201 protein-coding genes, 1 tRNA gene and 1 pseudogene (2 of these 203 cut by a window edge) are annotated in these 225,340 nt (G+C 73.0%); 74 read left to right on the top strand and 129 right to left on the bottom strand.

Going from position 1 to position 225,340, the window contains the following annotated elements:
* The 7 genes from pheT to infC all read right to left on the bottom strand — a co-directional run.
* Positions 1-1,557, bottom strand: the 5' portion of a protein-coding gene (gene pheT, locus ACFYU9_RS27145; RefSeq protein ID WP_389212737.1) for a phenylalanine--tRNA ligase subunit beta. It extends 975 nt beyond the left edge of the window; 1,557 of the gene's 2,532 nt are visible here — the first part of the coding sequence; the start codon lies at positions 1,555-1,557; its stop codon lies beyond the left edge, outside the window.
* On the bottom strand, positions 1,557-2,684 hold the full coding sequence (pheS, locus tag ACFYU9_RS27150) for a phenylalanine--tRNA ligase subunit alpha (protein ID WP_389212735.1): 1,128 nt from the start codon (positions 2,682-2,684) through the stop codon (positions 1,557-1,559). The genes pheT and pheS overlap by 1 nt, the downstream gene beginning before the upstream one ends.
* Positions 2,685-2,863: 179 nt before the next feature.
* The gene (locus ACFYU9_RS27155) at positions 2,864-4,063 is read right to left on the bottom strand and encodes an ATP-binding protein (RefSeq protein ID WP_389346333.1); all 1,200 of its coding nucleotides are present in this window, start codon (positions 4,061-4,063) and stop codon (positions 2,864-2,866) included.
* A 79-nt stretch (positions 4,064-4,142) separates the two neighbouring features.
* Positions 4,143-4,982 (bottom strand): TrmH family RNA methyltransferase, encoded by an 840-nt coding sequence (locus ACFYU9_RS27160; protein ID WP_389212732.1) that lies wholly within the window; start codon positions 4,980-4,982, stop codon positions 4,143-4,145.
* A 115-nt stretch (positions 4,983-5,097) separates the two neighbouring features.
* Positions 5,098-5,484, bottom strand: coding sequence for a 50S ribosomal protein L20 (rplT, locus tag ACFYU9_RS27165; protein ID WP_389212730.1), 387 nt, complete (start codon positions 5,482-5,484; stop codon positions 5,098-5,100).
* Positions 5,485-5,592: 108 nt separating this feature from the next.
* Entirely contained in the window at positions 5,593-5,787 is a 195-nt protein-coding gene (rpmI, locus tag ACFYU9_RS27170; protein ID WP_041128339.1) for a 50S ribosomal protein L35, read from the bottom strand.
* A 126-nt stretch (positions 5,788-5,913) separates the two neighbouring features.
* Entirely contained in the window at positions 5,914-6,645 is a 732-nt protein-coding gene (infC, locus tag ACFYU9_RS27175; protein ID WP_389213127.1) for a translation initiation factor IF-3, read from the bottom strand.
* Positions 6,646-6,973: 328 nt separating this feature from the next.
* On the opposite strand from infC, the gene ACFYU9_RS27180 reads away from it, so the two are divergent.
* Positions 6,974-7,351: a DUF1844 domain-containing protein gene (locus tag ACFYU9_RS27180; protein WP_389212729.1), complete on the top strand. Its 378-nt coding sequence runs from the start codon at positions 6,974-6,976 to the stop codon at positions 7,349-7,351.
* Positions 7,352-7,364: 13 nt separating this feature from the next.
* Here the strand turns inward: ACFYU9_RS27180 and ACFYU9_RS27185 are convergent, their stop codons facing one another.
* From ACFYU9_RS27185 to ACFYU9_RS27195, 3 genes are all read right to left on the bottom strand, one after another.
* Complete coding sequence (locus ACFYU9_RS27185) at positions 7,365-8,099, bottom strand: SseB family protein (protein WP_389212727.1); 735 nt, start codon at positions 8,097-8,099, stop codon at positions 7,365-7,367.
* Positions 8,100-8,181: 82 nt separating this feature from the next.
* The gene (gene mycP / locus ACFYU9_RS27190) at positions 8,182-9,360 is read right to left on the bottom strand and encodes a type VII secretion-associated serine protease mycosin (protein WP_389346334.1); all 1,179 of its coding nucleotides are present in this window, start codon (positions 9,358-9,360) and stop codon (positions 8,182-8,184) included.
* Complete coding sequence (locus tag ACFYU9_RS27195; RefSeq protein ID WP_389346335.1) at positions 9,357-10,652, bottom strand: hypothetical protein; 1,296 nt, start codon at positions 10,650-10,652, stop codon at positions 9,357-9,359. The genes mycP and ACFYU9_RS27195 overlap by 4 nt, the downstream gene beginning before the upstream one ends.
* A 136-nt stretch (positions 10,653-10,788) precedes the next feature.
* Between ACFYU9_RS27195 and ACFYU9_RS27200 the strand changes: the two genes are divergently transcribed.
* Positions 10,789-11,991, top strand: a complete 1,203-nt coding sequence (locus ACFYU9_RS27200; RefSeq protein WP_389346336.1) for an amino acid deaminase/aldolase — start codon at positions 10,789-10,791, stop codon at positions 11,989-11,991.
* A 7-nt stretch (positions 11,992-11,998) separates the two neighbouring features.
* Here the strand turns inward: ACFYU9_RS27200 and ACFYU9_RS27205 are convergent, their stop codons facing one another.
* From ACFYU9_RS27205 to ACFYU9_RS27220, 4 genes are all read right to left on the bottom strand, one after another.
* Positions 11,999-13,285: a haloacid dehalogenase-like hydrolase gene (locus ACFYU9_RS27205; RefSeq protein WP_389212719.1), complete on the bottom strand. Its 1,287-nt coding sequence runs from the start codon at positions 13,283-13,285 to the stop codon at positions 11,999-12,001.
* A gap of 87 nt (positions 13,286-13,372) precedes the next feature.
* Positions 13,373-14,158 (bottom strand): 3-oxoacyl-ACP reductase, encoded by a 786-nt coding sequence (locus ACFYU9_RS27210; protein WP_389212717.1) that lies wholly within the window; start codon positions 14,156-14,158, stop codon positions 13,373-13,375.
* Positions 14,159-14,164: 6 nt separating this feature from the next.
* Complete coding sequence (locus tag ACFYU9_RS27215) at positions 14,165-15,577, bottom strand: aldehyde dehydrogenase family protein (RefSeq protein WP_389346502.1); 1,413 nt, start codon at positions 15,575-15,577, stop codon at positions 14,165-14,167.
* Positions 15,544-16,908: a glutamine synthetase family protein gene (locus ACFYU9_RS27220; RefSeq protein WP_389346337.1), complete on the bottom strand. Its 1,365-nt coding sequence runs from the start codon at positions 16,906-16,908 to the stop codon at positions 15,544-15,546. Before ACFYU9_RS27220 ends, ACFYU9_RS27215 begins: the two co-directional genes overlap by 34 nt.
* A gap of 78 nt (positions 16,909-16,986) precedes the next feature.
* Here ACFYU9_RS27220 and ACFYU9_RS27225 point away from each other — a divergent pair, with 78 nt between their 5' ends.
* The 3 genes from ACFYU9_RS27225 to ACFYU9_RS27235 all read left to right on the top strand — a co-directional run bounded on the left by ACFYU9_RS27225 (position 16,987) and on the right by ACFYU9_RS27235 (position 19,988).
* Positions 16,987-17,715, top strand: a complete 729-nt coding sequence (locus tag ACFYU9_RS27225) for a FadR/GntR family transcriptional regulator (RefSeq protein ID WP_389212713.1) — start codon at positions 16,987-16,989, stop codon at positions 17,713-17,715.
* Positions 17,716-17,811: 96 nt separating this feature from the next.
* Positions 17,812-19,266: an ethanolamine permease gene (gene eat, locus ACFYU9_RS27230; protein WP_389212711.1), complete on the top strand. Its 1,455-nt coding sequence runs from the start codon at positions 17,812-17,814 to the stop codon at positions 19,264-19,266.
* Between the two features lie 32 nt (positions 19,267-19,298).
* A complete protein-coding gene (locus ACFYU9_RS27235; RefSeq protein ID WP_389346338.1) occupies positions 19,299-19,988 on the top strand; it encodes a gamma-glutamyl-gamma-aminobutyrate hydrolase family protein in 690 nt (229 codons plus the stop codon).
* Here the strand turns inward: ACFYU9_RS27235 and ACFYU9_RS27240 are convergent.
* The gene (locus tag ACFYU9_RS27240; protein ID WP_389346339.1) at positions 19,972-21,399 is read right to left on the bottom strand and encodes a purine-cytosine permease family protein; all 1,428 of its coding nucleotides are present in this window, start codon (positions 21,397-21,399) and stop codon (positions 19,972-19,974) included. The genes ACFYU9_RS27235 and ACFYU9_RS27240 overlap by 17 nt on opposite strands.
* A 68-nt stretch (positions 21,400-21,467) precedes the next feature.
* Here ACFYU9_RS27240 and ACFYU9_RS27245 point away from each other — a divergent pair, with 68 nt between their 5' ends.
* Both ACFYU9_RS27245 and ACFYU9_RS27250 read left to right on the top strand, forming a co-directional pair.
* A complete protein-coding gene (locus ACFYU9_RS27245) occupies positions 21,468-22,166 on the top strand; it encodes a TetR/AcrR family transcriptional regulator (protein ID WP_389346341.1) in 699 nt (232 codons plus the stop codon).
* A gap of 39 nt (positions 22,167-22,205) precedes the next feature.
* A complete protein-coding gene (locus tag ACFYU9_RS27250; RefSeq protein WP_389346342.1) occupies positions 22,206-23,834 on the top strand; it encodes an amidohydrolase in 1,629 nt (542 codons plus the stop codon).
* Between the two features lie 143 nt (positions 23,835-23,977).
* Here the strand turns inward: ACFYU9_RS27250 and ACFYU9_RS27255 are convergent, their stop codons facing one another.
* Entirely contained in the window at positions 23,978-24,916 is a 939-nt protein-coding gene (locus tag ACFYU9_RS27255; protein WP_389346344.1) for a LysR family transcriptional regulator, read from the bottom strand.
* A gap of 70 nt (positions 24,917-24,986) precedes the next feature.
* Here ACFYU9_RS27255 and ACFYU9_RS27260 point away from each other — a divergent pair, with 70 nt between their 5' ends.
* Positions 24,987-26,147: a TDT family transporter gene (locus ACFYU9_RS27260; protein ID WP_389346346.1), complete on the top strand. Its 1,161-nt coding sequence runs from the start codon at positions 24,987-24,989 to the stop codon at positions 26,145-26,147.
* Here ACFYU9_RS27260 and ACFYU9_RS27265 read toward each other — a convergent pair.
* From ACFYU9_RS27265 to ACFYU9_RS27280, 4 genes are all read right to left on the bottom strand, one after another.
* A complete protein-coding gene (locus ACFYU9_RS27265; protein WP_389346504.1) occupies positions 26,074-26,799 on the bottom strand; it encodes a helical backbone metal receptor in 726 nt (241 codons plus the stop codon). The two genes, ACFYU9_RS27260 and ACFYU9_RS27265, sit on opposite strands and share 74 nt — an antisense overlap.
* Positions 26,800-26,807: 8 nt before the next feature.
* On the bottom strand, positions 26,808-27,359 hold the full coding sequence (locus tag ACFYU9_RS27270) for a helix-turn-helix domain-containing protein (RefSeq protein WP_389212698.1): 552 nt from the start codon (positions 27,357-27,359) through the stop codon (positions 26,808-26,810).
* Positions 27,360-27,574: 215 nt separating this feature from the next.
* The gene (locus ACFYU9_RS27275; protein WP_389212696.1) at positions 27,575-29,383 is read right to left on the bottom strand and encodes an ABC transporter permease/substrate binding protein; all 1,809 of its coding nucleotides are present in this window, start codon (positions 29,381-29,383) and stop codon (positions 27,575-27,577) included.
* Entirely contained in the window at positions 29,376-30,557 is a 1,182-nt protein-coding gene (locus tag ACFYU9_RS27280; protein WP_389346348.1) for a glycine betaine/L-proline ABC transporter ATP-binding protein, read from the bottom strand. The genes ACFYU9_RS27275 and ACFYU9_RS27280 overlap by 8 nt, the downstream gene beginning before the upstream one ends.
* A gap of 289 nt (positions 30,558-30,846) precedes the next feature.
* On the opposite strand from ACFYU9_RS27280, the gene ACFYU9_RS27285 reads away from it, so the two are divergent.
* Positions 30,847-31,812 carry a 5'-3' exonuclease H3TH domain-containing protein gene (locus ACFYU9_RS27285; RefSeq protein WP_389346351.1) on the top strand — a complete coding sequence of 322 codons (966 nt, stop codon included), beginning with the start codon at positions 30,847-30,849 and terminating at the stop codon, positions 31,810-31,812.
* A 219-nt stretch (positions 31,813-32,031) separates the two neighbouring features.
* Positions 32,032-32,880, top strand: coding sequence for a siderophore-interacting protein (locus ACFYU9_RS27290; protein WP_389346353.1), 849 nt, complete (start codon positions 32,032-32,034; stop codon positions 32,878-32,880).
* A 269-nt stretch (positions 32,881-33,149) separates the two neighbouring features.
* Here the strand turns inward: ACFYU9_RS27290 and ACFYU9_RS27295 are convergent, their stop codons facing one another.
* Complete coding sequence (locus ACFYU9_RS27295) at positions 33,150-33,824, bottom strand: MerR family transcriptional regulator (protein ID WP_389346355.1); 675 nt, start codon at positions 33,822-33,824, stop codon at positions 33,150-33,152.
* 214 nt (positions 33,825-34,038) lie between these two features.
* Between ACFYU9_RS27295 and ACFYU9_RS27300 the strand changes: the two genes are divergently transcribed.
* Genes ACFYU9_RS27300 through ACFYU9_RS27310 form a run of 3 tightly spaced genes read left to right on the top strand, consistent with a single transcriptional unit; the run spans position 34,039 to position 36,311 of the window.
* Entirely contained in the window at positions 34,039-34,923 is an 885-nt protein-coding gene (locus ACFYU9_RS27300) for a hypothetical protein (RefSeq protein ID WP_389346506.1), read from the top strand.
* A complete protein-coding gene (locus ACFYU9_RS27305) occupies positions 34,920-35,366 on the top strand; it encodes an ABA4-like family protein (RefSeq protein ID WP_389346357.1) in 447 nt (148 codons plus the stop codon). The genes ACFYU9_RS27300 and ACFYU9_RS27305 overlap by 4 nt, the downstream gene beginning before the upstream one ends.
* Before the next feature lie 9 nt (positions 35,367-35,375).
* Positions 35,376-36,311 carry an ADP-ribosylglycohydrolase family protein gene (locus tag ACFYU9_RS27310; RefSeq protein WP_389212686.1) on the top strand — a complete coding sequence of 312 codons (936 nt, stop codon included), beginning with the start codon at positions 35,376-35,378 and terminating at the stop codon, positions 36,309-36,311.
* A 31-nt stretch (positions 36,312-36,342) separates the two neighbouring features.
* On the opposite strand, the gene ACFYU9_RS27315 is transcribed toward ACFYU9_RS27310, so the two are convergent.
* From ACFYU9_RS27315 to ACFYU9_RS27370, 12 genes are all read right to left on the bottom strand, one after another.
* Entirely contained in the window at positions 36,343-37,767 is a 1,425-nt protein-coding gene (locus tag ACFYU9_RS27315; protein WP_389212685.1) for a cytochrome P450, read from the bottom strand.
* 164 nt (positions 37,768-37,931) lie between these two features.
* Positions 37,932-40,760 carry a DEAD/DEAH box helicase gene (locus ACFYU9_RS27320; protein ID WP_389212683.1) on the bottom strand — a complete coding sequence of 943 codons (2,829 nt, stop codon included), beginning with the start codon at positions 40,758-40,760 and terminating at the stop codon, positions 37,932-37,934.
* A gap of 220 nt (positions 40,761-40,980) precedes the next feature.
* Positions 40,981-41,928, bottom strand: a complete 948-nt coding sequence (gene tatC / locus ACFYU9_RS27325; RefSeq protein ID WP_389212681.1) for a twin-arginine translocase subunit TatC — start codon at positions 41,926-41,928, stop codon at positions 40,981-40,983.
* 59 nt (positions 41,929-41,987) lie between these two features.
* Positions 41,988-42,272 (bottom strand): Sec-independent protein translocase subunit TatA, encoded by a 285-nt coding sequence (gene tatA, locus ACFYU9_RS27330; protein ID WP_389212680.1) that lies wholly within the window; start codon positions 42,270-42,272, stop codon positions 41,988-41,990.
* Positions 42,273-42,447: 175 nt separating this feature from the next.
* Positions 42,448-42,645 (bottom strand): hypothetical protein, encoded by a 198-nt coding sequence (locus ACFYU9_RS27335; RefSeq protein ID WP_389212678.1) that lies wholly within the window; start codon positions 42,643-42,645, stop codon positions 42,448-42,450.
* A 34-nt stretch (positions 42,646-42,679) separates the two neighbouring features.
* Positions 42,680-42,943 (bottom strand): hypothetical protein, encoded by a 264-nt coding sequence (locus ACFYU9_RS27340; RefSeq protein WP_389212676.1) that lies wholly within the window; start codon positions 42,941-42,943, stop codon positions 42,680-42,682.
* Positions 42,944-43,107: 164 nt separating this feature from the next.
* Positions 43,108-44,058 carry a helix-turn-helix transcriptional regulator gene (locus ACFYU9_RS27345; RefSeq protein WP_389346359.1) on the bottom strand — a complete coding sequence of 317 codons (951 nt, stop codon included), beginning with the start codon at positions 44,056-44,058 and terminating at the stop codon, positions 43,108-43,110.
* A gap of 17 nt (positions 44,059-44,075) precedes the next feature.
* A complete protein-coding gene (locus ACFYU9_RS27350; protein ID WP_389212672.1) occupies positions 44,076-45,032 on the bottom strand; it encodes a helix-turn-helix transcriptional regulator in 957 nt (318 codons plus the stop codon).
* Between the two features lie 182 nt (positions 45,033-45,214).
* Positions 45,215-45,589 (bottom strand): FKBP-type peptidyl-prolyl cis-trans isomerase, encoded by a 375-nt coding sequence (locus ACFYU9_RS27355; protein ID WP_389212670.1) that lies wholly within the window; start codon positions 45,587-45,589, stop codon positions 45,215-45,217.
* Positions 45,590-45,651: 62 nt separating this feature from the next.
* Positions 45,652-46,590 carry an FKBP-type peptidyl-prolyl cis-trans isomerase gene (locus ACFYU9_RS27360; RefSeq protein WP_389212668.1) on the bottom strand — a complete coding sequence of 313 codons (939 nt, stop codon included), beginning with the start codon at positions 46,588-46,590 and terminating at the stop codon, positions 45,652-45,654.
* 210 nt (positions 46,591-46,800) lie between these two features.
* Positions 46,801-48,162 carry a Pup--protein ligase gene (pafA, locus tag ACFYU9_RS27365; RefSeq protein ID WP_389212666.1) on the bottom strand — a complete coding sequence of 454 codons (1,362 nt, stop codon included), beginning with the start codon at positions 48,160-48,162 and terminating at the stop codon, positions 46,801-46,803.
* Positions 48,163-48,225: 63 nt separating this feature from the next.
* A complete protein-coding gene (locus ACFYU9_RS27370; RefSeq protein ID WP_389346361.1) occupies positions 48,226-49,503 on the bottom strand; it encodes an MFS transporter in 1,278 nt (425 codons plus the stop codon).
* A gap of 185 nt (positions 49,504-49,688) precedes the next feature.
* On the opposite strand from ACFYU9_RS27370, the gene ACFYU9_RS27375 reads away from it, so the two are divergent.
* On the top strand, positions 49,689-50,708 hold the full coding sequence (locus ACFYU9_RS27375; protein ID WP_389213117.1) for a LacI family DNA-binding transcriptional regulator: 1,020 nt from the start codon (positions 49,689-49,691) through the stop codon (positions 50,706-50,708).
* Positions 50,709-50,790: 82 nt separating this feature from the next.
* Here ACFYU9_RS27375 and prcA read toward each other — a convergent pair whose 3' ends face one another.
* The 6 genes from prcA to arc form a co-directional block, all read right to left on the bottom strand.
* Entirely contained in the window at positions 50,791-51,543 is a 753-nt protein-coding gene (gene prcA / locus ACFYU9_RS27380; RefSeq protein ID WP_389212662.1) for a proteasome subunit alpha, read from the bottom strand.
* Positions 51,544-51,637: 94 nt separating this feature from the next.
* Entirely contained in the window at positions 51,638-52,477 is an 840-nt protein-coding gene (gene prcB / locus ACFYU9_RS27385) for a proteasome subunit beta (RefSeq protein WP_389212660.1), read from the bottom strand.
* Positions 52,429-53,004, bottom strand: coding sequence for an endonuclease VII domain-containing protein (locus ACFYU9_RS27390; RefSeq protein ID WP_389346509.1), 576 nt, complete (start codon positions 53,002-53,004; stop codon positions 52,429-52,431). The genes prcB and ACFYU9_RS27390 overlap by 49 nt, the downstream gene beginning before the upstream one ends.
* A gap of 63 nt (positions 53,005-53,067) precedes the next feature.
* The gene (locus tag ACFYU9_RS27395) at positions 53,068-53,280 is read right to left on the bottom strand and encodes a ubiquitin-like protein Pup (RefSeq protein ID WP_175439096.1); all 213 of its coding nucleotides are present in this window, start codon (positions 53,278-53,280) and stop codon (positions 53,068-53,070) included.
* A 165-nt stretch (positions 53,281-53,445) separates the two neighbouring features.
* On the bottom strand, positions 53,446-54,957 hold the full coding sequence (gene dop, locus ACFYU9_RS27400; protein ID WP_389212657.1) for a depupylase/deamidase Dop: 1,512 nt from the start codon (positions 54,955-54,957) through the stop codon (positions 53,446-53,448).
* A 186-nt stretch (positions 54,958-55,143) separates the two neighbouring features.
* A complete protein-coding gene (gene arc, locus ACFYU9_RS27405; RefSeq protein ID WP_389212655.1) occupies positions 55,144-56,910 on the bottom strand; it encodes a proteasome ATPase in 1,767 nt (588 codons plus the stop codon).
* Positions 56,911-57,152: 242 nt separating this feature from the next.
* Here arc and ACFYU9_RS27410 point away from each other — a divergent pair, with 242 nt between their 5' ends.
* Positions 57,153-57,464: a ferredoxin gene (locus ACFYU9_RS27410; protein WP_389212653.1), complete on the top strand. Its 312-nt coding sequence runs from the start codon at positions 57,153-57,155 to the stop codon at positions 57,462-57,464.
* Positions 57,465-57,499: 35 nt separating this feature from the next.
* Here ACFYU9_RS27410 and ACFYU9_RS27415 read toward each other — a convergent pair whose 3' ends face one another.
* The 3 genes from ACFYU9_RS27415 to ACFYU9_RS27425 form a co-directional block, all read right to left on the bottom strand.
* Positions 57,500-58,063: a hypothetical protein gene (locus tag ACFYU9_RS27415; protein ID WP_389346363.1), complete on the bottom strand. Its 564-nt coding sequence runs from the start codon at positions 58,061-58,063 to the stop codon at positions 57,500-57,502.
* Between the two features lie 253 nt (positions 58,064-58,316).
* Positions 58,317-59,204, bottom strand: coding sequence for a tRNA (adenine-N1)-methyltransferase (locus tag ACFYU9_RS27420; RefSeq protein ID WP_019884997.1), 888 nt, complete (start codon positions 59,202-59,204; stop codon positions 58,317-58,319).
* A 152-nt stretch (positions 59,205-59,356) separates the two neighbouring features.
* A complete protein-coding gene (locus ACFYU9_RS27425; protein WP_389213115.1) occupies positions 59,357-60,490 on the bottom strand; it encodes a site-2 protease family protein in 1,134 nt (377 codons plus the stop codon).
* 227 nt (positions 60,491-60,717) lie between these two features.
* On the opposite strand from ACFYU9_RS27425, the gene ACFYU9_RS27430 reads away from it, so the two are divergent.
* Together ACFYU9_RS27430 and ACFYU9_RS27435 are read left to right on the top strand one after the other, a co-directional pair.
* Positions 60,718-61,629, top strand: a complete 912-nt coding sequence (locus ACFYU9_RS27430; RefSeq protein WP_389346365.1) for a RecB family exonuclease — start codon at positions 60,718-60,720, stop codon at positions 61,627-61,629.
* 37 nt (positions 61,630-61,666) lie between these two features.
* Positions 61,667-62,338, top strand: coding sequence for a response regulator (locus ACFYU9_RS27435; protein WP_389212649.1), 672 nt, complete (start codon positions 61,667-61,669; stop codon positions 62,336-62,338).
* A gap of 89 nt (positions 62,339-62,427) precedes the next feature.
* Here ACFYU9_RS27435 and ACFYU9_RS27440 read toward each other — a convergent pair whose 3' ends face one another.
* The 6 genes from ACFYU9_RS27440 to metH all read right to left on the bottom strand — a co-directional run bounded on the left by ACFYU9_RS27440 (position 62,428) and on the right by metH (position 72,360).
* A complete protein-coding gene (locus ACFYU9_RS27440) occupies positions 62,428-62,781 on the bottom strand; it encodes an ASCH domain-containing protein (RefSeq protein ID WP_389212647.1) in 354 nt (117 codons plus the stop codon).
* 162 nt (positions 62,782-62,943) lie between these two features.
* Complete coding sequence (locus ACFYU9_RS27445) at positions 62,944-64,077, bottom strand: hypothetical protein (protein ID WP_389212645.1); 1,134 nt, start codon at positions 64,075-64,077, stop codon at positions 62,944-62,946.
* 166 nt (positions 64,078-64,243) lie between these two features.
* A complete protein-coding gene (locus ACFYU9_RS27450; RefSeq protein WP_389346367.1) occupies positions 64,244-65,827 on the bottom strand; it encodes an ABC transporter substrate-binding protein in 1,584 nt (527 codons plus the stop codon).
* A 69-nt stretch (positions 65,828-65,896) separates the two neighbouring features.
* Positions 65,897-67,486, bottom strand: a complete 1,590-nt coding sequence (locus ACFYU9_RS27455; protein WP_389212642.1) for an ABC transporter substrate-binding protein — start codon at positions 67,484-67,486, stop codon at positions 65,897-65,899.
* Positions 67,487-67,953: 467 nt separating this feature from the next.
* On the bottom strand, positions 67,954-68,661 hold the full coding sequence (locus ACFYU9_RS27460) for an HAD family hydrolase (RefSeq protein WP_389212641.1): 708 nt from the start codon (positions 68,659-68,661) through the stop codon (positions 67,954-67,956).
* 189 nt (positions 68,662-68,850) lie between these two features.
* The gene (gene metH, locus ACFYU9_RS27465; RefSeq protein ID WP_389346369.1) at positions 68,851-72,360 is read right to left on the bottom strand and encodes a methionine synthase; all 3,510 of its coding nucleotides are present in this window, start codon (positions 72,358-72,360) and stop codon (positions 68,851-68,853) included.
* Positions 72,361-72,604: 244 nt separating this feature from the next.
* On the opposite strand from metH, the gene ACFYU9_RS27470 reads away from it, so the two are divergent.
* The 6 genes from ACFYU9_RS27470 to ACFYU9_RS27495 all read left to right on the top strand — a co-directional run bounded on the left by ACFYU9_RS27470 (position 72,605) and on the right by ACFYU9_RS27495 (position 80,297).
* Positions 72,605-73,369, top strand: a complete 765-nt coding sequence (locus tag ACFYU9_RS27470) for an IclR family transcriptional regulator (RefSeq protein WP_389346371.1) — start codon at positions 72,605-72,607, stop codon at positions 73,367-73,369.
* A 310-nt stretch (positions 73,370-73,679) separates the two neighbouring features.
* Positions 73,680-74,465 (top strand): MIP/aquaporin family protein, encoded by a 786-nt coding sequence (locus tag ACFYU9_RS27475; RefSeq protein WP_389212635.1) that lies wholly within the window; start codon positions 73,680-73,682, stop codon positions 74,463-74,465.
* A gap of 35 nt (positions 74,466-74,500) precedes the next feature.
* Positions 74,501-76,030, top strand: coding sequence for a glycerol kinase GlpK (gene glpK / locus ACFYU9_RS27480; RefSeq protein ID WP_389212633.1), 1,530 nt, complete (start codon positions 74,501-74,503; stop codon positions 76,028-76,030).
* 16 nt (positions 76,031-76,046) lie between these two features.
* Positions 76,047-77,651 (top strand): FAD-dependent oxidoreductase, encoded by a 1,605-nt coding sequence (locus tag ACFYU9_RS27485; protein ID WP_389212632.1) that lies wholly within the window; start codon positions 76,047-76,049, stop codon positions 77,649-77,651.
* A 238-nt stretch (positions 77,652-77,889) separates the two neighbouring features.
* Positions 77,890-78,954, top strand: coding sequence for an LLM class flavin-dependent oxidoreductase (locus tag ACFYU9_RS27490; protein WP_389212630.1), 1,065 nt, complete (start codon positions 77,890-77,892; stop codon positions 78,952-78,954).
* Between the two features lie 155 nt (positions 78,955-79,109).
* The gene (locus ACFYU9_RS27495) at positions 79,110-80,297 is read left to right on the top strand and encodes a PAC2 family protein (RefSeq protein ID WP_389346373.1); all 1,188 of its coding nucleotides are present in this window, start codon (positions 79,110-79,112) and stop codon (positions 80,295-80,297) included.
* An 82-nt stretch (positions 80,298-80,379) separates the two neighbouring features.
* Here ACFYU9_RS27495 and ACFYU9_RS27500 read toward each other — a convergent pair whose 3' ends face one another.
* The 6 genes from ACFYU9_RS27500 to ACFYU9_RS27525 form a co-directional block, all read right to left on the bottom strand.
* The gene (locus tag ACFYU9_RS27500) at positions 80,380-81,330 is read right to left on the bottom strand and encodes an SMP-30/gluconolactonase/LRE family protein (protein ID WP_389346375.1); all 951 of its coding nucleotides are present in this window, start codon (positions 81,328-81,330) and stop codon (positions 80,380-80,382) included.
* Positions 81,331-81,394: 64 nt separating this feature from the next.
* Positions 81,395-84,454 carry an NPCBM/NEW2 domain-containing protein gene (locus ACFYU9_RS27505; RefSeq protein ID WP_389346377.1) on the bottom strand — a complete coding sequence of 1,020 codons (3,060 nt, stop codon included), beginning with the start codon at positions 84,452-84,454 and terminating at the stop codon, positions 81,395-81,397.
* A 116-nt stretch (positions 84,455-84,570) separates the two neighbouring features.
* Complete coding sequence (gene mshC / locus ACFYU9_RS27510) at positions 84,571-85,800, bottom strand: cysteine--1-D-myo-inosityl 2-amino-2-deoxy-alpha-D-glucopyranoside ligase (RefSeq protein WP_389346379.1); 1,230 nt, start codon at positions 85,798-85,800, stop codon at positions 84,571-84,573.
* 156 nt (positions 85,801-85,956) lie between these two features.
* Positions 85,957-86,820: an SCO1664 family protein gene (locus ACFYU9_RS27515; RefSeq protein ID WP_389346511.1), complete on the bottom strand. Its 864-nt coding sequence runs from the start codon at positions 86,818-86,820 to the stop codon at positions 85,957-85,959.
* Positions 86,784-87,374: a DUF3090 domain-containing protein gene (locus tag ACFYU9_RS27520; RefSeq protein ID WP_389212621.1), complete on the bottom strand. Its 591-nt coding sequence runs from the start codon at positions 87,372-87,374 to the stop codon at positions 86,784-86,786. The genes ACFYU9_RS27515 and ACFYU9_RS27520 overlap by 37 nt, the downstream gene beginning before the upstream one ends.
* A 92-nt stretch (positions 87,375-87,466) precedes the next feature.
* Complete coding sequence (locus ACFYU9_RS27525) at positions 87,467-88,156, bottom strand: histidine phosphatase family protein (RefSeq protein ID WP_389212619.1); 690 nt, start codon at positions 88,154-88,156, stop codon at positions 87,467-87,469.
* Between the two features lie 222 nt (positions 88,157-88,378).
* On the opposite strand from ACFYU9_RS27525, the gene ACFYU9_RS27530 reads away from it, so the two are divergent.
* The gene (locus tag ACFYU9_RS27530) at positions 88,379-89,371 is read left to right on the top strand and encodes a magnesium and cobalt transport protein CorA (protein ID WP_389213111.1); all 993 of its coding nucleotides are present in this window, start codon (positions 88,379-88,381) and stop codon (positions 89,369-89,371) included.
* Positions 89,372-89,416: 45 nt separating this feature from the next.
* On the opposite strand, the gene ACFYU9_RS27535 is transcribed toward ACFYU9_RS27530, so the two are convergent.
* Both ACFYU9_RS27535 and ACFYU9_RS27540 read right to left on the bottom strand, forming a co-directional pair.
* The gene (locus ACFYU9_RS27535; RefSeq protein ID WP_389346381.1) at positions 89,417-90,202 is read right to left on the bottom strand and encodes a ferritin-like domain-containing protein; all 786 of its coding nucleotides are present in this window, start codon (positions 90,200-90,202) and stop codon (positions 89,417-89,419) included.
* Positions 90,203-90,396: 194 nt separating this feature from the next.
* Positions 90,397-91,446: an LLM class F420-dependent oxidoreductase gene (locus tag ACFYU9_RS27540; RefSeq protein WP_389212616.1), complete on the bottom strand. Its 1,050-nt coding sequence runs from the start codon at positions 91,444-91,446 to the stop codon at positions 90,397-90,399.
* Positions 91,447-91,608: 162 nt separating this feature from the next.
* Between ACFYU9_RS27540 and ACFYU9_RS27545 the strand changes: the two genes are divergently transcribed.
* The gene (locus tag ACFYU9_RS27545; RefSeq protein ID WP_389212614.1) at positions 91,609-92,586 is read left to right on the top strand and encodes an aldo/keto reductase; all 978 of its coding nucleotides are present in this window, start codon (positions 91,609-91,611) and stop codon (positions 92,584-92,586) included.
* A 275-nt stretch (positions 92,587-92,861) separates the two neighbouring features.
* Positions 92,862-95,078, top strand: coding sequence for a helix-hairpin-helix domain-containing protein (locus tag ACFYU9_RS27550; RefSeq protein WP_389346513.1), 2,217 nt, complete (start codon positions 92,862-92,864; stop codon positions 95,076-95,078).
* Positions 95,079-95,145: 67 nt separating this feature from the next.
* On the opposite strand, the gene ACFYU9_RS27555 is transcribed toward ACFYU9_RS27550, so the two are convergent.
* Complete coding sequence (locus tag ACFYU9_RS27555) at positions 95,146-95,868, bottom strand: hypothetical protein (protein WP_389212611.1); 723 nt, start codon at positions 95,866-95,868, stop codon at positions 95,146-95,148.
* A 47-nt stretch (positions 95,869-95,915) separates the two neighbouring features.
* Between ACFYU9_RS27555 and ACFYU9_RS27560 the strand changes: the two genes are divergently transcribed.
* Positions 95,916-96,104, top strand: a complete 189-nt coding sequence (locus tag ACFYU9_RS27560) for a DUF5703 family protein (protein WP_389212609.1) — start codon at positions 95,916-95,918, stop codon at positions 96,102-96,104.
* Between the two features lie 59 nt (positions 96,105-96,163).
* On the opposite strand, the gene ACFYU9_RS27565 is transcribed toward ACFYU9_RS27560, so the two are convergent.
* The 3 genes from ACFYU9_RS27565 to ACFYU9_RS27575 form a co-directional block, all read right to left on the bottom strand.
* Positions 96,164-97,003 (bottom strand): chaplin, encoded by an 840-nt coding sequence (locus tag ACFYU9_RS27565; RefSeq protein ID WP_389346383.1) that lies wholly within the window; start codon positions 97,001-97,003, stop codon positions 96,164-96,166.
* Positions 97,004-97,131: 128 nt separating this feature from the next.
* Positions 97,132-97,365 (bottom strand): chaplin ChpH, encoded by a 234-nt coding sequence (gene chpH / locus ACFYU9_RS27570; protein WP_128983147.1) that lies wholly within the window; start codon positions 97,363-97,365, stop codon positions 97,132-97,134.
* A gap of 138 nt (positions 97,366-97,503) precedes the next feature.
* Positions 97,504-98,829 (bottom strand): M20/M25/M40 family metallo-hydrolase, encoded by a 1,326-nt coding sequence (locus ACFYU9_RS27575; RefSeq protein WP_389212606.1) that lies wholly within the window; start codon positions 98,827-98,829, stop codon positions 97,504-97,506.
* A 227-nt stretch (positions 98,830-99,056) separates the two neighbouring features.
* On the opposite strand from ACFYU9_RS27575, the gene ACFYU9_RS27580 reads away from it, so the two are divergent.
* Positions 99,057-99,144: transfer RNA gene (locus ACFYU9_RS27580), tRNA-Leu, on the top strand.
* Between the two features lie 75 nt (positions 99,145-99,219).
* On the top strand, positions 99,220-100,164 hold the full coding sequence (locus ACFYU9_RS27585; RefSeq protein ID WP_389346385.1) for an RluA family pseudouridine synthase: 945 nt from the start codon (positions 99,220-99,222) through the stop codon (positions 100,162-100,164).
* Here ACFYU9_RS27585 and ACFYU9_RS27590 read toward each other — a convergent pair.
* Both ACFYU9_RS27590 and ACFYU9_RS27595 read right to left on the bottom strand, forming a co-directional pair.
* Positions 100,148-100,777, bottom strand: coding sequence for an MBL fold metallo-hydrolase (locus tag ACFYU9_RS27590; protein WP_389212603.1), 630 nt, complete (start codon positions 100,775-100,777; stop codon positions 100,148-100,150). The genes ACFYU9_RS27585 and ACFYU9_RS27590 overlap by 17 nt on opposite strands.
* Entirely contained in the window at positions 100,777-101,862 is a 1,086-nt protein-coding gene (locus tag ACFYU9_RS27595) for an S-(hydroxymethyl)mycothiol dehydrogenase (RefSeq protein WP_389346387.1), read from the bottom strand. Before ACFYU9_RS27595 ends, ACFYU9_RS27590 begins: the two co-directional genes overlap by 1 nt.
* A 148-nt stretch (positions 101,863-102,010) precedes the next feature.
* Between ACFYU9_RS27595 and phsA the strand changes: the two genes are divergently transcribed.
* The gene (gene phsA / locus ACFYU9_RS27600) at positions 102,011-103,927 is read left to right on the top strand and encodes an O-aminophenol oxidase PhsA (protein ID WP_389346389.1); all 1,917 of its coding nucleotides are present in this window, start codon (positions 102,011-102,013) and stop codon (positions 103,925-103,927) included.
* Between the two features lie 99 nt (positions 103,928-104,026).
* On the opposite strand, the gene ACFYU9_RS27605 is transcribed toward phsA, so the two are convergent.
* Both ACFYU9_RS27605 and ACFYU9_RS27610 read right to left on the bottom strand, forming a co-directional pair.
* The gene (locus tag ACFYU9_RS27605; RefSeq protein WP_389212598.1) at positions 104,027-105,490 is read right to left on the bottom strand and encodes an amino acid permease; all 1,464 of its coding nucleotides are present in this window, start codon (positions 105,488-105,490) and stop codon (positions 104,027-104,029) included.
* 259 nt (positions 105,491-105,749) lie between these two features.
* Entirely contained in the window at positions 105,750-106,454 is a 705-nt protein-coding gene (locus tag ACFYU9_RS27610; RefSeq protein WP_389212597.1) for a FadR/GntR family transcriptional regulator, read from the bottom strand.
* A 155-nt stretch (positions 106,455-106,609) separates the two neighbouring features.
* Here ACFYU9_RS27610 and ACFYU9_RS27615 point away from each other — a divergent pair, with 155 nt between their 5' ends.
* Positions 106,610-107,149, top strand: coding sequence for a gluconokinase (locus ACFYU9_RS27615; RefSeq protein WP_389212595.1), 540 nt, complete (start codon positions 106,610-106,612; stop codon positions 107,147-107,149).
* An 81-nt stretch (positions 107,150-107,230) separates the two neighbouring features.
* On the top strand, positions 107,231-108,628 hold the full coding sequence (locus ACFYU9_RS27620; protein WP_389212593.1) for a gluconate:H+ symporter: 1,398 nt from the start codon (positions 107,231-107,233) through the stop codon (positions 108,626-108,628).
* Positions 108,629-108,635: 7 nt separating this feature from the next.
* Here the strand turns inward: ACFYU9_RS27620 and ACFYU9_RS27625 are convergent, their stop codons facing one another.
* From ACFYU9_RS27625 to ACFYU9_RS27635, 3 genes are read right to left on the bottom strand one after another with little or no spacing between them, the layout of a single operon-like run.
* The gene (locus ACFYU9_RS27625; protein WP_389346391.1) at positions 108,636-111,986 is read right to left on the bottom strand and encodes a HEAT repeat domain-containing protein; all 3,351 of its coding nucleotides are present in this window, start codon (positions 111,984-111,986) and stop codon (positions 108,636-108,638) included.
* Positions 111,983-112,417, bottom strand: coding sequence for a hypothetical protein (locus tag ACFYU9_RS27630; RefSeq protein ID WP_389346393.1), 435 nt, complete (start codon positions 112,415-112,417; stop codon positions 111,983-111,985). The genes ACFYU9_RS27625 and ACFYU9_RS27630 overlap by 4 nt, the downstream gene beginning before the upstream one ends.
* Before the next feature lie 26 nt (positions 112,418-112,443).
* The gene (locus tag ACFYU9_RS27635; RefSeq protein WP_389346395.1) at positions 112,444-114,111 is read right to left on the bottom strand and encodes an FAD-binding dehydrogenase; all 1,668 of its coding nucleotides are present in this window, start codon (positions 114,109-114,111) and stop codon (positions 112,444-112,446) included.
* Between the two features lie 95 nt (positions 114,112-114,206).
* Between ACFYU9_RS27635 and ACFYU9_RS27640 the strand changes: the two genes are divergently transcribed.
* The 8 genes from ACFYU9_RS27640 to ACFYU9_RS27675 all read left to right on the top strand — a co-directional run bounded on the left by ACFYU9_RS27640 (position 114,207) and on the right by ACFYU9_RS27675 (position 120,385).
* On the top strand, positions 114,207-114,872 hold the full coding sequence (locus tag ACFYU9_RS27640; protein WP_389346397.1) for a TetR/AcrR family transcriptional regulator: 666 nt from the start codon (positions 114,207-114,209) through the stop codon (positions 114,870-114,872).
* Between the two features lie 11 nt (positions 114,873-114,883).
* Positions 114,884-115,648, top strand: a complete 765-nt coding sequence (locus ACFYU9_RS27645; protein ID WP_389212584.1) for a glucose 1-dehydrogenase — start codon at positions 114,884-114,886, stop codon at positions 115,646-115,648.
* 42 nt (positions 115,649-115,690) lie between these two features.
* The gene (locus ACFYU9_RS27650; protein WP_389212582.1) at positions 115,691-116,206 is read left to right on the top strand and encodes an NUDIX hydrolase; all 516 of its coding nucleotides are present in this window, start codon (positions 115,691-115,693) and stop codon (positions 116,204-116,206) included.
* A 9-nt stretch (positions 116,207-116,215) separates the two neighbouring features.
* Positions 116,216-116,611, top strand: coding sequence for a YidH family protein (locus ACFYU9_RS27655; RefSeq protein WP_389212580.1), 396 nt, complete (start codon positions 116,216-116,218; stop codon positions 116,609-116,611).
* Positions 116,608-116,946, top strand: coding sequence for a DUF202 domain-containing protein (locus ACFYU9_RS27660; RefSeq protein ID WP_389346399.1), 339 nt, complete (start codon positions 116,608-116,610; stop codon positions 116,944-116,946). Before ACFYU9_RS27655 ends, ACFYU9_RS27660 begins: the two co-directional genes overlap by 4 nt.
* A 112-nt stretch (positions 116,947-117,058) precedes the next feature.
* A complete protein-coding gene (locus tag ACFYU9_RS27665) occupies positions 117,059-117,994 on the top strand; it encodes an MBL fold metallo-hydrolase (protein WP_389212577.1) in 936 nt (311 codons plus the stop codon).
* 117 nt (positions 117,995-118,111) lie between these two features.
* Complete coding sequence (locus ACFYU9_RS27670) at positions 118,112-119,146, top strand: phosphotransferase family protein (RefSeq protein WP_389212575.1); 1,035 nt, start codon at positions 118,112-118,114, stop codon at positions 119,144-119,146.
* Positions 119,147-119,152: 6 nt separating this feature from the next.
* Positions 119,153-120,385, top strand: coding sequence for an acyl-CoA dehydrogenase family protein (locus ACFYU9_RS27675; RefSeq protein WP_389346401.1), 1,233 nt, complete (start codon positions 119,153-119,155; stop codon positions 120,383-120,385).
* A gap of 15 nt (positions 120,386-120,400) precedes the next feature.
* Here ACFYU9_RS27675 and ACFYU9_RS27680 read toward each other — a convergent pair whose 3' ends face one another.
* From ACFYU9_RS27680 to ACFYU9_RS27695, 4 genes are all read right to left on the bottom strand, one after another.
* The gene (locus tag ACFYU9_RS27680; RefSeq protein ID WP_389212571.1) at positions 120,401-120,982 is read right to left on the bottom strand and encodes a hypothetical protein; all 582 of its coding nucleotides are present in this window, start codon (positions 120,980-120,982) and stop codon (positions 120,401-120,403) included.
* Between the two features lie 134 nt (positions 120,983-121,116).
* On the bottom strand, positions 121,117-121,710 hold the full coding sequence (locus ACFYU9_RS27685; protein WP_389212569.1) for a TetR/AcrR family transcriptional regulator: 594 nt from the start codon (positions 121,708-121,710) through the stop codon (positions 121,117-121,119).
* 61 nt (positions 121,711-121,771) lie between these two features.
* Entirely contained in the window at positions 121,772-123,475 is a 1,704-nt protein-coding gene (locus ACFYU9_RS27690; RefSeq protein ID WP_389212567.1) for an AMP-binding protein, read from the bottom strand.
* On the bottom strand, positions 123,472-124,239 hold the full coding sequence (locus ACFYU9_RS27695) for an SDR family oxidoreductase (RefSeq protein ID WP_389212565.1): 768 nt from the start codon (positions 124,237-124,239) through the stop codon (positions 123,472-123,474). The genes ACFYU9_RS27690 and ACFYU9_RS27695 overlap by 4 nt, the downstream gene beginning before the upstream one ends.
* A gap of 304 nt (positions 124,240-124,543) precedes the next feature.
* On the opposite strand from ACFYU9_RS27695, the gene ACFYU9_RS27700 reads away from it, so the two are divergent.
* The 5 genes from ACFYU9_RS27700 to ACFYU9_RS27720 all read left to right on the top strand — a co-directional run bounded on the left by ACFYU9_RS27700 (position 124,544) and on the right by ACFYU9_RS27720 (position 130,789).
* Positions 124,544-125,827, top strand: a complete 1,284-nt coding sequence (locus ACFYU9_RS27700) for an exo-beta-N-acetylmuramidase NamZ domain-containing protein (protein WP_389346516.1) — start codon at positions 124,544-124,546, stop codon at positions 125,825-125,827.
* A gap of 204 nt (positions 125,828-126,031) precedes the next feature.
* Complete coding sequence (locus tag ACFYU9_RS27705; RefSeq protein ID WP_389346403.1) at positions 126,032-127,414, top strand: erythromycin esterase family protein; 1,383 nt, start codon at positions 126,032-126,034, stop codon at positions 127,412-127,414.
* A gap of 83 nt (positions 127,415-127,497) precedes the next feature.
* Positions 127,498-128,688 (top strand): serine-threonine protein kinase, encoded by a 1,191-nt coding sequence (locus tag ACFYU9_RS27710; RefSeq protein WP_389346405.1) that lies wholly within the window; start codon positions 127,498-127,500, stop codon positions 128,686-128,688.
* 245 nt (positions 128,689-128,933) lie between these two features.
* Positions 128,934-129,545 (top strand): hypothetical protein, encoded by a 612-nt coding sequence (locus ACFYU9_RS27715; protein WP_389346407.1) that lies wholly within the window; start codon positions 128,934-128,936, stop codon positions 129,543-129,545.
* A gap of 170 nt (positions 129,546-129,715) precedes the next feature.
* Entirely contained in the window at positions 129,716-130,789 is a 1,074-nt protein-coding gene (locus tag ACFYU9_RS27720) for an RNA ligase (ATP) (protein WP_389346409.1), read from the top strand.
* 68 nt (positions 130,790-130,857) lie between these two features.
* Here ACFYU9_RS27720 and soxR read toward each other — a convergent pair whose 3' ends face one another.
* Positions 130,858-131,322 carry a redox-sensitive transcriptional activator SoxR gene (gene soxR, locus ACFYU9_RS27725; protein ID WP_389212555.1) on the bottom strand — a complete coding sequence of 155 codons (465 nt, stop codon included), beginning with the start codon at positions 131,320-131,322 and terminating at the stop codon, positions 130,858-130,860.
* Positions 131,323-131,414: 92 nt separating this feature from the next.
* Here soxR and ACFYU9_RS27730 point away from each other — a divergent pair, with 92 nt between their 5' ends.
* Positions 131,415-131,876, top strand: a complete 462-nt coding sequence (locus ACFYU9_RS27730; RefSeq protein WP_389212553.1) for a MaoC family dehydratase — start codon at positions 131,415-131,417, stop codon at positions 131,874-131,876.
* 188 nt (positions 131,877-132,064) lie between these two features.
* Here the strand turns inward: ACFYU9_RS27730 and ACFYU9_RS27735 are convergent, their stop codons facing one another.
* The 3 genes and pseudogenes from ACFYU9_RS27735 to ACFYU9_RS27745 all read right to left on the bottom strand — a co-directional run bounded on the left by ACFYU9_RS27735 (position 132,065) and on the right by ACFYU9_RS27745 (position 134,335).
* Positions 132,065-132,715, bottom strand: coding sequence for a TetR/AcrR family transcriptional regulator (locus ACFYU9_RS27735; RefSeq protein ID WP_389212552.1), 651 nt, complete (start codon positions 132,713-132,715; stop codon positions 132,065-132,067).
* Between the two features lie 83 nt (positions 132,716-132,798).
* Positions 132,799-133,017 (bottom strand): annotated as a pseudogene (locus ACFYU9_RS27740) (YiaA/YiaB family inner membrane protein); the annotation flags it as partial.
* 160 nt (positions 133,018-133,177) lie between these two features.
* Positions 133,178-134,335 carry an acyl-CoA dehydrogenase family protein gene (locus ACFYU9_RS27745; protein WP_389346411.1) on the bottom strand — a complete coding sequence of 386 codons (1,158 nt, stop codon included), beginning with the start codon at positions 134,333-134,335 and terminating at the stop codon, positions 133,178-133,180.
* 78 nt (positions 134,336-134,413) lie between these two features.
* Between ACFYU9_RS27745 and ACFYU9_RS27750 the strand changes: the two genes are divergently transcribed.
* From ACFYU9_RS27750 to ACFYU9_RS27760, 3 genes are read left to right on the top strand one after another with little or no spacing between them, the layout of a single operon-like run.
* The gene (locus tag ACFYU9_RS27750; protein ID WP_389346413.1) at positions 134,414-135,184 is read left to right on the top strand and encodes a TetR/AcrR family transcriptional regulator; all 771 of its coding nucleotides are present in this window, start codon (positions 134,414-134,416) and stop codon (positions 135,182-135,184) included.
* Positions 135,185-135,202: 18 nt separating this feature from the next.
* Positions 135,203-135,910 carry an ArsR/SmtB family transcription factor gene (locus ACFYU9_RS27755; RefSeq protein ID WP_389346415.1) on the top strand — a complete coding sequence of 236 codons (708 nt, stop codon included), beginning with the start codon at positions 135,203-135,205 and terminating at the stop codon, positions 135,908-135,910.
* A 32-nt stretch (positions 135,911-135,942) separates the two neighbouring features.
* Positions 135,943-136,896 (top strand): DMT family transporter, encoded by a 954-nt coding sequence (locus tag ACFYU9_RS27760; protein WP_389346417.1) that lies wholly within the window; start codon positions 135,943-135,945, stop codon positions 136,894-136,896.
* On the opposite strand, the gene ACFYU9_RS27765 is transcribed toward ACFYU9_RS27760, so the two are convergent.
* The 10 genes from ACFYU9_RS27765 to ACFYU9_RS27810 form a co-directional block, all read right to left on the bottom strand.
* Positions 136,893-137,972: a Zn-dependent alcohol dehydrogenase gene (locus ACFYU9_RS27765; RefSeq protein WP_389212543.1), complete on the bottom strand. Its 1,080-nt coding sequence runs from the start codon at positions 137,970-137,972 to the stop codon at positions 136,893-136,895. The genes ACFYU9_RS27760 and ACFYU9_RS27765 overlap by 4 nt on opposite strands.
* A 76-nt stretch (positions 137,973-138,048) precedes the next feature.
* A complete protein-coding gene (locus tag ACFYU9_RS27770; RefSeq protein WP_389346419.1) occupies positions 138,049-139,440 on the bottom strand; it encodes an aldehyde dehydrogenase family protein in 1,392 nt (463 codons plus the stop codon).
* An 865-nt stretch (positions 139,441-140,305) separates the two neighbouring features.
* The gene (locus ACFYU9_RS27775) at positions 140,306-140,941 is read right to left on the bottom strand and encodes a class F sortase (RefSeq protein ID WP_389213108.1); all 636 of its coding nucleotides are present in this window, start codon (positions 140,939-140,941) and stop codon (positions 140,306-140,308) included.
* Positions 140,942-141,071: 130 nt separating this feature from the next.
* The gene (locus ACFYU9_RS27780) at positions 141,072-141,761 is read right to left on the bottom strand and encodes a hypothetical protein (RefSeq protein WP_389212540.1); all 690 of its coding nucleotides are present in this window, start codon (positions 141,759-141,761) and stop codon (positions 141,072-141,074) included.
* Between the two features lie 129 nt (positions 141,762-141,890).
* Positions 141,891-143,345, bottom strand: coding sequence for a CitMHS family transporter (locus tag ACFYU9_RS27785; protein ID WP_389346421.1), 1,455 nt, complete (start codon positions 143,343-143,345; stop codon positions 141,891-141,893).
* Positions 143,346-143,470: 125 nt separating this feature from the next.
* On the bottom strand, positions 143,471-145,771 hold the full coding sequence (locus ACFYU9_RS27790) for a molybdopterin oxidoreductase family protein (protein WP_389346423.1): 2,301 nt from the start codon (positions 145,769-145,771) through the stop codon (positions 143,471-143,473).
* A 101-nt stretch (positions 145,772-145,872) separates the two neighbouring features.
* Positions 145,873-146,451, bottom strand: coding sequence for a TetR family transcriptional regulator (locus tag ACFYU9_RS27795; RefSeq protein ID WP_389212534.1), 579 nt, complete (start codon positions 146,449-146,451; stop codon positions 145,873-145,875).
* 394 nt (positions 146,452-146,845) lie between these two features.
* The gene (locus ACFYU9_RS27800; protein WP_389346425.1) at positions 146,846-148,111 is read right to left on the bottom strand and encodes a hypothetical protein; all 1,266 of its coding nucleotides are present in this window, start codon (positions 148,109-148,111) and stop codon (positions 146,846-146,848) included.
* A gap of 125 nt (positions 148,112-148,236) precedes the next feature.
* Complete coding sequence (locus ACFYU9_RS27805) at positions 148,237-149,034, bottom strand: hypothetical protein (RefSeq protein WP_389346427.1); 798 nt, start codon at positions 149,032-149,034, stop codon at positions 148,237-148,239.
* A complete protein-coding gene (locus tag ACFYU9_RS27810) occupies positions 149,031-151,106 on the bottom strand; it encodes a right-handed parallel beta-helix repeat-containing protein (RefSeq protein WP_389346429.1) in 2,076 nt (691 codons plus the stop codon). The genes ACFYU9_RS27805 and ACFYU9_RS27810 overlap by 4 nt, the downstream gene beginning before the upstream one ends.
* Before the next feature lie 162 nt (positions 151,107-151,268).
* On the opposite strand from ACFYU9_RS27810, the gene hmgA reads away from it, so the two are divergent.
* The 3 genes from hmgA to ACFYU9_RS27825 all read left to right on the top strand — a co-directional run bounded on the left by hmgA (position 151,269) and on the right by ACFYU9_RS27825 (position 154,687).
* On the top strand, positions 151,269-152,600 hold the full coding sequence (gene hmgA, locus ACFYU9_RS27815; protein WP_389212526.1) for a homogentisate 1,2-dioxygenase: 1,332 nt from the start codon (positions 151,269-151,271) through the stop codon (positions 152,598-152,600).
* 36 nt (positions 152,601-152,636) lie between these two features.
* The gene (locus ACFYU9_RS27820; RefSeq protein WP_389346431.1) at positions 152,637-153,386 is read left to right on the top strand and encodes a GntR family transcriptional regulator; all 750 of its coding nucleotides are present in this window, start codon (positions 152,637-152,639) and stop codon (positions 153,384-153,386) included.
* 77 nt (positions 153,387-153,463) lie between these two features.
* Positions 153,464-154,687 (top strand): type ISP restriction/modification enzyme, encoded by a 1,224-nt coding sequence (locus ACFYU9_RS27825; protein ID WP_389346433.1) that lies wholly within the window; start codon positions 153,464-153,466, stop codon positions 154,685-154,687.
* Positions 154,688-154,725: 38 nt separating this feature from the next.
* On the opposite strand, the gene ACFYU9_RS27830 is transcribed toward ACFYU9_RS27825, so the two are convergent.
* The gene (locus tag ACFYU9_RS27830) at positions 154,726-155,439 is read right to left on the bottom strand and encodes a TetR/AcrR family transcriptional regulator (protein WP_389212520.1); all 714 of its coding nucleotides are present in this window, start codon (positions 155,437-155,439) and stop codon (positions 154,726-154,728) included.
* A gap of 97 nt (positions 155,440-155,536) precedes the next feature.
* Here ACFYU9_RS27830 and ACFYU9_RS27835 point away from each other — a divergent pair, with 97 nt between their 5' ends.
* Positions 155,537-156,502 (top strand): ATP-binding cassette domain-containing protein, encoded by a 966-nt coding sequence (locus ACFYU9_RS27835; RefSeq protein WP_389346435.1) that lies wholly within the window; start codon positions 155,537-155,539, stop codon positions 156,500-156,502.
* Complete coding sequence (locus ACFYU9_RS27840) at positions 156,499-157,275, top strand: ABC transporter permease (RefSeq protein WP_389212516.1); 777 nt, start codon at positions 156,499-156,501, stop codon at positions 157,273-157,275. Before ACFYU9_RS27835 ends, ACFYU9_RS27840 begins: the two co-directional genes overlap by 4 nt.
* 152 nt (positions 157,276-157,427) lie before the next feature.
* Here the strand turns inward: ACFYU9_RS27840 and ACFYU9_RS27845 are convergent, their stop codons facing one another.
* A complete protein-coding gene (locus ACFYU9_RS27845) occupies positions 157,428-157,700 on the bottom strand; it encodes a hypothetical protein (RefSeq protein WP_389212514.1) in 273 nt (90 codons plus the stop codon).
* A gap of 275 nt (positions 157,701-157,975) precedes the next feature.
* Between ACFYU9_RS27845 and ACFYU9_RS27850 the strand changes: the two genes are divergently transcribed.
* Complete coding sequence (locus ACFYU9_RS27850; protein ID WP_389346437.1) at positions 157,976-159,574, top strand: serine/threonine-protein kinase; 1,599 nt, start codon at positions 157,976-157,978, stop codon at positions 159,572-159,574.
* Positions 159,575-159,578: 4 nt separating this feature from the next.
* Here the strand turns inward: ACFYU9_RS27850 and ACFYU9_RS27855 are convergent, their stop codons facing one another.
* Positions 159,579-160,385: an SGNH/GDSL hydrolase family protein gene (locus tag ACFYU9_RS27855; protein ID WP_389212510.1), complete on the bottom strand. Its 807-nt coding sequence runs from the start codon at positions 160,383-160,385 to the stop codon at positions 159,579-159,581.
* Positions 160,386-160,594: 209 nt separating this feature from the next.
* Between ACFYU9_RS27855 and ACFYU9_RS27860 the strand changes: the two genes are divergently transcribed.
* Positions 160,595-161,686 (top strand): DUF5925 domain-containing protein, encoded by a 1,092-nt coding sequence (locus ACFYU9_RS27860; protein ID WP_389212508.1) that lies wholly within the window; start codon positions 160,595-160,597, stop codon positions 161,684-161,686.
* Between the two features lie 18 nt (positions 161,687-161,704).
* Here the strand turns inward: ACFYU9_RS27860 and ACFYU9_RS27865 are convergent, their stop codons facing one another.
* Entirely contained in the window at positions 161,705-162,079 is a 375-nt protein-coding gene (locus tag ACFYU9_RS27865) for a GntR family transcriptional regulator (protein ID WP_389212507.1), read from the bottom strand.
* 73 nt (positions 162,080-162,152) lie between these two features.
* On the opposite strand from ACFYU9_RS27865, the gene ACFYU9_RS27870 reads away from it, so the two are divergent.
* Both ACFYU9_RS27870 and ACFYU9_RS27875 read left to right on the top strand, forming a co-directional pair.
* Positions 162,153-163,082, top strand: coding sequence for a GNAT family N-acetyltransferase (locus ACFYU9_RS27870; RefSeq protein ID WP_389346439.1), 930 nt, complete (start codon positions 162,153-162,155; stop codon positions 163,080-163,082).
* Complete coding sequence (locus tag ACFYU9_RS27875; protein ID WP_389212503.1) at positions 163,063-163,548, top strand: DUF402 domain-containing protein; 486 nt, start codon at positions 163,063-163,065, stop codon at positions 163,546-163,548. The genes ACFYU9_RS27870 and ACFYU9_RS27875 overlap by 20 nt, the downstream gene beginning before the upstream one ends.
* Positions 163,549-163,601: 53 nt before the next feature.
* Here ACFYU9_RS27875 and ACFYU9_RS27880 read toward each other — a convergent pair whose 3' ends face one another.
* The 5 genes from ACFYU9_RS27880 to ACFYU9_RS27900 form a co-directional block, all read right to left on the bottom strand.
* The gene (locus ACFYU9_RS27880; protein WP_389346441.1) at positions 163,602-164,021 is read right to left on the bottom strand and encodes a DUF6299 family protein; all 420 of its coding nucleotides are present in this window, start codon (positions 164,019-164,021) and stop codon (positions 163,602-163,604) included.
* Positions 164,022-164,141: 120 nt separating this feature from the next.
* Entirely contained in the window at positions 164,142-164,612 is a 471-nt protein-coding gene (locus ACFYU9_RS27885; protein ID WP_389212500.1) for a GNAT family N-acetyltransferase, read from the bottom strand.
* Positions 164,609-166,105: a tripartite tricarboxylate transporter permease gene (locus tag ACFYU9_RS27890; protein WP_389346443.1), complete on the bottom strand. Its 1,497-nt coding sequence runs from the start codon at positions 166,103-166,105 to the stop codon at positions 164,609-164,611. The genes ACFYU9_RS27885 and ACFYU9_RS27890 overlap by 4 nt, the downstream gene beginning before the upstream one ends.
* A gap of 2 nt (positions 166,106-166,107) precedes the next feature.
* On the bottom strand, positions 166,108-166,641 hold the full coding sequence (locus ACFYU9_RS27895) for a tripartite tricarboxylate transporter TctB family protein (protein ID WP_389346446.1): 534 nt from the start codon (positions 166,639-166,641) through the stop codon (positions 166,108-166,110).
* Positions 166,638-167,621 (bottom strand): Bug family tripartite tricarboxylate transporter substrate binding protein, encoded by a 984-nt coding sequence (locus ACFYU9_RS27900; protein WP_389212494.1) that lies wholly within the window; start codon positions 167,619-167,621, stop codon positions 166,638-166,640. Before ACFYU9_RS27900 ends, ACFYU9_RS27895 begins: the two co-directional genes overlap by 4 nt.
* Positions 167,622-167,768: 147 nt before the next feature.
* On the opposite strand from ACFYU9_RS27900, the gene ACFYU9_RS27905 reads away from it, so the two are divergent.
* Both ACFYU9_RS27905 and ACFYU9_RS27910 read left to right on the top strand, forming a co-directional pair.
* Positions 167,769-168,452 carry a response regulator gene (locus ACFYU9_RS27905; protein WP_389212492.1) on the top strand — a complete coding sequence of 228 codons (684 nt, stop codon included), beginning with the start codon at positions 167,769-167,771 and terminating at the stop codon, positions 168,450-168,452.
* A gap of 158 nt (positions 168,453-168,610) precedes the next feature.
* Positions 168,611-169,546: a lytic polysaccharide monooxygenase gene (locus ACFYU9_RS27910; protein WP_389346448.1), complete on the top strand. Its 936-nt coding sequence runs from the start codon at positions 168,611-168,613 to the stop codon at positions 169,544-169,546.
* 11 nt (positions 169,547-169,557) lie between these two features.
* Here ACFYU9_RS27910 and ACFYU9_RS27915 read toward each other — a convergent pair whose 3' ends face one another.
* From ACFYU9_RS27915 to ACFYU9_RS27925, 3 genes are all read right to left on the bottom strand, one after another.
* The gene (locus ACFYU9_RS27915; RefSeq protein WP_389212488.1) at positions 169,558-170,430 is read right to left on the bottom strand and encodes an esterase/lipase family protein; all 873 of its coding nucleotides are present in this window, start codon (positions 170,428-170,430) and stop codon (positions 169,558-169,560) included.
* A 162-nt stretch (positions 170,431-170,592) separates the two neighbouring features.
* Positions 170,593-171,552, bottom strand: a complete 960-nt coding sequence (locus ACFYU9_RS27920; protein WP_389212487.1) for a hypothetical protein — start codon at positions 171,550-171,552, stop codon at positions 170,593-170,595.
* The gene (locus ACFYU9_RS27925) at positions 171,549-175,007 is read right to left on the bottom strand and encodes a DNA polymerase III subunit alpha (RefSeq protein WP_389212485.1); all 3,459 of its coding nucleotides are present in this window, start codon (positions 175,005-175,007) and stop codon (positions 171,549-171,551) included. Before ACFYU9_RS27925 ends, ACFYU9_RS27920 begins: the two co-directional genes overlap by 4 nt.
* 146 nt (positions 175,008-175,153) lie before the next feature.
* On the opposite strand from ACFYU9_RS27925, the gene ACFYU9_RS27930 reads away from it, so the two are divergent.
* Positions 175,154-176,191: a DUF3533 domain-containing protein gene (locus ACFYU9_RS27930; protein ID WP_389212483.1), complete on the top strand. Its 1,038-nt coding sequence runs from the start codon at positions 175,154-175,156 to the stop codon at positions 176,189-176,191.
* A gap of 57 nt (positions 176,192-176,248) precedes the next feature.
* On the opposite strand, the gene ACFYU9_RS27935 is transcribed toward ACFYU9_RS27930, so the two are convergent.
* The 8 genes from ACFYU9_RS27935 to ACFYU9_RS27970 form a co-directional block, all read right to left on the bottom strand.
* A complete protein-coding gene (locus tag ACFYU9_RS27935) occupies positions 176,249-177,148 on the bottom strand; it encodes a S1 family peptidase (RefSeq protein ID WP_389212481.1) in 900 nt (299 codons plus the stop codon).
* Positions 177,149-177,332: 184 nt separating this feature from the next.
* Positions 177,333-178,238 carry a S1 family peptidase gene (locus ACFYU9_RS27940; protein WP_389346450.1) on the bottom strand — a complete coding sequence of 302 codons (906 nt, stop codon included), beginning with the start codon at positions 178,236-178,238 and terminating at the stop codon, positions 177,333-177,335.
* 169 nt (positions 178,239-178,407) lie between these two features.
* Positions 178,408-179,196, bottom strand: a complete 789-nt coding sequence (locus ACFYU9_RS27945) for a DUF1684 domain-containing protein (RefSeq protein WP_389212478.1) — start codon at positions 179,194-179,196, stop codon at positions 178,408-178,410.
* 21 nt (positions 179,197-179,217) lie between these two features.
* Positions 179,218-180,195: an ABC transporter substrate-binding protein gene (locus tag ACFYU9_RS27950; RefSeq protein WP_389346452.1), complete on the bottom strand. Its 978-nt coding sequence runs from the start codon at positions 180,193-180,195 to the stop codon at positions 179,218-179,220.
* 35 nt (positions 180,196-180,230) lie between these two features.
* A complete protein-coding gene (locus tag ACFYU9_RS27955) occupies positions 180,231-181,046 on the bottom strand; it encodes an amino acid ABC transporter ATP-binding protein (protein ID WP_389346454.1) in 816 nt (271 codons plus the stop codon).
* Positions 181,043-181,951, bottom strand: coding sequence for an amino acid ABC transporter permease (locus tag ACFYU9_RS27960; RefSeq protein WP_389212471.1), 909 nt, complete (start codon positions 181,949-181,951; stop codon positions 181,043-181,045). Before ACFYU9_RS27960 ends, ACFYU9_RS27955 begins: the two co-directional genes overlap by 4 nt.
* A 97-nt stretch (positions 181,952-182,048) precedes the next feature.
* Entirely contained in the window at positions 182,049-183,911 is a 1,863-nt protein-coding gene (locus ACFYU9_RS27965) for an FAD/NAD(P)-binding protein (RefSeq protein ID WP_389346456.1), read from the bottom strand.
* The gene (locus ACFYU9_RS27970) at positions 183,908-184,810 is read right to left on the bottom strand and encodes an amino acid ABC transporter permease (RefSeq protein ID WP_389212467.1); all 903 of its coding nucleotides are present in this window, start codon (positions 184,808-184,810) and stop codon (positions 183,908-183,910) included. The genes ACFYU9_RS27965 and ACFYU9_RS27970 overlap by 4 nt, the downstream gene beginning before the upstream one ends.
* 509 nt (positions 184,811-185,319) lie before the next feature.
* On the opposite strand from ACFYU9_RS27970, the gene ACFYU9_RS27975 reads away from it, so the two are divergent.
* Positions 185,320-185,799, top strand: a complete 480-nt coding sequence (locus ACFYU9_RS27975; protein ID WP_389212465.1) for a GNAT family N-acetyltransferase — start codon at positions 185,320-185,322, stop codon at positions 185,797-185,799.
* Positions 185,796-186,770, top strand: coding sequence for an ABC transporter substrate-binding protein (locus ACFYU9_RS27980; protein WP_389346458.1), 975 nt, complete (start codon positions 185,796-185,798; stop codon positions 186,768-186,770). The genes ACFYU9_RS27975 and ACFYU9_RS27980 overlap by 4 nt, the downstream gene beginning before the upstream one ends.
* 40 nt (positions 186,771-186,810) lie before the next feature.
* On the opposite strand, the gene ACFYU9_RS27985 is transcribed toward ACFYU9_RS27980, so the two are convergent.
* Positions 186,811-188,172 carry a DUF5685 family protein gene (locus ACFYU9_RS27985; RefSeq protein WP_389212461.1) on the bottom strand — a complete coding sequence of 454 codons (1,362 nt, stop codon included), beginning with the start codon at positions 188,170-188,172 and terminating at the stop codon, positions 186,811-186,813.
* 314 nt (positions 188,173-188,486) lie between these two features.
* Between ACFYU9_RS27985 and ACFYU9_RS27990 the strand changes: the two genes are divergently transcribed.
* The gene (locus ACFYU9_RS27990; protein WP_389212459.1) at positions 188,487-188,921 is read left to right on the top strand and encodes a cell division protein SepF; all 435 of its coding nucleotides are present in this window, start codon (positions 188,487-188,489) and stop codon (positions 188,919-188,921) included.
* Here the strand turns inward: ACFYU9_RS27990 and ACFYU9_RS27995 are convergent.
* A complete protein-coding gene (locus tag ACFYU9_RS27995; protein WP_389212457.1) occupies positions 188,908-190,575 on the bottom strand; it encodes an MFS transporter in 1,668 nt (555 codons plus the stop codon). The two genes, ACFYU9_RS27990 and ACFYU9_RS27995, sit on opposite strands and share 14 nt — an antisense overlap.
* Positions 190,576-190,990: 415 nt before the next feature.
* Between ACFYU9_RS27995 and ACFYU9_RS28000 the strand changes: the two genes are divergently transcribed.
* Complete coding sequence (locus ACFYU9_RS28000) at positions 190,991-192,019, top strand: phosphatase PAP2 family protein (protein ID WP_389346460.1); 1,029 nt, start codon at positions 190,991-190,993, stop codon at positions 192,017-192,019.
* A 91-nt stretch (positions 192,020-192,110) separates the two neighbouring features.
* On the opposite strand, the gene ACFYU9_RS28005 is transcribed toward ACFYU9_RS28000, so the two are convergent.
* Entirely contained in the window at positions 192,111-192,302 is a 192-nt protein-coding gene (locus ACFYU9_RS28005) for an I78 family peptidase inhibitor (protein WP_389212453.1), read from the bottom strand.
* Positions 192,303-192,631: 329 nt separating this feature from the next.
* On the opposite strand from ACFYU9_RS28005, the gene ctaD reads away from it, so the two are divergent.
* Positions 192,632-194,323 (top strand): cytochrome c oxidase subunit I, encoded by a 1,692-nt coding sequence (gene ctaD / locus ACFYU9_RS28010; RefSeq protein WP_389212452.1) that lies wholly within the window; start codon positions 192,632-192,634, stop codon positions 194,321-194,323.
* Between the two features lie 48 nt (positions 194,324-194,371).
* Here ctaD and ACFYU9_RS28015 read toward each other — a convergent pair whose 3' ends face one another.
* The 3 genes from ACFYU9_RS28015 to ACFYU9_RS28025 form a co-directional block, all read right to left on the bottom strand.
* A complete protein-coding gene (locus tag ACFYU9_RS28015) occupies positions 194,372-195,664 on the bottom strand; it encodes a glycosyltransferase (protein ID WP_389212450.1) in 1,293 nt (430 codons plus the stop codon).
* Positions 195,665-195,804: 140 nt separating this feature from the next.
* Positions 195,805-197,127, bottom strand: coding sequence for an ABC transporter substrate-binding protein (locus tag ACFYU9_RS28020; protein ID WP_389346462.1), 1,323 nt, complete (start codon positions 197,125-197,127; stop codon positions 195,805-195,807).
* A complete protein-coding gene (locus ACFYU9_RS28025; RefSeq protein ID WP_389346464.1) occupies positions 197,096-197,596 on the bottom strand; it encodes a hypothetical protein in 501 nt (166 codons plus the stop codon). The genes ACFYU9_RS28020 and ACFYU9_RS28025 overlap by 32 nt, the downstream gene beginning before the upstream one ends.
* Before the next feature lie 106 nt (positions 197,597-197,702).
* Here ACFYU9_RS28025 and ACFYU9_RS28030 point away from each other — a divergent pair, with 106 nt between their 5' ends.
* The 3 genes from ACFYU9_RS28030 to ACFYU9_RS28040 are packed head-to-tail and all read left to right on the top strand — an operon-like array spanning position 197,703 to position 201,510.
* Entirely contained in the window at positions 197,703-198,188 is a 486-nt protein-coding gene (locus ACFYU9_RS28030) for a hypothetical protein (protein ID WP_389346466.1), read from the top strand.
* Complete coding sequence (locus ACFYU9_RS28035) at positions 198,176-200,827, top strand: ATP-binding cassette domain-containing protein (protein WP_389346469.1); 2,652 nt, start codon at positions 198,176-198,178, stop codon at positions 200,825-200,827. Before ACFYU9_RS28030 ends, ACFYU9_RS28035 begins: the two co-directional genes overlap by 13 nt.
* On the top strand, positions 200,824-201,510 hold the full coding sequence (locus ACFYU9_RS28040) for an ATP-binding cassette domain-containing protein (RefSeq protein WP_389346471.1): 687 nt from the start codon (positions 200,824-200,826) through the stop codon (positions 201,508-201,510). The genes ACFYU9_RS28035 and ACFYU9_RS28040 overlap by 4 nt, the downstream gene beginning before the upstream one ends.
* Before the next feature lie 16 nt (positions 201,511-201,526).
* Here ACFYU9_RS28040 and ACFYU9_RS28045 read toward each other — a convergent pair whose 3' ends face one another.
* Positions 201,527-202,048: a transglycosylase family protein gene (locus ACFYU9_RS28045; protein WP_389346474.1), complete on the bottom strand. Its 522-nt coding sequence runs from the start codon at positions 202,046-202,048 to the stop codon at positions 201,527-201,529.
* A gap of 212 nt (positions 202,049-202,260) precedes the next feature.
* Between ACFYU9_RS28045 and ACFYU9_RS28050 the strand changes: the two genes are divergently transcribed.
* Positions 202,261-203,043, top strand: a complete 783-nt coding sequence (locus ACFYU9_RS28050) for a hypothetical protein (protein WP_389212436.1) — start codon at positions 202,261-202,263, stop codon at positions 203,041-203,043.
* 167 nt (positions 203,044-203,210) lie between these two features.
* The gene (locus tag ACFYU9_RS28055) at positions 203,211-203,435 is read left to right on the top strand and encodes a hypothetical protein (protein ID WP_389212434.1); all 225 of its coding nucleotides are present in this window, start codon (positions 203,211-203,213) and stop codon (positions 203,433-203,435) included.
* A 122-nt stretch (positions 203,436-203,557) separates the two neighbouring features.
* On the opposite strand, the gene der is transcribed toward ACFYU9_RS28055, so the two are convergent.
* The 5 genes from der to aroH form a co-directional block, all read right to left on the bottom strand.
* Positions 203,558-205,006, bottom strand: coding sequence for a ribosome biogenesis GTPase Der (gene der, locus ACFYU9_RS28060; protein ID WP_389212432.1), 1,449 nt, complete (start codon positions 205,004-205,006; stop codon positions 203,558-203,560).
* A gap of 83 nt (positions 205,007-205,089) precedes the next feature.
* Entirely contained in the window at positions 205,090-205,734 is a 645-nt protein-coding gene (locus ACFYU9_RS28065; RefSeq protein WP_389212430.1) for a lysophospholipid acyltransferase family protein, read from the bottom strand.
* The gene (gene cmk, locus ACFYU9_RS28070; protein WP_389212428.1) at positions 205,731-206,405 is read right to left on the bottom strand and encodes a (d)CMP kinase; all 675 of its coding nucleotides are present in this window, start codon (positions 206,403-206,405) and stop codon (positions 205,731-205,733) included. Before cmk ends, ACFYU9_RS28065 begins: the two co-directional genes overlap by 4 nt.
* Positions 206,406-206,516: 111 nt before the next feature.
* Positions 206,517-207,605, bottom strand: a complete 1,089-nt coding sequence (locus ACFYU9_RS28075) for a prephenate dehydrogenase (RefSeq protein ID WP_389212426.1) — start codon at positions 207,603-207,605, stop codon at positions 206,517-206,519.
* Positions 207,602-207,964: a chorismate mutase gene (aroH, locus tag ACFYU9_RS28080; RefSeq protein WP_389212424.1), complete on the bottom strand. Its 363-nt coding sequence runs from the start codon at positions 207,962-207,964 to the stop codon at positions 207,602-207,604. The genes ACFYU9_RS28075 and aroH overlap by 4 nt, the downstream gene beginning before the upstream one ends.
* A 211-nt stretch (positions 207,965-208,175) precedes the next feature.
* Between aroH and ACFYU9_RS28085 the strand changes: the two genes are divergently transcribed.
* Both ACFYU9_RS28085 and ACFYU9_RS28090 read left to right on the top strand, forming a co-directional pair.
* Positions 208,176-208,511 (top strand): DUF952 domain-containing protein, encoded by a 336-nt coding sequence (locus tag ACFYU9_RS28085; RefSeq protein ID WP_389212422.1) that lies wholly within the window; start codon positions 208,176-208,178, stop codon positions 208,509-208,511.
* An 87-nt stretch (positions 208,512-208,598) separates the two neighbouring features.
* Entirely contained in the window at positions 208,599-209,276 is a 678-nt protein-coding gene (locus ACFYU9_RS28090) for a DNA polymerase beta superfamily protein (RefSeq protein WP_389346476.1), read from the top strand.
* A gap of 47 nt (positions 209,277-209,323) precedes the next feature.
* Here ACFYU9_RS28090 and ACFYU9_RS28095 read toward each other — a convergent pair whose 3' ends face one another.
* The 12 genes from ACFYU9_RS28095 to ACFYU9_RS28150 all read right to left on the bottom strand — a co-directional run bounded on the left by ACFYU9_RS28095 (position 209,324) and on the right by ACFYU9_RS28150 (position 223,123).
* Positions 209,324-210,367, bottom strand: a complete 1,044-nt coding sequence (locus ACFYU9_RS28095; RefSeq protein WP_389346478.1) for an ADP-ribosylglycohydrolase family protein — start codon at positions 210,365-210,367, stop codon at positions 209,324-209,326.
* Entirely contained in the window at positions 210,364-211,107 is a 744-nt protein-coding gene (locus ACFYU9_RS28100) for an NUDIX domain-containing protein (RefSeq protein WP_389213104.1), read from the bottom strand. The genes ACFYU9_RS28095 and ACFYU9_RS28100 overlap by 4 nt, the downstream gene beginning before the upstream one ends.
* Positions 211,108-211,187: 80 nt before the next feature.
* Positions 211,188-212,078, bottom strand: coding sequence for an AAA family ATPase (locus tag ACFYU9_RS28105; protein ID WP_389213102.1), 891 nt, complete (start codon positions 212,076-212,078; stop codon positions 211,188-211,190).
* Positions 212,079-212,251: 173 nt separating this feature from the next.
* A complete protein-coding gene (locus tag ACFYU9_RS28110) occupies positions 212,252-213,442 on the bottom strand; it encodes a pseudouridine synthase (protein ID WP_389212418.1) in 1,191 nt (396 codons plus the stop codon).
* Complete coding sequence (gene scpB / locus ACFYU9_RS28115) at positions 213,442-214,011, bottom strand: SMC-Scp complex subunit ScpB (RefSeq protein WP_389213100.1); 570 nt, start codon at positions 214,009-214,011, stop codon at positions 213,442-213,444. Before scpB ends, ACFYU9_RS28110 begins: the two co-directional genes overlap by 1 nt.
* A gap of 38 nt (positions 214,012-214,049) precedes the next feature.
* Positions 214,050-215,243: a segregation/condensation protein A gene (locus ACFYU9_RS28120; RefSeq protein ID WP_389346480.1), complete on the bottom strand. Its 1,194-nt coding sequence runs from the start codon at positions 215,241-215,243 to the stop codon at positions 214,050-214,052.
* 59 nt (positions 215,244-215,302) lie between these two features.
* Positions 215,303-215,818, bottom strand: a complete 516-nt coding sequence (locus ACFYU9_RS28125) for a hypothetical protein (protein ID WP_389346518.1) — start codon at positions 215,816-215,818, stop codon at positions 215,303-215,305.
* Complete coding sequence (locus ACFYU9_RS28130) at positions 215,815-216,840, bottom strand: ParA family protein (protein WP_365346797.1); 1,026 nt, start codon at positions 216,838-216,840, stop codon at positions 215,815-215,817. The genes ACFYU9_RS28125 and ACFYU9_RS28130 overlap by 4 nt, the downstream gene beginning before the upstream one ends.
* Positions 216,841-217,289: 449 nt before the next feature.
* Complete coding sequence (ald, locus tag ACFYU9_RS28135; RefSeq protein ID WP_389212413.1) at positions 217,290-218,405, bottom strand: alanine dehydrogenase; 1,116 nt, start codon at positions 218,403-218,405, stop codon at positions 217,290-217,292.
* A 147-nt stretch (positions 218,406-218,552) separates the two neighbouring features.
* On the bottom strand, positions 218,553-220,580 hold the full coding sequence (locus ACFYU9_RS28140) for an NB-ARC domain-containing protein (protein WP_389346482.1): 2,028 nt from the start codon (positions 220,578-220,580) through the stop codon (positions 218,553-218,555).
* A gap of 170 nt (positions 220,581-220,750) precedes the next feature.
* Positions 220,751-221,377, bottom strand: coding sequence for an NUDIX domain-containing protein (locus ACFYU9_RS28145; protein WP_389212410.1), 627 nt, complete (start codon positions 221,375-221,377; stop codon positions 220,751-220,753).
* Between the two features lie 87 nt (positions 221,378-221,464).
* Positions 221,465-223,123, bottom strand: coding sequence for a CTP synthase (locus ACFYU9_RS28150; RefSeq protein ID WP_389213098.1), 1,659 nt, complete (start codon positions 223,121-223,123; stop codon positions 221,465-221,467).
* 493 nt (positions 223,124-223,616) lie between these two features.
* Between ACFYU9_RS28150 and ACFYU9_RS28155 the strand changes: the two genes are divergently transcribed.
* Positions 223,617-225,340, top strand: the 5' portion of a protein-coding gene (locus ACFYU9_RS28155) for a glycoside hydrolase family 15 protein (RefSeq protein ID WP_389212408.1). It continues 79 nt past the right edge of the window; only the first 1,724 of its 1,803 coding nucleotides appear in the window; the start codon lies at positions 223,617-223,619; the stop codon falls past the right edge of the window.

Here is a 225,340-nt window from a genome sequence, read left to right on the forward strand (position 1 = left end):
GGCCAGCGCGCGGCCCACCCGGCGGTGGGTGCGCTGGCGCTCGGTGAGGCCGCGGCCCGCCGGGGGCTTGGGCAGCGTGGAGGGCAGGTTCTCGTAGCCCTCCAGCCGGATGACCTCTTCGGCGAGGTCGTTCGGCTCGTTGAGGTCGGGGCGCCACGAGGGCACGGTGACGACGAGCGCGTCCTGGCCGTAGACGTCGCAGCCGACCTCCTGGAGGCGGCGGACGACGGTCTCGCGGCCGTAGTCGACGCCCGCGACCTTGTCCGGGTGGTTCGCCGGCATGGCGATGGTCCGGGGCGCGGACGGGGCGACGATCTCGGTGACGCCGGCCTCGGCCGTGCCGCCCGCGAGCAGCACGAGCAGGTCGACGGTGCGCTGCGCGGCGGCGGCCGCGGCCAGCGGGTCGACACCGCGCTCGAAGCGCTTGGACGCCTCGGAGGACAGCTTGTGGCGGCGCGCGGTGCGGGCGATCGCGATCGCGTCGAAGTGCGCGGCCTCGATGACGACCTCGGTGGTGCCGGTGACGACGCCGGTCTCCGGGTCGGTGACCGGGTCGGCGATCTCGGTGTTGGCGCCGCCCATGACACCGGCGAGGCCGATCGGCCCGCTGTTGTCGGTGATGAGCAGGTCGGCCGGGTCGAGGACGCGGACGGTCCCGTCGAGCGTGGTGATCTTCTCACCGGGCTCGGCGCGGCGGACGCCGATGGGGCCGTCGACGCGGCTGCGGTCGTAGGCGTGCAGCGGCTGGCCGAGCTCGAGCATCACGTAGTTGGTGATGTCGACGGCGAGCGAGATCGGGCGCATGCCGGCCTTCTGCAGGCGGCGCTTGAGCCAGATCGGGCTGTGGGCCTCGGGGTCGAGGCCGGTGACCGTGCGGGCGGTGAAGCGGTCGCAGCCCATCGGGTCGGCGATCTGCACGGGGTAGCCGTACGCGTTGGGCGCGGGCACGTCGAGCAGCGCCGGGTCGCGCAGCGGCAGCCCGTAGGCGATGGCGGCCTCGCGGGCGATGCCGCGCATCGAGAGGCAGTAGCCGCGGTCCGGGGTGACGGCGATGTCGAGGACCTCGTCGTACAGCTCCAGGAGGACCGTGGCGTCGATGCCGACCTCGTACTCCGGCGGCAGCACGATGATGCCGTGCGTGCCGTCGTCGCCCATGCCGAGCTCGTCGCCGGAGCAGATCATGCCCTTGGAGACGCGGCCGTACGTCTTGCGCTCGGCGATGCGGAAGTCGCCGGGCAGCACGGCGCCGGGCAGGGCCACGACGACCTTGTCGCCCTCGGCGAAGTTCCGGGCGCCGCAGATGATCTCCTGCGGCTCGCCGGTGCCGTTGGCCTGACCGACGTCGACGGTGCAGAAGCGGATCGGCTTCTTGAACTCGGTCAGTTCCTCGATGGTGAGGACCTTGCCGACGACGAGCGGGCCGGTGAGGCCCGCGCCGAGCTGCTCGACGGTCTCGACCTCGAGGCCGGCCGAAACGAGCTTGGCCTGTACGTCACGGCCGGTCTCCGTCGACGGCAGGTCGACGTACTCCCGCAGCCAGGAAAGCGGGACCCGCATCAGATCTCCATCCCGAAAGGCCGGGTGAACCGGACGTCACCCTCGACCATGTCTCGCATGTCTTCGACGTTGTGGCGGAACATCAGCATCCGCTCGATGCCGAACCCGAAGGCGAATCCGCTGTACTTCTCGGGGTCCACACCGCAGGCGACGAGCACCTTCGGGTTGACCATGCCGCAGCCGCCGAGCTCGATCCAGCCCTCGCTGCCGCAGGTGCGGCAGGGCCGGTCCGGGTTGCCGACGGACTCGCCGCGGCACACGTAGCAGAGCATGTCCATCTCGGCGGACGGCTCGGTGAACGGGAAGAAGTTCGGGCGGAGCCGGGTCTTCATGTCGGGCCCGAAGAGCGCCTGGACCATGTGGTCCAGGGTGCCCTTGAGGTCGGCCATGGTGAGGCCCTCGTCGACGGCGAGCAGCTCGATCTGGTGGAAGACCGGGGTGTGCGTGGCGTCGAGCTCGTCGGTGCGGTAGACCCGGCCGGGGCACACCACGTAGACCGGGGGCTCCCGGTCGATGAGGGTGCGGGCCTGGACCGGCGAGGTGTGGGTGCGCAGCACGACGCCGGACTCGTCGCCCGTAGTTCCCTCGGGGCCCCGGACGAAGAAGGTGTCCTGCATCTGCCGGGCCGGGTGGTCCGGCACGAAGTTCAGGGCGTCGAAGTTGAACCACTCGGCCTCGACCTCGGGGCCCTCGGCGACCTCGTAGCCCATCGACACGAAGACGTCGGCGACGCGCTCCATGAGGGTGGTCAGCGGGTGGCGGGCGCCGGCCGGGATCCGGTCGTACGGCAGGGTGACGTCGACGGCCTCCTCGACGAGGACGCGGGCGTCGCGCTCGGCCTCCAGCTCGGCCTGGCGGGCGGCGAGGGCCTTGGCGACGGCGCCGCGGGCCTGGCCCACGATCTTGCCGGCCGCGGCCTTGGCCTGCGGGGGCAGGGCGCCGATCTCGCGGTTGGCGAGCGCCAGCGGCGAGGTGCCGCCGGTGTGCGCGGTCTTCGCGTGGGTGAGCGCGTCGAGGTCGCCTGCGGCGGCGAAGGCGGCGAGCGCCTCGTCCCGCATGCGCTCGATCTCTTCCGGTTTCAAGGCTTCGACCTCGACCGGGTCGTACGACTTATTGGGTGCCGACATCTCTTCCCGTGCTTCCGTTGGCTGGCTGGGCGGCCCCGCTCGACGTCAAGGGCGCAAACGTGCCAAAGGACGAGTCTAACGGGGCGCGGGGACGCGAATGAGCCCGTGGGCGGCCCCGGGCGGCTCCTGACCTCGTACGGTCTCGTCAGGCGAGACGGGAGGCGACGTCGCGAAGGACGTCAGAGGAGGTGGGCCGGGGTGCCGACGGGCAGGATAAATCGGAACTCGGCCCCGCCGCGGGGACCGCGTCCGACGGTGATGGTGCCGCCGTGGGCCTCGACGACGCCCTTGACGATGTAGAGGCCGAGCCCGGTGCCGCCGCGCTTGCTGCCCCGCCAGAAGCGGGTGAAGACGCGGCCCATCGACTCCTCGGGGATGCCGGGTCCTTCGTCGCTCACGCTGACCTCCGTCCCCTTCTCTCCGTCGGTGGTGGCCGTGGTGGGTGCCACCTCGATGGTGACGGTTCCCTCGCCGTGGCGCACCGCATTTTCGAGCAGGTTGCCGAGGATCTGGTCGATCTTGTCGGGGTCGGCCCACAGGTCCGGCAGATCGGGCCTGACCCGCACGAAGAAGCGGTCCGGGGACTGACCGCGGGTGATGTGGGCGTGCACGTGGCGGCCCACGGCGGCGGCGATGTCGACGCGCTGGCGGCGCACCTCCAGACGGCCGGAATCGATCCGCGAGATGTCGAGCAGCTCGGCGATGAGCCGCTTGATGCGGCCCGCGTCGGCGTCGACGGTCTCCAGCATCAGCCGCTTCTGGTCGTCGGTGAACCGCTCCCACTTGTCGAGCAGGGTCGCGGTGAAGCCCTTCACGGAGGTCAGCGGGGAACGCAGCTCGTGCGCGACGGTGGCGATCAGTTCGGCGTGGCTGCGCTCGGTGCGGCGGCGCGCCTCGGTGCCGCGCAGGCAGACCACGACCCGCTGCACGGGGCCGGTGGGACGGCTGCGCACGTAACGGGCGGAGACGAGCACCTCGCGCCCGCCGGGCAGCAGCAGGTTGCGCTCGGGCTGGCCGCTCCGGGTGGCGAGTCCGCCGTAGGGGTCGGTGAGCGCCCACCAGCGGTGGCCCTTGAGGTCCTCCAGGGGCAGCGCCTGGTCGAGCGGCCGGCCGAGCGCCCGGTCGCCGGGGACGGCGGTGATGCGGCTGGCGGCGGCGTTGAAACAGATGATCCGGCCGGTCTCGTCGGCGACGACGAGACCGTCGGGCAGGTCGTCCGGGTCGATCCCGAGCCCGGGGCCGCCGTCGCCTCCGGGCACGTACGGGGCGGTGCCGCGGTGCGGCTGCGGCGCTCCCCCCGGATCCGGTACGGGTGGCGGCTCAGGCGCGTGCGGCGCGGCGCTCCGTGCCTGTGCGGGACTGCCCGTACCGACCGTCATCCCCGTATCCCACCCCTCCGTGTAGCGCAGTGGGCCCCGAGCTCGTCACCCTACTAGGCGCGACGGCCCCGTGGTGTGCTCAGGAGGTGGTTCGGGGGCGCTGGGCGCGCGCGGAGGCGTACAGGCACACGGCGGCGGCGGTCGCGAGGTTGAGGCTCTCGGCCTTGCCGTGGATCGGGACGCGGACGACGGCGTCGGCGAGGGCCCGGGTCTCCTCGGGCAGCCCCCACGCCTCGTTGCCGAAGACCCAGGCGGTCGGGCCGCTCATGGTGCCGGCGTCCAGCTCGTCGTCGAGGTCGTCCTCGCCTGCGCCGTCGGCGGCGAGGATCCGCACGCCGGCGCCCTTGAGGCCGGCGACGGCCTGCTCGACCGGGACGCCGACGGCGACCGGGAGGTGGAAGAGGGAGCCGACGGAGGCGCGCACGGACTTCGGGTTGTAGAGGTCCACGGAGGCGTCGGTGAGGATCACGGCGTCGGCGCCGGCAGCGTCGGCGCAGCGCAGCACGGTGCCGGCGTTCCCGGGGTCGCGGACGTGCGCGAGGACGGCGACCAGCTTGGGCCGGGCGGCCAGGATGTCCTCGAACGGCGAGTCGAGGAAGCGGCAGACACCGACGAGGCCCTGCGGGGTGACGGTCTGGGAGACCTCGGCGAGGACGGTGTCGGAGGCGAGGTGGACGCGGGCGCCGGCGGCGCGGGCGGCGTCGACGATCGGGGCGTAGCGCTCGGCGGCCTCGACGGTGGTGAAGAGCTCGACGAGGGTGGCCTCACCGCCACTGCCGCGGTGCTCGACGGCCTCGCGGACGGCCTGCGGGCCCTCGGCGAGGAAGAGGCGGTCCTTGCCCCGGAAATTGCGCTTGGCGAGCCGTCGGGCGGCGACGACGCGCGGCGAACGCGGGGAGATCAGCTCGGGGGTGGACATGTGCCTGCGGCTCTCTGTCTCGTCGGGTGGCGTACGGCGTGAGGGGGCGCTCAACGCGCCGGACCCGCAGGCGCAGGGCCTGCGGGTCCGGGCAGAAGTACTGCGGCCTGGAAGATCAGGCGGCGGCCTTCGGAGCGTTGACGTCGGCCGGGAGGGCCTTCTGCGCAACCTCGACCAGCGCGGCGAACGCGTTGGAGTCGTTGACGGCCAGCTCGGCGAGGATCTTGCGGTCCACCTCGATGTTGGCGGCCTTCAGACCCTGGATGAGGCGGTTGTACGTCATGCCGTTCAGGCGGGCAGCGGCGTTGATGCGCTGGATCCACAGCTGACGGAAGTCGCCCTTGCGCTTCTTGCGGTCGTTGAAGTTGTAGACCAGCGAGTGGGTGACCTGCTCCTTGGCCTTGCGGTAGAGGCGCGAACGCTGACCGCGGTAGCCGGAGGCCTGCTCGAGGATCGCCCGGCGCTTCTTGTGGGCGTTGACTGCCCGCTTGACGCGTGCCACTTCTTAACTCCTTGCAGCGGGGTCGTGGTGGTCCTCACACGACCCGAAAAAACGGATGGGTCCCGGTCTCGACCGGATGCCCTCCAGGGCGGAGGGCGGGAGATCAGCTCAGATGCCCAGCATCTTCTTGATCTTGGCGGAGTCACCCGGGGCCATCTCGGCGTTGCCGGTGAGGCGACGCGTCAGCTTGGACGACTTGTGCTCGAGCAGGTGGCGCTTGCCGGCGCGCTCCCGCAGGATCTTGCCGGAGCCGGTGACCTTGAAGCGCTTCTTGGCACCGGAGTGCGTCTTGTTCTTCGGCATGGCGCCGTTATCTCCTCGTCAGTGGCGCTCCCCCCGGTGCGGGCACCGGGCAACCGGGAGCGTCAATTCTTCGATTGGTGGTTCCGGGCGGAACCCTGGGGCTGCCGGTCCGGCAGCCCCGCGGGATCACGCCTCGGCGTTCTCGGCCGACGTGTCGGCCGAAGCCTGCTCCTCGACCGAAGCCTGCTCCTCGGCCGGGGCCTGCTCCTCGGCCTCGGCCGCCGCGGGCGAAACGCCCTGGCGCTCGGCCTTGCGCGCGGCCTGGGCCTCGCGAGCCTCGGCCATGGCCTCGGTCTTCTTCTTGTGCGGACCCAGAACCATGATCATGTTCCGGCCGTCCTGCTTCGGGTTGGACTCGATGAAGCCGAGCTCCTGAACGTCCTCAGCGAGACGCTGCAGCAGTCGGTAGCCGAGCTCAGGGCGGGACTGCTCACGACCACGGAACATGATCGTGATCTTGACCTTGTCACCCTGCTTGAGGAACCGGACGACGTGACCCTTCTTGGTGTCGTAGTCGTGCGGGTCGATCTTCGGCCGGAGCTTCATCTCCTTGATGACCGTGTGCGCCTGGTTCTTGCGCGCCTCACGGGCCTTCATGGCCGACTCGTACTTGAACTTCCCGTAGTCCATGAGCTTGCACACGGGCGGACGGGCGGTCGCCGCGACCTCGACGAGATCGAGGTCGTACTCCTGCGCGAGCTCCAGGGCCTTGGCAAGCGGCACAATGCCGACCTGCTCGCCACTGGGGCCGACAAGACGCACCTCGGGAACGCGAATCCGCTCGTTGATGCGGGGCTCGGCGCTGATGGATCCTCCTCGGTAGCACCAACGCGACCGCCGGGCGGACGGACACGTCACGGTAGAACTGTCGGGACCAACCGCTCCGGTGCATGAAAAATGCCCCGGGACGGGACACAGGCGGGGCTCCATGAAACCGGAGCACCGCCGCGGCCAGCCGCGGGGCGCACATTCGGACGGCTCCATCGTCCGTACGGAACGATGGGGACCGCCTGACCGGTGACCCGCCGCCCATGAGGGTGGTCAGGTGGGAAGTCGGAGCCTCCACTTGTGGGCCGGGCACGGTAGTGCTCGGCCGGTCGTCACACAAGGTTAGCAGGAGCCGGGCCCTGGCGCGAACGGGGACGGTGCGAGCGGTTCCGGGCGCCGGTCCGCTTATCGTGTGGGCATGAGCGAGACGCCCCAGCACGAGTCCACCGACTCCCCCGACAGCCCTGACTTCGCGGCCATGACGCGCGACATCGCCGAGGTCCCGGCGGTCGAGGTGATCGTCACGGTCGCCGTCAACCTGATGAGCGCCGCCGCGGTGAAGCTCGGGCTCACCGAGGAGGGCGACGACCACAAGGACCTCGACGAGGCCCGCAAGCTGATCCACGCCCTCGCCGGTCTGCTCGACGCCGGCGCGACGGAGATCTCGTCCTTCCACGCGGCCCCGCTGCGCGACGGTCTGAAGTCCCTCCAGCTCGCCTTCCGCGAGGCGTCCTTCGTCCCGGACGAGCCGGGCCAGGGCCCGGGCGAGAAGTACACCGGGCCCGTTTACGGCTGAGGGTTCGGAATAGTCAGTTCTTTACGTAGAAGGGCTCGCCCGGAGGCGTGGCCGAGGCCGGCAGCAGTGCCAGGTCGAGGCCGCGCACCAGGCGGGCCCTCAGTGTTTCGTCGGCGGCGAGCGCGCGGGCCACGCGCTGGGCGGGCCCGGCCGGGTCGGCGTCGTCGGCCAGGACCAGGGCGAGGGTGCCGTCGGCGGTGCCGGGGCCCAGGTGGGCGCGGAGCACGGCGGGTTCGGCGGCGACGGCGGCGCGGACCGCGTCCCGTACCGCCGGGTCGTCCAGCGGGTCCGTGCTGGTGCGGCCCTCGGCCAGGGCGAGCAGGGCGGAACCGGTCACCTGGTACGGCACCGGGCCGGCCAGGTCCAGGACGAGCGTGTCGGCCTTCTCGTGGACGAGGGCGGCGAGCGCCTGGTGCAGCGGGACGGCGACGGGCCGGGCGGCCGGGTCCCACAGGGCGAGCGAGGCGATCGAGGTGAAGGCCGGCAGCGCCCGCCGGTCACCCGCGGTGAGCGTGGGCACCGCCATGTCGCTGGTCTTCTCCTGCTTGAGCCCGGTCACCGGGTCGGTCTCGACCTCGCCGAGCATCGCGACGACGGGCACGAGCAGCCGCGCGTCCTTCAGGGCGGCGAGGACGGGGCCATGGGCGGTCCGGTCCTCCGCCCAGGCCGCCAGGGCCGCGGTGAGCCGCGGGTCGGCGGTGCCGTCGTCGTCGGAGAAACCGGGGTCGGGGATGTTCTTGAGCGCCACGCCCCGAGCCTAACGGTCCGGGATCCGGCCATCGGCCCGGGGCCGATCGGCCCCGCCCGGCGCCCCTGCTCGGCGGCCTCGCTCAGCGCGTGGTGCGGCCGCCCCGCCACAGGGCGACCGCGGCGGCGAGGAAGAGCACGCCGACACCGCCCGCGAGGGGCGCGAGGAGGCCCAGGGGCCGGGAGTCGTCGGCGGCGGGCTGCGGACCGGGCCCGAAGTAGCGGCCCTGGTATCCCGCGACGGCGGCCTTGGTGTCGGCGCCCTTCAGCGTGCCGGCCGCGTCGATCGCGGCGGCCGGGTCGACCGTGCCGTAGCCCTTCTCGTCGCTGTGCCCCTCCTTGGGGCGGTTGCGCGCGGTGTCCACGAGGAGGTCCTTGACCTGGGCCGGGGTGAGGTCGGGGTGCGCGGAGCGGACCAGGGCGACGGCGCCGGAGACGAACGCGGCGGCGGCGCTGGTGCCCCAGCCCTCGTAGTAGCGGCGGTCGGGGTCGGCGATGACGATGTCGACGCCGGGCGCGGACACCGTGGCGTACCAGCGGCTGGTGGAGAAGGCGGCGTGGGTGCCGTAGCGGTCGACGGCGGCGACGGCGATGACGCCGGGGTAGGCGGCCGGGAAGGAGATGTGGTCGCCCTTCTCGCCGCCGTTGCCGGCGGAGGCGACGACCGAGACGCCCTTGGCGAGCGCGTACTGGACGGCGGCGTCCTCGCCCGCGTCGGGGTGGGCGGACTCGGAGTCGTCGCCGAGGGAGAGGTTGATGACGTCGGCGCCGTGGTCGGCGGCCCAGCGGATGCCCTCGGCGAGGGCGGTGCCGCGGGTCTTGCGGGCCTTGTCGCGCTGCTTGTCGGTGCCTTCGAGGATCACCCGCACGGGCAGGATCCGGGCCTTCGGCGCGACGCCGAGCACGCCGTCCTGGTCGCCGGGACCGTGACCGTGGCCGGCGATGATGCCGGCCATCGCGGTGCCGTGCCGGGCCCAGGCGCGGTCGCCGTGGGTGGCGCCGAAGCCGATGAGGTCGGTGCCGGTGAGGACCGAGCCCGCGAGGTCGGGGTGGGTGCCGTCGACGCCGGTGTCGAGGACGGCGACGGTGATGCCCTCGCCGCGGGTCGTCTGCCACACCCGGCCCGTGTGCAGGGCGTCGAGGCCCCACTGGCGGGCCCGGATGGTGTCGGCGTACGCGGGCGTGGCCGTCGCCGGGAGGACGGCGAAGGCGGCGGCGAGCAGGGCGGCGGCGGCAGTGGTGACGGTACGGCGCGGGGTCACCGCTCGTCCTCCTCGACGGTCCTCACGACGGTGCGGCGCAGGGCCCGCTCGACGGCGTCGGCGACGCCCTTGGCCTCGTGGCCGAGGCCGGCCTGGGCGACGGCCGTGGTGCGCTTGGGGGTCATGGCCTTGGCGGCGGGCTCGGGGGCGTCGACCGGGCGGCCGTCGGCGAAGCCGGACACGGCGGTCACGACGACGGGCAGGTCCGGCAGGATGTGCCGCCACCAGCTGCCCCGCTGGGCGGCGCCGAAGCCGTCGGCGACCGTGCCGGGGCCGGCGAGCGCGGGCGGCGGCTCGTCGTCGGCGCGGGAGCCGAGGGTGCGCATCGTGGCCGGGTCGGCCTGGGTGAAGACCAGGGCGACGGTGGTGACGTGGGAGGCCGTCGCGTCGGTGTAGGTGGCGCGCAGCACGCGGTCGCAGCCGACGGTGCCGAGCGCCGTGCCGAGCGCCCTGGGCAGGGTGGCCGGCGTGCAGGGCGCGTCGGGCGCGACGACGATGCGGGTCCAGGTGCGGGTGGCTCCGCCCGGTCCGGCGGAGGGGCCGGGCAGCGTGCGCGGGAAGAGGGTGTCCACGGGCACGTCGTGCCACAGCGCGCGCGAGGCGCCGTATCCGGCCGGTTCGTCGGCCTCGCCGACCCCGCTCCCGGCGAGCAGCGCCCCGGCGACGGCCCCGCCGACCAGGCCGAGCGCGAGCACGGCGCAGGCGGCCGCGGCCACGACCCGGCCGGCGCCGCGGTCCCGGACCGGGCGCAGCCGCGTGGTGGTCTCCGCCGGCGTCTCGGGTCCGGTGCGGGCGGCGAGGGCCCAGGTGTCACAGGCCTGGGCGGGCGGAGCGGGCAGCGGCGCGGCGGGCTGCTGGTGGTGCCGTACGGCCCGCAGTCGCGTGGTCGTCTCGGCGGCGCGGGGCTCCCGTACGGGACGGAGCCGAGTGGTGGTCTCCGTCGGCCGCTCGGCGACCGGGGCCGGAGCGGGAGGCGTGGCGGGGGCCGGAGGCGTGGCGGGGGCCTGGGGCGTGGCGGGGGCCTGGGGCGTGGCCAGGGCCTGGGGCCTGTCCGGTGCCGGAGGCGTGGCGGGGGCCGGAGGCGTGGCCACGGCCTGGGGCGTGGCGGGAGCCCGGGGCGTGGCGGGGGCCGGGGGCGTGGCGGGGGCCGGGGGCGGCTCTTCGGGCGGGAGGGGCTGCGACAGGGAGCGCTCGCGCCGGGCGGGCAGGAACCGGCCGGGGGCGGGGGTGTCGGCGGCCGGGGGCCCGGGGGTCCGGGAGGTGGGCGCGGGGTGCTGCGGCTCGGTGCTCATCCCCGTCCCCCTGGTCGTTCCGCGAAAGCAATGGGCGTCACTCTACGGGCTGTTCCCGGCAGGTCGGGAACCGGGCGGGAGGCGGGCGGGAAGCCGGGGGCTACCCACGTGCAAACCGGTCTGGCAGGCTCTGGCCATGACGCCTCGTGCCACCGACCGGGCCCGGTACGACCGGGCCACCGCGCATCTCGACGGGCCCCTCGCGATCGTCGATCTGGCAGCGTTCGACGCGAACGCGGCGGATCTGGTGCGCCGGGCGGGCGGGAAGCCGGTCCGGGTCGCGAGCAAGTCGGTGCGGTGCCGGGCGCTGCTCGAGCGGGTGCTGGCGAGGGACGGCTTCGCGGGAGTGATGTCGTTCACGCTCGCCGAGTCGCTGTGGCTGGCGCGGGCCGGGTTCGACGACGTGCTCCTCGCGTATCCGTCGGCGGACCGGTCCGGGTTCGGAGAGCTCGCGGGCGATCCGAAGCTCGCCGCCTCGCTGACGGTGATGGTCGACGACGTGGCCCAGCTGGATCTGATCGAGGCGTCGCGGGCCGGGGGCGCGGAGGAGATCCGGGTCTGTCTGGAGATGGACACGGCGCTGCGGCTGCTCGGCGGCCGGGTGCGGATCGGGGCGCGGCGCTCGCCGCTGCGGGAGCCGGCCGAGCTGGCCGAGCTGGCCCGGTCGGTGGTGCGGCGGCCGGGGTTCCGGCTGGTCGGGCTGATGGCGTACGAGGGGCATGTGGCGGGCATCGGGGACGCGGTGGCGGGGCGGCCGGTGCGGTCGCGGGCGATCCGGCTGATGCAGGCGGCGGCTCGCCGGGAGCTGGCGGCGCGCCGGGCGGCGGTGGCGCGGGCGGTCCGGGCGGTGGCGCCGGACCTTCGGTTCGTCAACGGCGGCGGCACGGGCAGCGTGCAGTACACGGCGGCGGAGGACGCGGTGACGGAGGTCGCGGCGGGCTCGGGCCTGTTCGTCCCGCGGCTGTTCGACGACTACACGTCCTTCGCCGGCCGTCCGGCGGCGCTCTTCGCCCTGCCGGTGGTGCGCCGCCCGGGCGTCGGCGCGGTGACGGTCCTCGGCGGCGGCTATCCCGCCTCGGGCGTGGCGGGCCGGGACCGGCTCCCGGTCCCCTACCTCCCGGAGGGGCTGCGCTACGACCCGCGGGAGGGCCCGGGCGAGGTGCAGACGCCGCTGCTCGGCTCACCCGCCGACGACCTCCGCATCGGCGACAAGGTGTGGCTGCGCCATGCGAAGGCCGGTGAGCTGTGCGAGCGCTTCGACACGCTGCACCTGGTGGAGGGCGACCGGGTCACGGCCGCCGTGCCGACGTACCGGGGCGAGGGCCGGACGTTCCTCTGAGGCGGGATCAGTACACCGAGTCCTGCTGGTCGGGGACGACGCTGCCGTCGCCGCGGCGGACCGGCCGGGCGGTGCCGTCGCCGTCGGTGTAGCCGGTGGTGGCGCAGGGGTAGGCGGTGGTCTTCTGCTTCTTGGGCTCGATGAACATGGGGTTGACGATCCATCGGCCGTCGGCGTCGTCGTACGCCCGGCACATCAGCTCGTTCTTGTTGCGGTTGAGGACGAGGCGCAGGCCGGTGGCGTCGCGGAGGAAGGAGACGTCGGTGTCGGAGTCGCCGGCGGCGAAGACCTGGCGGCGGGCGGCGGGCTGTACGCGTTCGGCGGCGGGGCCGTGGACGCCGAGGATCTCCTGGTTGATCCAGCAGCGCTTGCCGTCGATGTAGGTGATCATCGCGTCGTCGCCGTCGCGGACGGTGCCGCAGCCCTTGAGGTGGGTGGTGAGGCGGCCGTCCTCGGTGGTGTTGCGGATGCCGACGGCGTGCGAGGGCCTGACGCCGACGCCCTCGGCCCAGACGTCGACGACGGGTTCGGGCGAGGCGGAGACGACCCAGACGTCGAAGCCGCCGTCCTTGAGGGCGCGGATGAGGTCGCGCTGCTGGTCGTAGTAGCGGACCCAGGCGGTGACCTGTGCGCTGCCGACCCGCTGGGTGGCGCCCTGCGGGGCGGCGAGGTTCTCGGCGCGGGCGGCGGCGGCGAAGGACCGCACCTGGCGGGTGGTCCAGCCGTGCAGGAGCTGGGCGAGCCAGGCGTAGGCGGGCTCGATGCGGCGGTGGTCGTAGCCGGCGAACGCGGTCCTGCCGCCGGTGGTGGCGCCCTTGCCGTAGACGGAGAGGATCTCGTCGGCGCAGCGGGTGCCTGCGGCGGTGGGGGCTGCGGTGGGGAGGGTGCGGACGCCGGTGGGGCAGGCGGCGGCGAGCGCGGTGGCGGCGTCGGGGGTGAGCCAGCGGCTGGTGGTGGTCCAGTCGCCGTGGCGCGGGGCCTTGACGCGGTCGTTGCGGAGCAGCCAGTAGAGGGTGGCGTCGCCGACGTCGTTCTTGATGACGGTGTTGTCCCAGTCGAAGACGGCGACCGGCTTGTGGCCCTTGCCGCCCTTCGTCCCGCAGTGGTCGGCGATCAGGCGCTCGATGCGGGCCTTGTTGTCGCCGTACCAGCCCTCGGAGACCTTCAGGGTGGGGCACGCGGCGGGTTCCGCCGTCCTGGCGCCCGCGGGCTCGGCGCTCGCCGTCGTGGTCAGGGCGGTCGCGGCGAGGGCGAGGGCCGCGGCGGCGGCGGAGGTGCGCAGCTTGCTGTTCATGATCACGCTCCTGTGTGTACGCAGAACAGCCGGGCGCCTTGCGACGCCCGGCTGTCGGGAGGATGGAGGCGAGGTGAACGCTGAGGTCTAGAGCGGGGTCACGTACGCGCCGGCGATGCCGCCGTCGACGAGGAAGTCGGTGGCGTTGATGAAGGAGGAGTCGTCGCTGGCGAGGAAGGCGACCGCGGCGGCGATCTCCTCGGCCTCGGCGAACCGGCCGACCGGGATGTGGACCAGGCGGCGCGCGGCGCGCTCGGGGTCCTTGGCGAACAGCTCCTGGAGCAGCGGGGTGTTGACGGGCCCGGGGCACAGGGCGTTGACCCGGATGCCCTCGCGGGCGAACTGGACGCCGAGCTCGCGGGACATGGCGAGCACGCCGCCCTTGGAGGCGGTGTAGGAGATCTGGCTGGTGGCCGCGCCCATGATGGCGACGAAGGAGGCGGTGTTGATGATGGAACCCCTGCCCTGGCGCCGCATGTACGGCAGGGCGGCCTTGCAGCACAGGTAGACGGAGGTGAGGTTGACGTCCTGGACGCGCTTCCAGGCCTCCAGGCCGGTCTCCAGGATGGAGTCGTCGTCGGGCGGCGAGATGCCGGCGTTGTTGAAGGCGATGTCGACGGAGCCGTAGGTGTCGAAGGCGACCTTGAAGAGGTTCTCGACCTCCTCCGGGTCGGTGACGTCGACCTTCACGAAGGTGCCGCCGACCTCCTCGGCGGCGGCCTTGCCGGCCCGCTCGTCGATGTCGCCGCAGACCACGTTCGCGCCCTCGGAGGCGAGCCGGCGGGCGGTGGCGAGGCCGATGCCGCTGCCGGCGCCGGTGATGACGGCGGTGCGGCCGACGAGCCGGCGGCAGATGATGTCGGTGTCGGTCATGAGTGCTCAGGCCTCCGTGCTGATGAAGACGTTCTTGGTTTCGGTGAAGGCGGTCAGGGCGTCCGGACCGAGTTCGCGGCCGAGTCCGGACTGGCCGAAGCCGCCGAACGGGGTCCAGTAGCGGACGCTGGAGTGGGAGTTGACGGAGAGGTTGCCGGCCCGGACGGCGCGGGAGGTGCGCAGGGCGCGGCCGATGTCGCGGGTCCACAGGGAGCCGGCCAGGCCGTACGGGGTGGCGTTGGCGAGGCGTACGGCGTCGGCCTCGTCGTCGAAGGGCAGCACGACGGCGACCGGGCCGAAGACCTCCTCGACGGCGCAGGGCGCGTCCTCGGCGACGTCGGTGAGGAGCGTCGGCGGGAACCAGAAGCCGGGTCCCTCGGGGGCCTTGCCGCGGATGGCCGCGAGGTCGTCCGTGACGTAGGAGCGGACGCGGTCGAGCTGGGCGCGGGAGATGAGCGGGCCCATCTGGGTGCGCTCGTCGAGGGGATCGCCGACGACGATCTCCTCGATGGCGGGGGCGAGCAGTTCCAGGAAGCGGTCGTGGACGGAGCGCTGCACGAGGATGCGGGTGCGGGCGCAGCAGTCCTGGCCGCTGTTGTCGAGGAAGGACATCGGGGCGGCGGCCGCCGCGGCCTCCAGGTCCGCGTCGGCGAAGACGATGTTGGGGCTCTTGCCGCCGAGTTCGAGGGTGACGCGCTTCACCTGTCCGGCGGCCCTGGCCATGATCTCCTTGCCGACCCGGGTGGAGCCGGTGAAGACGACCTTGGCGACGCCGGGGTGTTCGACGAGGGCGGTGCCGGCGACGGGGCCCTCGCCGGGGAGCACCTGGAAGAGGTGCTCGGGCAGTCCGGACTCCAGGGCGAGTTCGGCGAGCCGGAGCGCGGTGAGCGGGGTGGTCTCGGCGGGCTTGAGGAGGACGGCGTTGCCGGCGGCGAGGGCCGGGGCGGTGGCCCAGGCGGCGATCGGCATGGGGAAGTTCCACGGCGCGATGACGCCGACGACGCCGAGCGGTTCGAGGAGGGTGATGTCGAGGCCGCCGGGGACCGGGATCTGCCGGCCGTTGAGGCGCTCGACGCCGCCGGCCGCGTAGTCGAGCAGGTCGCGGACGTTGCCGGCCTCCCAGCGGGCGTTGCCGATGGTGTGGCCGGCCTCGCGGACCTCCAGGAGGGCGAGTTCCTCGATGTGCGCGTCGACGACGGCGGCGAAGCGGCGCAGCGCGCGGGCCCGGTCGGCGGGCGCGGCGGCGGCCCAGGACCGCTGGGCGGCCGTGGCCCGTACGACGGCGGCGTCGACGTCCGCCGGGGTGGCGGCGGGGACGGTGGCGACGAGCTCCTCGGTCGCCGGGTTGAGTACCTGGAGCTGAGTGCGTTCCAAGGGGGTGGTCCTCACATGCGTTCGAAGGAGCGGCGCAGTTCCCAGTCGGTGACGGCGGCGTCGTAGGCGTCGAGTTCGACGCGGGCCATGTTGCGGTAGTGGGCGACGACCTCGGGGCCGAAGGCGGCCTTGGCGATCTGGCTGTTCTCCCAGAGCTCGGCGGCCTCGCGCAGCGTGGTGGGCACGTGCTCGTAGTCGCCGCTGTAGGCGTTGCCGGTGCAGGCGGCCGGGAGTTCGAGGCGCTGCTCGATGCCGTGCAGGCCGGCGGCGATCAGGCCGGCGACGGCGAGGTACGGGTTGACGTCGCCGCCGGGGAGGCGGTTCTCGAAGCGGGTGGAGCGGCCGTGGCCGACGACCCGGAGCGCGCAGGTGCGGTTGTCGTGGCCCCAGGCGACGGCGGTGGGGGCGAAGGAGCCGGGCTGGAACCGCTTGTACGAGTTGATGTTGGGCGCGTAGAGCAGGGAGAAGTCCCGGAGTGCGGCGAGCTGTCCGGCGAGGAAGTGCCGCATGGTCTCGGACATCCCGTCGGGGCCGTCCCCCGCCATCACGTTGACGCCGTCGGCGTCCTGCAGCGACAGGTGGATGTGGCAGGAGTTGCCCTCGCGCTCGTTGTACTTGGCCATGAAGGTGAGCGAGCAGCCCTCCTGGGCGGCGATCTCCTTGGCGCCGGTCTTGTAGACGGCGTGCTGGTCGCAGGTGACGAGGGCCTCGTCGTACTTGAAGGCGATCTCGTGCTGGCCGGGGTTGCACTCGCCCTTGGCGGACTCGACGGTGAGGCCGGCGGCGGCCATCTCGTTGCGGATGCGGCGCAGCAGCGGTTCGATCCGGCCGGTGCCGAGCACCGAGTAGTCGATGTTGTACTGGTTCGCCGGGGTCAGGTCCCGGTAGTGGGCGTCCCACGCCTGCTCGTAGGTGTCCTTGAAGACGATGAACTCCAGCTCGGTGCCGACGTGGGCGGTGAGGCCGAGGGCGGCGAGCCGGTCGAGCTGGCGGCGCAGGATCTGGCGCGGGGCGGCGACGACGGGGCTGCCATCGGCCCAGGCGAGGTCGGCCGTCACCATGGCGGTGGCCTCGTTCCAGGGGAGGCGGCGCAGGGTGGTGAGGTCGGGGTGCATGGCGAAGTCGCCGTAGCCGCGGTCCCAGGAGGACATCTCGTAGCCGTCGACGGTGTTCATCTCGGTGTCGACGGCCAGAAGATAGTTGCAGCCCTCGGTGCCGTGGTCGAGGACCTCGTCCAGGAAGAACGGTGCGGCGAACCGCTTGCCCTGGAGCCGTCCCTGCATGTCGGGGAAGGCCAGGACGACGGTGTCGATCTCGCCGCTCGCGACGAGCGAGCGGAGCTCGTCGACGGTGAGCGGGGGTGTGCGGTCTGCCACGGGATTACTCCTCCTTCGGCGTGCCGGGAGCCATAAGGTATTGCCAAGGACCATTGCTTGGGAAGGGGAATCGACGAGGTGGCCAGTACGAGTGAATCGGCGGACCGGCTGACGCCCGTGCTGCGGCCGGTGCGGGCGGGCAACGGTTTCGAGGAGGCCCTGGAGCAGATCCTCCAGGTGGTACGGCTCGGTCTGGTGCCCGGCGGCGAGCGGCTGCCGGCCGAGCGCGAGCTCGCGGACCGGATGGGGATCAGCCGGGTCACCCTGCGCGAGGTCCTGAAGGTGCTGCAGGAGCAGGGCCTGGTGGAGAGCCGGCGCGGGCGGTACGGCGGCACGTTCGTGCTGCGGCGGCCGCAGACGGCGGACGAGGCGGAGCTGCGGCGCCGGATCGCGAGCGTCGACGTGGAGGACACGCTGCGCTTCCGCGAGGTCCTGGAGGTGGGGGCGGCCGGACTGTGCGCGGCCCACGGCCTGGACGCGGACGGCGCGGAGCGGCTGAAGGCGGCGCTGGCGGCGACGCACGACGCCCAGCTCGCCGACTACCGGCGCCAGGACACGCTGCTGCACCTCACGCTCGCCGAGCTGTCCGGGTCCCCGTCGCTGATGGCGCAGTACGCGGCGGTCCGGGCGACGGTGAACGACCTGCTCGACTGCATCCCGCTGCTCGTGCGCAATCTGGAGCACTCCCAGCACCAGCACGAGGCGCTGGTGGAGGCGGTCCTGGAGGGCGACGCGGACGCGGCGCGCGAGGTGATGCGGGAGCACTGCGCGGGGACCGCGGCGCTGCTCCGGGGCTTCCTGACGTAACCCGAAAGTAACGCGCGGGTCTTGCGCCGCCCGCCCTCGCGACGCAAAGGTATGCAACCAATCCATTGGGCCCGTTGCGGGGAGCTGACCGCTGCCATGACGCTGGACGACACCTCAGGCACCACCGGCACCACAGGAACCACCAGTGACGACGACTATCTGGAGCGCCGGACCCTGCGCCGCGGCAGCGCGGGCTGGCTGCTCCTGACCGGGCTCGGCGTCGCGTACGTCGTCTCCGGCGACTACTCCGGCTGGAACATCGGCCTGTCCAAGGGCGGATTCGGCGGGCTCGCCATCGCGACCGTCCTGATGGGCGCGATGTACGCCTGTCTGGTCTTCTCGCTCGCCGAGCTGTCCGCCATCCTGCCCACCGCGGGCGGCGGCTACGGCTTCGCCCGGCGCGCGCTCGGCACCTGGGGCGGCTTCCTCACCGGCACCGCCATCCTCATCGAGTACGTGCTCGCGCCCGCCGCCATCTCCATCTTCATCGGCGACTACGTCGAGTCCCTCGGCCTCTTCGGCCTCACGTCGGGCTGGCCGGTCTACCTCGTCTGCTTCGCGCTGTTCATCGGCATCCACCTGTGGGGCGTGGGCGAGGCGCTGCGCTTCAGCCTCGTCGTCACCGCCGTCGCCGTCGCCGCGCTGCTGGTCTTCGCGCTCGGCGCGCTCAGCGACTTCCACGTCAGCGCCCTGAACGACATCCCGGTCGACGAGGCGGCCACCGGATCGAACTCCTGGCTGCCGTTCGGACTCCTCGGCATCTGGGCCGCGTTCCCCTTCGGCATGTGGTTCTTCCTCGGCGTCGAGGGCGTGCCGCTGGCGGCCGAGGAGGCCAAGGACCCGGTGCGCTCGATGCCACGGGCACTGTCCCTCTCCATGGGCATCCTGGTGCTGCTCGCCGTGGTGACCTTCCTCGCGGCGACCGGCGCGCGCGGTGCGGCGGCCGTGCAGGAGGCCGGCAACCCGCTGGTGGTGGCGCTCCAGGGCGACGGGCAGCCGACGGCGCTCAGCCGCTTCGTCAACTACGCCGGCCTCGCGGGCCTGGTCGCCTCGTTCTTCTCGCTGATCTTCGCGGGCTCGCGCCAGCTCTTCGCGCTGTCCCGGGCCGGCTACCTGCCCCGCTTCCTGTCCCTCACCAGCCGCCGCAAGTCGCCGTACCTGGGCCTGCTGATCCCGGGCGCGATCGGCTTCGCGCTCGCCGCGGCCACCGGCAACGGGGCGCGGATGCTGAACATCGCGGTGTTCGGCGCGACCATCTCGTACGCCCTGATGGCGCTCTCCCACATCGTGCTGCGCCGCCGCGAGCCGGGCCTCGCCCGCCCGTACCGCACGCCCGGCGGTGTGCTCACCTCCTCCGTCGCCTTCGTCCTGGCCCTCTCCGCGCTGGTGGCGACCTTCCTGGTGGACAAGGACGCGGCGCTCATCGCACTCGCCGTCTATGTGATCGCCCTCGCCTACTTCGCGCTCTACAGTCGCCACCATCTGGTGGCGAAGGCGCCCGAGGAGGAGTTCGCGGCGCTCGCCGCGGCCGAGGCCGAACTCGAACGCTGACCCTTCCCGTACCCAGCACTCCGGAGGAATCCGTGCCCAAGCCGCTCATCGGCGTGACGACCTATCTGGACCAGGCCCGCTGGCGCGTGTGGGACATGCCGGCCGCGCTGCTCCCGGCGCAGTACCCGCGCCTGGTCCAAGACAGCGGCGGGCTCGCCGTGATGCTGCCGCCGGACGACCCGGCCGCGGCGGCGGAGACGGTGGCCCGGCTCGACGGGCTGGTGATCGCCGGGGGCGCGGACGTGGAGCCGGTGCGGTACGGGGCCGAGCCCGACGCCCGGACCGGCCCGCCGGCCCGCGAGCGGGACGGCTGGGAGCTCGCCCTGATCGACGCGGCGCTCGCCGCCGGCACCCCGCTGCTCGGCATCTGCCGGGGCATGCAGCTGCTCAACGTGGCCCTCGGCGGCACCCTCGTGCAGCACCTGGACGGCCACACGGAGGCGGTCGGCGTGATCGGCCGCCACCCGGTCACCCCGGTCCCCGGCACCCGCTACGCCGCCCTGGCCCCGGAGCGGACCGAGGTCCCGACCTACCACCACCAGTGCGTGGAGATCCTCGGCAAGAACCTCCTCACCTCGGCGCACGCGGACGACGGCACCGTCGAGGCGATCGAGCTCCCCTCCCCCGCCTGGGTCCTCGGCGTCCAGTGGCACCCGGAGATGGGCGAGGACCAGCGGGTGATGCGCGGCCTGGTGGAGGCGGCGGTCACCTTCCGGTCGTGACCGGGGCCGTGACCCGGCCGCGCATCAGGGCCGCGTACAGCACGGCGGCGAGCACCATGCCGACCGGCAGCGACAGGTCGATCCCGCCGGCGAGCCGGGCCACCGGCCCCGTGTAGGCGGTGTCGACGCAGAGCGCCGCCGCGCCGGCGGCCACCAGGACGGCGACGGCCCCCGCCGGATTGACCCCGGCCGCGTACCAGAACGGCCCGGCCGGGGTCTCGTCCATCAGCGCCCGGCCGTCGTAGCGGCCCCGGCGCAGCACGATGTCGACGGCGTACACCGCCATCGCCGGGCCGAGCAGCACGACGGTGAGCTGGAGGACGTCGCTGACGGTGTCCAGGAAGTTCGAGACGAGCAGCGCGTACAGGGTGAGCGCGACGGAGACCGTGCCGTCGACGAGGACGCTGCGCGAGCGGCGGATCCGCACCCCGACGGCCTGCAGGGCGAGTCCGGCGCTGTAGGCCGTCATGGCGTTGATGGCGATCGTGCCGAGGACGAGCGCGAGCAGGAACACGGGCGTGAACCAGCCGGGCAGCATGGTGCGCAGCGCGGCCTGCGGATCCGTCATGTCGACGACGGTCGCGGCCAGCGCCCCGAGCGAGCTGACGAGCACGCTCGACAGGAAGCCGCCGAACGCGGTCCAGCCGATGACCGCCCCGCGCGAGCTCGTCGCCGGCAGATAGCGGGAGAAGTCGGCGCTGGTGGTGTACGAGAGCGGGCCCGCCGCGATCAGCGTGACGCCCGCGAGGAGCACGGCCCACAGCCCGGTGCCGGTCAGCGGCACGTCCGGCGCGTAGTGGAAGTCGGCGCGGCCGAGCACGGCGTAGGCGACGACGCCGAAGACCGCGGTGAGGGCGAGGGTGATCGGCAGGTAGAGCCGGACGATCAGGGCGTGCCCGTAGACGCCGATGGCGAGCGTGACGGCGGCGATGACCAGCACGACGGCGATCTTCACCCCCGTCGAGGCGGGCATGCCCACCTCCTCCACCAGGGCGAACGCGGCGCCGGCCGCGGCGGCCAGATTGAGCGCGAAGTAGCAGACGGAGATCACCCAGCCGGCGACCGCGTTGTTCACCCGGTTGCCGCGCACGCCGAACATGGCCCGGGTGATCACCTCGCTGGGCGCGCCGGCCGCCGGTCCCGAGATCGCGAGGAAGCCCGTGAGCAGCCAGAAGAGATTGCCGACGACGATCACGGCGAGCGCCTGGGCGAGGCCGAGGCCCATCAGGACGAGGGCGCCGCCGACGACCAGGCTCAGGTAGTTGACGTTGACCGCGGCCCAGACGGCGAAGAGCTCGCGCGGGTGGCCGTGGCGCTCGGAGTCGGGGATGTGGTCGATGCCGTGGGACTCGACGCGGGTGGGCACGTCGACGCCGGGACCCGGACGACCGGGAGTGGTGGAAGCTGCCATGCGGCCCTCCGGATGCGTGCCATGCGACCTGGTTGCTTATTGGTCGCACACTCAATAGCATCACTCCCATGTCGTCAAGCGTCGAGCGCAAACGTGTCCGCAAGTCCCCCGAGGCCCGCCGCGCCGAGATCGTCGCCACGGCCGCGGCCGTGGCCCTCACCGAGGGCCTGGAATGCGTGACCCTGCGGCGGATCGCCGACGAACTCAGCGTCCGGCCCGGCCTGATCAGCCACTACTTCCCGTCCGTCGAGAACCTGGTGGCCGAGGCCTTCGGCACCGCGGCCACCGGCGAACTCGACGCCCTGCTGCCGGCCGCCCGCCCCGACGGGACCCCCACGCAGTACCTCGCGCGCTACTTCGCGCTGTCCTCGGGCGAGTCGTACGACGACATCAGCCGCCTGTGGATCAACGCCCGCCACCTCAGCCGCTACCGCCCGGTGCTCCGCGACCGGGTCACCGAGCAGGAACGCACCTCCGACGAACGGCTCGAAGGGCTGATCCGCGACGGCGTGGCGAGCGGCGAGTTCCGCACCACGGACCCGCACGTCACCGCGATCCAGATCCTCGTCGTCCTCGACGGCCTCGGCGCCCACGCGAACACCGAGCACCACGACCGCGACGAACTGCCCGAGGCGGTGCGGCGGATGGCCGTGACCACGGCGGAACGCGAACTGGGCCTGCCGGCGGGAACGCTGGAGCGCGAGGCGACCGCGCTGCCGGAGGTCCTGCCGGCCGCCGGCCCGCCACCCGCCGCCCCCGCCGAATAGCCCCTCCCCACCCTCTGCCCGTTCCTTCCTGGAGCCCCTGTGCGCACCCGTCTCGTCCTGTCCTCCGCCCGGCTGCTCGACCCGGGCACCGGCACCTTCCTGCCGCAGACGGCGCTCGCCGTGTCCGAGAGCGGACGGATCGCCGCGCTCGGCGACGACCGCGAGATCCGCGCCCTGGCGGGCGCCGGGACCGAGGTCGTCGACCTGAAGGGCGCCGTGGTCACCGCGGGGCTCGTCGACGGCCACGTCCACCCGGTCACGGGCGCCGAACTGACGCACGGCCTCGACCTCTCCACGTGCGCCGACCTCTCCGACGTGACGGCGGCCCTCGCCCGCGCCGTGGCCGAACTCGACCGCGGCGACTGGCTGTTCGGCTGGGGCCTCGACCCCAACGTCTTCGGCGGAACGGCCGTCGGCATCGCGCCCTTCGACACCGTCCTCGACGAGATCCCCGCCTTCCTCCTCCTCTTCGACGCCCACTCGGCCCTCGCCAGCCGCCGCGCCCTGGAACTGGCCGGGATCGACGGACCCCGCACCTTCGACCAGGCGTCCGCCGAGATCGTCTGCGACGAGCGGGGCCGCCCGACGGGCCTGCTCCAGGAGGACGCGGCCTGCGAACTCGTGGAGCGCGTCGCGCCCCGGCCCACGCGGGCCGACAAGCACGCCCGCCTGGCCACCGCGCTGCGCGCCATGGCGGCGGCCGGCCTCACCGGCGGGCACGTCATGGACGCCAACGGCGACAGCCTCGACCTGCTCGCCGAGCTCGACGCGGCCGGCGAGCTCCCCCTCCGCCTGCGCGTGGCGCCCTGGTGCCAGCCCGGCGTCGACGCCGACGGCATCCGCGCCCTGATCGAGCAGCAGGGCACGGGCGGGGCGCTGTGGCGCGTCGACGGCGTCAAGCTCTTCATGGACGGCACCATCGACAACGGCACGGCGTGGCTGGAGCGGCCCGACTGCCACGGCGAGTCGACGCACGCGTTCTGGCCGGACCCGGAGGCCTACACCCACGTCATCGGCGAACTCCACCGGGCCGGCGTGCCCACCTCCACCCACGCGATCGGCGACGCGGCGGTACGCCACGCGCTCGACGCCGTCGAGAAAGCGGCCGGCGCCACGGGCCGCGGCCTCCGGCACCGCGTCGAGCACATCGAGACCGTCCCCGACGACACCCTGCACCGCTTCGCCGAGCTGGGCGTCCTCGCCTCGATGCAGCCCACCCACTGCTGCGACTTCACCCGCGCCGACCACACCGACAACTGGTCCCGCCGCCTCGGCGAGGAGCGGGCCTCACGGGCCTGGCGCTGCCGCGACCTGTGGGACTCCGGCGCCACGGTCGTCCTCGGCTCCGACTGGCCTATCGCCCCCTTCCCGCCCCTCGGTGTCATGGCCGGCGCCCGCCACCGCCGCCCCACCCGCGACCTCACCCAGCCCCCGCACGGCCCCGACCAGGCCCTCACCCCGCTGGAGGCACTGCGCGGCATGACCGTCAACGCGGCCTTCGCCGCGGGCGAGGAACACGACGCGGGACGCGTGGCGATCGGCTACCGCGCGGACCTGACGGTGCTCGGAGCGGATCCGCTGACGACGGGGGCGGCGGAGCTGGCGGAGGTGCCGGTGGTGCTGACGGCGGTGGACGGCCGGGTGACGCACCGGAGCGAGAGCGTCTGACACCCGTGCACCGGGGGTGGCCGAAGCCGCCCCGGCGGACGTGGAGCGGGGCCGGCCAACGGAACGGCACCCGCGCGACCCTCCACCCGGCGCGGCGTCGCCGGGGCGCGGCCCCCCACCCGCCCCGGCTCACCCGCCCCGGCTCACCCCGCCGGCCGCGCCCTCGTCAGCGACAGCAGGTCGCGCGCCGGGCCCGTCGGGCGGTGGCCCACCGGCCACACGGCCCGGAGGTCGCGGCGCAGCACGACGCCCGCGACCGGCACGGACACGAGGCGGTGGGAGGCCAGCTCCTCGGCGACGGCCAGTTCGCTGAGGACGGCGGGCCCGGCGCCGCTGACGGCCGCGGCCTTGACCGCCGTGGTGGAGGCGAGTTCGAGGAGCGGCTCGGCGAGGCCGCCGTGGCCCGTGAGGGCCGCGTCGAGGACCTGGCGGGTGCCGGAGCCGCGTTCGCGCAGGACGAGGGGGGTGGCCGCCAGTTCCGCCGGGTCGAGGGGCCCCCGGCGGCGGGCCCAGGGGTGGGACGGGGCGGTGACGACGACGAGGCGGTCGTGGGCGACGACGGCGCCGTCGAGGCCGTCGGGCACGGCGAGGCCCTCGACGAAGCCGAGGTCGGCGTCCCCGGCGAGCAGCCGTTCGGCGACGGCGGCGGAGTTCCCGGCCTGGAGGGAGACGGCCGTGTCGGTCCGCTCGGCGCGCAGCGCGATGAGCCAGCCGGGCAGCAGGTACTCGGCGATGGTCATGGACGCGGCGACCCGGAGCCGCGAGTCGCGCTGCCCGCGCAGCGCCTGGACGCCCGCGTCGAACGCCTCTGCGGCCTCGACGATGCGCCGGGCCCAGTCGGTGACGAGCGCGCCGGCGTCGGTGAGCCGGGAGCCGCGGGGCGAGCGGTCGACGAGGGCGACGCCCAACTGGCGTTCCATGGAGCGGACGCGGCTGCTCGCGGCGGGCTGGCTGATGCCGACGTCGCGGGCGGCGCGGCCGAGGCTGCCGTGCCGGGCGACGGCGAGGAGCAGTTCGAGCGCGCCGAGGTCGGGGACGCGGTGGGACAGGAGGCTGGGGACGTCGCCCGGAACACTGCTCATAACGCCAGCTTATGACCTCATAGTCGCGATGTCCCTGGTGGGGGCCGTGATCGCGCGAAAAAGTGGACGCATGGCAACCCTCGCTCCCCGTCTCCCGGCCCCCGGCGTCACCACCCCCGGCGCCACCCGTCGGCACACGGTCCGTCACCTCGGACCGAACTGGTACGCCTCCGTCATGGGCACCGCCATCGTCGCGAACGCGGGAGCGGCTCTCCCATATGACCTGCCGGGTCTGCGCACCGCCTGCACGGCGGTCTGGGCGCTGTCCCTGCTCATGCTCGTCGCGCTGCTCGCCGCCCGCGCGGCGCACTGGGCGCACCACCGCGACCAGGCCCGCGCCCATCTCCTCGATCCCGCCATGGCCCCGTTCTACGGCTGTCTGGCGATGGCGCTGCTCGCGGTCGGCGGCGCCACGATATTGGTGGGCCGGGACTGGATCGGGCTGCCGGCGGCGGTGGCGGTGGACGCGGTGCTGTTCACGGCGGGCACGGTGACCGGCCTGGCGGCCGCGGTGGCGGTCCCGTATCTGATGGTGGCCCGGCACCGGATCACGGAGGCGTCGCCGGTGTGGCTGCTGCCGGTGGTGGCGCCCATGGTCTCGGCGGCCGTCGGCCCGCTGCTCCTGCCCCATCTCCCCCAGGGCCCGGCCCAGCAGACGCTGCTGATCCTCTGTCACGCGATGTTCGGCATGAGCCTGCTGGCGACGCTGGTCATGCTGCCGCTGGTCTTCGGCCGCCTCGTCATGGGCGCGCCGCTGCCCCTCGCCCTGACGCCCACGCTGTTCCTGGCCCTCGGGCCGCTCGGCCAGTCGACGACGGCCGTGAACAAGTTCGCCGACGCCGCCAAGGGCGTGTTCCCGGCCCCGTACGAGCAGGGTTTCGCGGTGTTCGCGGTGCTCTACGGCGTCCCGGTCATGGGTTTCGCGCTGCTGTGGCTGGCGCTGGCCGCGACGCTGGTGGCGCGGGCCCGCCGCGGGGGCATGGGGTTCGCGATGACGTTCTGGGCGTTCACGTTCCCCGTCGGCACGTGCGTGACGGGCGCCGAAGGCCTGGCCCAGCACACGGGTCTCGCGGTCTTCCGCTGGCTGGCGGTCGGCCTGTACGGGCTGCTCGTGGCGGCCTGGCTGGTGGCCGGCACGCACACCGTGCGCGGCCTGTTCAGCGGTGCGCTGCTCGCAGGGCCCGGGCCAGTGACGCCGGGGCCTCGGCCAGTGACGGCCCGTACCAGGTGAGGTGCCGTCCGTCGACGAGCGCGGCCGCGGCCCCGGGGAACGCCTCGGGGCCGTCGTCGCGGGTGAAGCGGTAGGGCTCGTCGGGCAGCACGACGAGGTCGGGCGCGGCGGCGTTCAGCTCGTCGAGCGGGACGCGCGGGTAGCGCTCGGCGTGGCCGGCGTACACGTTGCGGATGCCGAGCCGGGCGAGCAGGTCGCCGGCGAAGGTGTCGCGGCCGAGGACCATCCAGGGGCGGCGCCAGACCGGTACGACGGCGGTGCGCGGCGGGTCGTACGGCCGCAGGTCCGCCCAGGCGGCCTCGGCGGCGTCGAGCCAGCCGGGCCGGCTCCGTACGCCGCAGGCCGCGAGGACCCGGTCCAGCTCGCCGAACGCCTGCTCCAGGCCGCGGACCTCGGTGACGAGCACGTCGATCCCGGCGGCCCGCAGCGCGTCGAGGTCGGGCGCCCGGTTCTCCTCCTCGTTGGCGACGACGAGGTCGGGGCGCAGGGCGGCGACGGCCGCCACGTCCGGGTTCTTGGTGCCGCCGATCCGTACCGCCGCGCCGAGGTCCGCGGGATGGGTGCACCAGTCCGTGGCGCCGACGAGGGTGCCGGGCGCGGCGGAGACGGCGACCGCCTCCGTCAGCGACGGCACCAGGGACACCACCCGCACGGTGGACCTCACCCCTCCGCGGCCTCGATGTGATCGGCGACGGAGACGAAGACGAGCCGGGTGCCGGCGGCGGTGGCCCGCCAGCGGTGCCGTACACCGCCGGACAGGTAGAGGCTGTCGCCGCGGTCGAGCCGGTAGGCGCGGCCCTCCGCCTCGACCTCGACGGCGCCGTCGGCGACGTACAGCAACTCGTCGTTGCGGTGCAGGAATTCGCGTCCCGCGTCCTGTTCGCCGGTGAACTCCAGGGCCTGGAGCTGGTGCCGGCCGCGGACCAGGGGCCGGACGCCCGGGGGCATCTCCCACAGCTCCTCCTCCGCCCGGACGACGTCGACGGTGCGGGCGGCCTCGGCGGCGGCGAGGAGTTCGGCGGCGGTGGTCTCCAGGGCCACGGCGACGAGCTGGAGGGAGCGGTCGCTGGGCCGGGCGCGTTCGTTCTCGACCTGGCTGAGGAAGGGCACGGACAGGCCGCTGCGCTGGGCGACGACGGCCAGGGTGAGCTGGAGCGCGCGACGGCGCCTCTTGACGGCCGCGCCCACGCGCAGCGACTCCTTGTCGTCCATGTCGGCCCCCTCCCTCGTGTGCCTCAGGTGTACTGGTCGGTTACCTGAACCTTACGCAGCTTTGGGCCGGGGTTTCGCGTCGTGGCGAAAAGGGGTGGCCGCCGGACGCGTTCCGAACACGCTCGGCGACCACCCCTTTTCGGACAGCAGTCGTGGCGGCGACCGCTGTGGGACAGGGCGTTACTGCGGGAGCTACTGCGTGAGCTACTCGGGAGCTACTGCGGGGCGAGCCGCTCCGCGAGGCCCGGGTTCCGGTCGAGCCAGGTGCGGACGGCCTGCTGCTCCTTGCCCTTGCCGGTCTGCTGGATGACGGCCTCCAGGCCGGTCAGCTCCTGCTCGCTGAGCTTGAACTTCTTCAGCCAGGCGCCGACCTCGGGGTTCTCGGCGGCGAAGCCCTTGCGGGCCAGGGTGTGCACGCCGTCGCCCTTGCCCCAGCTGCCCTTGGGGTCCTTGAGCTTCTTGAGGTCGTAGGTCGAGTACGCCCAGTGCGGCGACCAGAGGGTGACGGCGATGGGCTGCTTCTTGTCGTACGCGCGCTTCAGCTCGGCGAGCATGCCGGGCGTGGAGCCGTCGACGACCTTGTACTCGCCCTCCAGGCCGTAGTCCTTCATGACCTTGTCCTTGAGGATGCCCATCATGCCGGCGCTGGGCTCAATGCCCACGATGCGCCCGTCGAACTGCCCGGCCTTGCCCTTGAGGTCGGCGAGGGTGTTGACGTCCTTCATGTACGAGGGGACGGAGAGTTCGAGCGAGGTCGGGCCGTACCAGGAGCCGAGGTCCTCCAGCTTGTTGCGGTACTTCTCCCAGTACTGGGCGTGGGTGACGGGCAGCCAGGAGTCGGTCTGGAAGTCGATCTGGCCGCCGGCGAGACCGGTGTAGAGGGCGCCGGCCTCCAGCTGCTTCGTCTCGACCTGGTAGCCGTGGCGCTCCAGGAGCTCCTTCCACAGGAACGTGGAGGCGATGCCCTCGTCCCACGGGATGTAGCCGAGGGTGACCTTCTTGCCGTGGCCGCTGCCGTTTCCGGAGGCGGTGGCGGAGGAGCCGCCGTTGCCGCCGAGGAAGCCCATGCCGCCGGCGACGAGCGCGAGGACGACGACGCCGACGAGGGCGGTGACGGGCTGCGGGCGGTGGCCCCAGAGCTTCGCGCCGGCCCGGGCGGCGCGCGCGGCGCGGGCCTTGGCGGCGGCGCGGCGGCCGAGCGGGGAGACCTGGCGGCCCAGCGCGCCGGTCATCCGGTCGAGGTACATGGCGAGGATGACGATGGAGATGCCGGCCTCGAAGCCGAGGCCGATGTCGACGTTGCCGATGGCGCGGTAGACGGCGCCGCCGAGCCCGCCGCCGCCGACCATGCCGGCGATGACGACCATGGACAGGCCGAGCATGATCACCTGGTTGATGCCGGCCATGATGGTCGGCAGGGCGAGCGGCAGCTGGACCCGCAGCAGGGTGCTGCGCGGGGTGGTGCCGAACGCCTCGGCGGCCTCGACGAGTTCGCCGTCGACCTGGCGGATGCCGAGTTCGGTCATGCGCACGCCGGGCGGCAGCGCGAAGACGATGGTGGCGATGATGCCGGGGACGACGCCGACGCCGAAGAAGAGGATGCCGGGGATCAGGTAGACCATCGCCGGCATGGTCTGCATGAAGTCCAGGACCGGGCGCAGCACGGCGCTGACGGTCTTGGAGCGGGCCGCCCAGATGCCGAGCGGTACGGCGATCACGAGGGTGACGAGGGTGGCGACGAGCACGAGGGAGAGCGTCGCCATGGCGTCGTCCCACAGCTCGATGGAGTCGACGAGCGCGAAGGCCGCGAAGGCGAGGACGCCGGCGCCGATGCCGCGCAGCCACCAGGCGACGACGGCGAGGATGCCGGCGAAGAGCAGCGGCTGGGGCGCGGACAGGACGGCGTCGATGCCGTCGTAGAGACCGGTCACGACGGCGCTGATGGCGTCGAAGAGCCAGGACAGCTGGACCTGGAGCCAGCCGACGGTGCTGTCGACCCACTGGCCGAGGGGAAGCCTAGGCATGGGCGGCCACCTCCCGCTCGGAGCCGGTATCGGCCGTGGCGGCGCCGTCGGCCGTGGAGCCGGCTGTGGACTCGGCCGTGGACTCGGCCGTGGACTTGAGCGTGGAGCCGGCCGTGGACTTGGCCGTGGGGCGTACGTCGGCGTCGAGGCCGCCCATGACGCCGAGGAGGCGGTCCTGGGCGACGACGCCGAGGATCTCGCCGTCGCCGTCGGCGACCGGCACCGGGTGCAGGGAGCGGGCGGAGACGGCGCACAGTTCGGCGAGCGGCGTCTCGGGCGCGACCGGGGCGCAGCCGCAGCCGGGCGGGCAGTCCTCGGGGGCGACGGTGCCGTCGGTCATGACGGACTCGGCCGTGAGCACACGGGTGCGGTCGACGTCCTGGATGAAGGAGGCGACGTAGTCGTCGGCCGGGCGGACCAGGATGTCCTCGGCGGTGCCGAGCTGGACGATCCGGCCGTCGCGCATGACGGCGACGCGGTCGCCGAGGCGCATGGCCTCGTTGAGGTCGTGGGTGATGAAGACGATGGTCTTCTTCAGCTTCTGCTGGAGGACGAGCAGCTGGTCCTGCATGTCGCGGCGGATCAGCGGGTCGAGCGCGCTGAAGGACTCGTCCATCAGGAGCAGGTCGGCGTCGGTGGCCAGCGCGCGGGCGAGGCCCACGCGCTGCTGCATGCCGCCGGACAGCTCGTCGGGCCAGGACTTCTCCCAGCCGGCCAGGCCGCACAGCTCCAGGGCCTCGGCGGCGCGCTTCTCGCGCTCGGCGCGCGGCACGCCCTGGACCTCCAGGCCGTAGGCGGCGTTCTCGAGGACGCTGCGGTGCGGGAAGAGCGCGAAGTGCTGGAAGACCATGCTGATCTTCGTGGACCGCACCTCGCGCAGCTCGCGCGCGGACAGCGCGGTGAGGTCGCGGCCGTCGAAGAGGACACGGCCGGCGGTGGGCGGGAGCAGCCCGTTCAGCATGCGCAGGAGGGTGGACTTGCCGGACCCCGACAGACCCATGACGACGAAGATCTGGCCGGCGTCGACGGTGAAGGACGCGTCGATGACGGCCGCCGTGGTGCCGTCGGAACGCAGGGCGTCCCGGTCGGCGCCGGCTTCGGCGAGTTTGCGGACTGCTTCGTCGGGTCGTCTGCCGAACACCTTGTACAGATGGTCGGCCTGGAGCCTGGACACATACACCTCACGGGTAGCAACGAAAAACGGCCTGCCACCCCCGCAGCGGCCGGGCCGTGGAGCGTGGCGGGATCGGCCCGCGCGACCCGTCGCGTACCGGATCCGTTGCCGGAATCCCGTACCGGGTTCGCTCCGGGCTCGCGCCTGCCCGGGCTTGAACTGTGCAAACGCGAAGGTGACGGGCGTCACGACCGGGGCGGGTGTTGTCGGTGCGGGGCGGCATGATCGGCGCGGGTGTTGTCGGTGCGGGGCGGCATGATCGGCGCGGGTGTTGTCGGTGGGGTGCGGCATGATCGGCGCGGGTGTTGTCGGTGGGGTGCGGCATGATCGGGGTGTGACGCGACGCCTGATGCTCCTCGACACCGCCAGCCTCTACTTCCGCGCGTACTTCGGCGTGCCGGACTCGGTCCGGGCGCCGGACGGGTCGCCGGTGAACGCCGTGCGCGGGCTGCTCGACTTCATCGGCCGGCTGGTGCAGGACCACCGGCCGGACGACCTGGTGGCCTGCTGGGACGACGACTGGCGCCCGCAGTGGCGGGTGGACCTGATCCCCTCGTACAAGGCGCACCGGGTGGCCGAGGTGACGGAGACCGGGCCGGACATCGAGGAGGTCCCGGACACGCTGTCGCCGCAGGTGCCGGTGATCGTCGACGTCCTCGCGGCGCTCGGCATCGCCCGGGTCGGCTCGGCGGGCTTCGAGGCGGACGACGTGATCGGCACGCTGACGGAGCGGGCCTCGGGCCCAGTCGACATCGTCACCGGCGACCGCGACCTGTTCCAGCTGGTCGACGACAAGCGGGGCGTGCGGGTGCTGTATCCGCGCAAGGGCGTCGGCGACTGCGATCTGGTGGACGAGGAGCTGATCCTCGCGAAGTACGGGGTGCGCGCCGACCAGTACGCGGACTTCGCGGCGCTGCGCGGGGACACCAGCGACGGCCTGCCGGGCGTGAAGGGCATCGGCGAGAAGACGGCCGCGCAGCTGATCACGGAGTACGGGGACCTGGCCGGCGTCCGGTCGGCGGCGGCCGACCGGACGTCGAAGCTGACCCCGGCGAAGCGGCGCGGCATCCTGGAGGCCGCCGCGTACCTCGACGTGGCCCCGACGGTGGTCCGCGTCGCCCGCGACGCACCGCTGGCGGAGTTCACGGCCGCGCTGCCGAGGACGCCCCGGGACCCGGAGGCCCTCGCGGGCCTGGTGGAGCGGTGGGGCCTGGGCGGCGCGGTGGGCCGGCTGCTGCCGGTGCTGGCGGGCTGAGGAGGGCGTCCGGGCGGGCATCTGGGAACCGGAGGCCCGGGCTCTGGGTCGCGGGGTTCGGGACACCGGAGGGCCGAGGTCCGGGTCGCGGGGGTCCGGGGGCTGCGGGGGCCTTGATCCGATGGTGATCCGATGGTGATCCGATGGCGCCGGCCGGTTCACCGCAGGGTGCTAGCTTAGGCAAGCCTAAGCATGAGACCGACTAGGGGGAGACCGCCCGTGGCAGATCAGTCCGCCGCACAGCCCGCCCGCAAGGCCCCGAGGGCCTACGAGGCCCAGGTGATCCGCACCGAGCGGATCACCCCGCACATGGTGCGCCTGGTGCTCGGCGGCCCGCAGCTCGACGCCTTCGAGGCCGGCGACTACACCGACCACTACGTGAAGCTGCTGTTCGCGCCGGAGGGCGTGGAGTACCCGCTGCCGTTCGACATGGAGCGGATCCGCGCCGAGTTCCCGCGCGAGCAGTGGCCGACGACCCGGACGTACACGGTGCGGGCCTGGGACGCGGTCCAGCGCGAGCTGACGCTCGACTTCGTGGTGCACGGCGACGAGGGCCTGGCCGGCCCGTGGGCGGCGCGGGCGCAGGCCGGCGACACCATCCGCTTCCTCGGCCCCGGCGGCGGCTACACCCCGGACGCGGCCGCCGGCTGGCACCTGCTGGTCGGCGACGAGAGCGCCCTGCCGGCGATCGCGACCGCCCTGGAGCGGCTGCCGGAGGGGGCGACGGTGCGTGCCTTCGTGGAGGTCGCGGACGCGGCCGAGGAGCAGAAGTTCGCGACCGCGGCCGGGATCGACGTCACCTGGCTGCACCGCGGCTCCCGCCCGGTGGGCGAGGCCCTTCTGGAGGCCGTGCGCGGCCTGGACTTCCCGGCCGGGGACGTCCACGCCTTCGTGCACGGCGAGGCCGGTTTCGTGAAGGAGCTGCGCCGGCACCTGCGGATCGACCGCGAGGTGCCGCGCGAGCGGCTGTCGATCTCGGGCTACTGGCGGCTCGGCAAGTCGGACGAGGCGTGGCGCGCGATCAAGCGCGAGTGGAACGAGCAGGTGGAGCGCGAGCAGGAGAGCTGACGCACGCGTCGCGTACGCCCGAGGGGGCGGGAGCCGAGGGGCTCCCGCCCCCTCGGGCTTTCCGGGACGTTTCCGGGGCGCATTCCGGGGCTTTCCGGGGCCTTCCGATACGTTCGCTTCAGTCCAGGGCCCTCCGTGCTTCCCGGGCCCCCGTACGACCCCCGGAAGCCTTCCGGATCCTTCCTGGCCTCCGGCGTGCGGCGACCGGGGGCCTCGCGCGCACCTCCCCCCCCTCCCCGCCTCCCCCACCTCCCGCGATTTACCGGGTGTCAGCGCTCCATGCCGAACAGCCGGTCCGAGGCGTCGACATGGGCCATCCGCCGGAGCGCCGAGAACACCGCGTCGCCCATGACCGTGCCGATGACCACGCTCTCGACGAGTTCCTCGCGGACCACGTTGCGGGCCACCCAGTCGAGGTCCGCGTGCGCCACGCGCTCGGCTGCCTCGGCGTAGTCGTCGACCAGGTCGGCGAAGCCGCCGTGGCCGGCGTCGTCGAGGGCGGCGAGCGCGAAGGCGAGGGCCTCGGACGCCGGGGCCTCGGGTTCGGTGCGCCAGCCGCGCCGGTCGATCAGCGCGGCGACCTTCGCGCGCGCGGCGACCAGGGACGGCCGCGAATCCTCGGCGGTCTCCTCGTCGGCCGCCGCGTCCCGGTCCCGCGTTTCCTCGTAGCGCGGCACGACCCGTTCCGCCGCCTCGCCCAGCACGTCGTGCAGCGACCGTTCCTCGTCGTCGATCGCGGCGACGACCGCGCCGACGCCCGCCACGGAGAGCCCGCCGACGTCGAGCAGGGCACGGATCAGGCGGAGCCGCCGGACGTGCGTCTCCTCGTACGAAGCCTGGTTGGGGCTCGTCAACCGCCCGGCGGGCAGCAGCCCTTCCCGCACGTAGTACTTGATCGTGGGCACCGACACCCCGGTCCTGCGACTCAACTCTCCGATGCGCACCGCGTGTTCACCTTTCCGGCCGGACTCCGGCCTTGCCGACCGACCCTCCATCATAGATAGTGGCGCTATCGGATAGCAGAAAGTGCCACTATCCATTTCACTGACGCATCCCACGGGGGGATCCATGTCCTCGGCACCACAGCTCTCGCACCCGCAGCACTCGGCGCCCCAGCTCCGCACGCTCCACCGGCCGCTGCTCTGGTTCGTCGCCTCCATGGCCGGTCTCGCGCTCGTCTCCGCCGCCGGGCTCGTCCTCGACGACCGGATCCTGCTCGGCCAGCCGATCTGGGCCAAGCCGCTGAAGTTCTCGCTGTCGTTCATCGCCTACGGGCTCTCGCTCGCCTGGATGCTCTCCCTGCTCCCCGGCGCCCGGGCCCGGCGGGTCGGCTGGTGGGCCGGGACCGTCCTCACCGCCGCCAGTGTCGTCGAGATGGTGCTCATCACCGGCCAGGTGATCCGCGGCCGGCGCAGCCACTTCAACAACGCGACGCCCTTCGACACGGCCGTCTTCCGGACCATGGGCCTCACCGTCGTCGTGCTCTGGCTGGCCGCGCTCCTCATCGCCGTCCTGCTGCTGCGCGCCCGCATCCTTGACCGCGCCACCGCCTGGGCCGTACGGCTCTCCTCGCTCATCGCCCTGGCGGGCGCGGCCGTCGGCTTCGTGATGGTGGTCCCCACGCCCGAGCAGCTCGCCCGGCCCGACTCGCCGACCATCGGCGCGCACAGCGTCGGCGTGCCCGACGGCGGCCCCGGGCTGCCGCTGACCGGCTGGTCCACCACCGGCGGCGACCTGCGCATCGCCCACTTCTTCGGCATGCACGCGCTGCAGCTCGTCCCGCTGGTCCTGCTCGTGCTCGCCGCGCTCGCCCCGCGCTACGCCCGCCTCGCCGACGACCGCGTCCGGCTGCGCCTGGTCCTGGTCGGCGCCGGCTCGTACGCAGCGACCTTCGCCCTCCTCACCTGGCAGGCCCTGCGCGGCCAGCCGCTCCTCTCCCCCGACGCCACCACCCTCACGGCCGCCGCCGCGATCGCCGCCCTCACCCTCGCGGGCGCCGCCCTGGCGCTGCGCACTCCGCGCCGCTTGGAGCTCGCCGCATGACCGACCCGGCCCTCCTCTTCGACCTGGCCTTCCTCCTCGCGGCGCCGGTCTGGCTCCTGATGATCCTGGCCCCCGGCCGGCGCGTCACCGACCGCGTCGCCGCCTCCCCGCTCACCGTCCTGCCGGTGCTCGCCGTCTACCTCCTCCTCGCCGTCCCGGTCCTCCCCGAACTCTGGGCCGCGGTCAGCCGCCCCGACCTGCCCGGCTTCCAGGCCCTCACCGCCCTCCCGAACGGCGCGGCCGCCCTGTGGGCCCAGGTCATCGCCTGGGACCTGCTGCTCGGCCAGTGGATCTACCGCGAGTCCCGCCGCCTGGGCCTTCCTCCCTTCCTCACGAGCCCTCTTCTCGTCCTGACGATCCTGCTGTCCCCCTTCGCCCTCCTCCTCTTCGTGCCGCTCCGCGCTGCCCGCCGGGCCCGCCCCACCGCGCCGGTCCCTCTGTAGCCTCACCGCATGCGATACGACGACCGCGCCATCGGCGCCGTCCTGGGCTCCGCCGTCGGCGACGCACTCGGGGCACCCTTCGAGTTCGGGCTCCCCGGAGTGTTCCGGGAGCGCTTCCCGGACGGGCGCGGCGAGATGTGCGGGGGCGGCGGCTGGGAGCCCGGCGAGGCCACGGACGACACGCAGATGGCCGTGCTCGTCGCGGACTCGCTCCTCGAACGCGGCGGGCTCGACCTGCCGGACCTCTTCGCCCGCTTCCGCCGCTGGGCGCAGGCCGAACCGAAGGACATCGGCCTGCAGACCGAGGCGGTGCTCCTCGGCGGCGATCCCTGGGACACCGCCGCCGCCGTGCACTTCCAGGTCAACGGGCGTGGCGCGGGCAACGGTTCGCTGATGCGGGCCGCCACCCCGGCCGTGTACTTCGCGGCCGCCGGCCGCGCCGCCACCATGGCGGCGGGCCGTCGGATCGCCGCCCTCACCCATGGGGACCGCGCCGCCTGGGAGGGCACGGCGGTGCTCCACGAGCTGGTCCGCGTCGCCCTCCTCGGCGAGGACCCGCTCGCGGCCGTCCCCGCCGCGCTTGCCGAGGTGGCGGACGCCCACCGGGACCGCTGGGCCACCGTCCTGGCCCCCGGCTGGCGCCCCGAGGACGCCACCGAGTTCAACGGCGCCGTCTGGCCCTGCCTCGGCTCCGCCCTGTGGGCGCTGCGCACCACCGACTCCTACGAGACGGCTCTCGCCGCCGCGATCGACCTGGGCGGCGACACCGACACCGTCGCCGCCGTCACGGGCATGCTCGCCGGTGCCGTCCACGGCCCGGACGCCATCCCCGCCCGCTGGACCGGCCCTCTGCACGTCCCGCTGCCGGGCTTCGGCGACCGGGTGCTGCGGGCCGGCGACCTGAGCGACCTCGCGACGGCGCTGATCCGGCCGGAAAGCCCCTAGGGCTCACCGGCAGACCAGGGCCGGGAAGCCCCTACCGGGTGTCTTGCCGGTCATGCCGGGCCCGCACCGTCGCCAGCACCTCCCGGTCCGGCTGCAGCGTCAGGCCCGGCACCGGGCGTATCTCCTCCGCGTCCAGTTCGAGGCGGAAGCGGCGGGCGACGACGGCCAGGACGAGGACCGACTCGACCATGGCGAAGCGGGTGCCGAGGCAGACGCGGGGGCCGCCGCCGAAGGGGTACCAGGCGTACTCCGGTATCTCCTCGGCCTCGCCCTCGGTGCCGCCGTCCTTCGGCGACAGCCAGCGCTCGGGGCGGAACTCCAGCGGGTCGCGGAACCAGCGCGGGTCGCGGTGGGTGGCCCACTGGCTGGACCAGACGCGGGTGCCGGGGCGGACCGGGGCGCCGCCGAGGGTGGCGCCCTCCTTGGCTATGCCGGTGAGGAGCCAGATCGTCGGGTAGAGGCGGAGGGTCTCCTTCACCACGGCCTGGGCGTAGGCGAGTTCGGCGTAGTCGTCGAAGCCGGGGTCGCGGTCGCCGAGGACCCGGTCGAGCTCGGCGCCGAGCGCCTCGGCGACGCGCGGATTGCGGGAGAGCAGGTACCAGGCCCAGACGAGGGTGGAGCTGGTGGTCTCGTGGCCGCCGATGTAGAGCGTGACGGTCTCGTCGCGGATCTCGCGGTCGGAGAGGTGCGCGCCGGTCTCGTCGCGGGCGGCGAGCAGCCGGCTGAGGAGGTCGGGACGGTCGGTGTCGCCGTCGCGGTGACGGGCGACGACCCGGGCGACCTCGGCGTCGATGACGGCGACGGCGCGCTTGATGCGGGCCCGCCCGGGCGTGGGCACCCAGTCGGGCAGGATCGCGCCGAGGCCGCTGAACTCGGCGCCGATCTCGTGCTGCGCCACGTCCATCGCGCGGCCGATGGACTCGGCGTCGGCGGCGGTGTCGACGCCGAAGATGGTGCGGACGGCGATGAGCTGGGTGAGCGCGGCCATCTCCCGCTTGACGTCGATGCGCTGCCCGTCGGCCCAGCGCCCGGCCGCGTCGACCGCGCACTCGGCCATGGTCGCCGCGTACGACTTGACCTGCCGGGGCCGCACGGAGGGCTGCACGAGCGAGCGCTTGCGCCGCCAGTCCGCGCCCTTGGCGACCACGACCCCCTCGCCGAGCAGCGTACGCACGGCGATGCCGAGGTCGGGCTGGTCGAAGGTCCGCTCGACCTCGGTGAGCATCTCCCCGATGGACTCGGGGTGGGCGATGAACAGCGCGGGCCCGGGCCCGAAGCGCCAGCGGACGAAGTCGCCCCGCTCACGCAGCCGTTCGAAGAAGGCGAGCGGGTCCTTGCCGAACTCCGGCAGATTCCCGAGCACCGGGACACCGCGCGGGCCCGGCACGGTCTTCCGCCCGTCCGCCGTCGAGGGCGTGGCCTCGCCGACGGCGGACGGACCGGCTTGCGTGGTCACGTGCGTTTCCTTCCGCAGGAGTTGTGGCGCCGCCCTATCGGCGTCGCCACAACCATGGAAGCGGAAGGAGCTGACACTCCGCCAGCCCTGTGGAAACCCTTGTCAGTTCACCATCAACGGCGTCCGCCGGCGGCGCCCTCGAAGGCGTCGCCGGCGGCTCCCCGTCAGCTCACCGAGCTGTACGCCACCACACCCCTGAGCAGCGAGTCCACCGCCTTGCGCGCGTTCTTCGCGACGGTGCTGTTCTCCCTCGGCGCGGCGGCCGCGATCTGCCCGAGCACGTCGATGACCTGCTTGCACCAGCGGACGAAGTCGCCGGCCGGCATCTCGGCCTCGCGCAGCACCTCGTCGAGCCCCTTGTCGGAGGCCCACTGGTAGGCGGCCCAGGCGAAGCCCAGGTCGGGCTCGCGCTGTCCGACGCCCTCGGCCTGGTGGAGCTTGAACTCCTCCTCCAGCGCGTCGAGCCGGCCCCAGATCCGCACCATCTCGCCGAGCGCCGCCTTGGAATTGCCGGTCGGCAGCTTCGGCGCCACGGCGTCGTCGGACTGCCGGGCCTCGTAGACGAGCGCGGAGACGCAGGCGGCCAGTTCGGCAGGGGTGAGCCCCTCCCAGACGCCCTCGCGCAGGCATTCGCTGGCGAGCAGGTCGAGCTCGCCGTAGAGCCGGGCGAGCCGCTTGCCGTTGTCGGTGACGTCGTCGTCGCGCAGGTAGTCGAGCTCGGTGAGGAGCGCGACGATCCGGTCGAAGGTGCGGGCGATGGTGTTCGTCCGGCCCTCGATGCGCCGCTCCAGCTGCTTGGTGTCGCGCTGCAGGCGGTAGTAGCGCTCGGCCCAGCGGGCGTGGTCCTCGCGCTCGTCGCAGCCGTGGCAGGGATGGGCGCGGATCTCGGTGCGCAGCCGGGCGATCTCGCGGTCGTCGGCGGCGGCCGAGCGCTGCTTGCGGTGCCGCTCCGGGTTGATGTGCCCGGCCTTGCTGCGCAGCGCGGAGGCGAGGTCGCGGCGGGACTGCGGCGACTTCGGGTTGAAGGACCGCGGGATCCGCATCCGCTCCAGCGGCTCCACGGGCACCGGGAAGTCCATCGAGGCGAGCCGCTTGACCTGCCGCTCGGCGGTGAGCACGAGCGGGCGCGGCCCGTCGTGGTACTCGAAGCCGCGGTGTCCGTCGGTCCGCCCGGCCGGGACGCCCGGGTCGAGGACGAGGGCGAGGCCGGCGAACTTTCCGGTGGGCACGTGGATGATGTCGCCGGGCTTGAGCCGCTCCAGGGAGGCGGCGGCCTGGGCGCGCCGCTGGGCGGCGCCCTGCCGGGCGAGATCGGTCTCGCGGTCCTTGAGCTCGCGGCGCAGCCGCGCGTACTCCTCGAAGTCGCCGAGGTGGCAGGTCATGCCCTCCCGGTAGCCCTCCAGGCCCTCCTCGTTGCGCTGCACCTGCCGGGAGATCCCGACGACCGAGCGGTCGGCCTGGAACTGGGCGAAGGAGGTCTCCAGGAGCTCGCGCGAGCGGTGCCGGCCGAACTGGTCGACCAGGTTGACCGCCATGTTGTACGAGGGCTTGAAGCTGGAGCGCAGCGGGTACGTGCGGGTGCCGGCGAGTCCGGCGAGGTGCGCCGGGTCGATGCCGCGCTGCCAGAGCACCACGGCGTGGCCCTCGACGTCGATGCCACGGCGGCCGGCCCGGCCGGTGAGCTGGGTGTACTCGCCGGGGGTGATGTCGGCGTGCTGCTCGCCGTTCCACTTGACGAGCTTCTCCAGGACCACGGAGCGGGCGGGCATGTTGATGCCGAGCGCCAGGGTCTCGGTGGCGAAGACGGCCTTGACGAGGCCGCGGACGAAGAGCTCCTCGACGACCTCCTTGAAGGTCGGGAGCATGCCGGCGTGGTGGGCGGCGATGCCCCGCTCCAGGGCCTCCAGCCACTCGTAGTAGCCGAGGACGTGCAGGTCCTCGTCAGGGATGGCGGCGGTGCGCTCCTCGACGATCTCACGGACCCGCCGGCGCGCGTCGTCGTCGTTGAGCCGCAGGCCGGCGTAGAGGCACTGCTGGACGGCGGCCTCGCAGCCGGCGCGGCTGAAGATGAAGGTGATCGCGGGGAGCAGTCCCTCGGCGTCGAGCCGCTCGATGACCTCGGGCCGGCCCGGGGTCCAGATGCGGGAGCGCTGGCGCCGCTCGCGCTCGCGGTCGGCCTCGCGGACCATCTTGCCGCGGCGCCGCTCGCGCGGGTTGTACGTGCGCGAGTTCTCGGTGCGGGCGAGGCGCAGCAGGTCGGGGTTGACCTCGCGGCGCGAGGCGCCGCGGCCGCCATGGTCGGTCTCCTCCTCGAAGAGGTCGTACATCCGGCGGCCGGCCAGGACGTGCTGCCACAGCGGCACGGGGCGGCTCTCGGAGACGATGACCTCGGTGTCGCCGCGCACGGTGTCCAGCCAGTCGCCGAACTCCTCGGCGTTGGACACGGTCGCGGAGAGCGACACCAGGGTCACGGACTCGGGGAGGTGGATGATCACTTCCTCCCAGACGGCGCCGCGGAAGCGGTCCGAGAGGTAGTGGACCTCGTCCATGACGACGTACCCGAGACCGGAGAGCGCCTGGGACCCCGCGTACAGCATGTTGCGGAGGACCTCGGTGGTCATGACGATGACCGGGGCGTCGCCGTTGACACTGTTGTCGCCGGTGAGCAGGCCGACCTTGTCGTGGCCGTAACGCTTGACGAGATCGGCGTACTTCTGGTTGGAGAGCGCCTTGATGGGCGTCGTGTAGAAGCACTTGCGGCCCTGGGAGAGGGCGAGGTGGACGGCGAACTCGCCGACGATGGTCTTGCCGGAGCCCGTGGGAGCGGCGACGAGCACGCCCTTGCCCGCCTCGAGGGCCTGGCACGCCTCGATCTGGAAGGGGTCCAGACCAAAGTCGTACATCTCGCGGAAGGGGGCCAGCGCGGTGGCCTGCTCGCGGTTGCGGTTCAGAGCGGCTGCGTACGCTTCGGCTGGTGTGAGGTCCTCTGTCATCTTGTTGTCGAGCCTACCCGCCACCTCTGACAGTGACGCGATCTTTATCGAGCGGCTTCGATTCCCCGGGATCCGCCTCCTGGGATCGGGATCAATGGATCCGGGGATCCGGGGATCCGGGGCAGGGGACCCGGCTGCGCGCATACGAAAGGCCCCCCCCGGACGGATCCGGGGGGACCTTCGCACGTCACGACCGTCGGGCGTGCCGTCGGGTCTGCCGTCAGGTGATGTCGTCGTAGCCGTTCAGCCGCTGCGATCCGGCGCCGTCCTGCTCCCCGCTCGCCTGCTCGGGCAGCGCCCGGGCGGCGGGCACGGTCTCGGTCCGGCCGATGGGCTCGGGCGTGAGGTCCAGCTGCGAGGCCTCGTCGTCGTCGAGCTCGGCGTCGGGGTTGTTGCGCCGGCGCCGCTTGTCGTTGAGCAGCGCGAAGCCGACGGCACCCAGGTAGAGGATGCTGATCGGGATGGCGAGCGCGAGCATGCCGACCGGGTCGGTGGTCGGGGTGATCACGGCGCCGAAGATGAACACGCCCATGATCACGCCGCGCCACCAGCGGGCCATGCGGCGGCCGCTGAGGACGCCGGAGAGGTTCAGCATCACGAGCACGAGCGGCAGCTCGAAGGCGAGGCCGAAGACCAGCACCATGCGCAGGGTGAAGTCGAGGACGTCACCGAGCGAGAGGATGTTGGCGGATCCCGCGGGCGTGAGGCTGATGAGCACCTGCACGCTGATGGGGAGGATGAGGTACGCGATGTAGGCGCCGGCCGCGAAGAGCGGGACCGCGGCGCCGGTGAAGAGGTACGTGTACTTCTTCTCGTGCTTGTGCAGTCCGGGCGCGACGAAGGCCCAGAGCTGGTACAGCCAGACCGGGCTCGCCACGACGAGGCCCGTCGTGAGAGAGAGCTGGATCGTCGTGCTGAACGGTGCCATCAGCGTGTTGAAGGAGACGATCGCGCAGTTGCCGCCGTCGCTGGTGACGCCCGGCGGGCACTTGGGCACCGACCGGGTCAGGAACTGCATGATGTCCTCGCTGTACACGAGGGCCACGATGGTGACCGCGGCGATGGCCAGGAGGCCCTTCGCGAGGCGGTTGCGAAGTTCACGCAGGTGTTCCACGAGGGGCATGCGGCCCTCGGGGTCCTTCTCCTGCTTGCGGGCAGACTTGAGCAACCCACGTCCTCATCTCGTGCGGCAGCCGCCGCGCTGCGCGGCGGCTGCGGCGGGCCGGCTCAGCGCTTGGTGGTGTCGGTGGGCTCGGTCACGGGACGCGCGCTGGTCACGTCGCCGGGAGCGGCCTGGATGGTGCGGGGCGCGGCCTGGTCCTGAGCGGCGGTCTGGGACGCGTCGGCGGGGGCGCTCTGCTGCTCCTCCGACTTCATCGCCTTGGCCTCGCTCTTGAGGATGCGGGCGGACTTGCCCAGCGAACGGGCCATCTCCGGCAGCTTCTTCGCACCGAACAGCAGGATGACGACGACGAGGATCAGAATGATCTCGGTGGGGCCGAGCCTACCCATAGCTGTCTACCTTCTTCACCGAGGCGATATGGAACGTACGTGCCCGGCCGTCCGGACAGCCGTCCGTCCACCGCGCTGCCAGCGATCGTAACCCGCAGGAGTAAACGGGCGGCAATGGCCTTGCATACGGGCGATTGCGTCCGCCGCGCCGCCCGCCCGTGGCGGGCGCGCGAAGTCAGGGCAGCGTCTGGCCCGTTCGCGCGAGGTCGCCCGCGGCGCGCTCCAGGTCCTCGGCGGCCCGGTGGATGCGCTCTGTGGTGCGGGCCACTTGACGGCCGAGCCGCTGGGCCTCCAGGAAGACCTTGATGCCGAGGAGGCCGAGGACGGCGATGCCGAGGAAGCCGAGAGCGATGGCGAGCATGGGCCAGAACATGCGTCGAGCCTAGACGCTCCGGGCGGGCCGGCCGTCAGCCGGTCGTGTGCAGGCGCAGGGTGTTCACGCCGCCGCCCGTGAGGAGTTCGACGATCCGGTCGCCGGCCGGCTTGCGGACGGCGCTGCCGCACTCGGGGCAGGTGAAGGAGTAGAAGGTGGTGCGGCGGCTCGCGCCGATGGCGAGCCGCAGGGCGCCCGCGGAGAGTTCGAAGCGGGCGCGGCAGTCGGGGCAGGCGGCCTTGAAGAGGACCGGGGCGACCGCCGCCGTAAGACCGGACATCGTAGACATCACGGACATTTCCCTAACTCTCCCCACTGCGGTACGAGTACGCCGGTTCGGGTGCCCGCTACGGGTGCGCTGGCACGGGTGCGCCGATGCGGGTACGCGCCGATCGAAGCCTCTCACTGGAAACAGCGCCCGGCGCCCCCGGAACGTCACGTTCCCCTGGTGTCGGGGCCCGCTCAGCCCTCGTACGCGGCCAGCGCCGCGGTCGCCGCCTCCCGCGCGCTGTCCGCGAGCTCGGCCGGGGCCACGATCCGCCCGTCGCTGCCGAGCCGCAGCGCGAGCCGCCGCAGCGAGGCCGGGGCCGGGGTGCGCAGGGTGATCCGCAGACCGCCGTCGGGCAGCTCCTCGGCCGCGTCGTGCGGGTAGTACTCGGCGACCCACCGGCCGCCGGGCCCGACCTCCACCACGACCTCCGGGTCCTCGGCGGACGGCTGCACCAGCCCCTCCGACAGGTCCCGCAGCTCGATCTCCGGCGGCGCGGCCGGCGCGTCGAGGATCCGGATCTCGGCGACCCGGTCGAGCCGGAAGGTGCGGCGCGCCTCGGAGAGCCGGCACCACGCCTCCATGTAGGTGTGGCCGACGGCGAACAGCCGGATCGGGTCCACCTCGCGCTCGGTGAGCTCGTCGCGCGCGGGCGAGTAGTAGCGCAGCCACAGCCGGCGCCGCTCCGAGATCGCCCGGTCGACCTCGGCGAAGACGCCGCCCTCGGACTCGAAGGTCACCGACAGCCGGGAGCTGGCCCCGGCCGCCTCGCCGGCCGCCGCCTCCAGCTTGGCCGTGGCGCGCAGCAGCGCCTCCCGGTCGCCCTCGCGCAGCCCGGGCAGCGTCGCCACCGCGCGCGCGGCGACGAGCAGCGCGGTCGCCTCGTCGGCGGCCAGCCGCAGCGGCTCCGCGACGTCGTCCGGGTTGTGCCACCAGATGCGGTCGCCGTCGGTGTCGATGTCGAGCAGGTCGCCGCCGCGGAAGCTGGTGCCGCACATCGGCAGCACGTCCAGGTCCGAGATCAGCTCGTCCTCGGTGATCCCGAAGGCGCGGGCGACGTCGGCGACGTGCGCGCCCGGCCGCTCGCGGAGATAGGTGACGAGGGACAGCATCCGCCTCGTCTGGTCGATGGCGTTGACGGCCATGATCGTTCCTCTCCCCCTCAGCCCTTGGCCACGGCGCGCAGCCGGTCCACCACGTCGGCCCGCAGATCGGCGGGCTCCAGCACGACCACGTCCGGGCCGAACTCCACCAGCCAGGCGTCGAGCCCGTGCCCGTACGGGATCTCCAGCTCGTCCCAGCCGTCGGCGCCCTCGGTCACCGACCGGGCGCGGGAGCGCAGCGGATAGCCGCAGCCGGCCCGCAGCCGGATCCGGGCCGAGCGCGTGGCGGTCTCGCCGGCCCAGCTCTCGACGGTCTCCCGGACGGTGACGACGTCGGGCACGGGCGCGGTGAAGGCGCCGGCCCGGGAGCGCACCTTGCCGGTGATGCGGGAGAGCCGGAAGACGCGCTCGGCGCCCCGGTCCCGGTCCCAGCCCGCCAGGTACCAGTGACCGCGCCAGCACTCCAGGCCCCACGGCTCGACGTGCCGGGTCTCGGGGCGGGCGGCGTTGGCCTTGCGGTAGTCGAAGACGACCGGGCGGCGGTCGCGGCAGGCCAGCATCAGCGGCTCGAAGGCGGCCTCGTGGACCGGGATGCGCGGTTCGAGGGCGCTGTGCCGGTCGTCGAACGAGTCCTCCGCCTCGGGCATCCCGGCGGCGCGCAGCTTCTGCAGGGCGCCGCTCGCGGCCCCCGCGAGGCGGGCCTGCTGCCAGACCTTGGCGGCCAGCCCGAGGGCGGCGGCCTCCTCGGCGTCGAGGGTGATGGGCGGCAGCCGGTTGGAGTCGCGGCGGGCCAGGTAGCCGGTCTCGCCGTCCAGGTTCTCGACGGTCTCGATGACCAGGCCGAGCTCGCGCAGATCGTCCTTGTCGCGCTCGAACATCCGGTTGAAGGCGTCCTCGCCGGTCGCCTCCATGTACGCCTCGATGGAGCCGCGGAGCTCTCTCTTGCTGAGCGGCCGGCGGGTTCCGAGCAGGCACAGCGCAAGATTCATCAGCCGCTCGGCCTTGGCAATCGCCATCGACGCCCCGCACCCTCTTCTGCCGGATTGACTTCTCGGTGACTTCTCGAACTTCCTGAGACGTCCGACCGTACCGCTCCGCGCGGCCCTGACAAAAGCCGGGACAAACGCCCGAGGACCCCCACCACAGGGGCGGGGGTCCTCGGAACCACGGACCTCGTCAGGCCGGGGTGGGATCAGCCCTAGCGGACGGCCACCAGGTCGCAGACGAAGATCAGCGTCTCGTTCGGGCCGATCGCGGCACCGGCGCCACGCTCGCCGTAGGCCAGGTGCGGCGGGATGACCAGCTGGCGGCGGCCGCCGACCTTCATGCCCTGCACACCCTGGTCCCAGCCGGCGATGACCTGACCGACACCGAGCTGGAAGCCGAGCGGGTTGCCGCGGTTCCAGGACGCGTCGAACTCCTCGCCGGTGCTGAAGGCCACACCCACGTAGTGGACGAGGACCTGGTTCCCGGCCTCGGCAACGGCGCCGTCGCCCTCCCAGATGTCCTTGATCTCCAGAACGGCCGGCGGCTCGCCGCCCGGGAAGTCGACCTCGGGCTTCTCGATGCTCACTGCAGTGTGCTCCTCATACCGATTGAACCGCGCGGACGATGGCCCACGCGACCCGGACAGTCTTACATCTTCGCCAGGATGTCGACGGCGAAGACGAGCGTGGAGTTCTTCGGGATGCCCTGCTTCTCCTGGTCGCCGAACGCCTCCGACGGCGGCGCCACGATCAGGACGCGGCTGCCGACCTTCTTGCCCGCGATGCCGTCCTTGAGACCCTTCAGGGTCAGCTGGCCGAGCGGGAAGTTGGCGGGCTTGCCCTGGACGTAGGTCGAGTCGAAGACCTTGCCGTCCTTCCACAGGGCGGCGACGTAGTTCACGACGACCGTGTCCGTGTCCTTGACGACCTCGCCCTTGGACTCCAGGACGTAGTTGGAGACCAGCTTGGTCGGCGGGGCCACCTTGGGGATGGTCAGCGAGGGCTGCTTGCCGTCGGTGTTGGTGCCGACCTTCGGCAGGTCCTTGTCGTCCTGGGCCACCACGGTGCCCTCGGCGGACTTCGGGATGCTGACGGCCTTCAGGATGTCGACCACGAACACCAGGGTCGAGTTGGGCTTGATGCCCTCCGGCGGCTGCGCACCGTAACCGAGCTCCGGCGGGATGCCGATCTCGACGCGGCTGCCGACCTTCTGGCCTTCCAGACCCTGGTCCCAGCCCTTGATGACCTGGCCGGCGCCGAGGGTCAGCTCGAAGGGCTGCTTCCGGTCGAAGCTGTTGTCGAAGGGCGTGGTCTCGTCCCACTCCTGGCCCAGGTAGTTCACCTGGAGCGCGTCGCCCTTCTTCGTCACCGCGCCCGTGCCCTCGCTGATGACGTTGACCTTGAGGGCCTTGGGCGGGTCTCCCACGCCCTTGGAGAGGGTCGGCTTCTCGCCGAACTTCTCGCCCGCGGTGATGGCGGGAAGCCCGTTCTTCATCGAACCGGAATCGGAGCCCTTTTCGTCGCTGCCGCACGCCGCTGTGGTCAGCAGCAGCAGCGGAACGACGAGGAGGCCGGCAAGTCGGCGCACTGGTTCCTCAGATCTCAGACGGCACAGTAGTTGTCCGGACACTCTAGGGGGTGTCTTGTCGATCAGGCCGGATCGGGGAGCGGTGCCAGGCGCCGCGAGCCCGGCATGATCGACAAGACACCCCCGAGGGGACCGCTCTGTGATGCCGTCGGCCCCGCACGTGAAACGTGCGGGGCCGACGGTGCTGCCGTACGGATCGTTGTCCGCGTCCTACATTCCGGCGATCAGCTTTTCCACCCGGTCGTCGACCGAACGGAACGGGTCCTTGCACAACACCGTGCGCTGCGCCTGGTCGTTGAGCTTCAGGTGGACCCAGTCGACGGTGAAGTCCCGGCGCTGCTCCTGCGCGCGGCGGATGAAGTCGCCGCGGAGCCGGGCCCGGGTGGTCTGCGGGGGCACGGACTTGCCCTCGAAGATCTTCACGTCGTTGCACACGCGCGCCGCCTGCCCGTTCTTCTGGAGCAGGTAGTACAGCCCGCGGCGGCGGTGGATGTCGTGGTACGCGAGGTCTATCTGGGCGACCCGCGGGTGCGACATGGTCATGTTGTGCTTGGCCCGGTACCGCTCGATGAGCTGGTACTTCATGACCCAGTCGATCTCGGTCCCGATCTTGTCGAGCTCCTCGTGCTCGACGGCGTCGAGGGTCCGGCCCCACAGGTCCAGGACCTGGGCGACGGTGCCGCTGCGGATGCCGCGGCGGTCGACGAAGTCGGACGCCTTCTCGAAGTACTCCCGCTGGACCTCCAGGGCGGACGCCTCGCGGCCGCTGGCGAGGCGGACCTTGCGCTGGCCGGTGATGTCGTGGCTGACCTCGCGGATGGCCCGGATCGGGTTCTCCAGGGTCAGGTCGCGCATCACCGTGCCCGCCTCGATCATGCGGAGCACCAGGTCGGTGGCGCCGACCTTGAGCAGCATGGTCGTCTCGGACATGTTGGAGTCGCCGACGATGACGTGGAGCCGGCGGTAGCGCTCGGCGTCCGCGTGCGGTTCGTCGCGGGTGTTGATGATGGGGCGCGAACGGGTGGTGGCGGAGCTGACGCCCTCCCAGATGTGCTCGGCACGCTGGGAGACGCAGAAGACGGCACCACGCGGGGTCTGCAGCACCTTTCCGGCGCCGCAGATGAGCTGACGGGTGACGAGGAACGGAATGAGGATGTCCGCGAGCCGCGAGAACTCGCCGTGGCGGGCGACGAGATAGTTCTCGTGGCAGCCGTAGGAGTTTCCGGCGGAGTCGGTGTTGTTCTTGAAGAGATAGACGTCGCCCGCGATTCCCTCCTCGTGCAGGCGGCGTTCCGCGTCGACGAGGAGTCCTTCGAGAATGCGCTCGCCGGCCTTGTCGTGGGTGACCAGTTCGACCACGTTGTCGCATTCGGGAGTTGCGTATTCCGGATGCGAACCCACGTCAAGGTACAGGCGGGCGCCGTTCCGCAGGAAGACATTGCTGCTGCGGCCCCATGACACGACACGGCGGAAGAGGTACCGCGCCACTTCGTCAGGAGACAGTCGGCGCTGTCCCCTGAACGTGCACGTGACGCCGTACTCGTTCTCCAGCCCGAAAATGCGGCGGTCCATGTCAGAACATTACGCCTGACGGCCTCTTCTGAAACCGGGTTCGACGACCCCGTTCCGATCGATTTACGAGGCGTGCGCGTTCTTTTCGGCCTCCGCGGCCCGCGGCCCCTCGTTCCCGCCGCCCCCGCTGACGGCGTGTCGCGGCCGCGGAGAGGCGTCGAGGACCCGGCCGGTGGCGAGCAGGACGAGGAAGGCGACGAAGCCGCCGACGCCGGCCACGGCGAATCCGGCGGGCGTCCCGGCGAGTTCCACGGCCGGGCCCGAGACGGCCGAACCGAGGGCGGCACCGACGCCGAAGGTGGTCACGAGCCAGGAGAACGCCTCGGTCACGGTGCCGGTCGGGGCGTGCCGGTCGACCACGATGAAGGCGCAGGCGAGGGCCGGGGCCAGGAAGACGCCCGCGAGGGCGGTCAGGGCCGTCATGGCGAGGGGGCCGGGCACCAGCAGCAGCGGCAGGTAGCCGAGCGCGAGCAGCAGGACGAGGACCCGCAGCCGCCGCTCCGGCGCACCGGCCCACTGGCGGGCCCCGTAGACCGTGCCGCCGATGAGGGCGCCGAGGCCGAGCGCGGCCATCAGCCAGCCGTACACGGCCTGGTTTCCGCGGTCGTCCGCGTAGGCGACGGCGGCGACGGTGATGGAGCCGAGGGCCAGCCCGACGAAGAAGAACGAGCCGAGCAGGGCGAGCAGCCCGGGCGAGCGCAGCGCACCCAGCCAGTGGGCCTCCCGGGTGGCCGAGCGCCAGGCCCGGGACGGCTTGGAGACGACCACCGACAGCGCGCCGAGCACGCCGAGCACGTTGATGACGACGAGCGCCGCGGCCGGTGACCACAGCGCCACGATCAGCGTCAGGAGCAGCGGCCCGACGGTGAACATGACCTCCTGCGCGACGGCGTCCATGGCGTACGCGCGGTGCACCCGGTCCTCCCGGCCCAGGACACTCGGCCACAGGGCCCGCAGACCGCCTTCCAGCGGCGGCGTGAAGAGCCCGGCGACCAGCACGGCGGCGTAGGCGAGGAACAGGTTGCCGATGCCCGTGACGGCCAGGGCGGCCATGCCGACCGCGGAGACGACCGCGGCGGGCAGCTGGACGCGCGGCTGGCCCTTCAGGTCGACGGCCCGGCCGAGCAGCGGCTGGCCGACGGCGGTGGCGAGGCCGTACGCGGCGATGAGACCGCCCGCGAGGCTGTAGCTGCCGCCCTCGGCCCGGGTGAAGACCGTGATGGCGATGGGACCGGTGCCGTTGGGAAGCCGGCCGACGAGGGTGCCGGCGAGCAGGCGCGCCGCATGGGGCGCCCGCAGGATGTCGAGATAGCCGCCGCTCGCCTTGGCCTCGGTGGCCATGCCGTCTCCCTCCCCGGGCATCCGCCCCAGGTTTCGTGTCGCAGGTCCTGTCCCAGGGTCTGCGTCGTCGTCTCACGTCTCAAGTTTTACGTATAACGTTCGGCGTCATACGTACCATGTCGACACCACGCCGGTCCACCCCGCGCGTGCCGACCCACCAGCAGCCAGCCGCCGCGGAGGTACGCGTGCACAGCCCGGAACCCCTCGGCGCACACCGCCCCACCAGCCGGGACGTCGCCGCCGCGGCCGGGGTCTCCCAGGCCACCGTCTCCCTCGTCCTCGGCGACAAATGGCGCGGCCGGGTCTCCGAACGCACCGCCGGCGCCGTCCGCGAAGCCGCCGCCCGGCTCGGCTACCGCCCCAACCTCGCCGCCCGCAACCTGCGCCTCGGCCGCACCCGCACGGCCCTCCTCGTCGTCCCCGCCCTCACCAACGAGTTCTTCGCCCGCGTCTACACCGGCGCCGCCACCGTCGCCGCCCGGCACGGCTTCGGCGTCGTCCTCTACCCCTCCCCCGACGGCATCGGCCCCGCCCGGGACCCCTTCGCCTCCGCCCGCGCCGCCCTGGACGGCGTCATCGCCTCCTCCATGGCCACCGACGCCCTCAAGGCGTTCGACTCCACCGACCTGCCGCTCGTCATGCTCGACAGCGACCCCACCGCCAGCGGCGCCGCCGCCCACGTGAACCTCGACATCGCCGACGGCATGCGCCAGGTCACCGGCCACCTGCTCGCCCTCGGCCACCGGCGCTTCCTCCACCTCGCCTCGGCCGTACCGTCCTGGACCTTCGACGTCCGCGCCGCCGCCCTCGCCCACGCCCTGCGCGACGCCTCCGTCACGACCGTCCGCGCCCCCCTCGACGTCCAGGGCGCCCGCAAGACCGCCGAACACGCCCTCACCGCACCCGGCCCCCGGCCCACCGCCGTCATCTGCGACGACGACATCCTCGCCGCCGGCGCCTGCAAGGCCGCCCGCCGGCTCGGCCTGCGCGTGCCCGAGGACCTCTCCGTCACCGGCTTCGACGACCTGGCCCTCGCCACCGCCGTCGAACCCGAACTCACCACCGTCGGCCTGCCCGCCGAACGCATCGGCGAACGCGGCATGGCCGCCCTCCTCGCCGTCCTCGACGGCCGCGAGCCCGACGCCGGCGACCTGCCCGTCACCCTGACCGTACGAGGCTCCTCGGGCCCCGCACCGGCCGCCTGACACACACACGAAAGGGCCCCGGTGCCGTACGCGCGCGTACGGCACCGGGGCCCTCGTCACCGACCCGCGGCGACTACTCCCGCTACTCCTCGGGAGCCTCGTCCGACGGGTCGTCCGTCTTCACCACGGACACGTCGGACGCCTCCAGCAGACGCTTCAGCTGCCGGCCGACGATCCGCTTGAACTTCCGCTGCTGCGGACGCGTCCGGTCCAGGACCGCCACCTCCAGACGCTCGGCGGGAATCTCCCGCTCCGTCCCGTTGGTGTCCCGCGACAGCGCCTGCACGGCCAGCTTCAGCGCCTCCGCGAGCGACATCCCGTCCCGGTGCCGCTGGTCCAGGAACGAACTGATCTGCTCCGCGTTGCCACCGACCGCGACCGAACCGTGCTCGTCCACGATCGACCCGTCGTGCGGCAGCCGGTAGATCTGGTCGCCATCGGGCTCCGCGCCGACCTCGGCCACGACCAGCTCCACCTCGTACGGCTTCTCGCCCGCACTGGAGAAGATCGTGCCCAGCGTCTGCGCGTACACGTTCGCCAGACCACGCGCCGTGACGTCGTCACGGTCGTAGGTGTAGCCGCGCAGATCGGCGTAGCGCACGCCACCGATGCGCAGGTTCTCGTACTCGTTGTACTTGCCGGCCGCGGCGAAGCCGATCCGGTCGTAGATCTCGCTGAACTTGTGCAGCGCGCGCGACGGGTTCTCGCCCACGAAGACGATGCCGTCGGCGTACTGGAGGACGACCAGACTGCGACCGCGGGCGATGCCCTTGCGGGCGTACTCCGCCCGGTCGGCCATGGCCTGCTGGGGTGAGACATAGAACGGCGTGGACACCGGCTACCGTCCCTTTCTACCGGATCTACCGGTTCTTCCGGCCTGAGAGGCTTCTACGAGGATCGACGGAGAATCGACGAACGGTCACGAACGGTCACAGCAGCGCGGCGCGCGGCCCGTCGGGCTGCTCCAGACGCCGCTCGGTGACCGACCGGGCCAGCTCGGAGGACTCCTCCTCCGTGAGCCTGCGGAAGCCGTCCTCGGTGATGACGGTGACGATCGGGAAGATCCTGCGCGCCAGGTCCGGGCCACCGGTCGCCGAGTCGTCGTCCGCCGCGTCGTAGAGCGCCTGCACGACGAGCGTGGTGGCCTGCTCCTCGGTCAGGTCGTTCCGGTAGAGCTTCTTCATCGACCCGCGCGCGAAGATCGAACCCGAGCCGGTGGCGGCGTACCCGTGCTCCTCGGAGCGGCCGCCGGTGACGTCGTAGGAGAAGATCCGCCCCTTCTCCCGGCCCTCGTCCCAGCCCGCGAAGAGCGGGACGACGGCGAGGCCCTGCATGGCCATGCCCAGGTTTCCGCGGATCATCGTGGACAGGCGGTTCGCCTTGCCCTCCAGGGAGAGCGTGGCGCCCTCCACCTTCTCGAAGTGCTCCAGCTCCAGCTGGAACAGCTTCACCATCTCCACCGCGAGACCGGCGGTGCCGGCGATGCCGACCGCCGAGTACTCGTCCGCCGGGAACACCTTCTCGATGTCCCGCTGCGCGATCATGTTCCCCATGGTCGCCCGCCGGTCACCGGCGAGCACGACGCCCCCGGGGAAGGTGGCGGCGACGATGGTCGTCCCGTGCGGCGCCTCGACGATCCCCTCGGGGAGCTTCCGGCCGCCCGGGAGGAGCTCCGGCGAGTGGCTCGCCAGGAAGTCGATGAAGGAGGACGAGCCCGGCGTCAGGAAGGCTGCCGGTAGACGCCCTGTGCTACGAGTGTTGGGTTCCACAGGTTTCCTTCCACGTAAGCGGCTGCACGTCTTATGACGTCCGGCCGGTCCTTGAGTTGCCCCAGAGCCGCGTTGCAACTGAAGCAGAGCACGCCCCGGACCTTACCCGTCCGATGATCGTGATCCACATGCTCCGCCGGCCCCTCCTGACAGATCACGCAGACACCGCCTTGGACGGCGATCATCCGGTCGCGTTCGGCTTCGGTGATGCCGTACTTGCGCTTGAAGTACGAGGCACGATTGCGCTGCGCCCGGCACTCCCGGCAGTAACTGGCCCAACCATCCGAGCTGGTCCTGTTCCGCTCCCACTCAGAGTGAGACTTGACCTCTCCGCACTGAGGACACCGCTTATGGCCAGACGGCACGGGCACCTTGACCCGCACCGTCCGCCCCACCGCCTCCTGGCGCGCCTTGTAATGCGCGGCCTGACACTCTCGGCAGTACGCCTGCAATCCGTCGCGCATCGCGCGATTGCTGGCGAAAGCCTCGCGAGGTTGGACCCGCCGACAACGCGAGCACCGCTTCATGCCTTGCGGCACCGGATTGACCACGAGCCCCCCATGCACCTTCGATTCGAAGGTCAAATGATCTTACTGGCCACCCTTTTGTACGAACGACCTCACGAAATCCTCGGCGTTCTCCTCCAAGACGTCGTCGATTTCGTCCAGAACGGAGTCCACGTCGTCCGAAAGCTTCTCCTGGCGTTCCTTGAGGTCGGAGCTCGCCTCCGCCGTGGTCTCCTCGACCTCCTCGGTGGAACGCGTCGCCTTCTGCTGTCCGCCGCCGGTGTCCTTGGTCGCCATTAACCTCACCCCGCTCGAATCGGCCCGCTCGATTGGATCTGTACAAGATCAGACCCTACAAGCCGGGACTGACATCGGCCCCGCAGTTTCTGCAACGTCCGGGCACTGGTCTCATGATTCCCAGTGCCCGGGCATTTCAGCCGCGCTCGGGCTACTCAGAAGTACTCAGCCGCCGGAAAGGACGCGGACCAGTTCCTCCGCGGTCCTGCAGCGGTCGAGCAGTTCCTTGACGTGGTTCCGGGTACCCCGGAGGGGTTCCAGGGTGGGGACGCGCTGGAGGGAGTCGCGGCCGGGGAGGTCGAAGATGACCGAGTCCCAGGAGGCCGCGGCCACGTCGTCCGCGTACTGCTCCAGGCAGCGGCCGCGGAAGTAGGCCCTGGTGTCCTCCGGAGGGCTCGTCTCGGCCCGTTCGACCGCCGGCTCGTCCAGGAGGCGCTTCATGCGGCCGCGGGCCACCAGACGGTTGTACAGGCCCTTCTCGGGCCGCACGTCCGCGTACTGCAGGTCGACCAGGTGCAGCCGGGCCGCGTCCCAGTCGATGTCGTCGCGGCGCCGGTAGCCCTCCATGAGCTCCCGCTTGGCGACCCAGTCCAGCTCGCCGGCCAGGCTCATCGGATCGTTCTCCAGCCGGTTGAGCGTGTCCTCCCAGCGGACCAGGACGTCCTTGGTCTGCTCGTCGGCGTCCGACCCGTAGCGCTCGTCCACGTACTTCCTGGCCAGCTCGAAGTACTCCATCTGGAGCTGCACCGCGGTGAGTGTGCGGCCGCTGCGCAGCGTGATCAGGTACTGGAGCGTCGGGTCGTGCGAGACCTGGTGGAGGGTGCGGACGGGCTGGTCGACGGCGAGGTCGACGGTGATGAAGGCGTCCTCGATCATGGACAGGACGAGCGCCGTCGTGCCCAGCTTGAGGTACGTCGAGATCTCGGAGAGGTTGGCGTCGCCGATGATCACGTGCAGCCGCCGGTACTTCTCGGCGTCCGCGTGCGGTTCGTCGCGGGTGTTGATGATCGGGCGCTTGAGCGTGGTCTCCAGGCCGACCTCGACCTCGAAGTAGTCCGCGCGCTGGCTGATCTGGAAGCCGTGTTCCCGGCCGTCCTGGCCGATGCCGACGCGGCCGGCGCCGGTGACGACCTGGCGGGAGACGAAGAACGGCGTCAGGTGGCGCACGATGTCCGAGAAGGGGGTCTCCCGCTTCATCAGGTAGTTCTCGTGCGTGCCGTAGGACGCGCCCTTGTTGTCGGTGTTGTTCTTGTAGAGGTGGATGGGCTGGGCGCCCGGGAGCTGGGCGGCCCGCTCGGCCGCCTCGGCCATGATCCGCTCGCCGGCCTTGTCCCACAGGACGGCGTCGCGGGGGTTGGTGACCTCGGGGGCGCTGTACTCGGGGTGGGCGTGGTCCACGTAGAGCCGGGCCCCGTTGGTCAGGATGACGTTGGCGAGGCCGATGTCCTCGTCGGTGAGCTGGCTGTTGTCGGCGGCCTCGCGGGCGAGGTCGAAGCCGCGGGCGTCCCGCAGCGGGTTCTCTTCCTCGAAGTCCCAGCGGGCGCGGCGCGCCCGGTGCATCGCCGCCGCGTAGGCGTTGACGATCTGGGACGAGGTGAGCATGGCATTGGCGTTGGGATGCCCGGGGACGGAGATCCCGTACTCCGTCTCGATGCCCATTACTCGCCGTACGGTCATGCGGCCCTCCTTGCCCGGCGCCGCTTCCCGCACAGTGCGTGAATCGGCGGTACCCACGAGCCTAGAGCGGCCTCGCGCGTACGGGGAGATCAGAAGCGAATCGAAGCGAATCCGTGTGTGGCGGGTGAGTGGAAAGCGACGGCTGCGGATGCCCGGTTTCCGGACATCCGCAGCCGGTGCGCGTCACTACAGGTACTGACCGGTATTGGCCACCGTGTCGATGGAGCGGCCGGTGTCCGCGCCCTGCTTTCCGGTGACGAGGGTGCGGATGAACACGATCCGCTCGCCCTTCTTTCCGGAGATCCGGGCCCAGTCGTCGGGGTTGGTGGTGTTGGGCAGGTCCTCGTTCTCCTTGAACTCGTCCACGCAGGCCTGGAGGAGGTGGGAGACGCGGATGCCCTTCTGGTCGTGGTCGAGGAATGCCTTGATGGCCATTTTCTTGGCCCGGTCGACGATGTTCTGGATCATCGCGCCGGAGTTGAAGTCCTTGAAGTAGAGGACTTCCTTGTCGCCGTTGGCGTAGGTGACCTCGAGGAAGCGGTTCTCCTCGGATTCCGCGTACATCTGCTCGACCACGGACTGAATCATTCCGTGGGCGGCCGCCTCCTTGGATCCGCTGTGCTCGGCGAGGTCGTCGGAGTGCAGCGGGAGGGAGGCGGTGAGGTACTTGGCGAAGATGTCCTTGGCCGCCTCGGCGTCCGGGCGCTCGATCTTGATCTTGACGTCGAGCCGGCCGGGGCGGAGGATCGCGGGGTCGATCATGTCCTCGCGGTTGGAGGCGCCGATGACGATGACGTTCTCCAGGCCCTCCACGCCGTCGATCTCGGCGAGCAGCTGCGGGACGATGGTGTTCTCCACGTCCGAGCTGACTCCGGATCCGCGGGTGCGGAAGAGGGATTCCATCTCGTCGAAGAAGACGATGACGGGGGTGCCCTCGCTCGCCTTCTCGCGGGCACGCTGGAAGACGAGGCGGATGTGCCGCTCGGTCTCGCCGACGTACTTGTTGAGGAGCTCGGGGCCCTTGATGTTGAGGAAGTAGGACTTCCCGGCGGGCTGGCCGGTGACCTCGGCGACCTTCTTGGCAAGGGAGTTGGCGACGGCCTTGGCGATCAGCGTCTTGCCGCAGCCGGGCGGGCCGTAGAGCAGGATGCCCTTCGGGGGCCGCAGTTCGTGCTCCTTGAAGAGGTCCGGGTAGAGGTAGGGGAGCTCGACCGCGTCGCGGATCAGTTCGATCTGGTTGCCCAGGCCGCCGATCTTGTCGTAGTCGACGTCCGGGACCTCTTCGAGGACGAGCTCTTCGACCTCGCTCTTCGGGACCACCTCGTAGACGTAGCCCGACCTGGGTTCCAGGAGCAGGGCGTCGCCGGGGCGGATGGTGATGTCGAGCAGCGGTTCGGCGAGCCGCACCACCCGCTCCTCGTCGGTGTGGCCGATGACCAGGGCGCGCTCGCCGTCCTCGAGGATCTCCTTGAGGGTGACGATGTCCCCGGCGCGCTCGAATTCCATGGCCTCGACCACGTTGAGCGCTTCGTTGAGCATGACTTCCTGGCCCCGCCTGAGCTCGTCGAGCTCGACGCTGGGGCTGACGTTCACCCGGAGCTTGCGGCCCCCGGTGAAGATGTCGCATGTGCCGTCCTCGTTGGCCTGCAGGAAGACACCGAAGCCGGCCGGCGGCTGTGCGAGCCGGTCGACCTCCTCCTTGAGGGCCACGATCTGGTCGCGGGCCTCACGGAGGGTATTGGCGAGCCGCTCGTTCTGCGCGGACACGCCGGCCAGGTTCGTCTGCAGCTCGACGATCCGCTCCTCGAGAATCCTCGTGTGACGCGGAGAGTCGGCGAGCTTGCGGCGCAGGACGGCGATTTCCTGCTCGAGATAGGCAACCTGGCCGGCGGGGTCCTCAGACCCCCGCCCCGGCCGGATGCCGCGGTTGATGTCGTCGTCGTGGGCTGCCACGGTCCTCACCTCCTCCAAGGGGAGCTGGACGCTTCCTGACCCTACCTGGGCGGGTGATGATTGAAACCCCTAGATCAAAAAGACTCCGGGGTGTGTCCGATCTTCACCCTTGCGCTTCCCCTCACGCCAGGGGAATACCCACCGGCGCAGTCCGCAAAAGCGGCCGGAGGTATCGTCATGGGTGGTCAACACCCGTCAGGCTTGGCCCGACTTGTCCGCGCGACGCAGGAACGGCAGGAGATATGAGCGTGCAGCACGAGGCCCCGGCCGTGGGCGCCGAGGAGGCGCTGGAGGTCTGGATCGACCAGGACCTGTGCACCGGGGACGGGATCTGTGTGCAGTACGCTCCCGAGGTCTTCGAGCTCGACATCGACGGGCTCGCTTATGTGAAGAGCGCGGACGACGAGCTGCTGCAGGAGCCGGGGGCGACGACGCCGGTGCCGCTGCCGCTGCTGGTCGACGTGGTGGACTCCGCGAAGGAGTGCCCGGGCGACTGCATCCATGTGCGGCGGGTGCGGGACGGCGTCGAGGTGTACGGTCCCGACGCCGCGTGACGGCGGGGTGACGGTCTCGGGGCGGGCCCGGCGGTTCAGATCGCGCGGGCCTCGTCCTGTGCGGTGCGGACGAACGTTCCCCCACGCCAGCGCCAGGTGACCTGTTCGCTCTGGTCGGGGCAGCAGCTGGGGACGTCGGGGGACGAGTAGCCGAGCAGGGTGGCCCGGACGATGCCGTCGCGGATGGCGAAGCCGGTGACGTTCTTCTGCTGGGCGGGCTCGACGAGGGTGGCGACGACCCGGGCCGCGGGGGCGCCGGGGCCCTTGCCGTGGGTGAGGACGTAGATGCCGCTGGGCGGTGTGCCGGAGCCGGCTTCGCAGTGTACGACTGCGACGGTTTCCGGGTTTCCGTCGCCGTCGAGGTCTCCGGTGGCCTTCTGGGCGATCCTGCTGGGGGCTCCCCCGCACTGGAGCGGGTAGTGGGCCGTGGCGGCGTCGGGGGCGGGCCGCGGCGTGGGCGGTGCGGCGGTGGCTCCGGCGGGTCCGGGCTGGATGATGCCCGCGAGGGCGACGACTCCGGCCATCGCGGTGGCGGTGGCCAGCCAGTGCACCGGCCGGGCGTGGGTGTGCGCCAGGTCCGTGACGGCGGAGGTCTGCACGCGAGGAGTCTCCTGTGAGGGTGGTGCGGAAGGAGGAGTTGCGGGCATCGTGCCACACGTCACAGGCGGGCGGAACAGTCGGGGTGGCTTCCTGCCGGGGTGGCCGTCGGGGGACGGTCGGGGGCCTCGGGGAGTCGCTCAGGATGCGCGTGTGCCGCCGTCGTTCTTCCGGCCCGTGGGCGGGAAGTCGACGGCGGCACGCTTGCGTTGTCGGGGCGTCAGCCCCTGGCGGCATCAGCCCTTGTCGGGGCCTTCAGCCCTTGTTGGGGCCTTCGTAGTCCTCGCCGTAGGCGCCCTTGGCGGGGCGGCGGCGGCGCATCGGGGGCTCGACGCCGTCCGCGAGGCGGCGGGCGGTGACGAGGAAGCCGGTGTGGCCGATCATCCGGTGGTCCGGGCGGACGGCCAGGCCCTCGACGTGCCAGTTGCGGATCATGGATTCCCAGGGCTGCGGCTCGGCGTAGCAGCCGAACTCGCGGATGGACTCCACGGTGCGGGCGAGCTGCGTGGTGGTGGCCACGTAGCAGCACAGGATGCCGCCGGGGACGAGGGCCTTGGAGACGGCCTCCAGGCACTCCCAGGGGGCGAGCATGTCGAGGATGACGCGGTCGACGTCGGTGTCGGACAGGTTGTCCTGGAGGTCGCCGACGGTCAGCTGCCACGCGGGGTGCGGGCCGCCGAAGTAGCGCTCGACGTTGCCCTTGGCGATCTCGGCGAAGTCCTCGCGGCGCTCGTAGGAGTGCAGCATGCCGCTGTCGCCGATGGCCCGCAGCAGGAAGGAGCTGAGCGAGCCGGAGCCGACGCCGGCCTCGACGACGCGGGCGCCGGGGAAGATGTCGGCGAAGGCCAGGATCTGCCCCGCGTCCTTGGGGTAGACCACGGCGGCACCGCGGGGCATGGACAGGACGTAGTCGGGGAGCAGGGGGCGCAGCGCGAGGTAGGCGACGTTTCCCGTGGTACGGACAACACTGCCCTCGGGAGCACCGATCAGCTCGTCGTGCGGGAAGGAACCCTTGTGGGTGTGGAAGTTCTTCCCGGCTTCGAGCGTGAAGGTGTAGTGGCGTCCCTTGGGATCGGTGAGCTGGACCTGGTCCCCGACCTTGAAGGGCCCGCGACGGCGGGCGGCACCGGTCGGTTCGGACATGTGAGCCACCTTATCAAGCACTTCCTCCCCTCCGGAGCGCTCATGTCACTGCCGGCGGTCGGCCGTGCTCGGCAGCTGGTTCCTCGGCGCCTCGGCGCGCTCTTCCTTTCGGCAGCGCCGCGCCCCTTGGGCTCGGAAGTGGTCTGCCGGTGTTACGAGGAGGGTCGTGCCATGGCCTTCACGAAGGCCTTCTCGACGTCGGTGGTGGAGAGCACGCCGTAGATCTCGCCGCCGTCCTCGACGACGAGGTATTCGGTGGCGGGGCTGGCGCGGAGGTGGTCGAGGAGGGGCTGGCCGGTGAGGTCGGCGGGGACCTTCATGCCGTCGGTGAGGTCCTGGGAGAGGGCGCTGACGGCGACCCAGGGGCGGCGGTGCTGGGGGATGCCGGCGATGGCGGTCTCGCGGACGATGCCGGTGGGGGTGCCGTGGCCGTCCACGACGACGAGGGCGCGGGCGCCCGCCTCGTTGGCGCGGCGGAGTGCTTCGGAGAGGGGGGTGGCGGATTCGACGGGGATGGCGCGGCGGGTGAGCGTGCGGGCGCGCAGTTCGGGGAGGTGTTCGCGCAGCCGGGCCATGCGGAGGCTGTTGCCGGCGCCGGTCCAGATGATGGCGGCGAGGATGGCGGCGAGCAGGGCGTCGGTGACGGTGGTGAAGCCGGAGACGCTTTCGGTGCTGTTGCCGAGGAGTCCGGTGCGGGTGAGCAGGGGCAGGCCGATGAGGACGGTGACGGCGAGGGCGCGGCCGACCCAGGCGGCGGCGACGGTGCCGCTCATGGCGTTGCCGGTGATCTTCCAGACGATGGCGCGGAGCATGCGGCCGCCGTCGAGGGGCAGCCCGGGGAGCAGGTTGAAGACGGCGACGATGAGGTTGGAGATCATCAGGCCGCCGAGGAGCACGGCGGGGACGGTGCCGGGTTCGACGGCGTAGAGGCCGGCGTAGAAGAGGCCGGCGAGGAGGAGGGAGAGCAGGGGGCCGACGAAGGCGAGGAGGAATTCGCGGCCGGGGGTCTCGGTCTCCTTCTCGATCTCGGAGACGCCGCCGAAGAACTGGAGCTGGATGCGGCGGACCGGGAGTTTGAAGCGGAGCGCGGCGAGGGTGTGGGCCAGTTCGTGGACGAGGACGGAGGCGTAGAAGGCGATCGCGAAGAAGAGGGAGACGAGGTAGCGCAGGGCGCCGAGCTCGGGCAGGACGCGGTCGATCTGGTCGCCGAAGACCCAGGTGATGAGGGCGGCGACCAGGAACCAGCTGGGTGCGACGTAGACGGGCACGCCGAAGGGCCGGCCCATGAGGATGCCGCCGCCCGGGTCCTCGGTCCGCTGCGGCTTGGACTCGTCCTGGTTCACGGGTTCCTTTCGTCGCCGAGCTGCTCGGCCCGCGTCACGTGGTCACGGTTCGATCATGTCGATGATGCAGTGCGACGGGTCCTGAGTCGATGGTATTCCGCGCGTGCCCGGTCAGCGGATCAGGGTCGGACGGGCCCGGGCTGTCAGTGGGGGGCCGTAGTGTCTTCGTCATGAGTACGAGCGAGCAGCCGCCCGTGGAGCCTTCGGCGGCCCGGACGCCCACGTCGTTGTCGCCGTCGCGGGCGAGCGACTTCATGCAGTGTCCGCTGCTGTACCGGTTCCGGGTGATCGACCGGCTGCCGGAGAAGCCGAGCGCTGCGGCGACGCGGGGCACGCTGGTGCACGCGGTGCTGGAGCGGCTGTTCGACGCGCCGGCGGTGGAGCGGACGGCGCCGCGGGCGAAGTCGCTGATCCCGGGGCAGTGGGACCGGTTGCTGGAGTCGCGTCCGGAGCTGGGCGAGCTGTTCGCGGAGGATCCGGCGGGCGAGCGTCTGGCGCAGTGGCTGTCGGAGGCGGAGTCGCTGGTCGAGCGGTGGTTCACGCTGGAGGATCCGACGCGTCTGGAGCCGGCGGAGCGCGAGATGTTCGTGGAGACGGAGCTGGATTCGGGGCTGCGGCTGCGCGGGGTGATCGACCGGGTCGACGTGGCGCCGACGGGCGAGGTGCGGATCGTCGACTACAAGACGGGCAAGGCGCCGCGGCCGGAGTACAGCGAGGGCGCGCTGTTCCAGATGAAGTTCTACGCGCTGGTGGTGTGGCGGCTGAGGAACGTGGTGCCGCGCCGGCTGCAGCTGGTGTATCTGGGCAGTGGGGACGTGCTGACGTACGACCCGGTGGAGGCGGATCTGCTGCGGGTGGAGCGCAAGCTCCTCGCGCTGTGGGAGGCGATCCGGCTGGCGACGGAGACGGGTGACTGGCGGCCGCGGCCGACGAAGCTGTGCGGCTGGTGCGATCACCGGGCGGTGTGTCCGGAGTTCGGGGGCACTCCCCCGGTGTATCCGCTGCCGGTGGTGCCCGCGCGCCCGGCGGAGTCGGGTGAAAGCGGGCAGGGCAGAATGGGTCCCGTTCCGCCCGCTGTCTAAAGCCCCTGGGCCGCCTCGGCCCGTGAAGGAGTTGTCCGTGGCTATCCGCGTCCTGCTGGTCGACGACCAGCCGCTGCTGCGTACCGGTTTCCGGATGATTCTGGAGGCGGAGGGGGACATCGCGGTGGTGGGTGAGGCCGGTGACGGTCTGCAGGCGCTCGACCAGGTGCGGGCGCTGCAGCCGGATGTGGTGCTGATGGACATCCGGATGCCGCGGATGGACGGTGTGGAGGCGACGCGCCAGATCACGGGTCCGGGCCGGGACGGTCCGGCGAAGGTGCTGGTGCTGACGACGTTCGATCTGGACGAGTACGTGGTGGAGGCGCTGAAGGCGGGGGCGAGCGGCTTCCTGCTGAAGGACGCGCCGGCGACGGAGCTCGTCCAGGCGATCCGGGTGGTGGCGGCGGGCGAGGCGATGCTGGCCCCGTCGATCACGCGCCGGCTGCTGGACAAGTACTCGGCGCACCTGCCGTCGGGCGAGGAGCAGGTCCCGGACACGCTGAACACGCTGACGGACCGCGAGGTCGAGGTGTTGAAGCTGGTGGCGCGCGGTCTGTCGAACGCGGAGATCGCGGCGGACCTGTTCGTCTCCGAGACGACGGTGAAGACGCATGTGGGCCACGTACTGACGAAGCTGGGTCTGCGCGACCGGGTACAGGCGGCGGTGTACGCGTACGAGAGCGGCCTGGTGCGCCCCGGCGCCCAGTGACCTCGTCACCGGTTCACGGCGAGGGCCCGGCGCGCTGTCCGCGTGCCGGGCCCTTGCCGTGGGGCCGTGGGGCGCGTCAGCCTTCCACTTCAGCGCGTCAGCTTCACCTCGATGGCCAGGGCACCGAGGGCTTCCTTCTCGGGGCCGTAGATCGTGCGGATGTTGGCGAGTTGCTGGTCGCGGGTGGCGGTCGGGTTGACGTGGGAGGGGCCCTCGCCGTCGAGGAGGGCCTCGAAGTCGGGGTACTCGGTGACGCGTAGGACCTTCACGTCGCAGGTCTCGTCCGTGCCCTTGATGCGGAAGCGGATGGTGTCGCCGGTGGCGAGGTCCGCGAGGTGCGGGTACTTGACCCGCACCTCGATGGTCTTGGTGCCCGCGGCGACGAGCTCGAAGTACTGGCGGTAGAGGTTGAGCTCGCGGACGCGGGCGGTGCGGTCGGTCATCGGGAGGGAACGCTCCTGGCGGACGGTGCGGTCATCAGGCGACCGGGTACGCGGAAGAAGTGGCGGGGGTCGAGGTCGTCGTCTGGTGGCCGGCCACATCGCCCGGCACGGGGCCTACGAGATCACCTGCCTTGGCGGCATCCTCGTCTGCCGCCGGTGAGATCACCCCTGTGGCGGCCAAGGCCCATCGAGCAGGCGGCGGGCCTCTTCGACGATCGAGCCCGCCAGCCGGCCACGGTCGCCGCGTCGGATCGCCGCCCGGTCGTTGTAGGCGTCGGTCTTGTCGACCAGCGGCCTGAGCGTCTGCGGCCGGGCCAGTGCGCCCCACCCTTCGTACGTGATCAGGTCACCGCCGGCGCCGGGGGCCAGGCTGCCGTTCACGACCAGCCGGAGCCACCAGCGGACGAGTTCCCAGCGAACCACTTCCCAGGCGAGGTCGGTGGTGTCGGCCGGGAGGTCCTGGAGCAGGCCCAGTTCGTCCAGCACTTGGTCGAACAGCGCGTCGGCCTGCTCGTGCTCGGAGCGTGACAGGCCGGCGAGGAGAGGGAGGGACTCCGTCTCGACGTCGAGAACCAGCGCCGTGAGGCCGGCTTCGATGAGCTGCTCCGGGTGGTGCCGACGGCCGATCAGGCGTTCCAGGGCCAGCATCCTGATGCAGTCGACGGCTTCCTGCGCGCTCCTGGCGTACGGCGTGAACGGCGTGGGCAGAGAGACATCGATGCCTGGACCGCCCTCGACGAAGTACGACCAGAAGTCGACGGTCGCGTGAGCGAGGAGGCCGCTCGATCGGCTGGCGAATTCGTGGTGGACGTAGTCGGCGAGGTCGTTCCCGTACAGGATGATGTCGGTCTGCCAGACGGACAGCACGGGGTGCCCGTGCTCGCCCGCCGTGCCGGGCAGGTAGCGGTGTCCGTAGACAGGGACCAGCTGCGGCACGCTCTTCAGCTCGGTCCTCGCGACGCGCAGTGCCTCGGATGTCTCTGCCGGCCTCGACGGCCAGGCAGGATGCCAGAACCCGTTGTGCTCCACGTCGAAGAGCACGCCCTCCACCGGCCACGCCAGTCGTCCGGCCAGGTCCTCGGCATCGCCGTCGCGCCAGTCGGGCCACCGCGACGAGCCGTGCGGGAGCCCGGCGGAGAGGAAGACGCGGTGGTCGGCCGAGAACGTGAAGCCGAACCGCCTCTCGACCGCGTCGAGCTCCCGCTCGGTGAGCCCGGGTTCGATCTCGGTGCGGAGCATGCCCTGAAGGCCACGGGCGGCGTCCAGCGTCAGTCGTGGGGTCGACGGCGCGTTCACGCCTGCCAGCGTATTCATCACGCTGCGGATCTACGCGCACCTGGGGCCGGCCGAAAAGACCGCACCCGGGCCGTCATGCACGCCGTGTTCGGCGGGCTGCGGACCGGGTGCGGGCAGGTAGGTGGCCAGACCCGCGCAAGTGCAGGTCAGGCCACCTGGAGGGAGATCAGGCCTTCTTGATCTCCCAGAAGCGGAAGACGGTCGAGGCGTCGAGGGTCCATTCGAGGCCGGTGACGTTGTCGCGGGCGACGGCGTACTGCTTGCCCTGCCACAGCGGCAGGATGGGCAGCTGCTCGGCGACGATGTCCTGGACCTTGCCGAAGTCGGCGGCGGTGGCGCCGCGGTCGGCGGAGGCGGCGGTCTTCGGGATGAGGTCGCCGGTGATCTTGGCGTTCTCGTAGTGGTTGCCGACGACGTTGCCGTCGCCGAAGAACGGGGCGGTGAAGTTGTCGGCGTCGGGGTAGTCGGGGACCCAGCCCTTGACGTAGACGCCGTACTTGCCGGCCGCGATGTCCTTCTCGTACTGGCCGAATTCCACCGACTTGACGTCGGCCTGGAAGAGGCCGCTGGCGTTGAGCTGCTGGGCTATCGCCTTGAGTTCCTGGTCGGTGGCGGGGCCGTAGCGGCTGGGCGTGGACCAGAGGGTGATCTTGACGGGCTCGTTGATGCCGGCCGAGCGCAGGGCCTTCTTGGCGGCTTCCTTGTCGGGGCTGCCGTAGGTGTCGAAGAAGGCGGTGTTGTGGCCCGCGACGCCGGCCGGGACGATCGAGTACAGCGGGGTGGCGGTCGACTTGTAGACGCCCTGGACGAGCGCCTCGCGGTCGACGAGGTGGGCGATCGCCTTGCGGACGCCGAGCTTGCCGGCGACCGGGTCCTTCATGTTGAAGACCAGGTGCTGGACCTCGGCGCTGCTGCCCTGGACGACCTCCAGGCCCTTGTCGTCGGCGTTGGTGGACGCTTCGAGGGTGGCGATGTCGTCGGAGGACAGGCCACGGTAGGCGACGTCGATCTCGTTGGCGGACAGGGCCTTGGAGAGGCGCTCGCGGTCGCCGCGGTAGAGCTTGAGGCTGACGCCGCCGTTGCGGGGCTTGGCGTTGCCCTGGTAGTTGCCGTTGGTGGAGAAGTCGGCCTCGGTCTCGCTGATCGAGTCGAGCTTGTACGGGCCGGAGCCGACGGCCTTGCCGTCGGTGCGCAGCTCGGTGGCGGAGTACTCACGGTGGTCGACGATGGAGCCGGCTCCGGAGGCGATCTTGCTGGGGAAGGTGGCGTCCGCGACCTTGAGCTTGAAGACGACGGTCTTCGCGTCGGGGGTCTCGATGGTGTCGATGGACGACAGCAGCGGGGCCGGGCCGGACGGGTCGTCGATCTTCAGCGCGCGCTCGAAGGAGAACTTGACGTCCTCCGAGGTGAGCGGGTTGCCGTTGGAGAACTTGAGGCCTTCGCGCAGGGTGCAGGTGTAGACGGTGCTGCCGGAGTCGAAGCCGCACTTGTCGGCGGCCTCGGGCTCGGGCTCGGAGCCGCCCTTGGGGAAGGCGAGCAGGGACTGGAAGACGTTGTTGAACAGCAGCCACGAGCCGGGGTCGTAGCCGGCGGCGGGGTCGGTCGCCAGGATCTCGTCCGACATGCCGACGCGTACGGTGGCCCCGGCGTCGCCGGCGTCACCGCCCTGCTCGGTGCCGCAGCCGCTGAGCAGGGTAGCCGCGAGTCCCGCGGCGAGCGGGGCGGTCAGCCACTTGTTGTGTGCCTTCACAGAACTTGCCTCTTGATCTCTTGCCAGGCCGGCCGCGGGGGTGTCGCGCGGCCGGTACGAACGAAGGGGTCAGGCGGTGCCGCGGCCGAGCTCCCACAGGAGCAGGTCGGAGGAGGTGTTCAGCGACCATTCGACGCCGGTGATGTCGTCGCGGGCGGCCACGTACTGCTTGCCCTGCCACAGCGGCAGGACGGGCACGTCCTTGGCGACGATCTTCTGGATCTGCTCGAAGACGGGGGTCGCGGCGGTGCGGTCGGCCTCGCGGCGCGACTGCGGGATCAGCCGGTCACGGACGGACTGGTTGACGTAGGGGGTGTTGAGGAAGTTGTCGCTGTCGAGGAACGGGGCGACGTAGTTGTCCGGGTCCGGGTAGTCGGGGAACCAGCCGAGGCCGTAGACGGCGTAGTCGCCGCGCTTCTGGGCCGGGCGGAACTTGGCCCATTCGGTGCCCTGGACCTGGACGTCGAAGAGCTTGCTGGCGTTGAGCTGGCCGCGCAGCGCCTCGAACTCCTCGGCGGTCTCGGAGCCGTAGTGGTCGGTCGTGTAGTGCAGGGTGACCTTGACCGGGGTGGGCACGCCGGCGTCGCGCAGGATCTTGGCGGCCTTCGCGGTGTCGGGCTCGCCGTAGGTGTCGATGAACGAGGTGGCGTGGCCGGTGACGCTCGACGGGATCAGCGAGTAGAGCGGCTCGGCGGTGGGGCCGTACACCTTGCTGACCAGGGCGCCGCGGTCGATGACGGAGGCCATGGCCTGCCGGACGGCCTTGTCCTCGACGGCGGGGGCCTTGGTGTTGAAGCCGAGGTAGCGGATCTCCAGGCCGGGCACCTCGGTGAGGTTGATGCCGTCCTCGGGCTTCTCGGTGTGTTCCTTGATCTGCGCCTGCGACATGGCGCGGCCGGCGACGTCGATGGCGTCGTCGCGCAGCGCCTTGTCCATGCTCGCGGCATCGTCGAAGGGGCGCAGCTCGACCTTGTCGTTGCGCATGGTGATGTCGCCCTTGTACCGGTCGTTCTTGGTGAAGACGAACTTCGTCACCTTGTCGCCGTCGGTCTCGGTCTTGAGGGTGTACGGACCGGAGCCGTCGACCTCGAAGCCCTTGCGCAGGGACTTCGCGTCGTACTTGTCCTTGCTGAGGATGCCGGCGACGGGGGTGGAGATCTTGTACGGGAAGGTCGCGTCGGGCGCCTTCAGGTGGAAGATCACCTCGCGGTCGCCCTTGGTCTCGACGGTGTCGACGTCGGCGAGGAGGGCGGCGGTGCCGTTGTCGGACTTGATCGCGAGGACGCGCTCGATGGAGAACTTGACGTCCTCGGCGGTGATCGGGGTGCCGTCGGCGAAGGTGAGGCCCTCGCGGAGCTCGCAGCGGTAGCTCTCGCTCTCCTTGTCGGTGAACGCGCAGCTCTGGGCGGCTTCCGGGACAGGCTGGCCGCTGCCGCGCGGGACGTGCATCAGCGTCTGGACGGTCTGGCGCAGGATGTTCCAGGCGCCGGTGTCGTACGCGAAGGCGGGGTCGAGCGGGGCGGGGGCGTCCGTGGTGGCGACGAACTGGTCCGTGGTGCCGACGACGATGGCCTTGCTCTTGCCGTCGCCGCCGCAGCCGGCGAGCAGGGGCGTGAGCAGGGCTGCCGTGAGGGGCAGCACCAGGGTCTTGCGGTTCATCAGGGACGATCTCCTTCACCGGCGCGGGGTGACGGCCGGCAGTGGTACAGCGGCTTCGGTCACTCCGCCGGCCGCCCGGTCGGGGCGGGGCGATCGGGCCGTGCTGAGGTGCGATCGGTCCTGTGTACGCGGCGACTTGGGTGTTCGCCGGGGCACTCGGATGGTGCGGCGGAGTACTCGCGAAAGACTAGTGGGCGGCGCCGCTGCCGCCGGACGGGGCGAGTCCGGTCGCTGACCGTGGAGCGGTCATGAATACGGTGCGTTCGATACTCATCCACGGGAACGATTCGTACGCGAATGATCGAAACGGGACACTTGGGCCGGGTGTAAACCACGGTTTCCGGACAGAGCACGCAGACAGGCCATCCACCGATCGGCACTCTGCGTGAGCAAGGTCACGCAGGGTTCTTTTCGGCGGATGGCCTGTTCGTTCCGCGCGGGCCCGCGGACGGACACGGGAGGGCGGCTCAGATCCCGTGCGGGCCGGCGATGAGCGTGCGCAGGAAGGGCACGTCGACCTCTTCGAGGGAGCGCACCACGACGCGGCCCGCAGAGGGCGCGATGGGGGCGACGGACGGCACCGCGACCACCCGGCAGCCGGCGGCCTCGGCCGCCGCGACGCCGGTCGCGGTGTCCTCGACGACCGCGCACAGCGCCGGCTCGGCGCCGACGCCCCGGGCGGCGGTCAGATACGGCTCGGGGTGCGGCTTCGTACGGGACACCTCGTCGCCCGCGACGGTCAGGGCGAAGCGGTCGCGGCCGAGCGAGGCGAGCACCCGGTCGATGATCCGGCGGTGCGAGGCGGAGACCAGGGCGGTCGGGATGTTGTGGTGGGCGAGCTCGGCGAGCAGCCGCTCGGCGCCCGGCATCAGCGGCACGCCGCGGTCGATGCGCTGCTCGAACTTCTCGTTGAGCAGCACGGTGAGCTCTTCGAGGGTGATGTCCGCGCCGGTGGACTCGATGAGATAGCCGGCGCTGCGCGTCATCGGGCCGCCGACCACGACGTCCCGCCACGCCTCGTCGAGGCGGTGCCCGAGGTCCGCGAAGACCTCCACTTCCGCGTCCCACCAGAATCCCTCGGTGTCGACGAGGGTGCCGTCCATGTCGAGGAAGACCGCCTGCAGGGCGGAGCTGCCGTTGGCACGGAACAGGGACGCGGGGACCGTACTGGTCATCCGGCACACCTCCATGGAGGGACGAAGAGGCCGGCCCCCCACCCCGCAAGGGGGTGGGCGACCGGCCTGCACTGGACCAACCAGTGTACGTCGGCTTCACCCGAGACGCAGGGATTTACCCCCGCACCGGCGACGCCCGCGCCGGTGGACGGGCGGTTGCCGGCCGGTCACCGAGCGGTCGCCAGGCGGTCACCGGGCGTTGAAGTACTTCGCCTCCGGGTGGTGGATCACGATGGCGTCCGTGGACTGCTCCGGGTGGAGCTGGAACTCCTCGGAGAGGTGGACGCCGATCCGCTCCGGCTGGAGCAGCTCGGCGATCTTCGCCCGGTCCTCCAGATCGGGGCAGGCGCCGTAGCCGAGCGAGAAGCGCGCGCCGCGGTACTTGAGCGCGAACATGTCCTCGACGTCCGCGGGGTCCTCGCCGCCGAAGCCGAGCTCGGCGCGGACCCGGGCGTGCCAGTACTCGGCGAGGGCCTCGGCCAGCTGCACGGACAGGCCGTGCAGCTCCAGGTAGTCGCGGTAGGAGTCGGACTCGAAGAGCCTGGCCGTGGCCTCGCCGATCTTCGAGCCGACGGTGACGACCTGGAGGCCGACGACGTCGGTCTCGCCGGACTCCTCCGGGCGGAAGAAGTCGGCGAGGCACAGCCGGCGGCCGCGGCGCTGGCGCGGGAAGGTGAAGCGGGTGCGCTCGTTGCCGGCGTCGTCGAGGATGATCAGGTCGTCGCCCTTGGAGACGCAGGGGAAGTAGCCGTGCACGACGGCCGCTTCGAGCAGGTTCTCCGTGTGCAGGCGCTCCAGCCAGCCGCGCAGCCGCGGCCGGCCCTCGGTCTCGACGAGCTCCTCGTACGACGGGCCGTCGCCGGCCCGGTTCTGCTTGAGGCCCCACTGGCCCTTGAACAGCGCGCCCTCGTCGAGCCAGGAGGCGTAGTCCTTGAGCGGGATGCCCTTGACGACGCGGGTGCCCCAGAACGGCGGGGCCGGCACCGGGTTGTCGGTGGCGACGTCCGAGCGGCCGCCCGGCTCCGGCTCGTCGACCTGGAGGGTGGCGGCGCCCTTGGCGACCCGGCGCTGCTTCAGCTCGGGCAGGGCGGCGCCGGGGACGCCGCGCTTGACGGCGACGAGGGCGTCCATCAGGCGCAGGCCCTCGAAGGCGTCGCGGGCGTAGCGGACCTCGCCCTGGTAGATCTCGTGCAGGTCCTGCTCGACGTACGCGCGCGTGAGGGCCGCACCGCCGAGGATGACCGGGTACTTGGCCGCCAGCTCGCGCTGGTTCAGCTCCTCCAGGTTCTCCTTCATGATCACCGTGGACTTCACCAGCAGGCCCGACATGCCGATGACGTCGGCGCGGTGCTCCTCGGCGGCCTCCAGGATCGCGGAGACGGGCTGCTTGATGCCCAGGTTGACGACGTTGTAGCCGTTGTTGGAGAGGATGATGTCGACGAGGTTCTTGCCGATGTCGTGGACGTCGCCGCGGACGGTGGCGAGGACGATGGTGCCCTTGCCGTCGGCGTCCGACTTCTCCATGTGGGGTTCGAGGTAGGCCACCGCGGTCTTCATGACCTCGGCGGACTGGAGCACGAACGGCAGCTGCATCTGCCCGGAGCCGAACAGCTCGCCGACCACCTTCATGCCGTCGAGCAGCGTGTTGTTGACGATGTCGAGGGCGGGCGTGGTGGTCAGGGCCTCGTCGAGGTCCGCCTCCAGGCCGTTCTTCTCGCCGTCGATGATCCGCCGCTTGAGGCGCTCCCCCAGCGGCAGGGCGGCCAGCTCCTCGGCCTTGCCGGCCTTGAGGGACTTGGCGGTGGCGCCCTCGAAGAGGGCCATCAGCTTCTGCAGCGGGTCGTAGCCTTCGGCCCGCCGGTCGTAGATCAGGTCGAGCGCCGTCTGCACCTGCTCCTCGTCGAAGCGGGCGATCGGCAGGATCTTCGACGCGTGCACGATCGCCGAGTCCAGGCCCGCCTTGACGCACTCGTCGAGGAAGACCGAGTTGAGCAGGATGCGGGCGGCCGGGTTGAGGCCGAAGGAGATGTTGGACAGGCCGAGCGTCGTCTGGACGTCCGGGTGACGGCGCTTCAGCTCGCGGATCGCCTCGATCGTGGCGATGCCGTCCTTGCGGGACTCCTCCTGGCCGGTGCAGATGGTGAAGGTGAGGGTGTCGATCAGGATGTCGGACTCGTGGATGCCCCAGTTGCCGGTGAGGTCGTCGATGAGCCGTTCGGCGATCTCGACCTTCTTCTCGACGGTACGGGCCTGGCCCTCCTCGTCGATGGTGAGGGCGATCAGCGCGGCGCCGTGCTCCTGGGCGAGCCGGGTGACCTTGGCGAAGCGGGACTCGGGGCCGTCGCCGTCCTCGTAGTTGACGGAGTTGATGACGGCGCGGCCGCCCAGCTTCTCCAGGCCGGCCCGGATGACCTCGACCTCGGTGGAGTCGAGGACGATCGGCAGGGTGGAGGCGGTGGCGAAGCGGCCGGCGAGCTCGTCCATGTCGGCGACGCCGTCGCGGCCCACGTAGTCGACGCAGAGGTCGAGCATGTGCGCGCCCTCGCGGATCTGGTCGCGGGCCATCTCGACGCAGTCGTCCCAGCGGCCCTCCAGCATGGCCTCGCGGAACTTCTTGGAGCCGTTGGCGTTGGTGCGCTCGCCGATGGCCAGGTACGAGGTGTCCTGGCGGAACGGCACGGTCTGGTAGAGCGAGGCGGCGCCGGGCTCGGGGCGCGGCTCGCGGGCCTGCGGGGTGAGGTCGCGGACCCGCTCGACGACCTGGCGCAGGTGCTCGGGGGTCGTGCCGCAGCAGCCGCCGACGAGGGAGAGGCCGTACTCGCGGACGAAGGTCTCCTGGGCGTCGGCGAGCTCGGCCGGGGAGAGCGGGTAGTGGGCGCCGTCGGAGGTCAGCACGGGCAGGCCGGCGTTGGGCATGCAGGACAGCGGGATGCGCGAGTGGCGGGCCAGGTAGCGCAGGTGCTCGCTCATCTCGGCGGGGCCGGTGGCGCAGTTGAGGCCGATCATGTCGATGCCGAGCGGCTCCAGGGCCGTCAGGGCGGCGCCGATCTCGGAGCCGAGCAGCATGGTGCCGGTGGTCTCGACGGTGACGGAGCAGATCAGCGGCACGTCGGCGCCGAGGGCTTCGAGGGCGCGGCGGGCGCCGATGACGGACGCCTTGGTCTGCAGCAGGTCCTGGGTGGTCTCGACGAGCAGGGCGTCGGCGCCGCCGGCGATCAGGCCCTCGGCGTTCTGCTGGTAGGCGTCGCGCAGCGTGGTGTAGGCGGCGTGGCCGAGGGTGGGCAGCTTGGTGCCGGGGCCGATCGAGCCGAGCACCCAGCGCTGCTGTCCGGTGCGCGCGGTGAACTCGTCGGCGACCTCGCGGGCGATGCGGGCGCCGGCCTCGGACAGCTCGTGGACGCGCTCGGGGATGTCGTACTCGCCGAGGGCGGCGAAGTTGGCGCCGAAGGTGTTGGTCTCGACGCAGTCGACGCCGGCGGAGAAGTAGGCGTCGTGGACCGAGCGGACGATGTCGGGCCGGGTCACGTTGAGGATCTCGTTGCAGCCTTCGAGCTGCTGGAAGTCCTCGAGGGTGGGGTCCTGGGCCTGGAGCATGGTGCCCATGGCGCCGTCGGCGACGACGACTCGGGTGGCGAGTGCTTCGCGGAGCGCTGCCGCTCGGATGCGGAGGTCGGCGGAAGGGGTCGGCGACGAGGCCATGGATCAAGCTCCCTGGGATGCGACGGCTGTCGGCTTTGCACGCTCGGCAGAGGGTGCACGGGCCCAGACTAACCATGGGGACGCCGGGGTGGACATGGGGTTCCAGCTGGTGGACGGCATCCTGTGTGCGGGGACTCCCGGTTCTGCCCGTTCTTGGACGACACTGTCAGGTGTGACACAAGGTCGGCATCGACCGATAGTGTTCAGCATTGTCGAACAGCATGTGGTGAGAAAGGGCCGGGCGATGGCGAAGAACATCCAGTCGCTTGAACGGGCGGCGGCGATGCTGCGACTGCTCGCGGGCGGCGAGCGCCGGCTCGGCCTGTCCGACATCTCCTCCTCGCTCGGTCTGGCCAAGGGCACCGCGCACGGCATCCTGCGCACCCTGCAGGCAGAGGGCTTCGTGGAGCAGGACCCGGCCTCCGGCCGCTACCAGCTGGGCGCGGAGCTGCTGCGGCTCGGCAACAGCTATCTGGACGTGCACGAGCTGCGGGCCCGGGCCCTGGTGTGGACGGACGACCTGGCCCGCTCCAGCGGCGAGAGCGTCCACCTGGGCGTGCTGCACCAGCAGGGCGTGCTGATCGTCCACCACGTCTTCCGGCCCGACGACAGCCGCCAGGTCCTGGAGGTCGGCGCCATGCAGCCGCTGCACTCCACGGCCCTGGGCAAGGTGCTCTCGGCCTACGACCCGGTGGCGCACAGCGAGGTGGTGGAGGCGGACCGGGACGCCTTCACGCCCCGTACGGTCACCGACCTCACGGACTTCGAGACGCTGCTCGACACGACCCGGGCGCGCGGCTGGGCCGCCGACGTGGAGGAGACCTGGGAGGGCGTGGCCTCGGTGGCGGCGCCGATCCACGACCGGCGCCGGATGCCGGTGGGCGCGGTGGCCATCACGGGCGCGGTGGAGCGGGTCTGCGCCGGGGGCGAGCTGCGCTCCGAGCTGGTGGCGGCGGTACGGGACTGCGCCCGGGCGGTCTCGCGGGACCTGGGCGCCGGCCGCTTCTGAGGCGGCGCCCGCCGCTTTCGAGGGGGCGCCCGCCACCGTACGGCGCCGTGCGCCGCCGCACCACCGAACACATCTCAACCCGTCGGTAACGATCGCGTTATCGGCGGGTTTTTCGCGCTCACCACCCTTGACGTGCTCTTAACCCTGGCGCAAAACTTCCGTTCATCGGTCGGCATTGTCGAACAGCTACCGGCAATACGCGCTAAGGTGTGACAGTGCCAAGGGCCGGCAACGCCCTCACACGAGGGCGCGAACCATCGGAGTGACCCGTGGTTCGCCTTCCCCTGGACGAAGGACAAAGGAGTCGCGGGTGTCCAGCTCCGACATCTTCATCGGCGAGACCATCGGTACCGCCGTACTCATCCTGCTCGGCGGCGGCGTCTGCGCCGCCGTGACGCTCAAGAACTCGAAGGCCCGGGGTGCGGGCTGGCTCGCGATCGCGTTCGGGTGGGGCTTCGCCGTCATGACGGCGGTCTACATGACCGCTTCCCTCTCCGGCGCCCATCTGAACCCCGCCGTCACCATCGCGATAGCGATCAAGGACAACGACTGGAGCAACGTTCCGGTCTACCTCGCCGGCCAGCTGCTCGGCGCCATGATCGGCGCGGTGCTGGTCTGGGTCGCGTACTACGGCCAGTTCCAGGCCCACCTCACGGACCGGGAGATCATCTCCACGCCGCACGAGGAGGGCATGGTCGACCAGAAGGCCGCCCCGGCCGCCGGTCCGGTGCTCGGCGTCTTCTCGACCGGCCCGGAGATCCGCAACACCTGGCAGAACCTGGCCACCGAGATCATCGGCACCGTCGTGCTGGTCCTCGCCGTGCTCACGCAGGGCCTCAACGACAGCGGCAAGGGCCTCGGCGTCCTCGGCGCGCTGATCACCGCGTTCGTCGTCGTCTCCATCGGCCTCTCGCTCGGCGGCCCGACCGGCTACGCCATCAACCCGGCCCGTGACCTCGGCCCGCGCATCGTGCACGCCCTGCTCCCGCTGCCGAACAAGGGCGGCTCCGACTGGAGCTACGCCTGGATCCCGGTCGTCGGCCCGCTGGTCGGCGGCGCCATCGCCGCGGGTATCTACAACATCGCGTTCGCCTGAGCCGTCCTTCTTCCAGACCTCCCTTGGAGCACACAGTGACCGACTCCCACACCACCGGCCCGTTCATCGCCGCCATCGACCAGGGCACGACCTCCTCGCGCTGCATCGTCTTCGACAAGGACGGCCGGATCGTCTCCGTCGACCAGAAGGAGCACGAGCAGATCTTCCCGAAGCCGGGCTGGGTCGAGCACGACCCGATCGAGATCTGGACCAACGTCCAGGAGGTCGTCGCCGGCGCCATGACCAAGGCCGGCATCACCGCCGCCGACGTCAAGGCCATCGGCATCACCAACCAGCGCGAGACCACGCTGCTGTGGGACAAGAACACCGGCGAGCCGGTCCACAACGCGCTCGTCTGGCAGGACACCCGCACCGACGCCCTGTGCAAGGAGCTCGGCCGCAACGTCGGCCAGGACCGCTTCCGCCGCGAGACCGGCCTGCCGCTCGCCTCGTACTTCTCCGGCCCGAAGGTCCGCTGGCTGCTCGACAACATCGAGGGCCTGCGCGAGCGCGCCGAGCGCGGCGACATCCTCTTCGGCACCATGGACTCCTGGGTCATCTGGAACCTGACCGGCGGCGTCGACGGCGGCGTGCACGTCACCGACGTCACCAACGCCTCCCGCACCCTCCTGATGAACCTGCACGAGATGGCCTGGGACGAGCGGATCCTCGCCTCCATGGACATCCCGGCCGCGCTGCTGCCGGAGATCCGCTCCTCCGCCGAGGTCTACGGCGCGGTCAAGGGCGGTCTCCTCGACGGCGTCCCGGTCGCCTCCGCGCTCGGCGACCAGCAGGCCGCCCTGTTCGGCCAGACCTGCTTCGCCGAGGGCGAGGCCAAGTCCACGTACGGCACCGGCACGTTCATGCTGATGAACACCGGCGACAAGATCATCAACTCCTACAGCGGCCTGCTGACCACCGTCGGCTACCAGATCGGCGACCAGAAGCCGGTCTACGCCCTGGAGGGCTCGATCGCCGTCACCGGCTCGCTCGTCCAGTGGATGCGCGACCAGATGGGCCTCATCAAGTCCGCCGCCGAGATCGAGACCCTGGCCTCCTCCGTCGAGGACAACGGCGGCACCTACTTCGTGCCCGCCTTCTCCGGCCTCTTCGCCCCGTACTGGCGCTCCGACGCCCGCGGTGTCATCGCCGGCCTCACCCGGTACGTCACCAAGGCGCACATCGCCCGTGCCGTCCTCGAGGCCACCGCGTGGCAGACCCGCGAGATCACCGACGCCATGACGAAGGACTCCGGCGTCGAGCTGACCGCGCTCAAGGTCGACGGCGGCATGACCTCCAACAACCTGCTGATGCAGACCCTCTCCGACTTCCTGGACGCCCCCGTCGTGCGCCCGATGGTCGCCGAGACCACCTGCCTCGGCGCGGCCTACGCCGCCGGCCTGGCCGTCGGCTTCTGGCCCGACACCGACGCGCTGCGCGCCAACTGGCGCCGGGCCGCCGAGTGGACCCCCCGCATGGACGCCGACAAGCGCGACAGCGAGTACAAGAACTGGCTCAAGGCCGTGGAGCGCTCCATGGGCTGGCTCGACGAAGAAGAGAACTGACGAGGAGTAACGCGCGATGACCACCCTGCAGAGCCTCCCCTCCCTGGGGAAGCACCCGGCCGCCGGTTCCCTTCCGACCCGCGCCGAGACCAGAGAGCAGCTTTCCAAGGCGACGTACGACCTCCTGGTGATCGGCGGCGGCATCCTGGGCATCTCCACCGCCTGGCACGCCGCGCAGTCCGGGCTGCGGGTGGCCCTCGTGGACGCCGGCGACTTCGCCGGCGCCACCTCCTCCGCCTCCTCCAAGCTGCTCCACGGCGGTCTGCGCTACCTGCAGACCGGCGCGGTCAAGCTCGTCGCCGAGAACCACTTCGAGCGGCGCGCGGTCTCCCGCCAGGTGGCCCCCCACCTGTCCAACCCGCTCACCTTCTACCTGCCCGTCTACAAGGGCGGCCCGCACGGCGCGGCCAAGCTCGGCGCCGGCGTCTTCGCCTACAGCGCCCTGTCCGCCTTCGGCGACGGCGTCGGCCACCTGCTGAGCCCCGCCAAGGCCGCCCAGGACGTGCCGGAGCTGCGCACCGACAACCTGAAGGCCGTCGCCGTCTACGGCGACGACCAGATGAACGACGCCCGCATGGCCCTGATGACGGTCCGCGCGGCGGTCGACGCCGGCGCGGTCGTCCTCAACCACGCCGAGGTCACCGGCCTGCGCTTCACCCGCGGCCGGGTCACCGGCGCCGAGCTCAGGGACCGTCTCGACGGCGCCGAGTTCGGGGTCGGCGCCCGCCTGGTGCTCAACGCCACCGGCCCGTGGGTCGACCACCTGCGGAAGATGGAGGACCCCAACGCGGCGCCCTCCATCCGTCTGTCCAAGGGCGCGCACCTGGTGCTCAAGCGCACCGCCCCGTGGAAGGCGGCGCTCGCCACCCCGATCGACAAGTACCGGATCACCTTCGCCCTCCCCTGGGAGGACATGCTCCTGCTCGGCACCACCGACGAGGAGTACGAGGGCGAGCCGGGCGAGGTCGCGGTCAACGACAAGGACATCGCCCAGATCCTGGACGAGGCCGCCTTCTCCATCCGCGACCAGCAGCTCGACCGTTCCCTCATCACGTACGCCTTCGCGGGCCTGCGGGTGCTGCCGGGCGGTCCCGGCGACACCTCGAAGGCCAAGCGCGAGACGGTCGTCACCGAGGGCCGCGGCGGCATGCTGTCGGTGGCCGGCGGCAAGTGGACCACCTTCCGCCACATCGGCCGCACGATCATGAAGAAGCTGGAGTCGCTGCCGGGCCACCCGCTCGGCGACGACTACGAGCCGGTCGCCACGCTGCCGAAGCGGCTGCCGCTGCCGGGCATCGCCAACCCCAACGCGGTCGCCCACCGGCTGCTCGTCGACGGCCCGGCCCCCGGCCCGCGGATGGCCGCCGACACCGCCAAGCACCTGTCCACGCACTACGGCTCGCTCTCCTTCGACATCGCCCGGATGGCGAACGAGAACCCCGAGCTCGCCGAGCGCATCCACCCGGACGCGCCCGAGATCTGGGCCCAGGTCGCCTACGCGCGCGACCACGAGTGGGCCGAGACCGCGGACGACGTGCTGCGCCGCCGCACCACGCTGACGATCCGCGGCCTGGCCACGGACGAGATCCGCGGCAAGGTCGAGGACATGCTGCGCCAGTAGTCCCGCCCGGCACCCGGCCCACCCCCCACAGGTAAGGGGCGGTCTCCCTGGAGACCGCCCCTTACGCGTGCCCGCGGGTCCGCGGGTCCGCGGGTCCGCGAGTCCGTGGGTCTGCGAGTCCGTGCCTGCGCTCTGCGCGCCTGCGTGTGCGCGTGCCGGCCGTGTCTGCCTGTCCGCGCCGGGCGGCCGCACACACGGCCGCCACACCACCGCAACACTCCGCGCGCAGAGTTGAACCATGAAGTTTCAGGTGCTCTCCCTCATCGGTCATGCCCCGCACCCCCTCACCGGCGAACTGCCCTCGCCCGAGGACCGTCTCGAGGAGGTCCTCGCGGTCGGCGAGGCCGCCGAACGGCTCGGCTACGACGCGTACTCCGTCGGCGAGCGGCACGCCGGCCCCTTCCTCTCCTCCAGCCCCTCGGTGGTGCTCGGCGCGCTGGCCGCCCGCACCTCGCGCATCCGGCTGCTCACCGGCGTCACCGTCGTCGCGATCCTCGACCCGGTCCGGGTCGCCGAGGACTACGCCACGCTCGGCCTGATCTCCCGGGGCCGGCTCGAACTCGTCGTCGGCAAGGGCGCGGAGGCCGGCCACTTCGACCTCTTCGGCCTGGACGAGGAGCGCCAGTGGGACCTGCAGAAGGAGAAGTACGAGCTGCTGCGCCGACTGTGGACGGAGGAAGGCGTCGACTGGGAGGGCGAGTTCCGGCCCGCTCTGAAGAACGTGACCACGGTCCCCCGCCCGTACGGCGGCCGCCCGCCGCGCGTCTGGCACGGCTCGGCCACCAGCCTCAACTCCCCCGAGCTCGCCGCCCGGCACGGCGATCCGCTGTTCACCGCCAACGCCATCCAGCCCCGCGAGGCGTACGCGCGGCTCATCGCCCACTACCGCGAGAAGTTCGAGGAGTACGGGCACGACCCGCGCGAGGCACGGGTGGCGGCGGGCTCCGGCGGGCTGCTCATCGCCGACACCGCCGAGCAGGCCGTCAGCCGTTACAAGGACCTGTACGAGGCGAGGGTGCGCCAGACCTTCCGCCCCCACCTGGAGGGGAAGGCCGGCTACAACACCCCGTTCCGGACCATCGAGGAGGCCATCGCGGGCGGCCCGCAGCTCATCGGCTCCCCGCAGCAGATCATCGACAAGATCCTCGGCTACCACGAGGTGTACGGACACGACCTGCAGTCCATCACGGTCGACGCCTTCGGGCAGTCCACCGCCGAGCAGATCGAGACCCTGGAGCGGTTCGCCGAGGAGATCGCGCCGGTGGTGCGCAAGGAGGCGCCCAGCACCCTCTGGGAGGAGTGACCGAGGAGTGGGCCGCGCCCGTGTGCGGACGGGAGTTCCTGGGTAGTCGATCACAACCGAAGCGGCCCTCGGGCGTGTCCGAGGGCTGCGGGCGGGACGCCCGCAAGGCATAAGGTTGGTCCGTACGACAGGAACTTCGACGAAGGAGGCGCTGGGTGATCGAGCTCGAGGGGGTTCCCGAGCTGATCGACCCGGTCATGGTGGCCGCGTTCGAGGGCTGGAACGACGCCGGCGACGCCGCCTCCGCCGCGGTCGCCCATCTGGACCGGGAGTGGAAGGGCGAGGTGTTCGCGGCGCTCGACGCCGAGGACTACTACGACTTCCAGGTCAACCGGCCCACGGTGTGGCTGGACGGCGGCGTCCGGAAGATCACCTGGCCGACGACCCGGCTCTCCGTGGTGCGGATCGGCGGCGACAAGCCCCGCGACCTGGTGCTGGTGCGCGGGATCGAGCCCTCGATGCGCTGGCGCTCGTTCTGCAACGAGCTCCTGGGCTTCGCGCACGAGCTGGGCGTGGAGATGGTGGTGATCCTGGGCGCGCTGCTCGGCGACACCCCGCACACCCGTCCGGTGCCGGTCAGCGGCGTCACCTCCGACCCCGATCTGGCCCGCACGATGGAGCTGGAGGAGACCCGCTACGAGGGCCCGACGGGCATCGTCGGCATCCTGCAGGAAGCCTGCACGCACGCCGGGGTGCCCGCGGTGAGCCTGTGGGCGGCGGTCCCGCACTACGTGTCGCAGCCGCCGAACCCGAAGGCGACGCTGGCCCTCCTCAACCGTCTGGAGGACCTGATCGACCTGCGCATCCCGCTGGGCGAGCTGCCCGAGGACGCGCGGGCCTGGCAGGTCGGCGTGGACCAGCTGGCCGCCGAGGACAGCGAGGTCGCCGAGTACGTGCAGACGCTGGAGGAGGCGCGGGACACGGCGGAGCTGCCGGAGGCGTCCGGCGAGGCCATCGCCCGCGAGTTCGAGCGCTATCTGCGGCGGCGCGACCCGGGCACGGGTCCGGGCCCCGGCGTGACGGCGGAGGGCGGCGAGCGGACCCGCCCGCCGAAGCCCCAGCAGCCGGGTCCCGAGGCGATTCCGGGCGCGGAGCCCGATCCCGAGCCGGAGCAGGGACCGGAGCCGGATCCCGGACCGGGACCGGAGATCAAGCCGGAGCCCAAGTCGGAGCGGGAGCCCAAGTCGAAGCCGGGACCGGAGATCAAGCCGGAGCCCAAGTCGGAGCGGGGGCCCAAGTCGAAGCCGGGACCGGAGATCAAGCCGGAGCCGGAGCCCAGGTCGGAGCCGGGACCGGAGCCGGAGGGCGAGCAGGGCAAGGGGCCGGAGGGCTCCGCGGAGTGACCGGTACGGGAGGGGTGGCGCGGCCGCCCCTCCCGTCCGGCCCTTCAGCGCGTGCCGGCCGGCCCGCCGGGCCTTCGCCCCGTCACACCTGGTCGATCGCGACCACGTCGTAGTCGGTGGTCGGCGTGGGCTCGATGTCGAAGCGGGCGTTCGGCAGATAGATCCGGCCGCCCCAGGCCGCGGCCGTGGTGGGGATGCGGAAGCGCGGGTCGGTGATGCGGGCGATGGCCGTGCCGCGGGTGCCGGCGGCGTTCAGCCGGACCACGTCGACCTGGTTGGCCACCTGCTGAACGATGTACAGGGTGCGGCCGAGGAGCAGCAGCCCGTCGCCGTTGGGGATGCGCAGCGCGCCGAGGTCGACGGCGGTCGCCGTGCCGGTGGCGGGGTCCACGCGCATCAGGGTGCCGCCGCCGGCGACGGTGTTGACGACGAGCAGGGCCCGGCCGTCGGGGGTGCGGGCGATGCCGTTGGCGGTGAAGTCGCCCTGGGTCCAGTCGCCGCCGAGCGGTACGGCCACGGGCGCGCCGACGGGGTCGCCGGCCCGGTCGAGCGCGAGCCGGTAGAGCAGCGGCTGGTAGGAATCGGTGAACCAGGCGGCGTCCGGGGTGAGGATGACGTCGTTGACGAACTGGCCGCCGAAGGTCGTGTAGTCGTGCGCCAGGGCGCCGGTGCGGGCGTCGACGACGCGGATCGCGGTGCCGCCCGCGATGAAGAGGCGCCGTTCGGCGCGGTCGATCTTCAGGCCGACGCTGTGGCTCTCGGTGCCGGGGCCGGCCGACAGCAGCCGGCCGCGGCCGGTGCGCAGGCTCGCCTGGTAGATGTCGCCGTTGCCGAGCGAGCCGAAGTAGGCGTACGGGCTGTGGCCGATGGCTATGCCCTCGGGTTGGAAGCCGTCCGGCAGCCGGAAGGACTCGGGCCATCCGTCCCCGGCGCCGGCCGCGTGGGCCGTGCCGCCGAGTGAGCCGAGGAGAGCCGCCGCGCCGGTGGCCGCGGCGGCTCCCAGGAGACTTCTTCGTGCGAAGGAACGTTGCATGGAACTGTGCATGGAGCGTCCTCTCGAACTGGTGGTCGTCGGACACTCCATCACATCGGGACCGTCAGGCGCAGTTGAAACGCGCGGCCGCCCAGTCGCCGTGGTCGCCGCTCTTGGAGCCGTTGGTGTCGGTGATCTTCAGATGGACGTGGCGGGCGCCGGTCACGTCGACGTCGACGGGGACGGTGGCGGAGGCACCGGTGACCCGGGGCGAGGTCCACAGCACCTTGCCGTCGGCCTCCACGGAGAAGGCCACGTCGCCGTAGCCGTTGATCTCGTCGTCGATGCCCGCGTCGGCGGTGAAGGAGGTGCAGTGGCCGCCGAGGTAGATCTCGATGTCGGAGTCGGCGTGGGCACCGATGCCCTTGGCGTAGGTCTGCCCGGCGAGGGTGAGCGGGTGGCCGTCGGTGGCGCCCGACTCGCCGTTGGAACGGTCGCGTTCGGCCGGTCCCCAGCCGTTCGTGGACTTCAGCCAGACCAGGTCGCTCGCCCAGGCAGGCGCGGTCGGCGGCTCGGGCATCACGCCGAGCGCGAACCGCTGGAGCGCGGTGCGGTCGACGCCCGCGGCCCGGTGCCGGACGGCCGCGGTGAGCACGGTCTCGCCGGTGGCGGCGTCCTCGGCGGGGGTCACGGTGAGCTGGACGCGCCGGGTGGTGCCGGCCGGGAGGCGGTCGATCGGGGCGGCCGGGGTGACCTGCCAGCCGGCCGGGGCGGTGAGGCCGACCTGGACGTCGGTGGCGTCCCGGGTGCCGGCGGTGACATCGACGGCGACGGTGCCGGGCACGCCCGCGCCCAGCTCCTGCCCGCTCGCGGCGGTGACGGTGGCGGCGGCGCCGGGCACGGCTCCGCCGACGGCGCTGGTGTCGGCGAGTTCGAGCGTGAAGCCGCGGTCGGTGCGCTGCGCGCCCGTCTTGACCTGGACGACTCCGCCGCGGTCGTCGCGGTCGTACCACCAGCCCTCTCCGGCGGCCTCGAAGGCGGCCTTCGAGGCGAGGCGGGGCAGCGTCCGGTCGGCGAGGCGCACCGTGCTCGGGCTGTCGCCGGTGTGCACGGTGAAGCGGTACGGACGGGCGGCCGCCTTGCCGGCGTAGTCGCCGGTGCTGGGGCCGATCCGCACGCTGACGTCACCGGCGCCGCGCTGCGGGGCGCGCACCTCGGCGCGCTGGGTGGCGTACGCGCCGCCCTGGTGGGCGCGGGTGACGCCGTCGTCCTCGTACAGGTCGAAGGAGGACCGGCCCTGCGGGTAGACGTCCCAGGCGATCGGGTCGCCGGGCTTGCGGTCGGTGTACGAGCGGATGGCGCCGGGCCACATGGGCACGGCGGCCCCGGCGCGCACGAAGAGCGGCAGGGTGTCGAGCGGGGCGCTGTAGTGGTCGAGGGTGACGGGGCCTTCGTAGGTGCGCCCGTTCGCGTAGTCGATCCAGGTGCCCTTCGGCAGGTAGATGCCGTCGCGCTCCACCGCGTCCTTGTACACGGGCGCCACGAGGAAGTCCTCGCCGCTGAGGAACTCGTACTTGGCGGCGTCCGAGGCGGCCACCGGGTCGTCCGGGTACTCGAGGGCGAGCGGCCGGGCGAGGCCGACGCCGGTCTCGGTGGCCTGGTGGGCGTACGAGTAGATGTACGGCAGCAGGGCCTCGTGCAGCTTGAGCGAGGCGCGGTTGACCGAGGTGTACGGCTCGCCGTAGCGGAACGGCTGCTTGTCCATGGCGGCCCAGCCGTCCATGGTCATGGTCACCGGCAGGAACATCTTCCACTGCAGGTCACGGGTGTACGTCTTGGGGCTGCCGCCGAAGATGCCGTCGACGTCGCCGGTGGTGTAGGCGAGGCCGGACATGGAGGCGCCGGCGTAGGTGGGGATCTGCCAGCGGATGTACTCCCAGCTGCCGGACTGGTCGCCGGACCACTGGACGCCGCAGCGCTGGGCTCCGGACCAGCTCTCGGGGGCCCAGGTGAAGCCGCGGGCGTCGGAGTTGGCCTCGATGCCCTTGTGGGCGTCCTTGCAGCCGTCGAGGGCGAACTTGTAGCCGGAGCCGACCCAGGCGACGTCGAGCTTGGCGACCCGCTGGCCGGCCTTCACCTGGTCGGCGAGCTTGTCGATGCCGTCCTCGGTCCACAGGCCGAGCTGGGCCTGGCGGGCCTTCAGGCCCTGGGCGGTCTCGGCGAGGTCCTCGTAGCCGCAGCCGTAGCCGTCGTTGACGAGCATCCAGCCGTTGGGCATGTCGTGCTGCACGTAGCCGTCGGCCACCTCGAGGGCGTCGAGGGTGTGGCGTTCGCCGCGGTTGGCGTTGTGCAGGTAGCAGTCGGAGTCGCCGATCTCCAGGCCGTAGACGGGCGGCAGGAAGGGCTTGCCGGTGAGCTTCGTGTACTGGCCTATGACGTCCTTGAGGGCGCCCCGGCCGCTGCCGGCGAAGTAGTAGGCGTCGAAGCGCTGTTCGCGGGCGCTGGTGGTGACGGGCTCGCCGAAGCTGTAGGTGTTCGGGGCGTAGGTGTTGCGGTAGACGCCGTAGCCGGCGGAGGAGAGGTAGAACGGGACGGAGTTGGGGTGGCCGCCGTCGTTCCAGTTGTAGTCGACGCCGACCTCGACCGTCTTGCCGCGGTGCGAGGTGTTGCCGCGTCCGTTCTGCATGCCGGCGCCGTAGAACTGCTCGTCGGCGCCGCGGGCCAGGGTCTGGGTGGTGCGGTCCTGGTTCCAGGTGAGGCCCTGGGTCTCGGACCACAGGGGCGTGCCGTCGGCGCGGAGCGCGGCGAAGCGCAGCGGCGACTTGTAGGCGCGCAGGGTGACCCGGTCGGTGCTCAGCTCGTAGCGGTCGCCGCGGTCGGTCCAGTGGGTGGCGGGCGGCGGGCCCTGCGGCAGGACGATGTCCTGGCCGGTCGGGTCGGTGAACTTGCCGTCGGGGGCGAGTTCGATGCGGAAGGTCTCGTCGGAGACGAAGCTGACCCGGGCCTCGGCGCGGCCGGCGGTCAGCCGGTAGACGGCTCCGTCGGCGGCGAAGCCGGACACGTCGCCGACGGTGGTGTCGGCGGGAGCGGCCGAGGCGACGGGGTTGCCGGGTCCGGCGAAGACGGCGAGCAGGCCGAGGAGTGTGCCTGCGACTGCAACTCTCATGCGCGTTGTTGATTGCATGGGGCCTATTTAGCGCAGATTCGAGCGCGGCGGTAGGGCAAAACGGAACCGCCCCCGGACTTCCATGAGAAGTCCGGGGGCGGTTGCGTGAACGGGAGTTGTGTGGTGGCTCCCCGCTAGAGGGCGACGCCGAGGAGGGCGTCGACCGCGCGGGAGACGAGGCCGGGGGCGGACTCGTCGGTGCCGCCGTCGGCGGTCTGGAGCGCGGCCCAGCGGTCGACCGCGGCGAGCGCGGCCGGTGCGTCCAGGTCGTCGGCGAGCGCCTCGCGGAGCTCCTCGACGAGCGCGTCGGCGGACGGGCCGTCGGGGCGCGAGACGGCGGCGCGCCAGCGGCCCAGACGCTCGACGGCGTCCTGGAGGACCTGGTCGGTCCACTCCCAGTCGGCCCGGTAGTGGTGCGAGAGCAGGGCGAGCCGGATGGCGGCCGGGTCGACGCCCTCGCGGCGCAGCGCGGAGACGAAGACCAGGTTGCCCTTGGACTTGGACATCTTCTCGCCGTGCAGGGCGACCATGCCGGCATGCACGTACGCCTTGGCCATGGGGAACTCGCCGGTGAGGGCCTGGGCGTGCGAGGCGCCCATCTCGTGGTGCGGGAAGATCAGGTCGGAGCCGCCGCCCTGCACGTCGAAGCCCATGCCGAGGTGGTCGAGGGCGATGGCGACGCACTCGATGTGCCAGCCGGGGCGGCCGGCGCCGAGGCTGCCGCCGTCCCAGCTCGGCTCGCCCTCGCGGGCGGCCATCCACAGCATCGGGTCGAGCGGGTTCTTCTTGCCCGGGCGGTCCGGGTCGCCGCCGCGCTCGGCGGACAGGTGGCGCATCAGCTCGGTGTCGTAGTTCGAGACCTCGCCGAAGTGCGGGTCGGACTCGACGGAGAAGTAGATGTCGCCGTCGAGCTCGTAGGCGGCCCCGGAGTCCCGCAGCCGCTCGACCAGCGGGATGATGCCCGGTATCGCCTCGACCGCGCCGATGTAGTGCTGCGGCGGCAGCATGCGCAGGGCGGTCATGTCCTCGCGGAACAGGGCGGTCTCGCGCTCGGCGAGGCCGACCCAGTCGATGCCGTCGCGCTGGGCCCGCTCCAGCAGGGGGTCGTCCACGTCGGTGACGTTCTGGACGTACTGAACCTGCCGCTTGGTGTCGAGCCACACGCGCTGAACGAGGTCGAACGCGTTGTAGGTCGCCGCGTGACCCATGTGGGTCGCGTCGTACGGCGTGATGCCGCAGACGTAGAGACGGGCGACGGGGCCGGGGGCGAGCGTCACTCGTCCACCGGTCGACGTGTCGTGAATCCGGAGGTCGCGGCCCTTGCCGGGCAGGGCGGGGACCTCAGAAGCGGGCCAGGCATGCATGTCCTGAGCGTAACCGGACACGTGTTCCGGATACGAACCGCATCCGGGATCTTGACCTATTAGGCGGTCTTGCAGCCATGGCCGGATCATGCATACCCCCCGGGGGTCTTACCGGCCGAGAGGGATTGGCCGAAAACATTCGCCGCCGGCGGGCGCCTACACCGGCGGCCACGGAAGGGCGGGCCACTGGCCGGACGGTACGGGGTGCCGCCCGGTCCGCCGCAGGCCCGCGACCCGGCCCCGCAGGGCGTCCACCTCGGCGGGGGTCAGCAGCGCGTCGAGACGTTGGGCCAGTGGAGTGCCGGGCGCGAGACGCTCGTCCAGCGCGGCGAGGACGGCGGTGGCCTCCTCGGTCAGCTCCTCCCCCGCCCAGCCCCACAGCAGGGTGCGCAGCTTGTCGTCGACGTGGAAGGAGACGCCGTGGTCGATCCCGTACAGCCGGCCGCCGGACGCCGGCAGCAGGTGCCCGCCCTTGCGGTCGCCGTTGTTGATGACGGCGTCGAGGACGGCCAGCCGGCGCAGCTGAGGGGTGTCGGCGTGCACGAGCAGGGCGGTGCGGTCCTCGGCGACCTGGGCGTGGCCCACGGCCTTCCAGCCCGCGCCCGCCTCCTCGTCCTCGACGAGGGCGAGCAGCTCGACGGCCGGGTCGGCCTCCACCCACAGCTGGACCATGCCCTCGCCGTACGGGCCGTCGCGCAGCACCGTCGGCGGGACCAGGCCCCAGCCGGTGGCCTCGGAGAGCTCGTAGGCGGCGACCTCGCGCTGGGCGAGGGTGCCGTCGGGGAAGTCCCACAGCGGGCGCTCACCGGCCACCGGCTTGTAGACGCAGGCCGCCTCCACGCCCGCGTGGGCGACGGAGCAGTAGAGCACCGCGTTGGACGCCTCGCGGACCTGACCGCGCACGGTCAGCTCACCCGAGGCGAGCAGCTCGATCGTGCCCGGGGTGGTGCCCGGGGTCTGTTCGCCGGTCGTTCGACTGCCGGTCATGCGCCGCGACGGTATCCGTTCTGGCGCGGGCAGACGTGGCCCTCGGGGTCGAGCGGGAGGCTGCACAGCGGGCACGGCGGGCGGCCGGCGTTGACCACGTCGAGGGCGCGCTTGGCGAAGGCCCGGGCCTGCGAGCCGGTGAGGCGGACGCGCAGCATCGGCGGGCCGTTCTCCTCGTCCTGGAGCAGCCGCTCCTCGGCCTCGGCGAGGTCCTCCTCGGAGTCCGCGTCGAGCTCGACGAGCGCCTGCGCCTCGACGATCATGCGCTGCTCCTCGCCGTCCCAGGCCAGCGCCATGGTGCCGACCCGGAACTCCTCCTCGACGGGGCTGTCGAGGGGCGCGGTGTCGGTGGTGTCGGGGGGCGCGACGGCGGGCACGGGGGCGCTGCCGCCGGTGCGGCGCAGGACCTCGTCCAGCAGCTCGTCGATCCGTTCGGCGAGGGCCGCGACCTGGGTCTTCTCCAGGGCGACGCTGGTGACCCGGCCGGCCGCGGACGCCTGCAGGAAGAACGTACGGCGGCCAGGCAGCCCGACCGTGCCGGCCACGAAACGCTCCGGCGGGTCGTAGAGGAACACCTGACGGGACACGTTCCCGACTCCCTTGGGTCTCGGTGGCGCCGCGGATGTGAACCGGCGGGCCCCTGGCTACAGCGGCGCGTCCACCCTACTGCGCTTGGGGATCACGGTGCGCCCGCACCGCCCCCGACCTCCGCCGCCCCGTCGCCGGCGGGCGCCTCGCGCGGTGCGAGCGGGCCGAGGTCGCCGGTGTCGCCGAGGCGCAGCAGGAAGGGCCGCAGCCGGGTGTAGCGGATGGCGGTGACGGAGCACGGGTCGACCTGGATGCGCTGGAAGAGGTCGAGGTGGAGGCCGAGGGCGTCGGCGACGAGCGCCTTGATGATGTCGCCGTGCGAGCACATCACGTAGACGGCGTCCTCGCCGTGCTCGGCCTCGATCCGGGCGTTCCAGTCGCGCACCGCGTCCACGGCCCTGGCCTGCATCGCGCGCATGGACTCGCCGCCGGGGAAGGCGGCGGCCGAGGCGTGCGCCTGGACGACCTGCATCAGCGGCTCGTCCATCAGCTCGGCGAGCTTGCGGCCCGACCAGTCGCCGTAGTCGCACTCGCTGATCCGGTCCTCGACGTGCAGCGGCAGCCCGGGGCGGGCGTCGAGCAGCGGCCGTACGGTCTCCCGGCAGCGCTGCAGCGGGCTGCTGACGACGGCGGCGAGCGGCACGCCGGCGAGCCGTCCGGGCAGCGCGGCGGCCTGCGCGGCGCCCCGCTCGTCGAGCGCGACGCCGGGCGTGCGCCCGGCGAGCACTCCGGAGGTGTTGGCGGTGGAGCGTCCGTGCCGGACGAGGATCAGGGTGGCCATGCCGGCCAGCCTAGAGCGTCGGCGGCGGACGGCCACGCGGCTGGGGGCGCCTCCCGTGCCCGAAGGGCTGCGGGGCAGCGGTGCCAGGCGCCGCGAGCCCGGCATGACCGGCCAGACACCCCCGTAGGGCAGGCCGTCGGGGGCGGGCACGCGCGCGCGTGGGCGGCCGTGGCGGCGTGCGGAGGCATCGGACAGGTGCACGATGGGGCGCGGCCGTGGAGAATACGGCCCGTGATCGTGGATTCGGCCATCTATCGGGGCGGGCGCAGGACGGACGGCCCCGCCGACCTGTCGGACGCGCTGGCGGAGGCGCGGGCGACGGGTGACGCCTTCCTGTGGGTCGGGCTGCACGAGCCGACGGAGGCGGAGTTCGACCACGTCTCCGACGAGTTCGCGCTGCACCCGCTGGCCGTCGAGGACGCCTTGAAGGCCCATCAGCGGCCCAAGCTGGAGGTCTACGACGACTCGCTGTTCGTCGTCCTGAAGCCGGTCGTGTACGAGCCGGAGGGCGACACGGTCTCCTCGGGCGAGCTGATGGTCTTCATCGGCGACTCGTTCGTGGTGACCGTACGGCACGGCGTGGGTGCGCCCCTGAAGGCGGTGCGGCAGCGTCTGGAGGCCGATCCGGACGTCCTGCGGCACGGGCCGACCTCGGTCCTGTACGCGATCAGCGACGCCGTCGTGGACCACTACATCGAGGTGGCCGGCGAGCTCCAGATCGACCTGGAGGAGCTGGAGGCGGACGTCTTCGCGCCGTCCGGCGGCAACCCGGCGCGGACGGCGGAACGGATCTACACGGCCAAGCGGCAGGTCCTGGAGTTCCGGCGGGCGAGCAACCCGCTGGCGGGTCCGGTCGAGCGGCTCGCGGCGGGCTCGGTGCCCTTCGTGCACGAGCACGCGGTGCCGTTCTTCCGGGACGTCCAGGACCACCTGCTGCGCGCGATCGAGCAGGTGGAGGGGCTCGACCGGCTGCTCTCGGACGTCCTGTCGGCGCATCTGGCGCAGATGGGCGTGCGGCAGAACGACGACATGCGCAAGATCTCGGCCTGGGCGGCGATGGCCGCGGTCCCCACGATGGTCGCGGGGATCTACGGCATGAACTTCGACCACATGCCCGAGCTGCGCTGGGTGTGGTCGTATCCGGCGGTGATCCTGCTGATGGCGGGGATCGTGGTGGCGCTGTACCGGATGTTCAAGCGGCGCGGCTGGATGTGAGCCCGCGCCGGCCCGACCGCGTACGGCTCAGCAGGCGCAGAAGGCTCAGAAGGCGTGGGCCGGGGCCGCCGGGGTCCCGAGGGCGTCGCGGCGCTCGGGCATTTCGAGATTCACCATCTTGTGCCAGCCCGCGGCCCGCTCGTACGCGTGGACGGCGTGGATGCCGGCGGCGAGCACGGCGGCCCTGGTCCTCGGCCAGCCCAGGATGCGGCCCATGTGGCTCATCACGGCGAGGCTGACGTCCCGGTAGACCTGGATCTCGGCGAGCGCGGACTCGCGCAGGGTGCGCTGGATGAGCCGGCCGTGGCCCGCGTAGTTGAGCCGGAGCAGTTCCTCGTGACAGTAGGCGAGGTGGTTGGACTCGTCGTCGTCGATCATGCGGACGGCCTTGCCGAGTTCGGGGTGGTCGCCGAAGTACCTGACCAGCAGGCCCATCTGGTCGGCGGCCCGCTGCTCGGTGACCCTGCTGTGGCTGAGGTAGACGATGATGTCCCGCTCGCTCAGCCGCTCGTCGCGGCGCAGCTTGTCGTGCGCGAGGCCGATGCCGCGCCGCTCCAGGAGCATCGTGTAGTCGGTGTCGGACGGCACCGGGACGGGTTCGAGACCGCGCTTCTTCAAAAGCGCGTTGAAGATCCGTCCGTGCTTGTCCTCGTCGGCGCCGTGCCGCGCGATCTTGGGCGCGAGTTCGCGCATCCCCGGCGGGACGAGGGCCGCGATGCGGCCGTTCTCCCAGCCGCCCTGGGCTTCGCCGCTGGCGGCGATGGAGCAGAAGAGCTGGAACGACTCGTCGTCGTCGATGATTTCCTGGAACAGGCTCTTGGCCGTCAGCATGGCTGCCACCTCCCGTGCGGTACGAGTCAAATGCGCCACGCCGAGGTGGGCAACACGAGGACACCGCGACTGGGCCGAAAGACTGACGGCGCGGAGCCGTAACCCGCGGCCCGCGTGCGGCGTTGTGCTGCGTGACGGCCGTGGCGGGGAAGACCCCCCGAGCCCCCACCACGGCCGCGGACTTCCGATGGGCGTTACGCGAGCCCGGCCCGCTCCAGGGCCTCGACGCCGGCCCGCAGCGCCGCGAGACGCTCGTCCAGGGTGAAGCCGGCCGGGGCCAGGGTCAGGGTCGTCACCCCGGCCGCCGCGTACGCCTTCATCCGGTCGGCGATCCGGTCGACCGAGCCCAGCAGCGTGGTCTGGTCGATGAGCTCACGCGGCACGGCCGCGGCGGCGCCCTGCTTGTCGCCGGACAGGTACTTGTCCTGGATCTCGGCGGCGGCCTTCTCGTAGCCCATGCGCCGGGCGAGCTGGTTGTAGAAGTTCTGCTTGCGGCTGCCCATGCCGCCGACGTACAGGGCGGTGTACGGGCGGAAGATGTCGGCCAGCGCGTCGATGTCGTCGCCGAGGGCGAGCGGCAGGGTCGGGTGGACGTCGAAGCCGTCCATGGTGAGCCCGGCCTTCTCGCGGCCCGCGCGCAGGTGACGCAGGGCGGTCTCCTCCAGGTGCTCGGCGGCCGGGAAGATCAGCAGGGCGCCGTCGGCGATCTCGCCGGTCTGCTCCAGGTTCTTGGGGCCGATGGCGGCGATGTAGAGCGGGATGTGCTCGCGGGTCGGGTGGACCGTGAGCTTGAGCGGCTTGCCCGGGCCGTCCGGCAGCGGCAGCGTCCAGTGCTCGCCCTCGTAGCTGAGGCGCTCACGGGTCATGGCCTTGCGGACGATCTCGACGTACTCGCGGGTGCGGGCGAGCGGCTTGTCGAACTTGACGCCGTACCAGCCCTCGGAGACCTGCGGGCCGGAGACGCCGAGGCCGAGCCGGAAGCGGCCGCCGGAGAGCGAGTCGAGGGTGGCGGCGGTCATCGCCGTCATCGCGGGCTGGCGGGCCGGGATCTGCATGATGGCCGAGCCGATGTCGATCCGCTCGGTCCTGGCGGCGACGAAGGAGAGCACGGTGGGCGCGTCGGAGCCGTACGCCTCCGCCGCCCAGCACACGTCGTAGCCGAGGCGGTCCGCCTCCTGGGCGACGGCGAGGTTGTCGCCGTCCATGCCCGCGCCCCAGTAGCCGAGGTTGATGCCGAGCCGCATGCCACGTACCCCTTACCCATCGGTAACGTCTTTGTGGCGGGACTCTAGCGCGCGGCCGGGGCATGCGACAGGAGCCGGTCGGGGACGGCCCCGGAGCCGCCCTGTGGACAGGTTGTCCACAGGGTCTCTCCGCGTGGTGCCCTGGCCAGTAATCTCGCGGCCATGGAGCAGAGGCATCTCGGACGTACCGGCCTGCGCGTGTCCCGGCTCGGGCTCGGCACCCTCACCTGGGGCCGGGACACCGACGAGCACGACGCCGCCGAGCAGTTGAAGACGTTCTGGGACGCGGGCGGCACGCTCGTGGACACCGCGGACGTGTACGGGGGCGGCGAGGCGGAGTACCTGCTCGGGCGGCTGCTCGACGGTCTGGTGCCGCGCCGCGACCTGGTGATCTCGACGAAGGCGGGCAACGTGCCCGACCCGGACCGGCGCACCGACGGCTCGCGCGGGCATCTGCTCGCCGCGCTCGACGCCTCGCTGGCCCGCCTCGGCACGGAGTACGTCGACCTGTGGCTGCTCCACGCCTTCGACCCGTACACGCCCCTGGAGGAGTCCCTCCAGGCCCTCGACATCGCCGTCAGCACCGGCCGGGCCCGCTATGTCGGCGTCTCCAACTTCTGCGGCTGGCAGCTCGCCAAGGCCGGCACCTGGCAGCTGACCGGTGAGCGGACCCGGCTGGCCGGGACGCAGATGGAGTACTCACTGCTCCAGCGCGGCATCGAGCGCGAGGTGCTGCCGGCCGCGCAGGACCTGGGCATAGGTCTGCTGCCGTCCTCGCCGCTCGGGCGCGGCGTCCTGACCGGCAAGTACCGCTCGGGCACCCCGACCGGCTCGCGCGGCGGCTCGGAGGCCCTGGCCCCCTTCGTCGAGCCCTATCTCGACGACACCGCGAGCCGCATCGTCGACGCCGTCTCCACGGCCGCCGACGGTCTGGCGACCACGCCCCTCCAGGTCGCCCTCGCCTGGGTCCGCGACCGCCCCGGCGTCACCGCCCCGATCATCGGCGCGCGCAACGCGCGGCAGCTCGCGGCGGCTTTGTCAGTGGAGACCCTTAGTCTTCCTGACGAGATCTGCCGGGCCCTCGACGACGTGTCGGCGCCCGTGCACCGCTACCCGGATCACGACTGGAGCACCTTGTGACCGAGCCTTCCCCGTCCACCCCGACCTCACCGGCCGAGCCCCACCCGGACGAGGCGGCGCCGGCCGACGGCGTGGACACGCCCGACGCGGAGGACGAGGCGGCGACCGGCCCCGAGGACCTGGAGGCCGAGGAGGCGGAGCCGGCGGCAGGCGGCGCGCCGAGCCCCGAGGACGGTCCGGACGAGCCCGGCGCCGAGGCGAGCTCCGAGGGCGAGCCCTCGGGGGGCGCCGAGGCGGGCACGGCCGGCGAGAGCACGCCGAGCGGCGGGGCGGACATGGCCGGCGACAGCGCGCCGAGCGTCGAATCGGGCACGGCGGGCGAGAGCACCCCGAGCGCCGAGACGGACACGGAGCCGGACAGCACGCCCAGCGCCGAGACGGACATCGAGTCCGACAGCACCCCGAGCGCCGAGGCGGACACGGAGACGGAGGCGTCCGGTGCGCCGGGCACGCGCGAGGCCGGGCCGGCGTCGGCCGGTGCGGCCGACGCCGAAGGCACGGCCGACGGCGGGGGCGAGCCCTCGGCGGACGCGGCCGGCGGCGAGGGCGGCGCGGCGGAGGTCAGCGACGCCCAGGCGGAGCTGGCCGCGCAGCGGGAGCTGCGGGCGCGGATCGAGCAGCGGAAGGCCGAGCGCGGCGGGCCCGTCGAGGCGGGCGCGAAGCTGAGCGGGACCGCGGCGGACCTGCTGGCCGCGGTGCGGGCCGTGGAGAGCGGCGCCAAGCCGGTCGCCGCGCCGCGCGCCGCGGAGCCGGAGCCGGCCGCTCCGGCGCGGCCCGCGCCGCAGGAGCGGACCGTGCGGCCGCCCGTGCCCACGGCGCCGCTGGTGACCGAGGAGACCACGGACTCCGTCCGGCAGGTCCTCGCGCGCGGCGGGGCCCCGGAGGCGCTCGCCGGACAGGTGGCGACCGTCCTCGGCGAGGGCGCGGCCCGTGCCCTCGCGGACGACCCGTGGCAGCTCCTGGCGGTGCCCGGCGTGCGCGCCGAGCAGGCCGACGGCTTCGCGCGCGCCCTGCTCGGCGCGGAGTGCGGCCCCGCCGATCCCCGCCGGGTCGTGGCGCTGACGGCCTGGCTCCTGGAGCAGGCGGCCCTGAAGGGCCACACGGCCCTGGAGCTCGGGGCGGTACGCGACGGGCTGGCCCGGCTGTCGGTGCCCGAGCCGGACAAGGCCGTCGACCTGGCGGTATCCGAGGCCGCGGTCCTGGTCTTCCAGGAGGAGGACGAAGAAGAGCCGGAGGCGGACGAGCAGGAGGACGGCGAGGAGCAGGCGCCCCGGACCGAGCCGGCCGCGCCCGTGCTGCTCGGCCTGGAGCGGTACGCGCTGGCCGAGGAGAGCCTCGCCGACGGGCTCGCCCGGCTGATCCGCACCGTCGAGCCGGCCGAGTGGGACGGCCCCGAGCTGGCCCGCGCCGCCGGGGCGAGCGGCCTGGTGCTGCACACCGGCGGCGAGGCCGCCCGCGCCGAGCCGGTCGCGCTGGCCGCCGCCGCCCGCGAGCGGGGCCTGCGGGTCGCGGTCGCGGCGCACACCGCCCGCGACGGCGCCGTGCCGCTGCCCGCGCTGCTCTCGGGCGCGGCAGGCCCCGGCCGGGACGCGGAGGGCCTCCTCGCCCTGGACCTGCTGGTCGTGCTCGACGCCCCGCAGCTCGACGTCGAGGCGGCGGCCGCCCTCGTCGAGGCGCTGCCGGACGGCTGCCGGCTGGTGCTCGGCGGCGACCCGTACGTCCTGGGCGCGACCGGACCGGGACGGGTCTTCGCCGACCTGCTCGCGGCCCGCGTCGCCCCGCAGATCGCCTCCCGCACGCCCGACCCGGGCCCGATCGGCGAGCTGGTCTCGGGCATCGCCGTCGGCGAGCTGAACCAGGTCGCCGCCCCCGGCAAGGAGGTCGTGATCGTCCCGGTCCGGGACGCGGGCGAGGCGGTGCACCGCGCGGTGCAGCTGGTCGCGGACTCGATCCCGCGAGCGTTCGGGGTGCCGCCCGAGCAGACGCAGGTGATCACGGTCGGGCACGGCGGTTCCGCCGGCACCCGCGCGCTGAACGCGGCCCTGAAGCAGCGGCTCAACCCGGGCCCCGGCCGCTTCGGCGGCTACGACCCGGGCGACAAGGTGGCCCACTCCCCCGCCCCGGGCCGTACGGTCACCGGCACGGTCGTCTCGGCCGACGCCGAGGGCCTGCACCTGGACTGCGCGGGCGCGCGGGTCATCGTGGCGAAGGAGCGGGTCGAGTCCGCGCTGCGGCACGGCTGGGCGCTGACCGCGCACCAGGCGGCCGGGGCGCGCTGGCCTGCGGCGGTCGTGGTGCTGCCCGGGGACGCGGCCGGGGGCCTGAGCCGGCCCTGGGTCTACACGGCGTTCGGGCGGGCGGAGCGGCACCTTTCGGTGGTCCACGGCGTCGAGCAGGCGCTGCCGCGCGCGGTGGCCGAGGTCACGGCCCCGGAGCGCACGACCCGGCTGCGCCCGCTCCTGGAAGCGCTGCTCGCGCAGGACGAGGAGTGATGCGGGAGTGACGCGGGAGTGACTGAGGGGCCCTGCCCGTGCGGGCAGGGCCCCTGTGTCCCTCTGCTCAGGCGCCCGCCGGTTCCTCGACCAGCTCGTCGCCCTCTTCCTCGTCCTCTTCCTCGCCCTCTCCTTCGTCCCCGCCCTCGTCCTCTTCGTCGTCTTCGACTTCCTCGGCTTCTTCGCCTTCCTCCTCGTCCTCGTCGTCGAAGACGGCGCTGACGTCGAAGCGGCAGACGATCCGTTCCGGATCGACGTGGTCGAAGGGGTCGTTCAGCCACTCGCCCGGGTCCGGCAGTTCCTCGGCCGCCTCGACCCAGAGCGTCGAGTCGCCCTCCTCCAGACCGAAGTCCTTGTGCCGGGAGGCGATCTCGTCCGGTTCGTACTCGCCGAAGAGGACGCCGAGCGCCGCGTGGGTGGTGGCCGGCTCGTCCTCCCGGTCGAGGTCGGTGACCCGGCGGGCCTGGGCGATGAGCCGCTGCGGCTCCACCACGGCGTAGTCCCGCCGGATCAGCACGCTGAGCGCGGGCGGCTCCTGCGGTCCCGCGTAGGGCGGCAGGGAGTCGTTGGCGTCCGGGATCTCGAAGGGGGTGACCTCGTCGTGCCGGGCGTAGAGGAGCTCGTCGTAGGCGTCCGCCGCCGCGGCGAGCGCGTTGAAAGCCTCGTAGACGGCCGGGTCGTCCTCCCCCGTGCGGCGTTCGACCGCAGCGAGGTGACGGTCCAGTGCGGCTTTGACCGCCTCGGCGGCGGCGCGTACCTCGGCAGCGGTGGGCTGCGCAGCATCAGACATAGGAGAGACGCTATCCGTACCGGGCCCTTGGCCGCACAATAGATGCGATGCCGGAATACGAATTTGTCGACGTGTACGTGCCGCGCGGTGTCTCCCGCAAGGAGGCCACGCGGCTTCTGACCGACCATGCCGAGTACGGACACTGGGAGTTGGACCGGCTGACCCTGCGCCGGGACGGGAGCCGAAAGGTGCGGCTGAAGAGGCGCATCATCCGTCAGATGCGTGCCACCTGGTGACATGAGGAAGGGGCCCCGCGGGTGCGGGGCCCCTTCGGTTTCGCACGGCTGCCGGCGGACTACGCGGTGCGGCGCGCCCGGCGGTAGATCACGGAGCCGGCGAGGAGCAGGCCCGCTCCGGCGGGGACGATCAGCCCGAGCGTCCCGGCGCCGGTGTGCGCGAGCTCGGCGCCCGGACCGTGCGGCGTGACGGTGTGCGTACCGGGCGTGTTCGGTCCGTGGGGCTGCCCCGGGGCGCCCGGGGTGCCGGGGTGGTCGCCGCCCTCGTTGCCGGGCGTACCGGGCGTGCTCGGGGTGCCCGGAGGCGTGCTCGGGGTCCCGGGCGTGCCCGGAGGCGTGCCCGGGGTGCCCGGCGGAGTGCCGGGGGTGCCCGGAGGCGTGCCGGGAGGAGTACCCGGGGTGCCGGGGGGCGTCGGCTGCTCGCCGTAGCCGCCGTTGTCGTCGCCGTAGCCCCCGGGGCCGACGCCGTTGGCACAGTCGTTGCCGTAGGCGGCGTTGCCGACGCCGATGCCGTTGACGCTGTTCCCGCACACGTTGACGGGCGCGTCGATCGGGACCTGGACGGTGTTGCCGGAGGCGACGCCCGGCGAGTGGGAGGCGTGGCCCTCGGCGGAGGAGCCGGTGCCGGCGTGACCGCCGCCCGAACCGCTCTTGTTGGCGCACGAGTTTCCGTACGCGGGATTGAGCAGGGCGACACCGTTGACGGTGTTGCCGCAGACGTTGACCGGCGCGTGGACCGGGACCTGGACGGTGTTGCCGGAGGCGACGCCCGGCGAGCCGGACGCCGTGCCGCTCGCGTCCGCGCCGGCGTACGCGTAGCCGCCACCGAGGGCGATCATGCCGCCCGCCGCGGCGACGGTGATGATGCTCTTGCGAGTGATGCGTGTGACCTGTCGCATTGCTGTTTTCTGCTTCCTGCCTGTTCCCAGCCTGATCGGCTCGCGAGAAATGACCACCGGCCCCGGAGTGCATGGCACGCACTCCGGGGCCGGCCTTGGCTCAGACCCCTCAGGGTCGAGGCACAACGTCAGGCGTTGATGCAGGTGTTGCCGAAGGTGGGGTTCAGCAGCCCGATGATGGACACCGTGTTGCCGCACACGTTGACCGGAACGTGCACCGGCACCTGGACCACGTTGCCCGAGAGGACACCGGGGGAACCGATGGCCGCACCCTGGGCACCCGCGTCGGCAACGGCCATGCCCGCACCCGCGAGAACGAGACCGCCGGTGGCAGCCGCAGCAGCGACGACCTTCTTGATCATTATTCCTCCTTGTTGGCAATGCGGTCCCAGCCGCGGACCGCATCACCTGTAACGAGGGGGAACTCCTGGGGCTACGAGGCCCCTTGGGCATTCACTCTTTCCGGTCAGCTCTGCACGGGCGGTCGAATTTCCCGATGGTCAGCTCGCGTCGATGAACCGGTCGAGGACCCGGACGCCGAACTTCAGGCCGTCGACCGGCACCCGCTCGTCGACGCCGTGGAACATGCCGGCGAAGTCGAGCTCCGGCGGCAGCTGGAGCGGCGCGAAGCCGAAGCAGCGGATGCCGAGGTCGTCGAAGGACTTGGCGTCGGTGCCGCCGGAGAGCATGTACGGCACGGCGCGGGCGATCGGGTCCTCGGCGCGCAGGGCGAGCTGCATCGCGTCGACCAGGTCGCCGTCGAAGCTGGTCTCCAGGGCCTTGTCGCCGTGCACGTCCTCGCGCCTGACGCGCGGGCCGAGGATGCGGTCGAGGTCGGCCAGGAACTCGTCCTCGTAACCGGGCAGGAAGCGGCCGTCGACGTGCGCGGTGGCCTGGCCGGGGATGACGTTCACCTTGTAGCCGGCGCCGAGCATGGTGGGCGCGGCGGAGTTGCGCAGGGTGGCGCCGATCATCTTGGCGATGCCGCCCAGCTTGGCGAGCGTGGCCTCCATGTCCTCCGGGTCGAGCGGGGTGCCGAGCGCGTCCGACAGCTCGTCCAGGAAGCTGCGCACGGTCTTGGTCACCCGCACCGGCCACTGGTGCCGGCCGAGCCGCCCGACGGCCTCGCACAGCTCGGTGATGGCGTTGTCGTTGTTGGTCATGGAGCCGTGGCCGGCCGTGCCGTCGACGGTGAGCCGCATCCAGTGCATGCCCTTCTGGGCGGTCTCGACCAGGTAGAGCCGCAGGTTCTCGTTGACGGTGAAGGAGAAGCCGCCGACCTCGCCGATCGCCTCCGTCACGCCGTCGAAGAGGTCACGGTGCTTGTCGACGAGGTGGCGGGCGCCGTAGGTGCCGCCGGCCTCCTCGTCGGCGAGGAACGCGAGCACGATGTCGCGCGGCGGCTTGCGGCCGCTGCGCAGCCGGTCGCGGACGACCGCGAGGGTCATCGCGTCCATGTCCTTCATGTCGACGGCGCCGCGGCCCCACACGCACCCGTCGGCGACCTCGCCGGAGAACGGGTGGTGGGTCCAGTCCTCGGCGTTGGCCGGGACGACGTCGGTGTGCCCGTGGATGAGCAGGGCGGGCCGCGAGGGGTCCTCCCCCTCGATCCGGGCGACCGTGGAGGCCCGCCCCTTGTGCGACTCGATGATCTTCGGGTCGAGGCCGACCTCGGCGAGCTTCTCCGCGATGTACTCGGCGGCCGCCCGCTCGCCCGGCCCGGAGTGGTCGCCGTAGTTGCTGGTGTCGATACGGATCAGGTCCCGGCACAGGTCGACGACCTCGTCCTCGCCCGTGACGCCCCGGCCGGTGTTCGACTCGCTCACGCTGCTTCCTCCCACTACGTGCCCCATGACTGTGGTCGCCCCCATCCTCGCCCGAGGACCCGGTCAGGCCCAAGGGCTCCCCTTGGGACAGGGCGGGAACGCGGTGGAACGCGGGCGAAACGGGGGTGGGGGCGGGGTCGGAGCGGGGTGGTGATCGACCCCCTCAGATGTTTGCTATGGTTTTCCTCGTCGGAAGGGCACAGCGGCCCGGAAGACGACATCACCTGGTCCGGGTGGCGGAATGGCAGACGCGCTAGCTTGAGGTGCTAGTGCCCTTTATCGGGCGTGGGGGTTCAAGTCCCCCCTCGGACACCAGACGAAAGGCCCCACATCATGTGGGGCCTTTTCGCATGCCGCTGCCGCCCGCCGGCCTCCCGTTACGGTGGAGGCGTGCGACGCAGAACCAAGGCCCCCGCTTCCCCGCTCCCCCAGCGTGACGGGATCGACGCCGCCCGGCTGCGGCTGCCCGAGGATCCGGAAGGGCTCTGGGGCACCGTGCGCGAGCACCTCCTGGACCGGTACGCGGGCGCCGTCGGGCGCGAGCGGGTCGAGGAGATGGTGCGGGAGGGGCGGTTCGTCGGGGCCGACGGGCGGCCGGTCGGGGCGGGCGAGCCGTACGCCGCGGGGCGGCACCTGTGGTTCCACCGGGACTTCCCGGCCGAGGAGCGGGTGCCGTTCGAGATGTCGGTGGTGTACCGGGACGAGCGGATCGTGGTGGCGGACAAGCCGCACTTCCTGGCGACGATGCCGCGCGGGCGGCATGTGACGGAGACCGCGATGGCGCGGCTGCGGCGGGACCTCGGGCTGCCCGCGCTGCAGCCGGCGCACCGGCTCGACCGGCTGACGGCGGGGCTCGTGCTGTTCGTGGTGCGGGCGGAGGACCGGGGGGCGTACCAGACGCTGTTCGGGGACCGGCTGGTGCGCAAGGAGTACGAGGCGGTCGCCGCGTACGACCCGGCGGTGGCGCTGCCGGTGACCGTGCGGAGCCGGATCGAGAAGGAGTCCGGGGTGATGGCCGCCCGGGAGGTGGCGGGCGAGCCCAACAGCGAGAGCCGCGTCGAGCTGGTGGAGCGGCGCGGGGCGCTCGCCCGGTACCGGCTGGTGCCGGAGACCGGGCGGACGCATCAGCTGCGGGTGCACATGAACGCGCTCGGACTGCCGATCCTGCACGACCCGGTCTATCCGGTGGTGCGGGAGGACGGGCCGGAGGACTTCGGGCGGCCGCTGCAGCTGCTGGCGCGGACGCTCGCGTTCACCGACCCGTACACGGGCCAGGAGCGGCACTTCGAGAGCGGGCTCGCGCTCGGCGGCCTCGCGCTCAGTGGCCCCGGGTGATCCACTCCTCCAGGTGCGGGGCCTCCGCCCCGATCGTCGTGCTGTCGCCGTGACCGGTGCGGACCACCGTCTCGGGCGGCAGCGTGAGCAGCTTGGTGCGGATCGAGTCGACGATCGTCGGGAAGTCCGAGAAGGACCGTCCCGTCGCGCCCGGGCCGCCCTGGAAGAGGGTGTCGCCGGTGAAGACGGTGCCCAGCTCGGGGGCGTGGAGGCAGACCGCGCCGGGGGCGTGGCCCGGGGTGTGCAGGACGTGCAGGTCGGTGCCGGCGATGGTGAGGACCTGACCGTCGGCGAGGTCGCCGTCGGGGCTGTGGTCGGGATGGGTCAGCTTCCACAGCGGCTGGTCGGCGGGGTGGAGCAGGATGCGGGCGCCGGTGGCGGCGGCGAGCGCCGGGGCCGCGTCGATGTGGTCGTCGTGGGCGTGGGTGCAGACGATGGCGCGCAGGGCGCGGCCGTCGAGGGCGGCGAGGATGGCATCGGCGTCGTGGGCGGCGTCGATGACGATGGCCTCGGTGTCGTCGCCGACGATCCAGACGTTGTTGTCGACGTCCCAGGTGCCGCCGTCGAGGCTGAAGGTGCCGGAGGTGACCAGGTGGTCGATGCGGGCGGACATCAGAGGACCACCACCGAGCGGAGCACGTCGCCCTCGTGCATGCGGGCGAACGCCTTCTCGACGTCGCCCAGGCCGATGGTCTCGGTGACGAAGGCGCCGAGGTCGATGCGGCCCTGCTGGTGGAGGTCGACGAGCACGGGGAAGTCGCGGGACGGCAGGCAGTCGCCGTACCAGGAGGACTTCAGCGCGCCGCCGCGGCCGAAGACGTCGAGGAGCGGGAGTTCGAGCTTCATCTCGGGGGTGGGGACGCCGACGAGGACGACGGTGCCGGCGAGGTCGCGGGCGTAGAACGCCTGCTGGTAGGTCTCGGGGCGGCCGACGGCCTCGATGACGACGTCGGCGCCGAAGCCGCCGGTGAGCTCGCGGATCGCCTCGACGGGGTCGGCGGTGCGCGAGTTGACGGTGTGAGTGGCGCCCATCTCCTTGGCCTTGGTCAGCTTGCGGTCGTCGATGTCGACGGCGATGATCCGGGCGGCTCCGGCGAGGCGGGAGCCGACGACGGCCGCGTCGCCGACGCCGCCGCAGCCGATGACGGCGACGGTGTCGCCGCGGCCGACGTTGCCGGTGTTGAGGGCGGCGCCGATGCCGGCCATCACGCCGCAGCCGAGGAGGCCGGCGATCTCGGGGGCGACGGCCGGGTCGACCTTGGTGCACTGGCCGGCGTGCACGAGGGTCTTCTCGGCGAAGGCGCCGATGCCGAGCGCCGGCGACAGCTCGGTGCCGTCGAGGAGCGTCATCCTCTGCGTGGCGTTGTGGGTGTCGAAGCAGTACCAGGGACGGCCGCGCAGACAGGCCCGGCACTGGCCGCAGACGGCGCGCCAGTTGAGGATCACGAAGTCGCCGGGGGCGACGTCGGTGACGCCCGCGCCGACGGACTCGACGATTCCGGCGGCCTCGTGGCCGAGCAGGAAGGGGAACTCGTCGTTGATCCCGCCCTGCTTGTAGTGGAGGTCGGTGTGGCAGACGCCGCACGCCTGGATCTTCACCACGGCCTCGCCCGGTCCCGGATCGGGGATCACGATCGTCTCGACCCTGACCGGCTCGTTCCTGCCGGGGGCGACGACCCCCTGGACCTGCTGCGCCATTGTGGCTTCCTTCCGACGAAACGGTAACCCGCGTTACGGATGTGACGATTACGGCCAGGTTACGCGGAGTCAGGAACTGGTGCCCCGCCGATCGGTGTCTCCCCCGGTACAGGCATGTACAGGCATGACACAGCCTCAGGGGGAACACATGACCAGTGAAATCGAGCCCTACGCCGACCCGTTGACCGTGCCGCCGGTGCTCCGCCCGGGCGTGGACGACACGCCGGAGGAGATCGAGATCGCGCTGCGGCCGACCTGGGTGCGGATGCACCGTCAGCTGCCGCCGACGCTGATGTGGGGGTACGAGGGGAGCGTCCCCGGGCCGACGATCGAGGTGCGGCGGGGGCAGCGGATCCGGGTGGCGTGGACCAACCGGATCCCGAAGGGCAGCGAGTACCCGGTCACCGCGGTCGAGGTGCCGCGCACCGACGGGCAGCCCGATCCGCACAACCGGCCGGGCCGGGAGGGGGCCGAACCGGTCAAGGAGGTGGCGGCGCTGCCGGCCTGGGCGGTGACGCATCTGCACGGGGCGCAGACCGGCGGCGGCAACGACGGCTGGACGGACAACGGAATCGGCTTCGGCGACGCCCAGCTGTCGGAGTACCCGAACGACCACCAGGCGGTGCAGTGGTGGTACCACGACCACGCCATGAACATCACCCGCTGGAACGTCTACGCGGGTCTGGTGGGCACCTATCTCGTGCGGGACGAGGAGGAGGACGCGCTCGGTCTGCCGTCCGGGGAGCGCGAGCTGCCGCTGGTCCTGGCCGACCGGAACCTCGACACGGACGAGGACGGGCGGCTCAACGGGCGGCTGCTGCACAAGACGACCCGTCTGGTCGCGGCCCATCCGGAGACCGGCAAGCCGGTGGCGCTGCCGTTCTTCGGCCCGTACACGACGGTCAACGGCACGATCTGGCCGTATCTGGACGTCGAGGACGGCTGGTACCGCTTCCGTCTGGTGAACGCGTCGAACGCCCGGACGTACGACCTCGTGCTCGTCGACGAGGACGACCGGCCGGTGTCCGGCGCGGTGCACCAGATCGGCAGTGACGGCGGGCTGCTGCCGCGCCCGGCCTCGTTCGACTTCGAGGAGGGGCCGCAGGGGGCGGGCGACGTCGCGACGCTGACGATCTCGCCGGCCGAGCGCTTCGACCTGCTGATCGACTTCCGCGGGTACGCGGGGCGCACGCTGCGGCTGGTGAACAAGGCTCCGGGGCGGGAGCCGGGCGTCGCGGACGCGGCGCTGAACGTGCCGTATCCGCAGGTCATGGAGTTCCGGGTGGGCGAGGCGGCGGAGCCGGACGGCTTCGAGTTGCCGGCGCTGCTCTCCGGCTCGTTCCGGCGCTACGACCACGCCAGGATCGAGCACGGGCACCGGCTCGTGGTGCTGACGCCGCCGACCACGGTCGGGGGCGGCGGGCACCCGGAGATCTGGGAGATGGAGGAGGTCCCGGAGCACGAGCAGGCCGCGGTCCGGGTGCCGGTGAACGGGGTGATCCAGGTCCAGGCGGCGGACGGCAAGGTGCGCACGTACCGGCGGACCGCGCGGACGTTCAACGACGGGCTCGGCTTCACGATCGGCGAGGGCTCGTACGAGCAGTGGTCGTTCCTGAACCTGGGGCCGGCGCCGGTGCTGCACCCGATGCACATCCACCTGGCGGACTTCCAGGTGATGGCGCGGGAGGCGTACGTGGCGGACGGCTTCGACGCGACGGTCGGCGGGACGCTGGCGCCGGTGCGCTGCGACACGGAGCGGCCGGTGCCGGTGCCGCCGAACGAGCAGGGCTGGAAGGACGTGTTCCGGGTGCCGGGCGGGGAGCTGGTGCGGGTGATGGGCCGCTTCGACGGCGCGTACGGCCGCTTCATGTACCACTGCCACCTCCTGGAGCACGAGGACATGGGCATGATGCGTCCGTTCGTCGTGATGCCGCCGGAGGTGCTGCCGCTGGGCCACGGGCACGCGGGCGGTCATGACGACGGCCACGGAGGCGGCCACGGCGGCGGTCCGGGTGGCGGCCACGGCGGCGGTCCGGGTGGCGGCCACGGGCACGGCGCCCGCTGACCCCGTCCCCGTACGCGCACGGGCGAGGCCCCCGCGAGCAGCACGCTCGCGGGGGCCTCGCTTCTTCCCGTGGGGGGAAGCTCCTGGCGACCGCCGGGGTCAGTCCTGCTGGTTGCCGGCGAGGGCGCGGACCCGGCCGCGGACCAGGAACCAGCCGCCGACCAGGGCCGCGGCGATCAGCGGCAGGCAGTTGACGGTGGTGCGGCCGACGCCGCCGTCCATCCACATGAGGACGAGGACGGAGGCGAGGAAGACCAGGGTCACGATCTGGGTGTACGGGGCCCAGGGCAGCTGGTAGGCGGGGCGGACGAGCTTGCCCTCCTTGGCGCGGCGCACGAAGAGCAGCGAGCAGATCATGATCATCGCCCAGGTGCCGATGATGCCGATGGAGGCGAAGTTGAGGACGAGCTCGAAGGCCTCGCCCGGCATCACGAAGTTGAGGACGACACCGGCGACGCCGAAGCCCGCGGTGAGCAGGATGCCGCCGTAGGGGACGCCGCCCTTGTTCATCACGCCGGTGAACTTGGGCGCGGAGCCGGCCAGCGACATGGAGCGCAGGATGCGGCCGGTGGAGTAGAGGCCCGAGTTGAGGCTGGAGAGCGCGGCGGTGAGGACGACGAGGTTCATCACGCCGGCGGCGCCGGGGATGCCGAGCTTGTCGAAGACGGTGACGAAGGGGCTCTGGTCGCCGGTGTACGCGGTGAACGGGAGGATCAGCGCGAGCAGCACGACCGAGCCGACGTAGAACAGGCCCACGCGCCACATGATCGAGTTGATCGCCTTCGGCATGATCTTCTCGGGGTTCTCGGTCTCGCCGGCGGCGACGCCGCACAGCTCGACGGAGGCGTAGGCGAAGACGACGCCCTGGATGAGCAGCAGCATCGGCATGACGCCGTTCGGGAAGATGCCGCCGTTCTCGGTGATGTTGTGCAGGCCCGGGGTGTGGCCGCCGACCTGGTGCGAGGTCACGACGAGGAAGATGCCGACGATCATGAAGATGACGAGCGCGGCGACCTTGATGATCGCGAACCAGAACTCCATCTCGCCGAAGTACTTCACGGAGATGAGGTTGGCGGTGAGGACGATCGCGAGGGCGATCAGCGCGAGCACCCACTGCGGGACGCTGCTGAACATCGACCAGAAGTGGGCGTAGGTGGCGGCCGCGGTGATGTCGGCGACGGCGGTGGTCGACCAGTTGAGGAAGTAGAGCCAGCCGGCCGTGAAGGCGCCCTTCTCACCCATGAACTCACGGGCGTAGGAGACGAAGGCGCCGGAGGACGGGCGGTAGAGCACGAGCTCGCCGAGGGCCCGGACGACGAAGAAGGCGAACAGACCGCACACCGCGTACGCGATGAAGAGCGACGGTCCGGCGTTGTGCATGCGGCCGCCGGCGCCCAGGAAGAGCCCGGTGCCGATGGCACCGCCGATGGCGATCATGTTGATGTGCCGGGACTTGAGGTCCTTGCGGTATCCGGCGTCGCCGGCGTCCACATGGGTGGGTGCCGACGCCGGGGCCGCCGGGGCGGCGGACAGCGGGTCGGCCGCAGTGATGCGGTCACTCATGGAGTTGTTCGCCTTCGTGAGGGGGGAGGGTCTGTGCGGTACCCGGCCGTGCCCTTCGTGGGGGCTTCACGGCACGGCCAGCGGACATCCTCACGGCAAAGCGCGGTGACTGACTGTGACCAATCTCACTGAAAGCCCGGATTTGAGCTAGTTCAGAGGTTACGCAGCGGTGTACTCGGCGGTACGGGGGCGTGGCGCGGAGTGGATCACGGGCCGCTCACGGGCCGCTCCCGGGCAGCGCGCGGCGGCTCACGACGGCTCACGGCGCGAGGACGTCGAGCTCCTTCAGCGCGCCGACGGCGATCTGCCGGGTGAGCTCCTCCGCACGGACCGCGTCCTTCTCGCGTACGGCCTCGGCGACCTGGACGTGCAGGGTGACGGCGGCCGGGTCCGGATCCTCGAACATCACCTGGTGCTGGGTGCGGCCGGTGAGCACCTCGGCGACCACGTCGCCGAGCCGGGCGAACATCTCGTTGCCGGAGGCGTTGAGGACGACCCGGTGGAAGGCGATGTCGTGCACCAGATACGCCTCCAGCTGCCGGCCGCGCGAGGTGGCGACCATGCCGAGGGCCTGCTCGGTGAGCTCGCGGCACTGCTCGGGGGTGGCGTGCAGCGCGGCGAGACCGGCGGCGACCGGCTCGATCGCGGAGCGCAGGACGGTGAGCGAGCGCAGCTGGCGCGGGCGGTCGGCGCCGGCCAGGCGCCACCGGATGACCTGGGGGTCGTACACGTTCCAGCGCTCGGTCGGCAGCACGATCACGCCGACCCGGCGCCGGGACTCGACCAGATGCATGGACTCCAGGACGCGGACGACCTCGCGCACCACGGTCCGGGACACGTCGAAGCGCTCGGCGAGCTCGTCGGAGCGGAGCACGGTGCCGGGCGGGTACTCCCCCGCGGTGATGGCCAGGCCCAGGGAGGTCAGCACGTGCGGATGGAGCCCCTGGGCGGCCGGTGTCGTCATGTCGGCAAGCCTATGCGTCCCCTTGTGGATGATCACGCCGGGAACATTAAGTACGACTTTTTTGTCACAGAGTCTTGAATACGTCGTACTCAATAGGTTTCATGAGCGCGACGGATCGACGAATCGATGTCGAAGAAGACAGCGAGGCACCTCCCATGAGCACCACCCCCCACCCCGTCCCGGCCACCCCTCCCCAGGTGGTCGTCGTGATGGGCGTCGCCGGGACCGGCAAGACCACGATCGGCCCGATGGTGGCCCGGGCGCTCGACCTCCCGTACGCGGAGGGCGACGACTTCCACCCCGCCGCCAACGTGGCCAAGATGTCCGCCGGGATCCCGCTCGACGACACGGACCGGGAGCCCTGGCTCGACGCCATCGGGGAGTGGGCGCACGGCCGGGCCGGACTCGGCGGCGTCGTGTCCAGCTCCGCGCTGAAGCGGAGCTACCGGGACCGGCTGCGCGCGGCCGCGCCCGGCGTCGTCTTCCTCCATCTGACCGGCGACCGCGCACTCATCGAGGAGCGGATGGCCGCCCGCAAGGGCCACTTCATGCCGGCCGCGCTGCTCGACTCCCAGTTCGCCGCCCTGCAGCCGCTGCAGCCGGACGAGGCCGGTGTCGCCGTCGACGTCTCCGGCACCCCCGAGGAGATCACCGCCCGGGCCGTCGCCGGGCTGCGCCGGCTCGCCACCGCCTGATCCCGCGCCCACCCGATCCGGCACCCGCCCGATCCCGCACCCCCACAGTCCCCCGTCCCCCTCACCCCCTAGGGACCCACCGTGACCAGTCTCAGCGTCGAGATCCTGGCAGCGGACGCCGCCGAACCGATCACCTCGGCCGGCCACGCCCAGCTCGGCATCGCCGTGCTCGCCGGCATCGCCGTCATCGTCCTGCTCATCACCAAGTTCAAGCTGCACGCCTTCCTCGCCCTGACCATCGGGTCGCTGGCGCTCGGCGCGTTCGCGGGCGCCCCGCTCGCGGACACCATCAAGTCGTTCAGCACCGGGCTCGGCAACACCGTGGCCGGCGTCGGCGTGCTCATCGCCCTCGGCGCGATCCTCGGCAAGCTGCTCGCCGACTCCGGCGGCGCGGACCAGATCGTCGACACGATCCTCGCCAAGGCCTCCGGCCGGTCCATGCCGTGGGCGATGGTCCTCATCGCCTCCGTGATCGGCCTGCCGCTCTTCTTCGAGGTCGGCATCGTGCTGCTGATCCCGGTGGTGCTGCTCGTCGCCAAGCGCGGCAACTACTCCCTGATGCGCATCGGCATCCCGGCGCTCGCCGGCCTGTCCGTGATGCACGGCCTCATCCCGCCGCACCCCGGCCCGCTCGTCGCCATCGACGCCGTCGGCGCCAACCTGGGCGTCACGCTCGCGCTCGGCCTGGTCGTCGCGATCCCGACCGTGATCATCGCCGGCCCGCTCTTCTCCCGCGTCGCCGCGCGCTGGGTCGACATCCAGGCCCCCGAGAAGATGATCCCGACCCGTCCTTCCGAGGACCTGGAGAAGCGCCCCGGCTTCGGCGTCACCGTCGCGACCGTGCTGCTGCCCGTCGTCCTCATGCTGGTCAAGGCCCTCGTCGACATCGTCGTCGACAACCCCGACAACGGCGTGCAGAAGGTCACCGACGTCATCGGCTCCCCGCTGATCGCGCTGCTCACCGCCGTCATAGTCGCGATGTTCACCCTGGGCCGCGCGGCCGGCTTCACCAAGGAGCGGATCTCCTCCACCGTCGAGAAGTCCCTCGCCCCGATCGCCGGCATCCTGCTGATCGTCGGCGCCGGCGGCGGCTTCAAGCAGACGCTCATCGACATCGGCGTCGGCCAGATGATCCTCGACTTCTCGAAGAGCTGGTCCATCCCGGCGCTGCTGCTCGCCTGGCTGATCGCGGTCGCGATCCGTCTGGCGACGGGCTCGGCGACGGTGGCGACGATCTCGGCGGCGGGCCTCGTGGCTCCGCTGGCCGAGGGCATGTCGACCGGTGAGGTGTCGCTGCTCGTGCTGGCGATCGGTGCCGGTTCGCTCTTCTTCAGCCACGTCAACGACGCCGGTTTCTGGCTGGTGAAGGAGTACTTCGGCATGGACGTCGGCCAGACGGTCAAGACCTGGTCGGTGATGGAGACGATCATCTCGGTGGTCGGCATCGGCTTCGTGCTGCTGCTGTCGCTGGTGGTGTAGCCCCCGTTCAGCCCTCCGGCTGCCCCCGTCCGAGGATCGCGAGCAGCCGGGCGGCCATGGCCCGGACGTCGGCCGAGGCGTCCCGGTCCGTGGCCGTACGGAGCAGGTCGAGGGTCCGCGGATCGTCGCGGCCCGCGTCGGCGAGGACCCGGAGTGCGGTGATGCGCACGTCCGGGTCCTCGTCGTCCACGGCCCGCTGCCGGGCGAGGTCGAGGGTGGCGAGGCCGCGGCGGCGCTCACGGAGCAGGTCCAGGGCGGCGGCGCGGACGACGGGGCTCGGGTCGTGCACGGCCCGGTCGCGGACGAGGCGGGTGCCGCGTTCGCGCTCGGCCCGGCCGAGGAACGGGGCGAGCAGAGCGGCCCGGACCTCGGGGCCCTCGTCGGCCGCCGCGAGGCGCTCGACGAGGTCGGTCACCTCCGGGTCCTCGAACCGGAGCAGCAGGCCGACGGCGGCCGTCCGGATCCGGGGCGTCTCGCCCACCCGGGCCAGCGCGACGACGGCGGTGATCGCCTCCGCCCCGTCCATGGAGGCGAAGCGCCAGGCCCGCAGTGCCTCCGCCCGGACCTCCGGGTCGGCGTCGCCGAGCGCCAGGTCGAGGAACAGTTCCGGTGCCTCGTCCCGGCACACCCGCTCGCGGCCGACGACCTCCACGATCCGGCCCCTGACGTCCGGGGCGGGGTCGTGCCGCACCCGGTCCAGCACGACCGGGCGCACCTCCGGATGCCGGTCGGAGAGGCGTGCGAGTGCCTCCAGGGCCGCCAGGCGCACGCCCGCCCGCTCGTCGTGTTCGGCCTGCGCGAGCGCCAGGCCGAGCAGCTCCCGGTCCCCGTCCGCTCCGGGGAAGAGCGACACCGCGCCCATGGCGCTCAACCGCACGTCCGGTGTGCCGTCGCGGGCGGCCCGGACCAGCAGCGACTGGATGTCGGGGTCGGTCATCTGGTTCAGGGTGATCCCGCGGACGGCCCCGAGGCGTGTCTCCGCATCGCCCTCCCGCAGTGCGCGCAGCAGCCAGGCGTGCGCCTCCGGGGCCTCCAGCGCGGCCCGCGTCAGGGCCGCGAGCAGCCCCGCCCGGACCTGGCGGTCCGCTTCGTCGCGGAGCCGGCCCAGCAGGAAGGGCACGGTCTCCAGCCCCGGTTCGGGGTCGTAGCCGAGCTGCTCCGCCATCGTCTCCCGTACGGCGGGGTGCGGATCACGGCCCACGACCTCGCGCACCAGCTCCCATGCTTCCGGCAGGCCGGCGTCGACCGCCGTGAGGGCGGCCACCACGCGTGTGCTCGGGTCCGGGCTGTGCAGAGCCTCCCGCCGGACGGCCTCGGCCCATGGCTCGGGCCCGGCGCGCAGCAGATGGAGGCGGATCTCCGCGGCCTCCATGCCGACGCCCCGGTAGACGGCGCGCCGCTCGGTCCCGTTGCCGCGGCACCACGCGTCGTGCCACTTCAGGTAGTGCCGCCGGGCGCTCGCGTGTTCGCCGAGCCCGGCGAGGGCCTGCGCGATGTCCGTGAGGCCGGGGCTGTTCGCGTCGTAGCCCTCGTCGTACTCCCGGCAGAGCTCCAGGAGCCGGATCAGGCGTCGCACGATCAGGTCCGCCTGGGCGGCGAGCAGTCCGGGCCGGCGCACCTCGGCCAGGCAGCGGGCGGCGAACGGCAGGCCCGCCGCCGCCCTGTCGTCCTCCCCGTCGAGGCGTCGCGCCGGCACCATCGGTGCGAGCAGCCGTTCGATCACCCCCGCCACGAACCGCTCGTCGAGCAGTCCCACGAGCAGCAGCAGCGTCTCGTGCCACGCCGGGTCCTCGGCCTTCCGGGCGAACAGCTCGCGCAGCTCCTCCTCCGAGACGGCCCGCTCGTGGTTGAAGCGGTGCGCGATGTCCACGGCCGTCAGGTACTCCAGGAACGTCCGGTGCACGAAGCCGTAGATCTCGCCGCCGAAGCGGCTGAGGATGAAGTTCCGGCCGCGGAACTGGTCCAGCATGATCCGGGCCGCGACCGTCGCCCGGTCCGTGGGGAGTTCGTACCGCTCCTTCAGGTAGGCCTCGAAGCTGCGGATGAGGTCGGGGCCCGCGATGTGGTTGCCCGCCATGCCGCCGTGCCCCTCCTGCATCCGGCGGGCGATGAGGCGCAGGAGTTCGAGCTTGTCCTCGGGGCCGAGGTACGGGAGGTGTTCCTCGACGCGGCGGTCCTTCAGGTACCGGCTGGGGTCCCAGTGTTCGACGAGGACGGCGACGGCGTGTTCGTAGACCGCGCGGCGGTCGCGCGGGAGTTCGCGGCGGCGGCCGATGATGGCGAGGATCGTGAGCAGGAGCGGGTTGCCGGCGAGTTCGCGGACGGAGGCGGAGCCGTCGACGGCCGTGAGGACGCGGTCGGTCAGCTTCCGCGCCTGCCCGGCGTCCTCGGGGCAGGCGAGGGCGAACCAGCGCTCGGTGAAGGCGCCGATCTGCTCGCGGTCGAGGTCCTGGAGCATGAAGTCGGCGAAGCCGGCGCCGTCGAGGACGGCGCGCTGGTAGCCGTACGCGCGCGAGGTGACGACGATACGGGTCCGGGGGTAGCGCGCGGCGAAGCCGGCGACGCGTCGGGTGACGGCGTCGCGGACGCCGGTCTCGAAGAGCTCGTCGAGGCCGTCGAAGACGACGAGGGCGCCCGACTGTTCGCCTTCGAGGCGTGCAAGGAGCAGGTCCCGGGGCAGGCCGAGGCCCTCCGTCGCGTACTGGTGCTCCAGGTAGTCCTCGAAGCTCCGCTCCCGCCACTCCGCCTGGGCGTACTCGCGCAGTTCGACGATCAGCGGCAGCCTGCCGTGCAGCGGCTCCAGGCCCGGCTGCGGCTCCGCGGCGGTCAGCGCGAGCGCCAGGTAGCGGGCCAGGGTGGACTTGCCCGCGCCCGGGTGGCCGAGGACGACGAGGCGGTCGTGGCCGGGGCCGGCGAGGACGTCGAGGACGGGGAGCGGCGGGCGCTCCTGGTAGGCGCGGCGGACGCGCTGGACGGTGTCGCGGTCGACGCCGGGCGGGAGTTCGTGGAGCTGGGCCTCCTCGGGGTCCATGAGGCGGCGCAGCAGTTCCTGGGGCAGCTCGACCGGGGGCGGGTCGGCGCGTACGGACTGCGGGACGAAGACGTCGTGGAGCCGGACGGCGGGGTGCTCGTCCTGTTCGTGCAGCGGGGTGAGGACCGCCAGGTCGAGGCGGCCGTAGCGCTGGCGGACGCGGGCGGCGTAGCGGGCGAGGGCCTCGGCCGGTTCGTGTACCGGCCGCACGGGCCCGTCCGTGATCGTGACGGAGCCCTGGACCTGGCTGATCAGGGTGATGTTGCCGGTGGCCGTGGCCTTCTCGACGCTCTGGCCCCGCCCCCAGCGCTTGAACAGGCCCCTCATGACGTCGGCGGCTCCGAGCCGATGCGCACCGAGCCGTCGACGCCGTCGATCTGGGTCAGGTCCCCGCCGGTACGGGCGCCCCGGGCCGACTGTGCCGCGCCGGCCGGATCGGGGTCGCCGGACGCGGGCGCCGCGGCCGGAGCCGTACCCCCGCCGTTCCCGCCGCCCCCGCCGGTGATGACCACGTCACCCTTCACCCCGCGGATCTGGCGCAGCGATCCCCCGGCCACCGCCCCGTCCGCCGACTGCACGGCGGGCCCCCGCGTGAAGAGGCCCGCCACCGTCAGCGCGAGGCCCGTCACGGTGAAGAACAGGCTGAGTACGCTGCTCCACTTGTCGGCCTCGTCCAGGCCCCGCAGGACGAAGAAGGCCGCGAGCCCACCCAGGGCCACCACGGTGCCAACGGCCAGGAACCACAAGCGCTTTGTCACCGCACCATCTTGCCTCAGCCGGCCCGCTACCCCACCGCCCGCGCAGCCGCTCGTCCCGCCGCCCGGCCCGAGAACAGGCAGCCGCCCAGGAACGTGCCCTCCAGCGAGCGGTAGCCGTGCACGCCCCCGCCGCCGAAGCCGGCCGCCTCGCCGGCCGCGTACAGACCGGGCAGCGGCTCGCCGTCGGCGGTCAGCACGCGCGACGAGAGGTCGGTCTGCAGGCCGCCCAGCGACTTGCGGGTCAGGATGCTGAGGCGGACGGCGATCAGCGGGCCCGCGCCGGGGTCGAGGACGCGGTGCGGGGCGGCCGTGCGGATGAGCTTGTCGCCGAGGTAGCGGCGGGCCCCGCGGATCGCCGTGACCTGGAGGTCCTTGGTGAAGGGGTTGGCGATCTCGCGGTCGCGGGCGGTGAGTTCGCGGCGCAGCGCGGCCTCGTCGATCAGGTCCTCGCCGGTGATCCGGTTCATGCCGCGGACGAGGGCGGCGAGGTCGCGTTCGACGACGAAGTCGGCGCCCTTGTCCATGAACGCCCGCACCGGTGCGGGGACGTCGGCGCGGGCGCGGCCGATGACGCCGCGGACGGACTTTCCGGTGAGGTCGGGGTTCTGTTCGGAGCCGGAGAGGGCGAACTCCTTGCCGATGATCTTGCGGTCGAGCACGAACCAGGTGTGGTCGTGGCCGGTGCGCATGATGTGTTCGAGGGTGCCGAGGGTGTCGAAGCCGGGGAAGAGCGGGACGGGCAGCCGCTTGCCGGTGGCGTCGAGCCAGAGGGAGGACGGGCCGGGCAGGATGCGGATGCCGTGGCGGGCCCAGATGGGGTTCCAGTTCTCGATGCCCTCGGTGTAGTGCCACATCCGGTCGCGGTTGACGTGGTGGGCGCCGGCCTTCTCGGCGATGCCGAGCATCAGGCCGTCGACGTGGGCGGGGACGCCGGAGAGCATGCGGGCGGGCGGGGTGCCGAGGCGGGCGGGCCACTGCGCGCGGACGAGGTCGTGGTTGCCGCCGATGCCGCCGGAGGTGACGATCACGGCCTGGGCGCGGTACGAGAAGGCGCCGGTGGCCTCGCGGCCGCTGGCGGTGCCGCGCGGCACGTCGGAGGGGGCCAGGAGCTCGCCGGTGACGGTGTCGACCGTGCCGGCGGTGGTGCCGAGGCCGGTGACCCGGTGGCGGAAGCGGAAGCGGACCAGGCCGCGGGCGACGCCTTCGCGCACCTGGCGTTCGAAGGGGGCGACGAGGCCGGGGCCGGTGCCCCAGGTGATGTGGAAGCGGGGTACGGAGTTGCCGTGGCCGGTGGCGTCGTAGCCGCCGCGCTCGGCCCAGCCGACGACGGGGAAGAAGCGCACGCCGAGCCCGTGCAGCCAGGCGCGTTTCTCGCCGGCGGCGAAGTCGACGTACGCCTCGGCCCACTTCCGGGCCCAGGCGTCCTCCTCGGCGCGGTCGAAGCCGGCGGTGCCGAGCCAGTCCTGGAGGGCCAGGGCGTGGCTGTCGCGGATGCGCATCCGGCGCTGTTCGGGCGAGTCGACGAGGAAGAGGCCGCCGAAGGACCAGTGGGCCTGGCCGCCGATCGACTGCTCGGGTTCCTGGTCGAGCAGGAGGACGGAGCGGCCGGCGGCGGCCAGCTCGGCGGTGGCGACGAGACCGGCGAGGCCGGCCCCGATGACGATCACGTCGGCGTCGTACGGCTCATGGGGCATGGACCGCATCTTGGATACATGAATGTATCGAGTCAACGGTTCGGGTGGTCCGGGTGCCCTCCCGTTTTCTAATGCCGAGCATTAATATGGGTGGCATGGCAAGGACGTCAGGGCCCGAGACCCGGGACAAACTGATCCGCGCGGCCGAGGAGGTCTTCGCGACCAAGGGCGTCGACGGCGCCCAGCTCCGCGACATCGTCGCCCTCGCCGGCCAGGGCAATCCCTCGGCCGTGCAGTACCACTTCGGCTCCCGCGCCGGACTGCTCGACGCGGTGATGGCCGGCCGCCAGGCCCGCACGGAACAGGTGCTCGCCCCGCTGCTCGACGCGGCGGAGCAGGCCGGCGGCGGCCTCCACGAGCTGATCGCGGCCCTCGTCGGCGCCGAGGCGAGCGAGCTGGCCACCGACCGGGGCCGCCGCTGTCTGCGGATCTCCGCGCAGCTCAGCCACGAGAGCGGGATCCGCACCCGCACCCCGCACCCCACGCTCGCCGGCACCCGCTACTGGCGCCTGATCGAGCGCACCGCCGGCCGGCTGGCCGCCGACGGGCTGCCGGAGCCGCTGCTCCTGGAGCGCCTCGACCTGGCCCTGACCGTCGTGGGCGCGGCGATGGCGGACCGCGCCCGGCAGTACCTCGACGGCGCCGAGCCGCTGACGGACGAGCCGCTCTTCCTCGCCGACCTGGTCGAGACGACCACCGCGCTTCTCCGGGCCGCACAGCCCCGGAGCGTCCCCGCCCCCGATCCCTCCCCCGACCTTTGAAGGAACCTTCCATGAACGACCTCACCGGCAAGACCGTCCTCGTCACCGGCGGCGCCCGCGGCCTGGGTGCCGAGGCCGCCCGGCAGGCCGTGGCCGCCGGCGCCAACGTCGTGATCACCGACGTACTGGACGAGGACGGCAAGGCCACCGCGGCCGGGCTCGGCGAGCGCGCGCGCTTCCTCCACCACGACGTGACCTCCGAGGAGGAGTGGGCGGCGGCCGTCGCGTACGCCGTCGCCGAGTTCGGCGCGCTGCACGGCCTGGTGAACAACGCCGGCATCTCCACCGGCGCCTTCCTGGAGAGCGAGTCGGTCGAGCACTTCCGCAAGGTCCTCGACATCAACCTGACCGGCGTCTTCATCGGCATGAAGGCCGCGATACCGGCCATGAAGGAGGCCGGCGGCGGCTCCATCGTCAACATCTCCTCCGCCGCGGGCCTGATGGGCCTCGCGCTGACCGCCGGCTACGGTGCCTCGAAGTGGGGCGTGCGCGGTCTGACGAAGATCGGCGCGGTCGAGCTCGGCACCGCCGGGATCCGCGTCAACTCGGTCCACCCGGGCATGACGTACACCCCGATGACCGCCGCCGTCGGCATCGAGAAGGGCGAGGGCAAGTACCCGAACACGCCCATGGGCCGGGTCGGCGAGGCGCACGAGATCGGCGGCGCGGTCGTGTTCCTGCTCTCGGACGCGGCCTCGTACGTGACGGGCGCCGAGCTGGCGGTGGACGGCGGCTGGACCACCGGCCCGACGGTCAAGTACGTCATGGGGCAGTGAGCCCTCTGTACCCCTGCGGTCCGTCCGGCGGATCATGGGCGTATGAGCGCTGCCGATGAGCTGATCGACGTCGTCGACGAGAACGACCGGGTGGTGGGGCGGGCCCCGCGCGGCGAGGTGTACGCGCGGGGCCTGATCCACCGCTGCACCTTCGTCCGGGTACGGGACGGCCAGGGGCGCGTCTTCGTGCACCGCCGCACCCCGACCAAGCTGGTCTACCCCTCCCTCCACGACATGTTCGTCGGCGGGGTCGTCGGCGCCGGCGAGTCCTACGACGACTGCGCGCTGCGCGAGGCCGAGGAGGAGCTGGGCGTGTCCGGACTCCCCCGGCCGGTGCCGCTGTTCCGGTTCCTGTACGACTCCGGGGGCGTGGCCGGCAAGTGGTGGTCAGCCGTGTACGAGGTGCGCTGCGACCTGCCCGTCCATCCGCAGGCCGAGGAGGTGGCGTGGCACGCCTTCCTGACGGAGGCGGAGCTGGAGCGGCGGCTCGCCGAGTGGCGGTGGGTGCCGGACGGCCTGGCCGCGTACGAGCGGCTGCGCGCGCACCGCGGCGAGTAGGGTGCCCCGGTGAGCGACTTCGTACAGAGCCTGCGGCTGTGGTTCGCGCCGCGGCGGCTGCGGGAGGAGGGCGAGACCCCCGACTACCGCTTCTCCCTGGCCAACGAACGCACCTTCCTCGCCTGGATCCGGACCGCGCTCGCCCTGATCGGCGGCGGTTTCGCCGTCGACCAGTTCCTGCCGGACCTGCGCTGGGGGGTGCGGGTCGGGCTCGCGCTCGCGCTGCTCGGCGCGGGTGTGCTGTGCGCGCTGCGCGCCGTGAACCACTGGGTCCGCTGCGAGCGGGCGATGCGGCGCGGCGAGGACCTGCCGGTGTCGCGCTTCCCGACCGTGCTGAGCCTCGCGGTCGCGGTGGTCGCGCTCGCGATGGTGGTGGTCGTGGTGTTCGGCTGGGCCGGGCGGTGACCTCGCCGCGGACCGGCACGGCCGACGGGGCGGACGCCCGCGATCCGGGGCTCCAGCCGGAGCGGACCCGGCTCGCCTGGCGGCGGACGACGCTGTCGGCCACGGTGTGCGCGGTGCTCGCCGGCAAGCAGGCGATCCACGGCGGCGTGACGGCGTCCGGCCTGGTGGCGGCGTGCCTGTCGGCGCTGGTCTGGATCGGCTTCCTGGCGGTGGCGCACGGCCGGATCCAGTCGCTCGGCGCGGCCCGGCCGCCGCAGCTGTCGCACCGGCGGGCGCTGCTCGCGGCGGCCTGCACGATCGCGTTCGCGGGCTTCGCGGTGGCCGTGGTGCTCTGAGCCTCCCGGCATCCGGACCCCGGGGCTCCGGCTTCCCTCTGACCTGGGGCAACTGGCACTCTTCGGCTGTCCAGTTGGAGACCCAGCTGCTCTCATCGTCCGGGGGAACCCTTTGTCCGCGATCGATCCGTCCACCACCGAGCCCTACGTCGTCGCGCTCGCGCCGAACGTCCACGCCTTCGTCCAGCCCGACGGCGGCTGGTGCCTCAACAACGCCGGCTTCGTCGGCGACGGCCGGCCCGGCGGCGAGACCCTGCTCGTCGACACCGCCGCCACCGAGCGCCGGGCCCGGCTGCTGCGCGCGGCCGTGCTCGACGCGGGGTGCGCGCTGCCGCGCACCATCGTCACCACGCATCACCACGGCGACCACACCTACGGCAACGGGGTGTTCCTGCCGGAGGCCCGGATCGTCGGGCACGAGCTGTGCCGTTCCGAGCAGCTGGCCGCCGGGCGGCAGCTGCACCTGCTGTGGCCGCAGACCGACTGGGGGCACGTCGAGATCGAGCCGCCGCACCTCACGTACCGCGACCGGCTGACGCTGTACGTCGGCGAGACCGAGGTGCGGGTGATCCACCCGGGCACGGCGCACACGGTGGGCGACTCGATCGTGCACCTGCCCGGGCAGGGCATCGTGTTCACCGGCGACCTGATCTTCAACGGCGGCACGCCGTTCGTGCCGATGGGCTCGCTGGCCGGCTCGCTGCGGGCGCTCGACCTGCTGCGCTCGCTGGACGCGAGCACGGTGGTGCCGGGCCACGGCCGGATCACCGACCCGTCCGCGTACGACGCGACCGAGCGCTATCTGCTGTTCGTCCGGGAGCTCGCGACCGAGGGCCGGACCAGGGGCGACTCGCCGCTGGAGACGGCGCGGCGGGCGGAGCTCGGCGAGTTCGCGGCCTGGGCGGAGAGCGAGCGGCTCGTCGCCAACCTGCACCGCGCGTACGCGGAGCTGGAGGGGCTGCCGGAGGGGCACCCGCTCGATCCGATGACCGTCTTCATGGACATGGCCGCGATGAACGGCGGGAAGCCGGTCGCCTGCCACGCCTGACGCGTCGCGGGGAGCTCCGGATGCCCCGGTGGGCGGGGCCGCCCGGAGCTCCCCCTGGACTCCATACCGACTGGTCGGTCATGATGTGCGGGACGCCGACCCGGAGGTACGACCCGCATGAGTTCCGCACCGCCCCCAGGCCCCGTTCCCGGTCTCGACCCGGAGCAGCTGCGCCGCTTCCTCGACCGCGAGCGCCCCGGCCTGGTCGCCGGCCCCCTGGAGGCCCGGCTGATCGAGGGCGGCCGCTCGAACCTCACGTACGCGGTGAGCGACGGCACCGGCCGCTGGGTCGTGCGCCGTCCGCCGCTCGGCCATGTGCTGGCCACCGCGCACGACATGAGGCGCGAGCACCGGGTGATCAGCGCCCTGCACGCCACCGCCGTGCCCGTCCCGGAGACGGTCGTGCTCTGCGAGGACGAGTCGGTGCTCGGAGCGCCGTTCTACGTCATGGACTTCGTCGACGGCACCCCGTACCGCTCCGCCGCCGAACTCGCCCCGCTCGGCCCCGAGCGCACCCGCGCCGCCGTCCTCGGCCTCGTCGACACCCTGGTCGACCTGCACGCCGTGGACCCGGCCGCCGCCGGGCTCGGCGACTTCGGCCGGCCCGAGGGCTTCCTCGACCGGCAGCTGCGCCGCTGGGGCAAGCAGCTCGCCGCCTCCCGGGGCCGCGAGCTGGCCGGCATCGACGAGCTGCACGCCGCCCTCGGCCGCGGCCTGCCCGCCTCCCCGGCACCCACCGTCGTCCACGGCGACTACCGGCTCGACAACGTCCTCATCGGCGCGGACGACCGGATCAGCGCCGTGCTCGACTGGGAGATGTCCACGCTCGGCGACCCGCTCACCGACCTCGGCCTGCTCGTCATGTACAGCACGCCGCTCGACCTGCCGGACTCCCCCATCTCCACGACCGCCTCCGCCGCCGGCCACCCGGCCGTCACCGAGCTGGTCGAGCGCTACGCGGCCCGCTCCGGCCGCGACACGGGCGCCCTCTCCTGGTACACGGCCTTCGCCTGGTTCAAGCTCGCCGTGATCCTGGAGGGCATCCACTACCGCTACACCCTCGGCCAGACCGTCGGCGCCGGCTTCGACCGCATCGGCGAGCTCGTCCCCGTCTTCATCGAGCACGGCCTGACCACGCTGCAGAAGGGCTGACCCGCCATGGACTTCACGTTCGACGCCCGCACGGAGGAACTGCGGGCGAAGCTCCTCGCCTTCATGGACGAGCACGTCTACCCCGCCGAGGCCGTCGCCGAGGAGCAGCGCGCGGCGCTCGCCTCGCCGTGGGACGTGCCGCCGGTCGTCGAGGAGCTGAAGGCCGAGGCGCGCCGCCAGGGCCTGTGGAACCTGTTCTTCGTAGACCAGCACAGCCTGCCCGACGAGGAGTACGGGGCCGGGCTCACCAACCTCCAGTACGCGCCGCTCGCCGAGATCACCGGCCGCAGCCCGCAGCTCGCGCCCACCGCCCTCAACTGCGCCGCCCCGGACACCGGGAACATGGAGCTGCTCGCCCAGTTCGCCGACGAGGCGCAGCGCAAGCAGTGGCTGGAGCCGCTGCTGACCGGCGAGATCCGGTCGGCGTTCGCGATGACCGAGCCCGAGGTGGCCTCGTCCGACGCGACGAACATCGAGACCCGGATCCGCCGGGACGGCGACTCGTACGTCGTCGACGGCCGCAAATGGTACATCTCCGGGGCCCTGCACCCCGACTGCAGGATCCTCATCGTCATGGGCAAGACCGACCCGGACGGGCCGGACCCGCGCCGCCAGCAGTCGATGGTCCTGGTCCCCCGCGACACCCCCGGCGTCGAGGTGCGGCGCGCGATGAAGGTGTACGGGTACGAGGACCACTACCACGGCGGCCACGCCGAGGTGGTGTTCGACGACGTCCGCGTGCCGGCGGCGAACCTGATCGGCGAGGAGGGCGGCGGCTTCGCCATCGCCCAGGCCCGCCTCGGCCCCGGCCGCATCCACCACTGCATGCGGCTGATCGGCATGGCCGAGCGGGCGGTGGAGCTGATGTGCCGGCGCGCGGTGTCCCGTACCGCCTTCGGCAAGGCGCTCGCCCAGCAGGGCGTCGTGCAGAACTGGATCGCGGACGCCCGCGTGACGATCGAGCAGCTGCGGCTGCTCGTCCTCAAGACGGCCTGGCTGATGGACACGGTCGGCAACCGGGGCGCCCACACCGAGATCCAGGCGATCAAGATCGCCACCCCGCGCGCGGTCGTCGACATCATCGACCGGGCGGTGCAGCTGCACGGCGCCGGCGGCGTCTCGCAGGACACGCCGCTCGCCGAACTGTGGGCGGCGGCACGGACGCTGCGGCTCGCGGACGGGCCGGACGAAGTGCACCAGCGCTCGCTGGCCCGCCGGGAGCTGAAGAAGTACCTGTAGGTACCCCGTACGGGATCAGGCGTGCCGGTCACTGAGGGCGTAGCCGCCCTCGGTGACCGGCATGTCCGCTGCCGGGGCCATGCACCTCGTCAGGAGCGGCTCGCCCTTGAGGGTCGCGCCGGAGAGGCCGACCCGGGCCGGGCCGTTGGCGTGGTTGCCGGGGACGAAGAAGCTGAGGCCCATGCGGGTGTGCGGCTCCAGGGCCGTCTGCCACGGGTGGCCCGGGCTGGTGCGGACGAGCCGGCCGGTCACGGTGGCGGTGGGGCCACCGGTGCGGAGGCAGTCGACCTCGAAGTCGCCCCAGTAGTCCCGGCCGTCGATGACGTGCGAGATGCGGAAGGTGCCCCAGGAGCGGGTGGGGATCGAGCCGCGCTCAAAGCCGGCGTGGGCGTCGACGCTGACGCGTACGGTCTCCGTCTTCACGTCGTAGCCGAGCCGCGCCTCGCCCTTGAGGGCGGAGGTGGTGGCCTGGGTGACCGACGCCGTCACCGGCGCGGGGTGCGGCACCGGCTCCGGTGCGGGGGCCGCCGCGACCGGGGTCGCCACGGCGGCGACGAGGGCGAGGGCGGCGGCGGCACGCAGGAGGTGCTTGGACACGGCGGGGCTCCGTTCGGGGCGGGGGATGATCAACGCGTCGATCCTCGCCGCCGTACCCCGCCCCGGACGTCAGTCCGCGGTACCGTCCGCCTCCCCCGTACGGGCGAGCCCCCACGGTCCCGCGGGCGCGCTCACTACGGGCGCAGGGCCCGCAGCAGCAGGTCGGCCAGGTGGTCGGCGACCTGCTGCGGGGTGAGCGGGCCGTCGGGGCGGTACCAGGTGGACAGGTGGTGGACGGAGCCGAAGTGGTAGTCGACCACCAGGTCGGCGGGGGTGCTGTCGGAGAACACCCCGGCCCGCTGCCCCTCCTCGATCAGGGCGCGGAAGCGCTCGTGGTAGCGCCGCCGCTCGGCCCGCACCTGCTGGTTCTTCTCCGGGCTGAGGTGGTGCATGGAGCGGAAGAAGATCGAGGCGTCGTCGAGGTTCTCGATGGTGGTGACGACCACGTCGGCGGCCGCGTCCCGCAGCCGCGCCTCCACCGGCGCGTCGGCCTCGGCGAAGGCGTCGAGCCGCTCCTGCTGGAGCCGCAGCACGCGCGCGTAGACCTCCTGGAGCAGGTCCTCCTTGGAGCCGAAGTAGTGGTAGAGGGCGCCCTTGGTGACGCCCGCCGCCTCCACGATCTCCTGGACGGAGGTGCGGTCGTAGCCCTGCTCGGCGAAGAGCCGGGTGGCGGCGGCGAGGAGCCTCTGGGGGACGGGCAGCGCGCTCCCGTCCGTCGTCCTGGCCATGCCGTTCCGCCTTTCGTTCATGCGTGCGTCGCTCGTGGGGCCGGGTGACGCCTGTTTTCGGTCATTGCCGGGAACGCAGTTCCCGCCTGAGGATCTTCCCACTTGTCGTCTTCGGGAGCTCCGGCAGGATCTCGACCTCGCGCGGGTACTTGTACGCGGCGAGCCGCGCCGCGCAGTACGCGGACAGCTCGGCGGGGTCCGCCCCGGCGCCCGGGCGCAGGCTCACGTACGCCCGGACGGTCTCGCCGCGGTAGGCGTCGGGGACGCCGACGACGGCGGCCTCGCGGACGGCGGGATGGGTGTAGAGCACGTCCTCGACCTCACGCGGCCAGACCTTGAAGCCGGACGCGTTGATCATGTCCTTCTTGCGGTCGACGACGTACAGCCAGCCGTCCTCGTCCATGAAGCCGATGTCGCCGGTGCGCAGTTCCCCGTCGGGGAAGGCGGCGGCCGTGGCCTCGGGCAGCCGCCAGTAGCCGGGGACGACCTGCGGGCCGCGGACGGCGATCTCGCCGGGCGTGCCGAACGGGACCTCGGCGCCGGTGTCGTCGAGGATCCGGACGACGGTGTCGGGGCCGGGCACGCCGACGGAGAGGGTGCCGGAGGCCGGGTCGACGGGTGCCTCGTGCTCGGGCGGTACGGAGGCGCAGGGCGCGGTGCACTCGGTGAGGCCGTAGCCGTTGCGCAGGTAGGGGCCGAAGCCGGCGCGGAACTTCTCGACGAGCGCGGGCGGCACGGGCGCGCCGCCGGACGACATCACCAGGAAGGAGGCGAAGTGGTCGGGCGTGGCGGCCGGGTGGGCGGCGAGCGCCATGTAGGCGGTGGAGGGGCCGACGGTGTAGGCGGGCCGGTGCTCCAGGAAGGCGTCGAGGACGACGCCGGGCTCGAAGCGGTAGGCGAGCGCGAGTGTGCCGCGGTTGGCGAAGCAGGCGCCGAGTTCGCAGACGAGTCCGGTGATGTGGAAGAGCGGGGCGAGCGCGAAGTAGACGGCGCCGGGCGGCACGGGGTGGCCGGCGCGCTGGCGTTCGGCGTTGTGGACGATGCCGCGGTGGAGGTTGAGGGCGCCCTTGGGGGTGCCGCTGGTGCCGGAGGTGTAGCTGATCAGCGCGATGTCGTCGGTGCCGGGAGTACGGCCTTCGGGGGCCGGGTGCCCGGCGCGGGCGACGGCGAGGAGGTCGTCGGCGCCGGCGCGTCCGGAGCCGGCGGGCACCGCCTCGAAGCCGAGGACCCGGGCGTCGTCCCGGGTCTGGAGCTGGCGCTCGTCGGCGGTGAGGGCGACGGACACGCCGGCCTCGGCGGCGGTGGCGCGGACGTGGCCGGCCCAGGCGCGGTCCGAGCAGACGACCGCGCGGGCGCCGGAGTCGCGCAGGGCGTGGCCGACCTCGGCGGACTTGTACATCGGGTTGATCGGGACGACGACGGCGCCCGCCTTCCAGGCGCCGAGCAGCGCGAGCACGAAGTGCGGGCTGTTCTGCAGCATGACCGCGACCCGGTCGCCGCGCCCGACGCCCCGGGCCGCGAGGTGTCCGGCGACCGAGTCGGACAGCGCGTCGAGCTCGCGGTAGGCGATCCGGGCGTCGAAGTAGGCGAGCGCCGGGTGGTCGGGGGTGCGGGCGGCGGCGGCCCGGAAGGCGTGCAGGACGGTCGGCGGCGGGTCGATGGGCGCCCGCTGGGCCGCGGTGAGCCGCCCGAGCCACGGCCTGGCGGCGTAGATCGACCCCGTACCGGCCGCCGTGCGTCCGGAGTTCCGGTCGGCTTCGGTCATGCGCCCGTCCTTTCTTCCCAGGTGCGCTGGATGTGGTTCATGCTGCCGAGCCACCGCTCGGGGTCGGTGGCCCGGGCCCGGTAGTAGTCGGCGACCTCGGGGTGCGGCAGGACCAGGAAGCGGTCGGCGGCGATGGCGTCGAAGAGGGCGTCGGCGACGGCCTCGGGCGCGATGGCGGTGGGGGCGAGGACGAGTTCGCCGGCCGATCCGGCGGCCGTGAGCATGTCCGTGCGGACGCCCTGGGGGCAGATGGCGTGGACCTTGAGGCCGCGGTGGCGGTAGGTGAGCGAGAGCCATTCGGCGAAGGCGTACGCGCCGTGCTTGGAGACGCTGTACGGGGCGGCGCCGACCATGGTGAGCAGTCCGGCGGCCGAGACGGTGGAGACGAAGCGGCCGCTGCCGCGCTCCAGCCAGTCGGGGAGCAGCGCGCGGGCGGCCCGGACGTGGGCCATGACGTTGACGTCCCAGGCGGCGGCCCACACGTCCTCGTCGGCGAAGGCGTCGCCGGGCGAGGCGAGTCCGGCGTTGGCGCACCAGACGTCGATGCCGCCCCCGAGGGCCTCGCGGGCCTCGGCCACGACGGCGGAGGCGTCTCCGGGGACGGCGAGGGCGCCGATCTCCTCGGCGAGGGCCTTGGTGCGTCCGGGGTCGAGGTCGTTGACGACGACGCGGGCCCCCTCGGCCGCGAAGCGGCGGGCCAGGGCGGCGCCGATGCCGCCCGCCGCGCCCGTGACGACGACTCCCGCGCCCTGCACCGTGCTCATCCCGTCCACACCTCTCCGTAGCGACTGCCGCGACCGTGCGCGCAGACTAACCGGTCGGTATGGAGACGGGGAAGACGTCGGCCGGTACGCCTCGTTCCGCGCGGGCCGGTCCGGCGCTAGCGTGCGTGGCCATGTCAGGGAAGGCGATCAAGGAGGTCTCCTCGTGCGTGTGTCGAACCTGTCCGGCCCGTCAGACCCCTCAGACCCCTCAGACCCGTCAGACCCGTCAGACCCGTCAGACCCGTCAGACCCGTCAGAGCCGTCAGAGCCGTCAGAGCCGTCAGAGCCGACCGGCCTGACCCGCCTGACTGGCCCGACCGGCCTTTCCAGACGCGGGCTCCTGGCCGCGGGCGGCGGGGCCCTCGCGGCGGCCGCGGCCGGCGCCGGACCGGCGGCCGCCGACGCGCCGCCCGGCCGGGCGAACGGCCGCGCCCCGGGCCACCAGGTCCGTACCGGCTTCGACCGGCTCGCCGCCGACGGGTACGCGCTGCTCGACGGCGCGCGCGTCGGCGTCGTCACCAACCCGACCGGCATCACCGCCGAGGCCCGGCACATCGTGGACGTCATGCACGCCGACGAACGGGTGGACCTCGTCGCCGTCTTCGGCCCCGAGCACGGCTTCCGGGGCACGGCGCAGGCGGGCGGCTCGGAGGGCCGCTACGACGACCCGGCGACCGGACTGCCGGTCTACGACACGTACCTGAAGAGCGGTCAGCCGCTCGCGGACGTGTTCACGGCCTCCGGGGTCGACACGGTCGTCTTCGACATCCAGGACGTGGGCGCCCGCTTCTACACGTACATCTGGACCCTGTACGACTGCATGGCCGCGGCCGCGCTCGCCGGGAAGCGCTTCGTGGTCCTCGACCGGCCGAACCCGGTGACCGGGCGCGCGGCCCTCGGGCCGGTGCTCGACCGGGCGTACGCGACCTTCGTGGGCCGCGAGCCGATCGCGCAGGCGCACGGGATGACGGTCGCCGAGCTGGCCCGGCTCTTCGCGGGGGAGTTCCTGACCCGGCCCGTGGCGCTGGAGACGGTGGCGGTGACCGGCTGGCGGCGCGCCGGCTTCTTCGACACGACCGGGCTGCCGTGGGTGCCGCCGAGCCCCAACATGCCGACGCCCGACACCGCGCTCGTGTACTCCGGCACCTGCCTGTTCGAGGGCACCAACCTCTCCGAGGGCCGCGGCACCACCCGGCCGTTCGAGCTGCTCGGCGCGGAGGGCGTCGACGGCCGGTGGGCGGAGGCGGTGAACGCGCTCGGCCTGCCGGGCGTGCGCTTCCGCGAGGCGTACTTCGCGCCGACCTTCTCGAAGTTCCAGGGCAGGACGGTGGGCGGGGTGCAGCTGATGGTGCACGACCGCGAGGTCTTCGACCCGGTGCGGACCGGCATCGCGCTGCTCGTGACCGCGCGGCGGAGCTGGAGCGGCTTCGCGTGGCGGGCGGACCAGTGGATCGACAAGCTGACGGGGTCGGCGCGGGTGCGCACCATGATCGACGCGGGCGCGGACGTGGACGAGGTCACCGGGGCCTGGGAGGCGGACCTGGCGGCGTTCCGCGCGGTGCGCGAGGAGTACCTGCTCTACCGCTAGCCGGCTGAGAGGAGGACCCGCCGTGCCGCCGGCGGGCCGGGAGGAGTACCGCTGTACCGCCGGCGGGCCGGGAGGACCCCTCCGGGACCGGGCGACCCCGGGCGAGGCCCGCCCTCCCCCTACGGGACCGCGGGGGTCAGCCCCCGGGTGGGTCCGGGGGCATCCCGGATGGTCCCGGGCGGCGGCCGGGGCGAGGCTGGAGTCATGGATCTTCGCTTACGACATCGCCGCGGCCCGCTCGCCGCCGTGCTGGCCGCGCTGTGCGTGGGCCTGCTGGCGCCGTCCGCCGCCGTGGCCCGCACGCCCGCCGCCGGCGCTCCCCCGGTCCCCGACCCGGCCCGTGACCTCGCCGCGACCGCCCGCCCGCTGACCGACGGCCGCGCCCTGGAGCGGATCGTCGGCTCGGCGAAGGTGGTCGGCGTGGGCGAGGCCACGCACGGCTCCGCCGAGTTCCTGCGGGCCAAGCACCGGATGTTCGAGGAGCTGGTGGAGCGGCGGGGGTTCACCACCTTCGCGCTGGAGGCCCCGTGGAGCACGGGCCTGCTCGTCGACGCCTACGTGCGGGACGGCAAGGGCGACATCCGCACGATCATGCGGGACCAGTTCCAGGAGTCGTACGCCTTCTGGAACAACGACGAGTACCTCGACCTGTTCACCTGGATGCGGCAGCACAACCTGCGCCACCCGGACCACCCGGTCCGTTTCATGGGCAACGACCTCGGCTACGCGGGCCCCGAGCTCTTCGACCGGGTCACCGGCTATGTCGCCCGGACCCGCCCGGAGCTGCTCCCCCGCTTCCGCGCGCTGTACGCGTCCTCGCGGCCGAGCGGTGACGACGTCGGCGCCTGGATCACCGCGCACATCGGCGCGCCGCTCGCCGAGCGCACGGCGCGTGCGTCCGAGGTGAACGAGGCGCTGGCCCTGCTCGAACGGCAGCGGCCTGCCGGTAAGGACCGCGCGGCGCGCGAGGCGTACACGTGGGCGGTGCAGCACGCACGGGCCATCGCACAGGTCGGCGCGGAGTACGGGTACGACTTCGGCACTCCGCAGGGCCTGGCCGGGGCGATGCTCTACCGCGACCGGATCATGGCCGAGAACACCGTGTGGTGGCAGCGGCACACCGGCGACCGCATCCTGCTGTCCGCGCACAACGGGCACGTCGGCTACGAGACCACCGAGCCCGAGCAGTACCCGCGCACCCAGGGCGCCTTCCTGCGCGACGCCCTCGGCAAGGACTACGTGACGATCGGCGCGAGCTTCGGGCGCGGCTCGTTCAACGCGCACGACTCACGGGTGGCCGGGGAGCCGGTGCGGGTCTTCACCGTCGGGCCGCTCGGCCCGGACAGCAACGCCCACGTCCTGGACCGGGTCGCGGACCGGTTCGCGGGCCGGCCGTTCCTGCTCGACGCGCGCACGGCCGTGCCGGCGGCGCGCAGATGGCTGGACGTGGCGCGGCCGACGCGGACGATCGGCACCACGTACCCCTGGCCGGGCGATGTGGCGCAGGTGCGGCTCGGCGCGTCGTTCGACGCGGTCGTGCACTTCCCGGAGATCTCACCGGCGCACCTGCGGCAGCCGTCCGGCTGACGGCCCCCGCCCGACGACTGACGGTCCCTCCGCGCGGGAAGAATGCCCCCGAATCTCCCGGCAGCGCGCGGAGGGACGGGGCCATGACGGTGACGAGTGTCGAGCCGTACCGCGAGATCGTCTTCGACAAGGACGGCGACGGGCCGGCGGGGCAGGCGGCCGCGCTCGCGGCGCTGGCCCGGCAGGGCTGCACGGACCTGGTGCTCTTCACACACGGCTGGAACAACACGCCGTCCATGGCCACCGGGCTCTTCGACGCCTTCTTCGCGCCGTTCCCGCGGGTGGCGGGCCCGGCGGCGCGGCTGGGGTACGCGGGGCTGGTCTGGCCGTCGATCATGTTCAGCGACGAGCGCGTACCGGACTACCCGGCGCTGGCCGCGGCGGTCCCGGAGCGGGCGCCGGTGGTGGCCCGGCTCGCGGCGATGGCGGAGGCCGAGCCGGCGGACGAGGTGGCGTTCGCGGAGTTCGCGGGCCTGCTGCGGGAGTTGGCGGTCGTGGCCGACGGCACCCGCTCGACCGAGGTGCCGGGGTTCCTGGCCTCGGACCCGCGGCTGGTGTACGGCGTGTTCGCGGACGCCGTCGAGGGGGCGGCGGGCGAGGCCGGCGCGGAGGCGCTGTTCGGCGGCGATCCGCTGAAGCGGCTGTGGAAGGGCGCGAAGGAGGCGCTGCGGCAGACCACGTACTTCATCATGAAGCGCCGCGCGGGCGTCGTCGGCGAACGGGGCCTCGGCCCGTTGCTCGGCGAACTCGGCTCCCTGGCACCGGCGTTGCGCGTGCACCTCGTCGGCCACAGCTTCGGCGCCCGTCTCGTCGCGCACGCCCTGCCCGCCCTTCCGGCCGGCACCCGCACCGTGAAGTCGGTGACCTTCCTCCAGGGCGCCTTCTCCCACTACGCCTTCGCCACCCGCCTGCCGCACTCCCCCGACCGCCCGGGCTCCCTCCCCGGCCTCCAGTCCCGCGTCGACGGCCCCGTCGTCGCCTGCTACTCCCGCCACGACACCGCCCTGCGCGTCTTCTACCCCCTCGCCTCCCGCGTCTCGCGCGACGACGAGTCCCTGCTCGGCGAGGACGACCCGCGCTGGCAGGCCATCGGCCACGACGGCATCCAGGCCGTTCCGGGCACCGCCGCCCGCACCCTCGCCGCCGCGCTCCGCGACGGCCTGCCGGTCTCGGGCTGCGTGAGCGTGGACGCGGCCGAGGTGGTGTCGGAGCACAGCGACATCTGCCACGAGCAGCTGGCGGCCGTGGTGGCACGGGCGGGCCGCTTCGCCTGAGGGCCGTGCGGGCGCCGAAGACCGCCGAAGACCGCCGAGGACCGCCGAGGACCGCCGCGCGCGGCGAGGGTCACCCGAGGGCGCGGCGCGCGGACTTCCGCGCCCTCCGCACACCTTCGCGCTCCCCCGCACCGGCCTGCGGCGATTCCGCCGGACGCGCGCCATGGGCATTTCGATGGAACACGGAGCGCCGCTCGTTCGTCCATCCCATATCGCCGAAGGACAAGCGACGGAGGTGGCAGCCGATGGCCGGGTTCCGGAGTCTCGCGAGACAGGTGCGCGATCCAGGGAGCGACACGGCGCTCAGACGTTATTCGCTGCGCAAGTGCCTGGAACGGTTCGCGCCCTACGGGCATCGGGCGACCTGGGACCACCTGTGCCGGCGGCACGGGTTCGGACCGGAGGACCGGGAGGCGGATCCGCGGCGGCTCGTGGCGGCGCTGGAGGAGCTGGAGGCGGCGCGGGCCGTGTGGCTCGCGTACGAGCGGGAGTTCGCCGAGCGGCGCAGGCGGGAGAAACAGGGCGGGCTGCGCCGGCCGGGGGCGCTGGACGAGTGGCACCGGCGGATCTGGGGCGGCAACGGGGTGGCCCGGTGCGACGATCCGGGACACCACCCCTCGGCGCCGCTGCCCGAGGTGGTGGGGCGGCTCGTGGCCGCGCTGCGGCAAGGGCCGGGCGAGGACTGTCCGGTGTGCGCGGGACAGCGGATCGAGTGGCGGGCGGAGCTGCGGGACGAGCCGTGGTTCGGGCCCGTGTGCGCGGACTGCGGTGTGCTGATACCGCGGGCGGTGCTGACGCCCCGGGCGCTGGCCCGCACGCGCGGCGAGGGGACGCCCCGGCTCGCGTCGGTGGCCTGACACCGCGGAGCCCGGCCGACGGGGGACGCGGGCCGACGGGGGACGCGGGCCCACGGATCCGGGAGGGCCGGCAGCCGGAAAATCCGGTCGCCGGACGGCGGGTGCGCCCGGCAGAGTGGGCGGCGATGACCACGTCACCGAAACCCACCGAGCATCCGGAGCACTGAATCATGTCGACGCTGCGCGTCACCGCCGAGACCCTGACCGTCCATGACCATCCCGACGCCGACGCGCTGGAGCTCGCGCAGGTCGGCCTGTACCGGGCGGTCGTCGCGAAGGGCCAGTACCGGACCGGTGACGTGGCGCTCTACATTCCGGAACAGGCGGTGCTGCCCGCCGCGCTCGTCGACGAGCTGGGGCTGACCGGGCGACTGGCCGGCAAGGCGGGTGACCGGGTCAAGGCGGTACGGCTGCGCGGCGAGTTGTCGCAGGGGCTCGTGTGCCGGCCGCGGGCGCTCGACGGCGTCGACCTGAAGCAGGCGGCCGAGGACCGGACGGACTTCGCGGAGCTCCTCGGCATCGGCAAGTGGGCGCCGCCCGTCCCGCCGACGATGAGCGGGGACGTGGAGGCGGCGCCCGATCTGCTGCCCTGGGTGGAGATCGAGAACCTGCACCGCTTCCCGGACGTCTTCGCGCCCGGCGAGCCCGTCGTCCTGACCGAGAAGCTGCACGGCACGGCCTGCCTCGTGACGTATCTCGCCGGGGAGCGGCGGACGGTCGTCTCCTCGAAGGGCTTCGGCGCGAAGGGGCTGGCCCTCGTGGAGGACGCGCGCAACCTGTACTGGCGCGCCGTGCGCGACCACCGTCTGCCCGCCGTCGCCGCCCGGCTCGCCGAGCGGCTGGGCGCCACGCGCGTCGGCCTGTTCGGCGAGGTGTTCGGGGACGGGGTACAGGACCTGGCGTACGGGGCGAACGCCCGCGCCGAGGGCCAGGTCGGCTACGCGCTCTTCGACGTGGCCGCCGAGATCGACGGGCAGGTGCGCTGGCTGGACCCGTCCGAGGTCCTGGAGCCCGGCGAACTGCCCCTCGTACCGCGCCTGTACACCGGCCCGTACGACGTGGACACCGTCCTCGCGCTCGCGAGCGGCCGGGAGACGGTCTCCGGCCGTGAGCTGCACCTGCGCGAGGGGGTCGTGATCCGTCCGGTGGCCGAGCGGTACAGCCCGGTCACCGGCGGGCGGGCGATCGCGAAGGCGGTCAGCCCGGCGTATCTGACCCGCAAGGGCGGCACCGAGTACGAGTGACGCCGGCCGGCACGGCCACACGGACCGAGCGGGGGCCCGCCCACGGGGGTGGCGGGTTCCCGCTCGCTTTATGCCTCTTTCCGCTCCGGCAGCAGCTGGGAGCCGGTGAGCCGCTCGCCGAACACGTCGCCGGGGTTGGAGAGCACGCAGGTCTCCAGGGACAGACAGCCGCAGCCGATGCAGTCGGTCAGATGGTCCCGCAGCCGGCCGAGCTGCTTGATCCGCTCGTCCAGTTCGGCCCGCCAGGCCCCGGAGAGCCGCGCCCAGTCCTCGCGCGTCGGAGTGCGTTCCTCGGGCAGCCGGCCGAGTGCGTCGCGGACGGTGGCGAGCGGGATGCCCACGCGCTGGGCGGCGCGGATGAAGGCGACGCGGCGCAGGGTGTCACGGCCGTAGCGGCGCTGGTTGCCGCTGGTGCGGCGGCTGCTGATCAGCCCCTTGGCCTCGTAGAAGTGCAGCGCCGAGACGGCCGCCCCGCTGCGCGCGGACAGCTGGCCGACGGTGAGTTCGAGGACCTTCTCGGGAATCTGGGCCACACCGGCGAGCCTAGTCCGTTGACAGGAGCCCACCCACCCCCACAACATGCTAAGCAGTTGCTTAGATCTGGTCGTACGAGAGGGAGCGGAACATGGCCGAGCCGAGGATCTTCACCTCCGCCGAGGAACTGCGCGCCGGGGTCGGCGAGCAACTGGGCCACAGCGACTGGCTGGAGATCGAGCAGAAGCGGATCGACCAGTTCGCCGACGCCACGGGAGACCACCAGTGGATCCACGTCGACCCGGAGCGCGCCGCGAGCGGCCCGTTCGGGAAGACCATCGCCCACGGCTATCTGACCCTGTCGCTGCTGCCCACCCTGGTGCCGCAGATCATGCGCGTCGAAGGCATGCGGATGGGCCTCAACTACGGCACCAACAAGGTCCGTTTCCCCGCCCCGGTGCCGGTCGGCTCGCGGCTGCGCGCCACCGCCGTGCTCACCGAGGTGACGGAGGCCGGCGGCGGGGTGCAGGTGACGGCGACGGTGACCGTGGAGCGCGAGGGCGGCGACAAGCCGGTGTGCGTCGCGGAGTCGGTCTCCCGCTACTACTTCTGAACCGGATCCGGACGGGCCCTGGGCTAGGGCCGGTCCGGCGGATCAGGGTCGGACAGGCCGCGGCGTCTGGTGCGGTGCATGGCAAGGCGCCGGAGTGCCTTGATAGCGGAGCTATTCAGGCATTTCGGCAACGCGGCCAGGCGCCGTGCCAGGCGTCGCGGCCCCGGCCATGATCCGCCGGACGGGCCCTAGGGCCTGTCCGGGTCGAGCGGGGTCCGCACCCCGACCATCCGCAGCACGAGGTCGGCGTAGAGCGCGCCGACCTCGTCGGCCGTGCGCCGGCCCTGGGTGTTGAACCAGCGCGAGACGTCGATGCAGAGCGAGAGCACGGCGACCGTGGTGCCGGCCGCGTCCGGCACGTCGAACTCCCCGGCCGCCACGCCCTCGTCGATGATCCGCCGCACGGTGGCGTCCGACTCCCGGCGCAGCGCCACGATCTCGGCGCGGTGCTCGGGACCGAGGGCGTCGAGCTCGTACTGCACCACCCGGGCGGTGGTGTGCCGCTCGGCGTGCCAGCGGACGAAGGAGCGCACGGCGTCGGCGAGCCGCTCGGCGGCGGTGCCGGGGGCGTCGGCGGCGGCGCGCAGGATCTCCAGGGCCTTGTCATGGCCGATCCGGCTGATCCGGTGGAGCAGCTCTTCCTTGGTCTTGTAGTGGATGTAGAGCGCGGCCGGGCTCATCCCGGCCCGGCCCGCGATGTCCCGGGTCGTGGTGGCGTGGTAGCCGCGCTCGGCGAACGCCTCGACGGCCGCGACCAGCAGGCGTCGGGCGGCCTCGGGCGTGACCTCGCCCCAGGGCATGTCCTGCTCGCCGCCGGGCGTCTCCTCCGCCGCGCTCATCGCACTCTCCTTCTCGGTCCTCCAAGGACGAACACCATACAACGACGGTGAGCAAGCGCTTAGGGTTCGAGGGATCAGAGCTGCTCCTGGCGGTCCCGGACGACCTTGGCGAGGGTGAAGGCGGAGGTCGTGAGGTAGAGGACCGCGACGGCGAGGAACCCGCGGACCCAGGCGCTGGCCTCCAGCCGGTAGATCCCCACGGTCACGGCCAGGAGGGCGAGGCCGAAGGAGATGACGGCCTGCATGTAGTAGGCGGCGGTGTTCTGCTGCTTGGGCTGCGGCTTGACCGGATATTCGCTCATGCGGGAAAGCATCGGGCGGATGTGGCCCCCGCCGCATCCGCCCGGATACTCAGCGGCGCGCGGGCGGGGGTACTCAGAACACCGCGCCGGAACGCCTCGCCGGGAACGCCGCGCCCCGAACCGCCGCGCCCCCCACCGCCTCACCTCGCCACACCGCGGATCAGAACGCCGACACGCCCGTCAGCGCCCGCCCGATGATGAGCTTCTGGATCTGGCTGGTGCCCTCGTAGAGCGTCATCACGCGGGCGTCTCGCAGCAGCTTGCCGACCGGGTACTCGTCGATGTAGCCGTAGCCGCCGAAGACCTGGAGGGCGTTGTTCGCCGCGCGGACGGCGGCCTCGGAGGCGTACAGCTTGGCCTTCGACGCGGCCGTGGCGAACTCCTCGCCGCGGTCGATCAGATCGGCGACCCGCCAGGTGAGCAGCCGGGCCGCGTCCACGTCGACCGCGATGTCGCTGATCAGCTCCTGGACCAGCTGGTACGAGGCGATGGGCTTGCCGAACTGCTCGCGCTCCCCCGCGTACCGCACCGCCGCGTCGAGGGCCGCCTGGGCGATGCCGACGCAGCCGGCGGCGACCGACATCCGGCCCTTGGCGAGCGCGGACATGGCGACGGCGAAGCCCTTGCCCTCGGGGCCGAGCAGGGCGCTCTCGGGGACGCGGACGCCGTCGAGGACCAGTTCGGCGGTGGCCTGGCCACGCAGGCCGAGCTTGCCGTGGATGGTGCGGCGGGTGAGGCCGGGGGTGTCGGCGGGGACGAGGAAGGCGGAGACGCCCTTGTGGCCGGGGGTGTCGTTGGTGCGCGCGAAGAGCAGCACGACGTCGGCCCAGGTGCCGTTGGTGATGAACATCTTGCCGCCGTCGATCACGTACGTGCCGGTGGCGGCGTCGTGGACCGCGCGGGTGGTGAGGTTCCCGGCGTCGGAGCCGGTGCCCGGCTCGGTGAGGCCGAAGCAGCCCAGCGCGTCGCCCGCGGTGAGCCGGGGCAGCCACTGGCGCTTCTGCTCCTCGCCGCCCCAGGCGGCGATGGTCTTGGCGACCAGGCCGAGGGAGACGGAGACGATGCCGCGGACCGAGGAGTCGCCGCGGCCGAGCTCCTCGGTGACCAGGCAGTACGAGAGGTGGTCGCCGCCCGAGCCGCCGTACTCCTCGGGAATCGTGAGGCCGAGGAAGCCGACGGCGCCGAGCTTCTTCACGATCGCGCGGTCGACGTTCTCGGCGCGGTCCCACGCGACGACGTGCGGGGTGATCTCGCGGGCGACGAAGTCCTCGGCGAGCCGCCGGACCGCCTCCTGCTCCTCGCTGAGCTCCAGATTCATCGCGCCGCCCTTCCCGTCGTCCGCGTCGCGGTTTAATTACCACTGCTAGTTTTATTGCCCGCGCCTACTATGTGCGCCATGGCCCGACCGCGCAAGCCCCTCCTCAGCCGTGACCTGATCGTCGAGACGGCGGGCGCGCTCGTGGACGCCGAGGGCCTCGACGCGCTCTCCACCCGGCGCCTCGCCGCCGAGCTCGGGGTCAGCGGCCCCTCGCTCTACAACCACTTCCGCACCAAGGACGAGATCCTGGACGCCGTCGCGGACGCGGTCAGCGCCCAGGTCGATCTGTCGATGTTCGCGGCCGAGGACCCCCGCGACTGGCGCACGGCCCTGCACGACTGGGCGGTCTCCTACCGCGCCGCGCTCGCCGACCACCCGCACCTGGTCCCGCTGCTCGCCCAGGGACCCGGCCGCCGACCGGCCGGCCTGAAGGTCGCCGACGCCGTCTTCGGCGCGATGGTCCGCGCGGGCTGGCCGCCGGCCCAGGCCACGTACATCGGCGCGCTCATGCGCTACTTCGTCACCGGCTCCGCGCTCGGCTCCTTCGCCCGCGGCTTCGTCGACGACGAGACCGCCTACGACCCGGCCGACTACCCCCACCTGGGCCAGGCCCACCTGCTCGCGAAGCGGCGCGAGAAGGTCGACGAGGGGGCGTTCACGACGGGGCTGCGGGCACTGCTCGACGGCCTGCAGACGCAGTACGACACGGGGACGGGGACGGGGGCGGAGCCCGCGGCCCACACCGCGACCGGCACCGCGGCCGGTACCGCGACCGATACTTCGCCCGACACCGCGGCCCACACTTCGGCCGGCACTTCGGCCGACATTTCGGCGGCCGCCGAAGCGTGACCGCGGCATCCTGAGGCCATGGCTCCCAAAGACCTCGCCTCCCTCGCCGCACTCTTCGCCGACGAGACCCGCGCCGCCTTCCTGCTCGTCCTGCTCGACGGGCGTGCCTGGACGGCCGGGGAGCTGGCCCGGCAGGCCGGCGTGGCCGCGTCGACCGCCAGCGAGCACCTGGGCAAACTGGTCGCGGGCGGGATCCTCGCGGAGGAACGGCAGGGCCGGCACCGGTACGTGCGCCTCGCCGACCCCGGCGTCGCGCACCTCGTCGAGGACCTGGCCGCCCGCTCCGCGCCCGCCGTGCCCGACCCACCGCGCAGTCTGCGGGCGGCGAGCGCCGGGCAGGCGATGGCGCGCGGACGGACCTGCTACGACCATCTCGCCGGGCGGCTCGGCATCGCCGTCACCGAGGCGCTGACGGAGCGCGGACTGCTGCGCCAGGACACCGGGTTCGCGCTCACCGACGACGGCCTCGCCTGGTTCGCGGACCTCGGCATCCCGCTCGCGCCCGCCGCCGGCGGCAAGGGGCGGCGGCCGGTCGCGCGCGGCTGTCTGGACTGGACCGAACGCAAGCCGCACCTGGCGGGCCTCGCGGGCGCTGCGCTGTGCCGGCACGCGATGGACGCAGGGTGGTGCGTACGGATCGGGTCCGAGCGGGCGGTGAAGGTGACCGCGGCCGGGGAGCGGGCGCTGGAGGCGGCGCTCGGCATCGCGCCGGAGATATTGCGGTGAAGACCGAAGGGTCGACGCCCTACGGTCCTCCCATGCCGAACACATCTTCCTCGCCCGGGTCACCGGCCGCGCCGGCCCGCACCTCCCGTCTCGCGCTGGCCGCCGCCGGTGTCACCGTCGTCCTGTGGGCCTCCGCCTTCGTCGCCATCCGCAGCGCCGGCGCCGCCTACTCCCCCGGCGCCCTCGCCCTCGGCCGGCTGCTCGCCGGCGCGCTCGTGCTCGGGGCCGTGCTCCTGGTCCGGCGGGAGGGGCTGCCGCCGCGGGCCGCCTGGCCCGGCATCGCGGTGTCCGGGCTGCTGTGGTTCGGGGCGTACATGGTGGTGCTCAACTGGGGCGAGCAGGAGGTCGACGCGGGCACGGCCGCGATGGTCGTGAACATCGGCCCGATCCTGATCGCGCTGCTCGGCGCCCGGGTGCTCGGCGAGACGCTGCCGCCGCGGCTGCTCGCCGGCATGGGGGTGTCCTTCGCGGGCGCGGTCGCCGTCGGGCTGTCGATGTCGGGCGGCTCGGGCGGCGGGCACGCGTCCGTCCTGGGCGTGGTGCTGTGCCTGCTGGCGGCGATGGCGTACGCGGGCGGGGTCGTCGCCCAGAAGCCGGCGCTCGCGCACGGCAGCGCGCTGCAGGTGACGACTTTCGGGTGCCTGGTCGGCGCGGTGGCCTGTCTGCCGTTCGCCGGGCAGCTCGTCGACGAGGTGGGCCGGGCCCCGCTGTCGGCGACCCTGAACATGGTCTACCTCGGCGTGTTCCCGACCGCCCTCGCCTTCACCACCTGGGCCTACGCCCTGGCCCGCACGACCGCCGGGCGGATGGGCGCGACGACGTACGCCGTGCCCGCCCTGGTGGTGCTGATGGCCTGGCTGTTCCTGGGCGAGCTGCCGGGGCTGCTCACGCTGGGCGGCGGCGCGCTGTGCCTGGCGGGCGTGGCGGTGTCGCGGTCCCGGCCGCGGACCGTCTCCCGGCCCGCACCCGCACCCGCACAGGACTAGAAGACGACGAGCGCGCGGCCGCCCTTGCCCGCCAGCATGTTGTCGAAGGCGCCCGGGATGCCGTCCAGGGTGATGTGTTCGGTGACCATGGCGCCGAGGTCGAGGCGGCCCGCGCGGATGTGCTCGGCGAGCACGGGCAGGTCCTCGGCCGGGTTGGAGTTGCCGTAGACGCAGCCGGACAGGGTGCGGCCCCAGTGGAAGATCTCCAGGGCGTTGAAGGTGACCTGCTGGTCCTTGCCGCCGATGCCGACGACCGTGGTGCGGCCTCCGCGCCGGGTGGCGTCCCAGGCAGTACGGATGGTGGCGGCGCGGCCCACGCACTCGACGGCCACGTCGGCGCCGTGACCGCCGGTCAGCTTCCTTATGTCCTTGGCGGTGGTGTCGGAGGCGACGACGTAGTCGGTGGCACCGGCCGCCCGGGCCAGGGCCTCCTTCTCGGGCGAGACGTCGACGGCGACGATCGTCGACGCCCCGGCGATCCGGGCGGCCTGGAGGGTGGCCAGGCCGACGCCGCCGACACCGAACACGGCGACCGTCTCGCCCTGCCGCACCCGGGCGGAGTGGTGGATCGCGCCCCAGCCGGTGAGCACGGCGCAGCCGAGCAGCGCGGCCTCGGTGAGCGGCACGCCGTCGGGCACGGGCAGCACGCAGTTGGCCGCGACGACGGTCTCCTCGGCGAAGGCGGCGACGTTGAGCCCCGGGTGGAGCTCGGTGCCGTCCTCGGTGCGGGCATACACGGCGGCCGCGCCCGTCAGGGCGTTGGCGCACAGCCACACCTCGCCGAGCGAGCAGGGGTGGCAGGCGCCGCAGGACGGCGCCCAGTTGAGGACGACGCCGTCGCCGACGGAGACGTGTGTGACGCCCTCGCCGACGGAGACGACCGTGCCCGCGCCCTCGTGGCCGAGGACCGCGGGGACGGGTACGCGCATGGTGCCGTTGGACAGCGACAGGTCGGAGTGGCAGACCCCGGCGGCGGCGAGGCGGACCCGGACCTGGCCGGGGCCGGGCTGGGGCAGTTCGATACCGGTGATCTCCAGCGGAGAGCCGACGGCGGGCAGGACGGCGGCGCGGATCACGCTCGTGTCTCCTTCGGTCTGTTCGGCGGTCGGTGCGGCGGTCTGTGCGGCGCTCTGTGGGGCGGTCGAAACCCGGTCAGAACTGCAGGGACCTGGTCTGGAGGTACTCGGCCAGGCCGTGCGCGCCGAGCTCGCGGCCGACGCCGGACTGCTTCCAGCCGCCGAAGGGGGCCAGCGGGTTGAACCGGCCGCCGTTGATGTCGACCTGGCCGGTCTCCATGCGGCGCGCGAAGGCGACGGCCTCCGCCTGCTCGCCCCAGACGGCGCCGGCGAGCCCGTACACGGTGCCGTTGGCGATGGCGAGGGCGTCCGCCTCGTCCTCGTAGCGGATGATCGAGACGACCGGGCCGAAGATCTCCTCCTGGGCGATCGTCATGCCGGGCGTGACGTCGGCGAAGACGGTCGGGGCCACGTAGTAGCCGGTCTCGCGCGGGGACTCGGGGCCGCCGGCGACCAGCCGCGCGCCTTCGGCGAGGCCCTGCTCGATGTAGCCGCGGACCCGGTCGCGCTGCCTGGCGTTGACGAGCGGGCCGACCCGCTCGCCCGGCACGTACTTGGCGACGGCGGCCGCGGCGAGCGCGACCGCCTCCTCGTACTGGTCGGTGTGCACCAGCATCCGGGTCCAGGCGCTGCACGTCTGGCCCGAGTTGGACATGACGTTGGCGACGCCGACGGCGACGGCCTTGCCGAGGTCGGCGCTCGGGAGGATGACGTTGGCGGACTTGCCGCCGAGTTCCAGCGCGACCCGCTTGACGGCGCCGCCCGCGAGCGCGCCGATCCGCCGGCCGACGGCGGTCGAGCCGGTGAACGAGACCAGGTCGACGTCCGGGTGCTCGGCGAGCGCCTGCCCGGCGACCGCGCCGACCCCGGTGACCAGGTTGAACACCCCGGCCGGCACCCCGGCGTCGTGCACCGCCTCCGCGAACAGCTGGGCGGTCAGCGGGGTGTCCTCGGCGGGCTTGAGCACGATCGTGCAGCCGGCGGCGAGCGCCGGGGCGACCTTGGCGACGATCTGGTGCAGCGGGTAGTTCCACGGCGTGATCGCGGCGACCACGCCGACGGGCTCGGAGTAGACCGTCGAGTTGCCGACCTTCTCCTCGAACGGGTGCGTCGCGGCCAGTTCGGCGTACGAGCCGGCGACGGCGATCGGCAGTCCCGTGTGCACGGCGGCGGCGAGCTGCGGCGGCGCGCCGAGCTCGGTCGTGACGGTGGCCGCGATCTCCTCGGCCCGCGCGGCGAGCCCGTCCCGCAGCGCGCCGAGGCGCGCGGCCCGCTCGGCCGGGGCCGTCGCCGCCCACCCGGCCAGCGCGGTCCGCGCGGCGCGCACGGCGGCGTCGACGTCCTCGGCGTTGCCGGCCGGGACGTGCGCGACGACCTCCTCGGTGGCCGGGTCGATCACGGCGATCGTCTCGGCGGAGGCGGCGGGCCGCCACGCTCCACCGATGTACATGCCGTCGTGGGCCTTCATCAGCGGTGTCTCCTCTGGTGTCGCGGGCCGCCGGGGCGGGGGCGGGCGGCATCGGCGTCGTGCCGCCGGTGTCCGTGCCGGTGCGGGGCACCGGCCCGCCCAAACTAGCGCTGTTAGTTTTTGAGCGCCAGGCCCTTCCGGTCGCACACGACCGATCCTCGCCCCCGCCCCCACACCCTGTCCACGGCCCGCCCGGACAGCCGTGCCGGGCGCGAACTGGGGGATTCCACCTTGCCGGGGGCGACGGAACGGGCCACTCCCCCGGTGACGGCCCGGCCCGAACCCGCTCCGGCTCCCGGCGCCCGGCGCCCGGCGCCCGAGGGTGTGATGAGGCGCGCGGACGGCGGCACGGGCAGGGCCAGGGGCACAGACAGGGGCAGGGGTGCGGGCAGGGGTGCGGCCAGAGGCACAGGCAGGGGCACCCGCAAGGGCACGGCCAGAGGCACAGGCAGGGGCACCGGCAAGGGTGCGGAGCAGCATGCCCATGACCCCTTCGCCGAGGCCCTGGACGGCGGGCCGGCGGACCGGCCGGCCACGGAGCGGGCCCGCACGGGAGCCGAGTGTCCCGGACCGGCCGCTCTGCTGCCGTCCTCGGGCGGCTGCACCCGGAGGCTGCGCGCGATCCCGAGGAGGGGCGGGACCGGCTGTTCCGGGCGACGGCGGGGCCGCTCGGCGAACTGGCGGTGGAGCGGCCCGTGATGCTGGCGCCGGACGATCGCCACGCGGCGGACGCGGGCTCCTTCCGGCTCCTCGATCATCTTGCGCGCCCGGCCCGGGCGCCCGGAAGCGGTTGGCAAGTTCTCGCCAGCCGCTCCTGCCCGGCCCCTGATCTGTCCGGCCCCTGATCTGTTCGCCCTCGCCCCGCTCACATCTTGCGGTCCACCCCCGTCAGATGGGCGAAAACCACGATGTTCGCCTCGTAGCCCTTCTTCCGGTCGAAGGTGCCGCCGCAGGTGAGGAGGCGGAGTTCGGGGCGGGTGGCGGGGCCGTAGACCTCGGAGTCGGGGAAGGACGACTTGGCGTACGTACGCACGCGGTCGACGGTGAAGACGGCGACGCGGCCGTCGGCGCGGGCGACGCGGATGGTGTTGCCGGCGTTGAGCGAGTTGAGGTTGAGGAAGATCGCCGGGCCGGTGCGGGTGTCGCGGTGGCCGACGACGACGGCGGTGCCGCGTTCACCGGGGCTGACGCCGTTCGCGTACCAGCCGACGACCCTGGGGTTGTCGACGGGCGGCGTGCCGAGGCGTCCGGAGGCGTCGACGCCGAGGCCGACGACGGGGGCCTCGATGGTGATCGCGGGGACGGCCAGCATGACGGGCCGTGACCGGCCGAGGGGCGCGGGCGGCGGCTGCGGTTTGACCGCCGGCCGGGGCGCGGGGCGGGGCGCGGCCGGGTGGGCCGGGGCCGCCGCGCCGCGCACGGCGGGCCCCGCGGCGAGCGCGGGGCCGGGTGGCGATCCGTCGTCCTGGGCCCACCAGATTCCGCCGGTGACCAGGGACATGGTCACGACGACGGTTCGGGCGAGCCGGACGAGCCGTCGCTGCCGGCGGGCGGCGCGGCCGCGCGGGTGGGGGCGGCGCCCGCCGGCCGGGACCCGGCCGGCGGTGGCCGGCCCGCGCGGGGGAACGGACCTACGCGGCGCCATCGTTGCGGCGGCGCGAGCGGCGGATGAGGATCAGGCCCGCGGTGCCCGCGAGACCCGCGGCGATGGCCGATCCGACGCCGAAGGCGGCGCTGTCGTCGGCGGGGGCGGTGGTGTCGGCCGCGCCACCGCCGCCGGCGCCGACCGGGCCGTGCGGCGGCTTGTGGTGGCCGTGGCCTCCGGTGCTCCCGCCGTTGTTGCCGCCCCCGTTGTTGCCGCCGCCGTTGTTGCCGCCGCCGGGGCCGCCGCTCGGGCAGTCGACCTTGAAGACCTTGTGCTTGCCGGCCCCGTGCTCACCCTCGAAGGTCCAGGTGAGCTTGTACATGCCGTTGGGGAGTTCGAGGTACTGGTCCTCGTTCTGGGGGGTGCGGCCCGCGCCCGAGTTGAGGACGATGTGACCGCTGAGGGTCGGGGAGTCGGCCTTGGGCGGCTGCGGGGCGATCTCCCAGTCGACTTCCTGGAGGGTGTCGAAGTTGAACGCGGCGAGGTAGAAGTGGCAGACCTTGGGCTCGTTCCTCGGGTCGTCGGTGGGCGTGCCCACCTTGTGGATCTTGACATCGCCGTTGTCGCCCGGGACCGGGGCGGCGAACGCGACGGGCGCGCCCGCCAGGGCGAAGGAGCCGATGGCGAGCGCGCTCGCCGTGGTGGCGAGCAGGGGGCGGAGAGCCTTGACGGTCATGCGGGGATTCCTCCACTCGTAGCGATCTCGGACATATAGCCGATAATCTGACTATTGGTCATCCCGTGACTGCGGAGGGTGGCAACCGGGCCGTGCCACCCTCCGACTTCCACCCGAACGAACCAGCGACTAGATGATCCCGAAGAGGATGCCCGCGGCCAGCACCACCAGCGAGGTGAGCGCCGCCCACTTCACCGTGAACCGGGTGTGGTCGCCGAACTCGACCTTCGCCATGCCGACGAGCACGTACACCGCGGGGACCAGCGGGCTCGACATGTGCAGGGCCTGGCCGACCAGCGAGGCGCGGGCGATCTCCAGCGGCGACACGCCGTGCGCCGCGCCGGCCTCGGCGAGCACCGGCAGGACGCCGAAGTAGAAGCCGTCGTTGGACATGAAGTACGTCAGCGGGAGGCTGAGGAGGCCGGTGACCAGGGCCATGTGCGGGCCCATGCCGTCCGGGATGGCGCCGACGAGCCAGTCGGCCATGTGCTTGACCATGCCGGTGCCGGTGAGCACACCGGTGAAGACGGCGGCGGCGAAGACCATGCCGGAGACGTTGAGGACGTTGTCGGCGTGGGCGGCGATCCGGGCCTTCTGCTCGGCCATCTTCGGGAAGTTGACGGTGAGCGCGAGCGCGGCGCCGAGCAGGAACAGCACCGGGATGGGCAGCAGCTCCATGATCATCGCGGTGAGCAGCACGGCGGTGAGGCCGGCGTTGAACCAGTACAGCCGGGGGCGCAGCGTCGCGCGCTCCGGGTCGAGGCCCTGGAAGCCGTCCTCGGCCCCGTCGGTCCCGGCCCCGTCGGCCCCTGCGGGCAGGTCGCCACCGGCGCCCGTACCGCAGGTCCCGGTACCGCCGTTCTTGGCACCGTCGGTCTTGATCCCGCCGGTCTTGGTACCGCCGTCGCCGCCACCGGCCTTGACCAGGACCGTCTCGGTCTGCGGGGTCAGCACCGCGTCCAGGCTCAGGTAGCCGATGCGCTTGCGCTCGCGGCGGCCGAGGACGTAGGCGAGGGCGAAGACGAAGACCAGGCCGACGCCGAGCGCCGGGATCATCGGGACGAAGATGTCGGCGGCGTCGAGCTTGAGCGCGGTGGCGGCGCGGGCCGTCGGGCCGCCCCAGGGCAGCGTGTTCATCACGCCGTTGGCGGTGGCGGCGACGCCCGTCATGACGACGAGGCTCATGCCCAGCCGCTTGTAGAGCGGGTACATCGCCGAGACCGTGATCATGAAGGTGGTGGAGCCGTCGCCGTCGAGCGAGACGATCGCGGCGAGCACCGCCGTACCGACCACGACCCGCACCGGGTCGGCCTTGCAGAAGCGCAGGATGCCGCGGACGATCGGGTCGAAGAGGCCGACGTCGATCATGACGCCGAAGTAGACGATCGCGAACATCAGCATCGCGGCCGTGGGCGCCAGCTTGCCGACGCCCTCGATGACGTAGTCGCCCAGCTGGGCGCCTTGTCCGACGGCGACGCAGAAGAGCGCGGGTATGAGCACGAGCGCCGCGATCGGCGACATCTTCTTCATCATGATCAGGACCAGGAAGGTCGCGATCATGACGAAGCCGAGGATGGTCAGCATGGAGGACACCTCACGTCACGTTCACCCTTGAACTGCCGCCAGAGCGGCGGTGCGGATGACGGTAGGTGCCGCGTAAAGGCGTTAACAAGATGTTGACGCGTGAGCAATACGAGCAAAACCCCAGGTCACAGCACGGGTGATACGCGCACGGGGAAGCCGTTGAGGACGGCGGTGCCCGACAGGGGGTCGAGCCGGGAGCCGTCGAGGAGCTGGTTCACGTTGACGCCCGGGCGTGCGGCGGCGACCGTCGTCCGGGTGCCGGGCCGGTCGTGGCCCCAGCCGTGCGGGAGGCTCACGACGCCGGGCCGTACGGTGTCGGTGATCTCGGTCTCGGCGGTCAGCTCGCCGCCCTCGCCCGTGATCCGGGCGGGCGCGCCGGCCGTCAGGCCCAGGCGCTCGGCGTCCTCGGGGTGGACCTGGAGGGTGCAGCGGTTGGAACCGCCGGTGAGCGCGGGGATGTTGTGCAGCCAGCTGTTGTTGGACCGCAGATGGCGGCGCCCGACGAGCCGGAGGGTGCCAGGCTCGGGGACGTCGCGCAGGGCCGCGCGCAGCCGGGGCAGGTCGGCGGCGATCGGCGCGGGCAGCAGCTCGACGCGGCCGCTGCGGGTCTTGAGCGGTCCGGGCAGCCGCGGCCGGAGCGGGCCGAGGTCGATGCCGTGCGGGGCGGCGCGCAGCACGTCGAGGGTGAGGCCGCCGGAGCCGCCTCCGTCCGCCGCGTCGCGGAAGCCGCCGTCCCTCGCGCCACGGGAGCCCCCGTCCCTCGCGTCGCGGGAGCCTCCGTACGGGCCGAGGCGCAGCATCAGGTCGAGGCGCCGTTCGGGTCCGGTGGCGCCGGTGAGGCGGGCGGCGACGGCCTTCGGGTCCTGCCCGTACACCGGCGAGTGCTCCTGGGTGACGGCCTTGGCGAGCGTGGTGTCGATGGCGAGGTCGTCGACGGCGGACGGCGGCGCGCCGTGCATGCCGGAGACGGCGAGGATGAGCCGGGCATGGATCTCGCACTCGTCCATGCGGCCCTCGGCGAGCGGGACGGCGGCGGGCGTGTAGCGGACCTGGTTGCGGACGGCGAACTGGTTGAAGGCGAAGTCGAAGTGCGCGCTCTGCGAGGGCGGCGGCGGGGGCAGGACGACGTCGGCGTGGCGGGTGGTCTCGTTGAGGTACGGGTCGACGGCGACCATGAGGTCGAGGGAGCCGAGCGCGGCGTCGAGGCGCCGCCCGTCGGGGGCGGAGAGGACGGGGTTGGCGGCGACGGTGATCAGGGCGCGGATCCTGCCCTCCCCCGGGGCCCGCTCGGGGGTGTCGATCTCCTCGGCGAGGGCGGCGAGCGGGAGTTCGCCCTTGGCCTCGGGGTGGCCGGAGACGCGGCTGGTCCAGCGGCCGAGCGCGAAGCCCCTGCCGGGACCGGCCGGCCGGGGCGCGGGGACGGTGGCGGAGAGCGGGAAGAGGGCGCCGCCGGGCCGGTCGAGGTTGCCGGTGAGGACGTTGAGGACGTCGACGAGCCAGTTGGCGAGGGTGCCGTACGCGACGGTGGAGGAGCCCATCCGGCCGTAGACGGCGGCGGCCTCGGCGGCGGCGAGTTCGCGGGCGGTGGTACGGATGGCGTCCGCGGTCAGGTCGCAGGCGGCGGCGACGGCCTCGGGGCTGAAGTCCCTTACCGCGTGCCGCACTTCCTCCACGCCTTCGACGTGGTCGGCGAGCGGGCCGAGGCGGACCAGGTCCTCGGCGAAGAGGGTGTGGACGAGCGCGGCGAGGAGGAGGGCGTCGGTGCCGGGGCGCGGCGCGAGGTGGCGATCGGCGAGGCGGGCCGTGCGGGTGCGGCGCGGGTCGACGACGGTGAGGGTGCCGCCGCGGCGGCGCAGGGCTTTGAGGCGGCCGGGGAAGTCGGGGGCGGTGCACAGGCTGCCGTTGGAGTCGAGCGGGTTGGCGCCGAGCATCAGGAGGTGGTCGGTGCGGTCGAGGTCGGGCACGGGGATGGCGAAGGCGTCGCCGAAGAGCAGTCCGCTGGAGACGTGCTTGGGCATCTGGTCGAGCGTGGAGGCGGTGAAGAGGCTGCGGGTGCGCAGGGCGCCGATGAGGAGGGGCGGGTAGAGGGCGCCGGCGACGGTGTGGACGTTGGGGTTGCCGAGGACGAGGCCGACGGCGTTCGGGCCGTGTTGCTCGATGAGCGGGCGGATGCGGGCGGCGACGAGGGCGAAGGCCTCCTCCCAGGTCGCCTCGCGCAGGGCGCCGTTCTCGCGGACGAGGGGGCGGGTGAGCCGGTCGGGGTCGGCGTCGACCTCGGGGAAGGCGGCGCCCTTGGGGCAGATGAAGCCCTGGCTGAAGACGTCGTCGCGGTCGCCGCGGGCGGCCGTGACCCGGCCGCCGTCGATCGTGAGGGTCAGCCCGCAGGTCGCTTCACACAGGGGGCAGATGCGCAGGGCGGTGGACATGGCGGTCTCCCTGGGGCGGCGACGGCGTGCGGCGGTGGGCGCGCGGGCTGGCGCGAGCATACCGACCGGTAGGGAGGTGGGACAGCCCTCGTGTCCGCGGCCTACGACGACAGCGAGGGGCCGAGATAGGAGTGGAGCAGCTCGCGGGTCTCGGCGATCAGGGCCGGGTCGCCGGCCGGGTCGGCGCGGAAGGCGAGCCGGAGCAGGGCGTCGGTGGCCTCGACGCCGACGAGGACCTTGCGGCGCAGGACGTCGTCGGCCGGATGGCCGAGCGGGGCGGCGAGGAGTGCGCAGATGCGGTCGGCGACGAGGAGGTTGGGGTCCTCGTCGCCGGCCTCGCCGGGGGCGGGGACGCCGAAGTCGACGAGGGCGAAGCCGGGCACGGTCCGCTTCATCCCGATGTACGCGTCGAGGACGGTGTCGATGGCCCCTGCCGCGTCGACGGCCGGCAGCGCGGCGAGGCCGGCGGTGATGCGGGTCGCGTAACTGTCGAGGTTGCGGTGGGCCAGGGCGGCGGCCATGGCCCGCTTGTTGCCGAAGAAGCGGTAGACGGAACCGATGGGCACGCCCGCGCGGGCGGCGACGGCGCGGGTGCTCAGCTGCTCGTAGCCGGTCTCGTCGAGGAGCGCGGCGCAGGCGTCGAGGATCCGGGCCAGGCGTTCGGCGCTGCGCTGCTGCACGGGCGCACGGCGGAGGGCGGGTCCGGCTGCGGCCCGCCCGCGGAGGGGCGAGTGCGGGGACGACGACTGCGGGGTGAGCGAGTGCGGCGTGGGCGAGTGCGGCGTGGGCTGGGGCACGGGGACATCATGCCGTTCCGGTCGGGGCGGGGCGACGGGCGGGCGAGAGGCGGGCGGACGGAGGGGCGACGGGTGGCCGGGAGATGAGCGGCGGGAGGGCGACGGGTTCTCGGGAGGTGGGCGACGGGAGGCGGGGGCAGGGGCGAGGGCGACGGGGGCAGGGGTGCCGGGGGGCAGGGGCGAGGGTGACGGGGGCAGGGGACGGGGGTGCCGGGGGCACGGGGCGAGGGCGGCGGGGACAGAGGGCGAGGGAGGACTGGTGGGGCACCGGCCGGCGTCAGGCGATGAGCAGTCCGATGCCGCCGAGCGTGTACGCGATCATCAGCGCGAACAGCGGGAGTTGGCCGGCGACGGCCCGGGCGGGCGGGAAGAGGCGCGCGGAGCGGTCGTGCGCGGCGACGACGCCGAGGACGTGACCGGTGACGATCGCGGCGACCTGGAGGGTGGCGAGGCCGCCGGGGCCCAGCGGCGGGGCGGGCGAGGGGGCGTTGTCAGTGCCCACTGCCATGATGACGGTACGTGGCCCTTCGGTGACGAAGAGCGAGAAGTAGTGGGCGACGAGGTAGCCGAGGGCGATGGGCACGAGCGAGTGGGCGAAGGAGGTGAGGGGTGTGGTGAGTTCGCGGTTCAGCAGGCGCAGAGCGCCGGCGCACAGGCCGTAGAGCGCGGCGACGAGGGCGACGGCGGCGAGCAGTCCGAGGGTGGCGGTCGGGGTGCGGCCGAGGGATGAGGTCTGGAGGGTGGTGATCCAGCGGGGGTTGTCGGAGAAGCCGTCGTAGGCGGTGGAGCCGAGGAGGACGCAGACGGTGGCGACGAGGCCGGGCGCGGGCGGGGTGGCGTCGAGGCCGTTGAAGGGGGAGCGCAGGACGAGCCTGCCGTCGGCGCGGCGGCCGAGCGGGGAGAGCCGGGCGAGAAGGGAGGAGTAGACCTCGAAGGGGTCGGCGCGGGCGAACCAGTCGGGGCCGTGGCGGGCGGCGCCGAGCAGCTGGACGGCCGTATGGACGGCGAGGGCGGTCAGGAGGACGGGGGCCGCGGTGTTGTCGGGGGAGACGAGTTCGAGCCAGGTGAAGAGGAGCAGTCCGGCGGCCGCGGGCCGGATGCCGAGCCGGGGCGGCAGCGGGCGCGGCGGGCGCCGCCGGGCGGGGAGCAGTGCGAGCAGGGTGCGCAGCGGGTTGAGGAGGCGCCAGACGGGGCCGAGGAGAAGGGAGGCGGGGACGAGTCCGACCCAGAGGAGTACGTAGACGGCGCCGGGCGCGGGGTTGCGGTCCGGGTCGTCGGGGCCGAGGAGGAGGTGGAGGACGAGCGCGAGGCCGGCGGCCGCGCCGAGCAGGCGGAGGGCGGTGCGGGTGGCGGGGGCGTCGGCGAGGCGCTGGACGGCGGCGGGGAGCGGGCGGCCCGCCCGGTCGCCGCGGAACCGGGAGGCGGACCAGAGCAGGCCGAGCGAGAGGAAGGAGACGAACAGCGCGGCGAAGGCGCCGGCGTAGGCATAGAAGGGTGAGAGGGGCAGGTCGTGCTGGGCGCCCACGCCATGGGCGAGCGGCATCGGCACCGACGGTGACATCGGGAGCGGCGGTGACGTCGGGAGCGGCAGGAACGGGGGCGCCGGCATCGACACCGACATCGACATCGGCGACGGCGCCGGCGCCGGTCCGAGTGCGGTGAGTGCCGTCATCGGACGACCAGTTGGGTCAGCACGAGTCCGGACTCGTGGGTCTCGACCTCGAAGAGGCCGGTGCGGTCGAGGGTCAGGGTGAGGGTGGCGGCCCGGCCCGCCGGGAGGGGCAGTTCGCGGTCGTAGCCGTGGACGTGGAGGGTGTCGGCGCGGTCGCTGGTGACCGTGAGGGTGAGGCGTTCGCCCTTCGTCAGTTCGACGCGGGAAGGAGGTGGTTGTACGGAGTCGCCGGTGACGGTGATCGTGACGGTGCGGCCGACCACCGGGGAGGGCGCCGTGGTCGGGTCGGCCGGGGCGGACGGGTCGGGGGCGCCGAGGCGGACGGTGGTCTCGACAGGGCGGCCGGCGACGGCCCAGGCGGTGTGGTCGTCGGCGTAGAGCCGGGCGGTGAGGGTGCAGGCGCCGGCCGGGACATGGGCCCAGGGGCCGTAGGCGCGGGCGGTCTCGCGGCCGTCGAGGAGGAGGCGGACGTGGCCCCGGCCGGGCAGGGCGGCACCGCCGACGCTCTCGGGGGTGAAGCGGAACCTCTCCACGAGGAGGTGGACGTTCCAGCCGCCCTCGCTGTCGGGGCGCGTCTCGATCCGCACCGCGGGCGCGCCGTCGGCGGGCACCTCGCGGAGCCGGTGGCCGGTGCTGTCCTCGGCGGCGAGGAGGGTGCCGTTGCCGCCGGTCGCCTCCTGGTGGCTGGTGCCGGGCTTGTGGTGGGTCGTGGGGCGCCCGCCGCAGCCCGCGGCCAGGGCCGCGCCGAGGGCGAGGACGAGCGCGGCGCGCGCCGCGCGGCGGCGGGCGGTCACGCGGCACCGCCGACGGGGGCGGAGGGGGTGGGGGTGGGCGCGGGGGTGAGGGGTCCGGAGGGGCCCGGGGTGCGGCGGGCGCCCGCCACGATCACCGCCCACAGCACCCACACCACCCCCACGAGCCCGCGCACCCAGGCCGGGCTGAGCGGGATCCAGGGGATCATCAGGACCGTCTTGTCGAAGGCGTCGAGGAGGGTGAGGACGCCGAGGGCGATGGTGGTCCCGGCGAAGACGCGGCGGTGCGGGCGCAGGGCGACGCCCAGGAGGGTCCACCACAGGCCGGTGAGGAGGAGGGCGAGCCCGGGGAGCGGGGTGGGCGTCAGGGAGAGGGTGGAGGCGGTGACGTCGAGGGCGAGGCCGAGCAGGCCGAGGACGGTGGCCGTGGCCGCGAGGCGGCTGCCGCGGAGCCGGCGGCGCCAGAGGGTGGTGCCGACGAGGGCGAGGACGGCGGCGGCGCCGAGGGCGAGCTGGGTCTCGACGCGGTGGATGCCGCGCGCGCCGTACCAGTCGCAGCCCGCGGGCAGCCGGCGGGCCTGGACGTTGTAGTCGGCGCAGACGAGGAGTTGGGCGAGCTTGACGGGTTCGCCGGCGAGGCGGCGGGTGCCGCCGGAGACCTCGCCCCAGCGGGGGCCGCAGGCGGGGCGGGCGTAGGGGGTGCCGGCGCCGGCGTCGGACTGCCAGCAGTTGCCGCCGCCCTGGCCGTCCCACCAGACGTCGGTGCGGTTGGGGCGGGGGTTGCCGGCGCGGTCGGTGCCGAGGTGGTTGCCGGCGTAGCGGTTGTGGTGGGAGGTGTCGGTCTGCTTGCCCCAGGCCGATTCGCCGCGGATGAAGGCGGGGACGGCGCTGAGGAAGAAGGCGGCGCGCTGCTGGCCGTAGATCCAGTTGTTCTCGTAGAGGTTCCAGTTGCCGCCGGCGGTGATGATGCCGGTGCCGGGCGGCATGGAGATCTGGGGGCAGACGACGCCCTCTTCGTAGCCGCGCTCGACGGGCGGCTTGGCGCAGGTGCCGTCGGCGACGTGGCGGTAGTAGTTCTGGTTGTTGTCGTGGATCAGGTTGCGTTCGAAGCGGGCGTGGTTCTGCGGGAGTCCGGGGTGGCCGGGGAAGGCGGAGTCCATGGAGGCGCCGCCCATGTTGTGGTCGAACTCGTTGTCGTGGACGTAGACGGAGTCTCCGGCGGTGCCGCTGTAGCCGACCATGTTGTGGTGGCTGCGGCAGCCGGTGATCTCGATGGAGTGGCGGGGGACGTCGTAGCCGCGGCCGTCGTTGATGTTCGAGGCCGAGCCGGGGTAGATGCCGGAGTCGCCGTTGCCGTAGGACTCGCAGTTCTTGTAGAGGCCGTGGTCGGAGGCGAAGGTGAGGAAGCCGTACTCGTCGTTCCAGCGGGTGAGGACGTCGTCGATGACGAAGCCGTCGCCGGCGAGGACGTAGAGCGAGTTGAAGGTCGTGCGCTGGGCGGTGAAGTTGCGGAAGTAGATGCCGTCGGAGGTGTCGGCGCGCAGGGCGTTGAGTTTGGCGTACTTGGCGTCGATGACGACGTCGAGGCGGGAGGCGCCGGTGCCCTCGATCTGGAGGTTCTTCTTGCCGAGGATGGCGACCAGGTTCTGGTTGTGCGGGCACTGCTTCTGCTGTGCGTAGCTGAGGATCTGGTAGCCGAGGGCGGACCTGGGTGCCTTGAGGGCGGCGCAGGCGCCGGTGGGCGCGGGCAGGGAGGGCTCCTCCTCGTAGAGGCCGGGGAGGATCGCGATGGTCATGCCGGGGCGGTCGACGGCGTCGACGGCCTGCTGGAGGTGGCGGTAGCCCTGGCGGGCGCAGCGTTCGAAGAGCGCGAGGTTGCGGGTCTTCAGGGCGGCGGGGAAGCCGGCGACGCGGCGGGCGAAGTCGGCCCGGTCGGTCTTGCAGACGAGGAGGTCGGGTTCTCCGGTGCGCCGGACGGGCACGCTGCCGGAGCCGTCGGGGAGGGTGACGGGCCGCTCCTCGTGGGCTTGGGCGGCGGGGGCGGCGAAGAGGGCGGCGGCGAGTGCCGCGAGCACGACCGAGAGCGCGAGAACGAACCGTCGGGTCCATGACATGGCGTGGAGAGTAGAGGATTGTTCATCTTTTGGAACCCCTCGTGCACCGACCACGTCAAAGCAGCCCCGCCGAACCGGTGCCGGAGCACCGTTGACGCGAGCGGGAGCGGAATCCTACGGTCATGCATAGGATTGTTGTGAGCGTCAGGACAGGAGCACACGATGCACGCGCTGAACGCGGAACAGGCCACCAAGACGGCCGACGCACTGACCTACAGCACGGGATTCGGCAACGAGCACAGCACCGAGGCCGTCCCGGGCGCCCTCCCCGACGGGCGTAACTCGCCGCAGCGGGCGCCGCTCGGCCTGTACGCGGAACAGCTGAGCGGCAGTGCCTTCACCGAGCCCCGGGCGCACAACCGGCGCTCGTGGCTCTACCGGATCCGCCCCTCGGCCGCCCACCCCCCGTTCGTCCGGATCGACAACGGCGCCGTGCGCAGCGCGCCCTTCACCGAGACCGTGGCCGACCCCAACCGGCTGCGCTGGAACCCGCTGCCGGAGCCGGCTCCCGGTACGGACTGGCTGGCGGGCCTGTGGACGCTCGGCGGCAACGGCGACGCGGCCCAGCGGGCCGGCATGGCCGTGCACCTCTACCACGCGAACGCGCCGATGGAGCGGGTCTTCAGCGACGCCGACGGCGAGCTGCTGATCGTCCCCGAGCGCGGCGGGCTGCTGCTCCGCACCGAGCTGGGCCTGCTCGCGGTCCGCCCGGGCGAGGTGGCGCTGGTCCCGCGCGGGGTCCGCTTCCGCGTCGAGCTGCTGGACGACACGGCCCGCGGTTACGTCTGCGAGAACTACGGCGCCCCGTTCCAGCTGCCCGACCTCGGCCCGATCGGCGCCAACGGCCTGGCCAACGCCCGTGACTTCCGTGCGCCGGTCGCCGCGTACGAGGACGTCGAGGGCCCCGTCGAGGTCGTCAACAAGTACTGCGGCAACCTCTGGTCGGCGACCTACGGCCACTCGCCGCTGGACGTCGTCGCCTGGCACGGCAACCACACCCCGTACGTCTACGACCTGCACCGTTTCAACGTCATCGGGACGATCTCCTACGACCACCCGGACCCGTCGATCTTCACGGTGCTGACCTCGCCGTCCGACACGCCCGGCCTCGCGGGCGTCGACTTCGTGGTCTTCGCCCCGCGCTGGCTGGTCGGCGAGGACACCTTCCGGCCACCGTACTTCCACCGCAACGTGATGAGCGAGTACATGGGCCTGATCGAGGGCGCCTACGACGCCAAGACCGCCGGTGAAGGGGGCTTCGTGCCGGGCGGCGGCTCGCTGCACAACATGATGTCCGCGCACGGCCCGGACCGGGAGACCTTCGACAGGGCCAGCGCCGCCGAGCTGAAGCCGCACAAGATCGACGACGGCCTGGCCTTCATGTTCGAGACCCGCTGGCCGGTCACCGCCACCGCCCAGGCGGCCGGGGCCGACCACCTGCAGCAGGGTTACGACGACGTATGGCAGGGTCTGGAGCGCCACTTCCGGCCGTGAGGCCCCATCGTCGTCGTACGGAGTACGGAGATCGCCGTGACCGCCTTCGCCCCCGACTCGCTGGTCCTGAACCGGAAGCTGCCGCTCTGGTACCAGGTCTCGCAGTCGCTGCGCGCCTCGATACTGGGCCGCACCCCCGACGCCTCGCTGCGGCTGCCCACCGAGGAGCAGCTCGCCGCGCACTACGGCGTGAGCGTGCTGACCATGCGCCAGGCCCTCAAGGAGCTGGAGGAGGAGGGCCTGATCAGCAGGCACCGGCGGCGCGGCACCTTCATCGAGCCGGGCGCCCGGCGCTCCACCCCGCGCCGGCTGCTGGGTTCGATCGACGCGATCGTGGCCCAGCAGTCCGGCGAGCGGACGACCGTTCTCGGGCACGGCACCGAGCCGGTCCCCGGTGAGCTCGCCGAGTACTTCCCGAAGGCCGACGAGGTCGCCGTGTTCCGGCGGCTGCGCGCCGACGGGGAGAGCGGCGAGCCCACCAACTGGGCGGAGAACGCGGTGCTCCCGGAGATCGCCGCCGGCATCGACCCGGCCGATCTGGAGCGCTGGCCGATGACGAAGGTGCTGCGGGACGTCGTCGGGGTGCGGATCAGCCGGATCACCGACACCGTCGAGGCCCGGCTCGCCGACCCGGAGACCGCCCAGCTGCTCCAGGTGCCGCTGCTGTCGCCGATCCTGCACTACACGGGCGTGACGTACGACGAGGAGGGCCGGGTCGTCGACGTGGCCCGGATCCGCTACCGCGGCGACCGCTTCTCCTTCACCGTGACGGTGGAGGCCGACTGACGCCGCGACGGCGGAGGGCCACCGACAGGACCGGGATCCGCTGACGGGCTGGAGGCGCACGGAGGGGCGTCGTTAGCATGCGGGGCGTGACGCAGCAGCCGGTGCCCGTGGACGAACTGCCCCTGCTCGACGACCTCATGCCGTGGTCCGTGGCCCCGCTGCGGCTCGGCCGCTCCTGGATCGTCGCCCCGGACCGGCGCACGCTCAGGGCCCGCTGGGACCGGCTCGCCGCGGCGCGGGGCGCGGAGCGGGAGGCGCTGTTCCGGTCCAGCCGGGCGCGGACGCCGGCGAGTTCGGTGGCGGCGCTGCCCGGACAGCGCACCGGCACCGTGCGCCTGGCCCGGGAGCCGGGCCCCTGTCCGGAGCCCGTACGGCTCGCGCACGGGCCCTTCGACGAGCAGTGGCTGCTGCCCGACCACCGGCTGATCGACGCCGCCCGGCCCGAGTTGTGGCGGGTCGCCGACGAGCACCAGCTCTTCGCCGTGGAGCAGGGGTACGTGCCGGGCGCGGCCGGGCCCGCGCTCCTGGTGACGGCGGCGCTGCCGGACGGCCGCTCCCCCGCGGGCCGCCCGGGCCGGATCCGCCCGCTGTTCCGCCGTCCCGGCGGCCTGGAGCCGAATCTGGCGCCCGGGCTGCTGCCGCTGCTCGCGACGCGGTACGGGTACGGGGTCGGGCCCGCGGACCTCGTGGCCTGGGCGGTCGCGGCGGGCGTGCCGTCGCCCGCCGGGTGCCGGGTGCCGCTGCCGGCGGACCGGGAGGTGTGGGCGGCGGGCCTGGCACTCGGCCACGCGCTCGTCGAGGTGCAGCTGCGCGGGGCCCGGGGCGGGGAGCGGCCGCGGCTGCCGGGCGGCCGCCGGCCGTATGTGCGGGCCGCGGTCCCCGCCCGGCCGCGGGTGCTCGCGTACGACCCGGGCGAGGAGGCGCTGAGCCTGGACGAGGGCCGGATCTCGCCGGTGCCGGCCGGGGCGTGGGAGTTCGAGGTCGGCGGGGCGCGGATGGTCGAGCAGTGGTTCGCGCACCGGACCGCGCCGGCCGAGCCGGGGAGCCTGGAGGCGATCGGCCCGTCGGCCTGGCCGCAGGAGTGGACCTCGGAGCTGCTCGAACTGATCACGGTGCTCGCCCTGCTCGCGGAGCGCGAGCCGGAGCGCAGGGCGCTCACGGCGCACGCCGTGGCGTCCGGGCTGGGCCGGGGCGCGCTGCGGGCGGCCGGGGTGCTGCCCGTACCGGACGGGGCGCGCCGGCCCGCGTCCGTGCTGGACCATCAGGAGGAGGGCCCGGAGGGGCAGTTCATGCTGCTCTGAGCGCCCGGGGGCAGTTCAAGCTGCTCTGAGCGCCCGCGTCAGGGCCGTGGTTCGAAGGAGTCGAGGAGCCGGGCGAGGGTCTGCTCGAAGATCTCCTCGGGGTCGACGTGTCCCGGCGACGCGGCGAGCAGTCCGGCGAGGTGCGGGTACCGGCCGGTCATCACCTGCTGCATGAGATACGCGCCGCGCACCGCCTGCTCCTCCTCCTCGCTCCAGGGCAGGCCGCGGGCGCGCTCCGCCATGGCCTGCTCGTTGCGGACGGTGGCCATGACGGTGCCGTTGATCAGGGCGACGAGCTGCATCTTCAGGCCGGGCTCGATGGCGAGCGGCGCCAGCGCGCCCAGGCACCACTCCAGATAGCGCAGGGCGTTCGGGCTGAAGCCGTAGGCGGTGGTCATGATCCGGGTGAGCCAGGGGTGCCGGTACATGATGGCGCGGGTCTGCCGGGCGAGTCCGGTCATGTCGGCGCGCCAGTCGCCGCTGGGGTCGCCGAGCTCGTACTCGCCGCTGACGGCGTCGACCATCAGCTCGTACAGGTCCTCCTTGCGCGGCACGTAGTTGTACAGCGACATGGTGCCGCAGCCGAGGTCGGCGGCGATGCGGCGCATGGAGACGGCGTCGATGCCCTCGGTGTCGGCGATGCGCACGGCCGCGGCGACGATGTCGGCCCGGCTGTAGGCCGGTCTGGGGCCGCGGCCGGTGCGCTCGGGGCGCGCCCAGATCACTTCGGGTTCGGCCGGTCGGCCCGCCATCACTCATCACCTCGTCGCCCCTGCGTCGTCCCATCGTAATGACGCCCCTCGCCGCCCTTGGTTACGTACACCGTACGTAATGCGCTATGGTCGCGCCATGACTACTACGTACGCTGTACTTAGTGAGGGTCTGCAGAAGCGGTACGGAGACGTCCACGCCCTGCGCGGGCTCGACCTCGCCGTGCCCGAGGGCACGGTCTGCGGTGTGCTCGGACCCAACGGGGCCGGCAAGACCACCGCCGTGCGGGTGCTCACCACGCTCGTGTCACCCGACTCCGGCAGCGCCCGGGTCGCCGGGTGCGACGTGGTGCGCGACCCGGCCGGGGTGCGCGGGCGGATCGCGGTCACCGGGCAGTACGCCTCCGTCGACGGCGACCTGACCGGCGCCGAGAACCTGCGGCTCTTCGCGCGGCTGCTGCGCGCCCCGCGCTCGCGCGCCGACGAGCTCCTGGAGCGCTTCGGGCTCGCCGGGGCCGCCGACCGCCCGGCCCGCACCTACTCGGGCGGCATGCGCCGCCGGCTCGACCTGGCCGCGAGCCTGATCGTCCGGCCGCACGTGCTCTTCCTCGACGAGCCCACCACCGGGCTCGACCCGCGCAGCCGCAACGAGATCTGGGACGCCGTACGGGGGTTGGCGTCCCAGGGCACGACCGTGCTGCTCACCACGCAGTACCTGGAGGAGGCCGACCAGCTCGCCGACGAGATCGTCGTGATCGACGAGGGCCGGGCCGCGCACCGCGGCACCCCGGCCGAACTCAAGGCGCTGATCGGCCACTACGCCGAGGTGATCGTCGCCGACCCGTCGCACCTGAAGGCCGCGGCCGCGGTGCTCGACCGGCTCACCGGCTCCGCGCCGGCGCTGGACGCCGAGGCCGGCACGGTCGGCGCGGTCACCACCGACACCACCCTCACCCTGCCCCGGATCGTCCGGGAGGCCGACGCGGCCGGGGTGCACCTGATCGACGCCTCGCTGCGGCCGCCCACGCTCGACGAGGTGTTCCTGCGCCTCACCGGCCGCACCCCCGCCGACGCTCCCGAGAAGCAGAAGGAGGCCGCCGCATGAGCGCCCTCGTCCACGACGGCACCGCCATCCTCGGCCGGCACCTCCAGCGGATCCGGCACGCCCCGGCCCTGACGGTCATGACGCAGACGATGCCGATCGTCTTCCTGCTCTTCTTCGGATATGTCTTCGGCTCGGCGCTCGCCATGCCGGGCGCCGACTACCGGGCCTATCTGGTGCCGGGCATGCTGGTGGCGACGGCCGCGAACGGCATGATGACCGGCATGTTCCAGGCCGCCCAGGACACCCACCGGGGCGTCACGGACCGGCTGCGCGCGATGCCGGTGAGCCGGGCCGCGGTGCCGCTCGGGCAGTCGCTCGCCGACCTGGTCACCAGCGCGGTCGGCCTGGTGCCGCTGGTCCTGGTCGGGCTCGCGATGGGCTGGCGGATCGAGGGCACGGCGCTGGAGGCGCTCGGCGCCTTCGGGCTGCTGCTGCTCTTCCGCTGCGCGATGACCTGGGTGGGAATCCTGTTCGGGCTCGCCTCGCGCAGCGAGGAGGCGGCCAGCCAGCTGGGCAGCGGCGTCTTCATGCTGCCACTGATCTCCAACGCGTACATCCCGACCGCCGGGATGCCCGCCTGGCTGCGCACGATCGCGGAGTGGAACCCGATCTCGGCGGTCACGACGGCCGTGCGGGACCTGTTCGGGAACGCGGAGGTGCCGGCGGACGCGGCCTGGCCGGTCGCGCATCCGGTGGCCGGGGCGCTGCTCTGGTCGCTCGCGCTGATCGCGGTGTGCGCGCCGGCGGCGGTCAGGCGCTACGCCCGCACCTGAGACCGTGCCGGGAAAGGGTCCGCGGGCAGGAGAAGACGCCGGACGGGCGGGGACACGTCCGGCGTGTGGTCAGGAACGGGCCGCGGGCCGAGCGGGTGCGGGCGGGAGCGGTGCTGCGTCGGGGTTCGCGGGTGCCCGGCCCGGACGGCCCGTCAGCCGTGGCTGCCGAAGAGCGAGCGTCGCAGTCGGCGCAGCGGGGCGAAGAGCGAGACCCGCGAGCTGCGGCTGCGGTGGCTGTGCGCCGCCGCCTCGCGCGGACGCGACGTCAGCTCCCGCATCAGCAGCGTCGCCTCGGCCGCCTCGCGCTGCGGTATGGCGGGGCCGCCGAGCACCGCGAGATGGCGGTCGAGGCGCGAACTCGTCGCGCTGCTCCCGCAGGTGATGGCAGGCACACGCGGCCTGCTGCGCATTGCTATCTGTTCCATGTCACTCCCCACCCGTACGAGGGCACCCGGCCCGGGCAGGTTAACCCTATCGCTCTGCTACGACACCCGTGTATTCCGGCCGCAGGATTCACCGTCCAGTGAAGGGGGTTGACGATCACTGTCCGAATCCGAGTGGTTCCAGGGAGAGTTGGACAGGGATCGAACACCTGTCGAACCGTCATGAACCATCCTGCCCGCCCCTCCCCCACCCGCGCGCTCACGGCCGGGTGTGATCTCCGCCACCAAAACCGGCGGGGCTCGGCTACCGTGGAGTGATGACGCTCATCGCGGGTCGCTACCGGCTGCTCGACGTGCTCGGCGAAGGCGGCATGGGCACCGTCTGGCGCGCCCGTGACGAGGTCCTCGCCCGGGAGGTGGCGGTCAAGGAGGTGCGCGCCCCGGCCGGCCTGCCCACCGAGGACCGCGAGCGGCTGTACGCGCGCCTGGAGCGCGAGGCCCGCTCCGCCGCCCGCATCACCGACCGCAACGTCGTCACCGTCTACGACGTGGCGATCGACGACGGCCGCCCGTGGATCGTGATGGAGCTGGTCCGCGGGCTGACGCTGGCCGAGACCCTGGAGGCCGAGGGTCCGCTGCCGCCCGCGCGGGCCGCGCACGTGGGTGTCGGGGTGCTCGCCGCGCTGCGCGCCGCGCACGCGGCCGGGGTGCTGCACCGGGACGTCAAGCCGGCCAACGTGCTGCTCGCCAACGACGGCCGGGTGGTGCTCACCGACTTCGGCATCGCGGCCGTGGCGGGCACCTCGCCGCTCACCATGACCGGCGAGCTGATCGGCTCCCCCGAATACCTCGCGCCGGAGCGCGCCCTGGGGCGCACGCCGGGGCCCGCTGCCGATCTGTGGTCGCTCGGCGTGCTCCTCTACACCGCGGTCGAGGGCGTGTCGCCGTTCCGCCGCGAGACCCCGCTCGACACCCTGCGGACGGTCGTGGACGAGGAGCCGGCCCTGCCCGTGCACGCGGGGCCGCTGGCGCCGGTCATCGAGGGCCTGCTGCGCAAGGATCCGGAGCAGCGGACGCAGGCGGCGGCGGCCGAGGAGCAGTTGCGGCTGATCGCGGCCGGCGGCGCGCCCCGCACGGAGCCGACGCGGGTGCTGCCGACGCCGCCGGCGCCGTACGCGGCCTTCCCCGGGGAGGGCGCGGGCGGCGGCGGGCCGACGACGCCGGGCACGACCGCTCCGCTGCCCGCGCCCGGGCCGGAGCCGAGGCGCGGCCGCCGGGCGGCGTGGCTCGCGGGGATCGCGGCGCTGCTGCTCGTGGCGGGCGGGCTGACGTACGCGGCGCTGCGGGACACCGGGAAGGACGAGACGCCCACGCCGCCGCCGGTGACGACGAGCGCACCGACGACCGCGCCGACGACGGCCCCGCCGACCACGGCGAGCCCGAGCCCCTCGCCGAGCGCGTCGACGACCGCGCCGGTGAACGCGCTCGTCTCGGTGCGGGCCGTGCGCGACACGTACGCCGGGAGCTGTCCGCCGGCACAGGGGACCGGGCCGCAGTTCACGGCGACGTTCACGGTGGACCGGACGCCGGCGACCGTCTCGTACCGCTGGACGACGGAGAGCGGGCAGGCACAGGACACGGTGTGGCGGACGCTGGAGTTCCCGGCGGGCTCGGACACCGAGCAGCAGGTGACGCGGGAGCAGTCGGCGTACGGGCCGGGGGCGGTGGTGCACGACCGGATCCGGGTGGAGATGCGGGAGCCGGTCGCGCGGCAGTCGGACTGGGTGGTGTTCTCGGTGACCTGTGCGAGCGCCACGACCACGCCGTCGTCCCCGCCGCCGAGCACGGGGACGACGGCGGGTTCGGCCGCGGGGACTTCGGGGACGCCCGGGACGGCGTCCCCGGCGGGCGGCTGACCGGCTACGCGGCGCCGTTGAACGTGGGCAGGTAGCCGCCGGACTGGCCGGCGGCGGTCGGGTGGTACGACTCGCCGATGTTCAGCCAGTTGACGCTGTGCAGCCAGGACGAGCTCGAGCAGATCTCGTGGCCGGTGAAGGCGGAGACGACGCTCGCGAAGGTGTAGCCGTGGTTGGCCGCGCGCTTGGCGGTGGCCGCGTTGAGGTAGTCGGAGGCGTCGTTGATGGCGCGTCGCTCGTTCTCGCTCAGGCCGGCCACGCAGGTGCCGTTGAGCTGGTAGAAGCGCGGGTAGCCGAGGACGACGACGTGGGCGTTGGGGGCCTTGGAGCGGATGGCCGAGTAGACGGCGTCGAGCTTGCCGGGGAGCGTGGTGTCGACGTAGCTCTTGGCCTGATTCACGCGGTTGATACAGGTCGCCTCTGACTGCAGGACACAGGTCGTCATGACGTCGGAGAAGCCGGCGTCGTTCCCGCCGATCGTGATGGAGACCAGGTCGGTGGCGGCGGAGAGCGGACCGAGCTGGTTGGCCGTCACATCGCCGGTCACGGCGCCGGAGCAGGCGGTGAAGGCGAACGAGGAAGGGGCGTTGGCGTTCTTCCAGAGCACCGGATACGCCTTGGTGGAGCGCTTGCAGTCGCCGCTGGCGCTGTCGTAGCTGCCGGAGCCGACGCCGGAGGAGTACGAGTCGCCGAGCGCCACGTAGTCGAGGGCGGCGGACTCGGCGGCCTGGGCCGCCCCGGCCCCGGTGAGGGCGAGGACGAAGCCGAGGAGGAGCGAGGACGAAATGGCCGTAAAACGCGACAGTTTCATGAAACCTCCCTGTAGCAGGATCTCTGCGTTACCAGTTGGTAGCAGTGGATCCGGCGCGCCGGAAGTGTTCATGTCAAAACTCGTGGTGAAAGCGCTCCCACGCGCCCTCAGGAACCATCGGAATCAAGCCAGTTGACGCAACCGGCGAGAGGGACGAGAAGGGGACAAAATCCGGTGCGCGAAGGACGGGCGTGCCGGATCATGGCGCCATGCCCACCCCGCCCGAAGACGCCCTTCCCGTCCGGCTCCGGCTCAGCGGCGACGACTCGCTCTCCGACGCCGTCGACGCCCTCTTCCTCGGCCGTTTCGCCACCGGCGAGCAGCCGCACGCCCTCAGCACCTCACTGGACCGGGTGAAGCCCGACGCGACCCTGCTGCCCGCCGGCGCCCGGGTGCTGCGCGTGGTGCGCGAGGACGACCGCGGCGCGCTGCTCGCCGAGGGCGACGGGTGGACCCTGCTCGTCTCCCGCTGGAACCGCGGCGCCGACGTCACCGTCACCGCCACCGGCCCCGAGCTCGCCGAACGCGTCCTCAAGGAGGCCACCGACGGCGCCCGCGACGAGCCCGAACCACAGCCGGACAACGTCACCATGGGGTTCTGGTACGTGTCGCCCCGGCGCGGCCCGCACCGCACCACCCGCCGGATCGGCGCCGGCGCCTGGGAGGAGATCCGCCCCAACTACACGGCGCCGGTGGCCCGGGCGATGGACCGGCTGATGGCCGTCACTCCCGAGGACATCACCGGCCGGCTGCTGCTCCTGCACGGCCCGCCCGGCACCGGCAAGACCTCCGCCCTGCGCACGCTCGCCCGCTCCTGGCGCGACTGGTGCCAGGTCGACTGCGTCCTCGACCCCGAGCGCCTCTTCGGCGACGTCGGTTACCTGATGGACATCGCGATCGGCGAGGACGAGGGCACCGAGAAGGGCCGCTGGCGACTGCTGCTCCTGGAGGACTGCGACGAGCTGATCCGGGGCGAGGCCAAGCACTCGGCCGGCCAGGCCCTTTCCCGGCTGCTCAATCTGACGGACGGTCTGCTCGGCCAGGGCCGCAACGTCCTCGTCGCCGTCACCACCAACGAGGACCTGGAGCGCCTCCACCCGGCCGTGGTGCGCCCCGGCCGCTGCCTGGCCCGCGTCGAGGTCGGCCCGCTCACCCGCTCCGAGGCGGTGGCGTGGCTCGGCCACGAGGAGGGCGTGGGGCGGGACGGGGCGACGCTGGCCGAGCTGTTCGCGCTGCGGCGCGGGACACCGGCGGCGGAGCTGCCGGAGCAGCGCACGCCGCGCCCGGGGCTCTACCTGTAGCGACGGATCCGGGGATCGTCAGGCCTCGTACAGCGCCCGCAGCGCGTCGCGGACCGCCGACTCGGCCTCCTCCCTGCTCAGGCCGAGGCGGTGGGCCTCCGTCGCGTAGCCGGCGGCGGCGGTCGCGGCGAGGCGCGAGGCCGCGTCGGAGGCTGCGGCGACGAAGGTGCCGTTGCGGCCGCGGGTCTCGATCACCCCGTCGGCCTCGAGCGCCTTGTACGCCTTGGCGACCGTGTTCGCAGCGAGTCCCAGGTCCTCCGCGAGGCCCCGCACCGTCGGGAGTTTGAAGCCGACGGGCAGCTCCCCGGAGCGGGCGCGGTCCGAGATCTGGGCGCGCAGTTGTTCGTACGGAGCGGTGGTGGAACGGGCGTCCACGCTGATTCGAAGCGGCACCCTCCGATTCTGCACCCCTCCCGCGGGAAAATGGGAGGCGCCCGGCCCCGGCCGCCGCATAGCGTGCGGCACCATGACTGTGATCGTCCGCGATGTGCGGGCCGGCGTCGCCGAGGACGCGGACGGCTACGCCCGCGTCCGTCGCGCCGCCCTCCCGTACCTGCTCGCCAGCGGCCGCCAGACCGCTCACCACTGGGCGCACGCCCACCCCGACGCGCACGACCGGCCGCTGGTCGCCGAGATCGGCGGGGAGATCGTCGGCACGGCCGAAGTGTCGCTCGCGCACGACTCTCCCGTGCCGGGCGTCGGCTCCGTCAACGTCTTCGTCCACCCCGACCACACCGGCCGGGGCGCCGGCACGCTGCTGCTGCGCGCCGCCGAGGAGCACCTGACCGAGGCCGGGGCGACCACGCTCTACAGCTGGGTCCTCGACGAGCCCGCGAACCGCGCCTTCGCCGAGCGCCACGGCTACACCGGCAGCCGCTCCGCCTACTTCCTGAAGCTCGACCTGGCCACGGCCGCGCTGCCGCCGCGCCGGGAGCCGCCGGCCGGCGTCGAGCTGCGCACGGCCGCCGACTTCGCCGCCGACCCGCGCACGCTGTTCGAGCTCGACGCGCTCACCAGCGCCGACGAGCCGGGCGACGTGGCGGCCGAACTCACCGACTACCCGCACTGGCTGGCCACCACCTGGGAGCACCCGCTGCTCGACCGCGAGCTGACGACGGTCGCCGTGGTGGACGGGCGGCCCGTCGCCTTCACGGCCGCCCGGACGGACGGCCTGGGCCGCTACGGCTCCGGCATGACCGGCACCGCGCCCGCCTTCCGGGGCCGGGGGCTCGCCAAGCTGGTGAAGAACGACTCGCTGCACCGCGCCCGGGAGGCCGGCTGCACGGAGGCCTACACCGGCAACGACACGGGCAACGAGCCGATGCTGGCCGTCAACCGATGGTTCGGCTACGAGATCTGCGCGAAAGAGGTCCGGTATGTCCGCACGTTCCGTTGAGATCGCCCTCGTCAAGGCCGGGCGGACGAAGATCCGCTACCCGGCCGAGCTGCTCGCCGACGACGGCGCCCGGCTGACCGTCCGGGCGCCCTGGGCGGCCGACGGCGTCCGGGACTTCGGCTTCGTGCGCTTCGAGCCGGGCGACGTCTTCACCGAGCACTACTGGCGCGACCGGTGGTACGCGGTGAAGGAGGTCCGCTCCGGCGACGGCACCCTGAAGGGCTGGTACTGCGATGTGACCCGGCCCGCCGCCGTGGCCGCCGACGGCTCCGAGGTGGTCGTCGAGGACCTGGACCTGGACCTGTGGGTGTCGGCGGACGGCGGCGAGGTGCTGCGGCTCGACGAGGACGAGTTCGCGGCGAGCGGCCTTGCCGCCGCCGACCCGGAGGCGGCCGGGCAGGCCGTGCGCGCCCTCGACGAGCTGGCGGCCCTGGGCCGGGACGGACTGCTGGCCCTGCTCGGCTAGGCGCGAGCACCACGCCCCGGGCCCCAGGACGCCGGCACCACACCCTGGACCCGCTAGGACGCGAGCACCACGTCCTGGGCCTTCTTCGCGCGGAAGTCCGGCAGCGGCAGGCCCAGTTCGCCGGCCGGGGCCAGCTGCATCAGGGTGGCCTCGACGCGGGCCGCGCCCGAGCGGTAGCCGGGCTCCTTGACCACGCCGCTGTTGGTCCAGGTGTGCACCCGGCCGTCGCAGACGGCCTGGGTGCCGCCGATGCCGGCCGATCGGTCGCCCTGGACCAGCACGGAGGTGACGAAGACCGGGCCTCTGCCGTCGTCGACGCAGCGGTACGAGCCGGAGAGGGTGACCGTGCCGTCCGCGGCGACCTTCCCGCCGGGGTCGACGGCGAGGCCGTCGGCGGGCCCTGCGTGGGCGGTCGTGGCGGTGAGGGCGAGCAGGGCGCCGGCGGCGAGAGCGGCGGCGAGACGTACACGCATGGCTGGAATGGTTCCCTTCGGGTGGGCGCGGGCGCGCGCGGGGCGCGCGGACGTGCGCGGGAAGTGCGCGGGTTTCGCGCCCGCAAGGGATACCGGATCAGGCCAGGAAATGTCCGAAACTCACCCCATAGACGGCGAGTTGAGCACTTTACGGTAATGAATACGGTCGTACGGGCCGTCCTGGCGGCGCTCGGTGACCTCGTAGCCGTACCGCTCGTACAGCTTCTGGTTCTCCCACATCATCGCGTTGGTGAACAGCCGCACCTCCGGCAGGCCCAGCTCCCGGGCCCGCGACTCGACCCACGTCATCAGGATCCGGCCGAGGCCGGTGCCCTGGGCGCCGGGGTGGACGGCGATGGTGTCGAGGTAGAGGTGGCCGGGCTTCGGGACCACGAAGACGAGACCGGTCAGCGGACCGCCCGCCGGGCCCCCGACGACGAAGATCCGCCCCGCCGCCACGTTCGCCGCGTGGTCCTCCTCCATCGGGGCCGGCACCAGGCCGATGCGTTCGATGTAGTGGTGGAAGGCGGCGTCGACGACGGCCTTCACGGCGGGCACGTCGGCGGCGACGGCGGGGCGGGGATGCGTCATGCGGTCACACTACGACGGCCCTTGACGAGCCTGCGCAGCAACGGCCAGGCGAGCAGGAGCAGCACCACCGCGTACACGGTCACCGAGAACGGGGTGTTGACGAGGCCGGTGAGCTCGCCGTCGCTGATCTGCAGGGCGCGGCGCAGCTGCTGCTCCGCGTTCGGGCCGAGGATGACGCCGATGACGGCGGGCAGCACGGGCAGTCCGTAGCGCCGCATGCCGAAGCCGATGAGGCCGATGACGAGGAGGATCACCAGGTCGAGGGCCTCGCCGCCGACCGCGTACGCGCCGACGGCGGCGAAGAACAGGATGCCGGCGTAGAGGTACGGGCGGGGGATGCGCAGCAGCTTGGCCCAGACGGGCGCGAGCGGCAGGTTGAGCGCGAGCAGCAGCACCATGCCGACGAAGAGCGAGGCGATCAGGCCCCAGACCAGCTCGGGTTCGCGCTCGAAGAGCAGCGGGCCGGGCTGGATGCCGTACTGCTGGAAGGCGGCGAGCATCACGGCGGCGACGGCGGTCGTCGGCAGGCCCAGGGTCAGCATGGAGACGAGGGTGCCCGCGGCGGAGGCGGAGGCGGCGGACTCGGGTCCGGCGACGCCCTCGATGGCGCCCTTGCCGAACTGGTCCTTGTGCTTCGAGAGGCGTTTCTCCGTCACGTACGACAGGAAGGTGGGGATCTCCGCGCCGCCGGCCGGGATCGCGCCGAACGGGAAGCCGATGAGCGGGCCGCGCAGCCACGCCTTCCAGGTGCGCTTGAGGTCGGCGCGGCCGAGCCAGGGCCGGCCGACGGGGATGGCCTCGCCGGTGGTGCGGCGCAGGTGGGCGGCGACCCACAGGGCCTCGCCGATGGCGAACAGGCCGACCGCGACGATGACGACGTCGACGCCATCGGCGAGCTGGAGCGAGCCGAAGGTGAGGCGCTGCTGGCCGGTCATCTGGTCGAGGCCGACCAGGCCGATGGTGAGGCCGACGAGGAGCGAGGCGAGACCGCGGACGCGGGAGGAGCCGAGGACGGACGTCACCGCGATGAACGCGAGGACCATGATGGCGAAGTAGTCGGGCGCGCCGATGTCGACGGCGAGCGCGGCGACGGTCGGCGCGAGCAGCACCAGCAGGACCGTGCCGGTCATGCCGCCGGCGAAGTGGCCGATGGCGGCCGCGGCCAGGGCCTGGGCGCCGCGGCCGGACTTCGCCATGGGGTTGCCCTCCATGGCGGCGACGACGGCCGCGCTCTCGCCCGGGGTGTTGAGCAGGATCGAGGTGGTGGAGCCGCCGAACATGGCGCCGTAGTAGATGCCGGCGAACATGATGAAGGCGGCGGTCGGGTCGAGCCCGTAGGTGACGGGCAGCAGCAGGGCGACGGCCATGGCGGGGCCGATGCCGGGGAGCACGCCGATGGCGGTGCCGAGCAGGACGCCGATGGCGGCCCAGAGCAGGTTGACCGGGGTCAGGGCGGTGCCGAACCCGTCGAGGAGGGAGTTCAGGGAATCCATGGTCAGAGCACTCCCATCAGCGGGCCGCCGGGCAGCGGGACTCCGAGGAGGTGGTCGAAGACGGCGTAGGTGAGCAGGGACAGGGCGGCGGCGATCAGCGGGTCGCGGGTGTGGTGGCGGCTGCCGAGGACATAGGCGGAGCCCCAGAAGAGCAGGGCGCCGGCGACGGGGAAGCCGAGAGGGCCGATGAGGACGGCGAAGCCGAGGAAGACGCCGGTGAGGAGCAGTACGGTGCGCCGGTCGCCCGGCTCGGCGAGGTCGACGTCCTCGCCGCCCTCGGCCTGGCCGCGGCCGCCGCGCAGCACGTCGGCGGCGAGCAGGACGGCGACGACGAGGAGTCCGGCGCCGACGACGAGGGGCACGGTGCGGGGGCCGACGGGGCCGCGCTGCCCGATGTCGGCGGTCATGGTGAGGGCGTCGGTGAGGACGAGGACGCCGAGGAGGAACAGCGCGGCGCCGACGCCGAGTTCGGAGTGCTCGCGCAGCCAGGACTTCGCGGCCGTGCCGGTCTTCGTGGTGTCGGTCGTCGTGGTCACAGGCCCAGCTCCTTCAGGACGGATCCGACCTGCTTGTCCTGTGCGGTGAGGAAGGCGCCGAACTGCTCGCCGGGCAGGAAGGCGTCGTTCCAGCCGTGGGTGGCGAGCGACTCGCGCCACTCCTTGGACGCGTGCAGCCGGGTGACGAGGGCGACGAGCCGGTCGCGTTCGGCGTCGGAGAGGCCGGGCGGGGCGACGAGGCCGCGCCAGTTGACGAACTCGGTGTCGAGGCCGGCCTCGCGCAGGGTGGGCGCGTCGAGACCGGGGACGCGCCGGGGGCCGGTGACGGCGAGGAGGCGCAGCTCGCCGGATCTGATCTGGTCGAGGTACTCGCCGACGCCGGAGACGCCGAAGGCGACCTTGCCGCCGAGGAGGGAGGCGAGGAGTTCGCCGCCGCCGTCGAACGGGATGTAGTTGACGTCCTTCGGGGCGATGCCGGCGGCCCGCGCCATCAGCATGGGGGCGAGGTGGTCGGGGCCGCCGGGTGAGGAGCCGCCGCCGACGGGCAGCTTGCCGGGGTCCTTCCGCCAGGCGGCGAGCAGGTCCTGGACGGTCTTGTACGGGGAGTCCTTGCCGACGACGACGATGTCCTGCTCCAGGGTGAGCCGGGCGATCGGGGTGGTGTCGGCGAGGGTGCGCGGGGTCTTGTTGGTGTGGACGGCGCCGACGACGCCGAGGCCCATGGACATGGCGAGCCGGCCGTTGCCGCGTTCGCCGACGAGCTTGGTGAGGCCGACGGTGCCGCCGGCGCCGGGCAGGTTGAAGACCTCGATGCCGGAGGTGAGTCCGGCGTCCTCGGCGTTCTTCGCCGCGGTGCGGGCGGTGATGTCGTAGCCGCCGCCGGGCGTGTTGGGGACCATGAGGCGCAGGCCGGGGATCCGCGTGCCAGTGTCGGTGCCGCCGCCGCTGGAGAGCAGCGGCGGGCCGACGAGCACGAGGAGGGCGGCCCCGAGCAGGGAGAGCGGGGTGCGCAGGCGCACGTGTGCCACCTCTCGACGGGGGGACGGAGGAAGGGACCAGGGGGGTGGTGTGATGTGGCCCACATGTTGCCCGCGCGTGAGAAAGCTGTCTCCCTTCCGCAATCAACGGACGTTGTGGTCCTTGTGGTCGCGCCCTACCTTGTCGGCGTGACGAAGGTGCTGGTGGTCGACGACGACTTCATGGTGGCGAAGCTGCACTGCCGCTATGTCTCGGCGGTGCCGGGCTTCCGCGTCGTCGGCGTCGCGCACAACGGCGCGGAGGCGCTGCGCGCCGCGCACGCGCTGCGGCCCGATCTGCTGCTGCTGGACATCTTCCTGCCCGACATGGACGGGATCGGGGTGCTGCGGGAGCTGCGCGCGGCGGGTCTCGCGATGGACGCGCTGTTCATCACGGCCGCGCGGGACGCGGACACGATCCGCTCGGCGCTGCGGGCCGGCGCCCTGCACTATCTGATCAAGCCCTTCAACCAGGCGGCGCTGCAGGAGCAGTTGCGGCACGTGGCCTCGCTGCGCAGCCGGCTCGACGACCTGGCGGGGGCGGCGGGGCAGGCCCGCCAGGAGGACGTCGACCAGATCTTCGGCGCCCGCCCGCGCGGCTCGCGCGAGCTGCCCAAGGGCCTCGCGGCGCACACCGCCGAGCTCGTCGACTCCGTCCTGCGCGCCCACCCCGAGGGCCTGTCGGCGACCGAGTGCGCGCAGGAGGCGGGCTCGCTGTCGCGGGTGAGCGCCCGCCGCTATCTGGAGTACTTCGCGGCGACGGGCCGGGCGGAGGTGACGCTGCGGTACGGGGGGACGGGGCGGCCGGAGCGGCGCTACCGGCGGGTGGGCTGACGGGGCGGCGCCGGCGGGGCCTTGTCTGTGGTGCCGCTTAGAGGGTCCTTAACGCGGCCCTAAGGATGGGCACATGGCGGCCTTCGGGGCCGAATCGGCCCACGGCGGCGGCTAGTTTCCATGGCGACCCCCACCCCTGCGTGAAGGAGTTGTCCCCCATGACCCCACGCCGTACGGCCGCCGCCCTCACCGCCGCCCTGCTGCTGTCCGGGCTCGCCGCCGCGCCCGCCCTCGCGCACGGGTCGATGACCGATCCGGTGAGCCGGGTCGCCGGCTGTTACGCGGAGGGACCGGAGAGCCCGAAGTCGGCGGCGTGCAAGGCGGCGGTGGCCGCGAGCGGCACGCAGGCGTTCTACGACTGGAACGGCGTGAACATCGCGGCCGCGGCCGGCCGGCACCGTGAGCTGATCCCGGACGGCAGGCTGTGCAGCGCCGGGAACGACAAGTACCGCGGGCTCGACCTGGCCCGGTCGGACTGGCCGGCGACCCGCCTGGCCTCCGGGGCGCACACCTTCCGGTACAGGGGGACGGCGCCGCACAAGGGCTCCTTCGAGCTGTACGTGACGAAGGACGGGTACGACCCGTCGAAGCCGCTGAAGTGGTCGGACCTGGAGGCGAAGCCGTTCGCGACGGTGACCGACCCGCGGATGGAGAGCGGCGACTACGTGTTCACGGGGACTCTGCCGAGGAAGTCGGGGCGGCACCTGATCTACTCGATCTGGCAGCGGTCGGACTCCCCCGAGGCGTTCTACACGTGCTCGGACGTCGTGTTCGGGAACGACGGCGGTTCCGTCCCGCCGCCGAGCGCGCCCACGACGGCACCGGCGCACACGCACACGCCCACGCACGCGCCTACGCACACGCCCACGCACCCGTCCACGCACACGCCCGCCGCCGCCGCGGGCAGCGCGCCCGCCGGGAACGCCGCGCCCGCCGCGCCCGCCCCGGCCCCGAACGGCGGCTCCGGCGAGGAGCTGGCCGAGACCGGTGGCGACGCCGCCACGCCGTATCTGGCGATGGGCGGCGCCGCCGTGCTGGGTCTCGGCGCGGCCGTGCTGTTCGCCACGGCCCGCCGCCGGTCGGCCCGGCGCTAGGGCCTGTCCGGCTACTCGAAGACCGACGCGCAGGTGGTCGGCGTCGCGTGGGCCGGGTCGAGGGCGTTGTTCACCTCGTGGAAGACGATCCGGTCCACCGTGCCGATCGCCACGTGCTCGGACAGGTCGAGCGCGCACCGGTCCTGGAGCAGCACGTTGGTGACGTCCGGGCCGGTCAGCCAGCCCGACTGGTACGGCGTGACGACCTCGTCGTACTTGGTGGCGATCACCGTGTAGCGCACGCCGGGCACGGTGTCGCCGCCCGCGTTGAGCCTGGTCATGAACGGGGAGCCGGCGATCTGGTCGGCGAGCCCCGGGGTCGCGGTCGTGAGCAGGTCCTTGGCGCCGGGGAAGTACGGCAGCAGCTGGGTGAGGCCGCTGAGCGTGGTGCCGTGGTTGTCGGGTGCGATGCCGACGAGCGCGTTGACCTTGGCTGCCCCGCCGAGGAACTTCAGGTAGTAGCGGGGCATCATGCCGCCCTGCGAGTGGCCGACGAGGTCGGCCTCGGGGGCGCCGGTGGCGGCGAGGACCCGGTCGACGTAGGCGGAGAGCTGTTCGGCGGACTTGTCGATGGGGCCGAGTCCGTGGAAGAGCGGCACGTTCGGGAGCTGGCCGTAGTCGACGGAGAAGACGCAGTAGCCGCGCTCGACGAGATAGGGCGCGAGGCCCAGCCAGTTGTCGACGGCGTTGCCGAAGGTGCCGTGGACGAGCACGACCGGGCGGGGGTGGGTGGCGGACGGCTTGCAGGAGAAGTCGTTCCAGCCGCGGCTGGGGGCGGTGTCGGCCTGGGCGGCGGCGGAGGGGGCGAGGGTGGCGGCGGCGGTCAGCGCGAGCACGGACAGTGCTCTGACGACCCGCTTCGTCCAGGAGGTCCTGGGCAGCATCGGGCGATCTCCTTGCGGCTCAAGGGAAGTGAGGGGTGTACGCCCTGCGGTCCGGACCACAAGTGGGGATGCGCTTCGCTTTCAGCCAAGTTACGTACGGGTAGCGTCCGATGGGAAGTTACGCGTCGGTAAAAAGTGTCGTGTCGGCCCGCCCGGGCGGGGTCAGGCCGCCAGCGAGCCCGGCAGCACGGCCTTCGGTCCGAACCGCGCCCTGGCCCGGTCCGCGACCGCCTCGATGCGTCGGGCCTTGTCGTCGGTGGGGTCGAAGGTCAGCTGGTGGGCGGCGTGTTCGGCGGGGGCGAGGCCCTCGGCGCGCAGGGCGAGGCCGCGGACCCGGGCGCGCTGGAGGCCGAAGGAGTCGTACATCGCGTAGGCGAGGGCGGTGAGGTCGCGGGAGTGGGCGGTCGGTTCGCGCAGGGCGCGGGTGCGGCTGGAGGTGGTGCGGTCCGCGTAGCGGACGGTCACCGTGAGGGAGCGGCACACCTGGCCCTCGGTCCGCATCCGGGCGCCCAGTTCGGCGGTGAGCGAGAGCAGCGCCCTGCGGTGGGCGGCGGCGTCCAGTTCGTCGTACGGGAAGGGGCGTTCGGCGGCGACGGAGCGGGAGACCTCACCGGGGACGACGGGGGTGCGGTCGATGCCGCGGGCGCGTTCCCACAGCTCGCGGCCGGCCCTGGCGCCGACCAGGCGCTGGAGCACGGCGAGCGGCGCGTCCGCGACCCGGCCGACGGAGTCGAGGCCGTAGCCGCAGAGGGTGCGGGCGGTGGCGCGGCCGACGCCGTCGAGTGCGACGACCGGCCGGTCGCGCAGGAAGGCGGCCGGGTCGTCGACGACCAGGGTGGTGCCGGGCCGGGCCTCGCGGGCGGCCGTCCGGGCGAGCATCGGGTTGGGCCCGGCGCCGATGACGCAGTCGACGCCGTACAGGGCGAGCGCCCGGACCCGGATGACCGAGCCGAGTTCGGCCGGACTCCAGCCGAAGTAGCGCAGCGCGCCGCGCACGTCGGCGAGCGCCTCGGCGGGCGGGGCGGCCTCGACGAGCGGGGTGAACGCGCCGAGCAGGTCGATCAGTCGCGGGAGCATCACCTCCCGCGCCGGGTCGAGCCGGAACCGTACGCAGAGGATCATCCGGCGCTCCCCGGGCTGCTGTGCCAGAGCTTGCGCGCCGGTGTCGCGGCGCCTTCCCCGGCCGGCCGGAGGTCGGCCCAGGGGTTCATCGCGTAGCCGGTGGACATGGTGATCCGCCGCCCGTCGTCGGCGTCGCCCGGCACGGACACGGGCTCTTCCGAGAGCCGTTCGCCCACCGCCGGCAGGCCGCCGCTCTCCCGCAGTTCGGCCAGCTCGGCGAGGTTCCAGGCGGCGGAGCCGACCACGCTGAGGCTGCGCGGGCCGCGCCGCTGGACCACGCCCCTGACGAGCAGCAGCCAGGAGTGGAAGACGGTGTGGGCGCAGCGTTCGTGGGAGTCGTCGAAGAAGGCGAGGTCGACGAGGCCGGTGCCGTCGTCGAGGGTGGTGAAGATGACCCGCTTGCCGGAGCGGATGGGCGGGGTCTGGGTGGCCGCCTTGGCGCCGGCGACCAGGACGACCTGGCCGTGCCGGGCCGAGCGCAGCCGTTCGGCGGAGACCACGCCGAGTTCGCGCAGGAAGGCCCGGTGGTCGCCCATGAGGTGGCGGGAGGCGTCCATGCCGAGGATGCCGAGTTCGGCGCTGAGCCGTTCGGTCTCGTCGAGGTCGGGCAGGCCGACGGGGGCGGTGCGGCGGCCCTGGGCGAGCGGGAGCTGTCCGCCGTAGGAGGCGGCGCCGCGCTGGACGCGGTGGAGTTCGGTCAGGTGCAGGAGCAGGTCGCGGCGGTTGGCGCCGAAGGCGTCGAGCGCGCCGACCTGGGCGAGGCGTTCGGCGACGGGCTTGCGCGGGCGGGCCCGTTCCCAGAAGTCGAGCAGGGAGGCGTAGGGCTGTCCGGCCTCGATCCGGGCGCTCTCGGCCTCGCTGATGCCGTGGACGTCGGTGAGGCCGAGCCGGAGGCCCCAGCTCTCCGAGCCGCCATCGGACACCAGTTCGATGCGATGGGCGGCCGCCGACCGGTTCACGTCGAGCGGCAGCACGGGCACCCCGCGCCGCCGGGCGTCCGCGAGCAGCAGCCGCTTCGGGTACATGCCGGGGTCGTGGGTGAGCAGCCCGGCGTAGAAGGCGGCCGGGTGGTGCGCCTTGAGCCAGGCCGACTGGTAGGTCGGCACGGCGAAGGCCACCGCGTGCGCCTTGCAGAAGCCGTACGAGCCGAACGCCTCGACGATCTCCCAGGTGCGGGCGACGGTCTCGTCCTCGTACCCGCGCGCCGAGGCCTGCTGGGCGAACCAGGCCTTGATCCGGCCCTGCGACTCGGGGTGGGAGAGCCCGCGGCGCACCTGGTCGGCCTCGTCGCGGCCGCAGCCGGTCATGATGCTGACGATCTCGATGATCTGCTCGTGGAAGACGACGACGCCGTAGGTCTCCTTCAGGGCGTCCGCCAGGTCGGGGTGCGGGTAGCGGACCGGCGCGCGGCCGTGCCGGGCCGCGATGAACGGGCGGACCATGTCGGCGGCGACCGGTCCCGGCCGGAAGAGGGAGATGTCGACGACGAGGTCGTGGAAGGTCTCGGGCTGGAGCCGGCCCACCAGGTCGCGCTGGCCGGGCGACTCGATCTGGAAGCAGCCGAGGGTCTCGGTGGAGCGGATGAGCCGGTAGGTGTCGGGGTCGCCGGGCGGGACGGCGTCGATGTCCGGGCGGGTGCCGGTGACGCGCTCGACCTCGGCGACGGCGTGCGCCATCGCGGACTGCATCCGCACCCCGAGGACGTCGAGCTTGAGCAGACCGAGGTCCTCCACGTCCTCCTTGTCGAACTGCGACATGGGCAGTCCCTCGCCGCTGGTGGGCACGACGGGGGTGCGGGTGAGCAGCGAGGCGTCCGAGAGGAGCACGCCGCAGGGGTGCATGGCGGTGCCGCGGGGCAGCGCGTCGAGGGCCTCGACCAGCTCCCAGAACCGGCCCTGGTCCCGCAACTCCTCCTTGAGCTCGCGCAGTTCGGGCAGTTCGTCGAGGGCTGCGCGGGCGTCGCGGGCGCGGATGTGCGGGAACGCCTTGGCGATCTCGTCGATCCGGGCCGGGTCCATGGACAGGGCGGCGCCCACGTCCCGTACGGCGTGGCGGACCCGGTAGGTCTCGGGCATGGAGACGGTGGCGATCCGTTCGGCGCCGAAGCGGCCGATGATCGCGCGGTAGACCTCCAGGCGGCGGGCGGACTCGACGTCGATGTCGATGTCGGGCAGGGCGGTGCGGCGCTTGGACAGGAAGCGTTCCATCAGCAGGCCGTGCTCGACCGGGTCGGCGTGGGCGATGCCGAGGAGGTGGTTGACGAGGGAGCCGGCGCCGGAGCCGCGGGCGGCCACCCGGATGCCCATCTCCCGCACGTCCTCGACGACCCGGGCGACCGTCAGGAAGTAGCCGGCGAAGCCGTGGTGGGCGATGATGTCGAGCTCGTGGTGCATCCGGTCCCAGTAGACGCGGCGGTCGGGGCGGCGGTCGTAGCCCTTGAGGAGCAGGCCGGCGGCGGCCCGGGAGGCGAGCACGCGCTGGGCGGTGCGATGGGCGGCGCCGACGAGGTGCGGCTCCGGGAAGTGCGCGGAGCCCATCCCGAGGTCGTCCTCGGGGTCGACCACACAGGCCGCGGCGACCTCGGCGGTCCGCTCCAGGAGCCGGTACGCGGCCTCCCGGCCGAAGCCCGCGGCCGCCACGACCCGCTCGGCGACGGCCAGCATGTCGTCGGCGCCCTTGAGCCACGCCTCCCCGCTGTCGAGCCCGGCGCGCGGGTCGACGGGGACGAGCCGGCGGGCGGCGTCGAGGACGTCGGCGACGGGGCCCTGGCCGGGGTCGGCGTAGCGGACCTCGTTGCCGAGCACGGGCCGCACGCCCTGCTCGGCGGCGAAGCCGAGGGTGCGGGCGGCGAGCCGCAGCGAACCGGCCCCGGTGCCGGGCCGCCCGTGGTCCACGACCTCCAGGCACAGCGCGTCCCCGTACCGCTCCCGCCACGGCGCGAGCAGCCGCGCAGCCCGGTCGGGGCGGCCGGCGGCGAGGGCGCGGCCGATGTCGGACCCGGTCCCGAGCAGGACGAAGAGCGCGTCGCCGTGGTTGGCGGACCGGGGCAGCACGGGCGGCCCCTCCCCCGCGCGGGCGTGGGCGGCGGTGACGAGCGCGCAGAGCTGGGCCCAGCCGGTGCGGGAGCGGGCGAGGAAGACGGCGCGGGGGGCGGACTCGTCGACGAAGGCGCCGCCGCGCACGGGCACGCGCCGCGTGGCGCCCGGGCCGTCGGGGCCGGGTGCGCCGGCGGCCAGGAGCGGCTCGTATGCGAGGTCCACCCCGAAGAGCGGCCGGCCGCCCTCCTTCTCGCACGCCTTGGCGAAGCGGACCGCGCCCGCGAGGGTGTCGCGGTCGGTCAGGGCGAGGGCGTCCATGCCGCGCTCGGCGGCGCGGGCGGCGAGGCGGGCCGGGTGGGAGGCGCCGTAGCGGGTGGAGAAGCCCGACGCGGTGTGCAGATGCGTGAACCCCGGCATGCGCCGCACCTCCCACGTCTCTCGAAAATCGTACGTACGTTCCCACCCCCTCAGGCCCAGCGTAGCCTATTTCGAACGTCCGTACGATAACTCGTTCGGTCCTGCCCCACCTGCGGAAACACCGGCCTCGCCCGAGCCTGGGGGGCATGAGCCTCGTCGACGAACTGAAAAGCGCCGTCACCCCCCGGGCAGCCCTGCTGGTCGTGGGCACCCTCGCCCTCCAGCTGCTGTTCATCACCTCCTATGTCGGGGCCCTGCACAGCCCGAAGCCCACGGATGTGCCCTTCGGCGTGGTCGCCCCGCAGCAGGCGGCCGCCGTGCTCACGGACCGGCTGGCGAAGCTGCCCGGTGATCCGCTCGACCCGCGCACGGTCGCGAGCGCCGAGGCCGCCAAGGACCAGATCCTGAACCGGGACATCGACGGCGCCCTGATCGTCGACCCGCTGGGCCGCACCGACACCCTGCTCGTCGCCTCCGGCGGCGGCGCCGCGCTCTCCACCACGCTGCAGAAGATGTTCACCCAGCTGGAGGCGGCCAACCAGCGCGCCGTCCGGACCGTCGACGTGGCCCCGGCCTCGCGGCAGGACTTCAACGGGCTCTCCGCCTTCTACCTGGTCGTCGGCTGGTGCGTCGGCGGCTACATCTGCGCCGCGATCCTGGCGATCAGCGCCGGCGCCCGGCCCGCGAACGTGCACCGGGCGATCATCCGGCTCGGCGTGCTCGCGCTCTACGCGGTGCTCGGCGGCCTCGGCGGCGCGATCATCGTCGGCCCGATCCTCGGCGCCCTGCCGGGCAGCATCGCCGCGCTGTGGGGCCTGGGCGCGCTGGTGGTCTTCGCGGTGGGCGCCGCCACCCTCGCCCTGCAGTCGCTGTTCGGGATCGTCGGCATCGGCCTGGCGATCCTGCTCATCGTGATCGCGGGCAACCCCAGCGCGGGCGGCGCCTTCCCGCTGCCGATGCTGCCGCCGTTCTGGAGGGCGATCGGCCCGGCCCTGCCACCGGGCGCGGGCACCTGGTCGGCACGCTCGATCGCGTACTTCAAGGGCAACGACATGACCGCCTCGATGCTGGTCCTGTCGGCCTGGGCGGTGGCCGGCGCGGCCGTCACGCTGGTGATGTCCTCGCTGAAGCGGAAGCTGGACACGGAGCCGATCGCCGGAGAGGTCGGCGAGGCCCGCGCCTGACCCCGCCCCGGACCGGACCGAGGCCCCCGCCGCGGCGGGGGCCTCGGCCTTGCGGCATCAGTAGACGCTGACGCCGTACGCGCTGAGCGCCTCCGTCACCGGCTGGAAGAAGGTCGTGCCGCCCGAGGTGCAGTCGCCGCTGCCGCCCGAGGTGAGGCCGATGGCCTTGCTGCCGGAGTACAGCGGGCCGCCGGAGTCGCCGGGCTCGGCGCAGACGTTGGTCTGGATCAGGCCGGAGACGATGTCGCCGCCGCCGTAGTTCACGGTCGCGTTCAGACCGGTGACCGTGCCGCCGTGGATGCCGGTGGTGGAGCCGCGGCGGGTGACGGACAGGCCGACGGTGGCGTTGCCGGCGCTGGTGATGTCGACGCTGCCGACCGTGCCGGACTTGGTCACCGTGGAGTTGGTGTAGCGCACGATGCCGTAGTCGTTGCCGGGGAAGCTCGATCCGGCGGTGGTGCCGAGCACGGTGGAGTGGGACGAGTTGGACCACCAGGTGCCCGCGCCGTCGGTGCAGTGGCCGGCGGTGAGGAAGTAGTAGTTGCCCGCGCTGTCCTTGACGTTGAAGCCGAGCGAGCAGCGCCAGCTGCTGGCGTAGATGGCGTCGCCGCCGGAGATCAGCTTGTTGAACTTGCCGGCCGTGCGCTCGATGCGCAGCGCGCCCGCGCTGTCACCGGCCTGGCGCTTGATCTTGGCGAGGTCGGCCTGCGAGACGGTGGCGTCGGCCGTCACGATCACCGTCTTGGTCGCCGGGTCGACGCGCCAGGCGGTGCCGGCCACGTCGGCGGTGAGCAGGGCGTCGCTCGCGGCGGTGAGCTGCTCGGCGCCGATGACGGGGGTGGGGGTCGCGCTCGCGGTGGGGACGGCGAGCGCCGCGGCGGCGGCGAGGCCGGCCGCGATGGCGAGCATCCGGGTGGTGCGGGTGGCACTCATGGGGGTCGTGCGCATGGTCCTCACTTGTCGTTCCTCCAGAGGGGAATCGGGGGCCCGCAGTGGGGTGTCGGGCCCGTGAGGCGCGGCCCGGGGCGGTCCGGGCCGGCGCTGTGGGGGAGTCTCGAGCCGTACGACTTCGCGCCGCAAGGGCGGCATTCGGCCGTACGGCCCGTCAACCAGCCTGCGCTGTACGGGAGTCGGCGGGCGCCTAGTACACGCTGACGTTGTACTTGGCGAGCGCCTCGGGCACCGGCTGGAAGAACGTGGTGCCGCCGGACGAGCAGTTGCCGCTGCCGCCGGAGGTCAGTCCGAGCGCCTTGGTGCCGTCGTAGAGGGCACCGCCCGAGTCGCCGGGCTCGGCGCAGACGTTGGTCTGGATGAGGCCCTTCACGGTGCCGCCGCTGGAGTAATGGACGGTGGCGTTGAGGCCGGTGACGGTGCCGTTGTGCACGCCGGTGGTGGAGCCGCGGCGGGAGACGGACTCGCCCACGGTGGCGTCTGCGGCGGTGTAGCCGCCCGGGTGGGCGAGCGAGGCGTTGTCGTAGCGGACCAGGGCGTAGTCGTTGCCGGGGAAGCTGGACCCGACGGTGTCGCCGATCAGCGTGGTCTGCGCCGAGTTGGTGTACCAGGTCTTGGCGACGTTGCCGCAGTGGCCGGCGGTCAGGAAGTAGTACGCGCCGGCGCTGTCCTTGACGTTGAAGCCGAGCGAGCAGCGGTAGCCACCGCCGTAGATGGCGTCGCCCGCGCCGAGCAGGGGCTTGAAGACGCCGGGGGCGCGTTCGATGCGCAGCGCGCCGGCGTCGGCGCCGGCCTGCCGCTTGATCCGGGCGATCGCGGCGTCGGAGACGGTGGCGTCGGCGGTGACGACGAGCCGGCCGGTGGCCTGGTCGGTGTACCAGGCGGTGCCGCCGACGTCCGCCTTCAGGACGGCGGCGTCGGCGCGGGCGAGCGCCTGGGCGCTCGCCGGACCGGGGGTGGGAGCGGCCTGGGCTCCGGGCAGACCGAGGGCGGTGGCGGCCGTGACGGCGGCGGCGACGGCGAGCAGGCGGATGCGCGTGGTCCTCACTGTTCTCCTTCGGGATACGGCGGAGAGGCCCGTGGGTGGCGGGCCCATGAGGCACCGTCAGGTGACGTGTTCCTGACATGCACCGCGAGCGATAGTGGCCCTCACCGACCGGGTCGCACAAGACCGCGCGCAACACGTGTAGACGCCGGGGGCGCGCGAACGGCCGGACAAACGGAAGCCGTACGCGCGCCCCGGCCGGGTCGTGACCGGCCCCGGATCAGCCCGTGAGGACCTGCCGCTCCCCCGCCGGCACGGCCGTGTCCAGCGTGTTCCCGGGCGGCGGGAACGGGCAGATGAAGTGCGACACGAACGCGCACGGCGGCAGCAGCGCCCGGTTGAAGTCCACCGTCACCGTGCCGTCCGCCGCCGGCGCCTCCGGCCGCAGGAAACGGAAGCGGTAGCTGTCCCGTCCGCTCGTGGCGTCCGCGAAGACCGCCCACAGCGTGCCGTCCTCCTCCACCGCCACCCGGAGGCTGTGCTCCGCGCCGTGCAGATCGAAGACCAGCTCGCCGGAGAGCCCCAGCCCGCGCTCCTTGCCGTCGGCGTTCTCCACCCGGACGTGCCGGTCCTCCGCGTACGGCCGGAACACCCCGGGCCGCACCCACCGCTCGTCGTACGGCGTGGCCTCGATGCCCCGGAAGGCGCGGCGCGCCTCGGACTCGGGGTCGAAGTCCCGTACCGCCCACTCGCCTTCGCGGCGCAGCACGACGAGCCGCCGCCCGGCCGACTCGGCCCGGGACTCGTGGATCGGCGCGTGGTCGGCGGTCAGCCGGACCGTGCCGATCAGCGGCTTGCCGTCGACGGTCACCGCGTCCTCGGCGCCCGCGGTGAGGACCACCTCGTCACCGTCCGCCCGCCACTGGCCGGGAACGGCCGGAATTCGCCCGTCCGGGAAGTCCGAGAGCCAGTGGGTGCCGGTCAGCGAGAGCGGACCGTACGACGAGGCGACGGCGGCGACGCGCTGCTCGTGCCAGTGCTGCCAGTCCTGGGATGCATCCGTACTCATGGTGTGTCACCTTTCCACAGGTCAGTTGCCGGTGCGGGGCAGACCGGGCGGGTTGATCTCGGAGGAGGTCACCGCCTCTCCGCTCAGCCCCCACCGCTCCAGGACCTGTGCGTACGTGCCGTTCTCGATGACGTGGTTCAGCGCGGCCTGGTAGGCGGCGACGAGGCCGCTGTCCTTCTTCGTCGTGGCGGCGATCTTGCCCTGGAGGCGGGCGCCGGCGCCCGAGAACTTCCCCACGACCTCGGTCTGGCCGGCCGAGGCCACGTGGTAGGCGGCGGTCGGGTTCGGGCCGAGGTAGGCGTCGATGCGGCCGGACTGGATCGCCAGGTAGGAGTCGGTCTGGTTCTGGAAGTACTTGATGTCGACGGGCTTGCGGCCGGCCTTCTCGTTCTGCCGGCTCCAGTCGACCAGGATCTTCTCCTGGTTGGTGCCGGAGCCGACCGCGATGGTCTTCCCGGCGACGTCGGCGGGCCCCGCGACCTTCCAGCCGGAGCCCTTCTTCGCCTCGAAGGCCAGGTCGTCGAGACGGTAGGTGGCGAAGTCGTACTTGTCCTTGCGCTCCTCCGTCACCGTCACGTTGGAGAAGACGGCGTCGAACTTGCCGCTGTCGAGGCCGACGAAGAGGTTCTCCCAGGAGACCAGGGCGAACTCCGGCTTCACGCCGAGGGTGTCGGCGACGAGCGTGGCGAGGTCGATCTCGACGCCGATCGGGGTTCTGTCGTCGGTGGCGTAGAAGGCGAGCGGCGGCGAGCTGTTGGTGGACACGCCGATCTGGAGCGTGCCGCGGGCGCGGACGGCCGCGGGGAGCCGGGCGGCGATCGCGTCGACCTTCGCGGTGTGGACGCGCTTCTGGTCCGGGCCGAGGTTGATCGCGGTGCCGCCCTTCTGCCCCTTGGGCACGACCTGGTCGGTGGCGGTGTCGCTCGCGCCGCAGGCGGTGAGCAGGCCGAGGGCGGCGAGCGGGGCGAGGGCGGTCAGCAGGGTGCGGCGGGTGCGCATGGCGGGACTCCTGGTGGGTGCGGAGGAGGGGGGTGTCACAGGACCTTGGAGAGGAAGGCGCGGGTGCGCTCGTGGCGCGGGCTGTCGAGGACCTCGGCGGGCGGGCCCTGTTCGACGATCCGGCCCCCGTCCATGAAGACGACCGTGTCGGCGACCTCGCGCGCGAAGCCGATCTCGTGCGTGACGACGATCATGGTGGTGCCGGCGGCGGCCAGGTCCTTGATGACGTCGAGGACCTCGCCGACCAGCTCGGGGTCGAGCGCGGAGGTCGGCTCGTCGAAGAGCAGCAGGCCCGGTTCGAGGGCGAGCGCGCGGGCGATGGCCACCCGCTGCTGCTGCCCGCCGGACAACTGCTTGGGATAGGCCGCGGCCTTGTCGGCGAGGCCGACCCGGTCGAGCAGGGCGAGGGCGGCCGCCTCGGCCTCCTTGCGGGGGCGCTTCAGGGCGGAGACCGGGGCCTCGGTGATGTTCTCCAGGACGGTGAGGTGCGGGAAGAGGTGGAAGTTCTGGAAGACGAAGCCGATCCGGGTGCGCTGCCGCAGGATCTCGCGCTCGCGCAGCTCGTACAGCTTGTCGCCGGAGCGCCGGTAGCCGACGAGGGTGCCGTCGACGCTGATCGTGCCGCTGTCGACCTTCTCCAGATGGTTGATGGTGCGCAGCAGGGTGGACTTGCCGGAGCCGGACGGGCCGAGGACGACGGTGACCTCGCCGGGCCGCACGTCGAGGTCGACGCCGCGCAGCACCTCGACGGCGCCGAAGCTCTTGCGTACGGCGCGGAGTCGGACCTTGGCCTCGGGCCCGGCGGTGGCGGTGGCGGTGGCGGCCGTGGTGGCCGCGGTGGCGGTGCTCATCGGGTGCTCCCCTTGGCGTAGTGACGTTCGACGTAGTGCTGGACGACGGAGAGCACCGTGGTCAGCAGGACGTACCAGGCGGTGGCGACCATCAGGAGCGGGACGACCCGGCCGTTGCGGCCGTAGACGACCTGGACCTGGTAGAAGAGCTCGCCGATCGCCATGACGGAGACGATCGAGGTGCCCTTGAAGAGCGAGATGATCTCGTTGGCGGCGTTGGGCAGGATCGCTCGCATGGCCTGCGGCAGCACGATCCGGCGCAGCTGCCGCAGCCGCGGGATGCCGAGCGCGGCCGCCGCCTCCAGCTGCCCGCCGTCCACGGCGAGCACTCCGCCGCGGACGATCTCCGCCGCGTACGCCGCCTGGTGCAGGGCGAGTCCGAGGACGGCCGCGCTCATCGCGCCGACCAGGCCCATGGTGTCGAAGGACCACAGGCTCGGCCCGAAGGGGATGCCGAGGCTCAGCTCCTTGTAGAGGTAGGCCAGGTTGAACCAGAAGAGCAGCTGCACGATGAGCGGGATCGAGCGGAAGGCCCAGATGTAGCCGAAGGCGACGGCCCGCAGGAACGGGCTGGCGGACAGCCGCATGAAGGCGAGCACGATCCCGAGCGCGAAGCCGAGCGCGGTGCCGTAGAAGGTGAGCTGGAGGGTGACCCAGACGGACCGGAGGATGGCGTCGGCGGTGACGTAGCGGGCGAAGACGTCCCACTCCCAGCCGGGGTTGGTGACCAGGCCGTGCAGGAACTGGGCGAGCACGACGGCGGTGGCGGCGACGGCCACCCAGCGCCACGGCCGGCGCACGGGCACGACCTTGAGGACGGCGGGCGCGGCGGCGGCCGCGGGGGCCGGCTGCGGGGCGAGCCCGGCGGGTGGATCGCTGACCGGTGGATCGCTGGTGAGAGACATGGAGGTACCTCGGAGACGGGAAGGGGCGCGCGGACGGGAGGGCAGGGGGTCTCTTGTCGGTCAGGCCGCGAGCCCGGCCTGACCGACGAGACACCCCCTAGGCGCCGAGCGGGGCGGGCGTCTGGGGCTGCGGGTCCGCCGTACAGGACGACAGCTCGCGCAGGAGCGCGAGCGCGGTGCGCGCGGTCCGGTCGTTCTGGCGGAAGGCGAGGCCGCCGGTGCGGGGCCGGGTGAAGGCCGCGCCGGTACGGGCGGTGGTGTGCGGGCCGAGCGCGAAGCGGCGCGGGTGCGGGCGCCCGTCGCGCCCGAGGACGCGCCCGTCGCCGGGGTCGACGGCGAGCAGCCCGGCCTCGGTGGCCCGGGCCCCGTCCTCGTGCAGGGCGCGGAGCAGCGGGCTCGCGGTCAGGGTGACCGTGGGGTCGGGGAGCCGGGCCTCGACGAGGGCGCGGGCCTCGGTCCACTCCCCCGGCAGGCTCGGCGAGGAGGCCCGGAAGACGCCCCGCTCCTCGTCGGTCCCGACGGTGACGTCGGCGCCGAGGAAGCGGACGATCCCGGCCTCGGAGAGCGCGCGGAGCTGGTGCAGCCGGGGGCCGGGCGGGCCGGAGGCGAGGTAGCTGAAGAAGCCGTGCCACCAGGTGCCGCCGGTGCCGAGGTCGCCGAGCCGGGCCAGCTGACCGTAGACGGAGAGCAGGGCGCCGAAGACGGCCAGGTCGGCACTGTGGGCCGGGTCGTGACGGCGTATCAGGTCGTCGGTGACGTAGCGGCGCAGTCCGTCCTGGAGGGCCTCGGCCGTGGCGTACCGCACCCCGTCGAGCGGCCGGTCGAGGGCGTCCAGGTCGAGCCGGTCGGCCGGATCGGGGACGGCGGCGGCGACGAGGGCGTCGAGTTCCGGGCCGGCCGGGGCGGCGGCCGCGTACTTCTCCTCGAAGTCGGTCCAGGCGATGGCGGTCCGCTCGGGGTGGGCGGCGAACAGCCGGTGGTAGTGGGCCCAGCCCAGCTCCTTGGCGACGAGCGGCCACACGTCGCGCCGGAAGTCGAGCGGTCCGGCGGACTGAAGGAGGGCATCGACCTGGGCGGGGCCGAGGAAGCGGGGCAGCGGCGGCGGTGTGCCGTCGAGCTCGTAGCCGATCTTGGAGTGGTACGGGACGCCGCGGCGCGATCCGACGTGCAGCACGGGCTCGCGGCCGGACGGCACGTACACCAGGCTCCCGTCGCCGTCGCCCCGCTCCTCGTACCGTCCGCCGCGGCCCTCGGTGAGCAGCACCATCAGGTCGACGAAGCCGAGTCCGAAGCCGCGGACCAGGACCGGCTCGCCGGCCCGCAGCGCGGACAGGTCGGCGTCGGCGGTGAAGTCCGGCGGCAGGTGGACCAGGCCGTGCCGGGCGGCGAAGGCGGTGAGTTCGCGCTGCCGTTCGTCGGGGCGGGCGTCGAGGTGGCCGAGGGTGAGGACGACGAGATCGGCGTGGAGGGGCGCGGCGCGGTCGGCCAGCCAGACGCGCTGGCGCCCGTCGCGCGGCCCGGTCACGCGCCGGGCGGTGGTGCGGTGTTCGTGCACGGTGACGGTGGACGGCAGGGCGGCGCGGGCCCGTTCGTGGACCCAGCGCAGATAGGCGCCCTGCCGGGTGCGGCTGGGGAAGGTGGCGCCGTCGAGCCCGGCCCAGTCGGCGAGGGTGGGCCCGGGGCGTACCGGACCGTCGAGCTCGACGGTCTCGTCGGTGAACATGGTGACGTCCTCGGCCCGGGAGTTCATCCAGAGCAGCGGGGACTGGGCGGTGCGCCAGATCCGTCCGGGGCCGGCCGGGTACGGGTCGACGAGGTGGACGTCCAGGGGCTCGTCCCCGTACAGCTCGGGCAGGTTGGCGGCGAGCCGTTCGAGGAAGCCGGTGCCGCGGGGCCCGGCGCCGACGACGACGATCGAGCGGCGGGAGCGGCCGGGACGTCCGGCGCGGGCGTCGCTCATCGGGCACCGCCCGGGCCCGCCGTGCCGCGCGCGTAGTACTTCTCGACGTAGGCCTGGCCGACGCTCAGGACGGAGGTGACCAGGACGTACCAGAGGGTGGCGACCAGGAGCAGCGGGATGACCTGGTAGGTGCGGTGGTAGACGAGCTGGGTGGAGTAGAGCAGGTCCTGGACGGCGATGACGGAGACGATCGAGGTGCCCTTGAGGGTGCCGATCAGCATGTTCCCGGCGGGCGGCACGATCGACTTCATGGCCTGCGGCAGCACGATCCGGGTGAGCCGGCGCCACCGGCCGAGGCCGAGCGACTGTGCGGCCTCGATCTGGCCGCGGTCGACGGAGAGGATGCCGCCGCGGACGACCTCGGCGGCGTACGCGGCCTCGTGGAGGGTGAGGCCGATGACGGCGACGGCGACGGGGCCGAGGAGGTTGACCGTGTGGATGCCGAGGACGGTGGGGTAGAGGGCGCCGATGTTGAACCAGAACAGCAGCTGGACCAGGATCGGCGTGGAGCGGAAGAACCAGACGTAGCCCCAGCTGACGGCGCGCAGCACGGGGTTGGCGGAGAGTCTGAGGACGGCGAGCAGGGTGCCGAGGACGAAGCCGAGGGCCATCACGAGGGCGGTCAGCCACAGGGTGAGGCCGAGGCCGCGCAGCACGGCGGTGGAGGTGAAGTAGTCGCCGACCACGTCCCATTGGAAGGCCCGGTTGGTGGCGACGGACCAGAGCCCGAGCGCGGCCAGGACGAGGACGGCGCCGGCGGCGGTCCACTGTCCGGCGCGGCGGGCGGGGACGATGCGGAGCGCCGGTTCCCCGGCGGGACCGGTGGGATCGGCAGGGTCGGCGGCACCGGATGGATGGCCCGGGGCGGGGGCAGGGGTCTTGGTGAGGATCGCGGACATGGCGAAGGCTCCGTGGATGCCAGAGACGGATCGAACACGGGAGTGCGCCTTCACGCGCGGTGAGCCGCGGACCCGAGCCCCTCAGCGCGGTCCGCGTCCTCACGCTACGCCGGGCGCACGGCGGGCTGTCAAGTGCGTCCGGATGGTGAGCCGTTCGTCTCATCGTGGTTGACGGGGAAACGGATGCCTGTTCCACTTGGGCCATGCATCCGCAGCAGTGGCTGGTCACGCGCTCCCACATCGACCTCGGTCGTGTGTGGTCCTCTTCCTGTTGAGCCGACCCCCTGCGTTCTGTCTGCCCGCGTCCTGCCTGCCCGCGTTCTGCCTGTCCGCGTGCGGTTCCCCGCGGCGCCTTCATTCGCGCACTGCCGTGAGCGCCTGAGCTAGAGCCCCTCGCCTTCTCTGCGTCCCTCGCCGCCTTCCTCTCGCTTTCCTCCTGGCTTTCCCCTTCGCTTCCCGCCTGTCTTCCTCCCTGCCCTCTTCCCTGCGTTCTTCCCTGAAGGACCGCCATGAGCCTTGTGCTGTCCGTGCACCGGACCACGATCACCGACCCCCTGGCGCGCCCGCTCTTCGACGAGCTGGCGCACGAGTACCTGACCCGCTACGGCGCGTCCGACGACCTGTACGGCTATCCGGCCGAGGAGTTCGCGCCGCCGACCGGCACGTTCCTGCTGCTCCTGGAGCAGGGCCGGCCGGTGGCGGGCGGCGCGTACCGCCGCTACGACGACACCACCGCCGAGCTCAAGAGGATCTGGACCCACTCCGGGCACCGCAGACGGGGTCTCGCCCGCCGGGTCCTGACCGTCCTCGAACGGGAGGCCGCCGACCGCGGCTACACCCGGATCCATCTGACCACCGGGCCCCGCCAGCCCGAGGCGCGCGGCCTCTATCTGGCGACCGGCTACCGCCCCCTCTTCGACGTCGACGCCGATCCCGAGTCGCTCGGATCGCTGCCGTTCGAGAAGCACCTGGAGAACCCGAACCCATGAGCACCTCTCCCACGACCCGCACGAAGCGCAACACCCTGGCGTTCGCGCTGATCACCGCCGCCGCGCTCGCCCTGACCGCCTGCGGGACCGGCGAGCCGGTGACCGCACCGGCCGGCGCCGCCGGGCAGGCGGGCGCACCGGACGCGCTGCCGACCGAGGACGTGGTGTCGGGCGTACGGAAGAACGAGGCCGCGGCGAAGCTGCTCCCCGCCGACGTGCGGCAGCGCGGCACGCTGACCCTGGCCACCGCCGTCGGCAACCCGCCCGGCAACGCCTATCTGCCCGACGGGAAGACCGTCGTAGGCCTCGACGCCGACCTCTCGGCCGCCGTCGCCAAGGCGCTCGGCCTGGACGTGAAGCGCGAGGTGGCCGCGTTCGAGACGATCCTGCCGGCGCTCGGCAGCGGCAAGTACGACGTCGGTACGGGCAACTTCGGCGTCACGGAGGAGCGCCGCAAGACCATCGACTTCGTCACCTACATCAACGACGGCCAGGGCTTCGCCGCCCGCGCCGACAGCAAGCTGACCGCCGTCACCGACCTCACCCAGCTCTGCGGCCTGCGCGTGGGCACCGGCGCGGGCACCACGTTCGAGCAGACGCTGGAGCGGAACAAGGCCCGCTGCGCGGCGGCCGGCAAGCAGCCGTACGAGGTGAACGTCTACAACGACTCGGCCGCGATCTGGATGTCGCTCCAGCAGGGCCGCACCGATGTCGTGATGAGCACCATCAACGGCCTGCGCTACGCGGTGAAGCAGCAGCCGGGCACGAAGTTCCTGAACGAGTACCGCCGTCTCGACGTCGGCTTCGCCTTCAAGAAGGGCACCCCGCTCGCCCCCGCCTTCCAGGCGGCCGTGAACGGCCTGAAGGCGGACGGCAGTTACGACCGCATCCTGCGGAAGTGGAGCGTGACGGACTCCGGCATCGCGCAGTCCCGGATCTCCCCGCCGGAGCTGCCCGCGCCGACGAAGTGAGCTCCCGCGCGGGCGCGCCCGAGGGCGGGCCCGGCCGGGCTCAGCAGTCGCAGCCGCAGTCGCACCCGTCACAGCCGTCGCAACCGCAGCAGCCGTCCCCGTCACAGCAGGACGAGCAGTTGCTGCAGCAGTTGCAGCAGTCGCCGCACCCCTCGCAGTCGCCACAGTCGCACTGGGCGCACAGGCCCTCGCGGCGCTGCCGGCTCCACGGGTCCTCGTAGCTGCCGCAGCACAGCTGGCAGGTGCAGGCGAGGCCCAGGAAGACGGCGCAGCCCGCGATCGTGCCGCGGCGCCGGTTCGGCGGCTCGGGCGGGAGCGGGCCCCAGGGACCGCCGCCGCCGGGGCCGCCGGGCCCGCCCGGACCGGGGTGGTACGGCCCGCCGGGGCCGCCCGGGCCGGGCGTGGCGTAGGGGTTGCCCTGGCCGTACGGGTTCCCGGGCGTGGCGTACGGGTTGCCCGGCACCGGCCCCTGCCCGTGCGCGTGCCCGCTCCCCTGGCCGTGCGCGTGCGCCTGCCCCTGGGCTCCGGGCGCGGCGTGCGAGCAGCTCGTCGTGCCGAAGGCGCGGTCGATGGAGGTGCGCAGCTCGTGGGCGAGGAGCACATGGGCGAGCCGGCCGTCCGCGAAGTCGGCGTCCTTCAGCGCGAGCCGGATGCCGTGCAGCGCGTCGTCGGCGAGCCGGCGGGCCTCCTCGCGGGAGGTGCCGGTCGCGGTGAGCGGGTTCCAGGAGCCGGCGGCGGCGTCGGCGGCCTGGTCCTCGACGGCGTCGAGGAGGTGGGCGAGGCGCCCGAAGAGGCGGCCGGCCTCGGCGAGGGGCGCGGCGTTGCCGGGGCGGCCGGCGAGCACCGCGGTGTGCGCGAAGGCGGCGGCGGTCGCGGTCTCGGTCGGCTCGGTGACGACGAGCAGCGGCGTGCCGGGCCCGGCGAGCGCCTCGATGCCGGTCTGCCGGTCCACCGCGTCGAGCAGGACGGCGGTGTCGAAGCCGAGCTCCCGCCCGGTGCGGGCGCCGGCCCGGTCCCAGGAGCGGGCGACCCGGCGGGCCGCGGCGGCGACCGGCCGGCGGGCCAACAGGCCGTCCCGGTCGGCGACGTGGTCGCGGATCTTCGCGGAGGCGAGGACGAGCGAGACGGCGGCGGCGAGCCGCGCGCCCTCGCCGCGCGCGACGGGCGCGGTCCGCATCTGACGCAGCGGGCAGGGCCCGGCGGTGCGGCGTCCGGCCCCGGTGGGCCCGGTCTGAGCCTCCGTCAGGACCGAGACGATCAGGCCGTCGTAGTTGGTGACGACCCGGGCGAACTGCCCGTGGTCGGCGCGAAGTGCGAGACAGAGGCCGCACAGATGCGCCATCCACTCCACCTTGAGGTTCTCGGTGAGGCGATGGGTGCAGGGCCTGACTATTCCGAACAAGAGACTCCCCCGTACTGCGGCTGCGTCGGCATCGTACCCAGGGCCCCGTTCACCCGTACGCCCCGGCCGTCACCCTTCCGGCCCGACTTTCATCATTTGATTTGCACGGCTCCGGCCAAGCCTCCGTCAGCCCCCGCATACCGCAAGATCCCTGACGATTCGCCAGATTTCGGGCCTCACGTTCTGCACCAGTACCGTCACGAAACCCCTGCGCGCCGACTATCCACTTGGCGCGCGATCCGCATCATGGACGACGATAGGGATTGCGGAACCACGGTGACCGCGTGAAGTGTCCGCGCTGAAAGGAGGCGTCCATGGGATCGGTGCGCAAGGCCAGTGCCTGGCTGGGACTCGTCGAGGACAACGACGAGCGTTACTACGACGACGAGTACGCCGAGGGTGCCGAGAGCGGCGACGCCTGGGTGACGGACCCGCGGGTGCGGGTGGCGTCCGACACGGCGCACGAGCAGGGCCGTCGGATCGCGACCGTCTCGCCCGACGGGTTCCGGGACGCCCGGGGCATCGGCGAGCTGTTCCGGGACGGCGTCCCGGTGATCGTCAACCTCACCGCGATGGAGCCGAACGACGCCAAGCGCGTCGTCGACTTCGCCGCGGGCCTGGCCTTCGGTCTGCGCGGCTCGATCGAGCGCGTCGCCACCCGGGTCTTCCTGCTGACCCCGGCGGACACGCAGATCGTGACCGGCGAGTCGGCCGGCCGCGGGCAGGGCGGCTTCTTCAACCAGAGCTGATGGTCTGAGCGCTCGGTTCGCGGGTGGCGGGCACGGTCGGAAGCTCCGGCTCCGGCTCCCGCGCCTCCGGGGCGGGCTCCCCGTCCGGGTTCAGGTCCTGGGCAGGGGCGCACTCCATCACCCGCGGCAGCCGCAGCGCCATCAGCGCGCCGAGCAGCAGCAGGCCCGCGCTCACCAGGAGCGTGACGTGGAGGCCGTGGACGAAGGCGTGGCGGGCGGCGCGGTGAAGCGTTTCGCCCGCGGTGCCGCCGAGCCGGCCGGCGACCTGGTAGGCCTCGCCGAGGGAGTTCGCGGCGGCCCGGGCCGCGTCGGCGGGCACGCCGGGCAGTCCGGCGAGCCCGGGCGCGTACGCCGCGTTCATGACGCTGCCGAGCAGCGCGATGCCCATGCCCGCGCCGAGCTGGTACGAGGTCTCGCCGATCGCCGCCGCACCGCCGGCGCTCGAGGGCGGGGCCTCGCTGAGCATCGACTCGTACGCCGAGAAGAGCGTGGTCTGCAGGCCGAAGCCGAGCAGCACGAAGCCGACGGTGAGCAGCACCGGCCGGTCGTGCTGGCCCATGAGGACGAGCAGCAGCACCGCGGCGGCCGTGAGGACGAAGCCCCAGCCGACCATCCGGCGCGGCCCGATCCGGTTCAGGGTGTACGAGCCGGTGGCGCCGGCGGCCATCGCGGCGAAGGTCAGCGGGAGCAGCCGGAGGCCGGTCTGAAGGGGACTGAGGCCGAGGATCAGCTGGAGGTACTGGACGGCGATGAGCTCCAGGCCGACCAGGGCCAGCATGCCGAGCACGATGCAGCCGACGGAGGTGGTGAAGGCCGCCCGGGCGAACAGCCGCATGTCGATCAGCGGGTGCGCGCGCCGCTTCTGCCGCCGTACGAAGAGGACGAGGAGGAGGGCGCCGACGAGCAGCGGGCCGAAGGTGGCGGGGGCGAGCGGCGGGTCGCCGGCGCCGAGCCGCTTGACGCCGAGGACGGCGCCGAGCACTCCGGCGGCGGCCATCAGCGCGCCGAGCACGTCCCAGGGTCCGTCGGTGGCGCCGCGCGACTCGGGCAGCAGCCAGCGGCCGATCGGCAGGATCAGCGCCATCAGCGGGATGTTGACGAGGAAGACAGAGCCCCACCAGTAGTTCTCGACGAGGAAGCCGCCGAGCACGGGTCCGGTCGCGGCGCCGACGGCGGCGACGGCCGTCCAGATGCCGATGGCGGTCGCCCTCTCGCGCCGGTCGGGGAAGACCGCGCGGAGAAGGGAGAGCGTCGCCGGCATGATCATCGCGCCGCCGAGGCCGAGCAGGGCCCGGGCGCCGATGAGCACCTCGGGCACGGTGGCGAGCGCGGCGACCGCCGAGGCGATGCCGAACAGCGCGTAGCCGAGCAGCAGCACCCGTCTGCGGCCGACGCGGTCGCCGAGGGTGCCGAAGAGGATGAGGAGCGAGGCGCAGATCAGCGGGTAGGCGTCGACGATCCACAGCAGCTGCGTGGAGCTGGGTCGCAGGTCCTCGGTGAGCGAGGGGACGGCGACGTGCAGCACGGTCGAGTCGAGTGCGACCAGCAGCAGGCTGACGCAGAGGACGAAGAGGACGAGCCAGCGGTTGGCGCCGCCGTCGGGGCCACGGCCGAGGGCACGCGGCCGTGTTCCGGCCGTGATCGTCCGCGCCATGCATGTACCTCCCAGTGAAGCCCTCGCGCTCGGCGGGCACCTGCCGGGGGGTCGGCCCCGGGGCGGCCCGGCATCGACGGGCGAGTGAGCCGTCAGCGTACGCGAGTTCCATGGCCGAGCGCGTGGTCAGGGTCTCACCGCGGCGGGCCGCGGGGTGTGGCGTACGCCACTCGGGTCACCGGGGCCCCACACCACCCGCCACCTGGAATTTCTCCTTCGGATCGGTTTCCGGAATTCTCCGGGCCGTCAAACGGGCTTACGGAATCGCGGCTTCGGCAATAGCGCTGAAGGTCATCGGATTTTCCGATGGGCGAGGGGAACAAACGCCCGGCTGAGAGCAACTCCACATCACATCGTCATCACGAAGGGACCGGAACGACCAAGGTCGCTACTCACTCCCTGTAACGTCGATTGGGTGCGTACCGACATCTTTGCCCGGCTGGACCGGGAGCCGGAACCGCCGAAGATAGAGGTCCCGCGGATGACCCGGACGCGTCTCGCCCTCTTCGGCGGGACCTTGGCGTTCTACGTGGTCATCGTCGTCGCCGTACTGCTGTCGACCCCGCTCGTGCTGATCGACTGGAAGATCATGCTCTTCCGGCCCTACCAGCAGTGGCCGGAGTGGCACGCGTTCCTCGACTACTACGTCGTCCTCGGCCAGCGCGGTCCGACGGCCGTGATGGTGGCGGCCTGGCTGGGCTGGCGCTCCTGGCGCCAGCACACGCTGCGGCCGCTGCTCTCGCTCGGCGCCGCGCTGCTCCTGCTCAACGCCACGGTCGGCGCGGTCAAACTCGGTCTCGGCCGGCTCGGCCCCCACTACGCGACCCAGGTCGGCTCCGCCGAGCTGTTCGCGGGCGGCGACATATTCCCGTCCGGGCACACCGCGAACGCGGTCGTGACCTGGGGCATCCTGGCCTACCTGGCGACCACGCCGAGGGCCCGCCGCTATCTGTCCGCCCTGTCCGCCCTGGTCGCGCTCGGCGTCGGCCTGACCACCGTCTACCTGGGCACGCACTGGCTGAGCGACGTGCTGCTCGGCTGGGCCGCCGGCCTCGTGGTGCTGCTCGCGCTGCCGTGGTGCGAGCCGGTGATCACGGTGGCCGAGGCGTGGATCCTGGGCGTGCGCGACCGGCTGCGCGAGCAGCTGCGCTCCCGCCGCCGTCTGGTGCCCTCGCTGCCGGTGGCCACCGGTGGGCCGGTGCCGGGACTGTTCCCGCAGCGGCCCGGGGCCGAGGAGCCGGTGCGGGAGGCCGTCGGCGCCGGCAGCTCCGGCCGGACCACGAGCGGACGGGTCACCGGCCTGCCCGCCTCGCCGCTGGCCGCCCCGCGCGCGCACACGGCCGGCCACCACCCCGCCCATCACGCGGTGCGTTCGGAGCGCGGCCCGGTCGGCCCGGCCGGCAGCCGCCGTCCGCCGCACTCGCGGCCGGCGACGGGCGGCTGAGCGACAGCCGCGAGCGCGGCGACACCGTGACGCGGGAGGGCCCCGGCCGTGATTCGGCCGGGGCCCTCCCGCGTGTCCTCGCCCGGTGCGCTCAGCCGCGCCAGGCGCGGGTGACGACGCCGTTGTCGACCTCGAAGTTGAGGCGCCCCTCCATGTACTCCATGGTGACGATCGAGCCCGGTGGCAGGGACCGGACGACGCTCCAGCCGCGGCTCCGGGCCAGCCGCTCGGCCTCGTCGGCGGCGAGTCCCACATACGTATCGGGTGCGTGTCGGGATGTCATGCAGCTCACGTTAGTACCCTGCCGGTCACGCTTGTGTCACAGGTTCTCGACATATGTTTGACATGGCCCCGCCGTTCCGGAAGCGCGGCCACGGGGGCTGATTCCCGCCGTATCCCCGTTAATTCACCGGACCGCGCCCTTCTTTCCCGGAATTCCGTGCGACAAGCGGACTGAAGCCCTCCGCAGATAATTCCGCCATGTACCGGCCCCGGTGCCGTTCACGTTTTCCCCGCGGTCCGTCCGCGCCGCACACACATCCGGTCCGCCGACCGGACGACCCGCCGGTCCGCCTCCCCCGCCGTCGGCCCGGCGAGGGACATCATCCGGGGATGGGCATCGAGACCGGGACCGCGGCCGTCGAGTCGCCGCGGCAGCGGCACGGCCGGATCGTCGTCGACTGGGTCACCACGACCGACCACAAGAAGATCGGTCACCTCTATCTGGTGACCTCGTTCGTCTTCTTCCTGATCGCCGGCGCGCTGGCGATGCTGATGCGGGCCGAGCTGGCCCGGCCGGGGCTCCAGCTGGTGACCAACCTGCAGTTCAACCAGGCGTTCACGCTGCACGGCACGATCATGCTGCTGCTGTTCGCGACGCCGACCTTCGCCGGCTTCGCCAACGAGCTGGTGCCGCTGCAGATCGGCGCGCCCGACGTGGCCTTCCCGCGGCTCAACATGTTCTCGTACTGGCTGTTCCTCTTCGGCGGACTGATGGTGCTCGGCTCCTTCGTCACCCCGTCCGGCCCCGCCGCCTTCGGCTGGACCGCCTACGCCCCGCTGAACAGCCTGGTGCGGTCGCCCGGCGTCGGCGTCGACCTGTGGATCATGGGCCTCGCGCTCTCCGGCTTCGGCACCATCCTCGCCTCGGTGAACTTCCTGACGACGATCATCGCGATGCGGGCACCGGGCATGACCATGTTCCGGATGCCGATCTTCACCTGGAACGTCCTGTTCACCACGATCCTGGTGCTCGTCGCCTTCCCCGTGCTCGCGGCGGCGCTGCTCGTCCTGGAGGCGGACCGGCGGGGCGGCGCGGTGGCCTTCGACGCGCAGTACGGCGGCGCGCTGCTGTGGCAGCACCTGTTCTGGTTCTTCGGGCACCCGGAGGTCTACATCATCGCGCTGCCGTTCTTCGGGATCGTCAGCGAGATCATCCCGGTCTTCTCGCGCAAGCCGATCTTCGGCTACGCGACCCTGGTGGGCGCCACCATGACGATCACCGGTCTGTCGGTGGTGGTCTGGGCGCACCACATGTTCGCGACCGGGGCGGTGCTGCTGCCGTTCTTCTCACTGCTGTCGTTCCTCATCGCGGTGCCGACCGGGGTGAAGTTCTTCAACTGGACCGGAACCATGCTGCGCGGCTCGCTCTCCTTCGAGACACCGATGCTGTGGGCGGTCGGCTTCCTGGTGTCGTTCCTGTTCGGCGGGCTCACCGGCGTGATCCTGGCCTCGCCGCCGATGGACTTCCAGGTCACCGACTCGTACTTCGTCGTCGCCCACTTCCACTACACGGTCTTCGGCACCGTCGTCTTCGCGACCTTCGGCGGCTTCTCCTTCTGGTGGCCCAAGTTCACCGGGCGGATGCTCGACGAGCGCCTCGGCAAGATCCACTTCTGGACGCTCTTCGTCGGCTTCCACACCACCTTCCTGGTGCAGCACTGGCTGGGCGCGGAGGGCATGCCGCGCCGGTACGCCGACTATCTGGCCGCCGACGGCTTCACCGCGCTCAACACGGTGTCGTCGATCGGGGCCTTCCTGCTGGGCCTGTCCACGCTGCCGTTCCTCTACAACGTCTGGAAGACCTGGCGGTACGGGGAGAAGGTCGAGGTCGACGACCCGTGGGGCTACGGACGCTCGCTGGAGTGGGCGACCTCCTGCCCGCCGCCCCGGCACAACTTCGACGCGGTACCCCGGATCCGCTCCGAGGCCCCGGCCTTCGACCTGCACCACCCGGAGTTCGCGGCGTACGAGCGGATCCGGCTGGCCTCCGCGCCGGAGCGCGCCGTGGAACGCACGGACTGACGTCCGGCCGGCTCAGCGGAAGCGGCGCACGGACCGGCGTCCGGCCGGCTAGCGGAAGCGGCGCACGAGCGCGCCGGCCCTCGCCTTCGCCGTGTAGGCGCCGTCGAGGAGCGCGCCGACCGTGCGGTGCAGGGCGGCGCGGGCCGCCGGGTGGGTACGGGAGCGGGCGGCGCCGGCCGCGGCCCGCCGCTCGGCCAGCTCCGTCCAGATGGCCTCGTGGCGGGCCGCGATCCGTACCGGGTCGAAGCGCTCCGAGGAGGCCAGGGCCGCCTTCGCCGCCCTGGCCCGGGCCTCGTCGTCGTTGATGAGGGCGAGCAGGGCGGCGGCGACCGCGGCCGTGTCGTCGACCGGGACGAGCCGCCCGTCGACGCCGTCCTCGATGATCTCGCCGGGGCCGTAGGGGCAGTCGGTGGAGACCACCGGCAGTCCGCAGCGCATCGCCTCGACGATCGTCATGCCGAAGGACTCGCGCCGTGAGGTGACGGCGGCCAGCGAGCCCTTGGCCCACTCCGGCTCCATCGGATGGGCGGTGCCCATGAGGAAGACGTTCCCGCCGACGCCGAGCCGCTCGATCTGCCGGGCCAGCTTGTCCTTCAGGTTGTCGGCGGCGTCGCCGGTGCCGTAGATCCGCAGCTTCCAGTCGGGGCGGGCGGCGGCCACGTCCGCGAAGGCGTCGATCAGCAGGTCGTAGCGCTTGACCGGGGTGAGCCGGCCGGCCGCCACGACGGTCCTGGCGGCGGGGTCGGCGGGCGGCACGGTGGGCGCGGGCACGCTGTTGGGCACGGCGTCGACGCGGACCGTGCCCGGCAGGCCGAGCGCCCTGTAGGAGCGGGCGTCGGCCTCGGTGACGGTGGTGACGGCGTCCAGGAGCGCGTACTCGTGGGCGATGTCCCGGCGCAGCCGGTAGCTGTGCCCGTCCAGGATCAGATGCTCCTGCCCGACCAGGACCGGCCCGCGCGGCGCCTGCCGGGCGAGCTGCACGTTGAGCCCGGGGCGGGTGGCGATCACCACGTCCGCGTCGACGGAGGCGAGATGGGCGCCGATCCGGGCGTCGGTGAGCGCGCTGTACTGCTTCCAGCGGCCGTCGCCGCGCGGGAAGACCCGGGCGGGGCGGTGGAAGTCGGGGTGCTCGCCGTCGTAACCCGGGCTGTTCTTGCGGATGTCGACGAGCGGGCGGAGCGTCACCCCGGCGGGGAGGCCGAGGATCGGCTCGTCGCGGTGGCGGAACACCGAGACGATCTCCACCTCGTGACGGGACGCCAGCTCGGCGGCGAGCGTGAAGACCGTCCGGATGGTGCCGCCGATGTGGTAGCCGTTGTGGAGCAGGAAGGAGATGCGCATGGCCGTACTGGTTCCCCCCGGTCAAGCGTGTCTGGTCGCGGCCGACTGTACTGCGCGCGGAGGGGTGCTGCGCGCGACGGGCTCCGCGACCGGCACCGCGGGCGGCGTCACGGGCGCCGCGACCGGCACCGCGGGCGGGGTCACGGGCGGTATCCCAGCTGGGGCACGGTGGCGCAGTCGCGGTTCATGTCGCCCTGCGCGACCCAGCCGCGGCCGTCCTGCCAACGGGCCACGGACAGACAGGTGTACGCGGTCTTCGGCGGCTTCGCCAGGCGCTCGAAGCGCACCGGCAGGAGCAGCCCGCGGGCGGTGTACGGCTCCGCCCGGTTGACGAACGCCTCGACGCACGCCCGGGTGATCCCGGCGGCCCCGGCCGGGCCGGCCGCGCAGGAGCGGGCCGCGTCCGTGAACCACATGGCCGCCGCCCAGCCCTCCAGCTGCCACTGCGACAGCGGCCGGCCGCCCATCGCCGCCCGGAACTCCCGCACCGCCGGGAAGGAGGTGTCGTCGTGGTCGCGGCTGGAGCCGGTGACGTACAGCGCGGACCGGCAGCCCGGCGCCTTCGCGTAGTCGCGCGGCACGGAGGAGGACCAGTTCTGCACGTTGGTCACCTTGGCGGCGACCCGGACGCCGAGCGCCTCCATCGCCTCGCACAGCCGGGCATTGCCGTGGGTGTCCATCGCGTCGAAGACCACGTCCGCGTGCTGGGCGCGCAGATCGGCCGCGACGGCGCGGAAGTTGGGCAGCGCGAAGTCGACCTGCTCGCCGACCACCCGGTAGCCCTCGGCGCGCAGCCCGTTCGTGATCAGCCGGGCGTACGCGGCGGAGGCGGCCTGGTTGTACGAGACGACGGCGGCGGTGCGGGCGCCGAGGTGGCTGCGGAACCAGCGGTAGACCTCGGTGCCGCCGTACAGGACGCCGTTCCAGCCGGGCGACTTCCCGGTGCGCGGGGCGGAGCTGCCGTAGATCCCGTAGAGGTGCGGATAGGTGTCGTAGGCCGGGGTGAGCGGCTGGCCGCCGATGTCGGGGACACCCGCCTTCGCGACGAGCGGGGCGCCGGCGTAGTCGAGGGCGGTGGTGGCGACCAGGGCGAAGACCTTGCGCCGGCCGGTCAGTTCGCGCACGCAGGTGTTGTTGCCGATGCCGCTGCCGCCGTCGTCGCAGGTGATCACCTCGACCTTGCGCCCGCCGATGCCGCCGTGGGCGTTGACGTCGTCGAAGAAGGCGCGGGCGCCGTCGCGCGGCCCGGTGAAGGTGTCGCCGCCGACCGGGCTGGTGGCGCTGGTGATGATGCCGACGCGGAGCGGCTCACCGCCGGAGGGGTAGGCGGTGGGCCGCGTCCCGAAGGCGCGCTCCGGGAGCCGGCTGCCGCAGCCCGCGAGGAGCGGGACGAGGGCGGCGAGCACGGCGAGGAGCAGCGCCGCTGCCGCCTCAGCAGCCCGGGACCTGCTGCTTCGTGCCACTGAGCTGGACCAGGCCGCAGAGGGTCCGCACGGACACCTTCCAGGTGTTGTCCTGCAGGACGGAGGTGCCCTTGGCGCCCGGAAGGGCCGTGTTGCCGGCGACCAGCAGGTCGTAGGTGACGTTCGCGCCGGTGGGCGAGGTGAAGGTGACCTGCGTGACCTTCACGGAGGTCATGGCGGCGTTCTTGTTCCCGGCGAAGGCGCCGAGGACGGGCGCCATCTTCTCGCCGTTCTCCAGGAGCCTGATCCGTTCGGCGGACGGCGTCTTCGCGTCGAAGAAGGCGGTCCAGTTCTTGGCGATCTGCGCCTTGGCCGAGGCCGGGTCGGCCGGCTGGTCCGTCATGGCGGGCGAGGTGGTGGGCGTGGCCTGGCCGGATCCCGAGTTGCCGCTGGAACACCCGGCGACGACCGGGGTCAGCACCAAGGCCGCCGCGGCGCCGAAGGCGGCCGCGCGTCGCTTGAGGAGCATCTGGCTCACCACCGGATCTCTGGGGCAGGCCGCACGCCTGATGAGTCCAGAGTGGTCTGATTCGGGGCATAGTGCAAGGAAAGGGCGCGAAGGTGGTGATGCCCTCGTGTGGTCGCCGTCCCGGACGGTCCGGTTGCTGCTGTGGGGCGGCCTCGCGTCGGTCGCCGGCGGCGCGGTGCTGTGCGTGGTCGGGTGGTACGGCGTCTCGGGCGAGGTCCTGGTCGCCCGGCAGCTGCCGTACCTGGCGTCGAGCACGGCGCCGGGAGCGGCGCTGCTCGTGGCGGGTGCGGTGCTGCTGGCGGGGTGGGTGCGGACGGAGGCGTCCCGGCCCGTACACCCGGAGCCGGAGCCCGGGCCCGAGCCGTCGTCCGGGCTGGAGCCCTCGTCCGGGCCCGAGCCGCTGTCCGGACCCGAGCCGTCGTCCGGGGGCGCGGCCGGGCAGCCCACGTCCACGGGCCCACCGCTGCGCGTCCCCGGCGGCACCCTCGCCCACCGGCCGGACTGCCCGCTGGTGACGGGCCACCCGGAGGCGGTGCCGGCCGGGGACGCGGAGCTCGACCCCTGCCCGGTGTGTGAGCCGTGGCCTCGCTGACGTACGACCTCACCCTCGCCGGCCTCGCGATCGGCAGCGCCGCCGCGCTCACCGGCATCGGACTGATCGTCACGTACCGCGCGACCGGCGTCCTCAACCTGGCGCACGGCGCGATCGCGATGATCTGCGCGTACGTGCTGCGCGGGCTCGTCGTCGAGTGGGGGTGGCCGCTGCCGCTCGGGGCGCTCGTCACGCTGCTCGTGGTGGCGCCGGGCATCGGTCTGGTCCTGGACCGGGCGGTGTTCCGGCCGCTCGCGCTCGCCGGGTCCAACCCGGCGCAGACGCTGGTCGCGTCGATCGGCGTGTTCGTGCTGCTCGTCGGCGCGGCCTCGCTGATCTGGGGCAACGACGCCCGGGCCGACGCGCCCGTACTGCTGGGTGACGATCCGTGGACGCAGCTGGCGGCGGTGGTGGCGCTCGCGTGCCTGGTCGGGGCGGTGACCCGGTGGACCCGCTTCGGCCGGGAGCTGCGCGCCGTCGTCGACAACAGGCCGCTGGCCGAGCTGTCCGGCATCGCGACCGACCGGGTGTCGGCGGCGGGCTGGGCGTTCGGCGCGTTCACGGCCGGCTTCACGGGCGTGCTGCTCGCGCCGTACGTACGGCTCGACCCGTACGGCATGCCGCTGCTGGTCGTGGAGGTGATCGCGGTCGCGGTCCTCGCCCGGATGCGGAGCCTGCCGGTGGCGATCCTCTCGGCGCTCGCCCTCGGCGTGGCGCAGGCCCAGCTGACCCGCCTGCACCCGGAGGGCTGGGCGGGCCCGCTGGTCGAGGCGGTCGGGGCGAACCTGTTCGTGGTGGCGCTGCTGGTCGCGGCGCTCGTGCTGCCCGGGGTGGGCGGGACGGACGCGCTGCCGCCGCCGGTGCGGGGCACCCGGGTGCCGGCGGGCGTGTGGCTGGTGGCGGGCGTCCTGCTCCTGTTGCCCCTGGGCTTCGCGGGCGAGGACCTGTCGACCGCGGTGCAGGTCCCGGCGCTCGCGGTGATCCTGCTGTCGCTGGTGGTGGTGTCGGGCCGGGGCGGCCAGATCGCGCTCGGGCAGGCCGCGTACGCGGGGCTGGGCGCCCTGTTCACGGCCCTGCTCGCGGCGGCCGGGCTGCCGGAGCTGGTGGCGCTCGGGGTGGCCGCGCTGTGCGTGGCGCCGCTCGGCCTGCTCACCGGATGGCCCGCGATCCGCCGCCACGGCCTGGCGCTGGCCCTGGCCACGCTCGCGATCGGCGTCGCGGTGAGCCGCTTCGTCTTCGCGCAGCCGTACGCGACGGCGGGCCTGACCGTGCGGCGCCCGGCGGGCCTCGACGGCGACCGCCGCTACTACGCCCTGGAGCTGGTCCTCCTGGCCGGCGCCCTGCTCCTGGTCGCCGCGCTGCGCCGCGGCCGCACCGGCCGCGCGCTCGCCGCCCTGCGCGACCACGAACCGGGCGCGGAGGCCGCCGGCGTCCCCGTCGCCGCCCTCAAGCTCCTCGCCTTCACCCTGGGCGCCGCCCTCGCCGCCCTCGGCGGCGGCCTCCTCGCCATGTCCGTCCGCGCCTTCGACCCCGACACCTTCGACCCGATCCGCGGCCTGCTCTGGTTCACCGCCGTCCTCGTCCTCGGCGCCGACTCCCTCCTCACCCCCCTGCTCGCCGCCACCCTCCTCATCACCCTCGACGCGGCCACCCACGCGGGCGTGGCGGTGGCCCTGATCGGCCTCCTGGCAGCCCTGACGGGCCGCGTCCCACCACTGACGGAACTGCTGGCCCCTGCCCGCGCGACGGGCCGGACGAGCAAGGAGACCCGGCCCTCTGAGCCGAAGGCCCCCTCCCCCACCCGCCCGGCAGCCGCCGACGGCGCCGCGCGCCCCGCCGGAAGACCCGCACCTCGCTCCACCCACGGAACGGGTGGTGCGGGTGGGAGCGGCAGCCCGGCCGGAGGCCGGGCGCAGTCTCACCCGCCCGCGGCCGCCGGCGGCGCCCAGGCGCCCGGCACGGGCCGGCGCCGCCCCTCGGCCACGCCCGGCGGCCCCCGGCTCGTCGCCCACCGCCTCAGCCTCACGTACCCCGGCGGCCCCACCGCTCTCGACCGCGTCGGGATCGCGCTCGCGTCCGGCCGGGTGACCGCCGTGGTCGGGGCGAACGGGGCCGGGAAGAGCACGCTGTTCGACTGTCTCGCGGGGAGTGCGCGGCCCACGGCCGGGCGGGTCACGCTCGACGGGGTGGACATCACGCGGCGGCCGGCCCATGCCCGGCAGCGGCTCGGCATCGCGCGGACGTTCCAGCAGCTGGCGGTGTTCCCGTCGCTGACCGTGGAGGAGAACGTGCGGGTAGGCGCGCGGGACGGCGCGGCCGTGGAGGCGGCACTGCGGCTGTTCGGCCTCGCGGCCGAGCCGGTGCGGCACGGACCCGCCGCCGGGCTGCCCACGGGGACCCTGCGCCGCGTGGAGCTGGCCCGGGCCCTCGCGAGCGGCCCGCACACGCTGCTGCTCGACGAGCCGGCCGCGGGGCTCGACGCGGCGGAGACGGCGGACCTGGCCCGTGTCCTCGCCGCGCTCGCCGCCGACGGACTGACCGTTCTCGTGGTCGAGCACGACCCGGACCTGGTCGCCGGCATCGCGCACACCGTGCACACGATGGAGGCAGGCCGGATCGTTCCGAGGAACAGCTCATGACCGTCGAGATCGCCCTGCGCCGCGCCCGGGTCCGCTACGGCCCGCTGGAGGCCCTGCACGGCCTGGACCTGCCGGTCCCGGCGGCGACCGTGACCGTCCTGCTCGGGCGCAACGGCGCCGGCCGCACCACCGTGCTGCGCGCGCTCGCCGGCACGGTGCCGCTGGCGGCCGGGCGGGTGGTGTGGGGCGGGCGGGACGTCACCGGGCTGCCGGCCCACGTCCGGGCCCGCCGCGGGCTGTGCTTCGTACCGGATCTGCGGGCGGTGTACGGAACGCTCACGGTCGCCGAGAACCTGGACCTGGCGGCGCCGGGCCGCCGGGACGAGGCGCTCGCCGCGTACCCGGAGCTGGGCCCGCTGCTCGCCCACCGCGCCGCGACGCTGTCCGGCGGCGAGCGCCGGATGCTGGCGCTCGTCCGGGCCGTCCTCGCCGCCGCCCCGGCCGGCGCCCCCGCCCGCGTGGTCCTCGTCGACGAGCCGTCGCTCGGCCTGGCGCGGACGGTGGCCTCCCGTACGTACGGGCTGCTCGCCGCGCTCACCGGCCCGCCCGCCCACGCGGCGGTCGTCCTCGCCGAGCAGCGGGTGCCGCCGGGGCTGCCGGCGGGCTCGGTGGCGTACGGGCTGAGCCGCGGGAGCCTCGTGTCCGGCGACGAGACCGGCCACGGCACACGGCCTACGGGCTGAACCGCGACAGCTTCGCCTAGAAGGTGAGGCGCAGCATCGTGCCGACCATCAGGCGGTTCGGGTCCGGGCCGATCGCGGAGCGGTTCGCCTCGTACAGCGCCTGCCAGCCGCCCTGGACGCGGAAGCGGCGGGCGATCGAGCTGAGCGTGTCGCCGTGCTGGACGACATGGGCGCGGCCGCTCAGCCCGTACCGCTTCGAGCAGACCGGCCAGGCGCCCCAGCCCTGGACGCGCAGCACGTCCTCGGCGACCGTGATCTGCTGCGCGCGGGTGGCGAGGTCGGCGCGCCGGGCGTACCGGCGGCCGCCGAACTCCTCCCAGGTCGGCTGCCAGAACTGCAGCCCGCCGTAGAAGCCGTTGCCGGTGTCGGCGCGCCAGTCGCCGCCGCTCTCGCAGTCGGCGACGCACCCCCACGGCCACTGGTCCCGCACGCACGCCTCGACCGGCGTGGGCGCGGCGGCCGCGGTGCCGGACAGGCCGGGCGGGAGCAGCGCCGCCGCCAGGACGACGCCCGCGGCCCAGTATCGGATCTTCGACATCGGGGCAGGCTAGGCAGCGGTCGCCGGGCCCCGGCCCGTGCCGCGCGGAACACCGTTCACATGCCACCCGGTCGGCGTCACGGGCGCCCGCACGCCCGTCGTACAACTTGTCGCTACTCCACGCGTGACCCCGGCCGAGCCTTCCCCGTTGAACTCGGCATGAGACGACCGGGAATCGCCCGGCGTCGCACGCGAAGAGTCCAGGAGCCCCCGTGCCGCGCATGCTCGACGTCAGCGAGGACGTACGCGCCGAGATCGGCGACGAAGAAGCCGACCGGCTGCTGGCCGGCGAGAACGCCCCGGGCAGCTACGACTGCACCTCCTGCCGTACGCCCGGCGACTCCGAGCAGGAGCGCACCAGCACCGTCCTGTTCGTCGGCGAGGAGACCGCCGTTCTCGCCTTCGCCCACGCCAGCTGCATCCCGTCCCAGGTGGTCCGGGTGGCGGAGGAGCAGCTGCAGGGCGCCGTCGCCTCGATCACGGCGGCCGACACCGCCGACTCGCTCGCGTCCGCCCACCCCGAGCAGGCGGTGCTCGGCGTCACCAGCGGTCTGGTCCTGATCGAGGGCGAGCTGCACCCGGCGCTGGTCGTGGAGCCGACCGCGCCGGTCGCCCGGCCCGGCTCGGCCGGTCTGACGGACGAGTTCCTGCCGCTCCTCGTCGAGCAGGGCTTCCAGCCGGTCGCGGACGTCAACAGCAGGCCCGCGCCGCTGCCCGGCTGGTCCGTGCTCGTCGCCATGGGCCAGCTGCACTCGGTGCTCCAGCCCGGTACCGGCGGCACGGGCCAGGTCGCCTGGTGGCAGGCGCACCAGCCGCTCCAGGTCACCGAGGGCTGGCGGGCGGCGGCCAACAAGTCGCACACGGTGCTGGTCTTCGCCGCCCCGGTCGGCTCCATCGGCCAGCAGCCGCGCGAGGACCTGCTGCGCGACGCGCTGGAGAAGGCCGCTGCCAACGGCCGCCTGGTCGCCGCCGCGATGCCGCTGGCCGGCACGTGACGGACGACCGCCGGGCGCCGGCCGTGCCGCGGCCCCGGCGGGCGCCTCTTTCCGAGGGCCGCCCGCATCTCACGGAGGGCGGGGTCGTTGGCACATACGTGCACGCATACGACCCCTTCCGCCAGCCGTACCAGAATCCGCTCCCGAGCCTGAGCCCCATCCCGGCGATGCGACCCGCCGCGGAAGCCCCGGCAGGATCGGCCGGATCCTCGGCGACGCCGATCTACGACGCCCTGTACTCCGAGTTCCGCCGGTCCTTCCGTACGCTGCCGGGCGACCGCAGCGGCGAGGAGGACGTGGTCTTCCGGGCGTTCGGGGCGTACCGGCAGCTCGGGCAGCAGGCGGGCTGGTCGGCGTACGCGCTGCCGCCGGGCCGCGGCGGTGGCCGGTAACGAGGCAGTAAGGCCGAGGGCCGGGGCGTCGCCGTGACGCCCCGGCCCTCGGCCTTGCTGCTGCCTGCTGCCTGCTGCCTGCTTACTCCTTCTTGCCGCGGCTCACTTCTTCTTGCCGCGGCTTACTTCTTCTTGCTGCGCTTCTCGCGCACGCGCACCGAGATGTGCAGCGGCGTGCCCTCGAAGCCGAACTCCTCGCGCAGCCGGCGCTCGATGAAGCGGCGGTAGCCGGCCTCCAGGAAGCCCGAGGCGAACAGCACGAAGCGCGGCGGCTTGGTGCCCGCCTGCGTGCCGAACAGGATGCGGGGCTGCTTGCCGCCGCGGATCGGGTGCGGGTGGGCGGCGACCAGCTCGCCGAGGAAGGCGTTGAGGCGGCCGGTGGGGACACGGGTCTCCCAGCCGGCGAGGGCGGTCTCGATCGCCGGGACCAGCTTCTCCATGTGGCGGCCGGTCTTCGCCGAGACGTTGACCCGGGGCGCCCAGGCGACCTGCTGCATCTCGGTCTCGATCTCGCGCTCGAGGTAGTAGCGGCGCTCCTCGTCCAGCTCGTCCCACTTGTTGTAGGCGATGACGATGGCGCGGCCCGACTCGACCGCCATCGTGATGATGCGCTGGTCCTGGACCGAGATGTGGTCGGTGGTGTCGATGAGGATGACGGCCACCTCCGCCTTCTCGACGGCGGCGGCCGTGCGCAGCGAGGCGTAGTAGTCGGCGCCCGCCTGGAGGTGGACCTTCTTGCGGATGCCGGCGGTGTCGACGAACTTCCACGTCACGCCTCCGAGCTCGATCAGCTCGTCGACCGGGTCGCGGGTGGTGCCGGCCAGCTCGTTGACGACGACGCGGTCCTCGCCCGCCACCTTGTTGAGCAGCGAGGACTTGCCGACGTTGGGGCGGCCGATGAGGGCGATGCGGCGCGGGCCGCCGACGGCCTTGCCGAAGAGCTGCTCGGGGGCCTCGGGCAGGGCCTTGAGGACCTCGTCGAGGAGGTCGCCGGTGCCGCGGCCGTGCAGGGCGGAGACCGGGAACGGCTCGCCGAGGCCGAGCGACCACAGCGCGGCGGCGTCGGCCTCGCCGGACTGGCCGTCGACCTTGTTGGCGGCGAGGACGACCGGCTTGCCGGCGCGGCGGAGCAGCCGGACGACGGCCTCGTCGGTGTCGGTGGCGCCGACGACGGCGTCGACGACGAAGACGACGGCGTCCGCGGCCTCGATGGCGAACTCGGCCTGGGCGGCGACGGAGGCGTCGATGCCGAGGACGTCCTGCTCCCAGCCGCCGGTGTCGACGAGCTTGAAGCGGCGGCCGGCCCACTCGGCCTCGTAGGTGACGCGGTCGCGGGTGACGCCCGGCTTGTCCTCGACGACGGCCTCGCGGCGCCCGATGATGCGGTTCACCAGGGTCGACTTGCCGACGTTCGGGCGGCCGACGACGGCGAGGACGGGGAGCGGGCCGTGGCCGGCCTCCTCGATCGCGCCCTCGACGTCCTCGAGGTCGAAGCCCTCTTCCGAGGCGAGCTCCATGAACTCCGCGTACTCGGCGTCGCCAAGTGCCCCGTGGTCGTGCTGGTCGTTCATGAAGTCCGTTCCTTGATCATTCGTGGTCGGTGGGTTCCGGTCGGCCGGTCGGCCGGATCCGGGCCCACTACTGAGAGTGTCGCTCAGCGTCCGGTGAGACGCCTGGCGTTTTTCAGGTGGTCGGTGAGCCGCTCCTGGATCCGGACGGTCGCCTCGTCCAGCGCCTTGCGGGTGCGGCGGCCGGATCCGTCGCCGGCCTCGAAGGCGTCGCCGAAGACGACGTCGACGCGGCTGCGCAGCCGGGGCAGGCTCTTGACCAGCCGTCCGGGCGTGTCCGTGCTGCCCAGCACGGCGACCGGGACGATCGGCGCGCCGCTGCGCACCGCGAAGTACGCGAGGCCGGCGCGCAGCGAGGCGAAGTCGCCCTCGCCGCGGGTGCCCTCGGGGAAGATGCCGAGGACGCCGCCGTGCTCCAGGACCGCGAGGGCCTGGGCTATCGCGGTGCGGTCGGTGCTGTGGCGGTCGACCTTGAGCTGGCCGATGCCGTCCAGGAAACGGCCCAGCGGCCCGACGAACGCTTCCTTCTTGATGAGGAAGTGAACGGGCCGCGGGGCGGTGCCCATGAGCATGGGGCCGTCGATGTTGTGCGCGTGGTTGACGGCGAGGATGACGGGGCCGGAGGCCGGCACCCGCCAGGCGCCGAGGACGCGCGGCTTCCAGAAGCCGTACATCAGCCCGATGCCGATGCGACGGCCGACGGCGGCGCCCTTCGCCGAGGGCTCGGTCACTTGGCGGCCGTCCGCTTCTCCTCCACCAGGGTGACGACGCACTCGATGACCTGGTCGAGGGTGAGGTCGGTGGTGTCGACCTCGACGGCGTCGCCGGCCTTGGCGAGCGGGGAGGTCTTGCGGGAGGAGTCGGCGGCGTCCCGCTTGATCAGGGCCTGCTTGGTGGCGTGCACGTCGGCGCCCTTGAGCTCGCCGGAGCGGCGGGCGGCGCGGGCCTCCGCGGAGGCGGTCAGGAAGATCTTCAGGTCGGCGTCGGGCAGGACGGTGGTGCCGATGTCCCGGCCCTCGACGACGATGCCGGCCTCGGCGCCCTTGGCGATGGACCGCTGGAGCTCCGTGATCAGGGCGCGCACCTCGGGGACGGCGCTGACGGCGCTGACCTTGGAGGTGACCTCCTCGGTGCGGATCGGGCCGGCCGCGTCGAGGCCGTCCACCGTGATGGTCGGCTTGAGCGGGTCGGTGCCGGAGACGATCACGGGCTTGGCGGCGGCGTTGGCGACGGCCTCGGCGTCATGGACGTCGACGCCGTTGCTGATCATCCACCAGGTGATGGCCCGGTACTGGGCGCCGGTGTCGAGGTAGCTCAGCCCCAGCTTGGCGGCCACCGCCTTCGAGGTGCTCGACTTGCCCGTGCCGGAGGGGCCGTCGATGGCGACGATCACGGTTTCCACGGTGGGGAACGCCTTCCTGGATGAGCGGGAGCCCCCGGCGGACGTGCGGGGACCCCCACAAGGTTACCGAGTCCGCCGCACCCGTTCGGCCCAGCGGGGCCCGCCGGCCCCTCAGCCCGTCCGCAGGGACCAGCCCCGCTCCCGCAGCGACTCGCTCAGCACCGGCGCCGCCGAGGGCTCGACCATGAGCTGGACCAGGCCGGCCTGCTGGCCCGTGGCGTGGTCGATGCGGACGTCCTCGATGTTGACGCCCGCGCGGCCCGCGTCCGCGAAGATGCGGGCCAGTTCGCCGGGGCTGTCGCTGATGAGGACGGCGACGGTCTCGTACGTGGCGGGGGCGGCGCCGTGCTTGCCGGGGACGCGGGCGCGGCCCGCGTTGCCGCGTCGCAGGACGTCCTCGACGCCGGAGGCGCCGGCCCGGCGCTTGGCGTCGTCGCCGGACTCCAGAGCCCGCAGGGCCCGTACCGTCTCGTCGAGGTCGGCGGCGACGCCCGCGAGGACGTCGGCGACCGGGCCCGGGTTCGCGGAGAGGATCTCGACCCACATGCGCGGGTCGGAGGCGGCGATGCGGGTCACGTCGCGGATGCCCTGGCCGCAGAGGCGTACGGCCGACTCGTCGGCCTCCTCCAGCCGCGCCGCGACCATCGACGAGACGAGCTGCGGGGTGTGCGAGACGAGCGCGACGGCCCGGTCGTGGGCGTCGGCGTCCATGACGACGGGGACGGCACGGCACAGCGCGACCAGTTCGAGGGCCAGGTTGAGGACCTCGGTGTCGGTGTCGCGGGTGGGCGTGAGCACCCACGGCCGGCCCTCGAAGAGGTCGGCGGTGGCGGCGAGCGGGCCGGAGCGCTCCTTGCCGGACATCGGGTGGCTGCCGATGTACGCGGTGAGGTCGAGCCCCAGCTCCGCCAGCTCCCGCTTCGGTCCGCCCTTGACGCTGGCCACGTCCAGGTAGCCGCGGCCGAGCCCGGCCCGGATCGCGCCGGCGAGGGTCGCGGCGACGTGCGCGGGCGGCACGGCGACGAGGACGAGGTCCACCGGCCCCTCGGGCTCCTCGTCCGTGCCGGCGCCGAGCGCGGCGGCCGTGCGGGCCCGGGCCGGGTCGTGGTCGCGGAGGTGGACGGTGACGCCGCGCCCGGCCAGGGCGAGCGCCGCCGACGTGCCGATCAGGCCGGTTCCGATGACGAGCGCGGTTCTCACTGGGCGATGTCCTTGCGCAGGGCGGCCGCGGCACCGAGGTAGACGTGCGCGATCCGGGACTTGGGCAGTTCCGACTCGACGTGCGCGAGGAGCCGTACGACCCTCGGCATCGCACCCTCGATGTCGAGTTCCTGGGCGCAGATCAGCGGGACGTCCACGATCCCGAGGCCGCGGGCCGCCGCGGCCGGGAAGTCGCTGTGGAGGTCGGGCGTGGCCGTGAACCAGATGCTGATCAGGTCGTCGGCGGTCAGCCCGTTGCGTTCGAGTACGGCGGTGAGCAGCTCCCGCACCTGCTCGTGCATGTGTCCGGCGTCGTCCCGGTCCAGCTGGACGGCGCCTCGGACGGCTCGTACCGCCACCTCGTACTCCTTCTCGCCCGCGTCTGCTGTCTGCGCCCGCGTGGGTGCTGCGACCAGCCTAGTCAGCCGCCGGGCGGCGCCGTCGCGGCGCCCGCTCCGCGAGACGCGGCGGGACGCGGAGGGGCCAACGGGGTCGACGGGGCCGACGGGTCGGACGGGGCCGGACGGGGCCCTGGACGGTCCCGGGCGGTCCCGGGGTACAAATGTCGGCATGCTGCTTCACGTCGTACCGCTGGACGCCTGGTCCGCCGACCCCGCTCTCCCCTACGCCCCGTCCTCCCTCGCCGCCGAGGGCTTCGTCCACTGCTCGCCGGACGAACCGGCCGCCCTCGCCGTCGCGGACGCCCACTACCGGGACGTGCCGGGACCGCTGCTGGTCCTGGTGATCGACGAGACCCGGCTGGCCGGCGAGGTCCGCTGGGAGGGCTCGGGGGGCGTGCTCTTCCCGCACGTGTACGGGCCGATCGAGCGGTCCGCGGTCACGGCGGTCCTCCAGGTGCGGCGGGACGCGGACGGGCGGGCGAGGGAGCTGGCGCCCCGGGCGTAGGCGCGGTGCCCGGCCGGGGCCGGGGCGCCCCGGACACGCGCGGAATTGACGTGTCATGCCCACTCCCCCTGACCTAGCCTGGCGCGCATGACTCCCGAGGAACTGGTGCGCGACCACACGATCTACTCGTGTGTCATGGGGTCGCGCGCGTTCGGTCTGGCCACCGAGGACAGCGACGTCGACCGCAGGGGCGTGTACCTCGCCCCGACGCCGCTGTTCTGGCGCTTCGACAAGCCGCCGGCGCACGTCGAGGGCCCGGCGGCCGAGCAGTTCAGCTGGGAGCTGGAACGCTTCTGCGAGCTGGCCCTGCGCAACAACCCCAACGTCCTGGAGTGCCTGCACTCCCCCGTCGTCGAGCACGCCGAGGCGCTCGGCCGCGAACTCCTCTCGCTGCGGGGCGCGTTCCTGTCCCGCCGGGCGCACACCACCTTCGTGCGGTACGCGGGCGGCCAGCGCCGCAAGCTGGACGCCGACGTCCGCCAGTACGGCGCCCCGCGCTGGAAGCACGCCATGCATCTGCTGCGGCTGCTCACCAGCTGCCGCGACCTGCTGCGCAGCGGCGAGCTGCGCATCGACGTCGGCGAGGACCGCGAGCGGCTGCTCGCGGTCAAGCGGGGCGAGGTGCCCTGGACGGAGGTCGAGTCCTGGATGAACCGCCTCCAGGACGAGGCCGACCACGCGCACGCCACCAGCCCCCTCCCCGAGGCCCCGGACCGTGCCCGGATCGAGGACTTCCTGACCCGCGCCCGCCGCGCCTCGGCCTGAGCGTCCTGTAGTCCCCCGGTCGTGCGGCCCTGGAGCCCGTGACCCGCTCACGCGTCCCAGAGCGCGCCGAGGGTGAGCAGTTCGCCGTGGTACTCGACGCGGTCCGTCCACTCCGCCGGCCAGGCGTCCGCGCCCAGGTGGGCGCCGGCGAAGGCGCCGGTGAGGGCGGCGATCGAGTCGGAGTCGCCGCGGGTGCAGGCGGCGCGGCGCAGCGCGGTGAGCGGCTCGTCGGGGAAGAGGAGGAAGCAGAGCAGGGCGGTGGCGAGGGCCTCCTCGGCGATCCAGCCGTCGCCGGTGTACTCGCAGGGGTCGAGTTCGGGGTCGGCGGTGCGCTGGACGGCGTCCAGGCGTTCCAGGACGGCCAGGCACTCGTCCCAGCCGCGCCGGACGAAGTGCAGGGCACTGGGATCCTGGGAGCGGGTCCACAGGTCGCCGAGCCAGTGCTCGTGGTAGCGGTCGCGGTTCTCGTACGCGTACGAGCGGAGCCGGCCGACGAGCCCGGCCGGGTCCGCGCCCTGGGCGAGCAGGTACACGGCGCGGGCCGTGAGGTCGGAGGCGGCGAGCGCGGTGGGGTGGCCGTGGGTGAGGGCGGACTGGAGCTGGGCTGCGCCGGCGCGCTGCTCGTCGCTCAGACCGGGCACGAGGCCGATGGGTGCGACGCGCATGTTGGCGCCGCAGCCCTTGGAGTGGATCTGGCTGGCGTCCTGCCAGAGCCGGTCGGTCGAGAGCAGCTGGCAGGCGACCATGCAGGTGCGCCCCGGCGCCCGGTTGTTCTCGGGAGACCGGTACCACTCCACGTACTCCTCCCTGAGCGGCTGGAGGAGGCGCAGCGGGGCGAGCACGCCCTTGTCCATGGCGGTGCGGATGCCCCGGGCGAAGGCGAGGGTCATCTGGGTGTCGTCGGTGACGCGCCCCTTCCCGGGGAGGGCGAGCGCCCGCCAGGGGCCGTACCAGCTGATGATCCTCGGCACGTCGATGAACTCCGTGGGCAGTCCCAGCGCGTCGCCGAGCGCCAGTCCGAACAGCGCTCCGGTCGCTGCCTGCTTCGTCCGCCGGGCCATGGTCATTCCGTTCGTCGTCCCGTTCGTCATTCCGTGCGTCCTTCCGGTCGCAGCAGCGGCGGGTGGAGTGCCGTGGCCTCTCCCGCCCGGTAGAGAGCGGCCGGTTTCCCCCGTCCGCCGGTGCGGCGCGGCGGTGCCTCGACCGGCCGGACGAAGCCGGGGGTGGCGAGGACCTTGCGCCGGAAGTTGGGGCGGTCGAGTGCGACGCCCCAGACCGTCTCGTACACCTGCCGCAGCTCGCCGAGGGTGAACTCGGGCGGGCAGAAGGCGGTGGCGAGACACGTGTACTCGAGCTTGGCGCCGACCCGTTCGCGGGCGTCGGCGAGGATCCGGTCGTGGTCGAAGGCGAGGCCGACGGCCTCCTCGTACGGCAGCCAGCGGGCCTGTGCGGCGTCGCCGCCGCCGCGCGGCTCGGGCAGGTCGGGGACGAGCGCGGTGAAGGCGACGGAGACGACCCGCATGCGGGGGTCGCGGTCCGGTTCGCTGTAGGTGCGGAGCTGTTCGAGGTGGAGCCGGGCGGTGGTGGTGCCGGACAGGCCGGTCTCCTCGGCGAGTTCGCGGCGTGCTGCCTGCTCGGCGGACTCCTCCGGCAGGACGAAGCCGCCGGGCAGGGCCCAGGCGCCGGCGTACGGCTGCTGGCCGCGTTCGACGAGCAGGACGTGCAGGCGGCCGTCGCGGACGGTGAGGACGGCGAGGTCGGCGGTGACGGCGAACGGTTCGAACGCGTGCTTGTCGTAGGCCGGCGCGTGCCGGTCGTGGTTCTCGGTGATCACGTTGCTCTCGGTGCTCGTGGTGTTCTCGGTGCTCGTGGTGTTCTCGGCGCTCAGGGGGCTGACAGGGCTGACTGGGCTCACAGGTGCTGCTGTTCCGGGTGGTGCGGTTCGGTGAAGTGCCAGCCCTCCGCGAGCAGCGCGTCCACCGCGGCCACGGCCGTCGCGAGGCGCTCCTCGGGCGGGCCGGTGAGGACGACGGTCCGGCGGCCGGTGCGGGCGAGGCGGGTGAGCAGGCGGGCCGTCATCCACGCCCGCAGGCCCTCGGTGCCCGGCGCCGGTGACGGCACGCCGCGGTGGTCGGTGAGCAGCCACAGGTGGTGCCGGCCGCGGGCGGCGATCTCGCCGGTGGCCGGGCTGGCGGCGCCGAGGTGGCGCTCGTGCCGGATGGTGAGCGCGAAGGCGTCGCCGTCGCAGAAGAGCACGGGCGAGCCGTCGCGGGCCGCCTCGTCCTCCCGCTCGGCCTGGCGCTGGGCGACGACGGGGTAGTCGGCGGAGCGCAGCCGGTCGTAGGGCTGGCCTTCCGCCGGCACGTGACGGGTACGGGCCCAGGGGCCGCCGCGCCGCCGGTAGTGGTCGGCGAGGGCGTGGACCAGGGTGGTGGCGCCGGTGGCCTCGGCGCCGAGGACGACGACCCGCCGGGTGAGCGCGGCGCGCACCGGAGCCTCCAGGCGGTCCCAGTGGGCGGCGGGGTCGGTGCGGACGGCGTCGTCGGCGTCGGGCTCCGGGGTGAAGACCGCGTCGACGGGCTCGCGGACCTCCACCTGCTCAGCGCCGATGACCAGGGCCTCGGGGTGCAGCTCCCGCATCCAGGCGACGCGGTCGTCGAGCGGCGCGGAGTCGGTGGCGGAGCCGTGGACGAGGACGGTGACGCGGTCGCAGTGCTGTGCGGCGGAGCGGACGAGCCGGTGGTGGCCCGCGTGCGGCGGGTTGAACGCGCCGAGGACGAGCCCGTGCCCGTACCGGATCATGCCCATGCCCCCATCCCCTTCGAGCATCCCCTTTAAGAGTCAGTCTGACTATAAAAGCGATGGGGCTCGACCACAAGTGCGAAAACGCGAAAGAGGCCCCCGCCCGGTGGGCAGGGACCTCCTCGCAGGTCCGGCGCGCTCGAAAGCGCTGGTCGGACGCGGTGCGGTACGGCCTACAGGCCGACCTCCTTCATCAGCATGCCGACCTCGGTGTTGCTGAGCCGGCGCAGCCAGCCCGACTTCTGGTCGCCCAGGGTGATCGGACCGAAGGCCGTACGGACCAGCTTCTCGACCGGGAAGCCCGCCTCGGCGAGCATCCGGCGCACGATGTGCTTGCGGCCCTCGTGGAGCACGACCTCGACCAGGTAGTTCTTGCCGGTCTGCTCGACGACCCGGAAGTGGTCGGCGCGCGCGTAGCCGTCCTCCAGCTGGATGCCGTCCTTCAGCCGCTTGCCGACCTCGCGGGGCAGCGGGCCGGTGATGGCGGCCAGGTAGGTCTTCTTCACGCCGTACTTGGGGTGGGTGAGACGGTGGGCCAGCTCGCCGTGGTTGGTGAGCAGGATGATGCCCTCGGTCTCCGTGTCGAGCCGGCCGACGTGGAAGAGACGGGTCTCGCGGTTGGTGACGTAGTCGCCGAGGCACTGGCGGCCGTCGGGGTCCTCCATGGTGGAGACGACGCCCTCCGGCTTGTTCAGCGCGAAGAACTGGTACGACTGCGTCGCCACGGTCAGGCCGTCGACGCGGATCTCGTCCTTCTCCGCGACGCGCAGGCCCTGCTCCAGGACGATCTCGCCGTTGACCTCGACGCGGGCCTGCTCGATCAGCTCCTCGCAGGCGCGGCGGGAGCCGTAACCGGCGCGGGCCAGCACCTTCTGCAGGCGCTCGCCCTCCTGCTCGGCGCCCGGGAAGGTCTTGGGGGTCTTGATCTCGGGCTTGTTCGCGTACCGCTCGCGGTTGCGCTCCTCCGCGCGGGCGTCGTACTCGCGCGAGCGCGCCGGGGCGGTGCGGCCGCCGCCGCGCTTCGGGGACTGCTTGGGGCCGCCCTTGGCACCACCGCGGGCCGCGTCGCCGCGACCCCGCTTCGGGCCGCCGCCCTGGCCGCCGTCGGACGGCCGGCCGGCCATGCCCTCGACGTCGTACTGGCGGTCCTCGGGACGGGGCCGGCGCGGACGGCTCGCGGCCTGACCGCCCTGGCCGCCCTGGCCGCCGCGGTTCTGACCGCCCTGACCGCCGCGGCCCTGACCGCCCTGGCCGCCACGGTCGTCGCGGCTGTTGCCCGCGCCCCTGTAGTTGCCGCGGCCGCCGCTCTTGGCACCACGGCTCCCGCCGTTGTTTCCGCTGTTCCTGCCGCTGCTGCTTCGCATCAAACTTCCGTCGTCTTGTCGTCTTCGCCGGCATCCGGTGCATCCGGATCGAACGACGGAACGCCCTCCAGGCTGTCCGGCTCGACCGCCTCCGCCTCGGGGAGGAAGGGCGCGAGCTCCGGAAGCTCGTCCAGGCCGCGCAGGCCCATCCGCTCCAGGAAGTAGTTCGTCGTCCTGTACAGGATCGCACCTGTTTCGGGTTCCGCGCCCGCCTCCTCGACCAGACCGCGCTGGAGGAGGGTGCGCATGACGCCGTCGCAGTTCACTCCGCGCACCGCGGAGACGCGGGAACGGCTGACCGGCTGGCGGTACGCGACGACCGCGAGGGTCTCCAGGGCCGCCTGGGTGAGCCGGGCCTGCTGGCCGTCCAGGACGAACGCCTCGACGGCCGGCGCGTAGGCGGCCCGGGTGTAGAAGCGCCAGCCGCCGGCGACGAGCCGCAGTTCGAAGCCGCGGCCCTGGGCCGTGTACTCGTCCGCCAGCTCGCGCAGGGCGTCGCCGACCTCGCGGGGGGCGCGGTCCAGGACCTTGGCGAGGTGGGCCTCGGTGGCGGGCTCGTCGACGACCATGAGGACGGCTTCGAGGGCGGGCTTGAGGTCGAGATCGCTCACGAGGCGGCCTCCCGGTCTGCGCGGTCTTGACGGTCTTGACGGTCTTGGCGATCTTGGCGATCTTGGCGGTCTTGGCGGTCTGCTCGGTCTTGGCGGTCGTCCTGGTCGAATTCGTCGGTGACGGCCCGGGAGAGGTCCGCCTCCCCGCCCGTCCAGGAGACCGTGAGGTCCCCGAGGGCGGTCTCCTGGTCGAGGGCGACGGCCTTCTCCCGGTAGAGCTCAAGGAGCGCCAGGAACCGCGCCACGACCGTGAGGGTGTCGTCCACGCCCGCCACCAGCTCCCGGAAGCCGAGCGTGCCGTGCTCGCGCAGCAGCGCGACCACCACGCCCGCCTGCTCGCGGACGCTCACGAGCGGGGCGTGGATGTGGTCGACGTACACCTGCGGCTCGGCCTTGGGCTGCATCGCCTTGACCGCGAGCCTCGCGAAGCCCTCGGCGCCGATGGAGATCACGACCTCGGGCAGCAGCTCGGCGTGGTGCGGCTCCAGGCCGACGGTGCGCGGGTGGCGCCGCCCCTCCGCCTCCCACCGCTCGGCGAGGATGTCGGCGATCCGCTTGTACGCGCGGTACTGCAGCAGCCGCGCGAAGAGCAGGTCCCGCGCCTCAAGGAGCGCCAGATCGGCCTCGTCCTCCACCTCGGCGGCCGGCAGCAGCCGCGCGGCCTTGAGGTCGAGCAGGGTCGCCGCCACCACCAGGAACTCGGTCGTCTGGTCCAGGTCCCAGTCCGGCCCCATGGCCCTGATGTGCGCCATGAACTCGTCGGTCACCTTCGACAGCGCGACCTCGGTGACGTCCAGCTTGTGCTTGGCGATCAGCTGGAGGAGCAGGTCGAAGGGACCCTCGAAGTTGGCGAGGCGCACCGTGAAGCGGCCGTCGTCGCCGACGGGACTCGCGGAGGCGTTGGAGGGCGTCGGACCGGCACCGGGCGCGGACGCACGCTCGGGCACGGACTCAGGCACGAGCACGGGCTCAGGCACGAGCAGGGGCGCGGACTCAGGCTCGGGCACGGGCGCGGACTCAGGCTCGGGCACGGGCGCGGACTCAGGCTCGGGCGCGGGGGGCTCCCCGGCGCCGTCAGGCCCCTTCGCCGCGTCCTCCGGCCCCGCCGCGGGCCCTCGCACCGCCCCGGGCCCGCGCCCCAGCACCCTGCGGCGCGGTGGGCGGGACGTTTCGTCAGAGGGTGGGGGCACGGGTGGGTCCTGGTGGAGCGGGTGGAGCGGAGAGAGGTGCGGCTGCGCGCAGCGTAGCGTCAGCGGCCGCGGAGGCGGCGGACGAGGATGCTCGCGTCGCCGCGGGACTCCAGGTCGGCCAGGACGACGGCGACCGCCTCGCGGACGATGCGGCCGCGGTCGACGGCGAGGCCGTGCTCGCCGCGGAGCACCAGGCGGGCGTGCTCCAGGTCCATCAGCTCCTCGGCGGAGACGTAGACCGTGATCTTCTCGTCGTGGCGCTCGCGCCCGCTCGGGCGCCGGTTGGCGGCGGTACGGCCCCGGCGCCGGGCCTGGCCCGGCGCGGCCGGAGCCCCGGCGGACGCCTCGCCCTCGCGGGTGTCCCGGGGGTCCCGCGGGTCCCGGGCGCGCGGTTCCGCGGCCTCGGAGTCCGCGGGGGCGTGCTCGGCGGAACCGGGGACGGAGCCCTCGGCCGCCGCGCCCGCCGCCGAGTCGCTCTCGCCCGCCGGCTGCGGCACGGTCCGGCGCGGTGAGGAGGACTGCAGCGCCATCCCCCCGGTCGTACGGAACAGCTCGTCGGCGCCGGGCAGACTCACTCGGCGTGACACCGGGCGAGCACCTCCCTGGCGAGCTGACGGTAGGCGGCGGCGCCCACGCTGTTCGAGGCGTACGTGGTGATGGGCTCACCGGCGACCGTGGTCTCCGGGAAGCGCACGGTCCGGCCGATCACCGTGTGGTACACGTGGTCGTCGAACGCCTCGACGACGCGCGCGAGGACCTCGCGCGAGTGCACCGTCCGCGAGTCGTACATCGTGGCGAGGATGCCGTCGAGCTCCAGGTCGGGGTTGAGCCGCTCCTGGACCTTCTCGATGGTCTCGGTGAGCAGCGCGACGCCGCGCAGCGCGAAGAACTCGCATTCCAGCGGCACGATGACCTTGTGAGCGGCCGTCAGGGCGTTCACGGTCAGCAGGCCGAGCGAGGGCTGACAGTCGATCACGATGTAGTCGTAGTCGTTCATCAGCGGCTTCAGGGCGCGCTGCAGCGTCGACTCGCGCGCGACCTCGGAGACGAGCTGGACCTCGGCCGCCGACAGGTCGATGTTGCTCGGCAGCAGGTCCATGTTGGGCACGGCGGTCTTGAGCAGCACCTCGTCCGCCGACATGCCCCGCTCCATGAGCAGGTTGTAGACGGTGAGGTCGAGCTCCATCGGGTTCACGCCGAGGCCGACCGAAAGGGCGCCCTGCGGGTCGAAGTCGACGAGCAGCACCCGTCGTCCGTACTCCGCGAGCGCGGCGCCCAGGTTGATGGTCGACGTGGTCTTGCCGACGCCGCCCTTCTGGTTGCACATCGCGATGATCTTCGCCGGGCCGTGGTCGGTCAACGGGCCCGGGATCGGGAAGTACGGCAGGGGCCGTCCGGTGGGGCCGATCCGCTCGCGGCGCTGGCGGGCAGCGTCGGGTGCGAGGGTGGCCGCGTACTCCGGGTCGGGCTCGTACTCGGCGTCGGGATCATAGAAGTGCCCCTCGGGCACCTCGTCGTAGGCGGCGAAGTGGGTGGACTCTCGGCCCATCTCGTTGCCGGCCGTGGCGTTCACGTGTAGGCCGTCCGTCATCTTCATCGTATGGGCTGGCGTCATGGGCTGGTGCGTCGCGAAGGTCCGCACCGCGACGGAGCCGATCGGGGCTCCTGGCTCGCCACTCCCGGGAGTAAATGTCGACTCATTCACAAGTCGTCTTACCTCCTTGGAAGTGGTCAGGAACATTTATCGATAGGTCAGCGTGGCACCATGCCGACGGTTGGCGACTCTATGGCGTGTCACCGCTCCGCAGCAACACAATCCGCCGGACCCGGCCCGATGTGTCGGCAACCGAACACCTCTCTGTCAAGGGTGCGCAGGCATGGAACCGCACGTTTCAGGGGTGCGCGAAACGGTTAAAGAGTTACGTTCGAGGCGAGTTGACCAGGCGTCGGAACGTGGCCGGACACACAGCGGGCCGGACCTTGCTCATCAAGGTCCGGCCCGGTGTGCGGGGTTGACGGCGTGAGTTGACACACCGTCTAAGGGCGTCAGCCCAGCAGGCTGCTCAGCGCGAGGTGCTCGTAGCCGTGCGCCTCGGCGACCTCCTTGTAAACGACCTTGCCGGCATGGGTGTTGAGACCCTTGGCGAGGGCCTCGTCACGGCGCAGCGCCTCGGCCCAGCCGTTGTTCGCCAGCGACACGATGTAGGGCAGCGTGGCGTTGGTGAGGGCGTAGGTGGAGGTGTTCGGGACGGCGCCCGGCATGTTCGCCACGCAGTAGAAGATCGAGTTGTGGACCTGGAAGGTCGGCTCGGCGTGGGTGGTCGCGTGGGAGTCCTCGAAGCAGCCGCCCTGGTCGATGGCAATGTCGACAAGGACACTTCCGGGCTTCATCTTGGCGACGAGCTCGTTGGTGACCAGCTTCGGGGCCTTGGCGCCCGGGATGAGGACGGCACCGACGACGAGGTCGGCCTCGATGACGGCCTTCTCCAGCTCGAAGGCGTTGGAGACGATCGTCTTGACCTTCGTGCCGAAGATCTTGTCGGCCTCGCGGAGCTTGTTGATGTCGCGGTCGAGCAGGGTCACGTGGAAGCCCAGGCCGATGGCGATCTGCACGGCGTTCCAGCCGGAGACGCCGCCGCCGATGACGACGCACTCGCCGGCGTGGGTGCCGGGGACGCCGCCGGGGAGCACGCCACGGCCGCCGACCGAGCGCATCAGGTGGTAGGCGCCGACCTGCGGGGCCAGACGGCCCGCGACCTCGGACATCGGGGCGAGCAGCGGGAGGGCGCGGTTCGCGGTCTCGACCGTCTCGTACGCGATGGCGGTGGTGCCGGAGGCCAGGAGGGCGTCCGTGCACTCCTTGGAGGCGGCGAGGTGCAGGTAGGTGAAGAGCGTCTGGTCCTTGCGGAGGCGGTGGTACTCCTCCGCGATCGGCTCCTTCACCTTGAGCAGCAGGTCGGCGGTGGCCCAGACCTCGTCGGCGGTGCCGAGGATCTCGGCGCCGGCGGCGACGTACTCCTCGTCCGTGATCGAGGAACCGACACCGGCGTTCTGCTCGATGAAGACCTGGTGGCCGTTGCGGACGAGCTCGTGGACACCGGCGGGGGTGATGGCCACGCGGAACTCGTTGTTCTTGACCTCGCGGGGGATGCCGACCTTCATCGTCGATCACGGTCCTTGAATCAGGGGGATGAAACTGGGGCGATGCATACATACCCGGATACACAAGGGCGCACCGGGACACACCACGTTCGAACGCGGCAGACCCAGTCTAATGAAGGAGTTCCCGCTGTCTAGCCTTTCAAAGTACTAATCTTCGTGAGAAGCACTGCGGATTTCGTAGGCGGAAGTTTCGCTTCCAAGGAGTCTGTCCGCAGCGGACCGGTGCAGCCGGGCCGCGGCCGGGTCACCGAGCCGGTCCAGGGTGTCGGCCAGCCTGAGCTGGAGCGCCGCCTGCAGCCGTACGTCCCCGGCGCGGCGGGCCCACTCGATCGCCTCCTCGCAGCTGCGCAGGCATTCCTCGGGGCGTCCGGCGTACTCCTGGACCCGCGCGGCCTCGCTCAACGCCCGTGCGTAGCCGGGGAGATCGGCGAGCCGGCGGTAGCCCGCGGCGGCCGCGCGCCAGCTGCGCAGGGCCTCCCCGTACCGGCCGGCGTAGGTGTGCACGGCGCCGAGCCGGCCGTAGAGCCGGGCCTGGTCGGCGCGCTCGTCGCGGGCCAGGCGCTGGGCGAGGGCGCGGCCGTACCAGTCGCCGGCCCGCTGCCAGTCCCCCAGCTCCTGAAAGCTGCCACCTACGGATTCCATTGCGCGGCCGATCGCATACGGGTCGTTTGCTTCCCTTCCGGCGTCCAGAGCCGACCGATATCGCAGCAGGGCGGCCTGGGTGCGACCGGTTCGCGCGTCGAGGTCGGCCAGGTTGAGCAGGGCCGCGGCCCGCTCGCGGTGCAGTCCGCGCCGCTCGGCGACGTCCAGGACGAGCCGGTGCAGCCCGTAGAGGTCGGGGGCGGCGGCCTCGGCGCCGCGGTGCGCGGTGAGCGCCCGCACCAGGGCCGCGATCAGCCGGCGGGCCAGGGTGTCGAACTCGCCGTCGGCGACCGCGAGCCGGGCCGCGGCGAGCAGCACCGGGCGGCGGCTGTCCAGCCAGGCGGCGGCGGTGGCGGCGTTCGGGAAGCGCAGGGCGCGGGGCAGCCCGGCGAGCTTGCGGCGGGCCGGGGAGCCCTCCGGTTCGGTGACCGCGCGGGCGGACTGCAGGAGCCGGACGGTCCGCTCCAGCATCCGGGCCCGGGCCAGCTGCACCTCGGCCGGGCGGTCGCGCTCCTCCAGCTCGGCGCGGAGCAGCGGGACGAGATGGGCGGGGACCTCGAACCGCCCGTCGTACTCTCCGCCACTGCCCTCCTGCTCGCGGACGAGTCCGAGCGCGGCGAAGTCGGCGAGCGTGGTCGCGGCGGCGGAGACGGAGCAGCCGGTCAGGGCGGAGGCGGTGTGGGCGTCGACCCGGCCGAGCGGGGCGAGGCCGAGGTGGCGCAGTATCCGGGCGGCGGGCTGCGGCAGGGACTCGTGGACCAGGCCGAAGGCGCGGCTGATCGGGTCGCCGGACCTGGCGCGCAGCCGCTTGGTGAGGTCGGCGACGGAGGCCTGGGGGCGGGCGGCGAGCCAGCCGCCGGCCAGGACGAGCGCGGCCGGCATGCCGCCGCACTCCTCGGCGAGGCTCTCGGCGGCCTGCGGGTCGACGGTGACGCGGACCGAGCCGGTGTAGCCGGTGAGCAGTTCGATGGCCGACTTGGGGTCGAGGCCGCCGACGGTGCAGGGCCGGACGTCGGGGATGCCGGTGAGCGGGCCGCGGGCCACGCCGACGACGAGGGTGTCGGGGTTGTCGGGGATGAGCGGGTCGACCTGTTCGGCGTCGACGGCGTCGTCGAACAGCAGCAGCGCGCGGCGGCCGGCGAAGGCCTCGCGGACCAGGGCGGCGAGCTCCTCCTCGGCGGCGCCGGGCGGCTCGGCCACGCCGAGCGCGGCGAGCAGCTCCTGGGCGGCGCGGCCGGTGGGGACGGGGTCGCCGCCGGGTTCGGTGAGCCGGGCCCGGAAGACCCCGTCGGGGTAGCCGTCGGCGAGGGAGGCGACGAGTTCCTCGGCGAGCGCGGTGCGGCCGGAGCCGGGCTTGCCCGCGATGAGCAGCACCCGGGCGCGCGGGGCCTTGCGGCCGGTGAGGGTGTCGAGCCCGGTGCGTTCGATGTCGGCGCGGAGCGCCTTCAGCTCCCGCTGGCGACCGTAGAACCGGCCGGCGCCGACCTCCCGCAGACTTCGTCCGGGGGCACCCCCAACCGCCTGATCCGTCACGGGCCACTCTCCCGTCCACCTGCGCACGACCATCCCGCGGGGGCTCCGCACGGGCGCTCCTGAGCGTAGTTCAGGCGGCCCCGCGCTCCCGGCGGAGCGCGGCGGACAAATCGCCCGATCGGATCACTGGATTGTCGGACCGCCGTGCTCTGCCGGGCCGGAGCGGACGGCTACGCCTCGAAGGGGCGGGCCGGCCAGGGCGCGTCCGCCGGGCGCAGCGCGTCGAGGCCGTCCCCGGTCCTGGCCGCCATCAGCGACAGCGCGCCCACGACCAGGCAGTTGTTGTGCACCTCACCGGCGAGCACCCCGCGCACCAGCTCCGCGAGCGGCACCCGGGCGAACTCCATGTCGGCCTCCTCCTCGGAGACCTCGAAGCGCTCGCCCTCCGCCTCGGAGAGATCGCGGGCGAGGAAGATCCGTACGGCCTCGTCGCAGCCGCCGGGGGTGGTGTAGACGTCGGTGAGCACCCGCCAGTCCTCGGCCTTGACGTGCGCCTCCTCGTACAGCTCGCGCTGGGCCGCGTGCAGCGGGTTCTCGCCGGGCACGTCGAGCAGTCCGGCCGGGATCTCCCACAGCTTCTGCCGCACCGGGTGGCGGTACTGCTTGAGCAGCAGCACCCGGTCCTGCTCGTCGAGGGCGACGACGGCGACCGAGCCGGGGTGGACCTGGTAGTCGCGGCGGGCGACCGAGCCGTCCGGCATGACCACGTCGTCCGTGCGGACACTCGTCTTGTTGCCCGTGAAGGGGGTGGTGGTGGCGACGACCCGCCACTCCTCCGGGGTGTCCTGCACCTGCATCAGTAGTCCTCCCACATACGAAAGCCGGGGTACGCGTCCCCTGAGGACCCGTACCCCGGCAACGTTAACGCCGTCGGTGCCGCGGACTTACTTCGCGGTCTTGCCCGTCTTGCGCTCGACGGCCGCCTTCACCAGGCCCGCGAAGAGCGGGTGCGGGCGGGTCGGGCGGGACTTGAGCTCCGGGTGCGCCTGGGTGGCGACCAGGTAGGGGTGGACGTCCTTCGGGTACTCGACGAACTCGACGAGCTTGTTGTCCGGGGAGGTGCCGGAGAAGACCAGGCCGGCCTTCTTCTCCAGCTCCGCGCGGTACGCGTTGTTCACCTCGTAGCGGTGACGGTGGCGCTCCTCGACGTACGGCTCGTCCGCGTAGGTCTCGCGGACGACCGAGCCCTCGGCGAGCTTCGCCGGGTAGAGGCCCAGGCGCATCGTTCCGCCCAGGTCGCCCGCGCCCTCGACGTACGCCAGCTGCTCCTCCATCGTCGAGACGACGGGGTGCGCGGTGGCCGGGTCGAACTCGGTGGAGTTGGCCTCGGGGATGTCCGCCAGGTTGCGCGCGGCCTCGATCACGATGCACTGCAGGCCGAGGCAGATGCCGAGCAGCGGCACCTTGTTCTCGCGGGCGTACTGGATCGCGCCGACCTTGCCGGAGACACCGCGGTCGCCGAAGCCGCCGGGGATGAGGATCGCGTCGCAGTCGCCGAGCTGCTTCTCGGCGCCGGCCTGGGTCTTGCAGTCGTCGGAGGTGACCCACTTGACCTTGACCCGGGCCTTGTTGGCGAAGCCGCCGGCCCGCATGGCCTCGGTCACCGACAGGTAGGCGTCGGGCAGGTCGATGTACTTGCCGACGAGGGCGACGGTGACCTCGTGCTCCGGGTTGTGCACCCGGTCCAGGAGGTCCTCCCAGACGGTCCAGTCGACGTCGCGGAAGGGCAGGTCGAGCTTGCGGACGACATAGGCGTCCAGGCCCTCGGAGTGCAGCACCTTCGGGATGTCGTAGATCGACTTGGCGTCGATCGCGGCGACGACGGCGGCCTCGTCGACGTCGCACATCAGCGAGATCTTGCGCTTGATGGCGGTCGGGACCTCGCGGTCGGCGCGCAGCACGATGGCGTCGGGCTGGATGCCGATGTTGCGCAGGGCGGCGACCGAGTGCTGGGTCGGCTTGGTCTTCAGCTCGCCGGACGGGCCGATGTAGGGCAGCAGCGAGATGTGCACGACGAAGACGTTGTCGCGGCCGACCTCGTGGCGGACCTGGCGGACGGTCTCCAGGAACGGCAGCGACTCGATGTCGCCGACCGTGCCGCCGACCTCGGTGATGACGACGTCGACGTCGTCGGTGGCCATGCGGCGGATCCGGGACTTGATCTCGTTGGTGATGTGCGGGATGACCTGCACGGTGTCACCGAGGTACTCGCCGCGCCGCTCCTTGGCGATGACCTGGGAGTAGACCTGGCCGGTGGTGACGTTGGCCGAGCCGTCGAGGTCGACGTCGAGGAAGCGCTCGTAGTGGCCGATGTCCAGGTCGGTCTCGGCGCCGTCGTTGGTGACGAACACCTCGCCGTGCTGGAAGGGGTTCATCGTGCCCGGGTCGACGTTCAGGTAGGGGTCGAGCTTCTGCATCGTGACCCGCAGGCCCCGGGCCTTGAGAAGCGCACCCAGGCTGGAGGCGGTCAGGCCCTTGCCGAGGGAGGAGGCGACACCCCCGGTGACGAAGATGTGCTTGGTCGTCGTGGTGTTGGGCGGCATCGCCAAGAGGGGGCTCCCGTGGTCGCGTTCTGGAGGTGCGTACCGGCGTGCCCTCCGGAAGAATCGGGGGGTGCCGTCGCTGCGGTTTCGGGGTCCTCGGCTGTCGCCGTTTCCCACCGGTCCACGGGGTACCAGGGTATCAGCGACATCGGGAGACCGCTTCCGGCCACACGGGGCAGTCGGGTGCACACGGTCCGCGACACGCCGGGCGCGCGGGAGGCCCGGCGCGGGGCAGGGCATCCGGAGCCCGGCGGGGTCAAGACCCATTCACCCGATCGGTGCAACGTCGTCACGTGCGCGGCTCCGCCGCTCACCGGCCTCGTCGTATCCTGCACGGACACGCGCTGCCGAGCCGGACCGGCACGGCACCACCCCCGCCAAGTCAACCGGTACCAAGAGCTCGTCAACGACCCCTTGACCGCTGATTGACCGCTGACCAGTAAGTCGCCGCCCCTCGGGGCGGACGTGGCCGTTCTGTCTGGAGTGAAAGCACGTGGCCGGGCGCATCGAGGATTACGCACTCATCGGAGACATGCAGACCGCCGCCCTGGTCTGCCGGGACGGCAGTGTCGACTGGCTCTGCCTGCCCCGCTTCGATTCGCACGCCGTCTTCGCCGGACTCCTCGGCACCGAGGAGCACGGCTTCTGGCGGGTCGGCCCCGCGACCCCCGAGGGCACCCCCGCGCCGCCCGCCGACCGGCGCCGCTACCGGGGCGACTCGCTGATCCTGGAGTCCGAGTGGGACACCCCGCGCGGCACGGTCCGGGTGACCGACTTCATGCCGCCGCGCGACGGCGCCCCGCAGCTGATCCGGGTCGTCGAGGGCGTCACCGGCCGGGTGCCGATGCGCTCCAGCCTGCGCATGCGGTTCAGCTACGGCCGGGTGGTGCCCTGGGTGCACAAGGTCGGCGAGCGCACGGTGGCCGTCGCCGGGCCGGACTCGGTCTGGCTGGACTCGGACGCCGAGACCCACGGCCACGACCTCACCACGTACTCCGAGTTCACCGTCACCCCCGGCGACACGATCACCTTCACGCTCTCCTGGCAGCCCTCGCACAAGGAGCCGCCGGCGCTGCCGGACCCGGAGGGCTCGCTGGAGGCCACGGCCGACTTCTGGCGCGAGTGGGTCGCCCACTGCACGTACCACGGGCCCTACCGGGAGGCCGTGGTCCGCTCCCTGATCACCCTCAAGGCGCTCACCTACGCGCCGACCGGCGGCATCGTCGCCGCGCCCACCACCTCGCTGCCCGAGGAGATCGGCGGCGTCCGGAACTGGGACTACCGCTACACCTGGCTGCGCGACGCGGCGATCACCCTCTCCTCCCTGCTGCGCACCGGCTACCGCGAGGAGGCCCGCGCCTGGCGGGACTGGCTGCTGCGCGCGGTGGCCGGCGACCCGGAGAACCTGCAGATCATGTACGGCATCGCCGGCGAGCGCGAGCTCGGCGAGGCGGAGCTGGACTGGCTGCCCGGGTACGAGAACTCCGGCCCGGTCCGGGTCGGCAACGGGGCCGCGGGCCAGCTCCAGCTGGACGTGTACGGCGAGGTCGCCGAGGCCCTGCACCTGGCCCACATGACCGGCCTGTCCCGCAACGACTACGCCTCGCTGCTCCAGATCAAGCTGATCAACTACCTGGAGACCCACTGGAACCAGCCCGACGAGGGCATCTGGGAGGTGCGCGGTCCGCGCCGGCACTTCGTGCACTCCAAGGTGATGGCCTGGGTGGCGGTGGACCGCACGATCAAGCTGATCGAGTCCGGAGACGCCGACGGCCCGCTGGAGCGCTGGAAGGCCCTGCGCGACGAGATCCACCGGGACGTCTGCGAGAAGGGCTACGACAAGGAACGCAACACCTTCACCCAGTCCTACGGCTCCCAGGAGCTGGACGCCTCGCTGCTGCTGATCCCGCAGATGGGCTTCCTGCCGCCGGACGACAAGCGGGTCATCGGCACGATCGAGGCGATCCAGCGGGAGCTGGCCACGGAGGACGGCTTCGTGCTGCGCTATCCGACGGCCGGCGCGGAGGCGGGCGTGGACGGTCTGGAGGGCGACGAGGGCGCGTTCCTGGCCTGTTCGTTCTGGCTGGCCGACGACCTGGCGATGATCGGCCGGGTCGACGAGGCCCGCAAGCTCTTCGAGCGTCTCCTGGCGCTCCGCAACGACCTGGGGCTGCTCGCCGAGGAGTGGGACGCGCGGCTGCAGCGGCAGGTGGGCAA

It is taken from the genome of Streptomyces sp. NPDC004327, assembly GCF_042873935.1.
Classification (GTDB): Bacteria; Actinomycetota; Actinomycetes; order Streptomycetales; family Streptomycetaceae; genus Streptomyces.

What these genes read in the sequence shown, in the direction of transcription:
- ACFYU9_RS28040 (WP_389346471.1), top strand. Translation starts at nt 200,824, where the DNA reads ATGACCGTCGAGATCGCCCTGCGCCGCGCCCGGGTCCGCTACGGCCCG.
- ACFYU9_RS27950 (WP_389346452.1), bottom strand. Translation starts at nt 180,195, where the DNA reads ATGCGCACCCGCCGCACCCTGCTGACCGCCCTCGCCCCGCTCGCCGCC.
- ACFYU9_RS27640 (WP_389346397.1), top strand. Translation starts at nt 114,207, where the DNA reads ATGGCAAGGACGTCAGGGCCCGAGACCCGGGACAAACTGATCCGCGCG.
- ACFYU9_RS27610 (WP_389212597.1), bottom strand. Translation starts at nt 106,454, where the DNA reads ATGACGACACCGGCCGCCCAGGGGCTCCATCCGCACGTGCTGACCTCC.
- ACFYU9_RS27545 (WP_389212614.1), top strand. Translation starts at nt 91,609, where the DNA reads ATGGAGCAGAGGCATCTCGGACGTACCGGCCTGCGCGTGTCCCGGCTC.
- ACFYU9_RS27155 (WP_389346333.1), bottom strand. Translation starts at nt 4,063, where the DNA reads ATGACGGTCGGTACGGGCAGTCCCGCACAGGCACGGAGCGCCGCGCCG.
- ACFYU9_RS27995 (WP_389212457.1), bottom strand. Translation starts at nt 190,575, where the DNA reads ATGGCGCGGACGATCACGGCCGGAACACGGCCGCGTGCCCTCGGCCGT.
- ACFYU9_RS27625 (WP_389346391.1), bottom strand. Translation starts at nt 111,986, where the DNA reads ATGAGGGGCCTGTTCAAGCGCTGGGGGCGGGGCCAGAGCGTCGAGAAG.
- ACFYU9_RS27855 (WP_389212510.1), bottom strand. Translation starts at nt 160,385, where the DNA reads ATGAAACTGTCGCGTTTTACGGCCATTTCGTCCTCGCTCCTCCTCGGC.
- ACFYU9_RS27425 (WP_389213115.1), bottom strand. Translation starts at nt 60,490, where the DNA reads ATGGGCCGGCCCTTCGGCGTGCCCGTCTACGTCGCACCCAGCTGGTTC.
- ACFYU9_RS27210 (WP_389212717.1), bottom strand. Translation starts at nt 14,158, where the DNA reads ATGACCGACACCGACATCATCTGCCGCCGGCTCGTCGGCCGCACCGCC.
- ACFYU9_RS27455 (WP_389212642.1), bottom strand. Translation starts at nt 67,486, where the DNA reads ATGAACCGCAAGACCCTGGTGCTGCCCCTCACGGCAGCCCTGCTCACG.
- ACFYU9_RS27835 (WP_389346435.1), top strand. Translation starts at nt 155,537, where the DNA reads ATGACTACTACGTACGCTGTACTTAGTGAGGGTCTGCAGAAGCGGTAC.
- ACFYU9_RS27695 (WP_389212565.1), bottom strand. Translation starts at nt 124,239, where the DNA reads ATGAGCACGGTGCAGGGCGCGGGAGTCGTCGTCACGGGCGCGGCGGGC.
- ACFYU9_RS28150 (WP_389213098.1), bottom strand. Translation starts at nt 223,123, where the DNA reads ATGCCGCCCAACACCACGACGACCAAGCACATCTTCGTCACCGGGGGT.
- ACFYU9_RS27760 (WP_389346417.1), top strand. Translation starts at nt 135,943, where the DNA reads ATGCCGAACACATCTTCCTCGCCCGGGTCACCGGCCGCGCCGGCCCGC.
- ACFYU9_RS27755 (WP_389346415.1), top strand. Translation starts at nt 135,203, where the DNA reads ATGGCTCCCAAAGACCTCGCCTCCCTCGCCGCACTCTTCGCCGACGAG.
- ACFYU9_RS27780 (WP_389212540.1), bottom strand. Translation starts at nt 141,761, where the DNA reads ATGACCGTCAAGGCTCTCCGCCCCCTGCTCGCCACCACGGCGAGCGCG.
- ACFYU9_RS27490 (WP_389212630.1), top strand. Translation starts at nt 77,890, where the DNA reads ATGAAGTTTCAGGTGCTCTCCCTCATCGGTCATGCCCCGCACCCCCTC.
- ACFYU9_RS27875 (WP_389212503.1), top strand. Translation starts at nt 163,063, where the DNA reads ATGTCCGCACGTTCCGTTGAGATCGCCCTCGTCAAGGCCGGGCGGACG.
- ACFYU9_RS27945 (WP_389212478.1), bottom strand. Translation starts at nt 179,196, where the DNA reads ATGAGTACGGATGCATCCCAGGACTGGCAGCACTGGCACGAGCAGCGC.
- ACFYU9_RS27925 (WP_389212485.1), bottom strand. Translation starts at nt 175,007, where the DNA reads ATGCCGGGGTTCACGCATCTGCACACCGCGTCGGGCTTCTCCACCCGC.
- ACFYU9_RS27195 (WP_389346335.1), bottom strand. Translation starts at nt 10,652, where the DNA reads ATGAGCACCGAGCCGCAGCACCCCGCGCCCACCTCCCGGACCCCCGGG.
- ACFYU9_RS27255 (WP_389346344.1), bottom strand. Translation starts at nt 24,916, where the DNA reads ATGAGCAGTGTTCCGGGCGACGTCCCCAGCCTCCTGTCCCACCGCGTC.
- ACFYU9_RS27745 (WP_389346411.1), bottom strand. Translation starts at nt 134,335, where the DNA reads ATGAATCTGGAGCTCAGCGAGGAGCAGGAGGCGGTCCGGCGGCTCGCC.
- ACFYU9_RS27335 (WP_389212678.1), bottom strand. Translation starts at nt 42,645, where the DNA reads ATGTTCTGGCCCATGCTCGCCATCGCTCTCGGCTTCCTCGGCATCGCC.
- ACFYU9_RS27920 (WP_389212487.1), bottom strand. Translation starts at nt 171,552, where the DNA reads ATGATCCTCTGCGTACGGTTCCGGCTCGACCCGGCGCGGGAGGTGATG.
- ACFYU9_RS27500 (WP_389346375.1), bottom strand. Translation starts at nt 81,330, where the DNA reads ATGCAACGTTCCTTCGCACGAAGAAGTCTCCTGGGAGCCGCCGCGGCC.
- ACFYU9_RS28090 (WP_389346476.1), top strand. Translation starts at nt 208,599, where the DNA reads ATGACTCCCGAGGAACTGGTGCGCGACCACACGATCTACTCGTGTGTC.
- ACFYU9_RS27370 (WP_389346361.1), bottom strand. Translation starts at nt 49,503, where the DNA reads ATGGCCACCGAGGCCAAGGCGAGCGGCGGCTATCTCGACATCCTGCGG.
- ACFYU9_RS27675 (WP_389346401.1), top strand. Translation starts at nt 119,153, where the DNA reads ATGGACTTCACGTTCGACGCCCGCACGGAGGAACTGCGGGCGAAGCTC.
- ACFYU9_RS27345 (WP_389346359.1), bottom strand. Translation starts at nt 44,058, where the DNA reads ATGGCCGTCAACGCCATCGACCAGACGAGGCGGATGCTGTCCCTCGTC.
- ctaD (WP_389212452.1), top strand. Translation starts at nt 192,632, where the DNA reads ATGGGCATCGAGACCGGGACCGCGGCCGTCGAGTCGCCGCGGCAGCGG.
- chpH (WP_128983147.1), bottom strand. Translation starts at nt 97,365, where the DNA reads ATGATCAAGAAGGTCGTCGCTGCTGCGGCTGCCACCGGCGGTCTCGTT.
- ACFYU9_RS27430 (WP_389346365.1), top strand. Translation starts at nt 60,718, where the DNA reads ATGAGTACGAGCGAGCAGCCGCCCGTGGAGCCTTCGGCGGCCCGGACG.
- ACFYU9_RS27160 (WP_389212732.1), bottom strand. Translation starts at nt 4,982, where the DNA reads ATGTCCACCCCCGAGCTGATCTCCCCGCGTTCGCCGCGCGTCGTCGCC.
- ACFYU9_RS27940 (WP_389346450.1), bottom strand. Translation starts at nt 178,238, where the DNA reads ATGGGCCCGCCACCCACGGGCCTCTCCGCCGTATCCCGAAGGAGAACA.
- ACFYU9_RS27305 (WP_389346357.1), top strand. Translation starts at nt 34,920, where the DNA reads ATGACCGACCCGGCCCTCCTCTTCGACCTGGCCTTCCTCCTCGCGGCG.
- ACFYU9_RS27785 (WP_389346421.1), bottom strand. Translation starts at nt 143,345, where the DNA reads ATGCTGACCATCCTCGGCTTCGTCATGATCGCGACCTTCCTGGTCCTG.
- pafA (WP_389212666.1), bottom strand. Translation starts at nt 48,162, where the DNA reads ATGGACCGCCGCATTTTCGGGCTGGAGAACGAGTACGGCGTCACGTGC.
- ACFYU9_RS27775 (WP_389213108.1), bottom strand. Translation starts at nt 140,941, where the DNA reads ATGTCCCTGGTCACCGGCGGAATCTGGTGGGCCCAGGACGACGGATCG.
- tatA (WP_389212680.1), bottom strand. Translation starts at nt 42,272, where the DNA reads ATGGGTAGGCTCGGCCCCACCGAGATCATTCTGATCCTCGTCGTCGTC.
- ACFYU9_RS27525 (WP_389212619.1), bottom strand. Translation starts at nt 88,156, where the DNA reads ATGGCCACCCTGATCCTCGTCCGGCACGGACGCTCCACCGCCAACACC.
- ACFYU9_RS27560 (WP_389212609.1), top strand. Translation starts at nt 95,916, where the DNA reads ATGCCGGAATACGAATTTGTCGACGTGTACGTGCCGCGCGGTGTCTCC.
- ACFYU9_RS27750 (WP_389346413.1), top strand. Translation starts at nt 134,414, where the DNA reads ATGGCCCGACCGCGCAAGCCCCTCCTCAGCCGTGACCTGATCGTCGAG.
- ACFYU9_RS27245 (WP_389346341.1), top strand. Translation starts at nt 21,468, where the DNA reads ATGTCGTCAAGCGTCGAGCGCAAACGTGTCCGCAAGTCCCCCGAGGCC.
- ACFYU9_RS27670 (WP_389212575.1), top strand. Translation starts at nt 118,112, where the DNA reads ATGAGTTCCGCACCGCCCCCAGGCCCCGTTCCCGGTCTCGACCCGGAG.
- ACFYU9_RS27845 (WP_389212514.1), bottom strand. Translation starts at nt 157,700, where the DNA reads ATGGAACAGATAGCAATGCGCAGCAGGCCGCGTGTGCCTGCCATCACC.
- ACFYU9_RS28145 (WP_389212410.1), bottom strand. Translation starts at nt 221,377, where the DNA reads ATGCAGGTGCAGGACACCCCGGAGGAGTGGCGGGTCGTCGCCACCACC.
- ACFYU9_RS27915 (WP_389212488.1), bottom strand. Translation starts at nt 170,430, where the DNA reads ATGCTGCCCAGGACCTCCTGGACGAAGCGGGTCGTCAGAGCACTGTCC.
- ACFYU9_RS27485 (WP_389212632.1), top strand. Translation starts at nt 76,047, where the DNA reads ATGACCACCCTGCAGAGCCTCCCCTCCCTGGGGAAGCACCCGGCCGCC.
- ACFYU9_RS27200 (WP_389346336.1), top strand. Translation starts at nt 10,789, where the DNA reads ATGACGCCTCGTGCCACCGACCGGGCCCGGTACGACCGGGCCACCGCG.
- ACFYU9_RS28095 (WP_389346478.1), bottom strand. Translation starts at nt 210,367, where the DNA reads ATGACGAACGGGACGACGAACGGAATGACCATGGCCCGGCGGACGAAG.
- scpB (WP_389213100.1), bottom strand. Translation starts at nt 214,011, where the DNA reads ATGGTCGTCGACGAGCCCGCCACCGAGGCCCACCTCGCCAAGGTCCTG.
- ACFYU9_RS27645 (WP_389212584.1), top strand. Translation starts at nt 114,884, where the DNA reads ATGAACGACCTCACCGGCAAGACCGTCCTCGTCACCGGCGGCGCCCGC.
- ACFYU9_RS27890 (WP_389346443.1), bottom strand. Translation starts at nt 166,105, where the DNA reads ATGGATTCCCTGAACTCCCTCCTCGACGGGTTCGGCACCGCCCTGACC.
- ACFYU9_RS27825 (WP_389346433.1), top strand. Translation starts at nt 153,464, where the DNA reads ATGCGGGGCGTGACGCAGCAGCCGGTGCCCGTGGACGAACTGCCCCTG.
- ACFYU9_RS27555 (WP_389212611.1), bottom strand. Translation starts at nt 95,868, where the DNA reads ATGTCTGATGCTGCGCAGCCCACCGCTGCCGAGGTACGCGCCGCCGCC.
- ACFYU9_RS27930 (WP_389212483.1), top strand. Translation starts at nt 175,154, where the DNA reads ATGAGCCTCGTCGACGAACTGAAAAGCGCCGTCACCCCCCGGGCAGCC.
- ACFYU9_RS27550 (WP_389346513.1), top strand. Translation starts at nt 92,862, where the DNA reads ATGGCCGGCGACAGCGCGCCGAGCGTCGAATCGGGCACGGCGGGCGAG.
- ACFYU9_RS27720 (WP_389346409.1), top strand. Translation starts at nt 129,716, where the DNA reads ATGTCGACGCTGCGCGTCACCGCCGAGACCCTGACCGTCCATGACCAT.
- ACFYU9_RS27830 (WP_389212520.1), bottom strand. Translation starts at nt 155,439, where the DNA reads ATGGCGGGCCGACCGGCCGAACCCGAAGTGATCTGGGCGCGCCCCGAG.
- ACFYU9_RS27880 (WP_389346441.1), bottom strand. Translation starts at nt 164,021, where the DNA reads ATGCGTGTACGTCTCGCCGCCGCTCTCGCCGCCGGCGCCCTGCTCGCC.
- ACFYU9_RS27260 (WP_389346346.1), top strand. Translation starts at nt 24,987, where the DNA reads ATGGCAACCCTCGCTCCCCGTCTCCCGGCCCCCGGCGTCACCACCCCC.
- ACFYU9_RS27340 (WP_389212676.1), bottom strand. Translation starts at nt 42,943, where the DNA reads ATGTCCGTGATGTCTACGATGTCCGGTCTTACGGCGGCGGTCGCCCCG.
- ACFYU9_RS27870 (WP_389346439.1), top strand. Translation starts at nt 162,153, where the DNA reads ATGACTGTGATCGTCCGCGATGTGCGGGCCGGCGTCGCCGAGGACGCG.
- dop (WP_389212657.1), bottom strand. Translation starts at nt 54,957, where the DNA reads ATGACCGTACGGCGAGTAATGGGCATCGAGACGGAGTACGGGATCTCC.
- ACFYU9_RS27595 (WP_389346387.1), bottom strand. Translation starts at nt 101,862, where the DNA reads ATGGCGCAGCAGGTCCAGGGGGTCGTCGCCCCCGGCAGGAACGAGCCG.
- ACFYU9_RS28110 (WP_389212418.1), bottom strand. Translation starts at nt 213,442, where the DNA reads ATGCGAAGCAGCAGCGGCAGGAACAGCGGAAACAACGGCGGGAGCCGT.
- hmgA (WP_389212526.1), top strand. Translation starts at nt 151,269, where the DNA reads ATGCACGCGCTGAACGCGGAACAGGCCACCAAGACGGCCGACGCACTG.
- ACFYU9_RS27715 (WP_389346407.1), top strand. Translation starts at nt 128,934, where the DNA reads ATGGCCGGGTTCCGGAGTCTCGCGAGACAGGTGCGCGATCCAGGGAGC.
- ACFYU9_RS28015 (WP_389212450.1), bottom strand. Translation starts at nt 195,664, where the DNA reads ATGCGCATCTCCTTCCTGCTCCACAACGGCTACCACATCGGCGGCACC.
- ACFYU9_RS27635 (WP_389346395.1), bottom strand. Translation starts at nt 114,111, where the DNA reads ATGCCCCATGAGCCGTACGACGCCGACGTGATCGTCATCGGGGCCGGC.
- ACFYU9_RS27960 (WP_389212471.1), bottom strand. Translation starts at nt 181,951, where the DNA reads ATGTCTCTCACCAGCGATCCACCGGTCAGCGATCCACCCGCCGGGCTC.
- ACFYU9_RS27885 (WP_389212500.1), bottom strand. Translation starts at nt 164,612, where the DNA reads ATGACGCATCCCCGCCCCGCCGTCGCCGCCGACGTGCCCGCCGTGAAG.
- ACFYU9_RS27965 (WP_389346456.1), bottom strand. Translation starts at nt 183,911, where the DNA reads ATGAGCGACGCCCGCGCCGGACGTCCCGGCCGCTCCCGCCGCTCGATC.
- ACFYU9_RS27205 (WP_389212719.1), bottom strand. Translation starts at nt 13,285, where the DNA reads ATGAACAGCAAGCTGCGCACCTCCGCCGCCGCCGCGGCCCTCGCCCTC.
- ACFYU9_RS27650 (WP_389212582.1), top strand. Translation starts at nt 115,691, where the DNA reads ATGAGCGCTGCCGATGAGCTGATCGACGTCGTCGACGAGAACGACCGG.
- ACFYU9_RS27565 (WP_389346383.1), bottom strand. Translation starts at nt 97,003, where the DNA reads ATGCGACAGGTCACACGCATCACTCGCAAGAGCATCATCACCGTCGCC.
- ACFYU9_RS27910 (WP_389346448.1), top strand. Translation starts at nt 168,611, where the DNA reads ATGACCCCACGCCGTACGGCCGCCGCCCTCACCGCCGCCCTGCTGCTG.
- ACFYU9_RS27460 (WP_389212641.1), bottom strand. Translation starts at nt 68,661, where the DNA reads ATGACCAGTACGGTCCCCGCGTCCCTGTTCCGTGCCAACGGCAGCTCC.
- ACFYU9_RS27350 (WP_389212672.1), bottom strand. Translation starts at nt 45,032, where the DNA reads ATGGCGATTGCCAAGGCCGAGCGGCTGATGAATCTTGCGCTGTGCCTG.
- ACFYU9_RS28045 (WP_389346474.1), bottom strand. Translation starts at nt 202,048, where the DNA reads ATGTCGAAGATCCGATACTGGGCCGCGGGCGTCGTCCTGGCGGCGGCG.
- ACFYU9_RS27615 (WP_389212595.1), top strand. Translation starts at nt 106,610, where the DNA reads ATGAGCACCACCCCCCACCCCGTCCCGGCCACCCCTCCCCAGGTGGTC.
- pheS (WP_389212735.1), bottom strand. Translation starts at nt 2,684, where the DNA reads ATGTCGGCACCCAATAAGTCGTACGACCCGGTCGAGGTCGAAGCCTTG.
- ACFYU9_RS28130 (WP_365346797.1), bottom strand. Translation starts at nt 216,840, where the DNA reads ATGAAGATGACGGACGGCCTACACGTGAACGCCACGGCCGGCAACGAG.
- ACFYU9_RS27840 (WP_389212516.1), top strand. Translation starts at nt 156,499, where the DNA reads ATGAGCGCCCTCGTCCACGACGGCACCGCCATCCTCGGCCGGCACCTC.
- ACFYU9_RS27410 (WP_389212653.1), top strand. Translation starts at nt 57,153, where the DNA reads ATGAGCGTGCAGCACGAGGCCCCGGCCGTGGGCGCCGAGGAGGCGCTG.
- ACFYU9_RS27735 (WP_389212552.1), bottom strand. Translation starts at nt 132,715, where the DNA reads ATGAGCGCGGCGGAGGAGACGCCCGGCGGCGAGCAGGACATGCCCTGG.
- ACFYU9_RS27420 (WP_019884997.1), bottom strand. Translation starts at nt 59,204, where the DNA reads ATGTCCGAACCGACCGGTGCCGCCCGCCGTCGCGGGCCCTTCAAGGTC.
- ACFYU9_RS27285 (WP_389346351.1), top strand. Translation starts at nt 30,847, where the DNA reads ATGATCGGCGCGGGTGTTGTCGGTGGGGTGCGGCATGATCGGGGTGTG.
- ACFYU9_RS27540 (WP_389212616.1), bottom strand. Translation starts at nt 91,446, where the DNA reads ATGCGGCTCGGCATCAACCTCGGCTACTGGGGCGCGGGCATGGACGGC.
- ACFYU9_RS27980 (WP_389346458.1), top strand. Translation starts at nt 185,796, where the DNA reads ATGAGCACCTCTCCCACGACCCGCACGAAGCGCAACACCCTGGCGTTC.
- ACFYU9_RS27970 (WP_389212467.1), bottom strand. Translation starts at nt 184,810, where the DNA reads ATGTCCGCGATCCTCACCAAGACCCCTGCCCCCGCCCCGGGCCATCCA.
- ACFYU9_RS27860 (WP_389212508.1), top strand. Translation starts at nt 160,595, where the DNA reads ATGCCCACCCCGCCCGAAGACGCCCTTCCCGTCCGGCTCCGGCTCAGC.
- ACFYU9_RS27685 (WP_389212569.1), bottom strand. Translation starts at nt 121,710, where the DNA reads ATGGCCAGGACGACGGACGGGAGCGCGCTGCCCGTCCCCCAGAGGCTC.
- ACFYU9_RS27590 (WP_389212603.1), bottom strand. Translation starts at nt 100,777, where the DNA reads ATGTCCGCCCGCATCGACCACCTGGTCACCTCCGGCACCTTCAGCCTC.
- ACFYU9_RS28025 (WP_389346464.1), bottom strand. Translation starts at nt 197,596, where the DNA reads ATGCTCCTCAAGCGACGCGCGGCCGCCTTCGGCGCCGCGGCGGCCTTG.
- ACFYU9_RS27790 (WP_389346423.1), bottom strand. Translation starts at nt 145,771, where the DNA reads ATGTCCACCGCCCTGCGCATCTGCCCCCTGTGTGAAGCGACCTGCGGG.
- ACFYU9_RS27390 (WP_389346509.1), bottom strand. Translation starts at nt 53,004, where the DNA reads ATGAAGCGGTGCTCGCGTTGTCGGCGGGTCCAACCTCGCGAGGCTTTC.
- mshC (WP_389346379.1), bottom strand. Translation starts at nt 85,800, where the DNA reads ATGCATGCCTGGCCCGCTTCTGAGGTCCCCGCCCTGCCCGGCAAGGGC.
- ACFYU9_RS27320 (WP_389212683.1), bottom strand. Translation starts at nt 40,760, where the DNA reads ATGACAGAGGACCTCACACCAGCCGAAGCGTACGCAGCCGCTCTGAAC.
- rpmI (WP_041128339.1), bottom strand. Translation starts at nt 5,787, where the DNA reads ATGCCGAAGAACAAGACGCACTCCGGTGCCAAGAAGCGCTTCAAGGTC.
- ACFYU9_RS27300 (WP_389346506.1), top strand. Translation starts at nt 34,039, where the DNA reads ATGGCCGGTCTCGCGCTCGTCTCCGCCGCCGGGCTCGTCCTCGACGAC.
- metH (WP_389346369.1), bottom strand. Translation starts at nt 72,360, where the DNA reads ATGGCCTCGTCGCCGACCCCTTCCGCCGACCTCCGCATCCGAGCGGCA.
- ACFYU9_RS27505 (WP_389346377.1), bottom strand. Translation starts at nt 84,454, where the DNA reads ATGCAATCAACAACGCGCATGAGAGTTGCAGTCGCAGGCACACTCCTC.
- ald (WP_389212413.1), bottom strand. Translation starts at nt 218,405, where the DNA reads ATGAAGGTCGGCATCCCCCGCGAGGTCAAGAACAACGAGTTCCGCGTG.
- ACFYU9_RS28105 (WP_389213102.1), bottom strand. Translation starts at nt 212,078, where the DNA reads ATGATCCGGTACGGGCACGGGCTCGTCCTCGGCGCGTTCAACCCGCCG.
- ACFYU9_RS27800 (WP_389346425.1), bottom strand. Translation starts at nt 148,111, where the DNA reads ATGCCGCTCGCCCATGGCGTGGGCGCCCAGCACGACCTGCCCCTCTCA.
- ACFYU9_RS27990 (WP_389212459.1), top strand. Translation starts at nt 188,487, where the DNA reads ATGGGATCGGTGCGCAAGGCCAGTGCCTGGCTGGGACTCGTCGAGGAC.
- ACFYU9_RS27975 (WP_389212465.1), top strand. Translation starts at nt 185,320, where the DNA reads ATGAGCCTTGTGCTGTCCGTGCACCGGACCACGATCACCGACCCCCTG.
- ACFYU9_RS27270 (WP_389212698.1), bottom strand. Translation starts at nt 27,359, where the DNA reads ATGGACGACAAGGAGTCGCTGCGCGTGGGCGCGGCCGTCAAGAGGCGC.
- ACFYU9_RS28055 (WP_389212434.1), top strand. Translation starts at nt 203,211, where the DNA reads ATGCGACCCGCCGCGGAAGCCCCGGCAGGATCGGCCGGATCCTCGGCG.
- ACFYU9_RS27810 (WP_389346429.1), bottom strand. Translation starts at nt 151,106, where the DNA reads ATGTCATGGACCCGACGGTTCGTTCTCGCGCTCTCGGTCGTGCTCGCG.
- ACFYU9_RS28085 (WP_389212422.1), top strand. Translation starts at nt 208,176, where the DNA reads ATGCTGCTTCACGTCGTACCGCTGGACGCCTGGTCCGCCGACCCCGCT.
- ACFYU9_RS27850 (WP_389346437.1), top strand. Translation starts at nt 157,976, where the DNA reads ATGACGCTCATCGCGGGTCGCTACCGGCTGCTCGACGTGCTCGGCGAA.
- ACFYU9_RS27395 (WP_175439096.1), bottom strand. Translation starts at nt 53,280, where the DNA reads ATGGCGACCAAGGACACCGGCGGCGGACAGCAGAAGGCGACGCGTTCC.
- ACFYU9_RS27275 (WP_389212696.1), bottom strand. Translation starts at nt 29,383, where the DNA reads ATGCCTAGGCTTCCCCTCGGCCAGTGGGTCGACAGCACCGTCGGCTGG.
- ACFYU9_RS27605 (WP_389212598.1), bottom strand. Translation starts at nt 105,490, where the DNA reads ATGAGTGACCGCATCACTGCGGCCGACCCGCTGTCCGCCGCCCCGGCG.
- der (WP_389212432.1), bottom strand. Translation starts at nt 205,006, where the DNA reads ATGAACGACCAGCACGACCACGGGGCACTTGGCGACGCCGAGTACGCG.
- ACFYU9_RS27770 (WP_389346419.1), bottom strand. Translation starts at nt 139,440, where the DNA reads ATGAAGGCCCACGACGGCATGTACATCGGTGGAGCGTGGCGGCCCGCC.
- ACFYU9_RS27955 (WP_389346454.1), bottom strand. Translation starts at nt 181,046, where the DNA reads ATGAGCACCGCCACCGCGGCCACCACGGCCGCCACCGCCACCGCCACC.
- ACFYU9_RS27470 (WP_389346371.1), top strand. Translation starts at nt 72,605, where the DNA reads ATGGCGAAGAACATCCAGTCGCTTGAACGGGCGGCGGCGATGCTGCGA.
- ACFYU9_RS27240 (WP_389346339.1), bottom strand. Translation starts at nt 21,399, where the DNA reads ATGGCAGCTTCCACCACTCCCGGTCGTCCGGGTCCCGGCGTCGACGTG.
- ACFYU9_RS27535 (WP_389346381.1), bottom strand. Translation starts at nt 90,202, where the DNA reads ATGCTGACGGCCAAGAGCCTGTTCCAGGAAATCATCGACGACGACGAG.
- ACFYU9_RS27180 (WP_389212729.1), top strand. Translation starts at nt 6,974, where the DNA reads ATGAGCGAGACGCCCCAGCACGAGTCCACCGACTCCCCCGACAGCCCT.
- phsA (WP_389346389.1), top strand. Translation starts at nt 102,011, where the DNA reads ATGACCAGTGAAATCGAGCCCTACGCCGACCCGTTGACCGTGCCGCCG.
- ACFYU9_RS27705 (WP_389346403.1), top strand. Translation starts at nt 126,032, where the DNA reads ATGGATCTTCGCTTACGACATCGCCGCGGCCCGCTCGCCGCCGTGCTG.
- eat (WP_389212711.1), top strand. Translation starts at nt 17,812, where the DNA reads ATGACGCTGGACGACACCTCAGGCACCACCGGCACCACAGGAACCACC.
- ACFYU9_RS27710 (WP_389346405.1), top strand. Translation starts at nt 127,498, where the DNA reads ATGACGGTGACGAGTGTCGAGCCGTACCGCGAGATCGTCTTCGACAAG.
- ACFYU9_RS27730 (WP_389212553.1), top strand. Translation starts at nt 131,415, where the DNA reads ATGGCCGAGCCGAGGATCTTCACCTCCGCCGAGGAACTGCGCGCCGGG.
- ACFYU9_RS28005 (WP_389212453.1), bottom strand. Translation starts at nt 192,302, where the DNA reads ATGACATCCCGACACGCACCCGATACGTATGTGGGACTCGCCGCCGAC.
- ACFYU9_RS27310 (WP_389212686.1), top strand. Translation starts at nt 35,376, where the DNA reads ATGCGATACGACGACCGCGCCATCGGCGCCGTCCTGGGCTCCGCCGTC.
- ACFYU9_RS27690 (WP_389212567.1), bottom strand. Translation starts at nt 123,475, where the DNA reads ATGACCGAAGCCGACCGGAACTCCGGACGCACGGCGGCCGGTACGGGG.
- ACFYU9_RS27440 (WP_389212647.1), bottom strand. Translation starts at nt 62,781, where the DNA reads ATGACCGACCGCACCGCCCGCGTCCGCGAGCTCAACCTCTACCGCCAG.